Raw genomic sequence first — 226,045 nt, 5'->3', positions numbered from 1 at the left:
CGCCTGCCGCGGCGCGCCCAACGCCAGCAGGGTGGGCAGCACATCGGCCAGCGATACCAGTTCCGCCCGCGCAGCCGGCGCCAGTTGCCCGGGCCACCAGGCGATGAAGGGCACGTGGGTCGCCAGATTCAGCGAGGTCGCCTTGCCCCCGGCCACCTCGCGCCCCCGCCAGCGCGAGGTGATCTTGCGATCGGTCCCGTTGTCACCAATGAACAGCAGCAGGGTGTTCTCGGCCACCCCCGCCGTCTCCAGCGTCGCCCGGATGTCGCCGACGATGCTGTCCATGTAGGCCATCATGTCGGCAAAGCGCTGCTGGCGGTCGGCGCCGCTGGTGCCGGGCGGCGCGCTAAAGGGGCGGTGCGGCAGCACCATGGGGTAGTAGGCCAGAAAGGGCTGGCCCCTGGCCGCGCTGTCGCGAATAAAGCGCTGGATGGCCGCCGAAAAACGGGCCGGGCCGTAACTGCCCGGTGCGCCAGGCTCGCCCGCCTGCGGCCCGGCGGGCGTTTGCAGGGTCGGGTTGTCGTAGCGGTCGCTCTCGCCCTCGCGGGCTTGCACCTGCCACAGAGCGTAGTCGGCAAAGCCCGCAGCGGCTGGCGACATGCCATCCAACTCCTGGTACTTGTTGCTCACCAGCTGCCATTTGCCGGTGGCGAAGGTCGCATAGCCGGCCTGCTGCAGGCGCTGGGCGAAGGTGGTCTCTGTCGGGTCCAGGTAACCAAAGTGGGTGTAATTGCGCCAGCTCTCCTTGCCGGTGAGCAGCATCACCCGGGTGGGCGTGCACAGCGGTGTGGCATGGGCGTTGTCAAAACGCACCCCCTGCGCCGCCAGACGATCGATGTGCGGGGTGCGGTAGGACTCGCCACCATAGGCGCCCACCGCTTCCACCCCCAGGTCGTCCGCCAGAATCAGCACAAAATTGGGGCGAGCGTCGCGCGCCTCGCCGCCACCGGCTGGCGCCGCGGCGGCCGCGCCCCGTGGCAGGGTGGCAAACAGGGTGGCCAACAGGGCTGCCAGCAGGGGAAGAGTCAGGCGAATGAAACGGTACATAGCGGCTCCCGCAATCAGAAATTTGGCCGGATATAACCTGCCCTGGCTGTTATTTTGGCGGCAGGGCGCGACTATACTGAAATGCTCACATAAAAGCTCACCGGCTAAAGGGCAGGAGTCTCGCCATGAACGCACCGCAAACCGTCCAGGAACACAGCGATACCGAAACGCGCATGCAGGCCGTGCTGGATGCCCAGCGCGCCAGCTACATTGCTGAAGGCAAGGTCAGCGCAGACACCCGCATCGACCGCCTGGATCGCGGCATCGACGTACTGCTGAAATACCAGGACAAGATGATCGAGGCCCTGAACAGCGACTTCAGCTGTCGCGCCCGGGAGGTGACCCTGCTCACCGATGTGGCGGCCTCGGTCACGCCGATGAAGCACGCCAAAAAGCACCTGCGCAAATGGATGAAGGGCGAGCGTCGCCCCACCATGTTCCCCCTCAACCTGCTGGGCGGACGCTCGCGCATCGAATACCAGCCACTGGGCGTGGTGGGCGTTATCTCGCCGTGGAACTTCCCGGTCAACCTGACCTTCGGGCCGCTGGCGGGTATTCTGGCCGCCGGCAACCGGGCCATGATCAAACCCTCCGAGTTCACCCCGGCCACCTCGGAAGTGATGGCCGAAATGGTGCGCGAGGCCTGGGACGAGACCGAAGTCGCCATCTTCACCGGCGGGCCCGAGGTTGGGGTGGCCTTCTCCGGCCTACCCTTTGACCACCTGCTGTTTACCGGCGCCACCTCCATCGCCCGCCACATCATGGCCGCCGCCGCCCGCAACCTGGTGCCGGTGACCCTGGAACTGGGCGGCAAATCACCGGTGATCATCTCCCGCAGCGCCGACCTGGAGCAGGCCCTGACCCGCATCATGCTCGGCAAGACCCTCAACGCCGGCCAGATCTGCCTGGCCCCGGACTACCTGATGGTGCCGGAAGAAAAACTGCACGAGGTGATCGAGGCGGCCCAGCAGGCGGTGGCCACCATGTACCCCAAACTGCTGGATAACCCGCAATACACCTCGGTGGTGAACGAGCGCCACTTCGAGCGCCTGCAGGGCTACCTGAAAGAAGCCGAGGAGCGCGGCGTCAAGGTAATGCCCCTGAACCCGGCCAATGAGGATTTCAGCCAGCAGCAGGGCACCCGCAAAATCCCGCCCACCCTGGTGCCGGAGCCCGCCGATGACCTGAAATTGATGCAGGAGGAAATCTTCGGCCCGCTGCTGCCGATTCGCACCTACCGCGACTTTGACGAAACCATCGCCTTCGTCAACGCCAACCCGCGCCCGCTGGCGGCCTACTACTTCGGCCAGGATGCCAACGAGGAAGACGCGGTACTCACCCGCACCACCTCCGGCGGCGCCTGTATCAACGACGTGATCATGCACATCATGCAGGAAGAGCTGCCCTTCGGGGGGGTGGGCCCGAGCGGCATGGGGGCCTATCACGGTCACGAGGGCTTCAAGACCTTCAGCCATGCCAAGTCAATCTACAAGCAGGCCAATGCCAATGTTGCCAAGCTGGGCGGCATGTTACCGCCCTACAACAAGGCCACCGAGAAGACCATCAAGATGCAGGTGAAGAAGTAACTCACCACCGCCAGGGCCTACCAGAAGGGGCTGCACCCCGGCCCCTTCGCGGTACGCCCGGCACGGCACGGGTCAGTGAATGCGCCCGCCTATGGAGATATTGGTGCCGATACCTCCACCCCAGCCCCCGTGTCCCCAGGAGCTGTAGCCGGTGGAAATACCAATGCTGCCGTACACATGGGGGTCGGAGCACCCCGACAGGCCCAGCACCAGCACGGACAGAACCGCCAGGCGCAACCCTTTCAACGAGCCCTTCATTGTTCACCCCCGTTGACGCCAACCGGCGCTGATTCATCCCAGGTCTGCAGTGCAATCCCCGCGCCTGAAGGCCCGGCAATCAAGGCCACCCGGCCGCCCGCCGGCCGGTCCGTGGCCGGCACCAGAATACGCCCGCCAAGCCCTTCCACCTTTGCCAGCGTGCGATCCAGTTCGACCGCATCCGCCACCCGCACATAGCTGACCCAGGTGGGCTTGAGCCCCTGCACAGGCAGGTCACGCAGCCCCGCCCGGGGCTGGCCGGCACTGCTCAGCACCTGGTAGTTGAGCGCCTGGCCGGCGCTGCCCAGTTCCCGCTGCGCCAGCTGGTAGCCCAGGGCCTGGCGGTAAAAGGCCCCGGCCCTGCGCGTATCTGCCGCCCACAGCTCGTCCCACAGAAAGTCACCACTGGCGGGCCGGGCGCCGCCATCCGCCGGGTCGCCGTGGCGGGTTTGCAGCAGGGCAAAGGCGGCGCCCTCAACGTCGGTCACCACGGCAATGTCGCCGCGCTCGCCAAGGGAGGTGGGCGGTGTGAGTACCTTGCCACCGGCAGCGTCGAGGGCAGCCACCGCCGCCTCGATATCCGCCACCGAAATCACCACTACCCACTGGGACACATCGGCCCGGGTGGGCAGCTGGTTCTGATCGACCAGGCCACCGATCAGACGGCCCCGGTGGCGGATGAGTGTGTAATTGGCGCCCTGCAGCGGCAGCGCCTCGAACTCCCAGCCAAACAGGCCGCGGTAAAAGGCCTCGGTTTCGGCCGGTGTATCACTGAGCAGGTCGTGCCATACCACCTTGCCGGCCAGGTGGGTGCCGTCTGGGTGGCTGGCAACCCCCGGCAGGCTGAAGCCCGTGCCGGCGCAGCCGCTAAGCAGCGCCAAGGTGGCAAGCCCGGCGGCCGCCCGCTGCCACAGGCGGTTGTGTATTGTCATTGTTCGCCCCTTTTCTCTTCGCGCCTTTCTCATCGTCGTTATTGAATGGCCCGGGCAGTCGCTCCCTGCGGCCTGTGTCCAACAGCATAGTGCATTCTCGCCTGGCTGCCGATTGGTGCCATACTGGTAGCATCGCAACTAACCCTTGAGGACATGCCCGTGAAACCCCTTCGCACCCCCTTTCGCTCCCTCCTTCACACCCCACTACTGCTCACAGCCACACTCACTGCCACCCTCGCCCTCGCCGCCTGCAGCGACAAGCCCGGCAGCAAAGGCTGGTGTGACAGCAAAAAAGACCAGCCCAAATCCGAATGGACGGCGGATGATGCGGTGACCTTCGCCAGCCACTGTGTGTTTGAAGCCACCACCGTTGGCTCTGAGGCATGGTGCGAATCCCTCGCGGAAAAACCCAAGGGCGACTGGAGCAGCAACGAAGCGGCCGACTACGCCAAGCACTGCGTGTTTTAAGCCGCCCGCCACGCGCTGGGTTTCGTAGGCCAAGTGGCCTACACTGAAAGCTGTTTGCAGCGGGCGCCCACTGGCGCCCGCACACCACAGGGAGCCCCCATGTCCGGACTGTTTCGCCGCCTGATCCTCACCAGCCTCACCCTTGCCTGCCTCAGTGTTACGGGGCTGGCCCAGGCCGGGGAAACACTCCAACGGGTGATTGATTTCAAAACCCTGAAAGTCGGCATGACCGCCGACCAGCCGCCGCTCAATATGCTCAGCCGCGACAAAAACCTGATGGGCTTTGACGTCGACCTGGCCAAGGCCCTGGCCAACGCCATGCGGGTGAAGCTGGAGATCAAAGTCATGCCCTTTGGCGATTTGATGTCCTCCCTCGACAACGGCACCATCGACATGGTCATTTCCGGCATGGCCATCACCCCCGAGCGCAGCGAAGAGGCGGCCTTTGTCGGCCCCTACATGATGTCCGGCAAATCACTGCTGACCAAGGACTCTGTGCTGGCCAAGGTCTCCGGCTCAGACGAGTTCAATCGCGGCGATCTCACCCTCACCGCCCTGAAAAACTCCACCAGCGCCAGCTTTGTGCGCGAGGGCGCGCCGGAGGCCACCCTGATTGAGGTGGAACACTACGATGAAGCCGTGAAAATGATCCTGGAAGGCGACGCCGACGGCATGGTGGCCGACATGCCGGTGTGCCGCCTCACGGTGCTGCGCTTCCCGGACCTGGGTCTGGTGACCCTGGACAAGCCCCTCACGGTGGAGCCCATAGGTATTGCCCTGGACAAGGACGACCGCGAATTCTTCAACCTGGTGGACAACTACCTGGAGGCCTACACCCGCATTGGCGTGGTGGCCCAGTTGCGCAAGCAATGGCTGGAAGACAAAGAATGGCTGGCGGCCCTGCCCTGACCCACGATGCGCACACTGGCCCTGGCCCTTTGCCTTGCGGTAAGCAGCGCCATGGCTGAGCGTGCCCCGCCCCTGGTGATCGCCCACCGCGGTGCCAGCGGCTACCTACCGGAACACACCCTGGCCGCCAAGGCCCTGGCCCACGGCATGGGGGCCGACTACCTCGAACAGGATGTGGTGCTGACCCGCGATGGCGTGCCCATCGTACTGCACGACATCTACCTGGACGCCACCACCGACGTGGCCAGCCGCTTTCCCGGGCGCGCCCGTGACGACGGGCGCTACTACGCCATCGATTTTGACCTGGTCGAGATACGCCAGCTTGAAGCCGGCGAACGACGCCAGCCCGACGGCAGCCTGGCCTTCCCCGAGCGCTTCCCCGCCGGCCGCAGCGGCCTTGGTGTGCCCACACTCGCCGAAGAAATCGCCCTGATCAGCGGCCTGAACCGCAGCCGCGGCCGCCACAGCGGGCTGTACATCGAGCTGAAGGCACCACGCTTTCATCGCCGGCAGGGCCAGGACATTGCCCGCCGGGTACTGGACGTGCTGCGCGACACTGGCTATGCCGAGCGCCGCGATGACGTATTTTTACAATGTTTTGACGATGCCACACTGCGCTACCTGCGCCACGACCTGCGCACGCCGCTGCCGCTGATCCAGCTCATTGCCGACAACCGCTGGGGCGAGAACAGCGCCGTGGATTACGACCACCTGCAAAGCGATGCCGGCCTTGCCGCCATCGCCGAATATGCCGACGGCATCGGCCCCTGGCTGATGCAGATCTACCGTGGTCGGGATGCAAAGGGCCGGCCCCAGCTCAGCGACCTGGTGGCCCGGGCCCATGCGCTGGGCCTAGCGGTCCACCCCTACACCTTCCGCCGCGACCAGCTGCCGCCGGGCATCACAAGCTTTGACGAACTGCTGGACCTGTTCATCGGCCAGGTCGGTGTGGACGGCCTGTTTACCGACTTTCCTGACCTCGCACGGGGCTATATTGATACCCATGTCGATGCCCGCACAGAAGCCCGGCCGACACCCTGAGGCGCCCGGCGCTGGCAGTCGGGCGCCGAACAGGGCATTATTCCCCCATGCACAACGCGCTGCCCTTCGCTAACCACCACGCTGTAAACACTACACACGAAGGGCTATTCCCCGATTTGCCGCCCCCCAACGATAGGACAGGAGTGTGACCCTCAAGGTTAATCGCCGCACCAAGATTGTGGCGACCATCGGCCCGGGCAGCGAGTCCGAGGCCATGCTGGCAAAGCTGATCAGCGCTGGCGTGAACGTCTTCCGGCTCAACTTCAGCCACGGCTCCGCCGCCCACCACGCGGAAGTTGCCCGCCGCATCCGCAAGCAGGCCGCGGCCGCCGGGCGCTACGTGGGCATTCTGGCCGACCTGCAGGGACCCAAGATTCGCATCAGCACCTTCCGCGATGGCGCGGTGGAACTCACCAGCGGCGATACTTTCCGCCTGGATCTGGACATCGCCGAAGGCGAGGGCGACGCACGCGGGGTCGGGCTCGACTACCGCGAACTCTGCGACAGCGTGACCCCCGGCGACACCCTGCTGCTGGACGACGGCCGCCTGCGCATGCAGGTGGACGCAGTGGAACATGGCGCTGTTACCTGCACTGTGACCCAAGGTGGCAAGCTCGGCTCGCGCAAAGGCATCAACCGCCTTGGCGGCGGCCTGGCGGCACCGGCGCTGACCAGCAAGGACATCGCCGACATCGACAGCCTGGCCCAGGTGCAGCCCGACTTCGTGGCAGTGTCCTTCGTATCCAGCGCCGCGGATATCTACCAGACCCGCGACCTGTTGGCCCAGCACAACCTGAGCCCGGCCATCATCGCCAAGATCGAGCGCGCCGAAGTGGTGGCCGACGAAGCCACCCTGAACCACATCCTTGAAGCGGGCTTTGGCATCATGGTGGCCCGCGGCGACCTTGGCGTGGAAGTGGGCGACGCCCAGTTGATCGGTATCCAGAAGGACCTCATCTCCCGGGCCCGCAAAGCCGACCGGGTGGTGATCACCGCCACCCAGATGATGGAATCCATGATCAGCAACCCGCTGCCCACCCGGGCCGAGGTGTTTGATGTCGCCAACGCCGTACTTGATGGCACCGACGCCGTGATGCTCTCGGCGGAGACGGCGGTGGGCAACTATCCCGCGGAAGTGGTGCACGCCATGGCCGACGCGGCCCTTGGCGCCGAGCGCCACCCGGTGGCCCGCACCTCCCGCTATCGGCTGGACCGCCAGTTCGCCAGCGCCCAGGAAACCATCGCTATGTCGGCGATTTATGCCGCCAACCACTACCCCAATGTGCGCGGTATTGCCTGCCTGACGGAGTCGGGTACCACCCCGCGGCTGATGTCGCGATTGAGCTCGGGCCTGCCCATCTTCGCTCTCAGCCGCCACAGCGAAACCCTGCAGAAACTGTGCCTGTGCCGCGGTGTGGTGCCACTCTACTTTGATGCGGAGACCTACGGCCAGAGTGACATCGAGGCGCGGGCCATTGAGTTCCTGCGCAGCGAGGGCTACCTGCAGCACGGCGACTCCATCCTGCTGACCTTCGGCATGGTGATGGGGCACCCGGGGGCCACCAACATCATGAAAATCCTGCCGGTCGGATGAACAGCCCGGTGACACTGGCCACCCGACTGGTAGCAGACATCGGCGGCACCAACGCCCGCCTGGCGCTCTACGATACAGCGCGCAATGAGTTTCGCGCCCTGCGCACCTACATCAACCGCGACTACGCCCAGTTCGAGGACGTGGTGGCGGATTGGTTGGGGCAACTCGACGAGGCCAGGCCCAGCCAGGCCTGCATTGCCATCGCCGCGCCGCTGGAGGGCGATCGCATCAGCATGGTGAACATGGACTGGTCCTTCTCCCGCAGCCGCCTGACCGAGCGCTTTGGCTTTCAGGCCTCGGGCTGGATCAACGACTTCGAGAGCAATGCCCACGCCCTACCCTTCCTGGGCGATCAGGACCGGCGCGTGATGCACCCCGGCCGGCCAGGGGCCTGCCAGCGCCTGGCGGTGGTCGGCCCCGGTACTGGCCTCGGCGGCGCCACGGTGGAGCCGGTGCAGGGCACCTACCACGCCACGCCCTGCGAACCCGGCCACATGGGCCTGTCGCCCCAGGGCGAGGAGGAGCTGGCCCTGTTCGGCCTGCTGCTGTCCCGGCACCGGGACATTTTTGCCGAACTGCTGATCTCCGGCCCCGGCCTGCAGCGCCTGTACCGGACCCTGGCGGAACTGCGCGGGGCCCCTGCCGGCAGCGACAGCCCCGAGGACATCACCCGCCGCGCCCTGGCCGGTGAAGAGGCCCTCGCCAGCGATGCGCTGGGCCATTTCTGCGCCCTGCTGGGGTCGGTCTGCGGCGACTTCGTGCTGGCAACCGGCAGCTACGGCGGGCTCTACCTGGCCGGTGGCATTGCCCCGCGGATCGCCGACTTCCTGCTGCAGAGCCGCTTTCTGGCGCGCTTTCAGGAAAAGGGCGCGATGACCAGCCACCTCGGCGCGGTGCCAGTTCTGCTAATCACCACCGCCCAGCCGGGGCTGATTGGCGCCGCCCACGCCCCCCTGGGCTGACCCGAACACCACCTGCACCCGAAACCCACGCCCGCCCTGCGCCGCGCCAGTCAGCAGGCGCGCGCCGTGCAGGTTGGCCACCCGCTCGGCAATCGACAGGCCGAGCCCGGCCCCGGCGCCCGGGCTGCCGGGCACCCGGTAAAAGCGCCGGGTGAGGCTCGCGAATTCATCACCGGACAGGGCATCGCAATCATTGGCCACCACCAGCGCCACCGTGCCATCGCCCCGCGCCCCCAACTGCAGGGTGACCTCGCTACCTGCCCTGGCGTAGCGCAATGCATTGTTCAGCAGATTGCGCAGCAAGATAGCCAGCGCCTCACTGTTGCCGGCCACGCGGGCCGTGGCAATGCCGCCTGCATTCACCCGCAGGCCGCGCTCCCCGGCGAGGTGGGCGTCTTCCGCCAGCACGTCGCGCAGCAGGCGCTCCAGGTCCACCGGCTCGGTGGCCAGCGGGGCCTCTGGATCCAGCCGCGCCAGGGTCAGCAGCTGGGCCACCGTGTGGTGGGCGCGATCTACCCGTACGGTGATGCGCTCCAGCATCGACTGCGCCTCGGCATCCGCCAGTTGGCGCTGGCACAGTTGCACCTCGGCCTTGATCGCGGCCAGGGGCGTGGTCAGCTCATGGGCGGCATTGGCGGTGAAGCGCTGCTCTGACTCCAGGGCGTGGGCCAGCCGCTCCAGCAGGGCGTTAAGCGCCGCCACCACCGGCTTCACTTCCCCCGGGACCGACTCCACCTGCACCGGGTCCAGCGCCTGGGGACTGCGCCGGCCAATCTGCTCGGCCAGTGTGCGCAGGGGTTTGAGGCCACGGTGCACACCCAAAGTAAGCACCAGCAGGGTCAGGGGGAGAATCAGCAGCAGGGGCAGCAGCACCTGGGCCAGGCTGACCAGCAACGCCCAGCGCGCCTGATCCAGGTCGATACCCACCACAATCCACAGGTCCAGCTCCGGGTCGTGGTGGCTGTAGAGCCGCCAGTGGGAACCGCGCCTTGGCAGCTCGCGAAAGGAAAACCCGGGTTGCCGGGGCGGGTCAAAGCGCGGCGAGTTCTCGAACACCGCCAGCAGGCGCCCGTCCAGCCACACATTCAGGGCCGGGGCCACGGTGCCACTGGCCGCTGCGCCGTAATCCACCACCAGGGGCTCCGCCGCCTCCGCCCGCAGGTGGGCATCCAGCTTTGGCTCGGCCAAAGGGAGCCCGGCCGCCAGCTGGCGCTCGAAGACATCGGAAATGTAGCCCAGCAGGCCGGCGTACTGTTGCAGCTGGCGATCCACCTGCTGCACCAGAACCCGCCCGGTGTAGAACACCGTCACCGCGGCGGAGCCGACCCACGAAAAAAGGATCAAACCGAGCAGAATCCAGGTCAGGCGGCGCTTGAGCGAGCGCATTAGCGGTGCATCCTGTAGCCCACGCCGCGCATGGTTTCGATGGCCTCACTGCCAAAGCGTTTACGCAGGCGCGAAACGTACACCTCCACGGTATTGGAACCCACCTCCTCCCCCCAGCTGTAGATACCCTCTTCCAGCCGGGCCCGGGACACAAAGCGCCCGGCATTGCGGATCAGGATTTCCAGAATGGCAAACTCGCGGGCGGTGAGGGTTACCGCCTCGCCGCCCGCCTCCACCGTGCGATTCACCGGGTCCAAGGCAATACCCGCCGCCTCCAGCAGCTGGCTGCGATAGCCCGACTCCCGTCGCAGCAGCGAACGCAGGCGGGCAAACAGCTCGTCCATATCAAAGGGCTTGCCCAGGTAATCGTCCGCCCCGCCATCCAGCCCGTCCACCCGGTCTGCCAGGGTATTGCGCGCAGTCAACAACAGCACCGGCAGGTGGTGCTTGTCGGCGCGCAACTGGCGCAGCACCTGCATCCCGGGGACACCGGGCAGCCCCAGATCCAGCACCAGCACATCGTAGGGGGTGGCGCCCAGGGCAGCGCGCACCGGCTCGCCGGAGCGCAGCCAGTCCACCGCATAGCCCTCCAGGCGCAGGGCGGCCTCCAGCGACTCGCCGAGCTGTTGATCGTCTTCCACTAACAGTACGCGCACCGGGCTCTCATCCCCTCACTTGTGGCTGGCCAATGTGCGACCCCAGGATGAATCCGGCCTGAAGGCCACAGAAAGCCGCAATATTCCCAAAATAAGTTCTGGCCAAGCGACTATACGGTTCCTTAAGCAGTGATACACTCAAAGGTGCTGAGTGATCAGCGGTATTTATGCGCGCGGTCGAAGTTCCCAAAGTTCCTCGGTTCGTTGATCATAAATAATGATTAATCCCGGCATCCACAGGAATGCCAACGTTATACAGGTAATACTTATGTCTACAGAAACCGGCACCGTAAAGTGGTTCAACGAAACCAAGGGCTTCGGCTTTATCGAGCGTGAAAACGGCCCTGACGTTTTCGTTCACTTCAGTGCCATCCAGGGTGATGGGTTCAAAACCCTGGCGGACGGACAGAAAGTCCAGTTCAACGTGACCGACGGACAGAAAGGCCCTCAGGCCGAGAATGTTGTCGCCATCTGATTAAGCTGCCCCTTGTGGGCGGAGCCACAAAAAAGGAGCCGATTGGCTCCTTTTTTGTTGGTGGGACTGGCGCAGCTGGCGCACAGGCCCGCCGCAGCGGGAGCACAGGGCTCCCGCGATTGGATCAGCCTTCGGCCAGTTTCTTCTGGCGGTCCAGTTCTGAATCCATGTACTTGATCCACTGCTCGGCGAACTGGGCAGAACGCTTGTCACGGCCGGCTGCCTGGAAGGCATCCCGCGCCTTGGCGTACTGCTTTTTCTCGAAGTAGGCCATGCCCAACACCAGGCGTGCGGTATCAGGGCGCTTCACGCCACCACGCTTTAAGCCCTTGTTGATGGCCTCGATGGCTTCGTCGTACTGCTCACCGTCAAGATAGATGTTGCCGAGGCGGGCGTACAGCTCGCCGTCGTCAGACTTGGCCGCCGCCTGCTCCATGGCAGGGATGGCCTTTTCGACCTCCTGTGCCTGGCGCAGGGCGTTGCCGAGGATCTCGTAGTTCTTCGACGTGCCTTCAACCTTTTCGGCTTTCAGGCCTTTATCGACAACCTGCGCCGCCTTCCAAGGCACCTCGCCGTTCAGGTAGAGGTAGGCCATAGTCACCAGCTCAGTGCCCCTGTCGAGCATGCCCTGGACGTAGGCCGTCTCCATGGCGGAGAGCTGGTCGGTTTCTTTCTTCTGCTCGCCGTACATGTGCGACAGCTGTACCCAGTAGTCCTTTTTCGGATAGTGGGTGAGCAGTTCCTCGAGCACGGCCACTGCGTTGTTCACGTCGCCTTTGTCGAAGTAGAGGAAGCGGGCCAGGTTCAACCACTGTTCCTTGGGAATCTTGCCGTCGGCACGGTACATGCTGATGGCTTTGTTCACATTGGAAAGTGACTTGTCGTAGTCCTTCATCTGGTAATAACCCTGGGCCAGCAGCACATAGGCGTTGGCGTTGGGCGTTTCCGTCATAGCGAACCACTTGTTCAGGGCATCGATACCCTTCTGCCACTGCTCCTGCACAAAGTACAGCTGGGCAACGGTATAGCGGGTATTGATTTCCATCGCCAACGGAATGTCGGGCTGCTTGATGACATTCTCATAGGCCTGCAGGGCTTTGGGATAGTCCTCCCGCGAGTAGTGGATAAACGCATACAGGTTGTACACGTTGGCCAACTCGTAGGAGTTCAGCTCGTTGTCGCGACGACCCGCCAGCATCTCGTCGAGAATCTTGGCCGCGGTGTTGAAGTCCTGAGCTTCAGCAGCGGCCTGGGCCTCGGCCAGCTTTTCATAGACCTTGTTCCGCAGGGCGGGCGTCTTGCGCGTTTCGCGCTGGTCGGCCTGTTGCTCCTGGGCCAGGGCTGCCCCCATGGGGGCGTAGCCGAGGTCAGCCTGCAACTGGGACACGGCGACCTGGACCGCAACCACGGGCACCGCCAGCAGGGCGGGCCGAAGCCAGGTGTGGGGTTTAGACATTTTCATAACGCATCAACCGTTCTACTGTTCCAGCTCGTAGGTGAACTTGTTCTGTACACCCGCCACTTCGATCGCTTCGCCATCGACGACGCGGGGCTTGTACTTGAACTTCTCGGCGGCCTTGACGGAGGCGCTTTCGAACACACCGGAGGGCTGGCAATCGACCGGGCGCGGGTCACGAATGGAACCGGACTTGGTCACCGTGTACTCCACGATGCAGTAACCGGTGATACCACGGGTTTGCGCACGGCGCGGGTAGATGGGCGCAACCTTCACGATGGGCAGGTATTCGCCATCGGTTGCGGCCATGCCGCTGGAGCTGATTTCAATGGCCACTTCCTGAGCCGGCGCGGTATTGACCACGTTGGTATCCATGTCCATATCAATATCAGGGGTATCGAGATCCGGCGGTGGCTCTTCGGGATCGTCTACCTTGTCCGGCTTCTGCTCCGTACGCTGCGTCTCGATCTCACGTTCCGGCATGTGGATATCCGCCAGCTTGCGCTGTTTGGTATCGTCGATTTCCGGATCAGCCGTGGCGATCAGATACTGCATAATGAAGAACAGACCGCCAGCAACCGGGATCGCGAGCAACGCACCGAGGATCAGTCTGACTAAATTACGACTCATAACGACTACTTATCTTCAGTTGCCAGAGACACGTCGTAGACACCCGCTTCACGCGCGGCATCCAGCACTCCGGTTACGGTCTTGGTATTGGACTCGTTGTCCGCCTGGATCACCACGGCACCCTTGGGGTTTTCCGCGTGCAGGCGTTCGATGTTGGCGCGCACGGCACGTACATCAATACGACGGTTGTCCATCCAGATTTCATTGGTCGCAGTGATGGCCACCAGGATGTTGACGTTTTCCTTGGGCTGAGCCGTGGAGGCCTCAGGGCGGTTCACTTCGACCCCGGCTTCTTTAATGAAAGAAGCGGTTACGATGAAGAAGATCAGCATGATGAACACGACGTCCAGCATGGGCGTCAGGTCGATCTGGGCTTCATCTTCCGCAGCTGCTTGATTGTTCCTGCGCATGAATTTGCTCTCTTAGTGATCGGTGGTCAGGTTGTCTTCCAGGAACTCGCTTTCGCGCTGGGCAACACGGGTGACGTAGGTGTTGGCAAATACCCCTGACAGGGCGGCGACCATGCCGGCCATGGTGGGGATGGTGGCCCGCGATACACCGCCGGCCATGGACTTGGCGTCACCACCACCGGTAACCGCCATAATGTTGAACACCTCGATCATCCCGGTCACCGTTCCCAGCAACCCGAGCAGGGGGCACAAGGCCACCATGGTTTTGATGACAGGCAGATACTGGTTGATCTGCATCCGCGCTTCGGAAATGAGCTTGTCGCGAATCTGGTGGGCGGCCCAGGACTTACGTTCCGGGCGCGCCTCCCAGGTGGAAATGGCTTGCGCCACGTCTTTCTTCCACCCGGCCTTGAAATACCAGACTCGTTCGAAGATCAGTGCCCACATCACGAAAAGCAGGATGGCGATCAGCCAGAGTACGTTCCCGCCCATGTCCATAAAGCGGGAGACGGCCTCGTAAGCACTATCGAACCAGACCATAATTATTTACCTCGGGTGCCCTCGGTGTGCTCGGCAATGATCCCGGTGCTCTGCTCGTTCAGCACGTGGATGATGCGCTGGGCGCGGCCATTCACGATGGTGTGCAGCAGTACGGTGGGGATTGCAACCAGCAGACCCAGTACGGTAGTTACCAGGGCGCCGGAAATACCGCCAGCCATGGCTTTGGGATCACCCGCACCGAAGATGGTGATGGCCTGGAAGGTGATAATCATACCGGTCACCGTACCCAGCAGACCCATGAGCGGGGCTACTGCGGAAATGATCTTCAACAGAGTCAGACCACTTTCCAGCTTGGGGGTTTCCTTGAGGATCTGCTCGTCGAGCTTCAGCTCCAGGGTTTCGGTGTCCATGCTGGGGTTGTCTTCGTGCACTTTCAGCACACGGCCCAGCGGGTTGTTGGTGTTGGCCTTGTCAGACTTGAGCTGGCTGCTCACTTTCGCGCTCACGCCGGTCAGGACAATCAGGCGCCAGATGGCCAGCAGGAAGCCGAACACACCCACCGCGGTGATTGCGTAGCCAACGTAGCCACCCTGGTGCCAGCGCTCTTCCAGGTTGGGGCTGTTGATCAGCGCCGCCAGGTAGGAGCCGCCCGTCGGGCCAGTGGGGTCAACACCAAACTTCTGGAAGCCGTCGCCACCGGTGGAGGCCACTAGATCCTTGGCCCAGCCCTGGTAGGGGCCGGAAGGCTGGCGAGACAGTTCTTCCAGGGTGCCTTTGCTCGGCACGAACTGCAGGTATTTGCCTTCTTCGGATACCACGTTGAACAGGCCAATACGGGTAACCTGCTGCTCCACCTTGTCACCGTTGGGCTTGGCGATTTCGGCGTTGAAGGTCACGACCTTGCCGGATTCAACCATTTCGCGCTGCAGTTCATACCAGACGCGCTCGATCTCCTCGATGCTGGGCAGCTTGTCGCTGTCCGCCATCTTCTTGATCAGGCTGTCCAGGAATTCCTGGCGGTTGGGGTACTGGGAGCTGGTCAGTGAGTTCTCCAGGTTGCTGGACAGGTCGCCAGCGGTGGAGGTGAGGTGACCGAACAGTTCGGCCAGGGTACCCAGACGCTCTTTCAGCACTTTCTGCTTTTCGGCGACGGCCAGTTCGTTCTCTTCGAAGGTCACTTCCAGTTCAGTCGACAGCTGTTCCTGGCGGGCGCGCTCGTTCTCGGCCTGTTTCAGCAGGTTGGCCTGCTCGGCCTTGGCCTGGGCAAAGCGCTGCTCGCGGGCGCGGTTTTCTTTCGCTTCAGAAACCTGGCCCTGCTTGACGAACTGCAGCAGTTCCTCCAGAGACTTCGGCTCCTGCGCCTGGGCAAAGCCCGCGGTGAGGGTCAGGGCACCGCTCAAAGCGACAGCGGCGGCGGTTACAAACTTGAATTTCATTACTGAGCCTCCGGCGCTTCAATGGGCAGGTTCATAAGGTCAATGGACGCTTCCTTACGGGCGATACGCAGGCCTTTCATGATGGCGTTGCGGTATTCGCCGCGGTCCAGAGGAACCCAGCTGCGAGTGGATTGGTCCCAGGCACCGGAGATTTCGGTGTCTGTTGTCTGGTACAGCAGGGCAATGCGACCCACGCGGAAGAAGTTAACGTCGCGCTCTACGCCGTCGATTTCGACGCTGCCTTTATAGGCATCGAGCTTGCGGCCGTACTCGGCTTCGATCTTGTAGGCTTCGAGAACCTGACGGAATTTTTCGGCCACGCTGACATCGGAGCGATCCAGATTGGCACGGAGGAAGTCAATACGCTGCTGGCGCTCTTCCATGTGGAAGGGCACATCCAGCTCAACGAATTTTTCCAGGCCGTCAATCATGCGGATGACCAGGGGGGTCATCTGGCGCTGAATCACAGTCACCTGGGCGATGGAATCATCGATGTCGGCAATGCGGGCAATCTGGTTGTCGATCTGCTTCTGCAGACGGCCGTTGTAGACTTTCAGGCCGTCGATCTGCTTGTTGACCGTTTTGTAGTCGTCGAGCAGGTCGCGGGTTTCATCGGCGAGGCGGTCGATCTTCTGCTGCGATTTGCGCGCAGCATCGTTCTTGGCTTCGCCCACCTGAAGAATGGAGTCCAGTGTATTGGCTTGCACGGCTGCCACAGAGCCGAAAACGGCGCCTGTGGTAACCACCGCAGCGATCAATACATTCTTGAATCGATGCATAGTCATGGGAATTGTGCTTCCTTCCAACTGAGTGAATCAGAGCTGAGTGAAAAGTGACTCGGTACTTCTATATAGTGGAAAAGTGAGAGTCGGTAAACCGAGGGGCAGAATTTAAACCCAACGCCTACCCTTTTTCAACGAAAGTCAAAATCTGCTTGAAGAGCCCCCCTCCCTTGTGTAGTTACGTTACACAAATAACTTGTTTCTGCAGCCAAAGTAACACAATGACGTGGGAATTCACCCATCCAACTAACGACTATTAGCCTGTTCGCGCTCGAACACCACGAAACTGTAGTCGTAGCCGTTGGCATCGGCAGCCTTCTGCGGTTCCCGGGAGACTTCCCGCCAGGCGCGCCAGTCCACCGGTGGCAGCACGGCATCCCCCGCCACTACTGCGTGCACTTCGGTAACATAAAAGCGGTCCGCCAGCGGTAGCGCCTCGGCATACAACCCAGGGCCGCCGATCACCATGACCTCGCAGGCCCCGTCCGTGGCGGCCTGCGCCCGCCCCAGGGCCAGTGCCACCGGCAGTGAATCCACCACCGTGGCGCCCTCGGCGCGATAGGCCGGGTTGCGGCTGACCACGATGTTCAGGCGCCCCGGCAGGGGGCGGCCGATCGACTCCCAGGTGCGCCGCCCCATGATCACCGGCTTGCCCAGGGTGTTGCGCTTGAACCAGGCGAGGTCCCCTGGCAGGTGCCAGGGCAGGGTATTGTCGCGCCCCACCACGCCGTTCTCGGCTACCGCCACGATGACCCCGAGCGCCACGGCATTCTCTCTGCAACCTCCGTTCACGCCACTCACACCCGCCACTCACACCGCCACCGGCGCGGGGATGTTGGCATGGGCATCGTAGCCGTGCACGGCAAAGTCCTCGAAGCGGTAGTCGTAGATACTGTCCGGCCGGCGCAGGATTTCCAGCCGCGGCAAGTCGCGGGGAGTGCGCGACAGTTGCTCGCGCACCTGTTCCAGGTGGTTGCTGTAGATGTGGGAGTCACCAGTGGTGATGATGATTTCACCGGGCGCCAGGTCGCACTGCTGGGCCAGCATGTGTACCAGCAGGGCGAGGCTGGCGGTGTTGTAGGGCAGGCCGAGGAAGGAATCGGATGAGCGAATGTACAGCTGCGCCGACAGCCGGCCGCCGGCCACGTAGAACTGGTACAGCAGGTGGCAGGGCGGCAGGGCCATGCGGCCCGCGCGCACGTTGTCCTGGGGGCTCATGGACTCGTCCGGCAGGTACTCAACGTTCCAGCCGTGGAACAGGATGCGCCGGCTGTCGGGTTTGTTGCGCAGGCAATCCACCACGTAGTCAATCTGGTTGATGTGGCCGCCGTCGCGGGTGGGCCAGGCCGTCCACTGGGCGCCGTAGAGGGGGCCGAGGTCGCCGGTCTCGGTGGCCCACTCGTCCCAGATGCTGACGCCGTTGTCCTTCAGCCAACGGGTGTTGGTATCGCCCTTGAGGAACCAGATCAGCTCGTTGGCGATGCTCTTGAAGTGAAGCTTCTTGGTAGTCAGCAGCGGAAAGCCGTCCGCCAGGTCGTGGCGGAACTGGCGGGCAAAGACCGACAGGGTGCCGGTGCCGGTGCGGTCGGCCTTGCGGTGGCCGTTGTCGAGAATGTCTTTGAGCAGTTCCAGGTACGGTTTCATGAGCGGGCGTCCTTGGCGGGCGAGACGGCGCCCCGGCGGTGGGCGTACCACAGCAGGAACAGGCCGAGGCCGATCATCGGCAGGCAGAGCAACTGCCCCCGGGTCATCCAGCCGAAGGCCTGGAAGCCCAGGTGGGCGTCCGGCTCGCGGAAGAATTCAACGAAAAACCGCAGGCAGCCGTAGGCCAGCGAGAACACGCCGGATACGGCCCAGGCAGGCCGCGGCCGGGCGGAATAGAGCATGAGGATGGCAAACAGCACCACGCCCTCCAGGGCAAACTGGTAAAGCTGGGAGGGATGGCGGGCCAGCTGCAGCGGGTCCTTCGGGAACACCATGGCCCAGGGCACATCCGCCGCCCGCCCCCACAGCTCCTGGCCGATGAAGTTGCCCAGGCGCCCCAGCCCCAACCCCACCGGCACCAGCGGGGCGACAAAATCCATCAGGCTGCCAAACACAATGCGGTGCTTGCGGGCGTACAGGTACATGGCCAGCAGCACGCCGAGAAAACCGCCGTGGAAGGACATGCCCCCCTGCCACACCCGCAGCAGCCAGGTGGGGTCGGCCATCCACTGCTCGGTGCCGTAGAACAACGCATAGCCAAAGCGCCCCCCGAGCACCACGCCGAGGGCGCCGTAGAAAATCAGGTCGTCCACCTGCGCGCGCTTGACCGGGCTGTCGGCGCGGGCGCTGCGGCGCACCGCCAACCACCAGGCAAAGGCAAGGCCCGTCAGGTAGGCAAGGCCATACCAATGCACTTTTGCGGGACCGATGGAAAAGGCGACGGGATCGATCTCGGGATAGGGCAGCATGGGGCTCGCAGGGGCAGGTGGATGAACAGCGCGCGCACAGCCGCGGCGCCGGCGGCCATTATCGGCCAGCGCGAGGGGATACTCAATCGCGGCGCTGGCGGGCGGGGATGGCTATTTAACGGCGGGGAAAATAGCATGGCCCCATGTGCCTGATTATTTTCGCCTACCGCTGCCATCCCGATTACCCCCTGCTCATGGCGGCCAACCGGGACGAGTTCCACGCCCGCCCCACCGCCGCCTCGGGCTTCTGGCCCGCCCGTCCCCACCTGCTGGCCGGACGCGACCTGCAGGCCGGCGGCACCTGGATGGGCATCACCCGCGGTGGGCGCTTTGCCGCCATCACCAATTTCCGCGACCCGTCCCGCAGCGCACCGGCACCCCGCTCACGGGGTGAACTGCCACTGGACTGGCTGGATGGGCAAGAGCCGCCCCGGCAATGGCTGGCCCGACGGGCGGAGCAGGCTGGGCAGTACGCCGGCTTCAACCTGCTGTTCGGCGATCGCCATGCGCTGTGGTACTGGAGCAATGCCGGCGGTGGTGGCCAGCGGGCGCTGGCGCCCGGTCTCTATGGCCTGAGCAATGCCAGCCTCGATACCCCCTGGCCCAAGGTCGAACTGGGTAAACAGCGCCTGCAGAACCTGCTTGTGCGGGGTAACAAGGTGGGCAAGAAGGGCGAGCTACAGTTACACGAGGCATTGCAGGACATCGTTCAGGATCGGCGCCTGGCGGCCCCCGATGCCCTGGCGCCACTGGGACTGGGAGAGGCAATGGATGAGCAACTATCAGCCCAGTTCATCTGCACCAGCGCCTACGGCACCCGTGCCACCACCACCCTGGCGGTAAGCCGCGCGGGCACGATGGATTGGCGCGAAACCAGTTTCGACGCCAGTGGCCGGGAAAGCGGGTCGCACCGGGAGCGTTTTACCCTGGCTTGAAGCCCCTGCAACTCAGCGGGAGCGGCTGAAGCTCTGCAGGCCGCTCTCTACCATCAGGGCCTCCAGGCGCCGGGTGACCGCCGCCGCGTCCTCCATCGCCATGACCTCCGCCAGCACCTCACAGGCCCTGGCATGGGTGAGCTTGCGCAGAACCTGCTTGACCCGCGGCAGGCTGGTGGCGTTCATCGACAGCACGTTGTAGCCCATGGCAAGCATCAGCACCGCACCCAGCGGGTCGCCGGCCAGCTCGCCGCAGATCCCCACCGGCTTGCCCTCGCTCTGCCCCGCCTCGGCCACAGAGCGCAGGGCCTGCAGGACAGCCGGGTGGAAGGAGTGGTACAAATCCGCCACCCGGGCGTTGTTGCGATCCACCGCCAGCAGGTACTGGGTCAGGTCGTTGCTGCCCACCGACAGAAAGTCCACCCGCCGCGCCAGGGCGCGCGCCTGGTACACCGCCGAGGGCACCTCCACCATCACCCCGATCGGCGGTAATTCACCGGCAAAGCCCTCCTGCTGCAATTCGCGGTGGCTGCGGCGAATCAGCACCAGAGCCTCGTCCAGCTCGGCGATATTGCTGACCATGGGCAGCATGATGCGCAGGTTGCCAAGGCCCTCGTTGGCCTTGAGCATGGCCCGCACCTGGGCCAGGAAAATTTCCGGATGGTCGAGGGTGACGCGAATGCCGCGCCAGCCGAGGAAGGGGTTGTCCTCCTCGATGGGAAAATAGGGCAGGGCCTTGTCGCCGCCGATATCCAGGGTGCGCATGGTCACCGGCCTGGGGGCAAAGGCCTGCAGCTGTTCGCGGTAAATCTGGCGCTGCTCTTCTTCCGAGGGGAAGCGGTCGCGCAGCAGGAAGGGCACCTCGGTGCGGTACAGGCCGACCCCTTCGGCACCCTGATCCAGGGAGCGGCCCACATCCACCATCAGCCCGGTATTGACCCACAGCGGCAGGCGGTGGCCGTCCAGGGTTTCGCAGGGCAGGTCGCGCAGGGCCTCCAGATCCTTGTTGATGGCCAGGTCTTCATTGAGCAGGTCCTGGAAGCGCTGACGCACTTCGGGCACCGGGTTGAGATGCACGGCGCCCTGGTAGCCGTCGACAATCACCTCCCGGTCCTGCAGGCGCGCGTAGGGCAAATCCACCGCCCCCATCACCGTTGGGATGCCCATGGCGCGGGCCAGAATGGCCACGTGGGAATTACCCGAGCCGCGCACGGAAATCAGCCCGACGAGCTGGTCCCGCGGCACTTCGCCCAAGGCCGTGGCGGTGAGCTCCTCGCCCACCAGAATGCACTGCTCGGGGTAGTCTTTGTCGCGGCTGGTGTCATTGGCCTGCAGGTAGGACAGCACCCGGGTGCCGAGGTCTTTCACATCCACCGCGCGCTCGCGCAGGTAGCTGTGCTCCATGCGCTCAAAATGGCGGATGTGCTTGATCATCACCTGGCTCAGGGCGCCCTGGGCCCAGTGCCCGGCCTTGATCAGGGCCGCCACTTCGCCGCCAATGGCGGAGTCGTCCAGAATGCCGAGGTAGACATCGAAAAGCGCGTGATCCTCGGCGCTCATCTCGCCACGCAGGTTGTCGGACACTGCGCGAATGTCGGCCTGCACGGCGTTCAGGGCCTGGCGAAAGGCGCGCAGTTCGGCGCGGCGGTTGTTGACGATGCGCTTGGGCACCGCGAAAAGATCAGCCTCCGGCGACACCACGACCACCGTGCCGATGGCAATGCCGGGAGCGCCGGGTATGCCGTTGATCCGGGCCGGCTCGGCCCCGTCCAGCAGCTCTTCCTGCACTGCGCCGGTCACCTGGGCGTGGGCAATCACCCCCGCCAGCTGGGCCGACATGGTGACCAGGAAGGCCTCGTCGTCCTCATCGAAGCGACGGCGCTGGGCCTGCTGCACCACCAGCACCCCTAGCACATCGCGCTGGTGGATGATGGGCACCCCAAGGAAGGCGTGGAAGGCCTCTTCACCAATGCCCTGCAGGAACTGGAAGGCGGGGTGAGTCTCCGCATCCTCCAGGTTGATCGGCTCTTCGCGCTCGGCCACCAGCCCCACCAGGCCCTCGCCGGAGGCCAGGCTGGCCTGGCCGACCAGGCGCTTGTTCAGGCCCTCGGTGGCGCGAAAAATATAGCGGTTGCTCAGTGGGTCGCGCATGTACACGCTGCACACCTCGGTCCCCATGGCATCGCGCACCCGGCGCACAATGATGTCCAGGGCCTCGTTGAGGCCCTCGGCGGCGTTCACCTCCTGGACAATATGGCGCAGGGTTTCCAGCATGGCGCTTACAGCCCCGCCGGCTGCTGGATCCGGCGGCCCACCACCTGGGCCATTTCCTTGAGGGCGCGGCGGTAGACTTCGCGCTTGAAGGGCACCACTTGATCCAGGGGATACCAGTAGCTGACCCACTCCCAGTGGTCGAATTCGGGCTTGTCGTTGCAGTCGAGGCGCACCGCCGCGTCATCGGCGAGCATGCGCAGCAGGAACCACTTCTGCTTCTGGCCGATGCACAGCGGCTGCTGGCCGCGGCGGATAAAGCGCTTGGGCAGGCGATAGCGCAACCAGCCGCGGGTCGAGCCGAGGATTTCCACCGCCTCCGGCTTCAGGCCGACCTCTTCCCACAGTTCGCGGTACAGAGCGTCCTCTGCAGACTCGCCGCGGTTGATGCCGCCCTGGGGGAACTGCCAGGCATCCTTACCGCCGATGCGGCGCGCCCATAACAGGCGGCCTTCGCGGTTAGCGAGCATGATGCCCACGTTGGGGCGGAAGCCTTCTGAATCGATCACCCTGAATCATTGCCTTTTATTGTGGGCCGGCTATTGTTCCACACTTTCTCGCCCCTGAGAAACGGCCCCCGCGTCGGGTTTTACAGCGCCGCCGACCCCCGCTATCCTGCGCCGCACAGCAGGAGAGCCCCGTGACACTAGCCATTTTCGACCTTGATAACACCCTGATTGCCGGCGACAGCGACCACTTGTGGGGCTGTTTCGTCTGCGACCGCGGCCTGGTGGACGGCGCTGAATTCGCCGAGCGCAATGAACAGTTCTACCGCGACTACCAGTCGGGCCAGCTCGACATCCAGGCCTACCTGCGCTTTGCCCTCGCCCCCCTCGCCGGCCGCGACCCGGCGGAACTCGCCGCCTGGCACGCCGATTTCATGCGCAGCGTGATCGAGCCCCTGCTGCTGCCCAGCGCCCGCGCGCTGATCGAGGATCACCGCCAGCGCGGCCACCGCCTGCTGGTGATCACCGCTACCAATGAGTTCATCACCCGGCCGATTGCCAGCGCGATGGGTATTGATGAGCTGCTGGCCTGTGAGGCGGAGCGGGTTGATGGCCTCTACACCGGAGAGCCGACGGGGATTCCCTCGTTTGGCGAGGGCAAGGTGGTACGCCTGGAGGCCTGGCGCAAGGCGCAGGGTGAATCGCTGGAGGGGGCGTGGTTTTATTCCGATTCGCACAATGATTTGCCGCTGTTGAAGCGGGTGGACAATCCGGTGGCGGTGGATCCGGATGACACCTTGCGGGCGTACGCGGAGGCTGAGGGCTGGGAGGTGATTTCCCTGCGTTGAGCGTGGTCATTGGCGGCCTTACGGCCGCTGCGCTGCCGGCGATCAGGTGAGCTCTTTTACTCCATTACGGGCGCATGCGGTGCGCGTTCCTTTTATTGTTTTTTACCTCGTTAGTTGCAGACGGCTTTGGTTGTGGCGCCTGAGTGCACAGTATTTTGGGCACGTTGATCTTTCTGAAGTTCGGTAGTGCCCTTCGCGGTGGTTGGAGACGAGGTAAGCTGGGATCGAGTTCGCATCCGACGCCCTCCAAGTCCGTAAAAGACTCACCTGTTCACCGGCAACGCGTCGGGTTGGCGATGCAGTGTCACACTGGTTTCGTTCTCAGTGAGGGCTACAGGAATAGGGGCTGGGTGTGACTGCTAAGCCATGCCGTTGTTGAAGTAACACTGGTGAAGCGTATTGGACAGCCCAAAGGCCACTTAACTCGCAGCACCAACCCTCTCCACCCGCAGTGACAACCCTGCCATTGGCACCCGCATGGACGTCGACAGGTGAAGCCCTTTTGCGGACTTGGAAGGCGGCGGCTGTGGGCTCGGTCTGCGCTTACCTCGTCTCGCAGCATCGCGAAGGGCACTGCCGAACTTCAGGACTATCTACGCGCCAGTAATCCTGTGCACTCGGTGCCACAACCAAAGCCGTTTGCAACTAACGAGGTACAACCAACCAAAGGAAGGCACACCGAACGCCTGGAATGGAGCAAAAGGGTTTCACCTGGCGGCGGCGATGCGGCGGCGATGCAGCGGCCGTTAGGCCACCCAATACTAAACAACCCGAAAAAACAAAGCCTTCAGATACTCCGTCTCCAGAATCGCCGGATGGATCGGGTGATCCGCCCCCTGCGCGCCCTGCTCGATCAGGCGCACCTGCCGGTTTGCCCGCACCGCTGCCGCCTGCACGGCAGCCACCAGATCCGCACGCTCCAGGTGCATCGAGCAGGAGCCCGACACCAGCACACCGCCCGGCGCGAGGAGCTTCAAACCCAACCCATTGATGCGCTGATACGCCTTGATGCCCTTTTTAATATCCCGCTTGCGCTGGATAAACGCCGGCGGGTCGAGAATGACCACCCCAAAGCGACGCCCCTCGGCCACCAGGGCCTCCATCGCCTCGGCAGCGCTGCCCTGCAAGGTGGTAACACGGTCTTGCACGCCGTTCTGGCGGGCATTGACGTCCACGCCGTCCAGGGCCGTGGCGGAGCTGTCCAGGCAACAGACTGAGCTGGCGCCGAAGGCAGCGGCCTGAATGCCCCAGCCGCCAATGTAGCTGTACACATCCAGCACATCGCGGCCTTTGACGTAGGGCGCCAGGCGCGCCCGGGCCATGCGGTGGTCGTAGAACCAGCCGGTTTTCTGGCCGGCGTGTACGGGCGCCAGAAACCGCACGCCGTTTTCTTCCAGTGCCAGTTGTTCCGGCACTTCGCCATGCACCACCGCGACGCGGTCTTCAAGGCCCTGCTCGCGGCGGTTGCGGCTGTCGGCCCGCAGCAAAATGCCCGCCGGAGCCAGCAATGCGACGAGGGCGGCGATGATCTCGCGCTCGTAGCGCTCGATGCCGGCGTTGTTGAACTGCACCACCAGGTAGTTGCCGAAGCGATCGACCACCAACCCCGGCAGCAGATCGCTGTCGCCATACACCAGGCGGTAGTAAGGCTGCTCGAAGGCGAGTTGCCGTGTGGCCAGGGCGTTGGCCAGCGCCGCAGGCAGTTCGGTGCCGAGCTGGGCTTCGCGCCCGGGTGCGTAGAGCCGGGCGCAGATCAGGCTGTTCGGTTCCAGGTAGACACTGCCCAGCAGGGCGCCATTGCTGGCGCGCACGCTGGCGCAGTCACCCGCCGCAAAGGCGGCCAGAGGGCTGCGGGCGGTATCCACTTCGTTGGAAAAGACCCACAGGTGCCCCGCGCGCAGGCGGCGCTCGGCGCCTTTGCGCAGGAAGAGGTCAGCGTGTTGGGGCATGCGGCGATGCGGCGCCAAGCGCCGGCGCAATCAGTCTTCGTCGTCGCAGTGTTGCTGGTAGTCCTCGGCGGACAGCAGTTTGTCCAGCTCCCCGGTATCGGTGGGCTGGAGTTTGTAGAACCAGCCATCGTTGTAGGGGTCGGCGTTGACAGTTTCCGGCTCGTCCTCAAGGGCGCTGTTCACGGCAATCACTTCGCCGCCAATGGGAGCGTAGATGTCGGAGGCGGCCTTCACCGACTCCACAACGCCGGCGTCATCACCCGCCGCCAGGGTATCGCCCACACCGGGCAGTTCCACAAATACAACATCGCCCAGCGCTTCCTGGGCGTGGTCGGTGATACCGACGGTCACCGTGCCGTCCTCTTCCAAGCGCGCCCATTCGTGGCTGCTGGCGTACTTCAATTCACTGGGGGTCTGGCTCATGGTGATCCCTCGTCGGAGGCTAGTGGGCGAGCGGCCCGGGGGCCGCTGTTAACAAGGGCGCCATTCTAACCGCCCCGCTGCGTAATCCCCAACCCTGCGGCGCTAAAATCTGCCGCTGGCTGCCTAGCCGCCAAGCCCCATGGCCCGGCGCATGATTTCCTGCTTGAGCGGCACCGCCCGGTGCACGGCGCCCATGCCGGCGCTGCGCAACCAGCGCAGGGGCAGGGCCTGCTGCTCGAACAGGGTCTTGAAGGCATCCATGGCGCCCATCATGAGCAGATTTTCGCCCTTGCGCCGGCGCTGGTAGCGGCGCAGCACTTCCAACTGGCCCACGTCGCGCCCGCGGCGGTGGGCCGCGAGTACCTCTTCCGCCAACGCGGCGACATCCTTGAAACCGAGGTTGATGCCCTGCCCGGCCAGTGGATGGATGGTGTGGGCGGCATCGCCCACCAGGGCCACGCGGGGCTGCACGTAATCCACCGCGTGGCGCTGGCGCAGGGGGAAGGCCGCGCGCGGGGACGCCGCCAGCACCCGGCCCAGGCGGTGCTCGAAAGCCTCGCCCAGGCGCCGGCAGAAGGCCTTGTCATCCAGGGACAGCACTTCGTCGGCCAACGCATCCTGCAGGGACCAGACGATGGAGCACACAGGGCGCCCGGACTCGCCCGGCAGGGGCAGGAAGGCCAGCGGCCCGGAGGGCAAAAAGCGCTGCCAGGCGGTGTGCTGGTGCGGCTGCTCGGTCATCACCGTGGTGACCAGGGCGCGGTGACCGTAGTCCCACTCCCGGGTGCGAAACGCCATCATCGAACGCACGCTGGACAAGGCGCCGTCCGCCGCCACCAGCAGGCCGGCGCGCAGTTTCTCACCCTCCGCCAGCGACAGGGTGATGCCGTCATCATCGCGCGCCAGCCCGGCAAGCTTGCCCGCCACCACCCGCACATCGCCCGCCGCCTGCAGGCGACCGACCAGGGCGTTGACCACCGCGCGATTCTCCACGATGTGGCCGAGGGCGGCGCAGTCCACATCCGCGGCGTCGAATTCGATATGGCCGGTGCCCTCGGCATCCCACACCGTCATGTGCTGATAGGGACAGTGCCGGTAGGCGGTGATGTCCGGCCAGGCCGCTAGGCGCTCCAGCAGCGCAACCGATTCCGGGCTGAGGGCGCTGACCCGGGTATCGAAACTGGCGACATCCCGCTCGGCGGGCAATGGCGCCGCCAGCAGCGGCCGCGACTCGATCAGGGCCAGGCGCAGGCCCTGGCCAGACAGCGCCAGCGCCAGTGCGGTGCCGGCCATGCCAGCGCCGACGATGGCGATATCAACATCCCGCCCGCCGTTCATGGGGCAGCCTCCTCGCGCGTATTCAGGGCGGCAACGCCCGCGGCATAGCGTACAAACTCGCGCTTCAGCCGGGGCGCCACATCCAGCCCGGACAGGGCCAGGTCGCGCCCCAGTCCCAGCAGCGGATCGGGGTGCATGAACAGGGCGGGCAGCAAATCGCTGGCGCCGATGGTGCGCCGCTGGTCCGCTTGCTGGGCGCGCAGGTAACGCTGCAGCAGCGCCAGCTCGCCATAGCGGCCGTCCTCGGCGGCGGCCAATACCTGCGCCAGGCGAGCGGCATCGCGCAGCGCCAGGTTGAAGCCCTGCCCCGCCACCGGGTGCAGGGTGTGGGCCGCGTTGCCCATCACCACCACCCCCTGGCGCACCTGTTCGCTGCTCTGGCGCAGGGCCAGGGGATAGGTGTGCCGCTCTCCCGCGCGCAAAAAGCGGCCCAGGCGATAGCCAAAGGCCTGTTGCAGCTCGGCGATGAAATCTGCTTCCGGCGCCGCCTGCAGGGCCTCGGCCCGCTCCGGCGGCAGGGCCCACACCAGGGCGCTGCGGTGGGCGCTGCCAGCGGCCGCCACCAAAGGCAGCAGGGCCAGCGGGCCGGACCCGGTAAAACGTTCGAAGGCACAACCACGGTGGGGCTCGGCAAAGGCGACATTGGCGATCAGGGCCTGCTGGCCATAGGGCTTGTCGCGCGAGGTCATGCCCAGGGATTCGCGCAGGGCGGAATCGGCTCCGTCGGCCACCACCAGCAGGCTGGCCTGCAGGCAGTGTGCCTCATCGCCCTGCTGCAGATGCACGGCGCAGCCCGCGCCCGCCGCCTCAACCCGGCTGACCTGGGCCGGGCTCACCACCTCAACCCGCCCCTGCCGGTGCAGCGCCTCGGCCAGGCCGTGGCCAAGCCAGCTGTTCTCCACCACATAGCCCAGGGCCGGCCAACCGTGCTCGGCCGCCGCCAGCACCGCGCTGCCAAAGCGGCCGCGCCGCGACACATGGATGGTATCAATGGCGCAGGCGCGTTCGGTCAGCGCCGGCCACAGGCCGCTGCGCTCGAACAGCAAACGCGAACTGTAACTGAGGGCGGTGGAACGGGCGTCGAAGGAGGGGTGCGCCGCCGTGGCGCCAGCCGCCGGGAAGGGAAAGCGCTCGACCAGGGTAATTCGCGCCGCTGGCGGCAGGGCCTCGGCCAGCAGCAGGGCGAGGCTGACCCCCACCATGCCGCCGCCGGCGATGACGATATCGCGCTGCTGATGCACGGCCGCGGGGGCGCTGCTCATCGCCCGGCCGTTGCGCTTGCCGCGCCCGCAGCCATGAGCGCCTCGACCTCCGCCACGGTGCGCGGCACGCCCTCGGTCAGCACGTCGTGGCCCTGCGCGGTGACGGCCACGTTATCTTCAATACGGATGCCAATGCCGCGCCAGCGTGGCTCCACTTTCGGGTTGTCCGGCGCCACGTAGATGCCGGGCTCCACGGTCATCACCATGCCCGGCTCCAGCAGCCGCCAGGCGCCGCCCACCCGGTAATCGCCCACGTCGTGCACATCCAGCCCCAGCCAGTGGCCGGCCCGGTGCATGTAGAAATCGCGGTAGGCGCCGCGCTCGATCAGGCTGGACACCTTGCCCTTCAGAAGCCCCAAACGCACCAGACCCTCGGTGATGACGCGCACGGTCTCGTCATGGGGCTGGTTCCAGTGGTTGCCGGGGCGAATGGCCTCGAAGGCGGCCTGCTGGGCCGCCAGCACCACCTCGTACAGGGCTTTTTGCTGGCGGTTAAAGCGCCCCCCCACCGGGAAGGTGCGGGTGACATCCGCCGCGTAGCCCTCCAGTTCGCAGCCGGCGTCAATCAGCACCAGCTCGCCCTTTTTCATTTTCGCACTGTTGTCCACATAGTGCAGGATGCAGCCGTTGGCACCGCTGCCCACGATCGTGGCATAGGCCGGGTGGCGCGCGCCGGCCATGGCAAACTCGTGCAGTATCTCTGCCTCCAGTTGGTATTCGTACTGGCCGGGCTGGCAGAACTGCATGGCCCGGCAGTGGGCGCGGGCGGTGATCTCGCCGGCCCGACGCATCACCCGCAACTCCGCGGCGCTTTTGATCAGGCGCAACTCGTGCAGCATGTGGTCGAGATCGGTCAGCTCCCCCGGCGGCACCGCACCGCTGGCCTCGCGTGCGCGGATCTGGTTGACCCAGGTCATCACCTGGCGATCGAAATCCGCACTGCGGCCCATGGAGTAGTACACCCGCCGCCGCCCCTCGATCAGGCCCGGCAGGATGTCGTCGATATCCCCCACCGGAAACGCATCGTCGGCACCGTAGTGGGCACACACACCCTCCGGGCCCTGGCGGTAGCCGTGCCACAGCTCCTTTTGCGGGTCGCGCTCGCGGCAGAACATCACGAACTCACCGTGCTCGCGGCCCGGCACCAGCACCATGACCGCGTCCGGCTCGTTAAAACCGCAGAGGTAGTAAAAGTCGCTGTCCTGGCGAAAGGGAAACTCGGTGTCGCGGCTGCGCGTCAGCTCCCGGGCCGAAGGGATGATGGCAATACTGCCGGGCTCCATCATGGCCATGAAGTGGCCGCGGCGGCGCGCGTACTCGGCCCGGGGGATACCCGTGGCCGCCGGCTTCTGCGCCGGGCGTTTTTGCACGGCGCCCATCAGTGCAGCGACGGCGAGCCGGCATCACTGGCGGCGGCGCGTCCCTGGGTGTCCATGAAGACATTCAGTGCGGCAAAACGCAGGTATTCAACGATCTCCGCGTAATTGCCCTCGGATTCATCTTCCGGCAGATCTTCATCCACACCGGCCTGGGCGATGTTGGCGATATCCCGCAGGATCTCCGCGCTGTCACCCGGCAGGCTGGCATCACCGCTGCCGGCGCTGGCGGTGGCCCGGGCGTAGCCGGCCATAAAGCCCCGGCACCAGGCGCCCAGCGCCAGCACCCGCAGGTCGAGGTCGGTGTCGTCTTCCGGCAGCAGGGGGTGGAAGTCAAATTCCTCGTCCTGCAAGGCCGCCAGCGTAACGCTGTACAGCTCCAGCATGCACTCGGCCAGCTCGCCGTGCAGGTCCAGGTTAAGGGCCTGGTTCAGGCCGGCGAGGCCGGCGGCGGGCTCGCCCACGGCGCCGGCCGCCATCAGGCCGGTCAGGCAGCCGTGCAGTTCCGAGGGCGAGCACTGTTCGCCCTGCTCTACCAGGTGGTCGGCGATTTCGTCAAAATCGAATACCCGGCCCGCGCCGGGCAAGTCGTCGAACATAGGGGGTTCCGCCTGTTGGCCGCGGCGCCACCCAGTTACAGCTAAAACTGGAAATCGCCGGCAGGCCTTTGAAAAATCAGTGTTTTATTTCACGCCCCCACGGGCGCGAGCGTTGACCTCATTGTGGCGCCCGCCTATAGTGAGGGCACCGCAACGCACGCTAGTATAACGCCATGGCCGACAACCCGCTCAAGGCACTGGAGAGTAAGATCGACCAGTTGATCAGCCTGTGTCAGGATCTGAACCAGGAAAACCAGGCACTCAAGGCCCAGGCCGCGCGCTGGGAAACCGAGCGCAAAGACCTGATCGACAAGAACGAACTGGCACGCGGCAAGGTCGAAGCCATGATCGATCGCCTGCGGGCCATGGAGTAGCACCGTGAGCCATCCCAACACTGTCACCGTTCGCATCCTCGACAAAGACTACCAGGTCGCCTGCCCGCAAGAGCAGCAGTCCGAGTTGCTGGTGTCCGCCCGCTACCTCGACAAGCAGATGCGCGCCATCCGCGACACCGGCAAGGTGATCGGCGTGGAGCGCATCGCCGTCATGGCGGCGCTCAATATCAGCTATGAACTGCTCAAGGCCTCGGAGCAGGGCGAACCCGGCACCAGCCTCGCCGACGCAGACCCGAACGAGGTGAGCCAGCTCAATCGCAAGATTGACGATGCGCTCTACCACCTGCGCCAGCTGGAAATTGGCTGATATCCACTGGCCGGGGCGAAACCCGCCGCTCACTGCGCTATAATCGCCGGCGGATCCCTGGTGTATTCGCCAGGCAGACAGTCCTCGAGCCGATATTTGTACAACCGGGGGCTGCCAGCGACTGCTGTTGTGCAGGTCCGGTACAAGCCGGAAAGCCTGAAGCGGTTCGGTAGCCACCACCTTGAACCATCGGGTTCAAGGGCAGCACTGCCAGCGGTATACCGGGAATCCATCCCCTTCCATGACACGATCCACCTGCTCACCCAGCTCCAAGGCCAGCCTGCGCAGCGCGCTGCGAGAGCGCCGCCGTCGCCTTGACCCGACCGGGCAGCGAGCCGCCGCCAAGGCCGCGGCGCAGCATATCCAGCAATTGCCGGACTGGGCCGCCCTGCAGCACATTGCCCTGTACCTGGCCACCGATGGCGAACTTGACCCGCAGCCCATCGCCGACCTGTGCCGACGCAGCGGCAAACACCTGTACCTGCCGCGCCTGGCGGCCGGCAAACAACTGCAATTTGCACTCTGGGAAGCAGGTGGCTCCCTGGTGAATAACCGCTACGGCATCGCCGAGCCCGATGCAGCGGCGGCGCGCTGCCCGGTTTCGGCACTGGACCTGATGCTGCTGCCGCTGGTGGGCTGGGATCGCGCCGGCAACCGGCTGGGAATGGGGGGCGGTTATTACGACCGCACCCTGGCGGCGCACCGGCCGCGCTGGCTGGTGGGGCTAGCCCACAGTGTGCAGGAGGTGGCCCGGCTACCCGCTGAGCCCTGGGATATCAAACTGGATTGCGTGGTGACTGAACAGGGCCTGGTGCACTGCACCGGCCCCAGCGACTGAACACCGCTGCCCCGCGAGGGCGGCCCGGCTCAGTCTTCGACGATCACACCCGCCTGCAGCTCAGATGCCGGCGCGGCCACGGTGTCATTCGCCGCCATGGGCATCATGAGGGTGACCAGCACACCCACGCCAAATGCCGCCATCAGGATCAGCAGAAAATCCGGTCTACGTTTCACTTTCTGGTACTCTCGCTCAAATTTGCGCTTTCACTTCGCGCTTCACACCTGAACCCTGGCGCTCTCCGTCGCCCTGGGCGCTATCCCCGCTGTTTGTGAAGCCCTTTTTATGCACGGTGAGAACCGGGTCACTGGCTCGCACAGTTTATTTGGCAATTTGTCACAAACTGTGGCGAGTCTAGCCCAGCGCCCGCGGGATTAAAAGCCAGAAACCCGCATAAACACTGGGTTAATTCGACTTTTTACGTATTTTCCGGCGGATGGGCGGCAATCAGGCGCCGGGGCGCCCGAGATAGAGCCGGTAGGCCACGTTGTCGCTCTCGTCCCAGTAGCGGTAACCCACCTCGTCGAGCACCTGGCGAAACTGCCCGCGCTCGTTGCGCGGCACCTGCACGCCCACCAGAATGCGGCCGTAGGCGGCACCGTGGTTGCGGTAGTGGAACATGGAGATATTCCAGTTCTGGCCAAGGCCAGACAGGAACCTGAGCAGCGCACCGGGGCGCTCGGGAAACTCCACCCGGTAGACCACTTCGTTGTCGACCTCCGCCGGCGCGCGCCCGCCTACCATGTGGCGGATGTGCAGCTTGGCCATCTCGTTGCTGGTGAGGTCTTCGCACTCGTAGCCGTCGGCGCGCAGCTCGGCCAGCAGCTCCTGGAAGTCGGGGCCGGGGGTGATGCTGAGGCCCACGAACACCAGGGCCCGGTCCGGCCCGGCGTAGCGGTAGTTGAATTCGGTGATGTTGCGCCGCCCCAGGGCACTGCAAAACGCCCGGAAGCTGCCCTTGCGCTCGGGGATGGTGACGCTGATGACCGCCTCGCGCTGCTCACCGATTTCGGTGCGCTCGGAAATGTAGCGCAGGCGGTCGAAGTTGGTGTTGGCGCCGCTGACAATGGCCAGCAGATCCTGCCCCGCCACGCCGCTGCGCTCCACATACTTCTTCATGCCGGCCAGGGCCAGTGCCCCGGCGGGCTCGGCAATGCTGCGGGTGTCCTCGAAGATGTCCTTGATGGCCGCGCACATTTCATCCGTGGTGGCGGTGATGACTTCGTCCACGGTGTCGCGAATCACCCGGAAGGTTTCCTTGCCGATCTGCGCCACGGCGCAGCCCTCGGCGAACAGCCCCACTTCAGGCAGGCGGTCGCGGCGGCCGCGCTCCAGCGCCAGCTTGAGGCAGGCGGCATCTTCCGGCTCTACGCCGATGATGCGGGTATCGGGCCAGACATAGCGGATGTAGGCGGCAACACCGGCCAGCAGGCCGCCGCCACCCACCGGCACAAAAATCGCGTGCAGCGGCTCCTGCCGCTGGCGCACGATTTCCATGCCAACTGTACCCTGACCGGCAATCACATCGGGGTCGTCGAAAGGGTGCACGTAAACCAGGCCCTTGCTGTCCACCAGTTCCTGGGCCCTGGCGGCGGCCTCTTCAAAGGAGTCCCCGTGCAACACCACCTTGGCGCCCCAGTTGCGCACCGCATCCACCTTGATCAGCGGCGTGGTGCGGGGCATGACGATAGTGGCCTTTACCGCCATGCGCTGGGCGGCCATGGCCAGGCCCTGGGCGTGGTTGCCGGCGGATGCCGCCACCACCCCCCGCGCGCGCTCCTGCTCGCTGAGCTGGTGCATTTTGTTGTAGGCGCCGCGCAGCTTGAAGGAGAACACCGGCTGCAAATCTTCGCGCTTGAGCCACACACGATTGCCAAGGCGCGCCGACATCAAGCCCGCGTCCTGCACCGGCGTCTCCCGCGCCACATCGTAAACACGGGCGTCGAGTATGCGTTTTATGTAGCTCTGGGGCATGGCGATTCAGGCACTGTGGGAAAGGGAACAGGGCATGGTAATGGAGGCCGGCGTTTTTTTCAGCCCTAGCCCCGGCGGTTTTTTCAGCCCTGGCCCCGGCGCTTTCGGTAATTTTGGTGCTTCACTCACCCGGCTTTCCTATAATGGGCGCCACGCCCGTCGGGCCCAGCCACCGCACCCATCCGCAGGAGAGCCGCAATGACCCAGGACGAACTAAAGCAGGCCGTGGCCGAGGCCGCACTCGCCTACATTGAGCCGCGACTGGACGACGACACCGTGCTGGGCATCGGCACCGGCTCCACCGCCAACCTGTTCATCGACGCACTGGCCGCCATCAAGGGGCGCATTGGCGCCACGGTGTCCAGTTCCGAGGCCTCCGCCGAGCGCCTGCGCAGCCACGGCATTCCGGTGTACGACCTGAACGCGGTGGACCGGGTGGACTTCTATATCGACGGCGCCGACGAGAGCAACCGCGCCCTGCAACTGATCAAGGGCGGCGGCGGCGCGCTGACCCGGGAGAAGATTGTGGCGGCGGTGGCGCAGGAGTTCATCTGCATTGCCGATGACAGCAAGCTGGTGCACACCCTCGGTGACTTCCCACTGCCGGTGGAAGTGATCCCCATGGCCCGCGGCCATGTCGCGCGGGAGCTGGTCAAACTGGGCGGCGACCCGGTGTACCGTGAGGGTTTTATCACCGACAACGGCAATATCATTCTTGATGTGCACAACTTCCCCATCGCCCAGCCGCTGGGCACCGAGGCAAAAATCAACGGCATCACCGGCGTGGTGACCAACGGCCTGTTCGCCTTGCGCCCAGCCGATGTGCTGCTGCTGGGCACCGCATCCGGCGTGCAAACCCTGAAGGCGGAATAAGCACGGCGAGCCCTGCCCCCAATCGCTCTCAGTTCTGGTGGTACTGGGGCGAAAGCTCCTGAACCGCCTCCACAAAGGCGGTGACGTGATCGGGGTTTACCTCGGGGGTAATGCCGTGGCCGAGGTTGAATACATGGCCCGGGCCGTGGCCGAAGCCTGCCAGAATGCCTGCCACCTCCTCGCGAATCCGCGCCGGTGAGGCATAGAGCATGGCCGGGTCCATGTTGCCCTGCAGGGCCACCCGGTCGCCCACCTGCCCGCGGGCCGTGGCAATATCGGTGGTCCAGTCAATGCCAACCGCCTGGGCGCCGCAACCGGCAATGGCCGGCAGCCACTGGCCGCCGCCCTTGGTAAACACAATCACCGGCACCGGCCGGCCCTCATGCTCATTGGGCAGCCGCGCGATAATGCGCTGCATGTACTTGAGGGAGAATTCCTTGTAACCCGCCGCGCTCAGGCTGCCGCCCCAGGTATCGAAAATCTGCAGGGCCTGGGCGCCGGCCTTGACCTGTTCGCCGAGGTAATCCGCCACCGCATCCGCCAGCAGCGACAGCAGCTTGTGCATCAGCTGCGGCTGGTCGTAGGCCATGGCCTTGATGCGGCGGAAATCCTTGGATGAGCCACCCTCCACCATGTAGGTCGCCAGGGTCCAGGGGCTGCCGGAAAAACCGATCAGCGGCACGCTGCCGTTCAGCTCCCGGCGAATGGTGCTCACGGCGTTCATGACATAGGCCAGGTCGTCCGCCGCCTTGATGTCGTTCAGCCCCGCCAGATCCGCCTGGCTGCGCACGGTTTTGCGAAAACGCGGGCCTTCGCCCTCTTCGAAGTACAGGCCAAGGCCGAGGGCGTCGGGCACGGTGAGGATGTCGGAAAACAGGATGGCGGCATCCATGGGGTAGCGGCGCAGGGGCTGCAGGGTCACTTCGCAGGCGAGCTCGGCGTTTTTGCACAGGTCAAGGAAGGAGCCGGCCTCGGCGCGGGTGGCGCGGTACTCGGGCAGGTAGCGACCGGCCTGGCGCATCATCCAGATGGGCGTGCGGTCGACGGGCTGGCGCATCAGGGCGCGGAGGAAACGGTCGTTTTTCAGTTCGGTCACGGGGGTATCCAGTCTGGTTATTGGCCTTTTTCAGGCCAGGCCGAAAGTGGCGCTTCGTAGCCCGGCGCAGCGCTCGGGGGCCGCAACGCGACACGCTGTGAATACGTCCATGTACGCTCGTGCTCGACATCCATGTCTCGCACGGTCGCTTTTGCAGCCCCCGAGCACCACGCCTGCATAGGGGCGTAATTCAAGATTGGCGCAATTGTACGCAATTCGGGAGGAGAAAGCGCAGAGGCTGCCTGGATCGAGAAGGCAGCAGACAGATAAGACCTATTCCATTGCTCTAATGGTCTGCCGAAGAAATAATCTTCATGGCCGCTCAAAAGAGGCACCTGTGTGCGGAGGGGGCTGGAGAGACCGTATGAGGCATGGACGCCGGGGACGGCCTCCCCAAATACGAGCGTAAAAGTGGACGCAGGAATCAGACTTCCAGGTAGTCCAGAATCCCCTCAGCCGCCTGCCGGCCCTCCCAGATCGCTGTTACCACCAGATCCGAGCCGCGCACCATGTCGCCGCCGGCAAACACCTTGGGGTTGGTGGTCTGGAAGGCGTAGCGCTGCTGCTCCGGCGCCACCACACCGCGCCAGTCGTTCAGCTCAACGCCGGCGTCTCCCAGCCACTCGGGCGGGCTCGGCTGGAAGCCAAAGGCGATAATGACCGCGTCGGCCTCCAACACCTGCTCGGAACCGGGAATCGGCTCGGGCCGGCGACGGCCGCCCTCGTCGGGCTCGCCGAGCTGGGTTTGGACCATCTTCACCCCGCAGGCCTGGCCGAAGTACTCAACCACTTCAATCGGCTGGCGGTTGAACAGGAACTCGACCCCTTCCTCGCGGGCGTTTTTCACTTCGCGCACGGAGCCGGGCATGTTTGCCTCGTCACGGCGGTAGGCGCAGATGACGTGTTCGGCCTGCTGGCGCACGGCGGTGCGCACGCAGTCCATGGCGGTATCACCACCGCCGAGCACTACCACGCGCTTGCCCTTGAGATTGACATAAGCCTCTGGGTCCTGCTCAAAGCCAAGGTTGTTGTTCACGTTGCCAATCAGGTAGGGCAGTGCCTCGTAAACGCCGGGCAGGTTTTCGCCGGGGAAGCCGCCGCGCATGTAGGTGTAGGTGCCCATGCCCAGAAAGACGGCATCGTACTCGGCCATCAGTTCATCCATGGTGACATCGCTGCCCACCTCGGTGTTGAGGCGGAATTCGATCCCCATGCCCTCGAACACTTCCCGGCGGCGCACCATGACGCTTTTTTCCAGCTTGAATTCGGGAATGCCGAAGGTGAGCAGGCCGCCAATTTCCGGGTAGCGGTCGTAGACCACGGCCTTGACGCCGGCGCGGGTCAGCACGTCGGCACAGCCAAGGCCCGCGGGGCCGGCACCGATAATGGCGACCTTTTTGCCGGTGGGCACCACATCGGACAGATCCGGGCGCCAGCCCATGGCCAGGGCGGTATCGGTGATGTACTTCTCGGACGAGCCGATGGTCACCGCGCCGAAGCCATCGTTCAGCGTGCAGGCGCCCTCGCACAGCCGGTCCTGGGGGCACACCCGGCCGCAGACTTCCGGCAGGGTGTTGGTCTGGTGGCTCAGCTCGGCCGCCTCGAACAGGTTGCCCTCGGCCACCAGCTTGAGCCAGTTGGGAATGAAGTTGTGCACCGGGCACTTCCATTCGCAGTAGGGGTTGCCACACTCCAGGCAGCGGTGGGACTGCTCTGCCACCTGCTCGCTGGAGAAGGGCTCGTAGATTTCGACGTATTCCGTCTTGCGCGCATCCAGCGGCTTTTTGTCGGGGTCGTTGCGGCCGACATCAATAAACTGGAAGTGGTTGGATAAACGCTCAGTCATAACTTAATCCGTATTGCGCAGGCGCGACAGCAGGCGGTCGAGGTCGGCGGCCTTCGGCTTCACCAGCCAGAATTTGCCGACGTAGTCCTCGAAGTTCTCCAGCAGCTCGGCGCCCCATTCGGACCCGGTTTCCTCGGTGAACTCCTGGATGTTGCTGCGCAGGTGGTAGCGGTAGGCTTCCATGTGCTCCGCATTGACGCGGTGGATTTCCACCAGTTCGCTGTTGTACTTGTCGATGAAGCTACGATCCAGGTCCAGCACGTAGGCGAAACCGCCGGTCATGCCGGCGCCAAAGTTGACGCCGGTGGAACCGAGCACGGTGATGTTACCGCCGGTCATGTATTCGCAGCAGTGATCACCGGCGCCTTCCACCACCGCGTGGGCGCCGGAGTTGCGCACCGCAAAGCGCTCGCCGGCAATGCCCGCGGCAAACAGCTTGCCGCCGGTGGCGCCGTACAGGCAGGTGTTGCCGATGATCACCGATTCGCGGGATTTGAACTGGACCGCCTTGGGCGGATACACCACCAGCTTGCCGCCGGCCATGCCCTTGCCCACGTAGTCGTTGGAGTCCCCTTCGAGATACATGTGCAGGCCGCCGGCGTTCCACACGCCAAAGCTCTGGCCGGCGGTGCCGGTCAGGCGCAGCACAACAGGCGCATCTTCCATGTCGATGTTGCCATAGCGCCTGGCAATTTCACCGGACAGACGGGCGCCAATGGAGCGGTCGCAGTTGGTTACCTTGAAGGCAAATTCGCCGCCGCTGCGGGCCTCGATGGCCGGCAGGGCCGCCGCCACCATCTGCTCCGCTTTCTCGCCGCGATCGAAGGGATCGTTGGAAGCCACCTGGCAGAATTCCGGCTGATCCGCCGCGGCCGGGTCCTTGTACAGGATGGGGCCGAGGTCCAGCCGGGCGTGCTTGGCGGTGCTGCCAGGCAGGCGCTCCAGCAGATCAGTGCGCCCGATCAGCTCTTGAAGGGAAGCAACGCCGAGCCTGGCCAGCCACTCACGGGTCTCGGTGGCGATGAAGGTGAAGAAGTTCACCACCATGTCCACGGTGCCCTGGAAGTGCTCGTCGCGCAGTTTTTCGTTCTGGGTGGCCACGCCGGTGGCGCAGTTGTTCAGGTGGCAGATGCGTAGGTATTTGCAGCCCAGGGCCACCATTGGCGTGGTGCCAAAACCGAAGCTCTCGGCGCCCAGGATGGCCGCCTTGATCACATCCAGGCCGGTCTTGAGGCCGCCGTCGGTCTGCAGGCGGATATTGCCGCGCAGGTGGTTGCCGCGCAGGGTCTGCTGCACTTCCGCCAGCCCCAGCTCCCAGGGGGAACCGGCATAGCGGATGGAGGTTAGCGGGCTGGCCGCGGTGCCGCCGTCGTAGCCGGAAATGGTAATCAGGTCGGCATAGGCCTTGGCCACGCCCGCGGCGATGGTGCCCACGCCGGGCTCGGACACCAGCTTCACCGAGACCAGCGCCTGGGGGTTGACCTGCTTGAGGTCAAAGATCAGCTGGGCCAGATCCTCGATGGAGTAGATATCGTGGTGGGGCGGCGGCGAAATCAGGGTGACGCCCGGCACCGAATAGCGCAGGCGGGCAATCAGGCCGTTGACCTTGCCGCCGGGCAGCTGGCCGCCCTCGCCGGGCTTGGCGCCCTGGGCCACCTTGATCTGCAGCACTTCGGCGTTCACCAGGTAATGCGGCGTGACGCCGAAGCGGCCGGAGGCGATCTGCTTGATCTTCGACACCCGCTCGGTGCCGTAGCGGGCCGGGTCTTCGCCGCCCTCGCCGGAATTGGAGCGCGCGCCGATGCGGTTCATGGCCGCGGCCAATGCCTCGTGCGCCTCGGGGCTAAGGGCGCCCAGCGACATGCCGGCGGAATCAAAGCGCGGCAGGATGCTCTCCACCGGCTCCACCGCATCCAGCGGCAGGGCCTGGGCGGCCTCTACCGGCTTCAGCAGGTCGCGAATGGTGGCCACAGGGCGCTCGTTCACCAGCGCAGCGTAGCGCTGGTAGGTGGCGTAGTCGCCACTGGCCACCGCCTGCTGCAGGGTCATCACCACGTCCGGGTTGAAGGCGTGGTATTCCTGGCCGTGTACATACTTGAGCAGGCCGCCCTGCTGGATGGGCTTGCGCTTATTCCAGGCCAGGCTGGCCAGCCACTTCTGGTCGTCTTCCAGCTCGGCAAAACCGGCACCCTGGATGCGCGAGGCCACGCCGCGGAAGGCAACGTCCACCACTTCGCTGGCCAGGCCCACCGCCTCGAACAACTGGGCGCCGCGATAGGACGCCACGGCGGAGATGCCCATTTTGGACATGATCTTCAGCAGGCCCTTGTTGACGCCCTTGCGGTAATTCTTGAAGCAGGCACTGGGCTCACCCAGCAGCTCGCCGTCGCGGATCAGGTCCTCCAACACGGTGTAGGCCATGTAGGGGTACACCGCCGTGGCGCCAAAGCCCAGCAGGCAGGCAATCTGGTGGGAGTCGCGGGCGCTGGCGGTCTCGATGATCAGGTTGGCATCGCAGCGCAGGCCCTTTTCAATCAGCCAGTGGTGCACCGCGCCGGTGGCCATCAGGCTGTGGATGGGCAGGCGCTCCGGAGCGATGTTGCGATCCGACAGGATCAGCACCGTCTTGCCATCGCGCACCGCCTGTTCGGCGGCGGCGTTGAGGTCTGCCACCGCCTGCTCCAGCGAGATTTCCGCCGGGTTGTAGGTGGCGTCGATGTCGGCCACGGCAAACCCCGGCCGATCCAGCTGCAGCAGGGTGTTGAACTTGCCCTGGGACAGCACCGGCGAGGACAGGATGATGCGGTCGGCGTGCTCCGGCCCCTCGTGGAAGACGTTTTTCTCGGAGCCGAGGTCGGTCTCCAGCGACATCACGATCGTCTCCCGCAGGGGGTCGATCGGCGGGTTGGTCACCTGGGCAAACTTCTGCCGGAAGTAGTCGTACAGGGAGCGCTGCTGCTGGGACAGCACCGCCATCGGCGTATCGTCCCCCATGGAGCCCACCGCCTCGTTGCCGGACTCCGCCAGCGGGCGCAGCACCTGGTCGCGCTCCTCGAAGGTGACCTGGAACATCTTCATGTAGCTGTCGAGCTTCTCCAGCTCGATGCCGGGGGTCAGCTCGCCGCCGAAGGTGCCTTCGATGCGGTAGGAGTGCTCCTTCAGCCACTTCTTGTAGGGGAAGCGGTTTTTGAGGCGGTTGTCGATTTCCTCGGACTGCAGCAACTCGCCGGTGTGGGTGTCCACCATCAGGATCTGGCCGGGGCCCACACGGCCCTTGGCCAGCACGTCCTCGGCCTTGTAGTCGTGGGTGCCCACTTCCGAGGCCAGGGTAATAAAGCCGTCGGTGGTCTTCACCCAGCGCGCTGGGCGCAGGCCGTTGCGATCCAGCAGGCACACCGCGTAGCGGCCATCGGTGAGCACGATGCCGGCGGGGCCGTCCCAGGGCTCCATGTGCATGGAGTGGTATTCGTAGAAGGCCTTGAGATCCGGGTCCATCGACTCGATGTTCTGCCAGGCCGGCGGAATCAGCATGCGCAGGGCGCGGGCCATATCCACGCCACCGGTGAGCAGGGCGTCCAGCATGTTGTCGAGGCTGGAGGAGTCGGAGCCGGTGCGGTTGACCAGCGGGGCGATGTCGCCGATGTTGGGCAGCTTTTCGGTTTCGAACAGGGCCGCGCGGGCATCGGCCCAGTTGCGGTTGCCCTCGATGGTGTTGATCTCGCCGTTGTGCGCCAGCAGGCGGAAGGGCTGGGCCAGCGGCCACTTCGGGCTGGTGTTGGTGGAAAAGCGCTGGTGGAACACACAGATGGCGGTTTCCAGGCGCTCGTCGTCCAGGTCGTGGTAGAAGCGCGGCAAATCCACCGGCATCACCAGGCCCTTGTAGGCAATGACCCGGCCAGACAGGCTGCAGATATAGAACTCGGGATCGTCGGCGGTGGCGATCTCCGCCTTGCGCCGGGCCACGAACAGGCGGGTGGACAGCTCGTCGTCGGACAGCCCCGGGGCATCGATGAATATCTGCTCGATCACCGGCAGGGTGGACAGGGCAATTTCGCCGCACACGCTGCTGTCGGTGGGCACCACGCGCCAGCCGATCACAACCAGCCCCTGGTCGGTAACGGCCTGCTCCATGGCGGCGCGCGCGGCGGCGGCGCGCTCTGCATTGGTGCTGAGGAAGATCTGGCCAACAGCGAAATGATCGCCCGGCACCACCCCGAAGGACGCCTGCGACAGGGTGCGCATGAACGGCACCGGCATCTGCATCAGCAGGCCACAACCATCACCTGTCTTGCCATCGGCGGCGATACCACCGCGGTGGGTCATGCAGGTCAGGGACTCAATCGCCGTCTGCAACAGGCGATGACTCGCATCCCCCGAGGTATGGGCGATCAGTCCGAATCCGCAGTTGTCGCGGAATTCCTCAGGTCTATACAGGCCTGCGCTCATAGTCAGTCCAAAATAAGTAGTAAAAACAGACAGTTATACGGCAGTACCCCAGGATTTCGCAGTGCTGGGGCGAAAAGGGGGAGCTATTTTACACAGATGCCCATAGGCGAACAAACGTTGCTGGGGTAACTATCTGGCCCCTTCCAGCAGGCTTGCCAGCTCGCCATCGGTGACATCATCCACCACCGCGGCGGCGCCGATTTCCCGCAGCAGCACCAGGCGCAAACGGCCATCCAGTACCTTCTTGTCGCGCGCCATCAGGCGCCGAAAGTCATCGAGGGACATCGCGGCCGGCGGCGCCACCGGCAGATTCATGCTGCGCTGCAGGGCCACCAGCTCATCCACTTGCGCCGCGCTGATCCAGCCGCGCAGGGCAGAGAGTCGGGCAGCAAGCATCATGCCAGCGGCCACCGCCTCGCCGTGCAGCCACTGGCCGTAGCCCTGGTGGGTCTCAATGGCGTGGCCAAAGGTGTGGCCGAGGTTGAGGATGGCCCGCAGCCCGCCCTCGCGCTCGTCCGCGGCCACCACCGCCGCCTTGGCGGCGCAGCTGCGCTCGATGGCCTCGGCCAGGGCCGCTTCTTCGCGCGCCAGCAGGCGGGCCATGTTGCTCTTCAGCCAGTCGTAAAAGGCGCGGTCGCAGATCAGCCCGTACTTCAACACTTCCGCCAGCCCGGCGGCCAGCTCGCGCGGTGGCAGGGTGTGCAGGGTGTCGGTGTCGATCAGCACCGCCCGGGGCTGGTAGAAGGCCCCGATCATGTTCTTGCCCAGGGGATGGTTGACGCCGGTTTTGCCGCCCACGGAGGAATCCACCTGCGACAGCAGTGTCGTCGGCACCTGGATAAAATCCACGCCGCGCTGGTAGCTGGCGGCGGCAAAGCCGGTCATATCGCCCACCACGCCACCGCCCAGTGCAATCAGCGTGGTGGTGCGGTTGTGCCCCTCTTCCAGCAGGCGGTCGAAGATGTGGTTCAGGGTCGACAGCGTCTTGTGCTGCTCACCGTCCGGCAGCACCACCTCGGTGACACGGGAGTAGCCTTGCAACGCCGCCAGCAGGCGGGCCGAATACAGCGGCGCCACCGTGTCGTTGGTCACCAGCACAACCTGCCGGCCGGCAATGTGCCGTTGCAACAGCTCGGGGCGGGCAAAGAGGTCGCGCCCGATGTAGATAGGGTAGCTGCGCTCTCCCAGGTCGACATGCAGGGTGTGGGCAATCACGGCGTGCTCCAGCGATGTTCAGGGGGCGCACATCATAGCGCCGGGGGCTGGGCTTGTCTGCACAGGGTCAGCGCACGGGCACAGCGCGGCGCGGGCCTATCCACTTCACGTCCTGCTACTGCAGATCGCGCTACTGCAGGTCGCGCACCAGGCGCTGGGCCACGGTGCGGGGGCTGCAGCCGTCGGTGTCGATGACGTGGTCGGCGATTTCCCGGTACAGGGGGTCGCGCACCGCCATCAGCTGGCGCAGCACGGCCTCGGGGTCGCCTTTTTGCAGCAGCGGGCGGCGGCGGTCCTTGCGGGTGCGGCGCACCTGCTCCTCGATGGTGGCGTGCAGGTAGATCACAAACCCCCGGGACCCCAGGGCGCTGCGGTTTTCCGCCCGCTGCACCACGCCGCCGCCGGTGGCCAGCACAATGTTGTCCCAGAGGGTCATTTCCTCCACGACCTGCTGCTCGCGGTCGCGAAAGCCCTCCTCGCCTTCGACATCGAAGATCCAGGGAATGTCGGCACCGGTGCGGGCCTCGATTTCCGTGTCGGTATCGGCAAAGCCCAGCTTGAGGTGCTGGGCAAGGTACTTGCCGATGGTGGATTTGCCGGCCCCCATGGGGCCGACCAGAAATACGCGCTGAAGAACTGACATTACAACCGTGTCGCGCTCCGCATCAGTCAAGCAGGGTATCTGCCAGAATCCGCGGGGTGATGAAAATAAGGGTTTCGGTTTTGGTCTTGGAGGTAGACGTGTTGCGGAACAGGGCGCCCACATAGGGCAAATCGCCAAAGAAGGGCACCTTGGTCACCGACTCCAAATCCTCGGTTCTGAATACGCCCCCCAATACCACGGTTTCACCGTTGCCCACCAGCACCTGGGTGGTCAGCTCGGTGGTGTCGATCGAGGGAATCAGGCCGCCGCCCTGGCCGCTGGGCACCAGGTCGCCCACTGAATCCTGGTTGATCACCAGATCCAGCAGGATGCGATCATCCGGGGTGATGTTGGGCGTCACGTCCAGCTTCAGCACCGCCTCCTTGAAGGACACCGAGGTGGCGCCGGACTGGCCGGCGGATTCCTGGTAGGGAATCTCGGTGCCCGACTTGATGGTCGCCTGCTGCTTGTCGCCGGTGATGACCTTGGGCTGCGACACCACCTCGCCCTTGCCAGCGGACTCCAGTGCGCTCAGCTCCGCGGTCAGGAACAGGTCGTCGCTGGTGAAGCCCACGGCAAAGCTGCCGGTGGGGGTGGCCACCCCCAAATCGACCGCCAGCGCGCCGGGGAAGGACGGCGCCGGCTGGGTGCCATTGATCACGGAATTATTCAGGTCGAAGGTGTTCTGGGCATCACCGGAGATGGAAATGATGTTGCCGTTGTGATCCGGGTCCAGGTAGGCGCCACCCCACTCGATGCCAAGCTCTTCCTCCAGGTCGGACTGGGCGATCACAATGCGGGACTCGATCATCACCTGGCGGATCGGGATGTCCACCAGTTCAATGAGGTTGCGCATGTCCGCCAGTTTGGCGGCCGTCTCGGTAATGATCAGTGAGTTGGTGCGCGGGTCCACCACCACCGAGCCGCGCTCGGAGATCAGCTGCCCGCCCTCCTCGGCACCCGCCTGGAACAGTTTCACCACCTCGGCGGCACTGGCGTAACGGATGCGGATGAATTCGCTCTGCAGGGGCGCCAGCTCGGCAATCTGCTTGTTGGCTTCAATTTCCTGGCGCTCGCGCTCGGCAATCTCCGCCGCCGGCGCCACCATCAGCACATTGCCCACCTGGCGCTTGTCCAGGCCCTTGGTTTTCAGTACCAGCTCCAGCGCCTGGTCCCAGGGCACGTTCTGCAGGCGCAGGGTGATGCGGCCGCTGACGGTGTCGCTGGCCACCAGGTTCAGCTCGGTGAAGTCGGCGATCAGCTGCAGCACCGCGCGCACTTCAATGTCCTGGAAATTCAGGGAGATGCGCTCGCCCACATAGTTGAATTCATCGCGGCGCTCTTCCAGCTCTTTCTTGCTGAGCTGCTTGACGCTGATCACATACTGGTTGTCGGTCTGGTAGGCCAGGTAGTCGGAGTCCACCGAGGTCTTCAGCAGCAGCTCGGCGCCCCGGGCGGTGGTGTTGACGTCCACCCGCTGCACTGGCGTGGCAAAGTCGGTCACATCGTAGCGGCGCACCAGTCGCTCGGGCACGTTGGTGTCCAGAAACTGCACTTTTACGTCGCCGCCCTCGCTGAATACGTTCACGTCGACACTGGGGTCGCTGAGTTGCAGGGTCAGGCGGCCCTCGCCGTCCTCGGTGCGCCGGAACTGCAGGTCGGTAATCTCGGATTCCACCTTGGCCACAGGCTCCACCTGGCTCGGCAGGCGTGTGGGGTCGGTGGCCTGCTTGACGTACTCCTCGCCGCCGTCCTCACCCACCACCAGGTAGAGGTTGTTGCCTTCAACCCGGGTGGCATAGGGCACCAGCGTGACCAGGTTGACCACCATGCGGGTGCGGTCGCCGGACTCCAGCACCACCACGCCGGTGGCATTGCCGTAATTCAGTGAATAGCGCTTGCGCTCCAGGGCGCTTTTGGTGCCGGGGAAATCAATGGCGATGCGCGCCGGTTTTTCGATGGTGTAGGCCTCCATCTCCGGGGGCACGCCGTCAAAGCCCAGGCGCACCTCGAACATGCTGCCGGGGCGCGAGCTGAATTCAATGTCGGTAACCGTTGGGGCCGCCTGGGCGACCTGGGCAAAGCCGACAACGAACAGGGTCGCCACCCATGCCCGCAACCGGCTTGCTGACCTTGTGCTTGCTTCCATCACGGCTTTCTTCCCCAACATCTCTGTTATTTTCAACATGACAACCATCTGCTGATCACCCCCGGCTAGATGCCGCTCATCTCGATGGTACGCGGCCTTTCTACCCAGCCGTCTTGTGTACCATCGCTGACGATCTCAACCACGGCGAGGTAGGTATCGGTCATTTCCACGACCTTACCGTGGTTGCGCCCCAGATAATTTCCCAGCGTTACCCGGTGAATGCCGCCTTCCGGGTCGCGCACCAGCGACCACTCGGTGCCACCGCGCTCCAGCGTGCCCACCATCTGCAACGAGTCGAAGGTGAACTGCTCCAGGAATTCCTTGGGGCGGTTGTCGTCCGGTTTTACCGCGGCAATGGCCTGCAACTGCTCCAGGTCCCTGACCTCGATGGGGCGGTCGAAGGGGCTGCGCATGGCGGTGGCGCTGTAGGCAAAGGCCTCGTAGGCCTTGAAGGTCGGAATCGGCGCAATCACACCCCCCGGGCGGGCGCGCTTTTCCGCCATGAAGGCATCCAGGTCGGAAAAATCACCGCCACCGCAACCGGCCAGTAACAGCGGCAGTGCGAGCAAGGAAACGCGAACCAACTGCGGCTTCATTGTGTGCCCTCCCCATCCTTGTAGCGATAGGTTTTGGCAACAATACTCATACTCAGGCGGTTGGTGTTGGCATTGGGCGCCTTGATGCTGAAGTCGTGCAGGGTCACGATCCTCGGCAGGCCGGCCATGCCGCTGATAAACGCACCGAGGTCGTGATAGGACCCGGTGGCCTGGATCGCGATGGGCAGCTCAACGTAGAACTCCCGCGCCTGCTCGTTCTGCAGCACGATGCTGGCGATTTCCAGGCCGTTCAGCAGCCCCTTGTTGGTAATGTCTTCCAGCAGGCCGGGCACCTCGGTATCGCTCGGCAACTGGGCCACCAGCGCACCGAAGGTTTCTTCCATCTCCACCATTTGCTTGCGGTAGGCGTCGAGGTTGGCCGCCTGAAAGGCCTTCTTCTCATATTCCTGCTTGAGCTGGACTTCCTTGCCCTGCTCGCTTGCCAGTTGGTCGCGCAAATCCTGGATGTGGTAGTAGTAACCGACCACCAGCACCAGCACCAGCAGCAACACGCAGAGGATGAACTTGACCGCCCCCGGCCAGGAGCCGATGTTGTCCACATCCAGGTCGGCGAGATCGAACTCCCGCAGGGAGCGCATACTGTCTTCAAATGCCATAGCTAGCCTCCCGTTGCCTGTTCCGACTGGGGAAGTTGCACTTTCACCGTCAGATTGAAGGTATTGGCCTGGTCGCCGTACTGCGGCGCCGCCTTCACCTGATCCAGGTTGGGATCTGCCAGCCAGTCAGAAGCGTCCAGGCGGCGCATGAGGCTGGACACCCGGTTGTTGGACTCCGCCACGCCGCTGATGGTGATGGTTTTTTCCCGCGCTTCCAGGCTGGTGTAGAACACCCCATCCGGCACGGTGCGCACAAGCTGGTCAAGAATACGGACGATAATGGGGCGGTTGCCCTGCAGCTCCTGGATCACCCGCATCCGCTCCAGCAGCTGGTTGCGCTTGCGCTGCAGGTCCTGGATTTCGGCCACCTTTTTGTCCAGGTCGCTAATATTCTCGCTCAAGTAATTGTTGCGTGCCTGCTGGCTGTCTATCTGGCCGTTCACCACGCGATCGGCCAGCATCACCAGGCCAATCGCCGCGGCGAACACAATGGCCAGGATGGTCAGGAACTCTTTTTTCAGCTCCTGGCGCCGCTCGTCGCGCCAGGGCAGGAGGTTGATTTGCGCCATCAGTCAAAGCTCCGCAGCGCCAGCCCGCAGGCAATCATCATGGCCGGGGCATCGCTGCCCAGCGCCACGGCGTTCACCCGGGACGAAATGCTCATGTCGGCAAAGGGGTTGGCGACTGCGGCGGGGGTGCCGAGCTTGTCCTGCACCACATCCGCCAGCCCCTCCATGGACGCCACCCCGCCGGCGAGAATAATGTAATCCACATCGTTGTACTGGCTGGAGGAAAAGAAGAACTGCAGGGAGCGGGCCACCTGCTGCACCACCGCATCCTTGAAGGGCTCCAGCACCTCCGACTCGTAATCGTCCGGCAGGCCGCCCTGCTTCTTGGCCAGCCCCGCTTCTTCCAGCGGCAGGCCATAGCGGCGCATGATTTCGTCGGTCAGCTGCTTGCCGCCAAACAGTTGCTCGCGGGTGTAGATGGTCTGCCCGCGGTTCAGCACGCTCAGGGTGGTCATGGTGGCGCCGATGTCGACCACCGCCACGGTGCTGTCCTCGTCGATATCCAGATGGCCGCGAATCAGCGAGTAGGCGCGCTCCATGGCGTAGGCTTCCACGTCCATGATCCGCGCCGTCAGATCCGCACCTTCGATGGCCTCCACGCGGGAGTCGATGGTTTCGCGCCGGCAGGCCGCCAGCAGCACTTCCACCTGATTGCTGCGATCCGGCGAGGGGCCCTGCACTTCGAAGTCGATGGCGACCTCGTCCAGGGGGGAGGGAATGTACTGGTCCGCCTCCAGCGTGAGCTGGGTTTCCATGTCGTCGTCCGACAGGCCGTCGGGCATGTCGATCACTTTGGTAATGACGGAGGAGCCGGCGACTGCGGCGGCAACGGTTTTGAGTTTGGTGCGGGACTGGGCAACCACATTCCGGATGGCATTGGAAACGCCATCGATGTCGTTGACGTTTTTTTCGATCACCGCATCCTGTGCCAGGGAGCTGACGGCATAGCTTTCGACGCGGTACCTACCCCCCGCGTAACTCAGCTCCAGCAACTTGACCGTCGTCGAGCTGATATCCAACCCCAGCACCGGTGCTGTTTTTCTCTTCCCCAAAATACCGAACAATTTATTTTCCTATCAGTATCATCTACTTAGCTTTTTATTATGTGTCGATACATTAAATAGTAGATATAACATAGGCCCCGTTGTAACCAAAAGCGAAAAAAAGCTTATAATTACCAACCGGCCCGCCCCCGTTTCCGATTACAGTAATACAAGCCACTGTTTTGTAAAGGGATAAATGAAGTTCCTCCGCTTTTTATTGCGCCTTTTCACGCTATCCGCCCTTGGGGCCGTTTGGGGGGTGGCCGGGGTCTATCTTTATTTGAGCCCCAACCTCCCCGATGTGGAAACCCTGCGCGACGTTAAACTGCAAACGCCGATGCGCGTCTACACCCGCGAGGGCGACCTGATCGGCCAGTTCGGCGAACAGAAGCGGAGCCCGCTGCCCTTCGATGCCATCCCCCCGCAGTTCATCAATGCCCTGCTGGCGGCGGAGGACGACAACTTCTTCCACCACCAGGGCATCGATTTGATGGGCCTGATGCGGGCCGTGTCCGAGCTGGTACTCACCGGCGAGAAGGGCTCCGGCGGCAGCACCCTCACCATGCAGGTGGCGCGCAATTACTTCCTGACCCTGGAGCGCACCTTTCTGCGCAAGTTCAACGAGATCCTGCTGGCCATCGAGATTGAGCGGCAGCTGAACAAGCAGGAAATCTTCGAGCTGTATTTCAACCGCGTGTTCCTCGGCCACCGCGCCTACGGTTTTGAGGCCGCCGCCCACGTGTACTACGGCAAGGGCATCGACCAGCTCAGCCTGGCCCAGCACGCCATGCTGGCGGGCATTCCCAAGGCGCCTTCGCGCAACAACCCGATCAGTGGCCCGGATGCCGGCCTGGAGCGGCGCAACTGGATTCTCGGCCGCATGCAGCAGCTGGGCTACATCGACAACAACGCCTACCGCAGCGCCGTGAGCGAGCCCATCACCGCGGCCCACCACGGCGCCCAGCTCAGCTTCGCCGCCCACTACGCCGCCGAAATGGCGCGCCAGGAAATGCTCGATCGCTACGGCATTGCGGCCTACAACGACGGGTTTCAGGTTTACACCACCATCAGCTCCGACCTGCAGCAGGTGGCCCAGCAGGCGGTGGTGAACGGGCTGATCACCTACGACAAGCGCCACGGCTACCGCGGCCCCGAGCGACAAATGCCGCCGGCCACCGACAACGCGGAAGAAATCGCCGAAATGCAGGCCACCTGGATTGCCACCCTGCGGGACACCCCCACCGTGGCGGGCCTGCGCGCCGCGGTGGTAACGCAGGTGCGCGACGACGGCATTACCGTAATGCTGGGCGACAAGCGCAGTGGTGACATTCTCTGGGACAACGGCCTGAAGCAGGCCAGCCCCTACCTCAGCGAGAATGCCCGCGGCCGCGCCCCGCAGAAACCCGCCGACGTGGTGGCCGTGGGTGACCTGGTTCGCGTTACCGAAGACGACAAGGGCGCCTGGCACCTCACTCAGGTGCCGGCGGTGCAGGCCGCACTGGTGTCGCTCAACCCCGACAACGGCGCCATCGTCAGCGTGGTGGGTGGCATGGGCTTTGAGGACAGCAAGTTCAACCGCGCCACCCAGGCCCAGCGCCAGCCGGGCTCCAACTTCAAGCCCTTCCTGTACAGCGCCGCCCTGGACCACGGCTTTACCGCCGCCAGCCTGGTCAACGACGCCCCGGTAGTGGTGGACGACAGCTCGCTGGAGGGCATGTGGCGCCCCGAAAACGACAGCGGCAAGTTCTACGGCCCCACCCGCCTGCGCTGGGCGCTCACTAAATCCCGCAACCTGGTGTCCATCCGCCTGCTGCAGCAACTGGGCGTGGACAATCTGCTGGCCTATATTGGCCGCTTCGGCTTTGACGCCAGCCAGTACACCCCCAACCTGTCGCTGGCCCTGGGCACCCAGACCACCAGCCCGCTGGAACTGGCCACCGCCTATGCGGTACTTGCCAATGGCGGTTACGGGGTCAAGCCCTACCTGATCCAGCGCATTGACGACCTGAACGGCGAAACCATCTTCAACGCCCGCCCGCCCACCGTGTGCCGCGATTGCAGCCAGGTGGCCGAGGCACCCGCCGAGATCGGCGGCGAGGAACTCAGCATGGAGGAAATTCTCGCCCAGAAGGACCAGGCGCCACCCCGGGCCGAGCGGGTGATGGACGAGCGCGTGAATTACATTATCAACAGCATCCTGCAGGATGTGATCACCCAGGGCACCGGCCGCCGCGCCCTGGCCCTGGAGCGCAAAGACCTCGCCGGCAAAACCGGCACCACCAATGGCCCGATGGATGCGTGGTTCTCTGGCTACAACCGCGACGTGGTCACCACCGCCTGGGTGGGCTTTGACCACTACACCCCGCTCGGGCGGCGCGAATTCGGCGGCACCGCCGCCCTGCCGATCTGGATCGACTACATGAAGGTGGCCCTTGAGGGCAGCCCGGACCAGCCGCGCCCCCTGCCCCCCGGCATCGTGCGCGTGCGCATCGACCCGGACTCCGGCCAGCTGGCGGCCCCCGGGCAGCCCGGCGCCCTGTTCGAGTATTTTCGCGAAGAGAAGGTGCCGAAGGATTCGGCCCACGGCAACGACAGCGCCCCCGGCACCCGTGGTACCGAGGATCTGGTCAGGGATATTTTCTGAGGTGCCGGGCCGCACGGCCCGGCAAGACGGTTACAGGCTGGGGCTGTAGTTGGCCGGCAGCTCCCGGCGGGCCACACCACTGGCAACTGCCGCCTGGGCAACGGCCGGGGCAATGCGGGTCAGCAGGCGCGAGTCCATGGGCTTGGGAATGATGTAGTCCGCGCCGAAGGTCAGTGAATCCAGGCCGCAGGCCTTCAGCACCTCCGCCGACACCGGCTCCTTGGCCAGCTCGCACAGGGCCCGCACGGCGGCAATTTTCATGTCTTCATTAATGGCGCTGGCGCGCACGTCCAGGGCACCGCGGAAGATGAAGGGGAAGCCCAGCACATTGTTGACCTGGTTCGGGTAGTCCGAACGGCCGGTGGCAATAATGACGTCGTCGCGGGTGGCCTGGGCCAGTTCAGGCTTGATCTCCGGGTCCGGGTTGGAGCAGGCAAACACCACCGGGCGCTCGGCCATGGATTTCAGCATCTCGGCGCTCAGCAGGTTGGCGCCAGACAGGCCAACGAACACATCCGCGCCCTTCATGGCATCCGACAGGCTGCGCTTGTCGGTGCGGTTGGCAAACTCGCGCTTGTACGCGTTCACCCCTTCGCGCCCGGCGTAAATCACGCCGCGCCGATCAAGCATGTAGATGTTTTCGCGCCGGGCGCCCAGACTCACCAGCAGGCGCATGCAGGCAATGGCCGCGGCGCCGGCACCCAGGCAGGTGATTACCGCATCCTCCAGCCGCTTGCCCTGGATTTCCAGCGCGTTGATCATGCCGGCGGCGGTCACAATGGCGGTGCCGTGCTGGTCGTCGTGAAATACCGGGATATTGCAGCGCTCGATCAGCGTGGATTCAATCTCAAAGCACTCAGGGGCCTTGATGTCCTCCAGGTTGATGCCGCCGAAGGTATCGGCAATGCGCGCCACGGTATCGATAAACTCACCGGCGTCCTCGGTATCCACTTCGATATCCACCGAGTTGATGCCGGCAAAGCGCTTGAACAGCAGGGCCTTGCCTTCCATCACGGGCTTGCTGGCCAGCGCCCCCAGGTTGCCAAGCCCCAGCACCGCAGTGCCGTTGCTGATCACCGCCACCAGGTTGCCCTTGCCGGTGTAGCGGTAGGCGTCGTCAGCGTTGTCGGCAATCTCCCGGCAGGGCTCTGCCACGCCGGGGCTGTAGGCCAGCGACAGGTCCAGCTGGGTTTCGGCGGGCTTGCTCAGCTCGACACTGATTTTGCCGGGCGTGGGTTTGGCGTGATAGTCCAGCGCCGCTTGTCGGAAGTCGTGAGTCATGGCGGTAATCCGCTTCTGGAGGCAGGTCGTCAGGGGTCAACGAGAATATAGAAAAGGGCAAATGTCGACAAGCGGACAAACTCACCTTGACGCGCGTCCGCCAAGCGTTATCGCCCGCCAGAAACAAAAACGCCGGCATGAAGCCGGCGTTTCTGGGCGCGTACTGCGTGCTTAGCGCTTGGCGCCGCGGCTGCCAAAACGCTTCTTGAAGCGGTCGACACGACCGCCGCTGTCAACAATCTTCTGCTTGCCGGTGAAGAAGGGGTGGCACTGGGAGCACACGTCGATGTGCAGGTCTTCACACAGGGTGGAGCGGGTCTGGATCTGGTTGCCGCAGCTGCAGGTTGCCGTTACAGCTTCGTACTTGGGGTGGATATCAGCTTTCATGGTTCTCTCCTGAAAAGCGGTACCGCCACCCGATCTCGCGCCGGGCACCGTACCTGGGTTCCGGCGGGCCTGGGCCGACCGGTCAAAAAATAGGCGGGCATCTTACCAGACGATTGCCCAGAAGCAAGCCCGCCCGGGGATTTGTTACAATGCCGCGCCACAGCCGACTCCACTGCCTGTCGCGCAGGTATTTAACAGGCATTCACGCCGCCAAACAGACCCCCAGGGGCGCAATGACCGTACTCCAGCTGGCCCTTCCCACCCCCTTGCGGCGCCTTTTCGACTATCTGCCTCCCGCCGACCTTGGCAGCGAGCAGCTCGCCTCGCTGGCTCCCGGCCAGCGCCTGCGCGTGCCCTTTGGCCGGCGCGAGCTGGTGGGCGTGCTGGTGGCGGTGCGCGATGGCTCCGACCTGCCGGCGGAGCAGCTCAAGCCCGCACTCGCCCTGCTGGACAGCGCGCCGGTGCTGGCCCCTGACATCCTGCGCCTGTGCCACTGGGCGGCGGATTACTACCAGCACCCGGTCGGGGAAGTCTTCGCCGCCGCCCTGCCGCGCCACCTGCGCCTGGGCAAGGCCCGCGAAACCGGCTCCATCAAGGCCTGGCAGCTCAGCCTGCGCGGCAAGGGCCTGCCGGCGGGCGCCCTGGCGCGCTCGCCCAAACAGGCCCAGGCGCTGGCCGCGCTGCAAGGCGCCGCCGCAGTCAGCGCGGCAGACCTGCAACAGGCCGGCATCAGCACCGCTGTGTTGCGCGCCCTGCAGGACAAGGGGCTGATTGAGCGCTGCCTGATGGCGCCAGCGCAGCACAGCGCCAGCGCCCGGGCAGGCCTGACCCTGAACGAGGACCAGGCCGCCGCCCTTGGCAACATTGCCAAAAGCGGCCACGGCTTTGCCTGCCACCTGCTGGAGGGCGTTACCGGCAGCGGCAAGACCGAGGTCTACCTACAACTCATTGCCCAGTGCCTGCAGCGCGCCCGGCAAGCCCTGGTGCTGGTGCCGGAGATTGGCCTTGGCCCCCAGACCCTGGCCCGCTTTGCCGCCCGCTTCGACGCCGAGATTGTGGTGCTGCATTCAGGCCTTGCCGAGGGTCAGCGCTACCGCGACTGGGAAGCGGCCGCCGCCGGGCGCGCCCAGATTGTGATCGGCACCCGCTCGGCCATCTTCACGCCCCTGGCGCGGCTCGGGCTGGTAGTGGTCGACGAGGAACACGACGCCTCTTATAAACAGCAGGACGGCTTTCGCTATTCGGCCCGCGACCTGGCGGTGAAGCGGGCACAACTGGCCGACTGCCCGGTGGTGCTCGGCAGCGCCACCCCCTCGCTGGAAAGCCTGCACAACGCGCTGGAAGGGCGCTACCAGCACCACCGGCTGCCGCGGCGCGCGGGCAGCGCCCAGCTGCCGGCCCTGCAGGCCCTGGATGTACGCCACCTGCCGCTTGAGGCCAGCCTGTCGGAGCCGCTGGCCGCGCGCATTGAGGCGACCCTTGGCAGCGGGCAGCAGGTGCTGCTGTTTCTCAACCGGCGCGGCTTTGCCCCCAGCCTGCAGTGCCACGACTGCGGCTGGGTGGCCGAGTGCAACGCCTGCGACGCCCGCCTCACCGTGCACCTGCGACAGCGCCGCCTGCGCTGCCACCACTGCGAGGCCAGCCGCCCCCTGCCCCGGGCCTGCCCCGAATGCCACAGCCACCAGCTGCTGACCAGCGGCGTGGGCACCGAGCAGGCCGAGGCCCACCTGCGCGAGCGCTTTGCGCGCTGGCCAGTGCACCGGGTCGACAGCGATTCGATGAGCAACAAGGGGGCCATGCAGACCCTGTCTGAGGAGGTCAACCGCGGCCAGCCCTGCATTCTGCTCGGCACCCAGATGCTGACCAAGGGCCACCACTTTCCGGGCGTGACCCTGGTGGCGGTGCTGGATGCCGACGGCCTGCTGTTCAGCGCCGACTTTCGCGGCGAGGAGCGCATGGCCCAGCTGCTGACCCAGGTGGCGGGCCGGGCCGGGCGCGCCGACAACCCCGGCACCGTCATCCTGCAGACCCATCACCCGGACCATCCGGCCCTGCAATCGCTGCTGCAACTGAGCTACGCGGAACAGGCGCGCCAGCTGCTGCAGCAGCGACGCGAGCTGGGCCTGCCCCCCAGCGGCCACCTGTTGATGCTGCGCACCGACGCCACCAACGCCGAGGCCGGGGAGCAGTTTCTGGCCACCCTGCGCCAGGCCTTTGAGCGCGCCCCGGTGGCCCAGTGCCAGCTGATTGGCCCCCTGCCCTCGCCCATGCCCCGGCGCCAGGGCCGCTACCGCAGCCAGCTGCTGGTGCTGGCCCAGGTGCGCCCGGCGGCGCGGGCCGCTGCTTGCCGCCTGGTGTCACTGGCCGAGGGCCTGCCCAGAAACAGCGGGCTCAACTGGTCCATCGACGTCGACCCCAGCGAGACCTAAACGCCCCGGCGGTGGCCAAGCCAGGCGCTTGCGGCGATAATAGCCGGCCCGGTCGCGCCCCGCGCGCCCTTCACCGAACAACAGGCTGTCTCCCGCTGCAATGAAGCAAGAACTCTCCGCGCTGATCCAACAGGCCCTGGATGCACTCAAGGCGCAGGGCGTACTGCCCGCCGATATCTCCCCGACCATCCAGATCGACCGCACCCGCGACCCGAGCCACGGCGACCTGGCCTCCAACGTGGCCCTGACCCTGGCCAAGGCCGCCGGCAAAAACCCGCGCGAACTGGCCGCACTGATCTGCCAGGCCCTGCCCGAGGCAACCTTCGTCAAATCCACCGACGTGGCCGGCCCCGGCTTTATTAACTTCTTCCTGTCTGAGGCCAGCAGCCAGGCCGTGGTACAGCGCATTCTGGAACAGGGCGAGCGCTTTGGCTGCAGCGACGAGGGCAAGGGCCGCAAGGTGCAGGTGGAATTTGTGTCCGCCAACCCCACCGGCCCCCTGCATGTGGGCCACGGTCGCGGCGCGGCGGTGGGCGACAGCCTGTGCCGCCTGCTGGCCGCCACCGGCTGGGACGTGTCCAGCGAGTTCTACTACAACGACGCCGGCGCCCAGATCAGCAACCTCGCCCTGTCGGTACAGGCCCGCTGCAAGGGCCTGGGGCCCGATGACGCCAGCTGGCCCGAGGACGGCTACCGCGGCGACTATATAAAGGACGTAGCCAGCGCCTACATGGCCGGCGAAAAGATCGACGCCGAGGATCGCCATGTGACCGGCGCCGCCGATGCCGACGACCTGGACGCCATCCGCGATTTTTCCGTGGCCTACCTGCGCCGCGAGCAGGACCTGGACCTCAAGGCCTTTGATGTGCACTTCGACGTCTACTTCCTCGAGTCCTCCCTGTATGAATCCGGGGCGGTGGAGCAGACCGTCGACACGCTGATCGCCAACGGCCACACCTTTGAGCAGGAAGGCGCCCTGTGGCTGCGCACCACCGACTTTGGCGACGATAAAGACCGGGTGATGCGCAAGCGCGAGGGCGGCTACACCTACTTCCTGCCGGATGTGGCCTACCACCAGAACAAATGGCAGCGCGGCTTTGCCCGAGTGATCAACGAACAGGGCGCCGACCACCACAGCACCGTGACCCGGGTGCGCGCCGGCCTGCAGGCCCTGGACGCGGGCATCCCCGAGGGCTGGCCCGAATACGTGCTGCACCAGATGGTGATGGTGATGCGCTCCGGCCAGGAGGTGAAACTGTCCAAGCGCGCCGGCAGCTACGTGACCCTGCGCGACCTGATCGACGAAGTGGGCCGCGACGCCACCCGCTACTTCCTGGTGGCCCGGGGCCCCGGCTCGCAGATCACCTTCGACATCGACCTGGCCCTGTCGCAGAGCAACGACAACCCGGTGTACTACATCCAGTACGCCCACGCCCGGGTGTGCAGCGTGCTGCGCAAGCTGGAGGAGGCCGGCGGCCAGTGGCAGGCGGCCGATGGCCTGGCCCAGCTGGACCGGCTGGGGGAAGAACACGAGGCCGCCCTGCTCAAGCAGCTCGACAAATACCCGGAAGTGGTGGCGAACGCCGCCCGCAATTCCGAGCCCCACACCGTGGCCACCTACCTGCGGGAACTGGCCGGCGACTTCCACACCTATTACAACGCCCACAAGGTGCTGGAGGACGACACCGCCCTGCGCGACGCCCGCCTGGCACTGTCGGTGGCAGTCAAACAGGTAATTGCCAACGGCCTGGCACTGCTTGGTGTATCGGCGCCGGAGTCCATGTAAATGGCCAGGGATTATTCCTCCAGGGGCGGTTCCCGCAGCTCGGCGCGGGGCGGCTCGCGCAAACCCGCCGCCAGCCGGCGCAGCACCGCCAGCAGCAAGCAGCCGCGGGTGTGGCGCTGGTACGGCGCCGGCGTGCTGAGCGGCGTGGTGGGCTGCCTGGCGCTCTACCTGGTAACCCTGCCACCGGCGCCCGGTGACGAAGGCGCCGAGCCCGCTCCTGAGCCCAGCGCCAAGGCCGCCCCCCAGACACCGCCCAAACCGCGCTTTGACTTCTATACCGTGCTGCCGGAACAAACCATCGACGTGGACGTCGAACCGGCAGAGGTGGCCCAGCCGCGCGCCACCAGCAGCAACCGCAAGGAGGTCTACCTGTTGCAGGCCGGCTCCTTCCGCCAGCGCGAAGACGCCGACCGGCGCCGGGCCGAGTTGCTGCTGCTGGGCCTGGAGCCGCGCATCGAGGAATCCAGCGCCGACAACGGCCGCTGGTTCCGCGTGTTCGTGGGCCCCTTCGACTCGCGCAGCAAAATGGCCAAGGCCCGCAGCCTGACCGCCGGGCAGGACATCGACACCCTGCTGCTAAAGCGCGAGGGCTAGCACCCGGGCACAGCGCGCTGTAACGCGCGCGGTGTTCGCCAGGGCGCTGGCTACGCGAAGCGCGAACCCCGCGCCGCGCGCCTTGAATCCGGCGCATCCACCCCCATAACCCCCCAACGCAGACAGGAGATCCATTGTGGAACAGTACAGAGGCACCACCATCCTTTCCGTTCGCCGGGGCAATTCAGTGGTGATCGGCGGGGACGGCCAGGTCTCCATGGGCAACACCGTGATGAAGGGCAACGCCCGCAAGGTGCGCCGCCTGCACAAGGGCGCAGTGCTGGCCGGGTTTGCCGGCGGCACCGCCGATGCCTTCACCCTGTTCGAACTGTTTGAAGCCCAGCTCGACAAACACCAGGGCCACCTGGTGCGCGCCGCGGTGGAGCTGGCCAAGGCCTGGCGCACCGAACGCTCCCTGCGCCAGCTGGAGGCCCTGCTGGCGGTGGCCGACAAGGAAACCTCCCTCATCATCACCGGCAACGGCGATGTGATCGAGCCGGAGGACAACCTGATCGCCATCGGTTCCGGCGGCCCCTTTGCCCAGAGCGCGGCCCGCGCCCTGCTCGACAACACCGACCTGCCTGCCCGCGAGATTGTAGAGAAGGGCCTGGCCATTGCCGGCGATATCTGCATCTACACCAACCACAACCAGACCATCGAGCAGCTCGACTTCTGACTATGTCCAACATGACCCCCCGCGAGATCGTCTCCGAACTCGACCGCCACATCATCGGCCAGCAGGACGCCAAGCGCGCCGTGGCCATCGCCCTGCGCAACCGCTGGCGCCGCATGCAGCTGAACGACGACCTGCGCGCCGAGATCACCCCCAAGAACATTCTGATGATCGGCCCCACCGGGGTCGGCAAGACCGAGATTGCCCGCCGCCTGGCAAAGCTCGCCAACGCCCCCTTCGTCAAGGTAGAGGCCACCAAGTTCACCGAGGTGGGCTATGTGGGCCGCGATGTGGAATCCATCGTTCGCGACCTGGCCGACATGGCCATCAAGATGTACCGCGAACAGGCCATGCAGCGGGTGCGCTTTCGCGCCGAGGAAGCCGCCGAGGAACGGGTGCTGGACATCCTCCTGCCGCCGGCCCGCGACGCCGAGCAGAGCGAAACCAACGCCAACAGCACCCGCCAGCTGCTGCGCAAAAAGCTGCGCGAGGGCGAGCTGGACGAGAAGGAAGTGGAGGTACAGCTCAGCAATGCCGGCGCCGGCGTGGAGATCATGGCGCCCCCCGGCATGGAAGAGATGACCAACCAGTTGCAGAGCATGTTCGCCAACATGTCCAGGCAGCAGAGCAAAACCCGGCGCATGAGCGTGAAGGCCGCCTTCGAGGCCCTCACCGACGAGGAGGCCGCCAAACTGGTCAACGAGGACGACCTCAAGCAGAAAGCCATCGAGGCGGCCGAGCAGAACGGCATAGTCTTCATCGACGAGATCGACAAGGTTGCCAAGCGCTCTGAGGGCGCCGGCGCCGACGTGTCCCGCGAGGGCGTGCAGCGCGACCTGCTGCCGCTGATCGAGGGCTCCACCGTGAGCACCAAGCACGGCATGATCAAGACCGACCACATCCTGTTCATCGCCAGCGGCGCCTTCCACCTGGCCAAGCCCTCGGACCTGATACCCGAGCTGCAGGGCCGCCTGCCGATCCGGGTGGAGCTGGAAGCCCTGGGGCCGGATGACTTCGAGCGCATTCTCACCGAGCCCCGGGCCTCGCTCACCGAGCAGTACACCGAGCTGCTGGCCACCGAGGGCCTGACCCTGCGCTTTACCGAAGACGGTATTCGCCGCATCGCCGAAACCGCCTGGCAGGTGAACGAGAAAACCGAGAACATCGGCGCGCGCCGCCTGCACACCATCATGGAGCGCCTGCTGGAAGAGGCCTCCTACGGCGCAGCCGATGCCGGCCTTGGCAGCGACGAACTGGTGATCGACGCGGCCTACGTGGACGGCCAGTTGCAGGCCCTGTCCGCCGACGAAGACCTGTCGCGCTTTATTCTCTGAGCCGCTTTTGAGCCCTGGTTAAGTTGAGCCCTGCTTACGTTGAGCCCCCGATGAACAGCGACGCCCCGCGCCCCACCGACGTCAAACTGCACCGCAAGTCGCGGACACTGGAGTTGGTGTACGCCGACGGCAACCGCTACGCCCTGCCCTGCGAGTACCTGCGTGTCTACTCGCCCTCGGCGGAAGTGCGCGGCCACGGCGAAGGCCAGGAAGTGCTGCAGACCGGCAAGCTCAAGGTGAACATCACCGGCGTCAAACCGGTGGGCCACTACGCCGTGCAGCTGTTCTTCGACGACGGCCACGATACCGGCCTGTACAGCTGGGACTACCTCTACCAGCTGGCCACCGAGCATCAGGCCCGCTGGCAAGACTACCTGCGGCGCCTGCAGGCCGAGGGCGGCAGCCGCGACCCGGAGGTGCAGGTGCTGAAGTTCGATCCGGGCTGACACCGGCCCGAGCGAACGCGCTACAATGCGCCCCCAGTGACCGACGGGCGGAGGGCCCATGAGCGACAAGCAGACCACCCACTTCGGCTACAAAGAAGTGGAGAAGGACGCCAAGGCCGGGCTGGTGGCTGGCGTGTTCCACTCGGTGGCCGCCCGCTACGACCTGATGAACGACCTGATGTCCGGTGGCATCCACCGCATCTGGAAGCGCTTTACCATCGAGCTGTCTGGCGTGCGCCGCGGCAACAGCGTGCTCGACATCGCCGGCGGCACCGGCGACCTGGCCGCCCGCTTCAGCCGCATGGTGGGCACCGACGGCCGGGTGGTGCTGGCGGACATCAACGACTCCATGCTCAAAGTCGGCCGCGACAAGCTGATCGACGGCGGCAACCTCGGCAACATCGACTACGTACAGGCCGACGCCCAGTACCTGCCCTTCCCTGACGACAGCTTTGACTGCGTGACCATCGCCTTCGGCCTGCGCAACGTCACCGACAAGGACCTGGCCCTGCGCGCCATGCTGCGGGTGCTCAAGCCCGGCGGCCGCCTGCTGGTGCTGGAATTCTCCAAACCCCGCAACGAGCTGCTGGGCAAAGCCTACGACGCCTACTCCTTCAATGTGCTGCCCAAAATGGGCCAGCTGGTGGCCGGCGACAGCGAGAGCTACCAGTACCTAGCGGAGTCCATTCGCGTACACCCCGACCAGGACACCCTGAAGCAGATGATGGAAGACGTCGGCTTCAGCGCCGTGGAATACCACAACATGACCGGCGGCATCGTCGCCCTGCACCGGGGCATCAAGGCCTGATGCCCGACCCCACCCTGCACACCGCGGCGCTGGCCGCACTGGAGGGTGCGGTCAATCGCGCCCTGGCGCTGGATTCGCGCAGCGGCGAACAGCTCGGCCGGCTGGAGGGCTGCGTGTTTTCCCTGGACTGCACCTCGCCGCCCTTTCGCGCCTTTCTGCTGCCGGCGGCCGATGGCGTGAACCTGGCCGGCCACTGGGAAGGCAAGGTCACCACCGCCGTGCGCGGCCAGGCCGCCGATTTCGCGGAACTGGCCACCGCCGCCGACCCCACCGCCGCCCTGATCAACGGCAACCTCACCCTGGAGGGTGACAGCGCGCCGCTGATTGAACTGCAAAAAATACTCGCCGGGCTGGAGCTGGACTGGGAGGCCCCGCTGGTGGACACCCTGGGCGATGTGGCCGGCCACCAGCTGGCAGAGGCCTTTCGCGGCGCCTTCAGCTACGGGCGCATGGCCCACAAAAGCCTGGAACGGCAGTTGGAGGAGTTCATCCACGAAGAGGCGCGCCTGAGCCCGCCGCGACTGGAGCTGGAAGACTTCTACCGCGATGTCGGCGCCCTCGCCGAGCGCAGCGAGCGCCTGGCGGCGAGGCTCGCCCGCCTGCGGGCCCGGGTAGAGCGCCTCAAGCCATGAGCTTTACCTTCTCCCGCGGCCGCCGGCTGGCGAAAATCCTGCACGTGGCCGGCCGCCACCGGCTGGACACCTTCTTTGAAGCCGACACCCTGCCCCCCTGGCTGCGCCTGGCCTTCCGCCTGTCGCCCTGGCGCCTGGGCCCAGCGCCCACACAGGGCCGCGGCGTGCGCCTGCGCCAGGCGCTGGAAGAACTCGGCCCGGTGTTCATCAAGTTCGGGCAGATGCTGTCCACCCGCCGCGACCTGCTGCCGCCGGATCTCGCCGACGAACTGGCCAAGCTGCAGGACGATGTGCCGCCCTTCAGCGAATCCCAGTCGGTGGCGATTATCGAACGGGCGCTGGGCAAGCCGGTTGGCGAGCTGTTCGCCCGCTTCGAGGCCAAGCCGATGGCCTCCGCCTCGGTGGCCCAGGTGCACGCCGCCACCCTGCACAGCGGCGAGGCGGTGGTGGTGAAGGTGGTGCGCCCAGACATCGAGCCGGTCATCCGCCAGGACCTGGCCCTGCTCTACACCCTGGCCCGGCTGGTGGACCGCTACCTGCCGGACGGGCGCCGCCTGCGCCCGGTGGAGGTGATCGCCGACTACGAGATCACCATCCTCGACGAACTGGACCTCGGCCGCGAAGCGGCCAACGCCTCGCAGCTGCGGCGCAACTGGGAAGACAGCCCGCTGGTGTACATTCCCCAGGTGTACTGGGACTACACCTGCCGCGAGGTGTGCACCATGGAGCGCATCAGCGGCATTCCGGTCACCGACATGGCCACCCTGCGCGAGCGCGGGGTGGACCTGAAACTGCTGGCCGAGCGCGGCGTGGAGATTTTCTTCACCCAGGTGTTTCGCGACAGTTTCTTCCACGCCGACATGCACCCGGGCAACATTTTTGTTGACGCCACCGACCCGGCCGACCCCACCTACATCGCCGTGGACTGCGCCATCATCGGCAGCCTGTCGGATTCCGACCAGTACTACCTGGCGCGCAACCTGCTGGCCATCTTCCACCGCGACTACCACGAGTGCGCCCAACTGCACGTGGAATGCGGCTGGGTGCCGCCCCACACCCGCGTGCAGGATTTTGAATCCGCCATGCGGGCGGTGTGCGAGCCAGTGTTCGAGCGCCCCATCAGCGAAATTTCCTTCGGCCAGCTACTGATCTACCTGTTCCACACCGCGCGCCGCTTCGACATGGAAGTGCAGCCCTCCCTGGTGCTGCTGCAAAAGACCATGCTCAATATCGAGGGCCTGGGCCGGGTGCTCTACCCGGCGCTGAACCTGTGGGACACCGCCCAGCCCTATCTGGAGCGCTGGGTTACCGAGCGCTATTCGCCCCAGTCCATGCTCAAGCGCCTGCAGCGCCACGCGCCCTCCTGGCTGGAGCAGCTGCCGGCCCTGCCCGATGCGGTCATGGACAACCTGCAGCAATCGCGCGATACCGAGCGCCAGCTGGCCCGCCAGCAGCAACAGGTGAAGGCCCTGCAGGCGCAGCAACAGCGCCTTGTCAGCCGCCGCCGGCGCCACCTGCTGGCGGCCGTGGCCTGCGCCAGTGCGGCCCTGCTGGCCTGGCCCGAAGGCCGGCAGTTGCTGGGCGATGCACCGCCGGTGAGCTGGCTGCTGGGGCTTGCCGCCCTGGCCCTAGCCTGGCCACGCAATTCAGACCGCTGAGCGCGGCCCCACTCGGACAGCCAGCCCCCCCTGTGCCATAATGCCCGGCCACTGGAAGCAAGCTATGAATGACATATCCGCACAAGCCGCCGCGCTGAACTGGAACGAGCAGGGCCTGGTGCCCGCCATCGCCCAGGACTGGCAGACCGGCGAGGTTCTGATGCTGGCCTGGATGAACCGCGAGGCCCTGGAGCTCACGGTGCGCGAAGCCCGCGCCATCTACTGGTCGCGCTCCCGCGCCGCCCTGTGGCGCAAGGGCGAGGAATCCGGCAACGTGCAGCACCTGAAGGAACTGCGCATCGACTGCGACGCCGATACCGTGCTGATGAAGGTGGAACAGGTGGGCGACATAGCCTGTCACACCGGGCGCCGCAGCTGCTTCTACCAGCGCCTGGAAAACGGCGAGTGGCGGGTCACCGACCCGGTATTGAAAGACCCCAAGGCCCTGTACGGTAAGCCCTGATGAGCACACCGCCCGACAACCGCGCCGCACAGCCGGATGTGCTGCAACAATTGGACGCCACACTGGCCGCGCGCAAAGGTGGCGACCCGGCGGCGTCCTACGTGGCCAGCCTGCACCACAAGGGGCTGAACAAGATTCTGGAGAAAATCGGCGAGGAGGCCACCGAGGTCATTCTCGCCGCCAAGGATGCAGACGCTGGCAGCAACAGCAACGACGACGAGCGCCAGGCGCTGGTGGGCGAAGTGGCCGACCTGTGGTTTCACAGCCTGGTTATGCTGTCGCACCTGGAGCTGTCCAGCCGGGAAGTGCTGGACTGCCTGCAGCAGCGCTTCGGGCTGTCCGGGCTGGCGGAAAAAGCCGCCCGGCAACACAACAAATCGTAGCAACACCTGACAACACACCGAGGAGAAGAGCATGGGTATAGGCGGCATCAGTGTCTGGCAACTGCTGATTATTCTGGCCATCGTGATCATGCTGTTTGGCACCAAGCGCCTGCGCAATCTGGGCAGCGACCTGGGCAGCGCCGTCAAGGGCTTTCGCAGCAGCCTGAAGGACGAAGACGAGGCCGACAAAAAGCCGGCCGACCCGGCGGACCCGACCGACGCCGAGCCGGCCGGCGAGCAGGGCGAGAACAAAGAGAAGTAATCGGTGTTTGATATCGGCTTTCTTGAGCTGATCCTGATCGCCATCGTGGCACTGCTGGTGATCGGGCCAGAGCGATTGCCCGGCGCGGTACGCACCGGCGCCGTGTATTTGCGGCGCATCAAGCGCAGCTTCAATGACATCCGCCGGGAAGTGGAGCAGGAGCTGCACAACGACGCCGTGATGCAGGAACTCAAGCAGACCCGCGAACAGGTGAGCGGCGAAGTCAGCAAGCTCAAACAGCAGGTGGACGACGCCGTCGACAAAGCGGAAAGCGAACTGAACGCCCCGGCCGCCGAAACACCGCCCCACAAGCCCGGAACCCCGCGGGAATGAACAACCAGGACATCGACGACCAGCCACTGCCGCTGGTGGCCCACCTCACCGAGCTGCGCGACCGCCTGCTGCGCGCCATCCTGGCGGTGCTGGTGGTCTTTATCGCCCTGTTCCCCTTTGCCAACGACATCTACACCTTTGTGTCGGAGCCCCTGCGGGCCATTCTGCCGGAGGGCGCCGGCATGATCGCCACCGAAGTGGCCTCGCCCTTCCTCACCCCCTTCAAGCTGACCCTGGTGACCGCCATCTTCGGCGCCATTCCCTACGTGCTGTACCAGGTGTGGAGCTTTATCGCCCCCGGCATGTACCGCCACGAAAAGCGCCTGGCCATTCCGCTGCTGGTGTCCAGCGTGGCCCTGTTCTACGCCGGCGCGGCCTTCGCCTACTTCGTGGTGTTCCCGCTGGTGTTCGGTTTCTTCGCCAGCGTGGCGCCGGAAGGCATCACCATCATGACCGACATCAACAGCTACCTGAACTTTGTGCTCAAGCTGTTTTTTGCCTTCGGCCTGGCCTTTGAAATCCCCATCGCCGCGGTGCTGATGATCTGGGCCGGCATCACCACACCAGACCAGTTGGTGAAGAAGCGCCCCTACATCATTGTCGGCTGCTTTGTGTTTGGCATGCTGCTGACACCGCCCGACGTTATCTCCCAGTCCCTGCTGGCCATCCCTATGTGGGCCCTGTTTGAAGTGGGCGTGTTCTTCGGCCGCTTTGTGCAACGCCGCAAGGACGCCGCCGACACCGCAGAACAGGACGGCGCCTGACCCGTGGCGACGCAGCCGGCCGGTAGCGGCCAGCGCTCGCCCCTGTTGGCCCTGGTGGGGTTTTTGCGCCCCTACCGCGGGCGCGTTGTGGGTGCGGCCTGTGCGCTGATCTTTACCGCTGGCGCCACCCTGGCCCTGGGGCGCGGCATCCAGGTGCTTATCGACCGCGGCTTTGGCGGCGGCACCAGCGCCGACCTGTCGGCGGCCATCACCCTGTTGCTCTCCATTGCCGGAGCCATGGCACTGGGCACCTTTGCACGTTTTTATCTGGTGTCCTGGCTGGGGGAGCGGGTCAGCGCCGATCTGCGCACCGCGGTGTTTAACAACCTCATCACCCTGCACCCCGGCTACTTCGAGACCAACCGCTCCGGCGAAATCATGTCGCGCCTGACCACCGACACCAGCCTGCTGCAAACCATCATCGGCTCATCCCTCAGCATGGCGCTGCGCAGCAGCCTCACCCTCACCGGCGCGCTGGTGATGATGTTCATCACCAACCTGAAGCTGAGCCTGATCATCGCCGTGAGCGTACCCGCCGTGCTGACCCCCATCCTGCTGTTCGGCCGCCGGGTGCGCAGCCTGTCCAACAAAAGCCAGGACTCCATCGCCAGCGTGGGCAGCTATGCCGGCGAAATCATCCAGCACATCAAGGTGGTGCAGAGCTACACCCAGGAGGCTTTTGAATCCCGCGCCTTCAGCGGCGAAGTGGAGCGCGCCTTCGACATTGCCCGGCGCCGCATCCGCCAGCGCGCCCTGCTGATTGTGGCCGCCATTGCCATGATGTTCGGCGGCCTGGCCGCCATGCTGTGGACCGGCGGGCAAGACGTTATCAGCGGCCGCATGAGCCCCGGGGAACTGGGCGCCTTTGTGTTCTACGCCATCATGGTGGGCACCGGCTTTGCCACTATTTCAGAAGTGTGGGGCGAACTGCAGCGCGCCGCTGGCGCCGCCGAGCGATTGCTGGAACTGCTGGGTACCCGCAGCGACATCCTTGAGCAGCCCGACCCCGCCGCGGCGACCGCGGTAAACGCAGCGTGCATGGCACTGGATAACGTGCGCTTCTGCTACCCGGCGCGCCCCGCGCAGGCGGCCCTGGATGGCTTTTCCCTCGACATCCCCGCCGGGCGCAGCCTGGCGCTGGTGGGGCCATCCGGCGCGGGCAAGTCCACCGTGTTCGAACTGCTGCAGCGCTTTTACGACCCCCAGGCCGGGCGCATCACCCTGGATGGGCGCGACATCCGCGACCTCAGCCTGCACGACCTACGCGCCCACATTGCCCTGGTGCCCCAGCAGCCGGCCCTGTTTACCGGCGACGTGCGCTACAACATTGCCTACGGCCGGCCACAGGCCAGCGGCGAGGAAGTCTTTGCCGCCGCCCGCGCCGCCCATGCCCACGACTTCATCCAGCAGCTGCCGGAAGGCTACGCCAGCCACCTGGGCGAACAGGGCGTGCGCCTGTCCGGCGGCCAGCGCCAGCGCATCGCCATTGCCCGGGCCATCCTCAACGACCCGGACATCCTGCTGCTGGACGAGGCCACCAGCGCCCTCGATACCGAAAGCGAACACCAGGTACAGCAGGCCCTGGAAGAACTCATGCGCGGCCGCACCACCGTCATCATCGCCCACCGCCTGTCCACCATTTTGCATGCCGACCGGATTGCAGTGATGGACAACGGGCGCGTCGTGGCCGCCGGGACACATGACAGCCTACTGCGAGACAGCCCCCTGTATGCACGGCTGGCGTCGCTGCAGTTCAGGGAGGCGCCAGAAGGCGATCGCTAACGATTAGTGATTCTGTCAAGCGGGATTTCAGCGTCGGACTGCAGCTACCGGCATTGCCGGCTTCACGCTAGTGTCAACGCATCCACGCTGCTGCCGCCGGCAATGGAAAGCGGCCCCCATCCCGACAGAGATTCCACACCGTGACCCTACTTATCTGGCTGTCTTTTCTGGCGCTGGTCACAGCGCTTGTCGTCATCGACCTCGGTATCCTGCATCGCACACCCACCACACTCGACGCCCATCAGGCCCTGCGCCGCTGGCTGGTCTGGCTCGCACTCGGCCTGGGCTTTACCGCATACATCTACTTTCTCTACGAAACCAATTGGCTCGGCTGGGGCCTGACATCCATCCTGGACCTGAATGGCCGTGAAGCCGCCGTACTGTATTTCACTGGCTACCTGATCGAGTTGTCACTATCGGTGGACAATGTGTTCGTGTTCGCGCTGATTTTCAACTTCATGCGTGTGCCCGCCGAACTGCAGTACCGCGTGCTGTTCTGGGGCGTGCTGGGAGCCATCATTCTGCGCGGCGTCATGATTGGCGTCGGCATCAATCTGATGTCTCACTTCCACTGGATGACCTATGTGTTCGGGACAATCCTGTTGCTATCTGCCGCGCGCATGCTGGCCCTGCGTTCTGAAACAGCGGTGGAGGACATCGCCGTGGTGCGACTTGCGCAACGCCTGCTACCCGTGACCCAGGACTATCGGGGGACGCGCTTCCTGGTGCGGGAACACGGCAGGCTACTGGCAACACCGCTACTGCTCGCGCTGGTGATGGTGGAATGGGCGGACCTGATCTTCGCCGTGGATTCCATTCCGGCCATCCTCGCCGTCACCACCGACCCCTTCCTGGTATTCACCTCGAACGTTTTCGCCATCCTGGGGCTGCGCAGCCTCTACTTCCTGGTGGCTCACCTGATCGAGCGCTTCCGCTACCTGAAGGTCAGCCTGGTTTTCATCCTGCTGTTCGTGGGCATAAAAATGCTGTTGCAGCACCACGTGGAGATACCCAATGTGGTGTCACTGGCGGTGATTGCCAGTTCCCTGTTTGTTGGGGTTGTGGCTTCCGCCTGGGTGAGCCGGCGAAGTGGCGACACGGGCTCGTGATGGTACCAAGGTCTACTTGACCTTGCCGATACAGTAGCCAAGACTGCGCGCTCATTCCCCTGCCGCTCTCCATGGGACATCCGCATGCTGGTCTTCTTTCTCTGCATTGGCCTGTTGCTATTCGCCTATCGTTTTTACAGCCCCTTTATTGAACGGCAGGCGGGCATCGACCCACAAGCCAAGACACCGCAGGCGAAGTTCGAGGACGGCGTCGACTACGTGGCCGTACACCCGGTCAGGGCCTTCCTGATTCAGTTTCTGAATATCGCCGGCGTGGGCCCGATCTTCGGCCCGATCCTGGGGGCCCTGTACGGGCCGGTCGCGCTGGTGTGGATTGTGCTGGGCAATATCATCGGCGGTTCAGTGCACGACTATTTTTCCGGCGTGCTGAGCGTCAAGGAAGACGGCAAGAGCATGCCGGAAATCGCCGGCCACTACTTCAACGGCCTGTTCAAGGGCATCATGCTGCTGTTTACCGCCATGCTGCTGTTCTTTGTGGGCGTGGTGTTCACCATGAGCCCCGCTGGCCTGCTGAGTAACCTCGAACTGTTCGACGGTACCCCGCTCGGCGAGAACGCCTTCTGGGTGTGGCTGATTCTCGGCTACTACTTCCTGGCGACGCTGCTGCCGGTCGACAAAATCATTACCCGCCTCTACCCGGTTTTTGGCCTGCTCATGGTGGTGATGACCGTGTCGATGGGCGCGGCGCTGTTGCTGCACGCCCCGCAACTGCCGCAAATGGGCTCGCTTTTTGCGTATTTCGAACAGGGTCATGCCCACCACCAGTTGCTGGCACCCAACCCCGACGGCCTGCCGGTGTGGCCACTGCTCTTTGTCACCATTACCTGCGGCGCCATCAGCGGCTTTCACTCCACCCAGGCGCCGATCATGGCGCGCTGCCTGACCAGCGAAAAGTACATTCGGCCGGTCTACTACGGCGCCATGATTTCAGAAGGGCTGGTGGCCTGCGTGTGGGCCACGGCGGGCATGGCGGCCTTTCCCGGTGGCTACCTTGAGTTGAAGGCACTGCTGGACCAGGGCGGGCCGGGCCTGGTGGTCAACCACGTGGCCTCAAGCTACCTGGGCGTGGCCGGCGGCATCATGGCCGTGATTGCCGTGGCCGTCTTCCCCATCACCTCTGGCGACACTGCATTCCGCTCCCTGCGCCTGACCATTATCGACGCCTTTGATATCCACCAGAGCGTGCGCAATCGCCTGCTGCTGGCCGTGCCGATTCTGACCATCGCCTACCTGATGACCAAAATCGACTTTTCCCTCATCTGGCGCTACTTCGCCTTCTCCAACATGCTGCTGTCCACCAGCGTGCTGTGGCTGGCGACCAAATACCTGTTCGACAGAGGCGCTTTTCACTGGATAGTGAGCCTGCCGGCGATTGTGGGCACCAGCGTCACGCTGTCCTACATCGTGACAGCGGAAATCGGCTTTGGCCTGCCGCAACCCTATGCAGACCCGGTGGGACTCCTGGTGGGGCTGACCTCCCTGGGCGGGCTGATCTACGTGCACCGGCGATTCAGTGGCAACAAGCTGTCCGGCGTGTATTGATTAGTCCCATGCTGTGCATTACCGCACTAAGCAGCCTGGGTAGTGAGTTCAGGCCTCCGTCTGGCTAATGGCGCCCTTTGGGGCCACCATGGTAATCCTCTTCGGATTGCCGGAAAGTCCTCTGGCACAACCTAGGAATATCATCGTAGAACACCTCCTAACCACGACAATCGGCCTTACTATCGCAGCTTTCACGGGAGTTTCCTCCTGGTCTATGGGAGTTGCAGTAGGGCTAGCGGTAAGCTTGATGTTGTTAACCGATACCACTCACCCACCGGCGGGTGCCAATCCCCTAGTTGTCATGCTCGCAGGCGAGCATTGGGACTTCCTGATCATGCCAGTAACAGCAGGAACAGTTCTGATCGTGGTATTTGGCGTGCTATACCACCGGCTTATTTCCAAGCAACAGTACCCGAAGCGGTGGTTTTAAGCAGTATCTGAATCAAACTGAGCGGTAGTGACCCGCGCTAATACCGGTACTAAGTTCGCTCATTTTTATAACGCCGCCAATAAGGGTGCACTGTAAGTGCGTCCCACGTACTGGCCTTATTACAGCGTCGACTCTTGTGGGGTGCTAACGCTCGCCACAGCGGTGCTGTCCGTACACTTTACTTGCTGGGGGCGTGTTCAAGGCGCTCAGCCAGCCATACTTTAATGATGGACTGGCGAGTAACACCCAACCTTGCGGCCTCTTTGTCGAGAGATACGATCATCCACTCGGGAAAATCTACGTTGACTCTCCGTGGAGTCTGGTTCGGTCGTTTCAGGCTAGAAATGTCCAAATCATTGATTATGTCTTCCTTGCCCTGATCGAACTTTTTATCGAAATCTTTAGCTTTCATAGAGCTCTACCTCAGCTTTCCGGGACCGTCTGACCGATATCAATCGAATGTCTTCGTCTCGATACGTAAAAACAGCAGACCAATACTGCCCATTGAAACGAGCAATTACGATTGATCTTGGCTCATCATCAGACCTTGCAGCCAACTCCACCAAGTTGGGGTCCTCCCATAAGAGTTGAGCCTGCACAAAATCAATCCCATGCTTTTTGAGATTCGAAGCGCTCTTCCTTTGGTCGTACTGAAAACCCATAATGGTATATAAACTATACCACCGACTTGGCTTTGACAAGCGCTGGGAGAGGCGAGGAGCCCCTAACTCCTGCAGTTGCGGCTGTGAGCGCGTCCCGGCGCCAAGCGCCCTTGCTGCCTTGAGTTGTTACGGGCCGGGAACCATTATTGGGTACATATTGGTACTGGCAGAGGTGGGGCATGGCAAAAAACACCAGCATTACTCTGGGCGAACATTTTGAAAGATTTATAGCACAGCAAATAGCCGAGGGAAGATACGCCTCAGCCAACGAAGTGGTTAGAGCCGCTCTGCGGCAATTTGAAGATACAGAGAAGAAAACTGCCATGCTCAGACGTTTGCTCGAAGAAGGTGAGAAGAGCGGCACCGCCGAATACAGCTACGAGGCGCTGATGAATGAGTTCGATGAAGAGCTTGGCTAATGGGGCCATTTTCCCTTACCGAAGCCGCTAAAGCCAACCTTAAATCGATTGCCGCCTACAACCAGCGCCGGTGGGGCAGAGAGCAGCGTAGAATTTACGCCAAGAATTTGACGATGCTTTCCATATGCTAGCCGATAGCCCCGAAGATGGGGCTGCCTGCGATTCGATTAAAATGGGCTATCGTAAATTTCCTAATGGTAGTCATGTAATCTTCTATCGCAATCTTTCGGATACTGAAATTGAGATCGTTCGTATTCTTCATAAACGTATGGACCTGGCTAGGCAACTCGAAGGCGCGGAACGCCCCGATAACGGGCGAATGCTTGCTGCGAAAATAGCGAAGCCGCAGAAGTTAGGCGTCACAGCGAGCGCGGCAAGTTTGTTGATTGATTTGTTAGGTGGCATTGCTTTTTAAAATCTCGTTTAAGCCCTGCTGAAGTAACAATGAATATAACCTTTTGTAAAGCAAGAGCGATACAAAGCACCCCACTCCGATGAACAGACTATTAATCAATATAGAGGTACCAAAGAAAAGAAAGCTAGTAATTGGAAAAGTGAAGCCAACCAAAAGCGATAAAATGAAATAAAGCGCGCTCTTACCCGATAGCTTTAAATCAGTAAAAGAGACGTAACGCGCTTTTTCTAATAAAACCTCTTGCCTGTCTTTATCAAGAGATGCTATTTCGGGGAAATAGTTAATAAAAGCCTTCGGGTTCATTGCATTCCTCTTGCCACTTAACACTTCAAGCAGGGGCCCGCGTTAGCGAATCCCGGCGCCAAGCGCCCTTGCTGCCTTGACTTGTTAAGTTGACGGCCGCTGAAGCCATTTCACAACCCCCGCTACGAGCAAACCTAAACCGACGAATGAGAAGAATAGGCCATTGAATAGACTGCTGGAGTAAACATTTTCGAGGCCAACCCTGACGATAATGGGTATTCCGATTGAAAGAGTGCCAATCATCATAAAACAGTAAAGGTCGAAATAATTCTCTACAGACTTCGAGAGCTTTCCGAAAGGTTCCGCGTTTCCGAAAAGTAGAGAAATCCCCATCGCAATACCGCCCAATAATCCAAATAATACGATCGTTAGAACGGTGGATTCAGGTAGCACATCTACCTGAAAGAAATTCTTGATTGGACCTAATCCCTGAGGTAATCCTGCTAGTAATCCGATGATTGAACCAATGACGTACTTCATAAACTAGCAACTTAACGCCCACGCCAGGGGCAGACAAATAAGCGCAGCGTTTTGGCTGTCCCGCAGCGCTTTTCAGCGGCTAACTGCACGTGCTTGTTATGTGCCACGTGGTGCGAACATGATAATTGCCATGCCCAACAATGCCACCCCAGAGCCGATGAGGTCCCAAGATGTTGGACGAATACCATCGACTGCCCACAACCACAAAATGGCCATAAATATGTATACCCCGCCATAGGCCGCATAAACCCGGCCCGCTGCTGTTGGATGCAAGGACAGAAGCCAAGCAAATGCGGCTAGGCTAAGTGCTGCGGGTGCTAGCAGCCAAATCGACTTTCCTTCCCGCAGCCAAAGATATGGTAGATAGCAGCCCATAATTTCTGCAAGCGCAGTAATCAGGAAAAGGCCAACTGTTTTTACTTCAGGCAAAGTGCGATTCCTTGTATTGGCGGCACATAACGCCGGCAGCAACGGCGCCCAACCAGACGCGAAGCGGCTGGTTGAGTGTCCGGCCCCGAAGGGGCGTATTGCCTGCCCTTGTTATGGTGCATTTTCACAGAACTTCCGAACTTCAGTGCCCAATGACTCAAACACTGATTTTTTGTAGTTTGTGCTGGAGAAGTGCGGCGCTCCGTATATAAGGGTTTTACCGATACGTTTCATCTCTCCCAGGCAAAACTCAGTCGGTAGCCAAGTGAACACGTTATGCTTTCTCCTTGCCTCCTGCATATACTCGCTAAACAGAGACTTTGAGAGAATAACAAGTCGGCTCTCTCCAGATAGAATGAGTGAATCTATATTCTTGGCATGATCCAAATCGAACAGAGACCAAAACTTTGAAGGAATAGTTCGCCCGGTAGTTGGAAACGGCAGTATTTCGATGAAAGTTACTTTTTCTGCGTAGGCTTTATCTAAGCCTAGCCATGTGAATTTTCTATGGTACGGAACACCGCCAGTGTTCTTCTTTAACGGGTATGAATCCAACAAAAAGGGGTGATGAACCCCATATTTTTTCCAGAATCCCACACCATCCTCATGATATTCGGAAATCTTTGCCATGAAATCTGGATACTTTGATATTTCAGGCGAGTAGTTTGCGTCAAGCCCAAAGAAAACTACTTGAGCCTTTCTTGGTTCCTGTCCTTGATGTGGAATTTGTTGCAAGGCAAATATTTCATTTAATACAGTAGAACCATGCCTCCCGTATTGGTGTGATAGTACTTGGCTCATACTTTGCTAGGCACCATAACGCCCAGCGCACAGGCGAGGCACGAAGTGCCTAGTCCAGCCGCCGAAGGCGGCGATGTGCCGCTGCTTGTTAGAGCGCATTTTCCTCTGCCTTTACGACTAGACACGCCTGTTCAAGTACGGAGGTATCAGAATTCCATCCCGATCTTAGTAGCGCAGCACCCACCAGTGAATAGATAGACCCGGTACAAGTTACAGCATTGGCCTGTTCAGGATTCGGCAAAGATTTGTAGAATGCCTGTGCACCGAGGCGAGCATCTGAAATGTGGCTAGAGCCCTTCGAGGCGCCTGACACAAATGCCTCCCATATGAATAGGCCGCCTTGCTCCGTGACGAAATCTACCCAGTTCAAAAATGCCGGCACATCTGACTGAAGCTCCCTACGTATAGCTGAAAGTATCCAAGCGACCTGAACAAGACCAGTAGCCAAGGCGCCACACCCAGCGCCAGCACTCCACGCTCTACTTCCTTCCCCGGGCCGAGCGGAGGTGAGACGAGTTTCGTCGTCGTGCAGTGGCACAAAGAGTGGACACTCGAAGCCCACAGCAACTGCTTCGCCCTTAGATAGTGAGTTAGCAATGAAGCGCGATAATGTCGAAGGCCGGTCACCGGAATCTCCGGTCGAAGCCCACCAACCAAAATTTCCTTTCGCAACTGATCCTACATCAGCACATACAACGATTGGCACGAAATTATTCATTGCGCTCTAACGCCTGTGGTTGCGGCGGCGGTACGCCGTCCGTAACCCACACTTGTTATGTGCCTTCGAAAGACCAGTAGCCATGCTGTGAGCACCCCGAATTAATTTTCCCGTTACTATCAATTTCTAGGGTTTCACAGACCGTGGCCCCTCTATTGCTTTCATACAGTACAACCACTGATGAAACACCAGAAAAGATACCCTTAAGCATGAATTCTAGCGGAGGTCTCATCATCAATGACTTCTCCCAGTACGGGCGTACTTCATTCTTTCCGCTTAAGACGCCGGATTCTATGTTCATTCGAGAGCAGATGTACGGAGAGGTCATAGTGAAGTCATCTTCGTAAAGATCAAAAATGCGGTCAAGATCGTGTGAATTCCAAGCGTCAATCCACTTTCTCGCGATTTTCTCTGCTTCATCTCTATCGAGCATCGGACAATCCGGACACATAACGCCAGCAGCAGGGGCCGCCAAACCAAAGCGAAGCGGCGGTTTGGTGGTCCCACTGCCTGCCCTGGTTATGGATGCCAATCGTGGCACGGTGCTGATGCGAAGTGGTTAAAAACGCTGTGCCCGTCATAAACACCTGCCCTGTTAAAAACTGCCCCACAACAACTGCTGTGAACTTGCCGTAACCTCCCAGCCTGCTAATGGCTGCAAGATGCTGGATAATTTTGTGGTGCTGATGGCGATGGACGAACCAAAAGCCAGCAGCGATAAAGCTGACGTTACTACCGTTCTTGCCGACTGCCAAGAAGAACAAAACTGCGGACTTGAACTCAGCACATTACTCACAAACTGCACCGAAAGAACGACAAACTTGGCCTGGCTCCATAACAGCCACTTAATTTGAAATATTCTGATATCAACATTGCTCATTATCTCCTGCTCAGGCTGGCAAAAATCAAGCCGCACAACAAGCCTTACATGCCTATATCCGCAACCGGCCAACCAGGGCTCACTGAGTTTTTCAGTGCCAACACTGCCAGTTGCGGCCCTTTGTCAACGGGACAGTCTGCTCAAGCTTCCCAGTATATGCGGTCTGGTGAATGAAGCCTCCCAAATCATTCGACTTTTTCTCATTAAAAACGGCCATTAACTTGCCTTTATGGCCGGCTGAAAACAAGACTTTCGGACGCACTTGTCTGGGACAACTTTATGGACAATATTCCGCCCCGCGTTAATTCCCGGTCAAATCGCTTTATGGATGTCCTTCGCGCCGACATTCGTGCCCGTGGCTATGCCTACGCAACGGAGCGAACCTATCTCCACTGGATAAGGCGATTTATCTATTTTCACGATAAGCGCCATCCAAGGGATCTCGGTAGTGCCGAAATTGAAGCGTTCCTCAATCATCTGGCTGTTTCCGCGAATGCGTCTCCTTCCACGCAGCGCACGGCACTCAATGCACTGATGTTCCTGTATTCGAAGCACTTCGGCCTGCCGGCCGAGACGCTCACTTTTCAGCGGGCGAAGCCAACGCGCCAGCTTCCCACAGTACTCTCGCATGAGGAGGTAAAGCAGATCCTGTCCTGCATGACGGGGACGCCACTGCTGATGGTGGAGCTGCTCTATGGTAGTGGTCTCAGGCTGCAGGAGTGCCTGAATCTGCGAGTAAAGGACATTGATTTTGCCTTGCGAACAATCATCGTCAGGCAAGGAAAAGGCGACAAGGATAGAAGTACTCTATTGCCAACGTCAGTCCAAGATCGCCTGCAAGCCCAAGTTCAGAAAGTGCTGGCACTGCACCAGCAGGACATGGCCGATGGTTTTGGTGAGGTTTATCTACCTCATGCACTGGAACGAAAGTATCCCAATGCCGCGACCAGTCCCGGGTGGCAGTTCCTGTTCCCCTCATCTCGGCTGGCGCCAGACCCTCGCTCCGGAGTGATCCGTCGCCACCATATTCACCACACAGGCCTGCGCAAACATCTTCGCGCCGCGGTGCTAAAGGCAGGCATTCACAAGCCAGTTAAGACACACACCTTCCGGCACAGCTTTGCCACGCGCCTGTTGCAAAAAGGCTACGACATTCGAACCATCCAAAAGCTTCTGGGGCACCGCGATGTCACTACGACAGAAATCTATACACATGTCCTCGGGACAGGTCCCCAGGTTGTAATCAGCCCAGCGGATGGATGAGTGGGTTGACCCAGCGCAGCATGTCTCCATCGGAGCCTTAAATGAGAGCGCCGGCTCAATGGCCGGCGTTAAGCAAGGCATGGCCCCCACCTGGGCGGGGGCGATGGCGGCAGGTTAGCCAGCCAGTTCGCGAATCAGGCCGCCGATGGACTCTTTTGCATCGCCGAACAGCATGCGCGTGTTCTCTTTGTAGAACAGCGGGTTTTCGATCCCGGCAAAGCCGGAGGCCATGGAGCGCTTGAGCACGAACACGGTGCGCGCGGAATCCACGTTGATCACGGGCATGCCGTAGATGGGGGACGACTCCACTTCGCGCGCGGCGGGGTTCACTACGTCGTTGGCGCCGATGACGATGGCTACGTCCACGGTTTCCATGCGCGGGTTGATGTCGTCCATCTCCAGCAGCTGGTCGTAGGGCACGTCGGCTTCGGCCAGCAGCACGTTCATGTGCCCGGGCATGCGGCCGGCCACGGGGTGGATGCCGAAGTTCACTTCCGCGCCCTTTTTCTCCAGCAGCTCGGTCAGCTCTTTCACTACGTGCTGGGCCTGGGCCACGGCCATGCCGTAACCGGGGATGATGGCCACGCTGGAGGCGGCCTCCAGTACGTAGTAGGCGTCTTCGACGGAGATGGGTTTGATCTCACCTTCGATCTCGGTCTCTTCACTGCTGACACTGCCGAAGCCGGAGAACAGCACGTTGGAGAGGGAGCGGTTCATGGCTTTGCACATGATCTGGGTGAGGATGATGCCGGAGGCACCCACCAGCGAACCCGCTACGATCAGGATGTTGTTGTTGACCGCAAAACCGGCGGCACAGGCGGCCAGGCCGGAGTAGGAGTTCAGCAGGGAGATCACCACCGGCATGTCGGCACCGCCGATGGGAATGACCGCCATGATGCCGAACAGCAGGGACAGGCCGATCACCGCATACAGCCAGGTCGGGTTTTCGGGCTGCAGGCAGAACATGACCGCGCTGGCCAGGATGGCAAGCACAATCAGGCTGTTGACGACCTGCTGGCCGCGGAACATAACCGCGCCGGAGCCGATGGTTTCACTCAGCTTGCCCCAGGCGATCAGCGAGCCGGTGAAGGTCAGGCCGCCGATCAGGATGGACAGGACGATGGTAACCAACGTGAAGGTGTTGGTGGCGGTGCCGAGCGCCGCGGCGCCCACCAGCAGGCTGGCCATGCCGCCAAAGCCGTTGAACAGGGCCACCATTTCCGGCATGGAGGTCATCTGCACCAGGCGCGCTGCGGCGGCACCGATGGCACCCCCCACCAGTACCCCGGCGATGATCCACTGGTACTCGACAATGCCTTTGTCCAGCAGGGCAGCAACAATGGCCACCAGCATACCCACCGACGACAGCAGGTTGCCCTTGCGGGCGGTGGCGGCGGAGCCGAGCAGTTTCAGGCCGAAGATGAACAGGGCCGCGGAAACAACGTAGGCGAGCTGAATAATCAGTTGAGTACTTTCCACGATCAGCCCCCCTTCTTCTTGAACATGGCGAGCATGCGGTCGGTCACCAGGTAACCGCCCACCACGTTGATGGTGGCCAGGGCCACGGCGCCGGCGCCCAGCCAGTTGGCCAGGTCGTGCTGGCCGGTGCCGGCCAGGCTCACGGCGCCCACCACGGTGATGCCGGAGATCGCGTTAGCGCCAGACATCAGTGGTGTGTGCAGGGTGGCGGGCACCTTGTTGATGAGTTCAAAGCCCAGAAAGATGGACAGCATGAGAATAAATGTGAGGAATACGGCTTCCATATCAGTTGGCCCCCTCCAGAATGTTCTTGATGGTTTCGTTGGTCACCTCACCGCCGTGGGTGATGATGCAGCCGGGCAGGATGTCGTGCTCGAAGTCGACCACGAACTGTTTGCTCTCCTTATCCCAGACGTCTTCCACCAGGTTGAACAGGTTGCTGGAGTACATCTTGCTGGCGTCGCGGCAGACGTTGTTCGGCAGGTTGGCCTGGCCGATGATTTTCACGCCGTTCACTTCCACGGTTTCACCGGGCACCGAGCCCTCTACGTTGCCACCGGTTTCGGCGGCCATGTCCACGATCACGGAGCCGGGCTGCATGCCTTCTACCATGTCGCGGGTCACCAGTACGGGCGGCTTGCGACCGAATACCTGGGCGGTGGTGATCACCACGTCGGACTGGGCGATCACTTCCTTCTGCGCCTGGCGCTGCCTGTCGATTTGCTCCGGGGTCAGCTCCTTGGCATAGCCGCCGGCGGTTTCGCCGGTATCACCCAGGTCAATCTCCAGGAAGGTGGCGCCCAGCGACTGCACCTGCTCGGCAACCACCGGGCGGGTGTCGAAGGCGGTGACCTTGGCGCCAAGGCGCTTGGCGGTGGCAATGGCCTGCAGGCCCGCCACACCGGCGCCCAGAATAAACACCTTGGCCGGCTTCAGGGTACCCGCCGGGGTCATCATCATCGGCAGGATGCTGGGCAGGTGGTTGGCCGCCAGCAGCACGGTCACATAGCCCGCCAGGTTGGCCTGGGAACTCAGTGCGTCCATTTTCTGGCTGCGGGTGGTACGGGGGATCATTTCCATGCTGATGGCGGTAACCCCCTGCATTTGCAGGGCCCGCACCAGTTCGTGCTCGTTGAACGGATCGAGATAGGAAATGTGGATGCAACCCGAGGGAATGAGGGCAACCTCGTCCAGGGTCGGCTTGCGCAGGCGCAGCAGAACCTGGGCCTCGGCAAACAGTTTGTTGCGATCCGGCTCGACGCTGGCGCCGGCCTCGATGTATTGCTCGTCAGAAAATCCGGAGCCTGCCCCCATGCCGGGTTCGATAACGACCTCGGCGCCGAGCAGGGCGAGTTTTTTGACCGTCTCCGGAATAACCGGCACACGGTTCTCCCCCGGATGCGTCTCCTTGGGTACTGCGATGCGCATATTTTTTACCCCATACCTGTGTGTCTAAGCTTGTGGGTTTATAGTTTCTGCTGTAACTTCTGCGAGCTACTTGTCTATACCGCCCGGCCCGAAAACCCAAAAATACGGGGCCTCGAAAAAAGCGGCGAACGACTTTAGCACAGTGCGGCACACCGCCGTAACTATGCCCGCCATTCATCGTCTGAATCCCGCTGCGTTAAACAGGGCGGCCGCGCACCCTAACCCCGGGCGCGACGAATCGCCTACTGTAGCCATCCTGCGGGGCCAAACAATGACCCTGCATTCCAACTATGTAGACCCGTAGAAACAGCCTCGCGGAAACGGCGCCGGGGCGCCTCACGCATTTGGAGGAGATTTGCGGGTTTGGCGCAAGGCCGGCCAAAAACGGTAGCCGGGCCAACTGGCCCGGGCCATTCGCCAACCTCAAAGACGGCCTATCAACCGATAATGCTCTCTACCCGGCTGCAGGCGCTCTACTCGGCCGCAGGCGCTCTACCCGGCCGCTAGCGCTCAGCCCGGCTGCAGGCGCAGGAAGGGATTCATCCAGCGATAGGCCCACCCCCTGAAGCGCAGGGGCGCATCCAGCACGCCAAGGCAGATGCAGTCTTCCGACTGCAGTGCGGTGGGGGCGTGCTCTTCACCGGCCCGGCGGAACAGGAAGTCGCCGGCGTGGTAATCGCCATCGGCATCGGAAAAACCGCCCTGCAACACCAGGGTGATCTCGTCACCGCGGTGGCCGTGGAGGGGAATGCGGCCACCGGCGCGGATGTGGTACAGGGCAAACTCGTGGCCGGGGTCGCCGGTTTTCAGGTAGGAGATGGACAGCGTCCGGGTGACTTTTTTCCACACCAGGTCGGCAAAATCGCCACTCATCAGGCGCTGCAGTATAGCCGGGGTTTTCTCGCCGGCCGGGTGGTGATTGGCAAAGTGCAACGGCGGCGCCTCGTCGAGCCGCGCCAGCACCCTGTCCAGCACCTGCTCGCTGACGGGCTGTGGCGCCACCTGCTCGAACAGGGCGGCCCCCACGTCCTGCAGGGCGCTCACGGTGCGTCGGCATTCGTGGCAGTAATTAAGGTGGGCGGCAACGCAGGCACCCTGGGCCAGCGGCAGGCTGCCGGCGGCGTGGGCGGTGAGAAAATCGATGTCGGGGTGATAGCTTGGCATGGCGTCAGGAAGTCATCTGAATCTGGAGTTTCTGCAGGGCCAGTCGCACGCGAGACTTGACCGTGCCCAGGGGCAGGTCGAGTTCCGCCGCCGTTTCGGCGTGGGATTTGCCCTCCATATAGACCTTGGCGAGGATCTGGGACTGGTCCACCGGCAGGCCCGCCATCAGGTCGCGCACGCGCTGGCCGTTGCGGCGGCTGTGAATCTGCTCGAAGGGCTCCTCGGCGGCGCCATCGGGGGCCACGTCTTCCGCCGCCAGGGGGGTATCGAACTTCTGCAGGCGGCGGAACAGGTCGGTGCGGCAGTTGCGGGCAATGGTGTAAATCCAGGTGCTGGCTGCCGCCTTGGCCGGGTCATAGGCCGCAGACTTCTGCCACACCTTGATCATCACCTCCTGCACCAGTTCGTCGGCGTGGTTGGCCGACAGGCTGGAGCCCGCCAGGGCAAAGCCTTTGATCAGCGGCGCAAAGTGGCGAAACAGCCGCGTGTAGGCGGCGCGGTCTGCATGCAATGCAATGGCCTGCAGGCACTCGCTCCACTCGTCTGCGCGCGGGGCCGAGTGCTGGCTGTCACTGCCTTTGTCACTGGCCTTGTCTTTGCCCGGGTCTATGCCCGTGTCTTTGTGTGGGCCCATCGGTGCCACTGGCGCTTCCTGCTGGGTGGGTTACGCTGAGTATACGCAAGCCCCCGGGCCGCCGGATCACCACGTTGTGCATAAAAAAATCTGATCCGCGAGCGCACCCCGGGCGTAAATCCAGCAATAGCCCAGTCAGGCGGCACGTCTTGGTGCCACTCAGGGAGGAGATATTTTGGACATTGCGGTTATCGGCAGCGGCATTTCGGGGCTGGCCTGCGCCCACTATCTCAGCACACTGCACCGCGTCAGCGTGTTCGAGGCAGCCCAGCAGGTCGGCGGCCACACCGCCACGGTGGATGTGCAGCTGGGCACCCGGCGCTACGCCATCGACACGGGCTTTATTGTCTTCAACGACTGGACCTACCCCAACTTCATCGCCCTGCTGGACGAGCTTGGCGTAACCAGCCGCCCCACCACCATGGGGTTTAGCGTGCACGACGCCGCCAGTGGCCTGGAATACGCCGGCGGCAGCCTGGACACCCTGTTCGCCCAGCGCCGCAACCTGCTGTCGCCGCGCTTTCTGGGCATGGTGCGCGACATTCTGCGCTTCAACCGCGAGGCTGTGGCCGACCTGGACGCGGGCGCTCTGGAAGCCGGCGAAACCCTGGGCCACTACCTGCACCGCAAAGGCTACGGCGAGGCCTTTGGCCGCGACTACCTGGTGGCCATGGCCTCTGCCATCTGGAGTGCCGACAGCGAGACCATCAACGCCTTTCCGCTAGAGTTCTTCCTGCGCTTTTTCCGCAACCACGGTTTGCTGAATATCAAGAACCGGCCGCAATGGCGGGTGGTGGAAGGCGGCTCGCGGGAATACCTGCGCCCCCTGTGCCGGCGCTTTGAATCGCGCATTCACACCGGCTGCCCGGTGCGCTCGGTGAGCCGGCCCGCCACCGGCGGCGTGCTGCTGCAACTGAACGATGGCCGCGAGCAGCGCTTTGACCAGGTGGTGATCGCCACCCACTCGGACCAGGCCCTGGCCCTGCTGCAGGACCCGGCCCCCGCCGAGCGGGAGATTCTCGGCGCCCTGCCCTACCAGTCCAACGAGGTGGTGCTGCACACCGACACCCGCCTGCTGCCGCGCCAGCGCAAGGTGTGGAGCAGTTGGAACTACCACCTGGGCGCCGGCAGCGAACGCGCGGTGGTCACCTACAACATGAACATTCTGCAGGGGCTGCAGGCGCCGGAAACCTTCTGCGTCACCCTCAACCACAGCGACGCCATCAACCCGCACAAGGTGCTCGGGCGCTTCACCTACGACCACCCGGTGTTTTCCCTGCAGGGCATTGCCGCCCAGCAGCGCTGGCAGGACATCAACGGCGTGCGCGGCACCTGGTACTGCGGCGCCTACTGGCACAATGGATTCCATGAAGACGGGGTGACCAGTGCCCTGCGCGTGGCCCGCGCCCTCGCCTCGCCCCAGCAACAGGTTGCCGCATGACGGCGCTGCGTTCGCGACTGTACGAGGGCTGGCTGCAGCACCGCCGGCACCGCCCCCGGCCACACCAGTTTCGCTACCGGGTCTTCATGCCCTATCTCTGCCTGGACGAACTGCCGCTGCTGTTTGACGCCTCGCCGCTGTGGTCCTTTGAGGGCCGTGGACCTGCCAATTTCAGGCGCGCGGATTTTCTTGGCGACCCGGCCGTGCCACTGGCACAGGCCGTGCGCCAACGGGTGCATGAGGCCACCGGCCAGCACCCCGAGGGGCCCATCTACCTGCTGGCCAACCTGCGCTACTTTGGCTTTAGCATGAACCCCATCGCCTGCTACTACTGCTTTAACCGCGATGAAAGCCAGCTGGACTGGATTGTGGCCGAGGTCACCAACACCCCCTGGAAGGAGCGCCACAGCTATGTGCTGGAGGGCCCCGAGCCTGCGCGCCAGTGGTTGCGCCGCGACTTCAGCAAGGCCTTTCATGTTTCGCCCTTCCAGCCCATGAACATGCACTACCACTGGCGCAGTAACACTCCCGCCGACAGCCTGCGACTGCACCTGGCCAACAGTGCCGACGGCGAGCGCGTGTTCGACGCCTGCCTGTCCCTCAGCGCCCGCCCCTGGACCCGCGCCAACCTGCACCGCGCCCTGCTGCGCTACCCGGCGATGACGGCACAGGTGGGCCTTGGCATTTACTGGCAGGCCCTGAAGCTCTACGCCAAGGGCATGCCTTTGTACTCTCACCCCGACAAATCTCTCTCTGGAGCGCGCAATGACTAGCCAGACCTCTATCAGCACGGCCTCGTTGCCCACCCTGGCCCGCCGCCGCGGCGGGCGGGATGCACTGGCCCGGCGCCTGCTGATGAAAGTACTGACCCGCCTCGGCGCCGGCGAGCTGCTGATTCACGAACAGGGCGAATGCTACCGCTTCGGCGGCCAGGCCGACGGCCCCACAGCGGAGATACAGGTGCACCACCCCCGCGCCTGGCGGCGGGTGCTGGAGGGCGGCGTGATTGCCGCCGGCGAAAGCTACATGGACGGCGACTGGTCATCCACCGACCTCACCACCGTCACCCGCCTGTTCAGCGCCAACCTGCACACCATGGAGCGCATGCAGGCAGAGCAGTCCACCCTGCTGCGCTGGACCCTCAAGCTGGCCCACACCCTGCGCCGCAACAACCTGCGCGGCTCGCGGGAGAACATTGGCGCCCACTACGACCTGGGCAATGACTTCTTCGCCCTCTTCCTCGACCCGACGATGATGTACTCCTCCGCCCTGTTTGCCGACGGCGCCATGACCCTGGAGACAGCATCGGAGGCCAAGCTGGACGAACTCTGCCGCCAGCTTGAACTCACCCCGCAGGATCACCTGCTGGAAATTGGCACCGGCTGGGGCGGCATGGCGCTGCATGCCGCGCGCCACTATGGCTGCCGGGTGACCACCACCACCATCTCCCGCCAGCAGTACGACTACGCCTGCCGCGCGGTGCGCGAGGCGGGCCTGACCGAGCAGGTAACCGTGCTGTGCGAGGACTACCGCAAGCTGCGCGGCCAATACGACAAGATTGTCTCCATCGAAATGCTCGAAGCGGTGGGGCACCAGTACTACAGCGAGTATTTCCGGTGCTGCAATGCGCTGCTCAAGCCCGCCGGCAAGCTGGTGATACAGGTCATCACCATTCCGGACCAGCGCTATCGCCAGGCGCGGGATTCGGTGGACTTCATCAAGCGCTACATCTTCCCCGGGGGCTGCCTGCCGAGCCTGGCCGTGCTCACCCGCCACCTGGCCGAAGACAGCGACCTGGAACTGGTGCACCTGCGGGACATCACCGCCGACTACGCCGAAACCCTGGCCCACTGGCGCCAGCGCTTTCTGGCCCAGCTGGACGCCGTGCGCAGCCAGGGCTTTGACGAGCGCTTTATCCGCATGTGGGAGTACTACCTCTGCTACTGCGAAGGGGGCTTTCGCGAGCGGATTATCGGCACAGTGCAGTTTGCCGCGGTAAAACCGGGCTACCGTGTGCAACAGGCACTCTAGCGGTCTTCGTCAGCGGCGCTGGTGGCTTCCTCAGGGGAGTGAGCGGCTTTCCCCGGCGGCGCGGGCTCCAGCACTGATAAAGGCACTGGCATAGGCATCGGGGCGCCGTAGTCCCACCAGGGCGGCAACAGCGCGCGGTAGCCGCTGTGCCGATAGCGCGGGTCGATCAGCAGGGCGCGGCCGCAATCGTCCACGGCGCGCACCACCCGCCCCAGCGCCTGGGCCACCCGCTGCATACCGGGGTACTGGAATGCATAGGCGAAGCCGTCGCCGTAGCGCTGCTGGAACAACTGCTGGCGCGCGCGGGCATCGTCATCAATGCCGGGCATGCCCACGCCCACAATCACCACGCTGCTGAGCAGATCCCCCGGCAGGTCCACCCCCTCACCGAGGCTGCCGCCCAGCACCGCGAACAGGGCCACGTTCTGCTGCGCCGCCAGCAGGGCCAGGTGGGCCTCGCGGTCGGCGTCGCTCTCCCCCGGTGCCTGGGCCAGCAGGTGCCGCCCGGGCACCTCACCCAGTTGCGCCAGGCAGTCCTGCAGGTAGCGATAGCTGGAAAAAAACAGCAGGCAGTTGCCATTCACTGCTTGCAGCCACTGGCGCAATCGATCGGCCAGGGCCGGCAGCGAGGCCGCGCGCCCGCCATAGCGGGTGTCGATATCCGTCGCCAGCGTCACCTGCAGCTGCTGCGGCGCAAAGGGCGAGGCGGCGCGAAAGCACACACTGCCCTCCGGCAGGCCCAGGGATTCCCGCGCCCAGGGGAAGGGGCTCAAGGTTGCCGAGAACGCCACCACCGCGTGCAGGCGCTGGTTGTGCTCTGCCAGCAGGCGGCTGGCGTCGAGGCAGTTGAGCCGCAGCAGCAGTTTGCCCCCGGGCAGGCGCAGCTCGCAGCGAAAGTCCGCCCCCCAGTGATCGATGCAGCGCAGCAATTGCAGGCTTTCAAAGTACACATCCATCAGGGCGCTGTGGCGGGCCACACCAAGGGGTCGCCGGGCCAGCTCTTCACCCATCTGGGCGCCAAACAGCTGCAGCGCCTGTCGCAGCGGCTCGGGCACCGTTGGCTGGACTGCCTCGCCGTCGGCCTGGGTGGTTTTCTCCAGCGCCAGCAGGGCCCGGTTGAGGCGATCCAGCCCGCGCTTTAGCGGGCCCACCTGCAAGCCGCGCCGCGCCGCCAGCACGTTTTTGCGTGCCAACTGGCCGCTGAACATGCCCCGCGCCCGCTCCGGCAGATTGTGGGATTCATCCAGCAGCACGGAACTGCGCTGGCCGCTGTCGGCGAGCGGTGCAAGGGCGGGGGTAAAGCTGTACAGGTAGTGAAAGTCGGCGATGACGGTGTCCATCCAGGGCAGTAAATCCCAGGACAGCTCGTAGGGGCAGACGGTGTGCTCCTGGGCCAGGGCCTTAAGTGCCTGCTGGCCAAGGGCCGGCGCCGCCAGCGCCGCGGCCATGGCCTGGGGCAGGCGGTCGTAATAACCCCGGGCATAGGGGCAGTCGTCGCCATGGCAGGCCTTGCCCGGCGACAGGCACACGCGCTCCTTCGCGGAAAGCGTCAGGGCACGCCCGCGATAGCCGCGCTGGCGGAACAGCGCCAGGGTCTGCTCGGCGGCGCGCCGGCCGGAGCGCTTGGCGGTGCAGAACAGCACCCGCTCGTGCTTGCCACGCCCCAGGGCGAGCAAAGCCGGGTACAGCACCGCCGCCGTTTTGCCAATGCCGGTGGGCGCTTCCAGCAACAGGCGGCCGCCACGGTCGACGCACTTGTACACCCGCTCCGCCAAGGCCCGCTGGCCGGCGCGAAATTCACCGTGGGGAAATGCCAGCCTGGCCAGGCTCGCATCCCGCGCCTGGCGCTGCCGGTGGACCTTGCCAAGCCAGTCGCCAAAGCGCGCGATGGCCGCCATCAGGAAGGCCTCCAGTTCGCTGCGCTGATAGTGCTGGCTGAGCGGAAACTCCCGGTCTTCGTCGATCTGCAGCCAGGTCAGGCGCACCTCAAGCGCCGGCAGGTCCAGCTCGCGCGCGATCAGGGCGGCGTACAGCCGGCCCTGGGCCAGGTGAGCGCGGCTTAGCGCCTCGGGCAGGCTGGCCGGGTCTACCCGGCAGGTTTTTATTTCTTCCACCTGGCCTGCGTCGACATCAAAGCCATCGGCGCGGCCGCGCAAATGCAGGCTAAAGTCACCGCAGTCAAAGCGCTCTGCAACGGGGTATTCGCTCCGGTAGCTGGCCGGGCGGCGGCGGTACAGGCGCTGGTGGCCTTCTATGCCCTCCCGCGCCTCGGGGCTCGGGCGCAGGCGATGGTCGATATCGCCGCTGCGAAAGCAGAAGGCGGCCAGCTCGCGCACGGCAATGGTGTATTCAGTCATCGCGCCACTGCACCCAGGCCACGGCGGCGGGAATGCCCTCTGCGGCGAATATCCGCAGCCAGCGCTTCTGGCTGTCCTGCAGGGCATCCCCCGGCCCCTTGACCTCGATCATGCAGTAGTCGCCCGGCTCACAGCCAAAGGCAATCAGGTCGGGGAAGCCCCGGCGGTAGGCCTGCGGGTCAAACAGCTGGCGCCGCCACAGGGCCAGCAGGTGGGCCGCGGGAATGGCCGCCAGGGCCTGTTCCAGCAGGGGTCGGCTGAGCAGGCGCCAGTTCAGCCAGCGGCACTGCAGGCCGTGGTTGGCGTCAAAGCTCTGCAGCAATAACGTGGGCACATCGCCCGCTGCCAGCGCCGCCAGCCGGGCATCAATGGCAGCGCGGCGGCGGGGGTAAAAGTCGCCATCGAACATATCCGCCGGCGCCGACTGGAAAGGGTTGTGAAAGGCGCCGCGCAGGGGGCTGAAAATCTGCTCCCAGAAGGCGAGCCCGAACAGGCCGTTGATCAGGCCATTTTCCACGTAGTGCACCGCCTGCCACTGGGCGCCAAGGGCCTGCGCCGCCGCGCGCTCAACGCCCTGCTCCCCGGGAGGTAACAGCAGGTCCAGGCGCGCAAAATGGTCCCGCCGGCGCGGCGCGGGCGCCTGGCCCAGCTGGCGGCGGGCCCGGGGCAGGATGCGCTCGGCGGCCTCGCGTTCTTCTTCGCTCCAGGGGGCGGCGAGCATGGCTTCGCACAGCGCGGCAACCGCCGGCCACTGGCCCTCGGCCTCCAGCACCCGCGCCTGCCGCTCACGGGCCGGGGGCAGCTGGGCGCGGCGATACAGGGTGAGGGCAAGCTCCCGCTCATCAAGGCGCTCCAGCTGGCGCGCCACCCGGTTGAACAGGCGCCACCAGCGCCCCTCGGTAGCCGGGTGCTGCACGGCCTGCCCGACCAGCGAGCGGGCCAGCGCCAGCAGGCCGTCCTGATCGCCGGCCTCGCGCAGCTCGGCGTAGGCATCGGCCAGCGCGGCGCAGGCCAGGTAGTCATCCACCTCGTCCCTGGTGGCGAACAGGCGGTGCGCCCGATCCAGCGCATAAGGCGGGTAGCGGGCGATGCCGAGGTCGCTCAAGATGAATTCGGTGAGACTCTGGCGGCGATTGCCAAAGAACAGCAGTTGCAGCAGTGCCAGCCAGTCCCGGTGCAGGGGGGCGATTATCACATCATCGCCCGCGCAGGCGGCAAGCAGGCTGTGCGCGTCCTGCTCGCTCGCATCGGCGACCCACGCTGCCAGCGCCGCGACATCCGCCGCCTTGTCGCGCCCGGCCGGCAGCAGGTCGGGAAAGCGCTGGCGCAGTTCCGCTCGGGTGTAGAGGCTGCCCGCCTCGTCGGCGCCAAGGGCCTGCGCCCGCTGCACAAAGCCGGCATCCAGCAGGGCGGCAAGCGGCCCCTCCAGGTGGCCGATTTCGGGATAGGACAGGCGCGACAGGCGGAACCAGGGCCCAACCCGGGAGGCCAGGCGCAGGTACAGGCACTGGGCGCCGGGCTCAAGGCGGTAAAACGCTTGCAGCAGCTGCATTTCGCCGGGCTGCAGCAGGTCGCCGTACTGGGCCTCCACCGTGTGGCAGAGGCGGCGGAAGTTATCGAGGTAGTAGCGCGGTGGCAGTGCGACAGCCGTGGCCATCATTCCCCATCAGCGGCCGAGGTCGATGCGAATCAGGCGCGCGCCGCCGGCCAGGGCGTAGAGCTTGCCGTCGGGGCCGATCTCCACGTCGCGAATGCGCATGCCGAGGTTGGCCAGCAGGCGGGTCTCATTGCCAACCCCGTCGGCGTCCAGTTGCAGCCGGCTGATGCGGGTGAGTTTAAGGCCCGACACCAGCGCCGAGGGCTGCCAGCCGGGGTAAACGTCACCGGTGTAAAAGGCGAGATTGCCGGTGCCGATGGAGGGCACCCAGTACACCAGCGGCTGGCGCGTGCCCTCCAGGTGGGTGCCTTCGCCAATGGCGCCGCCGCCGTATTCCTCGCCGTAGGTGACCAGGGGCCAGCCGTAGTTGGCGCCGGCCTTGAGGACGTTGAGTTCGTCCCCGCCCTGGGGGCCGTGTTCGGTGACCCAGATGCTGCCGTTCACCGGGTGGCGGGCCATGCCCTGGGGGTTGCGGTGGCCGTAGGTCCAGATCTCCGGCAGGGCGCCGTCGGTGCCAACAAAGGGGTTGTCTTCGGGCACCCGGCCGTCTTCAAACAGGCGCATGACCTTGCCGTTGTGGCTGTCCAGGCGCTGGGCCAGTTCGCGGTTGCCGCGATCGCCCACGGTCACATAGAGGTAGCCATCGGCCAGCAGCAGGCGCGAACCAAAGTGGCGGCGCTCCCGGAAAAACGGCTGGGCGGTGAACAGGTCCTGCACATCCACCAGCGCATCGCCGTCCAGGCGCGCGCGGCTTACCCGGGTGCTGTAGCGATTGCTGTCGTCGGTAACGGTATAGCTGAGGTATACCCAGCCGTTGTCGGCAAAGTCCGGGTGTACCAGCACGTCCATCAACCCGCCCTGGCCGGCCTGTACCGTGGCCGGCACGCCGCTGATTTCGGTAACGGCATAGGTGGTGCCGTCCACCCGCTTCAGGGTGCCGCCCTGCTCGGTAATCAGCAGATTGCCATCGGGCAGGAAGGCCATGCCCCAGGGCTCGTCCAGCCCCCCCGCCAGGGTCACCATCTGCAGGCGCGGTGCGCCGGACGCCTCGCTGTCGAGGCCACTCTCCTGGGCCGGCGCCACCGGCGGCGGCTCGTCGCTGGGCCGGGTCACGCCGCAGGCGGGCAGCAGGGCGATGGCCGCGGCCACAAGGCCAGGGCGCAGGATGGAGTACAGGTACGTCATGGGCGGTTCCGGCAGTGTCACAGGGGTGGGCTAATGGTACGTGATACTACAGGGACTGTCAGACCCGGGCTTGGTTCCCGCCACCTTCGGCCAGCGCGGGCCGTCCTGTACCCGGCGGGGCTTTTCAGGCATTCTGCTGCCTTTCACGGCATCGGCGCTAATCGCCTCCGGTTCCGGCCTCTTTAGAATAAGCAGCACGAGACCTCCAGCCTTGAGCGTAAGCAGCCACAGTAATCCCCGCCTGACCCTGGCCCTGGCACTCACCCCGATTCTCTTTCTTGTCGCCCTGCTGGCCTGCTCGGTCTACCTGTTTGGCGCCGACTCCTCCTACGGCGCCAACCAGATCGCCCTGGTGCTGGCCAGTTGCGTGGCCGCCCTGGTGGGCAGGAAGACCGGCATCGGCTGGAGCGCGGCCCAGCAGGGCATTATCGACGGCATCAGCGTGGGCCTGGGCCCGACCCTGATCCTGCTGTCGGTGGGCATGCTGATCGGCACCTGGATTCTCAGCGGCACCGTGCCGGCCATGATCTACTACGGCGTGGCAGTGCTCGACCCGTCCATTTTCTACGCCGCCAGCGCCGCCATCTGCGCCATTGTGGCGGTGAGCATAGGCAGCTCCTGGACAGTGGCCGGCACCCTGGGCATTGGCCTGATGGGCATTGCCGGCAGCTTCGACCTGTCGCCGGCCATCACCGCCGGCGCCATCGTCTCCGGGGCCTACTTTGGCGACAAGCTCTCGCCCATGTCCGACACCACCAACCTGGCCTCTGCCGCCACCGGGGTGGACCTGTTCGACCACATTCGCCACATGCTGTGGACCACGGTGCCAAGCTTTGCCATCGCCCTGCTGATCTTCGCCCTGATCGGCAGCTCCGAGGCCGCCACGCCGGAGGAGATCGCCGCCCTGCAGGCCAGCCTGCAGCTGGAGTTTGACATTGGCCTGCACCTGCTGATTCCGCTGGTGGTGATGCTGGTGCTGGTGTACAAGCGCTTTCCCGCCTATCCCGCCATTATTGTCAGCGCCCTGCTGGGCGCGGTGTTTGCCCTGCTGTTCCAGGGCGAGGCGGTGGCCCGGCTAGCCGGGGACGCCGGCGAACTGGGGCAGGGCTTTTTGCTGCTCAAGGGCGTGTGGATCAGCCTGTTCAATGGCTATGTCTCCAACAGCGGCAATGAATTCCTCGACGCCCTGCTCAGCAAGGGCGGCATGAGCAGCATGCTCAACACCGTGTGGCTGATTATCTCCGCCCTCGGTTTTGGCGGCGTGCTGGAGCGCACCGGCATTCTCGACTACCTGCTGACCCTGGCCCTGAAGGGCGTGCGCAGCGTCGGCTCGCTGGTGCTGACCACCGTGGGCACCTGCATCAGCGCCAACATCCTGGCCGCCGACCAGTTCATCGCCGTGGCCCTGCCCGGGCGCATGTACAAAGACGAATACGAGCGCCACGGCATCTCGCGCCTGAACCTGTCGCGCACCCTGGAAGACTCCGCCACCCTCACCTCGGCCCTGATCCCCTGGAACACCTGCGGCGCCTACATGGCGGCCACCCTCGGCGTGGCGACCTTCTCCTACGCGCCCTTCGCCTTCTTCAACTTGCTGTGCCCGGTGATCGCCGTCATCTACGCCTTCCTCAATATCGCCATCAAGCCGGCGGAGGAGGCCAAGGCAGAAGCAGAGACAGACGCAGAGACCGACGCAGAGACAGAGGCCCGGGCATGAGCCACGCCGACCTGCCCTGGGACCACCCCGAGCCCTTTGTAGTCAGCCACACGGTCAGCCCCGGTGACATCGACGGCCTGGAGCACACCAACAACACGGTCTACGTGAAGTGGTGTGAACAGGCGGCCTGGGGCCACTCGGTGGCCCTGGGGCTAGACCTGGACTGCTACCGGCGGCTGGATCGCGCCATGGCCATCACCCGGGCCGAGTACGACTACCTGCAGGCCTCCCGCGCCGGCGATGAACTGCTGACCGCCACCTGGATTGTCGGCTGGGACCGGCGGATCACCATGCAGCGCCGCTTCCAGATTGTGCGCCCGGCGGATGGCCTGACCCTGCTGCGCGGCGCCATGCAGTTTGCCTGCATCGAAATCAGCAGCGGCCGGCCGCGACGCATGCCGGCGGAATTCGTCGAAGGCTACGGCCCCGCGGTTCTGGACTTGGCATGAACGGTACTGGCGACTTCAGCCCCGCCGAGCGCGAGGGGCTGTACCGGGCTATTTTTGAGCGCAGGGACGTGCGCTCCCAGTTCCTGCCGGACCCGGTGCCCGCCGAGGTGCTCGCCCGCCTGCTGCAGGCGGCCCACCACGCCCCCTCGGTGGGCTTTATGCAGCCCTGGGACTTTTTGCTGATCGAAAGCCGGGAGACCCGGCGCGCGGTCAAGACCCTGTTTGATGCCGCCAACGCGCAGGCCGCCCGCCACTACGCCGCAGAGCAAGGCGAACGCTATCGCCGCCTGAAACTGGAGGGCATTCTCGACAGCCCGCTGAATCTCTGCATCACCTGCGATCGCAACCGCGGCGGCCCCCATGTGCTGGGGCGCGACAGCATGTTCGACACCGACCTGTTCAGCACCTGCCTGGCGGTGCAGAACCTGTGGCTGGCGGCCCGGGCCGAGGGGCTGGGGGTGGGCTGGGTGAGCATTGTCGACCCGGCGGCGCTGGCCGGGGTGCTGGCCCTGCCGGACGGCGTGTATCCGCTGGCCTATCTGTGCGTGGGCTATGTCAGTGAATTTCTGCCGGCGCCGGAACTGGCCGCGGCGGGCTGGCGCCAGCGCCTGCCGCTGGCGCAACTGCTGCACGGGGACAGCTGGCACCAGGACGCCCCGGCGGCGCTGCAGCAGGCGGTGGGCAGGCTGCCGGCGGTGGATGACCCAACAGATGACCCGACAACAGAATGTCCGGTAGCAAACAGCCCGGCGGACGAATCGCCCTAGCTGCGCTCCCAGTCAAAGGCCAGCACCCGGCGGATGTCCGTCTCGCCGGTGGCCAGCATCAACAGCCGATCCACCCCCAGGGCCACCCCGCTGCAGGCCGGCAGGCCCGCGTCCAGCGCTGCCAGCAGGCGCTCGTCGATGGGCCGCGGCGCCTGCCCCAGCGCCCTGCGGCGCTCGTTGTCGGCAATAAAGCGCGCACGCTGCTCGCTGGCGTCGGTCAGCTCGCAGTAACCGTTGGCCAGCTCCACACCATCAATGTACAGCTCAAAGCGCTGGCCCACCGCCACGCCGTCCACCGTCACAATCCGCGACAGGGCCGCCTGGGTGGCGGGATAGTCGTACACAAAGCACAGGCCCTGCCCGGCCAGCCAGGGCTCCACCTGGTGGGTGAGCAGCACATCCAGCCAGAAGTCGCGATCACCGGCGAGGTCGCCAAGGTCGTGGGCGGCACGGGCCTGCGTCTCCAACTGCGCGCTGCTGGCAGAGAATGGGTCGATGCCGATGCTGTCCACAAACAGGGCCCGGTAACTGAGCTTGCGCCAGGGGCGCTGCCCCAGGCAGGCGCACACCAGCGCCGCCACCTCGTCCATCAGGGCGTGGTGGTCAAAGCCCGGCCGGTACCACTCCAGCAGGCTGAACTCGGGGTTGTGGCGGGCCCCGGCCTCGCCGTCGCGAAAGGCGCGGGCAATCTGGTAGATGGGCCCACTGCCCGCCGCCAGCAGGCGCTTCATGGCGTATTCGGGGGAGGTTTGCAGATAGCGCGGGGCGGCGGCAACCGAGCGGCCTTCGCCAACGATCAGCGGTTCAATGGCGGGGTCGGTGATGCCGGCGCTGCACAGCAGCGGCGTTTCAACTTCAAGCACCCCGCGCTCATCAAAGAAGCGGCGCAGGGTAGCCAACAGCCCGGCGCGCGCCCTGAGTTGATCGAGGCCCGCGCCAGGTTGCCAGGGCATGGGGCTTACTTGCTGACCCGGTTCTGGTATTCGCCGGTGCGGGTGTCCACGCGCACCACTTCACCGGTGGTGATGAACAGCGGCACCTTGACCACGGCGCCGGTGACCAGGGTGGCCGGCTTGCTGCCGCCCTGGGCGGTGTCGCCCTTCAGGCCCGGGTCGGTCTCGACAATTTCCAGCTCAACAAAGTTGGGCGGGGTCACCGACAGGGGGCTGCCGTTGTACAGGGTAACCACGCACTCGTCCTGCTCTTTCAGCCACAGGTGGGAATCACCCACGGCCTTGGCGTCGGCCTGGAACTGCTCGAAGGTGCCCGGCTCCATGAAGTGCCAGAACTCGCCGTCGTTGTAGAGGTACTGCATGTCGCGGTCCATCACGTCGGCGCCTTCCAGGGAGTCACCCGACTTGAAGGTGCGCTCCCACACGCGGCCGGTGGCGAGGTTGCGCAGGCGCACGCGGTTAAAGGCCTGGCCCTTGCCGGGCTTGACGAACTCGTTCTCGAGAATGGAACAGGGGTCGCCGTCCAGCATCACTTTCAGGCCGGAGCGGAATTCGTTGGTGGAGTAGTTAGCCATGACTGCCACAGTTGCTGAAAAAATGGGCGGCAATGATACCTCACAGCGGCGCGTATTGGCAGCGCCGCGCCGCCTCAGGCGGGCCACCGGTGGCTGTGGCGGGAAAGCCGCCTCTTGGGCTACTCTTTAAGCAGCCAGATAATCAGAATTGGCGGTTGCCCATGAGTGAAAGCGCACCCATCAAGTTGCGTATACCGCGGCAGGACCTCACCCACATGGAGGCCTTTGCCCCCAACGTCGAAGACGCCACCCGCTGGGCGCAGCACCTGCCAACTGCCGACCTGCGCAACGCCGTGAGCCTGCTGCGCGAAGCGGTGGGCGAGCTGAACCGGGTGCCGCTGGCCCCGGCCACGCGCCAGCACATTCTCGAGGCGCTCAATCCCACGCTGCAATCCCTGCTGCAACAGCTCACCCGGCTGTTTCTGAACCAGCCGCTGGTGCTGCCGGAAACCTCCCGGCAACTGGCGGAACTCACCGAGAGCCTGCTCAGCCTGGTGTCCACCGGCTACACCCTGGTGGCCATTCACACCATCCAGCGCGTCGGCGGTGAGCAGCCCGCCCACCCGGCCCGCCTCGCCTGCGAGGCCCTGCAACGGGCCATTCAGTTTGCCGGCCAGCGCATGCTGCAAACCTTCCAGCTGTACCAGCACCTGGAGCCCCAGAGCTGGCTGACCCTGCACCAGCTCTACGCCCTGGGCGAGCGCCAGCAGCTGGCCAAACTGCCGGTGCAGGATCTGCAGGGCCGCACCACCACCCTGACGGGAGCCTGGCTGCGCGTTGCCCTGCTGGGCTGCTGCCAACCCAACCAGCTGCGCCAGAGCGACCTCACCGGCATTTACCGCGCCCTGCAGGATGCGTGGGGGCAACTACTGCGGCTGGGCAGTGAACGGGGCGAGGGCGCCGACCAGTTTGTGGTGGACCTGCACAGCGACCAGCCGCCGCACTACAGCCGGGGCGAGGCCCGTGGCATTGAACTGCGCTACATAGATACCGCCGGCCTGATGGCCGAGCTCAAGAAGCTGCGCGAACAGGAGCGGCAGGGGCGGGGCCACCGCTCGCCCCTGCTGGCGCTGGGGCTGCCAGGCTCCATCCTCGACCACCTGATCAACGCCCTGTCGCCCCCCAGCCAGCGCAACTTCAGCCGCCGTCCCGGCGAGGCCAGCAAGCTGGAGGTAACGGTTGGGCTCAGCGGGGCCCACTTCCACTGCGCCGGCGAGCGCACCTTCAGCGAGTTTCTGCCGGCCGACGGGCCGGGGGACGACAGCCCCTTCAGCGCGCCGCCTCCCTCTGCCAGCGCCAGCGCACAAGAGCGCTTCGCCGTGTATCGCGCCGAGATAATGAACGCCAGCCCGGGGGGCTACTGCCTGAGCTGGACCGACCCCACCCCGGTGAACCTGCGCTCCGGGGACATTCTCGGCATTCGCGAAACCGGCCAGGTGGAATGGGTGGTGGCCACGGTGCGCTGGATCAGCGCCATGGAAGCGGCCAGCACACTGGTTGGCCTGGAGCTGCTAAGCCCCCGCGCCATGCCCTACGGCGCCCGGGTGATGGGGGCGGGCGGCGAGCTGTCGCGCCCCATGCGTGTGCTGCTGCTGCCGGAAATCAAGCTGGTGGGCAAACCCCACACCCTCATTACCCCGCGCACCGGTTTTCGCGAACGCCAGCGGGTGGTGCTGCTGGGTGACGGGGAGGAATTTCTGGTGCAGCTGCTGCGCCAGGTGAGCGCCAGCGGCAGCTACAGCCAGTTTGATTTCCGCTATATCCGGGAGCTGGAAAAAAGCACCAGCGCAGTGGCCGAGGAAATCACCATGCCCAAATCCACCTTCGACTCCCTGTGGTCGCAGATCTGAACGACGCGCCTCAGTGCTCCTGCTGGTAGCGGTCTGAGATACCCAGCAGGTACAGGATGGCGTCCAGCCCCAGGGTGGAGATGGACTGCTCGGCGCTCTGCTTGACCAGGGGCTTGGCCCTGAAGGCCACCCCAAGGCCCGCGATGCTGAGCATGGGCAAATCGTTGGCGCCATCACCCACCGCAATCACCTGCTGCAGGTCGATGCCCTCGCGGCTGGCAATCTCGCGCAGCAGCTCCGCCTTGCGTCGCCCGTCCACAATCTCGCCGCTCACCGCGCCGGTCACCCGGCCATCGACAATATCCAGCTCGTTGGCGTAGACGTAATCGATGCCCAGGCGCTGCTGCAGCATGCGGGCAAAATAGGTAAAGCCGCCGGAGAGGATGGCGGTGCGATACCCCAGCCGGCGCAGGGTACTGATCAGGTGCTCGGCGCCCTCGGTGATCTTGAGCCGCCCGGCGATGGTGGCCAGCGCCTCCTCCGGCAGCCCCTGCAGCAGGGCCACCCGGGCCCGGAAGCTCTCGCTGAAATCCAGCTCGCCACGCATGGCGCGCTCGGTGATGGCCGCCACCTGCTCGCCAACCCCGGCCTCCCGGGCCAGCTCGTCGATCACCTCTGCCTCGATCAGGGTGGAGTCCATATCGAAAGCCACCAGGCGGCGGTGGCGGCGGAACATGTTGTCCTGCTGCAGGGCCAGGTCCACATCCAGGCTGGCCGCCAGCTCCAGCAGGTCGCTGCGAAACGCCGCCGGGTCGGCCAGCGGCCCGCGCACGGAAAACTCCACACAGGCCTTGCTGAGCGGCGGCAGTTCGCCCAGCGGCAGGCGGCCCGACAGGCGGGTGATGCCGTCGATACCCAGGCCATGGTCGGCAAACACGGCGCTCACCTGGCTCACCTGCTCGGCGCTGATTTTGCGCGCCAGCAGGGTAATGATGTAGCGCGCCCGGCCCTGGGCCTGCACCCATTCGCCGTAGGCCGCCGGCGCCACCGCCTCGCTGCGCAGGCGCAGCCCGGCCTCATCGGCAAAGGCCTGCAGGGCGCCTTGCAGGGCGGGGCCGTCGTGGCCGGGTTCAAGCTCCACCAGCAGGCCCAGCGACAGGGTGGCGTGAATCACCGCCTGCCCGATATCCAGCACGTTGCCGCCGTGCCGGGCAAGCACCCCAGTCACCGCCGCGGTGATGCCGGGCCGGTCCGGGCCGGACAGGGTAATCAGCAGGATATCGTTCACGGGCAGCCTCACTGGCGACAAAGCGCGCTATTCTACCCGCGCCCGCGAGGTCGGGAAACCGCCCGCCAGGCCCGCAGGGCGGCTGCATTGGTTTATACTCAGCCGCTTTGGGAAGGGATGACGGGCCGCGTGATCAGCCGGATACAAAACCTGAAACTGGGCCAGCAGCTGGCCCTTGTGGCCGCGCTGTGCTGCCTGTTTGTCAGCCTGTCGTTGGTGCTGCTGGCCACTTCATCCAGCCAGCACCTGCTGCAGTCACAGCAGGCCGAGCACGGCAACGCCCTGGCACGGCAGATTGCCGGGCGCGTGGGCACCGCCCTGGAAACCGGCGACCTGCTGAGCGTGGCCGCCTCGCTGCAGCGCTTTGTGGCCAGCTCGCCGGCCCAGCAGGTGACGGTGTATGACGTGGAAGGCAAGGCTCTCGGCCAGGCCGGCAGCACCAGCGGCGAGAACCTGCGCCAGTACCGGGCGCCGGTGCGAGTGGCATCCGACGTGGCCGGCGAAGTGGTGATCACCCTCAACGCCGACAGCGCCCAGGCCGCCCGCTGGCGCTTTTTGCTCAGCCTGCTGGGTCTTGCCATCCTGCTGAGCGCCGCCGTGTACGGCATCACCCTGCACCTGGGCCAGCGCCTGGGCAAACAATTGCTGGGCCTGGGCCGCAAAATTGCCCTGGAAGAAAACCGCGGCCAGCCGCGCCCGGCCAACGAGCTGCAGTCCCTGGCCGGCGACATCGACGCTCTGCCCATGGACCTGCTGCGCCCGCGCTCCGGCAGCGGGGCGCGGGATGAAAACTACGACAGCAGCGCCATTCTCTACCTGCACCTGGCCAGCCTCACGGAATACGTGGACACCCTCGACGAAGAGTCCCTGCACCGCTACACCGACCGCCTGCACCAGGTGGTGTACGCCGCCGCCGGCTTTTACGGCGGGCGCATCCAGGTGATGCGCCAGTTTGGCCTGGCCATTTTCTTCACCGGCCAGGGCAGCGCCGGCAGCGCCGCCTTCCGCGCCGCGTCCTGCGCCTGGCTGGTGCAGTCGGTGTGCCGCGAGGTGGAGAAAACCATGTCGCTGTCGCTCGGCATCAATATGGCGGTGGCCCACAGTGAGCTGGGCCTGGGTGACGAGGCGGATATCTACCCGGGCCTGTATATGCAGCACACCCTGGATGAGCTGCTGGCGGTGTGCGCCAGCCTGCCGCCACGGGTGATGCTATCGCCGGGCATTGTGGACGATGTGGATGTCAACGGCCGGCTGGAAGCCCAGCCCAGCGAGCTGGGGAACTATTCGATTCTGGAGAGCTTCGAGGGCCCCTACGCGGACCTGCTGGAACGCCAGCTACAGCTGATTCTGCGCAAAATAGCCGGGCCGTAACGCGCTAGTCGCCCGCGCATGAGCGGCGCCCCCCGCGCGGGAGGCGCCGTTTATCCATCACCCTTCCACAACCATCCCGTCGACCTTCTGAAAGCCACGCGGCAGCTTGTTGCCGCGCCGCCCGCGCTCGCCGCGGTAATGCTCAAGCTCCGAGAACTTCAGCGTCAGGTGCCGTTTGCCCGCATGCACCACCAGTGACTGCTGCTCGCCGAGCACCTGCACCGACACCAGGAACTCCTCCCGCGCCTGCACCCGTGCCCCGGGAATGCCGAGAATCTTGTTGCCCTTGCCCCGGGCCATCTGCGGCAGGTCGGCCAGGGGGAACACCAGCAGGCGACCCTCGTTGGACACGGCGGCCACGTAGGCCCCGTCACCGGCACCGTCGATAAGGGCCGGCTGCATGACCTTGCCGCCCTTGGGCAGGGTCAGGGCGGATTTGCCCGCGCGGTTCTTGGATTGCAGGTCGGCGAGCCTGGCGACAAACCCGTAGCCGGCGTCGGAGGCCAGCAGGCAGAGCTGTTCCTCGGGGCCCATCACCATGCCCTCGAAGGTGGCCCCCGAGGGCGGGTTGATGCGCCCGGTCACCGGCTCGCCCTGGCCCCGGGCAGAGGGCAGGTTATGGGAGGCCAGGGTGTAGGCGCGGCCGGTGGAGTCGAGGATGACCACCGGCTGGTTGCTGCGCCCGTGCACCGCCAGCTTGAAGCCGTCGCCGGATTTGTAGCTGAGGCTGCCCGGGTCGATATCGTGGCCCTTGGCGGCGCGAATCCAGCCCTTGTCGGACAGCACCACGGTGATCGGGTCGGCGCTCATCAGCTCCAGGGCCGAGAAGGCCTTGGCCTCGTCGCGCACGGCCAGTTGCGAGCGGCGCTCGTCGCCGTACTGCTCGGCGGCGGCCACCAGCTCTTTCTTGATCAGGGTTTTCAGGCGCGCTTCCGAGCCCAGGGTCAGTTCCAGCTTTTCCCGCTCGGCGTTCAGCTCGTCCTGCTCGCCGCGAATTTTCATTTCCTCAAGCTTGGCCAGGTTGCGCAGTTTCAGTTCGAGGATGGCTTCGGCCTGCACATCGGTAATGCCAAAGCGCGCCATCAGGGCGGGCTTGGGCTTGTCCTCGGTGCGGATGATGTGGATGACCTCGTCGATGTTGAGGTAGGCAACCAGGTAACCTTCCAGGATGTGCAGGCGCTTGAGCACCTTCTCCAGGCGGTATTGAAGGCGCCGGCGCACGGTGGTGGTGCGAAAGCTCAGCCACTCCCTGAGGATAACGTTGAGGGGCTTCACTGCCGGGCGGCCGTCGATGCCGATGAGGTTGAGATTGACCCGGTAGGTCTTCTCCAGGTCGGTGGTGGCGAAGAGGTGGCTCATCAGCGCCTCTACATCCACCCGGTTGGAGCGCGGCACAATCACCAGGCGGGTGGGGTTTTCGTGGTCGGACTCGTCGCGCAAATCCGCCACCATGGGCAGCTTCTTGGCCTGCATCTGCGCCGCGATCTGCTCCAGCACCCGCGAGCCGGACACCTGGTAGGGCAGCGCGTTCACCACCACGTCGCCGTTTTCCTTCTCCCACACCGCGCGCATGCGCATGCCGCCGCGGCCGGTTTCGTACATGTTAATGATCTCATCGCGCGGGGTGACAATCTCCGCCTCGGTGGGATAGTCGGGGCCCTGCACAAACTCGCACAGCTCGGCCACGGTTGCCCTGGGCGATTCCAGCAGGTGCACGGCGGCGTTCACCACCTCGCGCAGGTTGTGCGGCGGCACATCGGTGGCCATGCCCACGGCAATACCGGTGATGCCGTTCAGCAGCACATTCGGCACCTGGGCCGGCAGCACCGAGGGCTCATCCATGGTGCCGTCGAAATTGGGCACCCAGTCCACAGTGCCCTGGCCCAGCTCGCCAAGGAGTACCTCGGCGTAGGCGGTCAGGCGCGACTCGGTATAGCGCATGGCGGCGAAGGATTTGGGGTCATCCGGCGAGCCCCAGTTACCCTGGCCGTCCACCAGCGGATAGCGGTAGCTGAAGTCCTGGGCCATCAGCACCATGGCCTCGTAGGCCGCGCTGTCGCCGTGGGGGTGGAACTTGCCGATCACATCGCCCACGGTGCGGGCGGATTTTTTGAATTTGGCACTGGCCTTCAGCCCCAGCTCGCTCATGGCGTAAACGATGCGCCGCTGCACCGGCTTCAGGCCATCGCCGATGTGGGGCAGGGCCCGGTCGAGAATGACGTACATGGAATAGTCCAGGTAGGCCTTTTCGGTGTACTGCTTGAGTGACACCTGCTCGGTGCCTTCGTGATCCATTTCCAGTATGTCGGACATGCTTGACTGGTCCTGTCTTTGCGATGGTTGCGATGGTTGTGTTCAGTGCGATGGTAGCGTTTTTTGCGATGGCTGCGTTCAGTGCGCTCGCCCGGCCCACAAGCGGCACAGGGGCGAGCCTGCCCGCCGGTTCAGGTTTGCGGTCTGCGGGCGCTGCTGCGCAGGCCCACCAGCTGCTCGTTCAGGTTGACGATGGAGTTGGCCATGTCAATCAGCAGGCTGTGGATGGTCGCGGGGTTGCTTTTGATAAGGTCGGTAAACTGCTCTTTGGGCACCTTCACCACGGCACAGGGTGTTTCGGCGCGCACGGTGGCGCTGCGGTCGGCGTGGGTCAGGGCGGCCATGGCGCCGAAAATCTCGCCCTCGCCGATGCGCCCGACAATCACATCGTCCACCAGCACCTCGGCGCTGCCGGAGGACAGGTTGAACACATAGTCGGCGCGCTCCCCCTGGCGGATGATGATGTCACCGGCCTCGAACATCTCAAAGCCGGGGGTGGCCTGGCTGTCTTCGTGGGTGCGCGCGGCGGTCAGGCGCAGCATCATGCCGGCGTAGGTGATCAGCAGGCGGGTCCACAGCTTGATGGCCGCCGGCTCGGCGAACACCCGCTGCATGAATTCCAGCGCCGGGTAGCTGTACAGGCTGGCGCCGGCTTCGCTGCCGTAGAACACCGCCACATCGCGATTGCCAAGGCCGGCGATATCCGGCAGCAGCATGTCGCCCTCTTCCAGAAAGTACACGGTGCGGCCGCGGTAGCGGGCGCTGATGGAGCCGCTGTCCACCAGGTAGAACTTGCCGCCGTCAAAGCCGCGAAAGTTGCCCTGGGGTGTTGCCTCCACCTCCACCCGCACCGGGGGGATGTTGACCACATCCAGCAGCGCGGCAACCAGCTCCTTGTGCTGCTGGTTCAGCCGATTGAAATCCTGTGCGAGCTCTGCGTTCGCTAACATTCTCTACCCTTGTTGTGCCAGCGCCGTACCCGGCGCCCTGGCGGCTCTGTGCTACGAGCACCCGGCTCTGTGCTGCGAGCCCCGGCCTTCCGCCGCGCCGCCCGCCAACATGCGGGGCGGCAACGCAGGGCAGTATAGTAGCAAGTGTCCGCCGGGGGGAATACGCGCACCGGCCAGGGCGGGGAAGGCGAGCGATGCGTGCTAGAATCGCCGCACTTTTCAGGAGATCAATCGTGAATATCAGCAAGCACAGTGTCGCCACCTTCCACTACACCCTGCGCGATGAGCAGGGCAACGAAATGGAAAGCTCCCGCGACGGCGAGCCCAGCGCCTATCTGCACGGCGCCGACAATATCATCCCCGGCCTTGAGGCCGCGCTGGAAGGCAAGGCCGCCGGCGACCATGTGGATGTCACCCTGGCGCCGGCGGATGCCTACGGCGAGCGCCAGAGCGAGCGCGAGCAGAAGGTGCCGGTGAAGCACCTGCTGTTCAGCGGCAAGCTGCGCCCCGGCATGGTGGTGCAGGTGAACACCCAGCAGGGCCGCCACCCGGTCACCGTGCTCAAGGTGGGCCGCCACTCGGCCACCGTGGACACCAACCACCCGCTGGCCGGGCAGGCCCTCACCTTCGAGGTGGACATCGTCGATGTGCGCGCCGCCAGCCAGGAAGAGATCGACCACGGCCACGCCCACGGCGCTGGGGGCCATCACCATTGAGTGAGCTACGCTGGGAGATCAAGCGCTTCGAAGCGCTCAGCCTGAAGGAACTGTACGCGGCGCTGCAGTTGCGCCAGGCCGTCTTCGTGGTAGAGCAGGATTGCCCCTACCAGGATCTGGACGGGCTGGACCAGGACGCCCTGCACCTGCTGTGCTGGCGTGGGGACGCGCTGCTCGCCACCCTGCGCTGCCTGCCGCCCGGCCTCAGCTACGCCCAAAGCTCCCTCGGCCGCATTGTGGTATCACCCGAGGCCCGCGGCCTGAAGCTCGGCCGGGAACTGGTACAGCGCGGTATCGACTTCAACCTGGCCCAGTGGCCCAGCAGCGGCATCCGCATCGGCGCCCAGGCCTATCTGCTGGATTTCTACACCAGCCTGGGCTTTGTCAGTGAAGGGGATGAGTATCTGGAAGATGGCATCCTGCACGTGCACATGCAGTACCGGGCGCCCGCCTGAAGCTCAGGCCGCCGCCTCCAGCAGGAAGGTGACCGGCCCATCATTGACCAGCGACACCTGCATATCGGCGCCAAAGCGGCCGAAGGCGCAGTGCGGGTGGCGGCTTTGCAGCAGCGTGCACATTTCACCGTAGAGGGCCTCGGCCTCGGCCGGCGGCAGGGCGCTGGAGAAGCTCGGGCGCAGGCCCTTGCGGGTGTCGGCTGACAGGGTGAACTGGGACACCAGCAGCACGCCGCCGCCGGTGTCGGTCACCGAGCGGTTCATGCGCCCGGCGTCATCGCTGAACACGCGGTAGCGCAGCAGCTTGTCCAGCAGTTTGTCTGCCACCGCCAGATCATCGCCCCGGTCCAGGCCCAGCAGCACCAGCAGGCCGGGGCCAATCTCCCCCACCCGCTCGCCGCCGACATCCACGGCGGCATGGCTGACCCGCTGCAGCAGGGCTTTCACGCCGGCTGCCGGCCTCAGGCGGCGCGGCTGGCGCGCTTGCGCTCGTGCTCCAGCAGCAGCTTTTTGCGCAGGCGAATGCTCTCGGGGGTCACTTCCACCAGCTCGTCGTCTTCGATGAACTCCAGCGCCTGCTCCAGGGTGTGGCGCACCGGCGGGGTGAGGGTCAGGGCCTCGTCGGTGCCGGCGGCGCGGATGTTGGTGAGCTGCTTGGCCTTGGTGGGATTGACCACCAGGTCGTTGGCGCGGGCGTGCAGGCCGACAATCTGGCCTTCGTAGATGTCCTCGCCGTGGCCCAGGAACAGGCGGCCGCGATCCTGCAGGGTGTACAGGGCGTAGGCCAGGGTTTTGCCCTTCACCATGGACACCAGCACACCGTTGGTGCGCTTGGCCACATCGCCCATTTTCACCGGGCCGTAGTGGTCAAAGATGCTGGTCATGATGCCGGAGCCGCTGGTCAGCGTCAGGAAGTGGGAACGGAAGCCGATCATGCCGCGAGAGGGCACTACAAAAGTGAGGCGCACCCGGCCCTTGCCGTCGGGTTCCATGTTGGTAAGCTCCGCCTTGCGCAGGCCCAGTTCTTCCATGATGGGGCCCTGGTGCTGGTCCTCAACGTCGATCACCACCTGCTCGTAGGGCTCCTGGATTTCGCCGTCCACCACCTTCTGCACCACTTCCGGGCGCGACACACCCAGCTCAAAGCCTTCCCGGCGCATGTTCTCGATCAGCACCGACAGGTGCAGTTCGCCGCGGCCAGACACCTTGAACTTGTCCGGGGTATCGCCCTGCTCCACGCGCAGGGCCACGTTGTGGATCAGCTCCTGGTCCAGGCGCTCCTTGATGTTGCGGCTGGTGACGTACTTACCTTCCTTTCCGGCAAAGGGGGAGTCGTTCACCTGGAAGGTCATGCTCACGGTGGGCTCGTCCACGGTCAGCGCGGGCAGCGCTTCCGGGTGATCCGGGTTGCACAGGGTGTCGGAGATGTTCAGCTCGCCAACGCCGGTAATGCAGACGATGTCGCCGGCGGTGGCCTCGGCGACTTCCACCCGCTCCAGGCCCAGGTAGCCCATCACCTGCAGCACCTTGGCCTTGCGCTTGTCGCCCTCGCGGTCGAGGATCACCACCTGCTGGTTGGGCTTCAGGCTGCCGCGCTTGATGCGGCCCACGCCAATCACGCCAACGTAGCTGTTGTAGTCCAGGGCCGACACCTGCATCTGGAAGGGGCCTTCCAGGTCCACCTGGGGCGGGCTCACCTTGTCCACAATCATTTCGAACAGGGGTGTCATGTCGTCGGCCATGTCGCTGTCGTCCAGGCCGGCAATGCCGTTCAGGGCGGAGGCGTAGATCACCGGGAAGTCGAGCTGCTCTTCGGTGGCACCGAGGCTGTCAAACAGGTCGAACACCTGATCCATCACCCAGTCCGGGCGCGCGCCGGGACGGTCGATTTTGTTGATCACCACAATCGGGTTGAGGCCCTGCTCGAAGGCCTTGGAAGTCACAAAACGGGTCTGCGGCATGGGGCCGTCCACCGCGTCCACCAGCAGCAGCACGGAATCCACCATCGACAGCACCCGCTCTACCTCGCCGCCGAAGTCGGCGTGCCCGGGGGTGTCGACGATGTTGATGCGGTAGTCGTTCCACTTGATGGCGGTGTTCTTGGCCAGGATGGTAATGCCGCGCTCTCGCTCCTGGTCATTGGAGTCCATGACACGCTCGGCGCCCTCGGAGCGGCGGTCCAAGGTGCCGGACTGCTGCAGCAGGCAGTCCACCAGTGTGGTCTTGCCGTGGTCAACGTGGGCGATGATGGCGATATTGCGGAGATTGTCGATCAAGGGAAATCCTGTGCCCCGTGGGGGTCAGCGGGTAAAAATGGCGGCGGATTATACCCTACGGACGGTGACAGCCGTAGTCTGCCAAGCGGCAGTATGTCACACCGCCGCGCGGCGGCCGGCGGCCACCCCGGCCGGGGCAGGCGTGCACTATTACCGCGCACTGGCCTTGAAATTGCCGCCATCGCCCCCATAATCACACCCCGTGAGGACGACCTCCCCCGCACTGGGCTAAACAGCCGGGACGACCCGGAGACAGGAGAACTGCAATGTCCTGGCTCTATCTCGCTTTGGCGGGCCTGCTGGAAATCGTCTGGGCGGTCGCCATGAAACAGTCCGATGGCTTTACCCGCCTCGGCGCCACCGCACTTATGCTGGTTGCCATGGTCGGCTCCTTCGGCCTGCTGGCACTGGCCATGCGCACCCTCCCCCTGGGCACCGCCTACACCATCTGGACCGGCATTGGCGCCATTGGCGCATTCGCCGTGGGCGTGTTCTGGCTGGGCGAAGCCCTCACCCCCCTGCGGGTGGCCGCCGCCCTGCTGATTGTGGCGGGCATTCTGGTGATGAAGCTGTCCACGCCCTGAGCGGGGCGAGACTCGGGCGCAAGCCGCCTAAGGCGCAAAGCCCTCCCTAGGGAGCGTACACCTTCACCGGCAGCACGCCGTCTGCCAGCAGGTGGCTGGCGTGCAGCCGGCTCATCACGCCCTTGCCACAGTAGAGCATGTAGGTTTTGTCGCGGGGCAGCTGCGCCGCCCGGGCATGCAGCTGGTAGAAGGGAATCTTCGCCACCTCGGCGTTGACCTGCAGGGGCGCCAGCGCTTCTTCGTCGGGGTGGCGAATGTCGATGATGGTGGCGCCGGCCAGCGGCACAGACAACACTTCCACGCCCACCCGCTCCAGCTCTTCATCGGCCAGGCGGTCGATGCGGGTCTGCCTGGCGCCCGCCAGCGCCCGGTCGAGGATGGCCATGTCAAAGCGCGCCTCTTCGGCCCGCACCCGCTCCAGCCGGGCCCGGGTGGTGGGGTTGACCGAGATCACCCCACAGTACTCGGGCATGTTGGCGGCAAAGTCGCGGGTGCCAATCTCCGTCGCCATGTTCACAATGTCTTCTTTGTCGGTGGCAATCAGCGGCCGCAGCACCAGGCGTTCACTGACCTCGTCGATCACCGACAGGTTGCGCAGGGTCTGGCTGGACACCTGGGCCACACATTCGCCGGTCACCAGGGCGTCGATGTCCAGGTCGGCGGCAATGCGATCGGCCACCCGTAGCATCATACGCTTGAGGATGACCCCCATCTGGCTGTCCTGGATGTTGTTCAGCAGCTCGGCCACCACTTCCTCGAAGGGCACGCTGATAAACAGCACGCGCTGGCCGCTGCCGTATTTCTGCCACAGATAGAGCGCAACCTCCTTGACCCCGATTTCGTGGTCGCGCCCGCCGAGGTTGAAAAACAGAAAGTGGGTGCGCATGCCGCGTTTCATGGTGAGGTAGCTGGCCACCGGCGAGTCGAAGCCGCCGGAGATCAGCGAGAGCACCGGGTCGATGCTGCCCACCGGGTAGCCGCCCAGGCCCCGGTGACGCTCGCCCACCACATAGAGCGTGCGCTTGCTGATCTCGATATCAACGGTGACCTGCGGCTGCTTGAGCTTGACCCCCGCCGCATCGGTGCGCGCCAGCAGGGCGCCGCCCACCTTGCGCTCCACCTCCACCGAGGTGAAGTCGTGGTCGCCATTGCGCTTGCAGCGCACGGCAAAGGTTTTGCCGGCCAGGCGCTCGCCGTACACCGGCAGCACCTTCTCTACGATGTCGTCCAGATCCCCCAGCGGATGCGCCTGCACCTCCAGGATGTAGGTGATGCCCGCCACGTGGCGCATGGCATCCACCATGCGTCGCTGCCGGGCGGGGTCGGCGGCGGTTTCCACCTCCAGCTTGTCCCAGTGGCGGTTCACCCGCACCTCGGGGTCGATGTCCTTCAGCACCGTGCGCAGGTTCTCCGACAGCTTGTCCACAAAGCGGCGCCGCACCGGCTTGCTCTTGATGGCGATTTCAGAGAAGAACTTGACAACAAATTTCATGGGGACGAGTAGGAATGGGGCGGAATGGGCGCGTATTATACGGCCTGCCGCCGGGCTTGTGTGGTCGCTTGCGAACCACCGCGCGCCGCATTTCGCACCAAAATGAATCACAAGCGCACCATTATGGAGCGCACGCTTCATCCCAGTGCAGGGTGTTGGTATTTTCCCTCGGTTTTTCAAATAGTTAGGACAAGCACCTTTTTGGCACAGCTCTTGCTATCACTGACACTGCCTGAAAACTCTGGCCGCTGTCCGGGCAATCGCAAGAGCCCGCCGCACCAGTAACACGCATACGGGCCGTGATAGCGGCACGATTTACATCCCATGGAGGAAAACCAATGTCAGAGCAAACTCTGAATCTGATCAAAGAAAGCGAAGCCGGTTGGGTGGATCTGCGGTTCACCGACACCCGCGGCAAAGAGCAGCACGTGACCATCCCTGCCAGCGAAGTCGACGAAGACATGTTCGAAGAAGGCAAGATGTTCGACGGCTCCTCCATTTCCGGCTGGAAGGGCATTAACGAATCCGACATGATCCTCATGCCCGATGACAGCACCTGCGTGCTGGATCCCTTCACCGATGACACCACCATCATCCTGCGCTGTGACATCGTAGAGCCCTCCACCATGCAGGGCTACGAGCGCGACCCGCGCTCCGTGGCACGCCGCGCCGAGGAATTCCTGAAAACCACCGGCATTGGCGACACCGCCTTCTTTGGCCCGGAGCCCGAGTTCTTCGTTTTCGACGACATCAAGTGGCACGCGGACATCAGCGGCGCCGGCTACACCATCAGCTCTGACGAAGCGGCCTGGTCCTCCAACCTGAGCTACGAAGAAGGCAACATCGGCCACCGTCCGCGCGTGAAGGGCGGTTACTTCCCGGTACCGCCGGTTGACTCCCTGCACGACATCCGCGCCGCCATGTGCACCGCCATGACCCAGATGGGTCTGGCCGTGGAAGTACACCACCACGAAGTGGGCACCGCCGGCCAGTGCGAAATCGGCGTCAAGTTCAACACGCTGGTGAAGAAGGCCGACGAAACCCAGATCCTCAAGTACTGCGTGCACAACGTGGCCCACGCCTACGGCAAAACCGCCACCTTCATGCCCAAGCCGCTGGTGGGTGACAACGGGTCCGGCATGCACGTACACCAGTCCATCTACAAGGACGGCGAAAACACCTTCGCCGGCGACGGCTATGCCGGCCTGTCTGACACCGCGCTGTACTACATCGGCGGTATCATCAAGCACGCCCGCGCCCTGAACGCCTTCACCAACGCGTCCACCAACTCCTACAAGCGCCTGGTTCCCGGCTTTGAAGCTCCGGTCATGCTGGCTTACTCTGCCCGCAACCGCTCTGCTTCCATCCGCATTCCCTACGAGCCGAGCCCCAAAGGCAAGCGCGTGGAAGTACGCTTCCCCGACCCCACCGCCAACCCCTACCTGGCTTTTGCGGCCATGCTGATGGCGGGCATCGACGGCATCAAGAACAAGATCCACCCCGGCGACGCCGCCGACAAGGACCTGTACGACCTGCCGCCCGAAGAAGGCAAGCTGATCCCCACCGTGTGCTCCAGCCTGACCATGGCCCTGGAAGCCCTGGACGCGGACCGCAGCTTCCTGACCGAAGGTGGCGTGTTCACAGACGACATGATCGACGGCTACATCGCCCTGAAGAAGGAAGACGTCACCCGTCTGGACATGACCACTCACCCGGTCGAGTTCGACATGTACTACTCTGTGTAAGCCACGCTTCACGCCCCAGCAAAAGCCCGCTCCGTGCGGGCTTTTCTGTTTCTGGGCATTCGTTTCTGGACAGGCGCTGGCAGAGCGCGGGCGAACTATACTGATGGCCATGCACCCCTTCGCCACACTGCTGGGCGGCCTCGCCCTGTGCGCCGCCACCACCCTTGCCGACACCGCCACGGTCTACAAAACCGTGGACGAGCAGGGCAACGTCAGCTTTTCCGACAGCCCACCGGCGCCCGGCGCCAGCGCGCAAACCCTGCACTACCCCACGGCGGACCCGAGCGACAGCGACACCTACCGGCAGCGCCTTGAGGACATGCGCGACACCACCGACCGCATGGCAGCAGACCGCCGCGAGCGCGAGCAGCAGCGCGCCGAACAGCGCCGCGAGCTGGCCGCCACCGACCGCGGGCCGGCGGATGACACCTATCCCGGCTATGCCGGTGATTATTACAGCGGCGGCTACCCGGTGTACCTGGGCCCAGTGCGCCCACCCCACCACCATCGCCCGCCGCACTTTCCTCCAACCTACCCACCGCTGCACCCGGACCGGCCCTGGCCCCGGCCGCCCCTGGCCAGACCACCGGCACAGGGCGTGGAGGGCCTGCGCAGCAACCTGCGCAACAACTCCCAGCTGATGCGCCCCATGTTGCCCCGCCGGGGGCAATAACAGCGCAGGCCCCAGACTGGACACCCGCCGGCGCGCAATGCACCATAATGGTGCATTGCTGGGCATCCAAGGCCCTGCCTGTGCCTCACTGGCGTGCCGCGAGCCCGGCAAGTTCGCGAAAAATCAGCCAGTGACGCCAGCAGTCGCCTGAAATTCCAGCGATTTCCGAACATCGAAAGTTTCTGCACCAGTGTGCCTCTTTTTGGCTCTATTTTTGCTACGCCAAGAGGCATGCCGCAGTAGCGCGGTCAATCATGGGGCAGGCATGGCGCAACAACAGGACATTCTCGACAATTTGAGCACCGGGGTTATCGCCCTGGACGCCGGACTGCATGTGACTTCCATCAACGCAGCCGCCCAGGCCCTGCTGGAGTCCTCCTCGGGCCGGGTGGAAGGGCAGCACGCCGCCCTGCTGAGCAGCGAGCCCGATGAGCTGGTGGAAACCCTGCACCACGTGCTGGACGCCAGGGCCCCGGTGGCCCGCCGCGGCATGGCCCTGCAACTGCACACCGGCCAGACCATCCACCTGGACCTGTTTGCCACCCCCATCCTGCAATCCGGCGAGGTGGACACCCTGCTGCTGGAGCTGCAGCCGGTGGATCGCTTGCAGCGCATCAGCCGGGAAGAGGGCATGCAGCAGGCCCAGGAAACCACCCGCGCGGTGATTCGCGGCCTGGCCCACGAGATTAAAAACCCCCTGGGCGGGGTGCGCGGCGCGGCCCAGTTGCTGGCCAAAGAGCTGCCGGACAATGACCTGGCGGAATACACCCGCATCATCATCCGCGAAGCCGACCGCCTGCGCGACCTGGTGGACCGCCTGCTGGGCCCCCACCACCAGCTGCAGCTGGCGCCGATCAACATCCACGAAATCCTTGAACACGTGCGCAACCTGATCAGCGCCGAAAGCGGCGGCGAGGTGACCATCACCCGCGACTACGACCCCAGCCTGCCCGACCTGCCGGGCGACAGGGTGCAGCTGATCCAGGTGGTTCTAAACATCATGCGCAACGCCATGCAGGCGGCGGATACGCCCGCCGACTGCGGCATCTGCCTGCGCACCCGGGCCCAGCGCCAGTTCACCATCGGCGCCCAGCGCCACCGCCTGGTGTGCCGCATTGATATCACTGACAACGGCCCCGGCATTCCCGAGGAGCTGCAGTCATCCATCTTTGTGCCCATGGTCACGGGCCGCGCCGACGGCACCGGCCTCGGCCTGTCCATCGCCCAGTCGATCATCAACCGCCACGGCGGCCTGCTGGAATGCCTCAGCGAGCCGGGCTGCACACGCTTTACAATTTACCTACCAATGGAACAGCAGAATGACAGGACAAGCTAGGGTCTGGGTGGTCGACGACGACAGCTCGATTCGCTGGGTGCTGGAGCGCGCCCTTAACCAGGCGGGTATCGACAACGAGAGCTTCAGCGACGCCGACAGCCTGCTGCAGCAACTGCGGGACGAAAAGCCCGACGTCATCATCAGCGACATCCGTATGCCAGGCACCGACGGCCTGGCCCTGCTCTCCCACCTGAACGAACACTACCCGGAACTGCCGGTCATCATCACCACCGCCCACTCCGACCTCGACTCCGCCGTGGAGTCCTACCAGCGCGGCGCCTTTGAATACCTGCCCAAGCCCTTCGACATCGACGAAGTGGTGGCCATCACCGAACGCGCCCTGGCCCAGGCGCGGGAAAAGCGCGGCGAGATACCCGCGCCGGAGGCCCTGCCCCAGACCGAGATCATCGGCGAAGCGCCGGCCATGCAGGAGGTGTTTCGCGCCATCGGCCGCCTTGCCCACAGCAACATCACCGTGCTCATCAACGGCGAATCCGGCACCGGCAAAGAACTGGTGGCCCGCGCCCTGCACCGCCACAGCCCCCGCGCCGCCAATCCCTTCATCGCCCTGAACATGGCCGCCATTCCCAAGGACCTGATGGAGTCTGAGCTGTTCGGCCACGAAAAGGGCGCCTTCACCGGCGCCAACGCCAAGCGCGAGGGGCGCTTCGAACAGGCCAACGGCGGCTCACTGTTTCTGGATGAAATCGGCGACATGCCGGCGGAAACCCAGACCCGCCTACTGCGGGTGCTGGCGGACGGCGAGTTCTACCGCGTGGGCGGCCACACGCCGGTCAAGGTCGATGTGCGCATTATCGCCGCCACCCACCAGGACCTGGAGGAGCTGGTGCAGCGCGGCGACTTCCGGGAAGACCTGTTCCATCGCCTGAACGTGATCCGCATCCACATTCCCAAACTGGCCGAGCGCCGCGAAGACATCCCGCGCCTGATGCAGTTTTTCTTCCAGCGCGCCGCCGAGGAACTGGGCGGCGAGCCCAAGGTGCTGCTGCCGGAAACCGAGCAGTTTTTGATTGGCCTGGACTGGCCGGGCAACGTGCGCCAGTTGGAAAACACCTGCCGCTGGATTACCGTGATGGCCTCGGGGCGCGAAATTCACCTGCGCGACCTGCCCCCGGAACTGGGCAAAACCACCGCACCGGCAGAGGCCGGCACCCAGTCCGACTGGCGCGAGCTGCTGTACAAATGGGCCCGCAACGAACTGGTGCAGGGCAAGCATCACATCCTGCGCCAGGCCGTGCCCACCTTCGAGCGGGTGATGATCGAGGTCGCCCTGCAGCACTCCCAGGGGCGCAAGCGCGACGCAGCGGAGCTGCTGGGCTGGGGGCGCAATACCCTCACCCGCAAAATGAAAGACCTGAATATGTAGGGCGGCTTAAAACGGCAACGCACCGACACCTTTGCTCGTCCAGGCAGCTCGACCAGGCAAGCACGGCCAGGCTGGCGGCGCCCGGCCGCCGCCGCTAGACTGCGCCGATGCCCGCATCCGTACCCAGTATCGTGCTCTACCAGCCGGAGATTCCCCCCAACACCGGCAACATCATTCGCCTGTGCGCCAACACCGGCAGCCAATTGCACCTGATCGAACCGCTGGGCTTTGACCTGGACGACAAAAAACTGCGCAGGGCCGGCCTGGATTACCGCGAATTTGCCGCCGTGCAAACCTGGCCCAACCTCGACAGCTTCTGCGCCGCCTACCCGAACACCCGCCTGCTGGGCCTGACCACCCACGGCAGCACGCCCTACCACAGCGTGGGCTACCTGCCATCAGACGCCCTTTTGTTCGGCCCGGAAACCCGCGGGCTGCCGCCAGCAATCCGCGACAACCTGCCCCTGGGGCAGCGCATCCGGGTGCCCATGCGCGAGGGCAGCCGCAGCCTCAACCTCAGCAATACCGCCGCGCTGGTGCTGTACGAGGCGCTCAGGCAGTTGGATTACCCGGCGATGAGGTGAACTGGCCAGCCCCGGCTTGTGACCTGATGACAAAATGCACACAGCTGCGCTACACTTCCGCCAATGAAAATCTATAATTGGAATCCTGATAAAAACCAGGATCTTATAGTTGGTCGAGGCGTTTCTTTCGAGGAGGCGATTTTCCATATTGAAAATGGCGATCTACTGGATGACATAGCCCACCCAAACGCCTCCGATTACCCCAACCAGCGGATTTTTATTATTTGCATCAAGGATTACGTTCATCTCGTCCCGTATGTGGAAAGCGAAGATGAACTCTTTCTGAAAACAATCATCCCCAGCAGAAAATTCACCAGGTTGTACCTTGGAGATAGATCATGAGCAAAGGCAAGTTATCGAAAGAAGAGAAAGCGCTGCTTGATGCCGTGGAGGCTGGCGAATTTGAGTCGGTATTAACTGAATCGCGCAAGACGGAATTGGAGACGATTGCCAGCAACACCTTTAGAAAAGACAAAAGAATAAATATTCGAATCTCAAACAGGGATTTAACGGCTATCCAGTCAAGGGCTTCGGAAGAAGGTATTCCGTACCAGACATTTGTGTCGAGCATTATTCACAAATACATTTCCGGCTCTCTGCAAGACCTCACAGCCAACAAGAAAGTGCAGCCGACGCAAAAAACGCCCGGCCAATAGGGCTAGAACGCTTTACAAATCCCCCCCAACAAAAAACCCCCGCATGAGCGGGGGTTATCACAGAGCCTGGTGCGCGGCTCAGTGGGTGGCGGCTTCGCCACCCTCAGCTGCGGCGGGAGCTGCTTCGCCGGCCTGGGCCTGGGCTTGCGCCAGGGCCTGCTGGTACAGGGCGTCGAAGTTCACCGGGGCCAGCATCACGGCGGGGAAGCCGCCCTTCACGCAGACGGCGTCGATGTTTTCGCGGGCGTAGGGGAACAGGATGTTGGGGCAGGCGGTGCCCAGCACGCGGCGCAGGTTTTCGCCTTCGATACCGGTCACAAAGAAAATGCCCGCCTGTTGCACTTCCACCAGAAAGGCGGTTTCCTCTTCCACCTTGGCGGTAAGGGTGATGGTCAGCACCACTTCGTAGTTGCCGTTGTCGTCCAGCTTGTCGCTCTTGGTGTTCAGGTCGACATTGACCTTGGGCTGCCACTGCTTGCGGAAAATCGCCGGGCTGGACGGGGACTCAAAGGAGAGATCCTTGGTGTAGATGCGCTGCATGGAAAACTGCTGTTGGGGCGCTTCCTGCCCGGTTACTGCTTGTTCGTCGGCCATGGGGCCTTCCTCCATTAGTGATGTAATCGTCAGTTCGCCAGCCCGAGCAGGCCGTTCAGGTCACCCTGGCGTTCCAGGGCGGCCAAATCGTCGAAGCCACCCACATGGCGCTCGCCGATCCAGATCTGCGGCACCGTGCGCCGGCCGCTGCGCTGCATCATTTGCTGGCGCAACTGCGGATCGCGATCGACACCGATTTCGGTGTAGCTCACCTGCTTGCCCTCCAGCAACTGCTTGGCGCGGATGCAGTAGGGGCAGTAGGGCGTGGTGTAGATAGTGACTTTTGCTGTCATGGCTGGCGCGTTGTTATTTGGTGGTGGGCAATTGCAGGTTGCCCCATTCCATCATGCCGCCGGTCATTTTGTAGACCTTGTCGAAACCGCTGGCCTTGAGCTTCTTGCCCGCGGCTCCGGCCTGTTGACCCATCTTGCATACCAGCACTATGGGGGCGGCGCGATACTTTTCAAGCTCGCCCTTGCGATCATCCAGCTTGGCCGAGGGAATATGCAGGGCGCCGGTGATGTGGCCCTGCTTGTAGTCGGCGCCATCACGCAAATCCACAAACACGCCGCCCTCCTGGTTCACCAGGTTGATGGCCTGCTGGGGGCTGAGCGACGGGCCGGCCTTGCGTGATTCGTGGAAAATCAGCATGCCAACGGCAGCCAGCAGGGCGGCCACCAGAATCCATTGCTGGGCGAGAAATTCAAGAAACAGAGCCATGGGTGCGTATCGATGTCCGGAAAATGCCCGGCCGCGGGGCCGGGGCGGGCCGCCAAGGCGGCGGCCACTGTTTAAAAAGGCGGCAATTATAGCGGCTCGCCGGAGCCCGGGCCACCTTCGCAGGCGCGGGCCGGCGGCTCTGTGCCAGAGCGTGCCCCGCCGAGGTCGCCTGCACCATCATCGCGCCTGAGAATCATTCCTATTTTTATGTGGGCAATATTTGTACAGCTTGGGGTATCACCAGGGTAGCCATGAAGTAACCAACGCCAATAGCTGCCGCGCAGCCACTGGCAACCGCGGCTGGGCGACCGCTGGCGGTGCCACTGATGATGTCACCGCGTTTTGGCCGGGGTCAAAATCCAAAGCCGAGTTCTATACCGACAGTGCGCGGGCGGGCCCTGGCGGCTATTTCCTCAATCGACTCCGCATCAACATAACCCCGTTCATTCAGCAGGTTTTTTGCGAATATCCTCAAGCTCCAGTCGTCGCGGCTAAAACCGACAATCGCATTCAGCATATTGATGGTTCCAGAGTAGGACTCGAAGCACTCACAAATGGTGCGGTTCCCATACCGCGAGGGCCCCTTTTGGGTGTAGTCCAGACGAACGTAGCTTTCCGCCCAGTCAAATAACTCAGCGTCGTATTGCCCCCAGAGACTGACGTGGTAGTCGGGAATAAAATCAAGCGGGTCTCCCACTGCGTGGGATGCCGATACCGACCTGATCTCAACGAACTCGGTATCAATAACCTCGCCTCCCATTCCCAGGCTGAGGTTTTCACTGGCCAGCAGGGATACCTCCCAATCGATGCCTTTGATTTCCGCATCGCCGGCATTGCTGGTGTATTGCCGCAGGTCATTACCAACAAGGTTGATGCTGTCCACCTGTGTGTCGCTGTATTCCGAGTAGAACACAGCCACATCAGCACTCAGGCGCCCCTGCCACAAGGACATCTTCGAACCCAATTCATAGGACCAGACAGTGTCCGGTTCAAAGGGCCTCACGCCGATACCGCCGGCCAGGCCACCGCTGCGAAAGCCTTCGGAGGCACTGGCGTAGACCTTTATGTCGTCATTGACGTCATAGCTGAGGAAAATGCGTGGGCTGACTGCGTCGAAATTCGCGTCGTCCTCGGTCGCGGCGACAAAGTCCGCCGCTGTTTGACGATCCTCGAAATAGCGCAAACCAAGCCCAATCTCCAGCCGGTCATTGAAGCTGTAGCTGGTTTCGCCGAACACCGCCCAGGAGCGCGTCTCAACGTTCGTTAAAACATCAAATACAAAATCCTGTCCAGGCGGCCCAAATCTGAAATTATCGAATTGACTATCCAACTCTGCGTCCCGATAAAAAGCCCCAACCAGCCAATTCCATGCACTTCCGCCAGAAGAACTAAGGCGGACTTCCTGAGTGAAGGATTTGCTGATGCTGTCTTCGCTGAACTTGGCGTGATAGAGGCTTGCTTCGTCCAGGCCAAATGGAACGCGATAACCAATTTCCCGCTGACGCCGCTCGGCATCGACATAGCTGGTTGTGGACAGCAGGTGAGCGACATCAAGGTCGTAATCAAGGGTCAGGTTATAGAGTTCATAGTCGTGCCCACCAGAAGGGGTGGTTGGATCGGAAAATGCCTGGCTGTAATTGCCCTGATCATCTTCGCCAGTACTGGGTGCGCCAGAATTACCCCGGTGCACAATCGCCGTGGCATTCATTTCCAGGCGCTCACCGGCCAGCCAGCGCAATCGCGTGCGCAATTCGGCCAGTTCTTCGTCGTTGATGTTCTCCCGGTCCAGCGCCGGCTGCTCCATCCAGCCGCCACGGTTGACGTAGGTTCCCACTACTCGCATGGCAAGCTCGTCATCTATGATCGGCACATTGATCACACCATTCATGCGGTAACTTGGATCACCGCCCTTGGTGTGACTAATGGAAGCATCGGCCCTTCCACCCACCTCATCCAACTGTGGCTCCTCGGTGATAAACTTGATCGTTCCGCCCATCGAACCAACACCATAGAGTGTGCCCTGCGGACCGCGCAGCACCTCGACACGTGCCATATCATAGGTTTGCAGATTCAGCGAAGCGCCGGGGAAAGTAGTGACACTGGCTTCATCGAGATAGATGCCGACCAGTGGTGTACTACCCTGGATACTGCCCATGCCCCGCAGGAAGATGAAACGATCCCCAGCACCTCCGCGCTCCGGAATCGACAGACTGGGCACAGCCATTGAAAGGTCGGAAAAATCATTGATGCGACGCTGCTTCAACTCGGTGCCACCGAGCGCAGCCACACTGATGGGAACATCGCGGATACTCTGCTCACGCTTCTGCGCCGTAACCACCACTTCCTCAATAGCCACACGGGCCGGCAGCACTTGAGCATCGCCGGCCCGATCACCTGCCGGCATCGGCCGTGCTCCTTCAACGGATGGCTCAATCGACGCAAATACGATCAGCCCACCGTTTTCATCCCGGCGGAACTGTAAGCCGCTGCCACGCAGCAGTTGATCCAGCGCCTGCTCATCACTCATTACACCGTGCAATGCCGCAGCCGACTTTCCGCTTACCAGATTGTCTGGCACAAGCAGCGTAACGTCGGCTTGCTCTGAAAAGGCCAACAGGGCACTGGCGAGGCTGCCAGATGGAATGCTAAAAGCATGCTCCTGCGATTGCGCAGCAGAATGTGCGACGAGGCCGGCGGCCAAAAAGGCCGACAACACACTGCCCCGGAGAAGGCCAGCAAGCGGCCGCTTGGAAAAACTGGAAATCAACATCTAGCACAACTCCCTCATTATTTTAGGCTAGGCCATCACTGGCGGGCGACAGCTCAACAATAAGACGGAGAAGACGATGAAAACGGCAGCGCCAAGTCAGTTTTTTTCTACCTGGCGATGCTCGTCAGCAAACAGCACCAGCTTGTCGGCATCAACCGGTTCTGCACGCAATCCCAAACCATTTTCAAGCAGAGAGATCATCTTTCCGATATCGGCGGCTCGAAAAGAGGCCGTGACCCGCAGGTCTCCCAGGTTCGGATCGTCCAACATGATCTGTCGGTCGTGGTGGCGATTGATATCCGCAACCACTTCACGCAAAGGCGCACCATCATAGGCCAGGCGTCCATCGCGCCAATTGGCGCTGTGTCGAGTGGCTGCACGTTGTCTTAGCCAGGTTTCTCCGGCGTCCCTGAATGCCGATTCTCCACCGCTGAGCAGTAGCGTTGTGGGTGTACCAGCAGCGCCCGCATCTTGCATTGGCGATGTTGAAGGCCCGGCGCTGCGAACTGACACTAGCCCCTGCTCCACCGATATTCGGGTACGCCTTGCCCCCTTATGGATTTCAAAACGGGTACCAAGAACACTGACTTCCGTATCGCCGGCACGAACCTGAAAGGGCCTCTTTTCATCGCGTGCGACATCGAAGAATGCCTCACCTTCCACCAGTTGTACGCGGCGCCAGTCTGCCGACAGTTGAACCTGAACAACGGATCGGGCGCCGAGGGTAATTGTTGAACCCTCATCCAGGCGGATTTGACGAATCTCACCGGTCCCGGTGCTGAAGCGGACACCTGGCGCAAGCACCGATGAGGGAAGGAGATACGCTGGAAGCAGAAATACCAACAACAGCGCAACCACAGTGACGCCCCACCCAGCCCAGGAAAGCCGTGGAAACCTCGGTTGCCACCAGCGGTACTGCCTTGCTTCCAGCAATTCCGGCGACACCTTGCCACGCAGGTCCTTGAGTTCGCCCAATGCCCGCCAGGTGCGTTGCGATTGCCGATAGAACAGACGGTGGCGCTCATCCGCATCCAACCACGCCTGCAATGCCGCTTCCTCTTGCGAACTTAGCTTTCCCGATGCTTTTCTCAGCATCCAGTCACGCGCGATATGCCCCACCTGTTCATCGGGCAAAGTACCTCGATGGGTATGATCGTTCTTGTCTTTCACAAACGCTGTTCCACTGGCGGTGGCGACTCCAGCGCGCTTTCGCAAACTGTCATCGCCCGTGCTATCACCATTTTGACACCGTTGCGCGACATGCCAGATCGTCGCGCAATTTCTGTATAGCTTAGGCCATGAATGCGGAACAACAGCAGGAAATCCCTTTCCCTTGCATCCATGCTCATTATGGTCCGCTCCAGTACCGCCGCATCCTGCTCGCTCTGCAATACGTTCGCCGGATCACTGTCGGAACCGGTTTCGGTAACACAGCGCTGCTCTGCATCAAGGTAGCGCTGACAGGTCGCCTGATGACGACGACCATCGATCAGGTGGTTCCTCGCCACCCGGTAGAGGAAGGCCTTCGGATTGCGCAGGCGGTGCAGGTTTTCCAACTGTGACAGCTTCAGGAACGCTGTTTGCACAACATCCTCCGGATCTGGAGAGCCAGCACCATACCGCGCACGCAGGTAGTGGCATAGTTCCTGCCGATTGTTCTTGAACAACCTGGCCAGAAAGTTATCGCGATCCTTGAGCAAAGCGTTCGGTGGAGCCATGGCTACATCGGTATTTTGCGGCGGGACAGTTGCTGCCAGTGCCCTGGATTGACCAGCAGCGAACCGTCTTCCTGAAAGCGCAGGGTGAGCGGATAGCGGTTGGCAACCGTAAAATCCGTACTGCTGACCGGCACCAACTGCACTTCCCTGTCGCGGGCAATCGCAAACACATCGCGCCGCCCGGTCGCTGTGGCCCGCAGGACTCCGTCTTTGTGAACTACCTGCAGAGAGACCCCGGGGCTGAATTCGTAGACGCCGGCATACTGGTCAAGCAAGGCGCGCCCCACTTTCAGCTCCGGTTGAGGGGTTGGGTGCTGCGGCTGTTCCGGCACAGAGGCGATAATGGCATCCCACATGACCTCGGATGCCAGGGCACCTATCTCGGCAGAGCTGAGCAACTTCTCCTCCACTTCTGCCGTGGATACCGCGTACAGCACATCGCCATCAAATTGCGTGGCAAAGGGTTGCAATCCACGCCCCATCGAGGTGTGAACCTGCACGGCAAGCCGATTCAACTCCGCCGGGCTCAGCTTCTGGTTGGTGACAACCAGGCTCACCGTTGTATTTTTGCTGGCGCCATTTCCAGCGGGGTCGGCTACCGCCGAGCCGATACCCAGGGGGCCATTGGCTCGCGCCAGCAGCGCACTGGTATCCATGTCCGCCGGCCATTCTGGATCGCGGTTACAGGCAAGGACATTTCCATCGCGATCGGTAATCACGCCTATTGCGTTCACCACAGTGAACGCCGCCACCTTGATCCCGTTGATTTCCCTGAATGCCCCACCCTGGCCAGACATGGCATTGCAACCAAAGAAGTAGCCGCTCATTGCCATGCGACCAGCCCCCTGAGCTCCCTGGGGAAACCAGCCCGGGCGCGCGTTGCGAAAAGCTGCCTGAGCCAGGGGCTTGTCCGGCACGATTTCATTCAGCCGGCGGGCGCCGAAGTCATAGATAATGGAACCTACCGACAGGGCGATATTGGGTTCGGCACTGAATGCATTGCCATCGCGCAGACCGTCCTCCTTCATCGCCGAGGCAACCGCCGTGGCGGCTTCCAGGCCGTACCAGGAGCCGCCGGCGAAAACCACCGCGTCCACTTCAGGCAGGTCGTAGCCCAACTTCAGGTACTCTGTGTTGACGGTGCCCGGCGCACCACCACGCACATCCACCGCGCCGAGAACCTTTTCAGCAAAGTGGAACACCGTAACGCCGGTTGGGCCTTCCGGATACTCACCGGTACCCACCCGTATCATGGGCCAATCGAAGGTAAGCGTCCGTTCACCCGCATTGAGCAGCACCTCTCTTTCCTCGGCATAAGCAGCACCAACGCCCAAGCCCAGTGCCAGCGATGCAGCCAACCAGCGCTGCCTGCGTACACGCCTGTCAACACGGGTGCCCGCAAGGTCTCCGCCCCTCTCTTTATTTACTGTGTGAAACATCCAAGAATCCCAATAAGCCTGTGGTGGATCGAAGTGCAGCCATTCTAGTCCCGATCCCGCCCCCGTACTGGTGAGAAAAACCCGCAGGGCGGTGTGTCAGACTCACCAGCCGTCGAACGCCGCCCGTGAACTGCGCTGCCATCGCTGGCCAGACAATGTAAAATGCCCCTTTTTCACGCAGTGACTTCCCCGGACAAGAGATGACCCACTCAGGCAAGCAACCCACCGTACTGATTGTGCTGGACGGCTTCGGCTACCGCGAGGACAACCGGGACAACGCCATCGCCAATGCCAACACCCCGGTGTGGGACCGCCTGTGGCGGGAGCAGCCCCACACCCTGATCTCCGGCTCCGGCCTGGACGTGGGCCTGCCAGCGGGGCAGATGGGCAATTCCGAGGTGGGCCACATGAGCCTCGGCGCCGGCCGCATCATCTACCAGAACATCACCCGTATCGACAAAGCCATTGCCGATGGCAGTTTCAATAACAACCCGGTGTACACCGACGCCATCGACAAGGCGGTGGCCAAAGGCGGCGCGGTACACGTACTGGGGTTGCTGTCTCCCGGCGGCGTGCACAGCCACGAGGAACAGATTTTCGCCGCGGTGCGCCTGGCGGCCAGCCGGGGGGCCTCCAAGGTCTACCTGCACGCCTTCCTGGACGGCCGCGATACCCCGCCGCGCAGTGCGGCCGCGTCCCTGGAGAAAGCCGACGCCCTGTTTGCCGAGCTCGGCTGCGGCCGGGTGGCGAGCATCGTCGGGCGCTACTACGCCATGGACCGCGACAATCGCTGGGATCGCATCGAAACCGCCTGGAACCTGCTGGTGAAGGCCAATGCCCCCTTCAGCGCCGACAACGTGGGCGAGGCGCTGGGCGCCGCCTACCACCGCGACGAGAATGACGAATTCGTGCAGCCCACCCTGGTGGGCGGCGCGAATGCCGCCATCGGCGACGGCGACGCCGTGCTGTTCATGAACTTTCGCGCCGACCGCGCCCGCCAGCTCAGCCACGCCTTTGTGGATGCCGAGTTCAGCGGTTTTGAGCGCGGCGCCGCGCCGCAGCTGGCGGCCTTTGTCACCACCACCGAGTACGCCGCCAGCCTCGGCGCCCCCTGCGCCTTCCCGCCGGAGAGCCTGGCCAACGTGCTGGGCGACTACCTGGCCCAGCGCGGCATGACGCAGCTGCGCATTGCCGAAACCGAGAAGTACGCCCATGTGACCTTTTTCTTCAGCGGCGGCCGCGAGCAGGAATTCCCCGGCGAAGAGCGGGTGATGATCCCCTCGCCGGACGTGGCCACCTACGACCTGAAACCGGAAATGAGCGCCCCGGAACTCACCGACGCCCTGGTGGCGGCCATCGGCTCCGGCAAGTACGACCTCATCGTGTGCAACTACGCCAACGGCGACATGGTGGGGCACACCGGCGTCTACGAGGCCGCGGTGAAGGCGGTGGAAGCCTTGGATGCTTGCCTGGGCCGCGTAGAGGCGGCGCTACTCGCCCACGGCGGCCAGGCCCTGGTGACGGCCGACCACGGCAACTGCGAACAGATGCAGGACTATGAATCCGGCCAGGTGCACACCCAGCACACCACCGAGCACGTGCCGCTGGTGTACCTGGGCGCCGGCGCCGTCAGCCTGGATGCGGCCGGCGGCATTCTGGCCGACATTGCCCCTACCCTGCTGGGTTTAATGGGCCTGCCGCAGCCGGCGGAAATGACCGGCCGCGACCTCCGCCGCGCGACCCCCTGAGGCAGTGCGGGTGCGCCCGGCACCACTGTGGCTGGCGCTGGCGCTGCTGCTGGCGGCGCCTTTGGGCATTGCCCAGAGCAGCGAGGAAGATACCCGGGCCAAACTCAAGGCCCTGCAAGGCGAGATCAAGCAGCTCGACCGGGAGCTGAGCAGCGCCCGCACCCGTCGCGACAAACTGCTGGCCCAGCTGCGCGAGGCAGAAACCGCCCTCGGCGAGCTGCAACAGCAGGTTGCCGCCACCCGGGCCGACATCGCCGAGAGCGAGCGGGAACTGGCCGCCCTGGCGGCCCAGCAGGCGGCCCTTGAGGCGCGCCGCATTGAGCAGCGCGAACGCATTGCCGCGGAACTGGAAACCGCCTGGAAAATGGGCCGCCAGGACCAGCTCAAAGTGCTGCTTAACCAGGAAGACCCCCACACCCTGGCCCGGGCCATGGCCTATTACCGCTACTTCTTCGACGCCCGCACTGCCCAGATCGAGGCCTTTCGCGCCACCCTGGCCGAGCTGGCCGACGTGCAGGACAAAATGCAGGCCCAGCGCGACGAACTGAAGGCCCGCCAGCAGACCCTGGCCGACGAACAGGCCGCGCTCCAGGCGCGCAAAAGCACCCGCCAGGAAGCCGCCGACGCCCTGGCCGCCGACATCAGCAGCAAGGGTGATGCCCTGGCCCAGCTGAAAAAAGACCAGAAAGAACTGGAAACCCTGCTGGAAACCATCCAGCAGGCGGTGGTGGACCTGGCCCTGCCGGACAACACCCAGCCCTTCAACAAGGCCCGCGGCAAAATGCCCTGGCCGGTGGCGGGCAAGCCCAGCAACCGCTTTGGCCGCGCCCGCAACGACGGCAAGATGACCTGGCAGGGGGTGAACATTCCCGCCGCCGCCGGCGCGCCGGTGCGGGCCATTCACCACGGGCGGGTGGTTTACGCCGACTGGTTCCGCGGCTCCGGCCTGTTGCTGATCATCGACCACGGCGACGGCTACATGAGCCTTTATGCCCACAACCAGAGCCTACAGCGGGAAGTGGGCGAATGGGTGCAGGCCGGCAGCGCCATCGGCAGTGTGGGCGACAGCGGCGGCCTGGATCGCCCGGCCCTGTACTTCGAGATTCGGCACAACGGCAAGCCGGTGGACCCGGCCCGCTGGTGCAGCGGCTGAGGCTGTACTTTCGCGCAGCGGCTTTTGTCACGCGGCGCCACTGCCAAGGTTGCCGGGCTTTGGGTTACACTTGAGCACCAGTTTCCCAATGCACCTTTTTCCAAAGCACCTTTTCCCAATGGACAGGCCCCAGTGGCGCTAATCATGCATACTCCCCGTTTTTCCCGAACCCTGCTGGGCGCAGCCCTGCTCAGCGCCTCGCTGGCGCTGCCCGCCGCGGTGGAGCAGGAGCCCCTGCTGCCGCTGGACGACCTGCGCACCTTCGCCGATGTCTACAACCAGATTCGCGTGGGCTACGTTGAGGAAATCGACGACTCCACCCTGCTGGAATACGCCATCCAGGGCATGCTCGGCAGCCTGGACCCGCACTCGGTGTACCTGACCAAGGACGCCTTCGAGGACCTGCAGACCAACACCTCCGGCGAGTTCAGCGGCCTGGGCCTGGAAGTGGGCATGGAAGACGGCTACGTCAAAATTATTGCTCCCATCGACGGCTCACCCGCCGCCGAGGCCGGCCTGCAGACCGGCGACATCATTCTCAAGCTCGACAACCAGCCGGTGAAGGGCATGAGCCTGGGCGAGGCCATCGACCAGATGCGCGGCCCCAAGGGCAGCGAAATCCTGCTCACCATCGGCCGACCGGGTGAAACCGAGCCCTTCGACATCACCTTGAAGCGCGACACCATCAAAGTGGCCAGCGTGCGCGAGCGCCTGCTGGAACCGGGCTATGGCTACATCCGCATTGCCCAGTTCCAGACCCACACCGGCGAAGACGTGAGTGCCTCGCTGGCGAAGCTGGAAGCAGACGGCACCCTGAAAGGCCTGGTGCTGGATTTGCGCAACAACCCCGGCGGCGTGTTGCGCGCCAGCGTGGATGTGGCGGACATCTTCATGGACGGCGGCCTGGTGGTGTACACCGAGGGCCGGATGGCCAATTCCGACGTGCGCTACGAAGCCCAGCCGGTGGATGACACCCAGGGCATCCCGGTGGTGGTGCTGATTAACGGCGGCTCCGCCAGCGCCTCGGAAATTGTCGCCGGCGCCCTGCAGGACCACGGCCGCGCAGTGATCATGGGTACCAACAGTTTCGGCAAGGGCTCGGTGCAGACCGTGCTGCCCATCTCTGAATCCCGCGCGGTGAAGCTCACCACCGCCCTGTACTTCACCCCCAACGGGCGCTCCATCCAGGCCGCGGGCATCGAGCCGGACATCCAGGTTGAGCGGGCCAGGGTCACCGCCTACGACACCTCGCGGCAAATCAGCGAGGCCGACCTCTCCGGCCACCTGGACAACGCCAGCGGCACCCAGCCCCACGAGCGCAGCGTCAACAACCTGCTGGCCACCGACAACCAGCTGTACGAAGCGCTGACCCTGCTGAAAGGGGTCAACATCCTCGGCCTGCGGCAGAAGCCCAAAGCCGCCACGGCCACTGCCGACAGCGAGCCCTGACACCTGCTGCGCCGCGCCCTGAACCTGGGACTGAGCCTCGGCCTGAACTTGGGCCTATGTGCCGGCCTGTGCGCCGGCCTGCTGTTCAGCCCGCCCGCCGGCGCCGCCCGCTGGCAGGCGGGTGAGTGCGCCCACAGCGCCACCGCCCCCGCGCCGCCGCGCTATACCCTGGTCATCATCATCGATGACATCGGCAACCAGCTCAGCACCGGGCGCGCCGCCGTGACCCTGCCGGGGCGCCTGAACTTCGCCGTGCTGCCGCATACCCCCCACGGCCCGGCGCTGGCGGAGCTGGCCCACCGCCAGGGCAAGGAAGTGCTGCTGCACCAGCCCATGAGCAACCTCGCCCACAAGCCCCTGGGGCGCGGCGGGCTCACCCCCGAGCTGCCCCGCCAGCGCTTTGACCACATCCTGCAGGCGGCCCTGGCCAGCGTGCCCCATGTGCGCGGCCTGAATAATCACATGGGCTCCGACCTCACCCGGCGGCGGCCGCAAATGCAGTGGCTGATGGCCACGCTGGCCGAGCGCCACCTGTACTTTGTGGATTCGCGCACCAACAAGGAAACCGTGGCCGCCACCGTGGCCGGCGAGGCCCGGGTGCCGCACCTGTCGCGCCAGGTGTTCCTCGACAACCAGCGCAGCCGGCATGCCATTGCCGAGCGCTTTGACCACCTCACCCGCCTGGCGCGGGAAAAGGGCATGGCGGTGGCCATCGGCCACCCCTACCCGGAGACCATCGCCTTCCTTGAGCAGACGCTGCCAACCCTGGCGGGCAGCCCCTACCGGCTGGCGCTGGTTTCGGAAGTGCTGGCCAGGGCGCCGACACCCGCCAGCGGCCCCTGACAAGCCCCTGGCTGCTCTGGCAGCCAGCACCCGTCACGGGCCGGTTCCCCTTTGTATACCGGCCGGGCCTGTCTGGCCCCGCCGGCCACCCGCGCGTTCCCCGCACCGGCCCGAGGCGCTACTGTACAGCCCCCGAAATCCGCGAGGTCACAAGTATGAGATTTCCCACCGCTCGCCTGCTGGGCGCGGCGCTGACACTGTCGCTGTCTGTGCTGGCCCGGGCCGAAGACGCCCCCCGTATCGAACAAGTCAGCGCACCCGAAGGTGCCCCCAACGTGGTGGTGGTGCTGCTGGACGACGTGGGCTTTGGCGCCGCCAGCACCTTTGGCGGCCCTGCCGAAACCCCCGGCATGGACGCACTGGCCGCCGAGGGCCTGCGCTACAACCGCTTTCACACCACTGCCATCTGCTCGCCCACCCGCGCCTCGCTGCTGACCGGCCGCGACTCGCACCGCGCTAATGTGGGCGCGGTGCTCAACAGCGCCAACGCCCGCCCGGGCTACCAGGGTGTGCTCAAACCCGAGACGGCCACCGTGGCCGAGATCCTGCGCCAGAACGGTTATGCCACCGCCGCCATCGGCAAATGGCACCTGGCCCCGGCCTGGGAAACCTCCCCGGCAGGCCCCTTCGACCGCTGGCCCAGCGGCCTGGGTTTTGACAAGTTCTACGGCTTTATGGGCGGCGAGACGGATCAGTTCGAGCCCACCCTGTACGAGGGCAACCAGCCGGTTCAGCGCCCGGATGTGGCGAACTACCACCTGACCGAGGACATGAGCCGCGAAGCCATCGAGTGGATGGACATGCAGCGCACCCTCAACCCCGACAAGCCCTTCTTCCTTTACTACGCCACCGGCGCCGCCCACGCACCGCTGCAGGTGCCCAAGGCGTGGATAGAGCGCTACAAAGGCCGCTTCGACCAGGGCTGGGACGCCATGCGCGAGCAAATCTTTGCCCGCCAGAAGCAGCTTGGGGTGATTCCAGGCAGCGCCAGGCTGACCCCGCGGCCGGCACAAATCCCCGCCTGGGACAGCCTGAACGCCGACCAGAAGAAAGTGGCCGCGCGGCTGATGGAAACCTACGCCGCCTTCCTCGCCCACACCGATGCCCAGGTGGCGAAACTGGCGGAGCACCTCAAGGCCACCGGCCAGTTCGACAACACCCTGTTCTTCTACGTGGTGGGTGACAACGGCAGCAGCGCCGAGGGCGGCATTCCCGGCAGCATCAACTACATGGGCGCCCTGCAGGGCCTGCAGGAACCGCTGCAGATGCAGCTGGAGCGGCTGGACGACATCGGCAATGCCGAGACCTATCCCCAGTACCCCGCCGGCTGGGCCTGGTCGCTGACCACGCCCTTCCAGTGGGTCAAGCAGGTGGCATCCCACCTGGGTGGCACCCGCAACCCGCTGGTGGTGACCTGGCCCAGGGGCATCAAGGACAAGGGCGGCCTGCGCAGCCAGTTCTCCCACGTCAACGACATCACCCCCACCATCCTGGCCGCCGCCGGCCTTGATTTGCCGGAGCAGGTGAACGGTGCCAAGCAGATTCCCTTCGACGGCAGCTCCATGCTGGACAGCTTCGCCAACGCCGACGCAGCGGAATTCCACCCCACCCAGTACTTTGAGGTACACGGCAACCGCAGCATCTACCACGAAGGCTGGATCGCCTCGGCCCGTCACGACCGCCTGCCCTGGACGGTGGGCATGGGCGCCGGTGGCAGCGCCTTCGAGGATGACCCCTGGGAGCTTTACAACCTGGAGGAAGACTTCAGTCAGGCCAACGACCTGGCCAGCGAACAACCCGAGAAGCTGGCCCAAATGAAGGCCCTGTTCCAGGCTGAGGCCGAAGCGCTTGGCATGCTGCCCATGCACAGCAGCATCGACTCGCGCACCCCGATGCCAAGCCTGGCCAACGGCCGCAAGCAGATGACCTTCAATTCCGCGGTGGTCGGTGTGCCGGAATCCCAGATACCGGTTATCGCCAATAACTCCTGGACCCTGAGCGCCGCCCTGGAGGTGACATCCGCCGGCCAGGGCCGCGGTGTGGTCGCCACCGTCGGCGGCACCGCCGCGGGCTGGTCGCTGTACCTGGACGATGCCGGGCGCCCGGTGTTCGAGGTGAAGGTCTTTGAATTCGGCCAGCTGCGCCTGCAGGGCAAAAAGGCCCTGGCGGCCGGCGCCCACAGCCTCACCGTGCAGTTTGACTACGACGGCCCGGGCTACGCCAAGGGCGGCACCTTTACGCTGAAGGTGGACGGCGACGCCGTCGCCGATGGCAGCGTGCGTGCCACCCAACCGGCCTTTTACTCCATCGACGAGACCTTTGACCTTGGCATCGACACCGGCTCGCCTGCCGGCCACTACCCGCAAGGCGCGCCCCTGGGCTACCCGCTGAGCGGCGCGGCCCTGCACAAGGCAAAGATCGAAGTCCGCTAGTCTCCCCCGCCGGCCACGCCTGTGGCCGGCGTCTCCTTAGTCTGCGCTGGCTCTCGCCGGCCAGCGCAGACATCTGTCGACGCCTGTCGACAGCACCAGAGCCCGGCTTTGTACACAGCTTGCGGCCATTGTCCACGGTTTCACCACCGCCGGCAGCGGCGTATGATTGGCGGTTCTGCGCGCGGCGAATAGGCTGACATCCGCCTGGCATCTTACCGCGTACCCCTATTTTCCAGACCGGTTTACGACGCGACCATGAAGAAAGTTCTGTTCGGAAGACGCATGTGGATCATGCTGATCGTCACCCTGCTGATTTTTGGCGGGGTCCTTGGCATGCAGTGGTACGGCAACATCAAAATGAACGAGTTTATGGACAACATGCCGGTGCCCCCGGTCAGTGTGTCCACCGCCGAGGCGCGCACCGCCCTGTGGCAGGACACGGTGGAGTCCGTGGGCACCCTGGCCGCCATCCGCGGCGCGGAGCTGGCCACCGAAGTGCCGGGCACGGTGGAGGAAATCTTCTTCGACAACGGCGCCCAGGTGGCGGCGGGGGATGTCATCCTCACCCTCAACTCGGCCCCGGACCGGGCGGAACTCAAAGCCTTGGAAGCCGCCGCCGAACTCGCCGCCATCGAGCTGCGCCGCGCCAAGAGCCTGGCGGCCTCGCGTAATATCTCCAAGTCCGAGATTGACCAGCGCAGCAGCCAGCTCGACCAGGCGCGAGCGCGGGTGGCAGCCCAGCAGGCACGCATCGACCAGAAAACCCTGCGCGCACCCTACTCCGGCCACCTCGGCATTCGCCGCTTCAACGTGGGCGACTACGTGCAGGCCGGCGATACCATCATCGAGCTGCAGTCGCTGGACAAGCTCTACGCCAACTTCACCCTGCCCGAGCAGTACAGCGGCCAGGTGCACGCCGACATGGCGGTTACCGCCCGCCTGCAGGCGGTGGGCGGCAGCGCTTTTGAGGGGCGCATCAATGCCATTGCCCCGGTGATCGACCCCCAGACCCGCAACTTCGCCGTGCAGGCCACTCTGGATAACCGCGACAACCTGCTCAAGCCCGGCATGTTCGCCAGCATCGACCTGCCCATTGGCCTGGAAGTGGAACAGGTGATTGTGCCGCGCACCGCCGTGGCCTACCGCCCCTATGGCAACTCGGTGTATGTGCTGGAGAAAAAAGACGGCGACAGCTACACCGCCACCCAGCGCTTTGTGACCCTGGGCCCGGTGCGCGGCGACCTGGTGGCCATTGTGGAAGGGCTGAATCCCGGGGAAACCGTGGCCACCAGCGGGCTGCTGAAGCTGGATTCCGGCGCTGTGGTGAATGCCAACAACGCCATCCAGCCCAGCGCAGAGCTACAACCGCAACCGGACAACGGCTGATATGAAATTCACCGACATCTTCATTCACAAGCCGGTGCTGGCCAGCGTGGTCAGCCTGTTCCTGCTGGTGCTGGGGCTGCGCGCCGCCAGCGACCTGAACGTGCGCGAATACCCGATGATCGAGAATGCGGTCATCACCGTGTCCACCGCCTACATCGGCGCCGATGCGGAGCTGATCCGCGGCTTTATCACCACGCCGCTGGAACAGGAGATCGCCACCGCCGAGAACATCGACTACATCTCCTCCAACAGCACCCAGGGCCTGTCCAACATCAGCGCCTACGTGCGCACCGACGCCGACCCGGACGAGGTGCTCACCCAGGTGGTGACCAAGGTCAACAAACTGCGCAACCAGCTGCCCCAGGAGTCGGAAGACCCGGTGATCACCCTTGCCATCGGCGAGCAGGTGGGCAGCATGTACATCTCCTTCGACAGCGACGTGCTGCCCACCAACCGGGTGGCGGACTACGTGATTCGCGAAGTGGAGCCCAAGCTCGCCACCCTGCCCGGGGTGCTGCGCGCCGACGCCGACACCACCGCGGTGTTTGCCATGCGCATCTGGCTGGATCACCAGCGCATGACCGCGCTCAACGTTACCGCCGGCGAGGTGCGCCAGGCCCTGGCGTCCAACAACATCCTGTCGGCGGTGGGCTCCACCAAGGGCAGCATGCTGTCGGTGAACCTCAAGGCCAATACCGACCTGTCCACCGTGGAGGACTTCGAACAGCTGGTGCTGCGCGAAGAGGGCGGCGCCATCGTGCGCCTGAAGGACGTGGCAGAGGTGGAGCTTGGCAACGAGGGCTATGAGTCCTCCGCCATGGTGATCGACAAAGAGGCCGTGTTCATCCAGATCGACGTGGCCACCGACGCCAACGCCCTGGAAGTGATCGCCCGGGTGCGCGATGTCTACCACAACGTGATCGAGCCGCGCCTGCCCGAGGGCATTCACGGCGACATCAACTACGACGCCACTATCTACATCAACAACGCCATCAGCGATGTGCAGTCCACCATCGTGGAGGCCATGATCATCGTGATTCTGGTGATCTTCCTGTTCCTCGGCTCCATGCGCTCGGTGCTGATACCGGCGGTGGCGGTGCCCCTGTCGCTGATCGGCGGGCTGTTCCTGATGCAGTTGATGGGCTTTTCCATCAACCTGCTGACCCTGCTGGCCATTGTGCTGGCCATCGGCATTGTGGTGGACGACGCCATCATCGTGCTGGAGAACATCCACCGCCATATCGAGGAAGGCATGGCGCCGGTGGACGCCGCCCTCAAGGGCGCCCGCGAGCTGGCCTGGCCCATCGTCGCCATGACCACCACCCTGGTGGCGGTGTACATTCCCATCGGCTTTGTGGGCGGCCTCACCGGTACCCTGTTCACCGAATTTGCCTTTACCCTGGCCGGCGCGGTGCTGATCTCCGGCATTGTGGCCCTCACCCTGTCACCCATGATGTGCGCCAAGATGCTGAGCAAGCACGAAGAGGGCGAAGGGAACAAGCTGGAAAAATGGCTGGATGACCGCTTCGAGGCCCTGCGCCGCGTGTACCACCGCGACCTGGACCGGGTGATGGATGACCGCGCCGGCATCCTGGTGTTCGGCGCGGTGGTGATCGCCTCCTGCTACTTCCTGTTCATGCGCGCGCCCTCGGAACTGGCGCCGCCGGAAGACCTCGGCCTGATCTTCTACCTGGCCGACGCCGACCCCTACGTGACCCTGGACTATGTGGAAAAATACACCGCGGAGATTGGCGCCATCACCCGGGACACCGACGAGATCGCCGTGAACTTCCTGTTCAACGGGGTCAGCCCGATGGCCCCCGGCTCCACCAACGGCGCCTTTGGCGGGTTTATCTTCAAGCCCTGGGCGGAGCGCGAACGCAGCTCCACCGAAGTGCTGGAAGAAACCATCCAGCCGCGCACCCAGGCGATTGCCGGGCTGCAGGTGAACGCCCTCAACCCCTCGCCCCTGCCCGGCAGCGGCGCGATGCCGGTGGAGTTTGTGATCACCACCACCCTGGACTTCCCCATCCTCTTTGAAGCGGCCTCGGAAGTGCTCAAGCGCGCCCGCGACAGCGGCAAGTTCATCTTCATTGACCAGGACCTGCAGATCGACAAGCCCCAGCAGAACCTGGTGATCGACCGCAACAAGGCCGCCCTGCTGGGGGTGGACATGCAGACCCTGTCCTCGGACCTCGGCGCCCTGCTGTCCGGCGGCTACGTCAACCGCTTCGCCATGAACGACCGCTCCTACAAGGTCATCCCCCAGGTGCAGCGCCAGCAGCGCCTGAGCCAGGACGACCTGCGCAACTACCACACCCGCACCCGCAGCGGCGACCTGATTCCGCTGAACACCCTGGTCACCATCAGCGAAGACGTGGTGCCACGCTCGCTGAAGGGCTTCCAGCAGCTGAACTCAGTGACCCTGAGCGGCATCCCCCGGCCGGGCATTGCCCTGGGCGATGCACTGAAGGCGCTGGAGGACATTTCCGGCGAAGTGCTGAGCCGCGAATACAGCATCGACTACGGCGGCGAAAGCCGCCAGCTGAAGACCGAAGGCAGCTCGCTGGTGGCCACCTTCTTCTTCGCCCTGCTGCTGATTTACCTGGTGCTGGCGGCCCAGTTCGAGTCCTTCCGCGACCCGCTGATCATGCTGGTGACCGTGCCCATGTCGATTGCCGGGGCGCTTTTGTGCCTGAACGTGCTGTCCATCTTCCAGGTGACCGGCGCCACCCTCAACATCTACACCCAGGTGGGCCTGGTGACCCTGATCGGGGTGATCTCCAAGCACGGCATCCTGATTGTGGAGTTCGCCAACCGCCTGCAGGAAGAGGGCATGGCCAAGCGCGAGGCCATCGAGGAAGCCGCCTCCGTGCGCCTGCGCCCGGTGCTGATGACCACCGCCGCCCTGGTGCTGGCCATGATCCCCCTGCTGATCGCAGACGGCCCGGGTGCCTCCGCCCGCTTCTCCATGGGCCTGGTAATCGCCTCTGGCATGACCATCGGCACCCTGTTCACCCTGTACGTGCTGCCGGCGGTGTATATGTACCTGGGCCGCGACGTGGCGGCACGGCAGGCCAATCGCGGCGCGGCGCCGGCCAATGCCTGAGGCCGGCATTCGCGTTGATGACCTCAGCGGCGAGGGCGTGATCGCCCTGCTGCGCGAGCACCTGGCGGACATGTACGCCACCTCGCCGCCACAGAGCGTGCACGCCCTGGATGTAGAGGGCCTGAAACAGCCCGCCATCACCTTCTGGTGCCTGGAAGAGCACGGCGACGTGCTCGGCTGCGTGGCGCTGAAGGAACTCGACCCCAGCCACGGCGAGATAAAGTCCATGCGGACTGCCAACAGCGCCCGGGGCCGGGGCATCGGCAACCGCCTGCTGCTGCACCTGCTGGGCGAGGCGCGCCGGCGCGGCTACCGCCGCCTGAGCCTGGAGACCGGCGCCGAGGACTTCTTCCTGCCCGCGCGCAGGCTCTATGAAAAACACGGCTTCGGCTACTGCGAACCCTTCGCGGACTACCAGCCAGACCCCAACAGCCGCTTTATGAGCCTCGCCATCGGCTGAGACGGCGAATGATGGATGGCCTTTATCGGCGGCCGAGACTATCCTCAACCCATCAACCACCCCAATGAGGATAGGCCATGCTCAACCATGTCATGATCGGGTCCAGCGATATCGAAAGGTCAAAGCGCTTCTACAATGCCGTGCTCGGCGTGCTCGGGGCGGGCGAGCCCATGGTGCATGTCAACGACACCGGCCAGACGCGCCTGTTCTACATCCACAACGGGTCCAACTTCAGTGTTACCGAGCCGATCAACGGCAAACCGCCCACGGTGGCCAACGGCTCCACCATCGGCTTTGTCTGCCATTCACCAGAGCAGTTGAAGGAATTCCATGAGGTTGCCCTGGCCAATGGCGCAACGGCGGTGGAAGACCCGCCCGGCCCCCGGGAAGGCTCCATGGGCACCATGCACCTGTGTTATTTCCTGGACCCGGACGGCCACAAGATCTGTGGCATTTACCGCCCGGGCTGAGGCCCGCAACGCGCCTGTGGCACGAGCCGCAGGCGCTCCTCCGACCGGCGGCCGCTAGCGCCGCACCTCGATGCCGCGTTCCGCCATGTAGGCCTTGGCCTGGGGCACGGTGTACTCACCGAAGTGGAAGATAGACGCTGCCAGTACGGCGTCGGCGCCGCCCTGGGTGATACCCTCCACCAGGTGGTCGAGGTTGCCAACGCCGCCGGAGGCGATCACCGGAATGTCCACGGCATCGGTGATGGCGCGGGTAACGCCCAGCTCAAAACCGTTCTTGGTGCCGTCGCGGTCCATACTGGTGAGCAGGATTTCGCCAGCGCCCAGCTGCGCCATTTTCACTGCCCAGGCCACCGCGTCGATGCCGGTGGGCTTGCGGCCGCCGTGGGTGAAGATTTCCCAGCGCGGCGCGCCGTCCACATCAGCCACCCGCTTGGCGTCGATGGCCACCACGATGCACTGGGCGCCGAAACGCTCGGAGGCGCGGCGCACCAGCTCCGGGTCAACTATGGCGGCGGTGTTGATGCTGACCTTGTCCGCGCCGGCGTTCAGCATGGTGCGAATGTCGTCCACGCTGCGGATGCCACCACCCACGGTGAGGGGGATAAACACCTGCTCGGCAATCTGCTCCACCGTGTGCACGGTGGTGTCGCGGCCCTCGTGGCTGGCGGTGATGTCGAGAAAGGTAATCTCGTCGGCGCCCTGCTCGTTATAGCGACGGGCGATTTCCACCGGGTCGCCGGCATCGCGAATGCCGACAAAGTTCACGCCTTTCACCACCCGGCCGTTGTCCACGTCCAGGCAGGGAATGATGCGCTTGGCGAGGCCCACCTTTACGCCGCCTCGTCGCAGAGCTTTTGCGCTTCGGCCACGTCGAGAGTGCCCTCGTAAATGGCACGGCCGGTAATGGCCCCGCAGATGCCCTCGTGGGCAACAGCGTTCAGGGCACGAATGTCATCCATGTTGGTGATGCCGCCGGAAGCAATCACCGGAATGGCGGAGGCGCGGGCCATGGCCACGGTGGCCTCCACGTTCACCCCCTGCATCATGCCATCGCGGGCGATGTCGGTGTAGACGATGGCAGACACGCCGTCGCTCTCGAACTGTTTGGCGAGATCAGTGGCCTGCACGCTGGACACTTCCGCCCAACCGTCGGTGGCCACCAGGCCATCCTTGGCGTCCAGGCCCACAATGACTTTGCCGGGGAAGGCGCGGCAGGCCTCGCCCACGAAGGCCGGCTCCTTCACTGCCTTGGTGCCGATGATGACGTAGCTGACCCCGGACTTGACGTAGTGCTCGATGGTGTCCAGATCGCGAATGCCACCGCCAATCTGGATGGGCAGCTTCGGGTAGGCCGCGGCAATGGCGGTCACCACCTCGCCGTTCACCGGGGTGCCGGCAAAGGCGCCGTTCAAATCCACCAGGTGCAGGCGGCGGCAACCGGCCTCCACCCAGCGGGTGGCCATGGCCACCGGATCGTCGGAGAACACGGTGGAATCGTCCATCAGGCCCTGGCGCAGGCGCACGCACTGGCCGTCTTTCAGGTCGATGGCGGGGATGATCAGCATGCGGGGTTCCACTCCAGGAAATTGCGCAGCAGTTGCAGCCCGGCGGTGTGGCTCTTTTCCGGGTGAAACTGCACGGCGAACAGGTTGTCGATGGCCAGGGCGGCGTCGGCTTCCACCCCGTAGTGCAGCGCGCCGGCCTGCAGGTCGCGGTTGTCGGCGTGCACGTAGTAACTGTGGACGAAGTAAAAGCGGCTGTTGTCGGCAATGCCGGCCCACAGCGGATGGCCAGCGCTCTGCTTCACTTCGTTCCAGCCCATGTGGGGCACCTTGAGGCGCTCGCCGCCAGCACCGGTTTGCGCGCTGCCAAAGTGCCGCACCTGGCCGGGGATGATATCCAGGCAGTCCACGCCGCCGTTTTCTTCCGAGCGACTCATCAGGGCCTGCATGCCCACGCAGATGGCCAGCACCGGCTTGCGCTGTTCGGTGAGGGCCGCCGCCAGCAGCTCGTCGCATTTCAGGCGGCGGATTTCCGCCATGCAGTCGCGAATGGCGCCCACCCCCGGAAACACCACCCGGTCGGCGGCGCGAATGGCGTCCAGATCACAGGTGACCTGCACCTCACCGGCGCCCACATGCGCCAGGGCGCTGGCCACCGAGTGCAGGTTGCCCATGCCATAGTCGATGACTGCAACGCGCTGTGCTTTTTCTTCCAGCGCCATGGCGGTTTACAGCACGCCCTTGGTGGAGGGGGTAATGCCGGCCATTTGCGGGTCCACCGACAGGGCCATGCGCAGGGCGCGGCCAAAGGCCTTGAACACCGTCTCGGCCTGGTGGTGGCTGTTGTGGCCGCGCAGGTTGTCCACGTGCAGGGTAACCTGGGCGTGGTTCACAAAACCCTGGAAGAACTCGATGAACAGATCGACATCGAAGGCACCGATGGCGGCGCGGGTAAAGGGCACGTGAAATTCCAGGCCGGGGCGGCCGGAGAAGTCCACCACCACCCTTGACAGGGCCTCATCCAGCGGCACATAGGCATGGCCGTAACGCAGGATGCCCTTCTTATCGCCCACCGCCTGGGCAAAGGCCTGGCCGAGGGTGATGCCGATGTCTTCCACCGTGTGGTGATCATCAATGTGGTTATCGCCCTTGGCGTGTACATCGATGTCCATCATGCCGTGACGCGCGATCTGGTCCATCATGTGCTCCAGAAAGGGCACACCGGTATCAAATTTTGCCTTGCCGGAACCATCCAGGTTCACCGTAACGGTGATCTGGGTTTCCAGGGTGTTGCGGCTAACCGTTGCCTTGCGCTCGGCCATTGTGATCTCCAATCCGGGGATTGCGGGCAGCTTTGCCAAAAAAGGCGGGCGATTATAGCAAAAGCGGGCCGGCCCGACAGGACGTTACCGCGGGAATATGCCCCTGCTGCCAGGGGTGTGTGTTGCAGGCCGGCTGCGAATGAAAGTGCGCCCCCGCCGGGCGGGGGCACGCGGGACTCAGAGCTGCGGCAGCATCTCGTTGATGGCGCCGGCGTTCCAGCCGCCGTCCACCTTGAACTCAGAGCCGGTGCTGTAGCTGGCCTCGTCGGAGGCGAGGAAGGCGGTGACCGCCGCCACTTCAACGGGCATGCCCACCCGCGGCAGGGCCTGCCAGCTGTAGCTTGCGTCGGCCTGTTCCCGGGTCATGAAATCCTTGCCGTGCATGTCGGTGTACACGCCACCCGGGTGCACGCTGTTCACGCGGATGTTGTACTTGCCCATTTCCAGCGCCGCGGTTTTGGTCATGCCGCGCACCGCCCACTTGCTGGCGGTGTAGGCCAGCAGGGAGTTTTTGGACTGCAGGCCGTCGATGGAGGAAATATTAATGATGGAACCGCCGCCGGCGGCCTTCATTGCCTCGAACACCGACTGCATGCCCAAAAACACACCGAGCTGGTTGATGCGGGTGACGAACATGAAGTCGTCCTCGGTGGTGTCCATGATGCTCTTGTGGATCAGCACCGCGGCATTGTTCACCAGCACGTTCAGGGGGCCAAGCTGGCCGGCGGCCTCTACGGCGGCCTGCCACTGGGCCTTGTCGGTCACATCCAGGTGCACGTAGATGGCGGCGTCGCCAAGGTCGTCGGCCACTTTCTGGCCCACCTCATCGAGGATATCCGCCAGCACCACCTTTGCGCCCTGCTCCACCAGCAGCCGCGCGGTGGCCTCGCCCATGCCGCGGGCGGCCCCGGTTACAAGGGCAACTTTGCCTTCCAGTCTTGCCATGGTCTTATTCTCCATCATCAAAAAAGCGCTGAGGGTAGCGCTACCGTGGCGGTTCAGCCTCCCCCAAATGGATTATCGCCGCGACGGCCTCTGTGCAAGCTGCCTAGCGGTGCAGCTCGCCGGCGCGCTCTGGCTGATACAGCACACTGACAATGCGCACCCGCAGTTCGCCGCCACCGGGTTTGGGCCAGTTGATTTCGTCGCCCTCGCTGAGCCCCAGCAGGGCGCTGCCCACCGGCGCGAAGATGGAGATGGTATCGGCCGCGGCCTCGCCGCCACCGGGGTAAACCAGTGTGCGGCAGAATTCCTTGCCGGAGGACAGCTCCTGAAAGCGCACGGTGGAATTCATGGTGACCACCGTGGCGGGTACCTCGGCAGGCTCCACCACATCGGCGCGATCCAATTCTGCCTGCAGGGCATCTATGCCCGGCAGGGCAGCTACCTCATGGGTGGCCATCAGGCGCTCCAGCCGCTCGACATCGAGGGAAGAAACCGTAATCGCGGGCTTGATCTGCATGATGACATCACCTTTGGCGCCCATGGCGCCGTGTATTTGCTCGCCCCGAGCGCCGGCGCGGCAGCGGTGCTGCCGTGGGTCTGTGCGCATCGGGAATGGTTACTGGCCCGCAGGGGGCCGCTGGTTGTTCGGCGCGAATGGCCGAAGCGCCAGCATCGCACCAAGTGCGGCGTAAGGGAAGCCCCTTCATCTAAGGCCCCTAGCTTGAAGCCCCCTGGCTTGAAAGCCCGCCACTTGAAGCCCTCCACCGGAAACTTGTCGGCCGGCTGTAAATCGCTGCGTGCGCTGGCCAGGCAGGCGTTGACCCGGGGCGCCGCTGGCGGTTACCGTCCCCGCCCACCACTGGATGAACACCCGCCGCACCGTGACCCCACCCACCACCGACTTTGCCCACCGACTGCTGCGCTGGTTTGACCGCCACGGCCGCCACGACCTGCCCTGGCAGCGCGACACCAGCGCCTACCGGGTGTGGGTGTCGGAGATTATGCTGCAGCAGACCCAGGTGAAAACCGTCATTCCCTACTTTGAGCGCTTTATGGCCGCCTTCCCGACCGTGCAGGCCCTGGCGGCAGCGCCAGTGGATGATGTGCTGCACCTGTGGACGGGCCTTGGCTACTACGCCCGGGCGCGCAACCTGCACCGGGCGGCGCAGCAGGTCTGCACCGAACACGGCGGCAGCTTCCCCGCCTGTGTCGATACGCTGGAAGCGCTGCCCGGCATCGGCCGCTCCACCGCGGGGGCCATTGTCAGCATCGCCTTCGGCCAGCGCGCGGTGATTCTGGATGGCAATGTGAAGCGGGTGCTGGCCCGGCACCAGGCCATCGACGGCTGGCCCGGGCAAACGGCGGTACACCGCAGCCTGTGGCAGGTGGCCGATGACTTCACCCCCGCCGCGCGCAGCGCCGACTACACCCAGGCCATCATGGATCTGGGCGCCACATTGTGTACTCGCGGCAAACCCCGCTGCAGCGACTGCCCGGTGGCCAGTGACTGCGCCGCCCTGGCCAGTGGCCGGCAGGCCGACTACCCCGGCCGCAAACCCAAAAAGGCCCTGCCGGTAAAGCAGACCACCCTGCTGATTGCGGTGGCCGCCAGCGGCGAGGTGTACCTGCAGCAGCGCCCGGCCACCGGTATCTGGGGTGGCCTGTGGTGTTTTCCGGAGCTGGAGGGCAGCGGGCAATGCGAGCGCCTCTGCCTGGACCTGTGGGGCCTGGCGCCCCTATCACTCAGCCCGGGGCAGACCTTCCGCCACACCTTCAGCCACTACCACCTGGACATTACCCCGGTGGTGGCGCACCTGCCCGCCACGCCGGCGGCGATCATGGCCAGTGACGGGCAGCTCTGGTATAACAGGGCGCAACCCGCCCGGGTGGGCCTTGCCGCCCCGGTGGCCAGACTGCTGGCCAGCCTCTGACCGCTCCCGCGAGCGCACCAATTCAGGATCAAACCCATGTCCCGCACTGTTTTTTGCCGCAAATACCAACAGGAACTGGAAGGCCTGGACGCGCCGCCCTACCCCGGCCCCAAGGGGCAGGATATTTTTGAGCACGTCTCCAAACAGGCCTGGCAGGAATGGCAGGCACACCAGACCATGCTGATCAACGAGAAACAGCTGAGCCTGGTGGACCCACAGGCGCGCAAATACCTGCAGGGCGAGATGGACAAGTTCTTCTCCGGCGAGGACTACGACCAGGCCGAAGGCTACGTGCCGCCCAGCGAGTAAATCAGTCGCGCAGGGCGGCGATCATCCGCTCCACGTTGTCCTGCTGGTCGCCGATGTGATGTGACAGCGCGCGGCGGGCGCCACGCCAGTCTTTCTCCAGCAGGGCCTCGACAATTTCGCAGTGTTCCACCGCCATGCTGTGGCGGGTGGCATCGTCGCGCACCGCCGAATTGAACAGGGTGTTGTAGAACACGCTGTAGCGGTCGAAGAACTCCTGGATGTAGCGATTGCCGCAGCGGTCAATCCAGTAGTCGTGCAGGGCGTCATCCAGGCGCGGCGCGCTGCCCTTGCCGGACTGGTTGCCCGCCAGCAGCAACTCCAGCTCCTCCTGCACGAAGCGCGGCCGCGCCAGGTCCATCGCCTTGAGCTCCAGCGACTCCCGCACCACCAGGTAATCCAGGGTGTCTTCCTTTTTGTAAGGTTTGACCCGCCAGCCGCGACGGGGCACATGCTCCAGCATGCCGGCCCCGGCCAGGCGCGAGAATATCTGCCGCACTGCGGTGCGCCCGGTGCCAAACTGCTCGGCGGTGGCCTGCTCGCGCAGGAACTCACCGTCCTGGCGCAGGGAGCGCTGCACCACTTCCCGGCGCACCGCCTCTTCCAGGTTCTGCCGGTTGCCGGCCAGCGACGGCTGGCGCACCAGCGTGGCCAGGGTACGGCTGCTGACCCGGCCCGGCGCCAGGCGGCCATTCTCCAGGCGCTGGATGGCGCCCATCTGCACCAGGTCCTCCACCGCGTTGCGCACCGGCGTCATACTCACGCCGTAGTGCTTTGCGAGGGCGTCCAGGGTCAGTTTGCAGGGCAGCGCCTTGTCGCCCTGGCGCAGGTGGGTGGCCAGGTCGGCCTTGATCTGTTCCGCGATGGTCACGGTGCCGCTCTCCCTGAGGCGCAGCGCAAACACTCACGCCGCGCTGCGCGATCTTCCTGCCTATTATTTGCCTTTGGATGCAAAATCAACTTATGCTGCTCTCTCTGTTTCTTCTGGCCCGATTATAAAGAGGAGTAAGCCAACAATGCCAAGTACCCCCATCCACCTTCTGCGCGGCGCTTTTGCCGCCCTGCTGTGTGGCGCCGCTCTGGTTAACCCCCTGGTTCACCCCATGGCTCACGCCCAGGGCCAGGCGCCCGACCAGCCCCCGGCCAGCCCCCGCTCGCCCTACGAGATTATCGAGAACGCGCCGGCCAGCGCCTGGCGCAGCCTGGCTGCACAGAACACCCTCTACCTGGACCTGCCCCAGGGGCGGGTGGTGATTGAGCTGGCGCCGCGCTTTGCCCCGGCCCACAGCGCCAACATTAAAACCCTGGCGCGGGAGGGCTTTTACGACGGCCTCAGCATTTACCGGGTGGTCGAGGGCTTTGTGGCCCAGGGCGGCGACCAGAGCAAACAGCGCGACACCGGCGCCGGCCAGCGCCAGCTGAAGAGCGAGCGCTTCACAACGGCGGTCGCCGCCGGGGACTTCACCTTTCTGCCCGACCCGGACAGCTACGCCCCGCGCACCGGCTTTGTGGACGGCCTGCCCGCCGCCTTCGACCCGGCAACTGGCGAGGCCTGGCTGATCCACTGCCCGGCGGCCTTCGCCATGGCCCGGGACGACAGCCCCGACAGCGGCGGCACCGAGTTCTATGTGGTGCTGGGCCACGCCCCCCGCTACCTGGACCGCAACGTCACCGTGTTTGGCCGCGTGGTGCACGGCATGGACGTGATGCAGCAGCTCAACCGCTCCCGCAGCGATCTCTACGGCACCCTGGCCGAGGAGCGCCGCAACCCCATCCTGCGCCTGCAGGTGGCGGCGGATGTACCGGCCAGTGAGCGGCTGGACATCCAGGTGATGGACACCGGCTCCGCCAGCTTTGCCGAGCTAGTGGCGGCACGACGCAACCGGCCGGAGCCGTGGTTTGTCGAAACCCCCGACTATGTCGATGCCTGCGCCGTGAGCGTACCCACCCGCCTGCAATAAAAAGGCCGGGGCGGCGAGCGGCCGCCCCGGCCAGCTGGACCAAGGGATGGTGGGGGAGGTGCTCCCTTTTTAGTGGTCCATCAAATCGCCCGCCGGGGCGGAGAAAATCGCCTGCTCCGGCAGCGCCGCGGTGTCGATCACCCGGCCCCGGGCGATCACCGCCGCCTGCTTGCGGATGTTGCTGATGTCGCGCAGCGGGTTGGCGTCCAGCAGCACCATGTCCGCCACCTTGCCCACTTCCAGGGTGCCGATGTCATCCAGCATGCGCGCCGCGCGGGCGCCGTTGCGGGTGCCGGCGACGAGGGCCTCGGCCTCGCTCATGCCCAGCTCCACCAGGCCTTCAATGGCAATAAGGCTGCCGATGCCGGGCTCCTGGTTCTGCGCCTTTGGCGTTTTGCGAAACTCCGGGGCGCTGCCCTGGTAGTTGTCGGTGGCAATGGTGACCGGGCAGCCGGCCTCGATCAGGCGCACGGCGTTATCGCGCTGGATCTGCAGCCAGCGGCCCGCGTCCGCCGCCCGCTGGCGCTGCTCCGCCGAGGTGCGCGGCGCGGGCATCTCGGCCTGGGCTTGTTGGGCGGCCTTGCGCTGGGCCAGGTGCGCCTGCCAGGAGGGCCCGGTATACACGTTGGGGCGCATGGCGCACAGGGTGCCGCTCTTGGCCACCAGGGCCAGCAGGTCGTCGGAATATTCGCGGGTCAGCATTTCCGGGTGCTGCACCAAATCCACCCCCGCCTCCACCGACATGCGCAGGCCCTCGGGGCTGGTGGAGTGGGTTTCCACCACCAGGTTGCGGGCGTGGCCGGCATCCACAATCACCTTCTGGGTGCGCGGCGAAAAGCCGATCAGCGACGGCGTGCTGAAGTGGCTGGTGCCGCCGTACTTGATGAAGTTGGGGCCCTTGTCGAGGTAGTTATCCACCGCGGTACGCAGCTCCGCCGGCTCCATGTCCAGCAGCTCCTCGCCCACCCCCTGGGCGATGTAGTCGTTCCACTGCTGCTGGAACAGGGTCAGCTCGGACTCCTGCATCAGCGAGAAGGTCATGGAGAAGGGGCCGCCCCAGCCCAGGATATTGCCCGCCACCAGCATGCGCGGGCCGATGGCCTCGCCACGGGCAATGCGGTCGCGCACCGCCATCAGCGGGATCAGCGCGCCGTAGCTGTCGCGAATGGTGGTCACCCCGTGCTTGAGCTGCAGCTGCACAAATTCCTCGATCAGCTCCTCGCTGCGGTGGTGGTACTTGGTGACGGTTTCCCGGCGACGGGAGTTGCCATACACCGAGGCGTGTACGTTGCTGTCGATAAAGCCGGGCACCAGGTATTTGCCCTTGGCGTCGATCACCCGGGCATCGTCCGGCACCGCCACGTCGCCGGCGGCGCCGAGGGCGGCAATGCGCTCGCCGTCCACCACCAGGGTGGCGTTGCTCAGGGGTTTGCCGCCGTTGCCGTCGATCACAGTGGCGCCGACGATGGCCAGGCGCTCGGCCAGGGCGGCGCCGGTCCAGGACAGCAGCGCCGCCGCAGTCAGTGCCAGGGGCAGTCGGGTTATTCGCATGGTTGGTCTCCGTCGTTGTTATCGGGTGGGAGGCGGCCTGTCAGGCCAGCCGGCGGGCGCCGCCAAAGCGCTCGATGCGGTAGGGGCTGATGTCAAAGGCGGTGCGCCGCCCGGCGGCAAAGTCGCCAAGCAGCTCGGCGGTGACCGCCGCCTGGGTCAGCCCCAGGTGCTGGTGGCCAAAGGCCAGCAGCAGTTGCGGCGCGCCGGGGGCGGCGCCAATCACTGGCAGGGAATCCGGCAGGGAGGGCCGAAAGCCCATCCAGCGGGTGGCGCCCTCGCCGCTCACATTGCCCAGCAGGTGGCGCGCGTGATCCAGCAAAATGTCGGCGCGGCGGTAGTCCGGCTCGGCCTCAAGGCCCGCCAGTTCCACGGTGCCGGCCAGGCGCAGGCCATCCTCCATCGGTGTCATGACGAAGGAGCGCTCGTGGGAGGTCACCGGGCGCGACAGCCCCGCCCCCGGCTGCGGCAGCATCAGGTGGTAACCGCGCTCGGTATCCAGCGGCACCCGCAAGCCGAGTGGCTTCAGCAGGCGGGCGCTGAAGGCCCCCGCCGCCAGCACCACCTGGCGCGCGTGCAGGGTTTCTCCGCTGGCCAGGCGCAGCGCAACGCCACCGTCACGCAGGGCCAGTGACTCAACCGCGCCGCTGTTGCCGCTGCGCACCTCGCCGCCATTGGCCACAAAGTGCCGGGCCAGCTCGCGGGTCAGGCGCAGGGGGTTCACGGTGTGGGCGGTGTTGGGAAAGAACAGCCCGCTGTGTACCGCGCTGCCCAGGGTCGGCTCCAGGTCTCGCAGGGCGGCGCCATCGTGCTCTTCCACCACTACGCCGTGCTGGCGCAGCAGCGCCAGGGTCTTGCCATAGGCGCGCTGGCTGTCGGGTGATTCAAACACGGTGATGGCGCCGCGCTGCACCATCATGGCGCGCAGGCCGGTGCGGTCCAGCAGGCGCTCAAAGCTCTCGATGGAGCGGCTGTTCAGCGCGCGCAGGGCAAGGGTGGTTTGCCGCGCCGGGCCCGGCAGGGCAGCCAGGGCAAAGCGCAGCAGCCAGGGCGCCATGCGCGGCAGGTAGGACCAGCGCAGGCTCAGGGGGCTCATTGGGTCGAGCATCATTTTCGGCAGGCCCAGCAAAGTCTGGGGATTGGCCAAGGGCAGCACCACGTCGGTGGCGAAGTGGCCAGCGTTGCCGCTGGAGCAGCCCTCGCCGATGCCGGCGCGATCCAGCAGCAGCACCTTGCCGCCCTCGTGCTGCAGGCGCTCTGCAATGCAGGTGCCCACCACACCCGCGCCAATGACCACCGTATCCTGTTGCATTTCAGCCATGCGGCCCCCGCGTTTGACAGCGCAGCAACAAGTATTTATTGTGCGCAAAAACAAATTAGAGCGGACATTATCACGATGCCTTCAGGCAATTCAAGCACAGTGCAGCAGCGCAGGCCCGCCGCGTGACACTAAACCCCTTTCGCCAGCACCCGCCGGGGCTGGCCACCTGCTTCGCGGTGGAGATGTGGGAGCGCTTCAGCTACTACGGCATGCGCGCCCTGCTTATCTACTACCTGACCCAGCACTTCCTGTTCAGCGACCGCGAAGGCTACCTGCTGTACGGCGCCTACACCGCGCTGGTGTACATGATGCCGGTGATCGGCGGGGTGATTGCCGACCGCTGGCTGGGCGCGCGGCAGGCGGTGCAGCTGGGCGCCATCCTGCTGGTGCTGGGGCACTTTGGCATGGTGTTCGAGGGCCCCGCCGCCAGCCCCGCCACCAACGGCGAGGGCGTGGTGCGCGATGCGCTGTACCTGAACGGCTTCTTCCTGTCGCTGGCGCTGATCATCACCGGCGTCGGCTTTCTGAAAACCAATATCTCCAATCTGGTGGGCGCCCTGTACCCGCCCCACGACCGCCGCCGCGACGCCGGCTTTACCCTGTTTTACATGGGCATCAACCTGGGCGCCGCCCTGGCGCCCCTGCTGTGTGGCTGGCTGGGGCAAACCTATGGCTGGGGCTACGGCTTTGGCCTCGCCGGCATCGGCATGCTGTTCGGGCTGCTGGTGTTTTTGCGCGGCCAGCGCCACTTTCGCGGGCTGTGCGAATCCCCCGCCCGCACGCGGAGGGGTCTGGTGGGCGCCTACCTGGCGGCGCCGGCACTGGTTGCCGTGGTGTGGCTGGCCCTGCACTACCAACAAGCGGTGGGCCAGTTGCTGGGCGGCGCGGGCCTGCTGGCCGCCGGCGCCCTGCTGGTGCTGGCTTTTCGCTATTGCACCCCCGACGAGCGGCGCGGCCTGCTGACCTGCGGGGCGCTGATCCTCGTCACCATTGTGTTCTGGGCCTTTTACGAGCAGGTGGGCAGCTCGCTGAACCTGTTTGCCGACCGCTCGGTGGACCGGGTGGTGTTCGGGGTGGAGATTCCCGCCGCCTCTCTGCAGGCCCTGCCGGCCATTTTTGTCATCCTGTTCGCCCCCCTGATCAGCCAGCTCTGGCTGGGCCTGTCGGCCGCGGGCCGCGAGCCCGGCACCCGGGGCAAGTTCGGCCTGGCCATCGGCCTGCTCAGCAGCGCCTTTTTGCTGCTGGCGCTGGGCATTGCGCTGGAAGGCGGCGACGGGCGCATTGCCCTGGCCTGGCTGGTGCTCAACTTCGCCCTGCTCAGCGCCGGCGAGCTGTGCCTGTCGCCGGTGAGCCTGTCCATGGTCGGCCGCCTCAGCCCCCTGCGCTACTGCGGCTTCATGATGGGGGTGCTGTTCCTCGCCATCTCCGCCGGCAACTTCACCGCCGGGCTGATCGCCGGGCTCACCAGCCAGGGCGCCGGTGATGCCGCCAGCATCGACGGCTACGCCACCGTGTACCTGCAACTTGGCCTGCTGGCGGCGGGAACAACCGCCGCCCTGCTGCTACCCTCAATCTATCGCCGCCTGCGCCCCGCCGCAGCCCCGGCCCAGACGCCAGAAGGAACCCCATGAACCCGACACAACTGCTGATCCCCCTCACCTGGCAGCCCCCCGCCGACTGGCGGCGGGTACGCTGCCTGGACGCCCACACCGGCGGCGAGCCCCTGCGCATCTATCTGGACGGCTACGGCGACATCCCCGGTACCAGCATTCTGGACAAGCAGGCCCACTGCCGCGAACAGCTGGACACGCTGCGCCGCGCCACCGTCTGGGAACCCCGCGGCCACGCGGACATGTACGGCTGCATTGTCACCGAGGCCACCACACCGGACGGTGATTTTGGCGTGATCTTCACCCACAACGAGGGCTACAGCAGCATGTGCGGCCACGGCATCATCGCCGCCACCACCGCGCTGCTGGACACCGGCGTGCTGCCGATGCAGGCACCGCAAACCTGCCTGCGCATCGACTCCCCGGCCGGGCGCATCACCGCCTACGCGCGCATCGAGCAGAACCGGGTGGCCAGCGTGTATTTTCACAACGTGCCCTCCTACGTGGTGGAGCTGGATGCGGAGGTCGCCGTGCCGGGCCTTGGCACCGTGCGCTACGACCTGGCCTTCGGCGGCGCCTACTACGCCTATGTGGACGCCCGCGAACTGGGCCTGGACACCGGCCCCGACAACGCCGCCGCCCTGATCGCCGCCGGCCGCGCCATCAAGCAGGCGGTGATGGACAGCCGCCCCATCCAGCACCCGGAGGATGCGGCCCTGGGCTTTCTCTATGGCACCATCTTCATCGACGCGCCCCGGGGCGAGGGCGCCGACAGCCGCAATGTCTGCATCTTTGCCGACGGTGAACTGGACCGCAGCCCCACCGGCACCGGGGTCAGCGGCCGGGTGGCTATCCACCACGCCCGGGGTGAGCTGGCCTGCGGCGAATCCCTGCAAATCGAGAGCATCATCGGCAGCCGCTTTCGCGCCGCGGTGCACAGCACCCTGGACTACTGCGGCCACGCCGCCATCGTGCCGGAGGTGGAGGGACAGGCCCATATCACCGGCCGCCACGAGTTTCTGATCGACCCGGCGGACCCGCTGGCCCACGGCTTTTTCATCCGTTAAGCCCATGTCTCAGATTCCCTTTTACGACGCCGCCGCCATCGCCTCCGCCGTCAGCATGGCGGACGCCATCGAACTGATGCGCGGCGCCTTCGCCAGCCTGACCCGGGGCGAGGCCGCCGTGCCCCTGCGCACCAATATGCCGCTTGAGGGCGGCGATTGCGCCCTGGTCATGCCCGTGTACCTGCCGGCCAGTGGCCACTATGGCGTCAAGACCGTGAGCGTGAACCATTCCAACCCGGCCCGGGGCCTGCCGCGCCTGCACGCCGTGTTCACCCTGTTCGACGCCCCCACCGGCGTGCCGCTGGCGGCCTTTGATGCCGAGTTCGTCACCGCCCTGCGCACCGGCGCCGGCGCCGGCCTTGCCACCGACCTGCTGGCCAGTCCCGGCCCCAAGCGGCTGGCCCTGTTTGGCGCGGGCCACCAGGCGGTGACCCAGTTGCAGGCCATGGCCGCCGTGCGCGAGCTGCAGGAGGTTGTGGTGTTCGCCACCAGTGCCGAGCGCGCCGCCGCCTTTGCCAGGGCCCAGTCGGCCCACTACCCCTTTCCCCTGCGCGCCGCCAGCGACCCGGCCGAGCTACAACAGGCGGACCTCATATGCACCGCCACCTCCGCCAGCGCGCCGGTCTTTGCCGATGCCAACCTGGGGCCGGTAGTGCACATCAACGGCGTGGGCTCCTACCACAAGGGCATGGCCGAGGTGCCGCCCGCCACCGTGGCCCGCGCCCTGCTGGTGGCCGACCAGCGCAGCGCCTGCCTGGCGGAGGCCGGCGACATCACCCAGGCCGTGGCCAGCGGCACCATTGGCGAGCAGCACATCTACGCCGAACTGGGCGAGCTGTGCGCCGGCCTGCGCCCCCTGCCAGCGGCCGGTCAGGGCGTGAGCTTCTTCAAGTCAGTGGGCAACGCCGTGCAAGATCTGGCCGTGGCCAGCCAGGCCTGGCGCGTTTTGGTCGCCAGGGCAGCCGGGCAGGGGGAGCCGTAAGGTGCGCCGCATTAATTTGACTTTGCACACAAAAAACATATTATGGGCGGCATAGCCTGTTCCGCGCCGGCCATCACCTGGCGCCCCACCCTTTTTATCTGGAGATAGCAGCATGAATATCGACGGCATTCTGGTTCCGGTCATCACCCCCTTCAACAGCGCTGGCGAGGTCAACTACGACGCCCTGGGCCAGCTGCTGGAGCACCTGCTGGGCGCCGGCGTGGCCGGCATCGTCACCTGCGGCACCACCGGCGAGTACTACGCCCTGAGCGAGGCGGAACGCGAAGGCGTGCTGCGCTATGTGGCCGAGACCGTGGGCGAGCGCGCCGCCCTGCTGGCCGGCGTCAACGACATGAGTACCACAGGTTCCATCGCCAAGGCCGAACAGGCCAAAGCGCTCGGCTACCAGGGCCTGATGGCCGCGCCGCCCATCTATTGCCTGCCCGGCCAGCACGAAATTGTGCGCCACTTCCAGACCCTGGCCGACACCGTGAAAATGCCGATTGTGATGTACAACTTCCCCGCCCGCTCCGGGGTGGAGATTAGCGTGGACACCGTCATCGAACTGGCCAAAAACCCTTACATCGTGGGCATCAAAGAGAGCAGCGGCGATTTCAGCCGCGCCCTGACCCTGCTCAACACCGAGTTTGACGGCTTCCAGGTGGTGTGCGGCTCCGACGACCAGGGCGCCGACTACCTGGCCTGGGGCGCCCGCTCCTGGATTGGCGGCTGCGCCAACTACCTGGCCGCCGACCACGTGGCCATGCACCAGGCCGCCGTGGCGGGTGATCACGAGCGCGTGCGCGCCATCATGGCCCGCCTGCTGCCGGTGATCCAGAACGCCGAGGGCGGCGACTACAATCAGAAGGCCAAGCTGGGCGTCAGCCACCTCGGCATCGAGGCCGGCGCCATCCGCGCGCCCCTGCTGCCCATCAGCAAGGACGACGAAAACGACTTTCTGGCTGCCCTGAAAGCCGCCCTGAACTGATCCAGCCACCACCCACACTGCCGATTAAGGAGAAAGCCCATGCTCAGCGACAGCGTCAAAGCCGTCTTCGAAGGCGCCAGCGCCGGTGAACTCAGCGCCAGCGCCATGGTGCCGGGCTACCGCCCGTCAGAGGCCAGCCTGGAAAACCGCAACCCCTGGGACAACAGCCTGATCGGCAGTGTGTACCGGGGCAACGAAGCCACCGTGAACGCCGCGGTGAGCGCCGCCCGCGCCTGCTTTGAAGGCGGCGAATGGTCCGCCCTGGAGCCCGGCGAGCGCAAGGCGGTACTGCTGCGCTGGTGCGACCTGATGGAGCAGCACGCCGACGAACTGGCGGCCCTGGACTGCGTGGATGCCGGCAAGCCCATCACCGAGTGCCTGAACACCGACATTCCCGAGACCATCAACACCTGCCGCTGGTACGCCGAGGCCAGTGACAAACTGTTTGGCAAAATCGCCCCCACCGGCCCCGAGGCCCTGGCCCTCATCACCAAGGAAGCCGCCGGCGTGGTGGGCGCGGTTCTGCCCTGGAACTTCCCGGCGCAAATGTTCGCCTGGAAGGTTGGCCCGGCCCTGGCGGTGGGCAACTCGGTCATCGTCAAACCCGCCGAGCAGACCTCCCTGTCCGCCTGCCGCATGGTGGCACTGGCCCACGAGGCCGGCGTGCCCGCCGCTGCCCTCACCGTGGTGACTGGCCTTGGCGAGGAAACCGGCATGCCACTTGGCCTGCATCCCGACGTGGACGTGCTGTCCTTCACCGGCTCCACCGAAGTGGGCCGTCTGTTCCTGCAGTACGCCGCCAAAAGCAACCTCAAGCGCGTGGTGCTGGAGTGCGGTGGCAAAAGCCCGCAGGTTATCTTCGACGACGTATACTCGCTGGAAGAGATCGTGGACGACGTGCTGTCGGCGGCCTTCTGGAACATGGGCGAGAACTGCAGCTGCGGCTCGCGCCTGCTGGTACACACCAGCCGCAAAGACGAACTGCTGGGCCTGTTGAAGGCCAAGCTGGCGGACTGGAAAGTCGGCAACCCGATGGAGCCGGAAACCATGATCGGCCCCATGGTGGAGAAGGTTCACTTCGACAAGGTGGCCGGCCACATCGCCACCGCCAAGTCCGAAGGCGCACAGCTGGTGCACGGCGGCGGCACCCCCGACCTCGGCGCCGGCATGGTGGTAGAGCCCACCATCTTCGACGGCGTGCAGCCCACCATGACCCTGTTCCGCGAAGAAGTCTTCGGCCCCGTACTGGCGGTGACCACCTTCGACACCGAGGAAGAGGCCATCAAACTTGCCAACGACACCCACTACGGCCTGGCGGCATCGCTCTACACCGCCGACATCCGCCGCGCCACCCGCGTGGCCCGCGCCATCCGCGCCGGCACCGTGTCGGTCAACTGCTTCTCCGAAGGCAGCATCGCCACTCCCTTCGGCGGCTACAAACTGTCGGGCTTTGGCGGCCAGGACAACGGCCTGGAAGCCTTCGAGCAGTACCTGGAAACCAAGACCACCTGGTTCGCCCAGTAAGTCTTGCACGACGGAGAACACGCGGTGAACACAGCAGCGTCCATCCGGGTCATCGACTCCCACACCGGCGGCGAACCCACCCGCCTGGTGATTGCCGGCGGCCCCGACCTGGGCGGCGGCAGCATGGCCGAGCGCCTGGCCATTCTGCGCCGCGAACACGACTGGCTGCGCCGGGCCCTGGTGAACGAACCGCGGGGCTCGGATGTCATGGTCGGCGCCCTGCTGTGCGCGCCGGTGGACCCCGCCAACACCGCCGGGGTGATCTTCTTCAACAACGTAGGCTACCTCGGCATGTGCGGCCACGGCACCATCGGGCTGATGGCCTCGCTGGCCTGGCTGGGGCAGATCGAACCGGGAGAGCACCACATCGAAACGCCCGTAGGCGTGGTAAAGGCTACCCTGCACGACGCCCACACCGTGAGCGTCAACAATGTAGAGAGCTACCGCTACCGCGAAGCCGTGCCGGTCACCCTGCCCGATGGCAGCACCGTCAGCGGCGACATCGCCTGGGGTGGCAACTGGTTCTTCCTGGTGGCAGACCACGGCCAGGCCATCGAACCCTGCAACACCGTCGCCCTCACCGCCTACGCCGGCGCCCTGCGCATCGCCCTGGGTGAGGCCGGCATCACCGGCGCCGACGGCGCCGAGATCGACCACATCGAGCTGTTCGGCCCGCCCACCAGCGCACGCGAGGCCGACAGCCGCAGCTTCGTGCTGTGCCCCGGCAACGCCTACGACCGCTCCCCCTGCGGCACCGGCACCAGCGCCAAACTGGCCTGCCTGCAGGCCGCCGGCAAGCTCCAGGCCGGCCAGGTGTGGCGCCAGCAGAGCGTCATCGGCAGCGTATTCGAAGGCAGCTTTGAGCCCGCAGAGAACGGCCGCATCCGCCCCACCATCACCGGCACCGCCTATGTCAATGGCGACTTCCGCCTGGTGATGGAGGCCGGTGACCCCTTCCGCCACGGCCTGCCGACGGCATGAGGCAGGGAAGATTAAAGTACGCTTGACTCCTATCGATACAGCGGGTTTAATACGCCCCCTCGCGCCCAGCGCACCCTCGCCCGGATAGCTCAGTTGGTAGAGCAGGGGATTGAAAATCCCCGTGTCGGCAGTTCGATTCTGTCTCCGGGCACCATATTCCTGAAAAGCCTCGCAGCCATGCGGGGCTTTTTTGTGTCCAATGCCGCCACCGCTCTTTTTAGAAGACAAGCTGGGGATCCTGAAATATCACGATATCCGTGCCCTCAACTGTCAGCGGGAAATGCAGTTCCAAGTTGGTTGGCAGCAGTGGATGCACTCGATCCCTCATTTCAGGAGTAGAACTTCTGCCACAGTTCAAGCTGCCGCTCTCCCAGAATTTTTTGTAGGAGCGGGTGCTTGTTCTGCCGTTGGGGTCGGGAATATAGAGTTTTATGGGGCTGCGCATATACACACGCGTTTTGTCGAAGCCGCGGTTCGGAAGGGTAAGGGCCATAGGGTTGAAGCGGTCTTCGCATGCCTCGCCGAAGTACGCTATGTCGGCATGATAAAAATCAGGAGGCAATGGGGCCGAGCCGGTCAGGAGGACGCTCAGGGTGTAGTTGTCGGGTAGTCCTTTGAAGTTGACCTGGATGTCCCAGGGGGATCCGTACTCGCTGACCCCAAGGTAGCTACCGATAGTTCGCCCGTTGCTGTCTATAACACGGGGGCGATCGCTTTCCCGGTACTCAAGTTTGTATTCGCCTGCCACGGTTTTTCGAAACACCGGCTCCAGGTAGAACGAGGTGTCAGATTCAAGAAACGCCAACAGGTTATCGTTTCCGGGAAATCCCGTTGTGTTCAGTGGGCAGCTATCGGCTTTGCCGCCGCATAAACGCAAAGGCGCCTTCTTCCACAACAGGAATTCGTAGCCAGGTGAAGGCTGGGCGATAAAGGTTTCATCGAAGTACACATCGTGAACGCCGATCTCGCAGTGTTGACCGGCCTGGCATGTGTAGGCACCGGATACGGATGCGACACTGCCGCCTTCCGGCACCTGAATCTCGATCTTGCAGCCGGCCAACACTGCGGCAACTATCGCTGCGAATACCGCAGCAAACATCGCGGTGAACGTCGTGGTGAATGTCGTGGTGAACATCGTGGATAGCATTCGGGGGATGACCATATCTCGCTTACCACTCAAGTTAACCCATCGTCACTTGAATAGTACCCGGAACGTTACTGCAACGCCGCCAGCGCTTTCATGCATATCGCACCACGCACTGACCCAATCGCGCCCTGCTCACAGGCCAACGGCACCACAGGCTGCTGCCTGCGTTGCCTGGTCAGTCAGCGGAAGCGGTAGGTGACGTCTATGCCGTAGGTTGTGGGCCGGTTGTAGGTGCCACCGGCGTAACCCAGCGAGCCGAAATCGATACCCCACTGGCGGTATTCCTCATCGGTGAGGTTTTTTCCCCACAGGGAGAAGCGCAGCACCCCATCGCGGTTGACTGGCACGTCGCTCAGGCTGAGCCTGGCATTGACCAGGGTATGCGCATCGGTTGAGTCGTACTGGTTATTGAAGACATGGTAGACAAACTCATCCGTATAGCTGACATCAACGCGCGCACTGAGAACGCCAAAGCTGAACGGGCGAAAGTCGTACTGCAGGCCAAGATTGGCATTGTGCTCTGGCGCACGGGTGACGGTGGTGCGATCGGAGATGTCGACAAATTCATTGGTAGCAGGGTCAAGCGCCAGGTACTCGTTGAACTGCGCATCCAGATAGCCATAGTTGAAATCAAGCAGCCATCCTTCAGCCAGGATGGCGGTGAGGTCGACTTCCAGCCCCTGGTAGGTGGCATCGCCGGCATTCACAATGTTGCTGGACGCCCCGCCGGAGCCGGCCTCGAACTGGGCGATCTGGATGTCGGTGTAGTCGTTGTAGAACAGGGCGAGGTTGGCCCGCACCCGGCTATCCATCCACTCTGACTTCATACCCACTTCAAACGACTGCAGCTCCTCTTCTGCAAACGGCGTGCGGAAGGATGCCTCGGAGGAGGCCCGGGCATTGAAACCGCCACCGTTGTAACCCGTGGAAAAGGTGCCGTAAAAGCTGATGTCATCACTCATTGCCCAGTTCATCCGCAGCAGGTAGCTGAGGTTGTCCCACTGATCGTCACCAACAAAGGCGTCACTCAGGGCGGCATGGCCAAAATCCTCGTTGAACAGGAATGCCTCCTTGTCGTCCTCGGTATAGCGCAGGCCCGCACTCAGGTCGATGCGCTGGCTGATTGACCAGGTCACCTGCCCGTAGGCCGCCTTGGATTTTGTCTCCTGCCCGTAGGCGAAATCGGCGAAGCCATTCAGGTTGGGGTCAGCGGCGCCGGTAGGGTCAAGGAACGGCAGTTGCTGGCTGCCAAAACACACCAGGTTCTCATCACAATAGCCAAAGCTCTGGTACAGGCTTTGCAGTGGCGCCGGGAAGCTGCCAATCAGCAACTGAATCGGCAGGTTGAATCGCTGGGGGTTGTATTCAAAGGTTTGTTCTTCGTAGTAGAACAGACCACCGGTGTACTGCACGCGCCCCCCAAAGGCATCGCCGATAACCTGCAGCTCATGCGTTGTCAGTTCAACTGAGGTCTTTTCGTTGTAGGCGGTGAAGGCGTCCTTGGCGACCACATCACCAACTGCAAGCGCCGGGTTCAGGTCGGCCCAGAATAAGTCCCGGGCATAGTAGGTGCCACCGCCCAGCGGGGCGTCGCCCCGGCTCATCTCGGTTTCCCGGTCACCGAAAATGTACTTGATTGTGAACGGGTTGATATCCCATTGCGCGGTAAAGGTGTGCCCTTCTACGTCCAGCTGCTCATCGCCGTAGTTCTCGTAGTAGAAGCGTTCCCGGCGATGGTCCGGGTCGCCGATATCCGCTGCCATCTGCCGATACAGGTCACCGCCAAGAAGCGCGAAAGGAAAGGGCGTGGTAGTGATGCCGTTGTACAGTTCCGTATGCACATGGGTCACCTGCCAGGGCACCGGTACGTAGGTATTGTCTGTCCTGTCGTAGGCATAGTCCAAAACCAGACTATCAACGCTCTCCAACCGCAAGGCAGCGCGAAAGCCGGTGCTGTCTTCACCACCCAGTTCGCTCTGCTCGGCACTTTCTGCGGTGTTCTTCGCCCAGCCGTCGTATTCACTGCTCATGGCCGACAGTTTCACGGACAGCATGTCGGCGAGCTGCGGCAAATCCACCGAACCTGCCAGACGATGATAACCATCGTTGCCCACACCGGCTTCCAGAGCAGCGCCCAAGTTTCCACTTGGCTTGACGGTGGTTACGTTGACGGCGCCGCCGGTGCTGTTGCGACCAAACAGTGTTCCCTGGGGGCCGCGCAGCACTTCAATGCGCTCAAGGTCCACAATATCGAACACCGCGCCAACGGTTTTGCTGCTGTAAATCCCATCAATGTAGAAGCTCGTTTTGGGGTCAATAATCACCGAGCTTTCGCCGCTACCGACCCCGCGGATGTAGATCGACATATTGGCGTTGGAGGACGGCTGTTTCTGTATATTGGTATTGGGCGCCAACCCGCCAATGTCCGCGACGCTGTAGATGCCAAGCTCGGCAATCTTGTCTGAACTGAAGGCGGTCACCGCAATGGGCGTGTCCTGCAAAGTGCTCTCGCGTCGCTCGGCGGTAACGATCACCTCTTCCAGAACCAGACTATTGGCGGCCGCTACAGGCGCCGCCAGAGCGACTGAAACACAGGCGACTGCCCTCGCCAAGGGCAGTAATCGGCAGCAGGATGTCGGGTGTTGCATGGCCATCTCCCGGGTTGTAGTTATTGGAGGTTGTTGTCGTTATTGGCAGCTACTGCTTGTCGAGCGCTGGTTGCGTTGCCTGGCGCCATTTACGGTGCCAGAACTGGACCATGGGCTCGTTGCGACCCAATATTGTGGTGCCCTGCGCGCAGGCAGCGACGCCCTGTTGGCACTGTTCTGCCGCCAGCAAATCTTCATCGTTGAAAATATCGCCGCCAAATTCATAGGCACGCCGCGCCTCTTCAATGGGATGAAGGTCGTTACATACGCCGGAGTAATAAACGACGGAAGAGCCAGGGTCTCGACCGGGCTCAACGCGCAACATCTGAGCATCGTTGGGGTTAATAACAACCACCGTGCCGGGATAAATCGTGTGATTCATCGTCGCCGGGGGCCTGCTGGGCCACTGGCTACGATCGATATTCTCGAAGTCGGCAATCTCCCTGAGCGGGAATGCCCAGCGCGTGTGGTCTCCAAACTCATCGGTGACCGCATGCGCAGTCATCAACGGGGAAAGGCTGTCGCGGTGCAAGGTGGCAAAGTGGTAGCTTTCATGACTCAGGTTGACGACCATTTTCCAATTGGCCCGCACGTCATACCTGCGCGTTTCAACAGGGCGGACTTTATCGAGTGCATAACCTGCGAATGCCGGCGCGATATCATCCAGTGCGTGGTGAACGACTGACTGGCTCATTGTTGGGCGCAAGCCGACCACAATAAGGCCGGAGCAATCCGAGACGGGTAGTTCAATGAGATTCAAGTTGTCGTTGGCGGGCTCGAAAGCATCGTCTCGCGGACGACCTGCCAGGCGGCCATCCAGGGCGTAGCTCCAGCCGTGAAAGCGGCAGTTCAGGCGCCTTCTTTCGCCACAACCGTCTGCAACACGGGATCCGCGGTGAGCACAGGCGTTGATGAACGCATGCAAAACCCCGGCTTCGTCACGCGTAACGACAATGGGAATGCCCATGGACTCGGTTGTCATAAAGGAGCCGGGCTTGGCTACTTCGCCTGCAAAGCCAATGGTTTGCGGCGTCGAGAAGAACAGCGCTTCGCGCTCCCGCTGCCACAGCGCATCATCGAGAAAGACACTGTTGGGGACTGTCATTGTCTCCCCTGCCTCATCGGACGTGTTGGTATTCACTCTGTCGATGAGCCGCTGCGTCAGTGCTATGACATCCTCGTGTTCCACTTTCCATCCCCGTTGTTATCAATCGTCAACCAGGCAGCCGCCGCACGAAAACGCTGCAACCAACCCGCTTTCGGCCGGAAGTACACCACCGGCTGAACGCCTTTTAGACGTAAGGGGATGATTGGCGTGTTTCAGTTGCCGTAAAACGTCGACTTCACCTATGGTTTGAAGGAGGACTCAGAATAACAATCGACCAGGGCCCTCAATACTCCACTTTTGTGCGTCGGGGAGTTTTTGTATCTGCATGTTTTATAAAGAAATAAAATTTGCTCCATTGCCCTATTCACGTTTTTGGCAGGTATGTCGAGCGCATGGCTAACAAACACAAAGGCAGTACGCAGGAACCCCCGGCACCGAGACGCGAGCCGCAGCAATCGCGCTCTCGGGAACTGGTGCGCGCGATTCGTGAGGCAGGCCTTGCCCTGCTGAAAGAGGCGGGCCCGGCTGCGTTGACCACCAACCGCATTGCAGAGCGCGCCGGCGTTGGCATAGCTTCGCTGTATCGCTATTACCCTGATCGGGAAGCGGTGCTGGCGGATATTTTTGAAGCCAAGCTTGAAGATATTGACCGCCAGTATCAAAGCGAACTGGCAAGCAATGCGTACCTGGCGCGCAGCCTGAATGACAAGCTGCGGCAGATTATCGAGGTGCCGATTGCAATAAACCGCGAGCTGCTAAGCCTGCACAGGGAGTTTTTTACACGTCACCAATTTCATTATGAAATTACCTATCGGCCCGGCCCGGACGGCCAGGAGAGCTGGGAGGAATGGTCGGAAAAATGGTGGCTCGAAATCCTCTCACAACACCGCGATGAGTTACGCGTTAACAATGTTGAGCAGGCCGCATTCATCGTGCTGAGCGCTTTGCGCGGCGCCATTGATAACGCGACCAGTCGTTATCCCCAGTACATTTACGACGACGGCTTTATCGAGGAAATGCTGGATATGGTCGGGCGCTATCTACGCGGTGTTGGTGATAATGGTGGTGATTGCGGTGGTGATAGTGGCGGTGACCGTGATGTTGATAACAGCGATCGTGAAACCGGCCGCGGCACATCCGCCTTTAAGCCGCCGGATGGCGAAAAGCACGGCTGATGTTTGTATTGTATCGGCTGATACCCATTTTCCGCGGATAGCCTGCCTTAACACTTGCCGCCTGTGTCTACCCGCTTAGTCTGCCCCTATGTCTACCAGCTATACCAGCCCTTTATACCAGCGTCCTATACCCGCCACTACGCCAGCACCGACTTCGACGCGATAGCGATTGGCGCTCTATCTATACGGAAGAATGCCGGGTCCACCGCTGTGTCAAAGGTGGTGCAGGCTTCGCCGCTGATCTGCCGCGCCAGCATGGCGCCGATGGCGGGGGCGAGTTTGAAGCCGTGGCCACTAAAGCCGTTAGCAAGGTAAAAGCCTTTTAGCGCGCTCTCCCCAACCAGCGGGTGCACGTCTTCTTCGTTGACGGTGTAGAGGCCGCAGTAACCACGCAGGGCGCCGCGATAGGGCAGCTGCGGGAGGCGGTGATGCAGGGCGTGGAGCTTGGCGTGGGTAAAGTCATCGTCGGCGCTGCGGTTGAAGTGATCCGGATCGTCGATGCGCTCGCGCTCGTCGGCCTCCAGCACGGAGCCCACCACCAGCTGCTGGCCGCGGTTCTGGCAGCGGAAGTAGATGCCCGCCGCCATGTCCACGGCGACGGGGATGGGGCCGGCAAGGTCCCCCGGGCGCTCCAGGTACAGCACCTGGATGCGGGTGGGACGCAGATGCCAGGGCAGGGTCAGCCCGGCCGCGCGGCTCAGTTGGTTGCACCAGGGGCCGGCGGCGTTGATGACCACCGGCGCTGCCAGCTGCTCGCCACTGGCCAGCGTCACCCCACGCACGGCGCCGCCAGACTGGGCGATGCCCTGCACCTGCGCGCCAAAGCGCACCGCCACACCGGCGCCGCGGCAGGCCTGCAGCAGGTCGTCGGCGCAGGCCACCGGGTCTATGTAGCCGCCCTCGGTTTCCAGCAGGTAACGGCCGCCGCCACGGCAGGTGTGGGCCTCGCCGGTTTCGGTATCCGGGGCCAGGGTGCAGGGGCTGAAGGCGGGGTAGCGCCGCAGCAGTTCGTCGTCGCCAAATACGTCGGTGGCCACACCCACCGCCTGCATGCGCCGGTGTTCACGCTCGACCCAGTCGGTATCGGCCCCCGGCATCCACAGCACGCCATCTTCGGCGAAAGCGGCGCGGGGTGTTGCCAGGCCGGTAAAGTCTGCCCAGTGACGGTAGGCGGCGATGCCATCGCGCGCCAGCTGGATCATGTTGTCGAGGGAGTAGCGGGTGCGGCAGATGGCGGAGGAGGCGCCGGTGGAGCCCTCGCCGGTGCCGGCGCCCTTCTCCAGCACGGTAATTGACAGGTGGCTGCGGCGCGCCAGCTGCCAGGCGATGGACAGGCCGATGATGCCCGCCCCGATCACGATCACATCTGCACGCTTCATGGCTGTTGCCCTTCATTCGCTGTTGCTGTGCAGGTTAGCACGGCTTCAGCACTACAAAGCCAAGGCCGCGACGGGCAATCCACCTGCGATCGCGGTACAGTGCCGCCTATTGTGTTATCGAGGCCGACAAACCTGCGCCCATGTTTCTTGCCTATGTGATCAACAGCCTGGTGGTGGTTCTGGTGGTGGCCCTGCACTACGAATACCTGCACCAGACGTCCCGCTATTTATCAACCGTGCCGCTGCACCCGCGGTTTCGTATTGTGCTGGGCGTCGTCGGCGCGCTATTGGCCCACGCCACGGAAATCTGGATTTTTGCCATCGCCTACTATCTCGCCATAGAGCACCTCGACTGGGGCAGCCTGGAAGGGCTGGATGCGCTCAGCTTGCTGGATTGCGTGTACTATTCCTTCACTGTGTACACCACCCTGGGCTTTGGCGACATTGTGCCCCAGGGCAATATCCGTTATCTCACTGGCATTGAATCGCTCACCGGGCTGGTGCTGATCACCTGGACGGCCTCGTTCCTGTATCTGGAAATGCAGAAGTACTGGGACAGCGAAAACCACCCCAAAGGTGGCTGAGCAGCGCTGATGGCACCAGCTGCGCTTTATACAATGCCGCCCTACCCGCATCGCAAGGACACCCCATGACGCACATCACCCTTCGCCCCGCCACACCCGACGACGTGGGCCTGATTCGCCATTTTGTGCGCGAGTTGGCGGACTATGAGAAAGCGCTGGATCAGGCCCAGGCCAGCGAGCAGGACTTTCACCAGGCCCTGTTCTGCGAGCATCCGAAGGTCTGGTCGGTGATTTGCGAAATCGACGGCGAAGCCGCGGGCTTTGCGCTGTACTTTTTTAATTATTCCACATGGACTGGAAAGCACGGCCTGTTCCTGGAAGACCTGTACGTGTCGCCAGCTTACCGTGGCGCCGGTGCTGGCAAGGCCCTGCTCCGGCACCTGGCACAGATTGCGGTGCAGGCGGACTGCCGCCGCTTTGAATGGAATGTGCTGGACTGGAACCAGAGCGCCATCGACTTCTACGAGTCTTTTGGCGCCCGGCCCCAGAGCGAATGGATTGGCTACCGCCTGACGGGCAAGGCGCTGCGGGACTTTGCCGCCAGCGAAGACTAGCTGGACGCGCCAGGCGCGATTGCGCCTGGCAGCCGCTCACCCGGCTCGCCGCCTGAGCCAGTGGGCCGGCAGCAGCGAAGCCAGCAGGATCAGCGCAAGCACGGCATAGATGGGCCAGCCGCCCTCGCCTTCATCATGGCCGCCATCACTGGCTGTCGCCGGTGCCACCAGCACGTCTGTTGCCGTGGTGTGGCCCTCGTCACCCTGGGCGGTTACGCGGTAGCGCTGGCCGGCCAGGGCGGGCAGTTCGAAGCTGCCATCGGCGCGGGTTTGCAGGGCCAGTGCGGGAGCGTCCGGGTGGCTCAGGTTCTCTATCTGGATGTAATTGCCGGCGGCAGCGCTGTCGTCGCTGTAGCTCAGCACACCCCGGATCAGCCAGCCGCCTTCGGTGTGGGCCGCGGCGGCCTGCAAATGCATGCCGTGGGCCCAGGCAGGCCCCTGCCAGGGCACCAGCAGTAACAGCGCCGCCGTCAGCCAGCTGCGCAACCAGCGCGCAGTGCAGGCAGGCATCAACGCGCCTCGAAGCGGAACAGGTATTCGTAGCTCAGCTCGGTGTACTGTGGCTCTTGCACGGCAAAACGCTTGCCGGCCCACAAGCGGTTGACGCCGGGCTGCGGTACAAAGGTGGCAATACCGTCGGCGCCGGTTTCACCGGCGTCTCCCTCTTCCCCGCGGCCGAGTTTGACGCCAGCCAGGGGTTTGCCGTCCAGCAGCACGCGTACCTGCATCGGCTCGCCGGCGCGGGGCTGGCTGGCAAGCACGGGCAGCACTTCAAAGCGCTGGTCCAGTTCGCGGGTGACGATGGGCGACCACTGCAGCACGGTCTTGTGGTATTTCAGGGCATTGGTGGCGGCGGTGGCGCCCGGCACGGCACTCATGGGCTGGTTCACACTGCGGCCCATGGGGTCGCGGGTCCAGATGCCGTTGTCAAAGTGGATGGCCACCAGCGCGGCGGCGGGCGGCAGCACCAGTTGCGCATTGCCGCCATCGCGCCCATCGGTGCGCTGGTAGTCCAGTGTGTCGCCTGCGGCGTTGTACACATCGATGGAGACGATTTTCGCGCTGTCATAGGTTTCCAGCTTGCCCTCGTGGCCGCCGTACTTGATCTCGTAGCCGCCGGTGGTATCGGCCAGTGGCTCCAGCCACACGGTGTGGGCACAAGCCAGGGAGGCAAACAGCGCCGCCGCCAGTGCGACACCGCCCCTCGCGCAAATGCGTGCCCTGTTCTGTGTTTTGTTCTGGTCCGGGTGCTGTGCGTTGTGATGTGCCATGTCTGTCACTCCATTTACAAGCTGATTTGCACGCCAAGGCGCACCTGGCGCGGCGCGCCGGTGGCAAACAGGTTTTCTCCGCCGAACATAAAGCGGCTGGGCGCGTAGGTTTCGTCTGTCAGGTTGTCGACCCTGGCGTACACATTCCAGCCGGGCTGCCATTGCCAGTCTACTTCAAGGTCTGTGACGTCATAGCTGTCGGCATAGGCGCTGTTGTCGGCCGTCAGGGCGTAGCCCCCCACCGCCCGCCAGATCAGGTTCACCCGCCAGTCGGGCAGGAACAGCCAGCCGGCCTGCACGGTGGCAGAGTAGTCCGACACGCCACCCACTTCCTTGCCTTCCAGGCTGGGGTCGGCGTTCTTGAGTACCTCGGTGTCCGTCTTGCCGTACACCGCGCTCAGCGATACCTGCGGCAGGGGCTGCCAGGCCACGGACAGTTCCAGCCCGCGGCGCTCGGTTTCACCGTAGTTTTCGTAGATGCCGGTATCAAGGGTGCGCACTTCGCCGTCGGAATCCACCTGGAACAGGGCCAGGTCCACCTCGAAGGTATCCGCTGGCGCCCAGTTGATGCCCGCTTCCAGCTGGTTGAAGGTCACCGGGTCCAGGTTGCTGGCCTGGGGCTGGTATTTAAGCCAGTCGGGGGGCAGGGCAAAACCCTCTGAGTAGCTGGCGCGCAGCTCAAGGTGGCTTGCCACGCGAGAGCGCAGGCCCAGTTTGGGGCTCAGGTTGTCCAGGTTGTTCAGCTCGCTGCAGGGGTTGCTGCCAGTCTCTGGCCCCTGGGGTTTGCAATCACCGTCAAAGCGGTCGTATCGCAGGCCCAGGGACGGCTGCAGCAGGGGGTGCCAGTCGGCACGCAGCTCGGCAAAGGCGGATACGCTGTCCAACTCGGTGCGCCGGTCATTGACCGGCGGGCCCTGTGGGCGCCGGTGGTCCAGGCCGTCGTGGTAGAGGTAGTCGGTGGCCTCGCGGTAGGTTTCCACGCCGGCAATCCACAACAGGGGAACGCCGGCGGGGCTGTGCTGGCCGCTCAGGCTGAGCCCGGCACCGCTCACCTCGCGGTCGTAGGACTCTTCCCGCTGCCGCCATTGGCCGCCGCCCACCGGGCGGGTGAACCAGCGGGTGAAGTCCTGCTCGGTGCCGTAGAGGAAGCCAAGCAGCTGCAGCGACGGGCTGAGTTGGTGGCTGATGTCGCCGCGCAGGGTGGCGAAGGATTTTTCCGCGCCGTCGTTGTGCACATTGGCATTGATGCCATAGGGGTCGCGCCGGTAGTCCGCCTCGGTCAGGTAGGAGGCACTGTCGCTGTCGGCGTCGTGCCAGCGGCCAGACAGGGCCACCCGGGTGCGCTCGCCAAGGCCAACGCCCCAGCGCCCGGACAGGGTATCGCGGCGCCCATCCGACTGCGGCCGGTAGCCGTCGCTCTGGTAGTGCTGCAGGGCCAGGTTGAGTTCCTGGTTTTCGCCGGGCTCCAGCCCCAGCGCCCCCTGCACATCCACCAGGCCGTCGGAGCCGCCGCTTAAATCCAGGTTGGTGTACTGGCCGCCCTTGCGGGTGTCTATCTTCACCAGCCCGCCGCGGTTGTAGTTGCCATAGAGGGACGACACGGGCCCCTTGAACACCGTCATGTCGCTCACTTCCAGCGGCACAATCACGTTCAGGTCCACGTAGCCGTCGGCGTGGGACATGGCCTCGTTGAGGGGAATACCGTCAATCACCACCCCCAGGTCGCCGCCGTGGCCGCCATCGCCAAAGCCGCGGATGGTGAAGCTGTTGGCCACACCGCCTAGGCCATAGTCGCGGATGCTCATGCCCGGCACCTGGTCAAAAATCTGCTCGGGCTGGGAGATTTTCTGCTCCCGCAGGGTATCGGCGTCGAAGGTGGAGGCGGAAAAGGCCGTGGTGGCCTGGTCGAGAATCTGCCCCTTCACCACAATTTCCGACATGGGCAGGCCCGATCGGCCGGCAGCGGGCTCTTGCGCCGCCAGCAGTGACGGCGTTGCCGCAAGCGATACCGCGACGGCGATGATGCGTAATTTGGGTTGATTCATACCTTGCCTCCTGCAGGCGCCCGCGCGAAAAACACGGGCATCAATGTTTGTGTGCCGGGCCGCCGTCATGACTGTGCCAGCCCTCTGCGGCGCCGCTCTGCACGCTGGCGGGGGGTTCTGCGTGGTGGTCCTGCTGCGCGTGCACCAGGCCGTGCAGCTGATACAGCAGCAACAGAAAGCCGGCGATGATCAGCAGGGCGTTCACGGCGCGGCTGAGGGGCACCCACACCACGGTCTTGCGCCAGGCGCTGATCACCACAATCATCAGGCACAGGGCCGCCACCTGGCCCAGCTCCACCCCCAGGTTGAACCACAGTATCTTGCCCACAATGCCGGCATCGCTGCGGTCCGCCAGGGTCTGGAACTGGGTTGCCAGGCCCAGGCCGTGAATCAGCCCGAACAGGAACACCATCACCAGCAGGTTGGGGGCACTCACCCCCAGGCAGCGGCGAAAGCCATCGAGGTTTTCAAAGCCCTTGTACATCACCGTCACGGCGATAAAGGCATCCACGTAATAGGGCGTTACCTGCACACCGGCAAAGGTGGCGCCCAGCAGCACCAGGGTGTGGCCGAGGGTAAAGGCGGTGATGAACTTGAGGATGTCGCCAAAGCGCTGGAGGAAGAACACCACCCCCAGCAGAAACAGCAGGTGGTCGTAGCCGGTGAGCATGTGCTCGGCACCGGTCCATAAATAGTCCAGCCAGTTGCCATCGCGCAGCCGCTCGCGGGCGGCGTCGGGCACCTCGTGGGCCGCAGCCGGCAGCGCCAGCAGGCACAGGGGCAGCCAGGCCAGGCGTGTAAAGCGGGTGTTTTTCATTGCTGTTTTCGGGCGTCTGCTGTCCCGATCCCTGGGATTTTCCGTACAATGCTGCCAGATCACCTAAACTTCGATAACAGATCGGTTTTCACAGACCAGGCCATGACACAACGGATAAACCCCCTTACCCAGCCGCTGAACTGGCTGGCGGGCCGCCCCAGGAACAGCCGCACCCCCGCCCTTGGCGAGCGTGAACTGGCGGTGATGCACGCCCTGTGGCAGGCCGAGAGCCACGCCAGCGCACCAGAGGCCGCCATGCTGTCTGCCCAGCAGGTACTGGAGCGCATGGCCGGCGAGCCCCTGGCCCTCAGCACCATCCAGAGCACACTGGAGCGCCTGTGCCGCAAGGCCCTGGTGGCCCGGCAGAAGCAGGCCCGTGCCTACCTCTACCGCCCGCTGCTGGCGCGCCAGGACCTGATCAGCTCCATGCTCCACGACATCAGCCAGGACATCGCCGGCGGCGATGTTGCCCCCATGGTGTCGGGCTTTATGGACTACCTCAGCGCCTCCCGCGATGACTGACCTGCTCACCGTACTGGCCGAGCACCTGGTGGCGGCGGTATTGCTGGTTGCCCTGGCGTCGCAGCTGGCGGCGCTGCTGTACCCCCTGTTCCAGCGCGCATCGCGGGCCGTGGGCGCCGACGGCCGCGCCCTGCTCACCTGGCTGTACGGGCTGATGCCAACGCTGATTGCGGCGGTGAGTGTGCTGCTGTTGCATCTGCCGGCGGTAAGCGGCGGGCTCATTCCCAGCCACTGCCACGGCAGCACCTGCGGCGCCCACACGCCGCAGTTTGGCCTGGCCTCGCCGGCTGGCATCAGTCTTGTGCTGGTTTGCATCGCGCTGGCCGCCATCGGCCTTTGCCTGGTGCAGCGCGCCCAGCGCCTGGCCCGGCGCCGGCTGTATGCCATGAACCTGCTGTCGCAGCCGGAGCCCGGCCGCTTCTGGCGGTTGATTGAGAGCGATGAACCCCGGGCCTGGTGCGCCGGCTATCTGCGCCCGCAGATTTTCGTGACCCGCGGCCTGATCAGTGCCCTGGCGCCGGCCCAGGTACAGGCCGTGCTGCTGCACGAGTGGGCCCACCTGCAGCGGCGGGACAACCTGCGCGCCCTGCTGCTGCAATGGGCAACCGTGCTCTGGCCCGGCGGTCGCAAGCGACGCCTGTGGCAGGACCTGCACAGCGCCACCGAACAGGCCTGCGACCTAGCCGCCGCCCGGCAGGCGGGCTCCGCCACCGAGCTCATTGCCGCCCTGCAGCGGCTGGCGGCCAGCCCCGACGCCGCGCCGGTATCGGCAATGGCCGCTTCGCCAGCCGCAAGCGCAACCGGCGCGGGGCCGGACTGCGCCGCAGTTGCCAGCCGTGTTCGGCAGTTGCAAACCACTGCCCCGCCCGCGGCCTTCGCCGCAGAAAGCTGGCTGATGATCTCCGCCCTCGGCGCCGGGCAAATCATTGCCCTGCCGGTTGTCGCCCACATCGCCATCGAGTGGCTGACCCTGTGACCCTGCAACACAGCAGCACCCGGCGCATTCAACCCTCGCAGGGCGCAAAGCGCGGCACCGCCACGCCGTCCACCAGCACCGTCTCCACAAACATCGCCAGCGGGCGTACCCACAGCCCGCCCTCGCCGTAGCAGGGGCGATAAACCACCAGCAGTTCGCCGGTTTCCGAGTGGCGGGCAACGCCCTCCACCTGATAGTCGTTGCCTTTGTAGTGGCGGTAGCGGCCGGGTTTAACGTTCAAAGCAATTGCCCTCTCAATCTGGCGGTATGGTATGCGGTGTATGAAGCCGGTACGGCCTGGCGTCCCTGACGCAGGGTGTGTATGAAATTAATCGATTCCCGCGGCGGTAGGGTTGGCAAACTCCCCATTCGGCGAAATCGCTCCCCACGTTAAAGGCCACCCACTGCACACTGAACAATTTAACGGCCAACAGCCAATTGCATCAACGTAAACGCCCTAGTCCAAGAAGCAGCAGTGGCCTGGGTTTGCGCCCAACTGCCGCCAGGCTGCGATCAACGGCGCCGAAACGGCCGCGTTTGGCCCTATAATGCCCGCATGCTTTTTGATCAGATCACCAACAATCGACGCTATCTCTTCTGGACGCTGCAGGCGGTGGGCTGGAGCGGGTGGGCGTTCACGTTTTACCTGGGCGTGCTGTTCTGGGGCAAGCTGCCCAGCGAGAATTACCACTGGTACCTGCCGCTGATCAGCTTCATCGGCATGTGCTTTACGCTGGGCCTGCGGGCGCTGTACCGCTCCATGTGGGAGATGCACATTGTGCGCCGGGTGGTCGCCATTGTGGTGGGCTCCTACACTGCGGGGCTACTGTGGATGGCCTGCCGCGCGGCCATTTTCTACGAGGTGTTCCCCAATGAGCGGCGCGCCTACGAAGAGCATGGCATGGCCTGGTATTCGTATTTTGACGGCGGCATTTCCGCCTTCTGGGTGATGCTGGTGTGGAGCGCCCTGTACTTTGGCATCAAGTACTACCTGCAGTCGCAGGAGGAAAAGGAGCGCTGGCTGAAGGCGGTGAACATGGCCCACCAGGCGCAGCTGAAGATGCTGCGCTACCAGCTGAACCCCCACTTTCTGTTCAATACGCTGAACGCCATTTCCACCCTGATTCTGGACAAGAACACGGAGCTGGCCAATTCCATGGTGACCCGCCTGTCGCGCTTTTTGCGCTACTCGCTGGACAACGACCCGATGCAGAAGGTCACCGTGGCGCAGGAGATGGACGCCCTGCGGCTCTACCTGGATATTGAGAAAGTGCGCTTTGAAGAGCGCCTGGAACTACACTTTGACGTGGAACCGAGCGCCGAGACGGGCCTGATGCCCAGCCTGCTGCTGCAGCCGCTGGTGGAGAACTCCATCAAGTACGCCATTGCCCAGGCCATTAACGGCGGCGCCATTGCCATCAGTGCCCGGGTGTTTGGCAACGACCTGCTGCTGTCGGTGGCCGACGACGGCCCGGGGCTGGATTTGCGCAACGGCCGCCTGCCCAAGGGGGGCGGTGTGGGCCTGGCCAATTGCCGCGAGCGGCTGAAGGAAATCTACGGCGAGCACCAGAGCTTTCGCCTGAGTACCACCGAGCCCCACGGGCTGACCATCAACATTCGCATACCCCTGGAACGGGAGACCAAGGCACCATGAACGCCCTCAGCACCATTATCGTCGACGATGAGAATCTCGCCCGCCGCGGCCTGTCGCTGCGCCTGGCGGAGTTTCCCGAGGTAGAGATTGTGGCCGAGTGCGCCAACGGGCAGCAGGCGCTGTCGGCCATTGCCGAACACAATCCGGACCTGGTGTTTCTGGATATCCAGATGCCGGGCATGGATGGTTTTGCGGTAGTGGAAGAGCTGCAGTCGGACAACATGCCCATGGTGATTTTTGTCACCGCCTTCGACCAATACGCGGTGGACGCCTTTCGCATTCACGCGGTGGACTACGTGTTAAAGCCCATCGACGAGGAGCGGCTGAAGGAAGCGGTGAGCCGCGCCCTCACCCACCGCGCCCAGCAGGATTCGGTACGCGAGAAGGAAAAGTTGCTGAAACTGGTGATGGGCATCAACGGCGCCAGCGCCGGCTCCATTGAAGAGGCCGGCAACGGCAGGCAGTGGCCAGAGAAGCTATCCATCAAGGACGGCTGCGATATCGAGTTTATCCGCGTGGCGGACATCCAGTGGGTGGATGCCGCCGGCGACTACATGTGCATCCACGCCGCCGGCAAGACGCACATCATGCGCATTACCATGAAGCAGCTGGAAGCCCAGCTCAACCCCGAGCAGTTCCTGCGCGTGCACCGCTCCACCATCGTCAATGCCAACGGCATTGTGCGCGCCCAAACCCTGAACAACGGCGAATACCTGCTGACGCTGGAGGCCGGCAACCAGCTCAAGGTGAGCCGCAGCTACCGCGACAAGGTCAAGCACCTGATCGACGGCTGAGGGCGCCAAGGCGGCCTGTGCCCCCGGCCCGCGCGGTTCATCGCGGCTCACAACCACTCTGGCGCAGGTTTGCGTACACACGTCGCAGGCGCTGCTAGGGTGGCGCCCCATAGCCATAACGTGGGTCAAAACCGGTGAACCTCACAGCCAGCTCGCTGAAAAACCCCGCCGGTGTCGCGGTGGCGGTGGCCGTCATCCTGTTGTTCGGCCTGTGGAGCCTCACCCGGCTGCCGGTGCAGCTGTTCCCGGATATCGAAAACCCCCGCATCACCATCCAGACCGGCTGGCGCGCCGCCTCGCCGCGGGAGGTGGAATCAGAAATCATCGAACCCATTGAGTCGGTGCTGCAGGGCCTGCCCGGCATGACCGAAATGGGCGCCTTCGCCAATGCAGGCAATGCCTGGATCGAGCTGGAATTCGGCCTGGAAACGGACATGCAGCGCACGCTGGTGGATGTGATTTCGCGCATGAACCGGCTGGACCCGCTGCCCCGGGACGCCACCCAGCCGGTGATCATGCTGGGCGGCGGCAACGGCGACACCCCGGCCCTGACTTTTTTCTTCCTGCAGCTGCTGCCGGGCACCGAAGGCAGCATCTACGACTACATGCCCTTTGTGGAGGACGTGGTGCGCCCGGCCATTGAGGCGGTGCCGGGCGTGGCCCGGGTCAGCGCGTCCCAGAACGGCCAGAGCGACGAGCAGCAGCTGGAAATCCTGTTCGACCCCTACCGCGCGGCCCAGCTCGGCATACCGCTGACCGCCGTGGCCGCTCAGCTGGGCCGGGCCAACGATGTCAGCGGCGGCTTTGTGGAAGTGGGCCGGCGCCAGTACACCCTGCGCTTCACCGGCCGCTACGCGCCAGATGAGCTCAAGGCCTTTGTGCTGGACTGGCGCGACGGCCGCCCAATTCGCCTGGGAGACATTGCCGACATTCGCATTACCCGCGGCGACCGGGTGCTGACCAACACCCAAAATGGCAACCCGGCCATCTCCATTCGCATCGACAAGGAGAACAGCGCCAACGCCCTGCAGACCCTGAACGCGGTGAAGGCCAAAGTGGAGGAACTGAACGCCGGGCCGGTGGCCGAGCGCGGCCTGACCATGGCCCAGAGCTTTGACGCCTCGGTGTTCATCTACCGCGCCATTGGCCTGGTGGGCAGCAATATCGGCCTTGGCATTGTGCTGGCGGTGGGCGTGCTGTGGTGGTTCCTGCGCCGCTTCCGGGCCACCCTGGTGGTGGCCATTGCCATTCCGGTGTCGCTGCTGGCCACCTTCATCATGCTCAAGCTCACCGGGCGCACCCTGAATGTGATCTCCCTCGCCGGCCTCGCCTTTGCCGTGGGCATGGTGCTGGATGCCGCCATTGTGGTGCTGGAGAACATCGTGCGCCTGCGCGAAAAAGGCGTGGATACCGAACAGGCATCCCTACAGGGCGCGGGCCAGGTGTGGGGCGCCCTGCTCGCCTCCACCGCCACTACGGTGGCCATCTTCCTGCCGGTGATGTTCATGCGCGAGGTGGAGGGCCAGCTGTTCGGCGACCTGGCCATTACCATCGCCATCGCGGTGGTGGTGTCGCTGCTGGTGGCGGTGAGCATCCTGCCACTGGCGGCCCGGCTGTGGCTGCCCGGCGGCGCGCTCAAGGACCACCACCGCGGTCTGTGGCTGCGCATCAGCAACCGCGTGATGCGCCTCACCAGCACCCCGCGCAAGCGCCGGAGCCTGGCGGCGCTGCTGATCAGCGTGCCGCTGGCGGCCAGCTACGTCCTGCTGCCGGAAATGGACTACCTGCCGCCGGTGAAGCGCGACGCGGTGGATGCCTACTTCCAGGTGCCGGCGGGCATGTCCGAGCAGACCATTGCCGACGAAGTGATTGCGGTGCTGGATGCGCGCATGGCGCCCTTCATGCGCGGCGAGCGGGAGCCGGCCCTGAAGAACTACTACATCCTCACCTGGAACGGCGGCGGCACCATGGGCGCGCGGGTCAAAGACCAGTCGCAGGTGAAGGCGCTGGAGAAGATCATCAACGAGGAGATCTTCGCCGACCTGCCGGACCTTGAGCACTTCGCCAGCCAGGGCAACCTGTTCGGCGGCTTTGGCGGCGACCGGGAGGTGGCACTGCACCTGCAGTCCCGTGACCGCGACGCCCTGGCGACAGCGGCCGCCCTCGGCGAGCAGCGCCTGCGCGAGGTGCTGCCAGAGGCCATCGTGCGGGTCAATCCCAACCTGCAACAGGCCGAGCCGGAACTGCAGCTGGCGCCCAACGACCGCAAGATTGCCGAGGCCGGCTGGTCCCGGGCCGACATGGGCACCCTGGTGCGGGCGGTGGGCGACGGGCTCTATGTGGGCGAACACTTCAACGGCGAAAAGCGCATGGAGGTGATCCTGCGCGCCCAGCCCTGGGATTCGCCGGAGCAGCTGGCCTCGCTGCCACTGGCCACCCCCGCCGGCAGCGTAGTGCCGCTGGCCGAGTTGGTGGACATCCAGCGCACTGTGGGCCCCAGCCAGCTGCGCCGCATCGACAGCCGCCGCACCATCAGCCTGAACGTGCGCCCGCCGGAAGATATGTCGCTGGAGCACGTGCTGGACACCCTGCAGCGCGAGGTGGAGCCCCAGCTGAAAGCCGCCCTGCCAGCGGATGGCAACATTCTTTACGGCGGCAGCGCCAATGCCCTCACGCGGGCCATCAAGAGCATGGGCAGCAACTTCGCCCTGGCCCTGGTGGTGCTATTCCTGCTGATGGCCGCCCTGTTCCGCTCCCTGAAAGACAGCCTGCTGGTAGTGCTGGCCATGCCCCTGGCGATGGCCGGCGGCATTGCCGCCATGCGCATCCTCAACCTGTTCACCTTCCAGCCGCTGGACCTGCTGACCATGATCGGCTTTGTCATTCTGCTGGGGCTGGTGGTGAACAATGCCATTTTGCTGGTGCACCAGACCCGCAGCGCCGAGCGCGAGGGCGTGAGCCGCCACCACGCGGTGGAGCAGGCCCTGCAAACCCGCCTGCGGCCGATCTTCATGAGCACCCTCACCAGCATCTTCGGCATGCTGCCCCTGCTGCTGATGCCCGGCGCCGGCAGCGTGATCTACCGCGGTCTGGCGGCGGTGATCGTTGGCGGCATGTGCGTCAGCACCCTGTTTACCCTGCTCCTGCTGCCCTGCTTCCTGCGCATGGGCGAAACCGGGGCCCGGGTGGTGGCCGAAGGCGAAGGCCCCGCCCGCCAGCCCCTGCAATCCGTCGCGTGAACCGGGAGAACCGGCCATGAAAGCCCTGCTGTCTGTTAAGCCCTTCGCCTTGATCGCCCTGCTCACACTGGCCGCCGGCGCCCGCGCCCAGCCCCAAGAGGCGGTGGTGGAGCTGGCCAATGTCACCGAGGGCGAGACCGCCACCGTGGTCACGCTGCCGGGCACGGTGATCTCCACCCGCGATGCGGCGCTGTCCACCGAGGTGGCCGGGCGCCTGCTGTGGATTGCCGAGGTGGGGGATTTTGTGGAACAGGGTAAGCCGGTGGCGCGGTTGGACGACCACCTGCTGCAGCTGGCCCTGCGCAACCACCGGGCGGAAATTGCCCGACTGGATGCGGACATTGCCTACCACCAGCGTCAGATCCAGCGCCTGCAGAGCCTGGCGGCGCAGAACAACATGGCGCGCGCGGAGCTGGACCAGGTGGAATCGCAGCTGGCCATGCTGGTGCAGCAGCGCAACATCGCCGAGGTGGCCCTGGCGCGCAGCCGCTACGACCTGCAGCGCAGCCAGGTGCCGGCGCCCTTCTCCGGCGTGGTGGCGGCGCGCAACGCGGCGGAGGGGGAGTACCTCGCCGCGGGCAGCCCCCTGCTGCGGCTGGTGGATACCGAGCGGCTGGAAATCAGCGTCAGCGCGCCACTGAAGGTCGCCCGCCACAACCAGCCCGGGGAAACCGTCCAGGTGGAATCCGCCGGCGAACGTGCCGAGGCCCGCATTCGCGGCCTGGTGCCGGTGGGGGATGCGCGCTCACGGATGATGGAGCTGCGCCTGAGCCTGGCCGACAGCCCCTGGCTGATCGGCGAGGCGGTGACGGTGGAGCTGCCGGAATCCGCGCGCTTCACCGCCCTGCGGGTGCCGCGGGATGCGCTGGTGCTGCGCGACAGGGAGGTGTTTGTTTACACCGTGGATGCCGACAGCACGGCGCGCAAGGTGCCGGTGCAGCCCGGGGCCGGGCGCGGCGCCTCCATCGCCGTGAACGGCAACCTCAAGGCCGGGGACCCGGTGGTGGTGCGCGGCGCCGAGCGCCTGCAGGAGGGTCAGAGCGTGCGGGTGGTGCAACACCACCTGGCGGTCACGCCCTGAGCGGGGGGCGACGCGGGCCTATTCGGCTTCGCCGCCGAACAGGGCCATTACCCGCTCCTGCAGGGCACTGATCGCCTCGGACATCAGCACAAAGTCGGCGTCCAGCTTGGCGGCGCGGTCGGCCTCGGGCAGGTCTTCGTTTTCTTTCAGCAACTCCTCGGAGAACTTGAGCCGGCGCAGGCACAGGTCCTCGGCGATCACCAGCGACAGGCGCTCTTCCCAGCTCAACGACAGGCGCGCCACCAGCTTGCCAGCGTTGAGGTGGGTTTCCACTTCCTCACCCAGCAGGTCGACGCCGCGGCAGCGCACCACCCCGCCCTCATCACCCAGCTCGCGCAGCTCGCACTCCTCGCCCAGGGCAAAGTCCGCCGGCAGGCTCTGGTGGGCCAGCCAGCCGGTCATGGTGGCGGTGGGCGCATTGTTCACCTGGGGCAGCACCACCGGAAAGCTGCCGATGCACTCGCGCAGCAGGTTCAGCAGCTCCTCGGCGCGGGTGGCGGTGGCGGCATCCACAAACACCCAGTTGCTCTTGGTGTCGATGTAGGCATACACCCCGGCGCTGCGGCTGAAGGCCCGGGGCAGGCAGTCCTGCACAATCTCGTCCTTCAGGGTCAGGCGTTCCTTGCGGTACACCTTGCGGCCCTGTTCGTTCTCGATGTGCTCCACCTTCTCTTCCAGCATTTCCTTTACCACGCTGGAGGGCAGGATTTTTTCCTCGCGCTTCAGGCGCAGCAGAAAGCGGCCGTTGGCGGCGTGCACCAGGGTCTGGGTGTCCTCACCCAGGGGCGGCGCCCAGCCCAGCGACAGGGGCTGGGCCGGTGAGCAGGGGGCAAAGGCGCGCTGGGCCAGCTGTTCTTCCAGTTTTTCGGCAGAAATATCAAAGGGGCTGGTCAGGCGGTAGGCGCGCAGGTTCTTGAACCACATGGCAGAGTCACTCGTGCAAAAAGGCGGGGATTGTAACGCAGGCCCCGCGCGCGCAACACGGGTTGCGCTGTTAAACCAGCCACCGGCAGGGCGAAGAAGGGGCCCGAGGGCGCGGCAAAAAGCCCCGCCGCGTACAACATGTTGGCCCCGGCTCAAGGCCCCCGCGTTGTCAGGGCGGCGGCGGCTGGTTTTAATTTGCCCTCACATTCTTCACACCCGTTGAAACGCAGGAATCCCCCATGGCCGAAGCCAGCAAGACCAACCCCAGCCAGCCCCGTCACGTCCGCGATGTCACCCAGTGGGATCTGGAAACCGATGTCGCCATCGTGGGCTTTGGCGGTGCCGGTGGCTGCGCCGCCATTGAAGCGGCGGACGCCGGCGCCCGCGTCGCCATTTTCGAACTGGCCAGCGCCAGCGGCGGCTCCACCGCCATGTCCAGCGCCGAGATCTACATGGGCGGCAGCGGCGGTACCCGGGTGCAGAAGGCCAGTGGCTTTACCGACAGCACCGAGGACATGTACCAGTTCATGATGGCCTGCGCCGGCCCCCAGGCGGACGCCGAAAAAATCCGCAACTACTGCGAACGCAGCGCCGAGCACTTCGACTGGCTGGTGTCCATCGGCGTGCCCTTCAAAGACAGCTTCCTGGATGAGCGCGCCATCATGTGCCTCACCGACGACGGCCTGCTCTACACCGGCAACGAAAAAGCCTACCCCTTCAACACCCTGGCCAAACCCTGCCCCCGCGGCCACAATCTGTACGTGGAAGGCGACAACGGCGGCCCGCTGTTCATGAAAATCGTCACCGAGAACGTGGAAAAACGCAGCAACATTGAAGTGCACTACGAAACCCGCGCCCTGACCCTGATTGTCGACGACAGCGATACGGTGGTGGGCCTGGTGGTGCGCGAGAACCAGCAGGAGCTGAACGTGCGCGCCAGCGGCGGGGTGATTCTGTGCGCCGGTGGCTTTGTGATGAACCGCGAGATGGTGGCCAAGCACGCCCCCAAACTGACCCTGGGCACCGAGCCCATCGGCAACCCGGGCGACACCGGCAGCGGCATCCAGATGGGCCTGTCGGTGGGCGGCGCCGCCATCAACATGCACGAGGGCTTTATCAGCCTGCCCTTCTACCCCCCGGCCAGCCTGACCTACGGCATTGCCATCAACGACAAGGGCCAGCGCTTCATCAACGAAGACGTGTACCACGGCCGCCTGGGGGATTTTGTGCTGCGCCAGCCCTCGGACCGCATCTACCTGATTCTCACCGTGGAGCAGTACGCCGACTACGAAACCGCCAGCTACCTGGGCGCCCCGGTGGCCGGCACCGGCGAGACGGTGGAAGAGCTGGAGGAGGAACTGGGCCTGCGCAAGGGCGCGCTGGTACACACCCTGGCCCTGTACAACGAGGACTGCCAGGCCGGCGAAGACACCCAGTTCCACAAATCCCCCAACTGGCTGCAGGTGCTGGAAGCCCCGCTAGTGGCGCTGGACCTCACCCCCGGGCGCGGCGCCTTTGTGCCCCACTTCACCCTGGGCGGCCTGGACACCCTGCCCACCGGCGAAGTGGTGAACGAGCAGCGCGAAATCATCCCGGGCCTGTTTGCCGCCGGCCGCACCGCCTGTGGCGTGGTGCGCCGGGCCGAGGGCTACGCCAGCGGCATGTCGGTGGGCGATGCCACCTTCTCCGGCCGCCTGGCCGGGCAACAGGCGGCCAAACGGCGCGCCGCCCCGTAATGAGCCCGTGAACGCAGGCGCCGATACCCACCCCACCCCCGGCGGCATCAACCACAGCCGCAGCAAGGACGCCAGCGGCCGGGGCGTGGCGGTTATCGCCTACGGCCTGCAACTGGGGGGCATCATGACACTGGTCACCGCCCCCCTCGGCGCCCTGCTGGCCCTGCTCTGGCTGGGGCGCAGCGCCGACTGGGTAGCCACCCACCTGCGCTACCAGATTGTCACCGTGCTGTGGTCGCTGGCGGTGTTCGCGCTGGGCGGCCTCGCCTGGTGGTTGCTGGGCGGGGGAGGCATGCCCCCCGGCATGGCCTGGGGCCTGGGCTATCTGGTGTTTACCATTGAGCTGATCTGGCTGGTGGGGCGCTGCGCCTTTGGCCTCAACCGGCTGTTTGCCCACCGGCCGGTGGGCGCTGCCGGCCTCACTGCCCGGTGATCTGGCGATAGAGGCGCGGCAAGGCCTCGCTGAGCTTCTCCGGGTGATCCACCATGGCGTAGGCGCCGCGGCCAAACAGCCGGGGAATGTACTGGCCCGCCTCCCTGTCGACGGTAATCGCAAACACACGGATATCCTGCTGCCGCGCATCCAGCACGGCGCGACGGGTATCCTCAATGGCGTAGCGCCCTTCGTAGTAGTCGGTATCGTTGGGCTTGCCATCGCTCAGCAACAGCAGCAGGCGAAAGCGATTCGGGCGCAGGGCCAGCTCGGCGCTGGCGTGGCGAATGGCCGGCCCCATGCGGGTGTAGGAGCCGGGCCCAAGGGCGGCAATGCGCCGCTCCACCGGCGCGCCCAGGGGCTCGTCGAAGCCCTTGATGCGCTTTATCCAGACCTTGTTGCGGCGGTGGGAGGTAAATGTGCTGATGGCATGGTCGTCGCCACAGGTGGCCAGGCCGTGGCTGAGTACCCACACCGCCTCGCGGATGACATCGATAATGCGCCGATCCGCCAGCCAGGCCTCGGTGGACAGTGAGTTGTCCACCAGCACGCTGACCGCCAGGTCCCGCGCGCCGGGGCGGGTATCGAGGTAGATGCCCTCGCTGGGCACGCCGGTGGCGAGCTGGTCGCACAACCCGCGCACCGCCGCGTCGGTATCCAGGTCGGCCCCGTCGGGCTGGGCGCGCAGCGTCACCCGCCGCGGGCGCAGGGCCTCGAACTGCCGCTGGATGCGCCGCACCCGGCGCAGGGTGGCATCCCCCGGTTGCCAGCCGGTGTCGTGCTCGTCGTGCACGGCCAGCAGCACCCGGCTCTGGGCCGGCTGGTAGCACTGGCGGCGGTAGTCCCACTCGGGGTAGCGGTAATCGCCCTGCAGCGCGCCGGCTATGCTGAGCCCGGGGGCCAGGTCCAGCTGCACCTGCAGGCGCGAGGCCGCCTTGCGCTGCTGCGGGCTCAAGGTCAGCTCGTCGAGTTGCTCGGCGGTTTTGCTGGCGTTGGCGTCGGGCTCATCGTCCACCATGCGGTTGAGGTTGACCATGTCCGCGAAGGACAGCATTTTCTCGAAGCGGTTGAAAATCAGCGGGTCGTCGCGCTCGGCCTGATCCTGGCGCCGGCGCGATGCCTTGCGCGCGCCGCCCGCTACGGCCTGCTCGTCCTCCGCGCCATCGGCGCGGTCCTCCTCCTGCGCGTCGCTGTCGTCGCCCCCGCTCGGCAGGTGCAGGGCGTCGCCCCACAGGGGCACCGGCAAAAAGCGCCGGTAGCCGGCGGGGGCGGACAATCCCGCCAGCGGGGCGGGGTGGTCGATACGGTCATCAACTCTGTCATCAACCCTTTCTTCAACCCTGTCAGCAAAAACAGCGCTGAACACCGCATGCGGTGGCGACGGTGCGGCGCTGTCGTCCCCCAGCAGCGCGCGAATGGCCGCCTCTACAGCAGCCTCCACCGGCGGCAGGTGCCGGCGCCGGGGGCGCTGTGCCAGGGCCGCGGCGCACAGTCGCCGGTAGCGCCCGGCCAGCCCCGGGTAGCGCCGCAGCACCGCCGCGCTGCAGTGGCGCGCGGTGCGCAGGGCCAGAATGTCGTGCTGCAGGGGGTCGCTGGCCGCCACCACGGCGGGGGCCTGGGCAAAATAGGCGGCCAGCCAGAAGTACAGGTCGCGGTTCAAGGCGGCGCTCGGAAGCACATCCAGGATCGGTGGCAGGCGCAGGGCCTGCTCGTCCAGCCGCGGCTGGGGCAGCCATTCGCTGGCAAAGCCCAGACGCTGGCGCAGGCTCAGGCGGTGCCCGGATTCGCGCTCGGAAATGGCCTCCAGGCTGAGGCCCGCCTCGCCACCACTGGCCCGGAAGAACACCGCCAGCGCGCCATGCACCTGCGCCAGGGCAACGCCGGCCTCGGGATAGCGGCGATAGCTGGCGGCGCGGCTGGCCCAGCGGTGCCAGCGCTTGCCCACCCACTCTTCCAGTTCGATATCCAGCACCATTTGATATCCAGCACCAGGGGCGCCTCAATCCTCGCCGAAGGTCGCGCGCACCGCTTCCAGCAGGCCCTCTTGCACATCGGCATCGTCGGTCAAGGGCTCCACCAGTGTGGCCCGCGCCGCATCCAGTATCGGCATGCCGGCCTGCACCAGACTGCCGCAGTAAATCAGCAGCCGGGTGGACACGCCCTCTTCGAGATCCTGCCCCTTGAGGGCGCGCAGGCGGGTGGCAAGGTTGACCAGCGCGGCGGCGGTGGCCGGGGGCAGGCCACTTTCGTGGGCCACGATATCGCGCTCCTGGGGCGGCGGCGGGAAGTCCAGGCTGAGCGCCACAAAGCGCTGGCGAGTGCTCGGCTTCAGGGCCTTCAGCACATGCTGGTAGCCCGGGTTGTAGGACACCACCAGCATGAAGCCCGGCGGCGCAATGAGTTGTTCGCCGGTGCGCTCCAGCGGCAGCATCCGGCGATCATCGGTCAGCGGGTGCAGCACTACTGTCACATCCTTGCGCGCCTCCACCACCTCGTCCAGGTAGCAGATGCCGCCCTCGCGCACGGCGCGGGTGAGGGGGCCGTCCACCCAGCGGGTTTCGCCGTCGCGCAGCAGGTAACGCCCGGTCAAATCGGCGGCGGTCAGGTCGTCGTGGCAGGCCACGGTATGCAGCTGTTGCCCGAGCCGCGCCGCCATGTGCTGGACAAAGCGCGTCTTGCCGCAGCCCGTTGGCCCCTTCAGCAACAGCGGCAGGCGCTGGCGGTAGGCGTGCAGGAACAAATCACACTCGGCCCCGACGCTTTGGTAGAAGGGTACCTCTGCCGCCGGCGCTGCATCGGCCTGCGCGGCCATGCCAGCCGTCACCACCGGCCCCACCATTCAGGCGGCCACCGCGGCATTGCCCTGGGGCAGGCGCTGGCGGGCAGGGCCAAATATGGCCACCAGGTACAGCAGCACGGCTATCGCCACCACCGTGCCGGCCCCCAGGCGCATGGCGTAGAAGATGGTGAGCTGCGACTGCACCTCCATGTAGTTCATGCCCAGCACCCGCTGCAGGTGGGTTTGCACCACGCCGGCAAAGGTGAGGGTAAAGGTCATGAAGCACATGGCCGATGTCATGATCCAGAAGCTCCACATGTTCAGCAGCTGGTTAAAGGGCTGCACTTTGCGCAGCTGGGGCATGGCATAGGTAATGATCGCCAGCACCATCATGACGTAGGCGCCGTAGAAGGCCAGGTGGCCGTGGGCTGCGGTCACCTGTGTGCCGTGGCTGTAATAGTTCACGAAAGACAGCGTGTGCAGGAAGCCCCACACGCCGGCGCCAAAGAAGGCGACGGTGGCGCTGCCCAGTGTCCACAGCATGGCGGCGCTGTTGGGATGGTTGCGCCGCCCCTTCCAGAACATGTAGAAGGCGAACATCACCATGGCCAGGAAGGGCGCCACTTCCAGGGTTGAGAAGATACTGCCCAGGGGCTGCCAGTAGCCCGGGGCGCCAATCCAGTAATAGTGGTGGCCGGTGCCAAGCAGGCCCGAGAACAGGGCCAGGCCAATGATCACGTACAGCCATTTCTCGATAATTTCCCGATCCACCCCGGTCATCTTGATCAGCAGGTAGGCCAGCAGCGACCCCATGATCAGCTCCCACACGCCCTCCACCCAGACGTGGACAATCCACCACCAGTAGAGCTTGTCGACGGACAGGTTGTCGGGGTTATAGAAGGCGAACAGCCAGAAGATGGCCGCCAGCCAAAGGCCCATCATCAGCACCGTGTTGATGGCCGTTTTGCGGCCAGCCAGCAGGGTGCGACTGCAGTTGTACAGGAACATCAGGAAGGACACGGTGATCAGCACCTTGCACCACAGGGGCTGCTCAAGAAATTCGCGGCCCTCGTGAATGCCAAACTGATAGCTCAGCAGGGCGCCGGCACCGGCCACCGCGAATATCCCCAGGCCCAGCCAGGCCAGCAGTGGGCTGTGGGTTTCGGTTTCCGCCTCTTCCGGCAGCAGGTAGTAGGTGCAGCCCATAAAGCCGATGAGCAGCCACACAATCAGCAGGTTGGTGTGGCTCATGCGCATGATATGGAAGGGCTCGATGGCGGCCATGAAGTCCGGCATCACGTACACCGTGGCGGCCAGTATGCCGAACACCACCTGCAGCAGAAACAGGAGCATGGCCACCGCAAAGTAGGGCAGCGCGAGTTGCTGGCTTGCGTATTTCATTGGGTCTCTCCCACCGTCAATTGGTTGCCGTGGTCACAGCGTGCGTTCAGCCCACCGGGTGCGGCGGCCAGTCCTGCGTGTCGATAGCATCAGTCCAGCGGAAGAACTCCACCAGATCGTCCAGTTCCTGCTCGCTCAGATCAAAGGCCGGCATTTTGCGTCGGCCGGGAACGTTGAGCGGCTGGGCCTTGATCCAGCCCTTGAGCGCCGCACGGGCGCTGTCGGGATTTTCGCGCCCGCCGTAGCGGGTCCACACGTTGCCGAGTTCGGGCGCGAAATACGCCCCCTCGCCAATCAGGCTGTGGCAGTTGATGCAGCTGTGCTTCTCCCACACATGCTTGCCCCGGGCCACCGCCTCGGTCAGCCCCTCGCGGTCGGTGGACACGTTCACCATGTACCAGTGGCTGTGCGCGGTCAGCGCGGCAAACAGCAGAAAAAAGAAGGTCGAACCGCCAAAGAAAATATTGCGTGCGCGGTTGCGCGACAGCATTTCGCTCATGTCCACTCCCTCGGTAGGCATTGGCCAGTACACATCCGCTTAAAGATGCATTTAACATGCATCTTATAGACTACACCTCGGCCAGGGTCAATGCGTACGCAACGGCAAGTTGGCTGGCGGTATAAACAGGCGTATCACCGGTTGCGCATTGCCGCGCAGTCTGGCCGTGGCTACACTCGCGCTGTTATCGACGCAGCGAGAGTCCATTGCGCATCACCCGACACAGCGACTACGCCCTTCGCACCCTCATGTACCTGGCGCTCAAGCAAGGCTCGGTCGTCACCATCAATGAAATTGCCGAGCGCTACGGCATTTCCCGCAACCACCTCACCAAGGTGGTGAACCGCCTGCACCAGTTGGGCTACCTGCGGGCAACCCGCGGCAAGAACGGCGGCCTGACGCTGGCCAGTGCGCCCGGGCAGATCTCGGTGGGCGCGGTGTTTCGCGACATGGAAAGCAGTCTGGCGGTGGTGGAGTGCGTAGACGAACCAGGGGCCTGCGTGCTCTCGCCCAGCTGCCGCCTGCAGGGCCTTTTCAACCAGGCCCAGGCTGCCTTTCTGGCGCAACTGGATGCACACACCCTGGCCGATTTGCTGCCGCCAGAAACCGGGCGGCAGCTGCGCGACCTGCTGGCCATCGAGCGCTAACCGCCCGGCGCGAAGGCCGGGCGAGGGGGGTATTAGATGGCCGCGAAGGCCTGTTCGAGGTCCGCCAGAATATCGTCGATGTGCTCGATGCCAATGCACAGCCGCAGCATCTCGGGACTGACACCGGCCACCTGCAGCTCTTTCTCGTCCAGCTGACGGTGGGTGGTGGAAGCGGGGTGGCAGCACAGGCTGCGTGTATCCCCGATATTGACCAGCCGCTTGATCATGCCCAGCGCATCGTAGAATTTAACCCCGGCATCAAAGCCGCCCTTGATGCCAAAAGTCAGCAGCGACGAGGGGCGGCCGCCAAAATACTTCTGCGCCAGGGCATGGTAAGGGCTGTCTTCCAACCCGGCGTAGCTCACCCAGTCCACACTGGGATGCTGCTGCAGGTATTGGGCCACGGCAATGGCATTGTCACAGTGGCGCTCCATGCGCAGCGGCAGGGTTTCCATGCCCTGCAGCAGCATAAAGGCATTCATGGGCGAGAGCGCCGCGCCGGTATTGCGCAGGGGCACAGTGCGGGCGCGCGCCACGTAGGCCGCCGCGCCAAAATCACGGGTGTATACCACACCGTGGTAGGCCGGCTCCGGCTGGTTCAGCATGGGAAAGCGGTCCGCATGATCCGCCCAGGGAAAGCGCCCGGAATCCACAATGATCCCGCCTAGGGAGTTGCCGTGCCCACCCATGTACTTGGTGAGTGAATGCACCACAATGTCGGCGCCCCACTCGATGGGGTTCAGCAGCGCCGGCGTGGCGACCGTATTGTCCACAATGAGCGGCACGCCCCTGTCGTGGGCCATGGCCGCGATCGGCCCGATATCGACAATGTTGCCGGCCGGGTTGCCTATGGATTCGCAGAACACGGCGCGGGTGCGCTCGTCCACCAGCTCGGCCAGGTCCTCCGCGCGGTCACTCTTGGCAAAGCGCACTTCAATGCCCTGCCGCGGCAGCATGTGGGCAAACAGGGTATAGGTGCCGCCATACAGCTGGGGCGTGGCAACAATGTTGTCGCCGGCCTCGGCAATGGTCAGGATGGCGTAGTTGATGGCGGCGCTGCCGGCCGACACGGCAAGCGCGGCTACGCCGCCCTCCAGCGCCGCCACCCGCTTTTCCAATACATCCCAGGTGGGATTCATAATGCGGGTATAGATATTGCCCGGCACCGCCAGGTTGAACAGATCGGCCCCGTGCTGGGCGCTGTCGAACTCGTAGGACACAGTCTGGTAAATTGGCACCGCACAGGACTTGGTCACTGGATCGGTTTCGTAGCCTTCATGGATGCATATCGTTTCTTTTTTCACAGTTCTTCTCCGGGTTGCGCGAGGCTATTGAAGCCCTCATCGAGATTGCGGGTGTTGTTCAGTATAGGCCGGGCAACGTCCTCGCGGCACCTGCAGCAACCATCCGGCTCGCCAAGCTAAACCTTGCCGCCGGCGCACATGCCCACTACCATTTTCCGCAACAACCACAACCTGCCGTTGAAACTGCCATGAGATACCTGCACACGATGGTGCGCGTGAGCGACCTCGACCAATCACTCGACTTCTACTGCAACAAACTCGGCCTGGTGGAGGTGGACCGCTGGGACAATGAAGGCGGCCGCTTTACCCTGGTGTTTTTGGCCGCGCCGGCCGATGCCGAAAAGGCACGCGAACACAAGGCCCCGCTGGTGGAACTCACCTACAACTGGGACCCGGAGGCATACAGCGGCGGGCGCAACTTTGGCCACCTGGCCTACCGGGTGGAGAACATCTACGACCTCTGCCAGCGCCTGATGGACGCCGGCGTTACCATCAACCGCCCGCCGCGCGACGGCCACATGGCCTTCGTGCGCTCACCCGATGGCATCTCCATCGAGCTGCTGCAGGAAGGCGACAGCCTGCCACCGGCAGAGCCCTGGGCCTCCATGGACAACACCGGCAGCTGGTAAGGCCGGCCGGGCGGGAACGTGAAAGCCAGCATCGCCTCCCGCCTCATCCTGTCGCTGACCCTGTCGGCGGGCACCATCATCGCCGTGGCCCTGCTGCTGGACTACCGCATATCGCGGGAGGAAATCCTGGAACGCCTGCGGATCGACTCCCAGAACACCGTGGTGGATGTGGTGCAGGATCTGGAGCGCATGCTGCGGGGCATCGAGGGCAATACCCGCTTTGTCGGCAGCATCGTGTCGCAGCGGCCCGGCAGTGAAGAGGAACTCACCCGCCTGCTGGCAGAAACCGTACGCCGCCACGACGACGTGTTCGGCGCCACCATCGCCCTGGCCCCCGGTCAGTCCCACCGGCGCGAGGGCTTCGCCCCCTACTATTTCAAGCAGGGCGATGGCATTGCCTTTGCCGATCTCGCCCAGGGCCCCGAGCCCTACTGGCAACTGCCCTGGTTCGACGACGCCGCCAGCAGCGGCGAGCCGCGCTGGATCGAGCCCTACTTCGACGCCGGCGGCGCCGATATCTACATGACCACCTACTCTGTGCCGGTGTTCACCCTGGATGAGCAGGGCAGGTCGCAGCTGTACGCCGTGGCCACCGCCGACCTCACCCTGGCCCAGCTGCACCGCTACCTCAAGCGCCTTGAACTCGGCAAGCACGGCATTGGCTTTCTGGTCAGTCATGACGGGCTGGTGTTGTCTTCCAACACCGACGCAGCGCAGATCCAGCCTTATCAGGACATCCTGCCCGACGCCGATCAGCAGCAGTTCTGGCTCGACATGACCAACGAGGCGGCGCCCGGGGTGGATACCACCCGCCACGGCGACTGCCAGGTGATTGCCGGCCACTGCATCATCCGCATGACCCGCCTGCGGCACAGCGGCTGGGTGCTGGGCGTTATTTATTCCGAGCGGGATGTATTGGCCCAGCTGCGGGCCTATGAGTACAAGGTCATTGCCCTTGGCCTTTTGTGCCTGGCGGTGATGATTCTGGTGGTCAACCTCGTCACCCGGCGCATCACCCGCCCGCTGACCGCGCTTGCCCTGTCCGCCGACCAGCTCGGCGAGGGCCATCTCGACACGCCCCTGCCTCAGGCCACCGGGAACGACGAGGTGGCGCGGCTGGTGCAGTCCTTCGGCCACATGAAGGAAGAACTGAAGCGCCACATCAGCGACCTGGAACAGGCTACCGCCAGCCGCAGCCGCATGGAAGGCGAGCTGTCGGCTGCCCGCGACATCCAGATGGCCATGCTGCCCCAGAGCGGCCGCGCCAGCGAGCATTTTGACGACGTGCAACTCTGGGCCACGGTGGAATCGGCGCGCACCGTGGGGGGCGATTTGTTCACCTACAGCCTGCAGGGCCGCCAACTGTTTTTTGCCGTGGGGGATGTCTCCGACAAGGGCGTGCCGGCGGCGCTGTTCATGGCGCGCTGCCTGAGCCACCTGCAACACCCGGGCAGCACCAGCCCAGGCCGGAAGCTGGCGGAGCTGAACAACGCCCTGGTGGAGCGCAACAGCAACTGCATGTTTGTCACCCTGGTGCTGGCCGTGCTGGACCTGGACAGCCTGCAACTGCGCTACGCCAGCGCCGGCCACACACCACCTTTGCTGCTGCGCGACGGGCACGCCGCCAGCCTGCTGCAGGACAGCGGCCCCGCCACCGGCCTGGTGGCCGACCAGAGCTACCCCGACAACCAACTTACGCTGCAGCCCGGCGACCGGCTGGTGGTGTACACCGACGGGGTGGACGAGGCCTTCAACAGCGCCGGCGACATGTTTGGCCATGCGCGCCTGCTGCAGTGGCTGGGCAGCAGCGCCGGGCAGCCACTGCCGGCGGCGGGGCAGCGCCTGATCGATGATATTGGCCGCTTCACCGATGGCGCGGCCCAGTCCGACGACATCACGGTGCTGCTGCTGGAGCCGCCACGCCCACACCGCGCTCGCCAGCACCAGCGCACCTTTCACCTCATCCCGGGCGTTACCGGCGCCTGCCTCGACTGGCTGGCTGAAGTGCTGGGGTCCCAGGTGCCGGCCCAGAGTCGCAGCGAATTGCAACTGGTGCTGGAAGAGGTGATCACCAACATCTTCAAATACAGCAGCCTTGGCGAGCATGACGAGGTGAGCGTGACGCTGGCCATTGACGACGGGGAGGTTCGGCTGACCGTGCGCGACGCCGGCATCCCCTTCAACCCCCTGGAGGACGGGCGCCGGGCCACGCTGGGGGCAGACATTGACCATGCGGAAATTGGCGGCCTTGGCGTACACTTGATTGTGCAGCTGACCGACTGGCAGCGTTATTGCCGGGATGGCAATGAGAACTGCCTGGAACTGGGCCGCTCGCTGACAACAGAAAAAGACAGGACAGGACACCGCTGATGAAACTCGATACCCGACTCGCCACCGACCCGGATCGCTCCGTGGCCCGGCTCTATTTGAGCGGTGCCCTCAACACCGACACCGCCCCCGCCTTTGAGCAGGAGTTGCAGCAGGTACTGGCCAGCGGCATGCAGCTGAACGTGCTGGACATGCGCGAGCTGGACTACATCAGCTCCGCCGGATTGCGGGTGGTATTCAAGGCAGCCAAGCAGGCCCGGGAAGCCGGGCAGCGCCTGGCCGCCAGCCATCGCAAGCCGCATATCGAAAAGGTCTTCGAGATTCTCAAGGCCCTGCCGGACATGGCGGTGTTCGCCAACGACCAGGAACTGGACGACTACCTGGACGCCATGCAGGCCCGCAGCCGCTAGCTGGCGTTCAGGCTCAGTTCAGGCCCAGGCCAGCCTCAGCCGCGCAGGAAGTTCAGTATCCAGCGGCCAATGCGGTCGCTCTGGGGCGCGCTGGCCAGCGAGGCCACGCCCCGGGTATAAGCGCTCTCGCCGATCTGCTCCCGGCGAAACTCCATGATCTCCCGCGAATAGCCCGGCACAAACTCCGGGTGCCCCTGGAAGGTGAGAATGTGATCGCCCACCTGGCAGACGGCATTTTCACAAAAGTCCGAGCCAGCCAGCACCTCGGCACCGGCCGCGTTCTGTACCACCTGGTCCTGGTGGCTCACCAGAATGTCAAAACCAGGCTCTGCCTTGTCATGCCACTCGGGTTGCGAAGAAAAGGTGTGGGTATGCAGCCCCACGCCCCAGCCCTTGGGTGATTTCTCCACCCGCCCGCCGAGGGCCTGGGCCACCAGCTGGTGGCCAAAGCAGATGCCGACGATTTTCTTCTCGCGGCGGTGCAGCTCGCGCACAAAGTCCATCAGCGTGGCAATCCACGGCTTGTCGTCGTACACGCTGCTCTTGCTGCCGGTAATCAGGTAGGCATCCGCCACGTCGATGTCCTCGGGGTACTCGCCCTGCTCCACATCCCACACGGCAAACTCAAGCGTCGGGTCGAGGCGGCCCAGCAGGGCCATGAACATGTCGGGGTATTCACCAAAGCCCGGCACCCACTCGGGGCGCACGGCATCGGTTTTGAGAATGCCAAGTTTCATCGTGTTTCCAGTATCCAGGGTGCGCGGCGCGCGCAGGTTGTGGCCATGATAGAAATGGCCCGGCAGGCTGTCCATAACACCAAAGAGGCAGGCCCGGCGCCGGCAATTGTCACCAAAGTGCCACATAACTGTCACGCAACTGCCATGCACCAGGCGCACACTGCCCACTATGAACGCACTGCAAGAGCTCGATTTACGCCTGCTCGCCAGGGTTTTCAGACAGGGCGAACGGCGCATGGTCAGACCCCTCGCTCGGGCCTTGTCCCGCTCCGGGGACGGTTACCTGCACCTGCTGATTCCCCTGCTGCTGGCGCTGATCGGCGCGCGCTACCTGGATCAGTTCTGCACCCTGCTGGCCCTGTCGCTGGCCGCCGAGCGCACCCTGTACTGGTCGCTGAAAAACACCCTCAAGCGGCGCCGGCCGCAGGAGGCGGTGCCGGGCTTTCGCAGTTTGATCACCGCCTCCGACCAGTTCAGCTTTCCCTCCGGACACAGCTCCGCCGCCTTCCTGCTGGCCACCGTGCTGGTGCTGGTGTACGGCGGGCCGGTGATCGCCATGTACCTGTGGGCCACCAGCGTTGCCCTAAGCCGCATTGTGCTTGGGGTGCACTTCCCCGGCGACACCGTCGCCGGGGCCCTCATGGGCACCGCCTGCGCCCTGTTCACCGCCGCCCTGCTGGGCCTGCCCGGCTGATGCGCATCCTGTACGGGGTTCAGGCCACCGGCCAGGGCCACATCAGCCGCGCCCGGGCCATGGCGCGGGCCTTTCAGGGGCTGGATATCCAGGTGGACTGGCTGTTCACCGGGCGCCCCCGGGAACGCCTGTTCGACATGGAGCCCTTTGGCCACTTCCAGCACCGCCGCGGCCTGACCTTCGCCACCCGCGCCGGCGGCATCAGCTACCTGAACACGGTGCTTGGCAACAACCTGTTTGAATGCCTGCGCGACGCCCGCTCGCTGAGCCTTGGCGGCTACGACGCCATCGTCACCGACTTCGAGCCGGTGTCAGCCTGGGCGGGCCGCCTGGCCGGGGTGCGCACTATCGGCATTGGCCACCAGTACGCCTTTGGCGAGGGCACGCCGGTGAGCGGCGGCAACGCCCTGTCGCGCTTTATCATGCGCCATTTCGCGCCGGTGGATGTGCCCCTGGGCCTGCACTGGCACCCCTACGCCAGCAACGTCCTGCCACCCATTCTGGACTTGCCGGACCTGCCCCGGGCGCCCGCCGGCCACATCCTGGTCTACCTGCCCTTTGAAGACCAGGCCGAGGTCACCCGCTGGCTGCAGCAGTTCCCCGGGCAGCGTTTTTTGCAGTACGCCGCCGGGCTCAGCGCCGGCGAGCGCGGCAATGTACAGCTGCACCCCACCAGCATCAGCGCCTTCAAGCGCGATTTGGCCAGCAGCAACGGGGTTATCTGCAACAGCGGCTTTGAGTTGATCAGCGAATGCCTGCAGTGGCGCAAGCCGGTGCTCACCAAGCCGCTGGCCGGGCAGATGGAGCAGCTCTCCAACGCACGGGCACTGCAGGAGCTGGGCTACGCCCGGGTTATCCACAGCCTGAACGGTGAGGCGCTCAAACAGTGGCTTGCCAGCACCCCAGCGTCGCCCACGGTCCACTACCAGCGCGTGCACGAAGTGCTGGCGCGCTGGCTGGCCAGCGGCGCCAGCGAGGCGCCCGCCGAGCTGGCGCGGCGCCTGTGGCCGCAACCGGCCGCCAGCACCTGGCATTCACCCGCCCCCGCGCTTGGGATTCACCAGCCCCTGGGTTAGCCTAGCGCTTTTGCACAACAGGTAGTTCTTCCGTGGGCCGATTTGTTCCCCTGCTCCTGGCCCTTGTGGCTTTTCCCCTGTGCGCTGCCGGGCAGGATCACCCCGGGTTTATCGGCGGCCAGGCCTGCAAGGCCTGCCACGCAGCGGAGTTTGAAGCTTGGCAGGGCTCCCATCACGACCTCGCCATGCAAAGCGCCACCGAGGACACGGTGCTCGGCAACTTCGACAACGCCGAATTCAGCTACAACGGCGTAACCACCCGCTTCTTCCGCAAGGATGGCCAGTTCATGGTGCGCACCGACGGGGAAGACGGCAAATTGACCGACTTCCCGGTGCCCTACGTGTTCGGGGTGTATCCCCTGCAGCAGTACCTGCTGCCCCTCTCCGGGGGCCGCCTGCAGGCCCTGTCCATCGCCTGGGACAGCCGCCCTGCCAGCGAGGGCGGCCAGCGCTGGTTCCACCTCTACCCGGATGACACCATCGACCACAGCGACCCGCTGCACTGGACCGGCCCCTACCAGAACTGGAATACCCGCTGCGCCGAGTGCCACAGCACTGACCTGCAAAAAAACTACAGCGCTGGCAGCAACAGCTTCGATACCCGCTATTTCGAAGTCAACGTTAGCTGCGAAGCCTGCCACGGCCCCGGCGAGCAGCACCGCGCCCTGGCCCAGTCCGGCCAACTGGCGGGCGCCGCCCACGCCGGCTTCCCGGTGGATCTGGCCCAGCGCGGCGAATGGGCCTTCCCGCAGGGCGAGAGCATTGCCAGGCGGCGCAGCCCGGTGGCCGGCAACAGCCAGATCGACACCTGCGGACGCTGCCATTCCCGCCGTGGCACGCTTGGTGAGTACCACTATGGCCGCAGCCTGTCCGATACCCACCGCCTGAGCCTGCCCCACGCCCCGCTCTACTACCACGACGGGCAGATTCGCGACGAGGTCTATGTGTACGGCTCCTTCACCCAGAGCAAGATGCACCAGGCCGGCGTGGTGTGCTCCAACTGCCACGAGCCCCACAGCCTTGAACTGCGCGCGCCGGGCAACGGCGTGTGCGCCCAGTGCCACAAAGCAGACACCTACGATGTACCCGAACATCACCACCACCCGGCCGGCAGCAGCGGCGCCCAGTGCGCCAACTGCCACATGCCAGAAACGACCTACATGGTGGTGGATCCGCGCCGCGACCACAGCATGCGCATCCCCCGGCCCGATCTGGGCATCATGCTGGATACACCCAATGCCTGTACCGCCTGCCACAGCGAGCGCGACGACGAGTGGGCATTGCAGTCGCTGCGCGAATGGGGCGTGCACTTCAGCGACACCGCTACCCACCCGGCCCGCGCCTTTGCCGGCATGGCCGCCGGCGACACCCGCGCCGTACCGCGCCTAGCGGAGCTGGCCACCGATACCGGCGCGCCGGCCATCTGGCGCGCCGCCGCCGTGGAGAGCCTGGGCCAGAGCGGCGACCGCCAGGGGGTCGATATCGCCCGCGGCCTGCTTACCTCAGCCGACCCGCTGCTGCGCACCAGCGCGGTGAATGCCCTGTCTGCCCTGCCCCTGCCCCAGCGCTTCCAGCTGCTGCGCCCGCTGGTGAACGACCCGGTGACATCGGTGCGCCTGGCGGTAGCAGAACAACTGGCCCCGGTGCCCCTGGCCCAGTTGCGCGAGGCCGACGTGGAAGCGCTGCGGGTGCTGTTTGGTGAGTACCAGCGCATTGCCAAACAGCACGCGGACATGCCCGGCAACCGTATGCAGCTCGGCATCTTCCTGGCCAGCCGCGGCGATGCGCCCGGCGCCGAGGCGGCCTATCGCGGCGCCATTGAACTGAACCCCCAACTGGTGCCCGCCCGCCTCAACCTGGCCGACCTGCTGCGCGCCCAGCAGCGTGATGACGAGGCCAAAGCGCAGTTGCAGGAGGCGCTGGCCATTGCTCCGGACAACGGCCCCACACTCTACGCCCTGGGCCTGCTGGAAACCCGCGCCGGCAACAGCGAACAGGCGCTCGACTACCTCGGCCGCGCAGCGCGCCTGGAAACCACCGGCACCCGGCAGCGCTATGTGTACGCGGTGGCCCTGCACGACCTTGGCCAGCCGAAAAAAGCACTGACAGAACTGGAAAAACTGCTGCGCCAGGCGCCACAGAACCCCGACGTGCTGCTGGCGCTGGCCAACTACAGCGCCGAACAGGGCAAGCTGGACGCGGCCCGCCGCTACGCCCGCCAGCTGCAGGCCACCGACCCGCGCAACCCGGCCTACAACCAGCTGCTAAGAGAATTGGAAAGTCGCTGAGTTGGAAAGTCGCTGAATAAGCGCGCCGGCCTCCCGGGGCGGAGCGTTACAGGGTGTGCAGAAAATCCAGCAGGGCGCGGTTGGTCGCCGCCGGCTGCTCCTGCTGCACAAAATGCCCGGCACCGGCAATGCGAATATCACCGCGTAAATCCGGCACCAGCGCGCGCTGGCGCTCGAACACGTCCGCCGGGCACAGCTTGATCACCGGGTCGGCTTCACCGGCCACAAACAGCGCCGGGCAGGGCAGCGGGTCAAACAGCTGCTTGCGGAAGGTATGCCAGTTGACATCCATGGCGCGGTAGGCATTTAGCCCCCCGGCAAACACTGCCGGCCCCGGCTGTGCCAGATAGGCCGCCAGGTAGGTGGCAAAATCCTCCTCGCTCATCCAGCCCCAGGGCAGCGCACGGGGCGGCTCCTCCAGCACATCGAGATAGGTGGTACCACCGCTCGGGTAGCGGGTCCAGTCCAGCAGGTTGCCCTCGGCGCCCAGGGCCCAGAACAGGCGGCGCAGGAAGGTCTCCTCGCGGCCGGCGAGATCCGCCTCGGCAACGCCCGCCTGCTGGAAGTAGTGCATATGGAAGAAGTGCTGCGCCGCCACCTGGGCAAACAGCTCAGACGGGCACACATCGCCGCCGCCGGCCAGGGGCATGCCCCGGGGAGACGCCAGCACCGCCACCGCGCGAATGCGATCCGCGTGGTGCAGGCCCATGTGCCAGGCCAGGTTGGCACCAAAATCATGCCCCACCAGCACCGCGCTGCGCTCACCAAAGTACGACTGTACCGCAAACAGATCCGCAGCCAGGTGGTCAAAGTGATAAGCCTCGCTGTGCAGGGGGCGGGAGCTCTCGCCATAACCGCGCATGTCCAACGCCACGGCCCGGTAACCGGCAGCGGCCAGGGCCGGCAGCTGGTGGCGCCAGCTGTACCAGAGCCCGGGAAAGCCGTGGGCCAGCAATACCAGCGGGCCAGCGCCCGCGCTCACGCAGTGCAGGGTGACATCACCCTGCGCAATGTGATGGTGCTGGAGTGTGACCTCAGCCAAGGGCAGGCGCCCTCAGGAGGCGGAAGCGGGTTTGAAAACCAGGTGGAAGGTCACCGGCACCGCCGTGCTGATACTCTTCAGGCCAGCCACTTCCTGCAGCGCGGCCACACCCTTTTGCAGCTCGAAATTATTGGCGCTGAGCAGCACCGGCCGCGCCGTAATCACCCGCAGCTGGCCAGAGCTTTCGCCCATCACCACCACCGGCACCGACACCTTGGCATCCACCCCGTGCAGGGACAGGTTCACATCCAGGTCAGTGGACAGCACCGTGCCGGCTTCAATCTGCGACAGGATGGCAGGGTCCACATTGCCGGTCACGTTGGCGGTGGTGAACTGGGCGGTGTCGAACAGCATCTCGCGCATGCGGCCGTCGCGAATCTCGATGCCGGTATCCACCGACGCCAGGTCAATGCCCAGCTGCACCGCGCCGTCTTCGCCGACAAAACCCACCAGCGACTTGAAGCGGTGGGTTTCCGCCACGGCGTCATTCTTGATGGAGATAAAGTTGAGGCTGGAGCTGTCGTTGTCCAGCTCCCACTGCGCCGCCGCACCGCTGGCGGCCAGCAACAGGCCCAGCCCGGTGGCCAGCCCCGCAAAAGTCTGCCTGATACCCATTTCGCTACCTCTGCTTGATTGCGGGGCGCCGCCGCCCCGGTGGGCGCCCACTGTAACACGGCTGGGGCGCGGTGCTAGCTAGGCCAGCACCTCCGCCAGATCGCCCTTGGATTCCAGCCAGGCCTTGCGGTCCGATGAGCGTTTTTTGGCCAGCAGCATGTCGAGCATGGCGTTGGTGTCGTCGCCGGGGTCCAGCACCAGGCGCACCAGGCGGCGGGTGTCCGGGTCCATGGTGGTCTCGCGCAGCTGCAAGGGGTTCATCTCGCCCAGGCCCTTGAAGCGCTGCACGTTCACCTTGCCTTTTTTCTTTTCTGCCTCGATGCGATCCAGCACGCCCTGCTTTTCGGCTTCGTCCAGGGCGTAGAACACTTCCTTGCCCACGTCGATGCGGTACAGGGGCGGCATGGCCACAAACACGTGCCCCGCCGCCACCAGAGGGCGGAAGTGACGCACGAACAGGGCGCAGATGAGGGTGGCGATGTGCAGGCCGTCGGAGTCGGCGTCGGCCAGAATGCAGACCTTGTGGTAGCGCAGGCCGGAAAGATCATCGGAGGCCGGGTCGATGCCGAGCGCCACGGAAATGTTGTGCACTTCCTGGCTGGCCAGAATTTCCTGGGAGTCCACTTCCCAGGTGTTCAGGATTTTGCCGCGCAACGGCAGGATGGCCTGGAACTCCCGGTCTCTGGCCTGCTTGGCGCTGCCGCCAGCGGAGTCGCCCTCCACCAGAAACAGCTCGCCGCGGGTGGGGTCTTCGCCGGAGCAGTCCGCCAGTTTGCCGGGCAGGGCGGGGCCGGCGGTCACCTTCTTGCGGGTGACCTTCTTGGCCGAGCGCAGCCGGCGCTGGGCGTTATTGATGCACAGCTCGGCGAGCTTTTCCGCCTCTTCGGTGTGCTGGTTCAGCCACAGACTGAAGGCGTCCTTGGCCACGCCGGACACAAAGGCCGCCGCCTCGCGGGAGGACAGGCGCTCCTTGGTCTGGCCGGAGAACTGGGGGTCTTCCAGCTTGGAAGACAGCACGTAGCAGCAGCGTTCCCAGATGTCGTCCGGGGTCAGTTTGACGCCCCGGGGCAGCAGGCTGCGCAGTTCGCAGAACTCGCGCATGGCATCCAGCAGGCCGGTGCGCAGGCCGTTGACGTGGGTGCCGCCCTGGGCGGTGGGGATCAGGTTCACATAGGATTCGGCCACCACTTCGCCGCCCTCGGGCAGCCACTGCACGGCCCATTCCACCGCCTCGGTGGAGCCGCTGAAACTGCCGGTAAAGGGCTGTTCAGGCAGGCAGGGGTAGTCGATGGTGGCATCGGCCAGGTAGTCGGTAAGGCCGTCTTCGTAGTACCACTCGTCGCTCTCACCCTTCTTCTCGTCCTTGAAGGTGATGCGCAGGCCGGGGCACAGCACCGCTTTGGCGCGCAGTACATGGCGCAGGCGCGACACCGAGAAGTTGACCGAGTCGAAGTACTTGGCATCCGGGGTAAAGCGCACCGAGGTGCCGGTGTTGCGCTTGCCGCAGGTGTCGATCTGCTCCAGGTCGGATTTTTTCTCGCCGCCACCGAACACGATGCGGTGCACCCCGCCATCGCGGCGGATGGTCACCTCAAGCTCGCTGGACAGGGCGTTCACCACCGACACGCCCACCCCGTGCAGGCCACCGCTGAACTGGTAGTTCTTGTTGGAGAATTTGCCGCCGGCGTGCAGGGTGGACAGGATCACCTCCACCCCGGGCTTGCCCTGTTCCGGGTGGATGTCCACCGGCATGCCGCGGCCGTTGTCGGTGACCGCCAGGCTGCCGTCTTTGTACAGCACCACGTCGATGCGATCGGCATGGCCGGCCAGGGCCTCGTCGACACTGTTGTCGATGACCTCCTGGGCCAGGTGGTTGGGGCGGGTGGTGTCGGTGTACATGCCGGGGCGCTTGCGCACCGGCTCCAGTCCGGTGAGGACTTCGATATCTTCAGAGGTGTACTGGGTCATGCCTGCGGTTACATCGGTGTGAATGCGGCCCATTGTACACAAGGGCCGCGCCGGTGCAGCGTCAGTGCTTCAAATATCCGCGCTGGCGCAGGTTGACCTCAAAGGTGACCCCCTGCACCCGGCTCACGCCGGTCTCCAGGCTGCCGTCGGGGTGCAGCTCCAACCAGCGGTAGCCGGGGGGCAGGTCGTCGGCCTGGAAGTCTTCGCTGCCGGGGGCAAACTGCACGCAGGTGGAGGGCGAGGCCAGCAGGCGCAGGCCGTTGTGGTAGCGGTCCACCTCCTGGTGGATGTGACCCCACAGCAGGGCCTTCACCCCGGCAAAGCGCTCCACCACCGCAAACAGGGCATCGGCGTCGGCCACGCGCTGCTCGTCCAGCCAGTCGCAGCCAATGGGCACCGGCTGGTGATGCAGGCAGATCAGGCTGTGGCGACCTTCGCCGGCGGCGCACTGCAGGGCGCGCTCCAGGGCCGCCAGCTGCTGCGCGCCGATCTCACCGCCGATCTCCCCGGGAATCTGGGAATTGAGCAGCAGGATCTGCCAGTGGCCGATGCGCACATCACCGCACAGGTAGGCAGCGCTGCCCGGCACTGCCTGCATGGCGGCGCAGTCATCGTGGTTGCCGGGCAGCCAGAACTGCCGCGGGCAGAAGGCCGCCAGCGCCGCCTGCAGGCGCAGGTAGGCCGCCGGGGCACCGCCATCGGCCAGGTCGCCGGTGGCCAGTACCACATCGGCCTCGCGCCCGTCGCGGCGGGCCTGCTCGATCACCGCCAGCATGGCGTGGTCGGTGTCCATGCCCAGCAGGCGGCCGCCCTGCTCGGCGCCAAGGTGGCAGTCAGTGAACTGGCAGAGCCGCACCGGGCCGCCGGTGTGGGGCACATCCTGTCGCTGGGCAAGAAAATGGGTCATGGTGCTGCGGCGGTGGTGGTCAGCCGGTGATGGGGTGAACGGTATTGGCGTGGCCGTGGCCGAGGCAGTGTTCCAGCCACTCGGCGAGGAAGTGGTTCTGCTGGATCTTCTCGTCCTGCTGCAGCATGTGGGTATTGGGGTAGTCGTAGCGGGGAGCGATACGGCGGTGGGACTGGAAGGCGCCCACCTCCAGCATGCCGGCATCGTGGTAGGCCCGCACCTCCACCCGCAGGCGGCCGAGCCAGCGCGCGTCTGCGTGGTACTGCTGCACGCGGAAGAAGGTGGTATAGCGGCTGCGCTCCAGCACCTCCAGCACCACCCGCGCCGGGCCCACGTGGAATTCCCGGCTGTTGCTGTGCTCGTAGTCCGGGAACAGGCGCAGCAATCGGGCGTAATTGGCCTCGCAAACCGCATGCAGTTTGACAAGATCCATTTTGAAGGCCCGCTTGCGAGCCCGCTGTACGCTCATCGCTGTCTCCACTTGCTGGTGATGATTTTACTGCCGGCGGTGTCACCCTCAGGAGACCCGCCTGCGACGAAACCACGCTGTGACGCGACAGGTGGCCGGCCGGCGCGTGGACGATAACTGAGTGTAGCACTTACCATGGCACTTTCGGCGGCTCTGCAGGGGCTTTTATTGCGGCGTATTAACATGCGCCGCGGGAGTCACGCTGGTAAACTGCCACGCGCTACCCGCTCGACACAGGGAAAATCCATGAAATCTACCGGACTTGCGCTGCTGGCGCTGACACTGTCCCTTGCCATCCAGAGTGCCCGTGCTGAATCGCTGCGGGATATCTACGAACTCGCCCTGGCAAACGACGCGCAGTTGAAAGCCGAACAGGCCCAGTACCGCGCCAACCTCGAAAACGAAAACCTGGGCCGCGCCGCCCTGCTGCCGCAGATCACCGGCAGCTACGACTACACCGATTCCGACCAGGACCGCACGGCGGAGAGCGTCGGCATTATCGACAGTGGCGGCTTTGGCCGCATCGACACCTTCACCAATACCGACACCAGCACCGACGGCTACCAGGTATCGCTCAACCAGGCCATTTTCGATCTGCCGGCGTGGTTCACCTTCCAGTCCGGCAAGGAATTCACCAAGCAGGCCGAGGCCACCTTTGCCGCCAACCAGCAGAACCTGATTGTGCGCACGGTGGAGGCCTACCTCGGCGTGCTGCGCGCCCAGGACAACCTGTCCGCCTCCAAGGCCGCCGAGCGCGCCTTTGAACGCCAGCTGGAACAGACCCAGCAGCGCTTTGAGGTGGGCCTGATTGCGATCACCGACGTGTACGAGGCCCAGGCCGCCTTCGACCTGTCGCGGGTCAACCGGATTGTCGATGAGAACAATGTGCGCGTGGCGCTGGAGCGTCTGTCTGTGCTCACCGGCCAGCACCACGATACGCTCAGCGTGCTGTCCGAGGACTTTGACGTGAAGAACCCGGAGCCCACCGACCGCGCCGCCTGGGTCGAGTTTGCGCTGCAGAACAACTTTGAACTGCAGGCCGCCCGCTACGCCGAGGAAGTGGCCCGCAACACCGCCAAGGCCAACAAGTACGAACACGCGCCAAAAGTGGTGGGCAGCTACGCCTACTCCGACTACAGCACCGAGGGTGAGCTCAACCGTCGCCCCTCCACCGAGTTTGATACCTCGCCCGACAACGATACCGAGCAGAACCAGTGGCAGATCAGCCTGCAGGTACCGCTGTTCAGCGGCGGCGCCATCAGCGCCAACCGTCGCCAGGCCGCCGAGCAGTTCAACGCCAGCCGCGAGAACCGCATCAACCTGGCCCGCAACACGGTGACCAATACCCGCTCGCTGCACATGACGGTGATGAGCGACGTGTCCCGCGTGGCCGCCCGCAAGCAGAGTATTGTCTCTTCCAAGAGCGCCCTGGATGCCACCCAGGCGGGTTATGAAGTGGGCACCCGTAACGTGGTGGACGTGCTGAACGCCCAGAACACCCTGTTCGCCGCCGAGCGCGACTACGCCAACAGCCGCTACGATTACATCATCGACATTCTGCGCCTGAAGGAACAGGCCGGCCTACTGAGCCCGGAAGATGTCTACCGCCTCGACGAGGCGCTGGAAGAACCGCCGGCACCCACCGCCAGCAGCACCCCCTGATCCCCCGCCGCCGCTGCCTCAGGGCGGCGGCAACTGCTGCGCCACCAGCTGCAGCAGGCGCTCCCGGGCGCCGCCATTGTTTGCCACCACCTCAAGCCCCGCCGCGCCCATGCGCTGGCGGCGGGCGTCATCGGCCAGCAGCTGCAGCAGCACAGCAGGCAGCTGCGCTGGCTGCTCAAGGCGGATCATGGCCCCCGCCGCCACCAGCAGGCGGCTGATCTCTTCAAAGTTGAACATCCACGGCCCGGTGACCACCGGCACGCCCCAGGCGGCGGCCTCCAGCACGTTGTGGCCGCCGTGCTCCACCAGGCTGCCGCCGATGATTGCCACCCGCGCGGCGCTCAGCAGCAGCAGTAGCTCGCCCATGGTGTCACCCAGCAGGATGTCATCGCCCGCGGCCGGCGCCTGGGCGGCGGAGCGCCGCAGCACCTGCCAGCCGCGCCCGCGGCACAGCCCGGCCACGCTGTCGAAGCGCTCCGGGTGGCGCGGCACCAGCACCAGCAAGGCCTCCGGGTAGTGCGCGCGCACCGCCGCGAAGGCATCGAGAATCTGTTCGTCCTCCCCCGGGTGGGTGCTGGCCGCCACCAGCACCGGGCGCTGCGCGCTGCCCAGCACCTCACAAAGGGCGCTGGCCTGCTGGCGCAGTTCAGCATCCAGTGCCAGGTCGAACTTGATGCTGCCGGTCAGGTGCAGGCGCTGTTGCGCCAGGCCAAGCTCAACAAAGCGCTCGCCGTCCTCCCGCGCCTGGCAGGCCACGCCGTCCAGGTGGCCCAGCATCTGCCGGGTCAGACCGCCCAGGCGGGCGTAACCCCGCGCCGAGCGCGCCGACAGCCGGGCGTTGGCCAACACCACACGACAGCCACTGGCCGCAGCGTAATGCAGCATGTTGGGCCACAGCTCGGTCTCCATGATCAGCAGCAGCCGCGGTTGCAGGCGGCGCACAAAGCGCCCCACAGCGCCGGGCAGGTCCCAGGGGGCGTAAACGTGAAACACGCGCTCACCGAACAGGGCCTGCACCCGCTCGGACCCGGTCGGGGTGGTGGTGGTTACCACTACGCGGTAGCCCGGGTAGCGCTGCAGCAATGCCTCGATCACCGGCGCGGCGGCCAGGGTTTCGCCCACCGACACCGCGTGTACCCAGATCACCGGCCGGCCATCCGCCGGCGCGCGGAAAAAGCCCAGCCGCTCGCCCCAGCGCCGCCGGTAGGCGCTCGCCAGGCGCGAGCGCCACAACATGCGCAGCAGCACAAAGGGCATCAGGCAGTAAAACAGCAAACTGTAGAGCAGGCGCATGAAGGCTCCGGGGGTCTTGGCCACGGGCAGGATACCTGCCGCCGGTCACACCCGCCACAACGGGGCACGCCGCGCCGGCGCAGCCCGCCCTCTCACAGCAGCCCACCCCTCACAACAGCCCGCCCTCAGCACAGCCCGGCGCACAACAGGTATACTGGCGCCTCACTCACGCGGAAGGTTTTATGAGCGCCACAACGCTGCAGGTCGACGTAGCCATTATCGGCGGCGGTATCGCCGGGCTGTGGACCCTCAATCACTTGCGCCAGCGCGGCTACAACGCTGTTTTGTTCGAGCAGCAAGCGCTGGGGTCCAGGCAGACCATCGCCTCCCAGGGCATGATCCACGGCGGCATCAAGTACGCCCTGGGGGGCGCCCTGAATGCCGGCTCCGAGGCCATCGCCCGCATGCCGGACCTGTGGCGCAGTTGCCTGCGCGGCGACGGCCCGGTGGACCTGCGCGGCTGCCGCGTGCTCAGCGAGGACTTTTACCTCTGGTCCAGCGGCGGCCTGGGCTCGCGAGTCAGCTCGTTTTTTGCCAGCAAGTTGCTGCGCGGGCGGGTGGAAAAGCTCGCCCGCCGCGACTACCCGGCGCCGCTGCAATCCAGCGCCTTCCAGGGCCAGGTGTACCGGCTGGTGGACCTGGTGTTGGATGTACCGTCGCTGTTGCACACCCTGTCCGAACGCTATCGCGACAGTATCTTTCGCATCGACTGGGATACCTGCCAGCTGGCCTGCGAAGAAGGCAAGGCCGAGCTGCGCTGGCCGCACTGCACCTTGCAGCCGCGCCAGGTGCTGCTGAGCGCCGGCGCCGGCAATGAAGAACTCATGCGCCGCCTGGGCGCCAGCGCCCCGGCCATGCAGCGCCGGCCGCTGCAGCAGGTGCTGGTGAAGCACCAGTACCGCGCGCCCTTCTACGCCCACTGCAGCGGCAGCAACCCGTCGCCGCGCCTGACCATTTCCAGCCACCGCACCGCCGGCGATGAACCGGTGTGGTACCTCGGTGGCGACCTGGCCACCGAGAATACCGACGCCGAGCCCAGTGAGCTGATCGACAAGGCCCAGAATGAATTGCGCGAACTGATGCCCTGGCTCGACCTGGGGCAGAGCGAGTGGGCCACCATCCGCCTGGACCGCGCCGAGCCGCGCCAGTCCAAGCTGCTCAAACCCGACGCCGCCTACCTGGGGCCGGTGGAGGGCGTGCACAACGCGCTGGTGGGCTGGCCCACCAAACTCACCCTCAGCCCGGACCTGGCGGCGGCGGTAGAGGCCCACCTGCAGGCGCAGGGCGTGGCCCGCGGGCCCGCCACCGACCTGTCGCAGCTGGCTGCCCTTGGCCGCCCCCCCATTGCCACCCCCTGCTGGGACGAGGCATTCCGGTGAGTTGGTTGCGCCCGCTGGGCAGCACCGGCCTTACGGTGAGCGCGCTGGGCCTTGGCACCGTGAAGCTCGGCCGCGACCAGGGCGTGAAATACCCCGAGGGCTTTGTGATTCCCGATGACCGTGCCGCCCGCGCCCTGCTCGACCAGGCCCGCGACCTCGGCATCAACCTGATCGACACCGCGCCGGCCTACGGGCGCAGCGAAGAGCGCCTGGGGCCGCTGTTGCAGGGCCAGCGCAAGGACTGGCTGATCTGCTCCAAGGTGGGGGAGGAGTTTGACAACGGCCAGTCACATTTTGACTTCAGCCCGGAGCATGTGCGCTTCTCGGTGCAGCGCAGCCTGACACGCCTGCGCTGCGAGGTGATCGACCTGGTGCTGGTGCATTCCGACGGCAACGACCTGGCCATTATCGAGGATTACGGCACCCTGCAGGCGCTGGCGGAATTGAAGCAGCAGGGGCTGATCCGCGCCTTTGGCCTATCCACCAAGACCGTGGCCGGCGGCATGGCCGCCGCGCGCCAGAGCGATTGCGTGATGCTCACCTACAACCTGGGCTACCGGGAGGAAGCGGCGGTGCTGGCCGAGTGTGCCCGTCTGGGCAAGGGTGCGCTGATCAAAAAGGCCCTTGCCAGTGGCCACCTGAGCGACAAAGTGGAGGACCCGGTGCGCGCCAGCATGGAGTTGATCTTCAGCCACCCGGGCAGCAGCGCGGCCATTGTCGGCACCATCACTCCGGCCCATCTGGCGGCCAATGTGGCCGCGGCGCGCGCCGCTGTCACGCACAGCCTGTAGCAACCGGCAGCCGGAGCGCCAGCCGATCTAGCCGGCCTCGCCCTGACCCTGGTTCTGCTGGATGCGCTCGACAATCGCGGTGGTGGATACGTTGTCCACAAAGCCCAGCACCTGCACCTCGCCGCCATAGCCTTCGACAATTTCCCAGCCGACCACACCGGCCTTGTCGTAGTCGCCGCCCTTGACCAGCACATCCGGCTTGAGGGCCTGCAGCAGTGACACCGGCGTGTCATCGTCAAAGCAGACCACCCAGTCCACCGCCTCCAACCCGGCCAGCACCGCCATGCGCCGGTCCTGGGGGTTGATGGGGCGTCCGCTGCCCTTGAGGCGGCGCACCGAGGCGTCGCTGTTGACCCCCACCACCAGGCGGTCGCCCAGCTTGCGCGCCTGCTCCAGGTAACTCACGTGGCCGGCATGGATGATGTCGAAGCAGCCATTAGTGAACACCACCTTCTCGCCCTGGGCGCGGGCATCGGATACCGCAATCGCCAGCTGGTCCAGGCTGAGAGCGCCGCGCTCGGCACCGGTTTCCGCCTGCACCGCACGGCGCAGTTCCGGGGCGCTCACCGCCGCGGTGCCGAGCTTGCCCACCACAATGCTGGCGGCAATGTTGGCCAGGGCCACCGCGTCCGGCATGGCGGCGCCGCCGGCTAGCGAGGCCGCCAGCACGGCAATCACCGTATCGCCGGCACCGGTTACATCGAATACCTCACGGGCCCGGGCCGGCAGGTGCAATTCCTCGGTGTCGGGGCGCAGCAGGGTCATGCCGTGTTCGCCGCGGGTGATCAGCAGGGCCTGCAAATCCAGCTCGAACATCAGGTGCTTGCCCGCCGCCACCAGGTCCTGCTCGCTGCGGCAGCGCCCGGCGACCGCCTCAAATTCGTGCAGGTTGGGGGTGAGCAGGGTAGCGCCGCGATAGCGGCTGAAATCGGTACCCTTGGGGTCCACCAGTACCGGCACGCCCGCCGCCCTGGCGGCACGGATCAGGGGCTGCGGATCCACCAGCGCGCCCTTGGCGTAGTCCGACAGCACCAGGGCGCCGCAGCCCTGCAGCAGGCCGGCCCAGTGCTGCTCCAGGCTGTGGCCCGGGGCGCAGAATTCACTCTCTTCAAAGTCCAGGCGAATCAACTGCTGCTGGCGGCTGATCACCCGCAGCTTGGTAATGGTGGGCATGTCCGCCAGGCGCTCGAAGTCACACTTGACTCCGGCGCCCTCCAGCATGGCCTGCAGGGCATCGGCCATTTCGTCGCAGCCGGTATAGCCGCCGAGGGTGGCCCCGGTGCCAAGGGCGGCAATGTTCAGGGCCACGTTGCCGGCGCCGCCGGGGCGGTCGGTGATCTGCTCCACCCGCACCACCGGCACCGGGGCCTCCGGCGAAATGCGCGAGGTGGGGCCGGCCCAGTAGCGATCGAGCATGATGTCCCCCAGCACCAGTACGCGAGCCTGGTCGAAGCGGGGCATGGTCAGTTTCATGGTGATGATCCTTGCTTGGCGAGCGCATCGGGCGCGCTGTGTTTGCGGGGCATGATAGCACGGGGCGAGCGGTGCCCAGGCGGACGCCCAGGCCGCTTGCCGGCCCCGGGCAAAGGCGCTAACGTGGCGGACTTTGCCCGCTGCGAGACCTGCCATGATCCCCGACCTTCCCGCCAATATCGAGCAGATAAAGGGTTTTCTGGCCGAGGATGAGGCCGCCGCGCTGTATCGCCACGCGCGGGCCGCGCGGGACTTGGGGCCAGTGCTGGAGGTGGGCAGCTACTGCGGTAAATCCACCATTTACCTGGGGCTGGCCTGCCGCGAGGGGGGCACCGTTTTCGCCCTGGATCACCACCGCGGCTCCGAGGAACACCAGGCCGGGGAGATGTTTCACGACCCGGAGGTTTTTGACCGCGGCGAGGGGCTGGTGGATACCTTCGGTGAGTTTCGCCGCAATATCCGCGCTGCGGGGCTGGACGATACGGTAGTGCCGCTGGTCAGCAGCTCGGAGGTGGTCGCGCGGCACTGGCGCATTTCGCTTGGCATGGTATTTATCGACGGCGGCCACAGCCTGGATGCGGCGCTGCTGGATTACCGCTGCTGGAGCGCCCACCTGCTGCAGGGTGGCATTCTGGCGATTCACGACCTGTTCCCGGACCCCTTCGAGGGTGGCCAGGCGCCCTGGGCGATCTATCGCCTGGCGCTGGCATCGGGGCTGTTCGAGGCGGTGGAGCGGGTCAATACCCTGGGGATACTGCGCCGGCTGTAAGGTCGGGGCGAGCCCTCAGTCCACCTTGCGGCGGCGAACGGCCACCTCGGCCGGGGCTGGCAGCAACTCAACGTCGGTAAACAGACGCGACGCGGCGGTATGCCCGGTGAGCGCATCGGCCGCCAGCAGGATGGCGCCGGCGGTCCAGGTGGGCTGCTCCTCCGGCCACAGCAGATCCTCCACCATCTGGTAGCCGGTCCAGTAGGCGCCGTCCTGCTCCCGCCACTGGTGCAGCCAGCTGTACACCTCCACCGCCCGGGCGTGATCCCCCGCCGCCAGCAGGGCCATCACCAGTTCACAGCTCTCGGCCACGGTGACCCAGGGCTCCTCGCTGACACAGCGGCAGCCGAGCCCGGGCTCCACAAATTCGTCCCAGCGCGCGGCGAGCCGGGCGCGGGCCTCGCTGCCGCGCAGGGCCCCGGTCAGGACCGGGTAGAACCAGTCCATGGAATAGCGGGCCTTGCTCTCCCAGGTGCGGTCGAAGCGCTCGGGCTTGTGCCGCAGGGCGCTGCCCAGGGCGTCCCGTGCTGAGAGCCACTCGGGCCGGTGCCGGTTGAGGGTGACCGCAATGTTATGGGCGCACTCCAGGCTCTTGTAGATGGAACTGCAACCGGTGACCAGGGCATCGCCCTTGGCCTTGCCGTCGCTGTCCACCGCCCAGTCGATTTCGCCGTGCTCGGACTGCAGGGCGAGCACAAACCCGATGGCCCGTTCCACGCAGGGCCACATGCCGGCCAGGAAGGTGTCATTGCCACTGATCAGGTAGTGGTGCCACACGCCGGTAGCAACGTAGGCCACAAAGTTGGTCTCGCGCCGTTCGGTGTTATCCGGTGTCCCGTCGCGATAGGCGGCCCACCAGCTGCCATCGTCCAGTTGCTGGCTGCGCAGCCAGTGGTAGGCCCGCTCGGCCGCCGCCAGCTCGCCGGCGATAGACAGCCCCATGGCCGCTTCCACATGGTCCCAGGGGTCGGCATAGCCGCCGCTGAACCAGGGAATTTCGCCGCTCGGCAGCTGCTCGCGCAGCAGAAACTGCACCGTGGGCCGCAAAAAATCGTGGGGAAACAGGCCCCGGCTCAGGTACAGACCACTCACGCGACGGCCTCCTTGCGGTAATACATGACAACGCTCTTGCCCACCAGCGGGTTGATCAGGCGCTCCAGTGTGCGGGTAAAGGCCGGGCGCTCCATCAGATCCCACACCAACAGGCGGTGGTACTGGCGGATCAGCCAGTTGCTGTCCTGGGTGTTCCAGAACAGGCACTTCAGCCACCAGAAGGGCGCGTGCAGGGCGTGGGCCCAGTGGCGCTGATAGCGGGAAAACCCCAGCGCCTCGATTTCGCCAGACAGCCGGGCGGCGTTGAAGATGCGCAGGTGGCCGCCGGGCACCTGGTGGTAGGCCCGCGACAGGGCCCAGCAGATCTGCTCGGGCCAGCGCCGCGGCACGCTGGCGCAAAACAGCCCGCCGGGCTTGAGCACCCGGTTGATCTCAACCAGCGCGGCGCGGTAATCGGGGATGTGCTCCAGCACTTCCGAGCAGATCACCTTGTCGAAGGTGTTATCGGCAAAGGGCAGGGCCAGGGCGGTGGCGGCGCTCAGGCCAAAGCTGCGTGACGGGTCGTCCGGCCGGGCGAAGGGCTCGAACTTGTCCCGGGTGGTGCGCAGGTCATCAAGGGCGAGGTCCACCCCCACGGCCTGCACCTGCCCCTCGAGGTAGGCGCAGATGACATGGCGGCCCTCGCCGCAGCCGAGGTCCAGCACGCGCTCACCGGGGCGCAGCTCAAAATGCGCGAAATCAACCGTTTGCATCGAGCACCCGTTGGTAATAGCGGCTCATCTCCCGGGCGCAGACCGCCCAGGAGAATTTATCCAGAATGCGCTCCCGGCCGGCGGCGCCAAGGCGGGCGCGGCGCTCCGGGTCGTCCAGCAGGCCGGCGATCCCCGCCGCCAGCGCCTCGACATTTTTTGCCGGCACAATCACCCCGGCGTCGCCCACCACCTCGGGCAGGGCGCCGCCGTCGGTGGACACCACCGGCACGCCGCAGGCCATGGCCTCCCCCGCCGGCAGCCCGAAGCCTTCGTAGACCGAGGGCACCACGGCAACGGCGGCCTGGGCGTAGTAGGCCACCATCTGCTCGGTGGTGATGCCACTGACAAACTGCACCCGCTCGGCAATGCCCAGGTGATGCAGCAGGCGCTCGGTTTTACCGCCGGGCTGGGGCTTGCCCACCAGCAGCAATTCCAGCGCGGGATAGCGGGGCAGCAGGCTGGCGTAGGCGCGCAGAAGAAAGCGCAGGCCCTTCAGCGGGGCGTCCGCCGAGGCGGTGGCCATCAGGCGCTGGGGCCGCCGGGCGACCCCCGGCAGGGGGCGGAATTCATCGGTATCAATGCCGTTGTAGACAAGGTCGATGCCCGCCGGCTGCAGGCCGAAGTCACGGGCAATGTCCTGCCGCGAGCAATCCGATACGGTCACCACATGGCGCAGCTGCTTCACCACCTTTTTCTGCATGTGCAGGAAGCTGTGCCAGCGCCGGATCAGCAGCCGCTCCCAGCCGGTTTTGGCGGCGGCCAGGGCAATGCGCAGGTCACTGGTGATGGGGTGGTGAACGGTGGTAACCAGCGGGATGCCCATGGCCTGCAGGGTCAGCATGCCGTAGCTGAGGCTCTGGTTGTCGTGCACCAGGTCGTAGTCGGCGCGGTGCTGGCGCAGGTAGCGCACCGCGCGGCGGCCGAAGGTATAGGGCTCGGCAAAACCGCCGGTGAGCTTGGAGGTCCACTCGATGATGTTGGCCAGCGAGCGCAGGTGCCGCGGACGCAGTGAGCCCAGGCCGTTCTCGAACAAGTCCAGGCTGGGCAGCTGGATCAGCTTCACCCGGGGGTCCAGGTGGGGATAGGGCGGGCCGGAGATCACATCCACCCGGTGACCGGCCTCCACCAGGGCCTTGCTCAGGTACTTGAGATAGACCCCCTGGCCACCGCCAAACGGGGCGGAGCGATAACCCAGCAGGGCAATACGCAATGGGCGCAGGGGCTGGCGGGCGGCAGACGCCACGCCTGGTTCACGGCCACCGCCGGCGGCGTCCGCTACAATAATGGGTTCGACCTGCCTGATGGGGGCGTCCTCGTCACGTCTGGGTGGGTCGCAGGGCGCCGAGCGGCGCCCGCGTGGAGCCGAGACCATGCCCGAAAGCCCCGCGAAGCCTTTGGATTCTATCAAGGGCGGCCCAAATTGCCAGCCCCTTTACGATCGTACAGTGAAATTGCCAGCGGCAGCTATTTTCGTAGTTTGCCGATAATCCCCCTATAATTGGCCACTTTTTGCAGCGAACCTTCAGCCATGACCCCATCGCGCCACAAGGGCATTATCCTCGCCGGCGGTTCCGGCACCCGCCTCCACCCCCTGACCAGCACCGTTAGCAAGCAACTGATGCCGGTCTACGACAAGCCGATGATCTACTACCCCCTGGCCACCCTGATGCTGGCGGGCATCCGCGACATTCTGGTGATCACCACCCCCCGGGACCAGCGCGCCTTCGCCGACCTGCTCGGCAACGGGGAACAGTGGGGCATCAACATTACCTACACCGTACAGCCGAGCCCGGACGGGCTGGCCCAGGCGTTTATTCTCGGTGAGGAATTTATCGGCAGCTCGCCCTGCGCCCTGGTGCTGGGGGACAACATCTTCTACGGCGGCGGCTTCACCAGGAGCCTGCGCGCCGCCGCACAGCGCGACAGCGGCGCCTCGGTTTTTGCCTACTACGTCACCGACCCCCAGCGCTACGGCGTGGTCAGCTTCGACCGGGACGGTACCGCGCTGGATATCGAGGAAAAGCCGGCCAAGCCCAAGTCGCACTACGCGGTGACCGGCCTGTACTTCTACGACAACGACGTGGTGGAGATCGCCAGGAATATCCGTCCCTCCCACCGGGGCGAGCTGGAGATCACCGACGTCAACCGCGCCTACCTGCAGCGCGGCGACCTGCAGGTGGAGGTGATGAGCCGCGGCACCGCCTGGCTGGACACCGGCACCCACAACTCCCTGCTGGATGCGGCCAATTACATCCGCGTGGTGGAGGAGCGCCAGGGCCTGAAAATCGCCTGCCCCGAGGAGGTGGCCTACCGCATGGGATACATCAGCGCGGAACAATTGCTGGCGCTGGCCGCGCCGCTGGAGAAGAGCGGCTATGGCGTCTACCTGAAGCACCTGCTGCGGGAAGAGGGAGTGGTGTTCGATGAACGTTAAGACAACCACCCTGAAAGACGTGCTGCTGCTGGAGCCCAGGGTCTTTGGCGACGAGCGCGGTTTTTTCCTGGAGAGCTGGAACGCGCGCACCTTCGCCGAGCTCGGCATTGCAGTGGATTTTGTGCAGGACAATCACAGCCGCTCGGCCCGCGGTATCCTGCGCGGCCTGCACTACCAGACCGCCCACACCCAGGGCAAACTGGTGCGCGTGGTAGCGGGCTCGGTGTTTGACGTGGCGGTGGACCTGCGCCAGTCCTCACCCACCTTTGGCCAGTGGTACGGGGTGGAGCTGTCCGCCGCCAACCACCGCATGCTGTGGGTGCCGGCGGGCTTTGCCCACGGCTTTTATGTCACCTCGGAGGTGGCCGACTTCCAGTACAAGTGCACCGATTACTACGACCCCGCCAGCGAGGTCTCACTGGCCTGGAACGACCCGACGGTGGGCATCGACTGGCCGCTGCCCGCTGGCGAGGCGCCGCGCCTGTCCGGCAAGGACGAGCAGGGCCTGGCCTGGGGCGAGTTGCCCCTGTTCGACTGAGTCGCCGGCGCCCTTACACCACCGGCGCTTACTTCTTGATCAGCCGATACAGGGCCAGCAGTACCAGCGCGCCAATCACCGCGGTCACCACGCTGCCCAGGCTGAAGTCGCTAACGCTGCCGCCAAAGCCGGTCACGGTGCCGAGGTAACCGCCGACAAAGGCGCCGGCAATGCCGATCAGGGTGGTGACAATCAGGCCGCCCGGGTCCCGGCCCGGCATGATCCACTTGGCGAGAATGCCCGCCACCAGTCCCAGCACAATCCACGTCAGTATGCCCATATGCCCTCCTGCAGGCCGTTGGTACAACCAGCCCCTAGCCTAGCGCAGCTTGGGCGCTCAGGCACGCCGGAACAGTAAATCCCATACCCCGTGGCCCAAACGCTCACCGCGCTGCTCGAACTTGGTGAGGGGGCGGTGGGCCGGGCGCGCGGCAAAAGCGCCCGCGCCGGCGGTATTTTCCAGCTGCGCATTGGCCGACAGCACGTCCATCATCTGCTCGGCGTAGTTTTCCCAGTCGGTGGCCAGGTGCAGTACGCCGCCGGGCTTCAGGCGGGATACCAGCAGGGCGACAAAATCGGGCTGAATCAGGCGCCGCTTGTGGTGACGCTTCTTGTGCCAGGGGTCGGGGAAGAACACCTGTACTGTATCCAGCGCCCCTTCCGGGATGCAGTGCTGCAGTACTTCCACCGCGTCATGGCAGTACACCCGGACGTTGTCGATCTCCTCGTCGGCCAGGGTGTGCAACAGCCGACCAACACCGGGGGTGTGCACCTCGACCCCGATGAAGTTGGCCGCCGGGTCCGCCGCCGCCATGGTGGCCAGGGAGCGGCCCATGCCAAAGCCAATCTCCAGCACCCGCCGCCCGGCGCGGCCGAACAGGGCATCCAGATCCACCGGCGCCGGGCTGTAGTCGATGCCCCAGCGCGCCCAGCCAGCCTCAAAGGCCCGCTTCTGGCCGTCGGTCATGCGCCCGGTGCGCAGCACATAGCTGCGGATGGGACGGTGGCGGCGCTCGCTGTTTTCTGTCGCCTGGCTCACGACAGGCTCCGCCAACCAGCCACCGCCAGGCAGGCCCAGCCGGCGATAAAGGCCAGGCCACCCAGTGGCGTGACCGCCCCGAGCCACTTGGTGCCGCTGAGGGCCAGCACATAGAGGCTGCCGGAGAACAGCGCCAGGCCAATCACAAACAGCCAGCCAGCGGGCTTGAGCAGGGTGGACTGGGGCTGGTGCAGGGCCAGCAGCCCCACCGCCACCAGCGCCAGGGCATGGTAGAAGTGGTATTGCACGGCGGTTTCAAAAACGCCCATGGCGTAGTCGTCGAGCCGGCCGCGCAGGGCGTGGGCACCAAAGGCACCAAAAACAACGCCGAGCATGGCTGCCAGCGCACCGATGGGGAGAAAGAGAGTCGTCATGGGTGGGGATTCTAACGCAAACCGGGGCGCATTCGCGCCCCGGTCGGGAAGGTGCCGATGAAGCTGCGAGCGTCTCAGGCGGCGATGGCCACCCGCAGTTTCTTCATGGCGTTCTGTTCAAGCTGGCGAATGCGCTCGGCAGATACACCGTACTTGTCAGCCAGTTCGTGCAGGGTGGCCTTTTCCTCCGCCAGCCAGCGCTGGGCGAGGATGTCGCGACTGCGCTCATCCAGGTCGGACAGCGCGCTGTGCAGGGCCGCCTCACTGTTCTGTTGATACTGGCTGGACTCGACTTCCAGCGCCGGGTCGTAGCGCTGGTCTTCCAGATAGTACTGGGGCGCCTGCCAGGCATCGTCGTCATCGCTGTCGATGGGCGAGTCAAAGGCCACATCGCGGCTGCTCAGGCGGCCTTCCATACGCTGCACTTCGGCGATATCCACACCGAGATCAGCAGCCACCGCCTCGGTTTCTTCGGCGGTGAGCCAGGCCAGGCTCTTCTTGGCGCTGCGCAGGTTGAAGAACAGCTTGCGCTGGGCCTTGGTGGTGGCCACTTTCACAATGCGCCAGTTGCGCAGGATGAATTCGTGCATCTCGGCCTTGATCCAGTGCACCGCAAAGGACACCAGGCGCACGCCCTTCTCCGGGTTGAAGCGCTTGACGGCCTTCATCAGGCCGACGTTGCCTTCCTGAATCAGGTCGGCCTCGGACAGGCCGTAGCCGTTGTAGCTGCGGGCGATATGCACCACGAAGCGCAGGTGCGACATCACCAGCTCGCGCGCGGCCTCGACGTTGTCGTTGTAGTACAGATCCTCGGCCAATTCCCGCTCCCGCTCTGCGCTCAGCAGCGGGATCGCGCTCACAGCCTGCACATAGGCCGCAAGGTTGGCGCCCGGCACCATCTGGTCGACGGGCTTCAGGGTATTGCTCATCTGAGGTTTCTCCATGTGAAGCGTGCCAAGTTTAGCACTCATGCTATTAGAGTGCTAATCACAGCAAAGTTCCGGGCAAGGCCCGGAACTTTGTGAAGTATTTATTAATTTTCAGTGACTTAGATGGGGACACATCAGCGCGGTTCAATGGCCCCCAAGTGCCGCGACACAGCCAGCCAGGCACCGGCCAGGCCCAGCAGCCCGCCCAGCAGAATCAGCTGCAGGCTGCCAATCAGGCCAATACCCTGCAGCGCAAAGCCACTCTGGTAGAGGCTGGCCAGGTGGCTGACCGGCCCGTCCAGGAAGAACAGGGCCGCCAGCACCAGCAGGGCGGAGAAAAACCCGCCCCCCACGCCGTACCACAGGCCGGTGTACAGGAAGGGTCGGCGCACAAAGGCGTTACTGCCACCCACCAGTTTGACGATGACAATTTCGTCCCGGCGGCTCTCAATGGCCAGGCGGATGGTATTGCCGAGAATCAGCACCACCCCCAGCACCAGCACGCCGCCCAGCGCCAGCACCAGGCGCCGGCTGAGCTCCATGATGTTGTTCAGGCGCTGCACCCAGGCCATGTCCAGCACCGCCTGATCCACCGCCGGCAGGGCGGCAAAGGTCTCGCGCAGCTGTGCCGGGTCCACCCCGGCGGCGGGCTCCACCAGCAGCAGGTGGGGCAGCGGGTTTTGCTCCAGGGACGCCACCACATCGGCAAAGCCGGAGAGCTCGGCAAACTCGGCCAGGGCAGCATCCCGCGGCACCAGGCGGGCCGCGTCAATATCGCCCCGCTCGCCAAGCTCGCGCTGCAACTCGCTGGCCTGCCGCTCGTCAACTTCGGCCTCAAGGAACAGGGAGATCTGCGCCGGGCTGTCCCAGCTGCCACTGACCGCGCGGGCGTTGTCCAGGGCAATGCCAAGGGCGGCGGGCAGGGCCATAGCGATGCCGATCACCAGCCAGGTCAGCACGCTGGATACGGGGTTGTCCAGCACCCGCCGCAGGCTGTCGGCCGCCGACAGGCTGTGGTGGTGGCGCCAGGCCCGGTAGCGATCGCCAAGGCGGGCGCGGCTGGCACTGGCGCCCTCGCGGCGCTGGGCCGGGTTGGTGGCCATCAGGCGGCCCCTCCCACCAGTTGCCCGTCGCGCAGGGTGATAATGCGGTGCTGCAGGCGGGATATCAGCGCCAGGTCGTGACTGGCGATCAGCACGGTCACGCCCACCTGGTTGAAGGCCTCGAACAGGGCCATGATCTCCGCCGACAGGGCCGGGTCCAGGTTGCCGGTGGGCTCATCGGCCAGCAGGATACGCGGCCGCCCCACCACTGCCCGGGCAATGCCCACCCGCTGCTGCTCGCCGCCGGACAGGGTCACCGGCATTGCCCGCTCCCGCGCCAGCAGCCCCACTTTGTCCAGGGCCGCCCGCACCCGGCGGCCGATTTCGCGGTGGTCGTAGCCGGCAATCACCAGCGGCAGGGCCACGTTGTCGAACACGGTGCGGTCAAACAGCAACTGGTGATTCTGGAACACGACCCCGATGTTGCGCCGGTGGGCGGGAATGCCGCGGGAGCCGATGGTGGCGAGGTCGCGCCCGTCGACCCGCACCTTGCCCCGGCTGGGGCGGTCCATCAGCATGATCAGGCGCAGCAGGGTGGACTTGCCCGCGCCCGAATGCCCGGTGAGAAAAACCAGATCGTCGGGTGCGATTTCAAGGCTGATTTCGCGCAGGGCGTCGTGACCCTCCGCGTAGCGCTTGCTGACCCGCTCGAACTGAATCATTCGTTGTCGTCATCCCGCTCGAACAGGGCGCGGATGAAGGGTTCCGCCTCGAAGGGCCGCAGGTCTTCCACTGCCTCGCCGACACCGATAAAGCGGATCGGCAGGCCCAGCTTGCGCGCAATGGCAAAGATCACCCCGCCCTTGGCGGTACCATCGAGCTTGGTGAGGGTAATGCCGGTCACCCCCACTACCTGCTGGAACTGGCTGGCCTGGGACAGGGCGTTCTGGCCGGTGCCGGCATCCAGCACCAGCATCACCTCGTGGGGCGCCTCGGCGTCCAGCTTGCCCATCACCCGTACCACCTTGCGCAGCTCTTCCATCAGGTGATCTTTGTTGTGCAGGCGGCCGGCGGTGTCGGCAATCAGCACATCGGTGCCCCTGGCCTGGGCGGCCTGCAGGGCATCGTAAAGCACAGAGGCGCTATCGGCCCCGGTGTGCTGGGCAATCACCGGCACATTGTTGCGCTCGCCCCACACCTGCAACTGCTCCACCGCGGCGGCACGAAAGGTATCGCCGGCCGCCAGCATCACCGACCTGCCCTCGGCCTGGTAGCGCCGCGCCAGCTTGCCGATGGTGGTGGTTTTGCCGACGCCGTTCACGCCAACCATGAGGATCACGTAGGGCTTGTGGCCAGCCGGCACCAATGGCACTTCGCAGGGTTCCAGCAAGGCCTGCAGCTCCTCCTTCAGGGCCTGCTCAAGGGCAGCCGGCTGGGTCAGCTCCTTGCGCGATACGCGCTGGGTGAGGCGGCCAATGATATCGACGGTGGCCTCCACCCCGACATCGGCCATCAGCAGGCGCGACTCCAGCTCTTCCAGCAGCTCGTCGTCGATTTCCTTGCGGCCGAGGAACAGCGTGCCAAGCCCCTGCACCAGATTGTCGCTGGTGCGGCCAAGGCCCCGTCGCAGGCGGCGGAAGAAGCCGTCTTTTGCGGGCTTGTCGTCAACGGCCGGCTTATCGGACGCTACAGGAGTGGCCTGCGGTGGCTGATCTGCCACCGGCGCTGGCGCTGCCGGTTCTGCGGGTGCAGGCTCTGGCGTTTGCTCTGCCTCTGGCTTTAGCTCTGCCTCCGGCCGCGGCGCGGCGTGGCTATCCTGCACCTCCTGCGCCGCGGGGGCCGGCACGGCGCTCTGGACAACGTGGGTGCCATCGCCCTCCTCGGGAGAGGTTGACGGGGCGGTCTCCGGCGCGGAGGCGGGCGGAGCCGCCGGCTTGTCGGCCGCTTTCTTGCGTCTGAAAAACTTCATAATCTGCTGTGCTGGTGTAGAGTGCGCAGACGGAACCCCTGCGCAAACGCGTATCCTACCACCTCTGCGAAAGAGCGAGAAATGTCGCCGCCCCGAAAGCCCCGCCGCGCCGCGCCCGCCGGCGCCTCACAGCTACGCATCATTGGCGGCCTCTGGCGCGGGCGCAAGCTCAGCTTTTTGCCCGCCGACGGCCTGCGCCCCACCACCGACCGGGTACGCGAAACCCTGTTCAACTGGCTGGCGCCGATGATTCACGATGCACGCTGCCTGGATCTGTTCAGCGGCAGCGGCGCGCTGGGGCTGGAAGCCCTGTCCCGCGGCGCGACCCACTGCGATTTTGTGGATACCAACGGCGCCAATCTGCGCCATATCAGCAGCCACCTCGACACCCTCGGGGCCAGCGACCGTGGCCACTGCCACAACCGGGCGGCGACGGACTTCCTGGCAGCCAGCCCGTCGCGCTGGGACATTGTCTTTATCGACCCGCCCTTTGGCCGCGAACTGGCGGCGCCGGTGCTGACCCAGCTCGCCGATGGCCACCTGGCCGCACAGGCGCAGGTGTATCTGGAATGCGCCCGGCAGGAGGCCCTGCCCACGGTCGCGCCGGGCTGGACCCTGCACCGGGAAAAAACCGCGGGCAATGTCCGTTACCTGCTGTATCACACACCCTGATCGCTCTTTTTTATCGCTCCCTTAGTACATTGGTTGCAATCCCTCAGGTAACCCACCGCTTTCACACCCCGGCAGCCGTCCTCGCTGCCAGCGCCCCGACGCTATCGCAGTCCCAACGACGTGCCGCCTCGACAACGCACGACCCCAACGCACGACCTCAATTGCAGCAGCGCGGGTGAGTGTTTACCATCCGCTTTCCTGCGCTAACGGGCCCGCAACCATGAAAGAACACGCCGTCGTCTACCCAGGCACCTTCGACCCCATCACCAACGGCCATGTGGATCTGGTGGAGCGCGCCTCGCGCCTGTTCAACCGGGTGGTGGTCTCCATCGCCCACAGCGAGAAGAAAAAGCCGCTGTTTACGCTGGATGAGCGGGTGCAACTGGCCCGGGAGTGCCTGGCACACCTGGACAATGTCGAGGTGGTGGGTTTTAACATCCTGCTGATTGACTTTGTGCTGCAGCAGAACGCCCGCTGCGTGCTGCGCGGCCTGCGCGCGGTGGCGGACTTTGAATACGAGTTTCAGCTGGCCAACATGAACCGGGCCATGAACCCGGAGTTTGAGAGCATTTTCCTCACGCCCTCGGAGCACCTCAGCTACATCTCTTCCTCGCTGGTGCGGGAGATTGCCTCACTGGGCGGGGACATCACGCCCTTTGTGCCGCCGGTGGTTGCAGCGGCACTGAAGGAGCGCTTCCAGCAGAACTAAGCGAGGTGGGCGGCCTTACTCGGCGGCGTCTTCTTCCTGCATGGCCCGGTAACGCTCTACATCCTTGTTGGTGTAGCCCGTTTCAATGCAGCCAAGGCAGCGCATGAAGGTGGTGCGGGCAGGGCCTACCATGAGGGTTTCCGCCGCTTCGCTGGCATGGCCGGCCAGCAGGGTAAAAGGCAGGCTGACCAGAAAGGCGGCTGTGCCACCCACCGTGGCCACCAGCCCCATGGGCCGGGCCACCAGCAGGTCGCCAACCATGGCACCGGCGCTGGGACTGTCGTCCACCGCCGCCTGCGCCCACAGCATCTGCGGCATTATCAGGCTACTTACCAGTACCGCCGCCGGCAGGCGGCGCGTCATCGCTGTTATTCTCATTCTCCACTCCCCGAACACATGACCGTTTCCCCAGAGGCCGACCAGTGTAGCCCGATCAGCGCTGACAGGTCACGCAGTAGACCGTGCTGCGCTGGCCCAGGCGCTGTTCTCGCAGCTGGCCCCCACAACCCTTGCACGGCAGCCCGCCGCGGCCGTAGACAAAAAGCTGCTGGGCAAAGTAGCCGGGCTTGCCATCGCCGCCAACAAAATCCCGGAGGGTCGTGCCACCCTGGGCTATCGCCGAAGTAAGCACTTGCTTAATGTTGTCCGCCAGCAGCTCGTAGCGGCTGGCCGAGATGCGCCCCGCCGCGCGATCGGGGCGGATGCCGGAAAGGTAGAGGGCCTCGTTGGCGTAAATATTACCAACGCCCACCACCACTTGGCCGTCCATGATGAAGGCTTTTACCGGCCCCCTGCGGCCGCGGGATCGCCGCAGCAGCAACTCCCCGTTAAAGGCCTCCGACAGGGGCTCGGGGCCAAGGCGCGACAACAGCGGGTGAACCTCCCCTGGCTCCACCCACAAAAAGCAGCCAAAGCGGCGCGGGTCGTTGAAGCGCAGCACACCACCGCCGTCCAGCACTACATCCACGTGGTCATGGCGGCCCGGCGCGGGCGCCACACCCGGCAATACCCGCAGGGAACCAGACATGCCAAGGTGCACCAGCAGGCTGCCAACCGCGGTATGGAACAGCAGGTATTTGGCGCGGCGCTCTATCCGCTCGATGCGCTGGCCAGCGAGGCGCTCGCCGAGATCCGCCGGCACCGGCCAGCGCAGGCGCGGCTCTCGCACCACCACGGCGCGCACGCACCGGCCCTCGGTATGCGGCGCCACGCCGCGGCGGGTGGTTTCGACTTCAGGTAACTCTGGCACCTGCCCTCCCGTGCAATCCAGAAACGAAAAACCCCGGCAAAGGCCGGGGTTTTCGGGGTCGTCACACCCGCCAGCGGCGGGCAGCGGAAGGCAAACCTTACTTGATTTTGCCTTCTTTATACATGACGTGCTTGCGCGCAACCGGGTCGTACTTCTTCATTTCCAGTTTGTCTGGGGTGGTGCGCTTGTTTTTGTCAGTGGTATAGAAGTGACCGGTACCGGCTGACGAAATCATACGGATCTTTTCTCTCATCGGAAATCTCCCTTAGCTTAAAAGCCGATTAGACCTTTTCACCACGGGCGCGGATATCGCTGAGAACAGTCTCGATACCCTTTTTGTCGATGATGCGCATGCCCTTGCTGGAAACCCGCAGGGTGACAAAGCGCTTCTCGGACTCAACCCAGAAACGGTGCTGGTGCAAATTGGGCAAAAAACGACGACGTGTGCGGTTTTTTGCGTGTGATACGTTGTTACCGGTGACCGGACGCTTGCCGGTGACCTGACAGACTCTTGCCATGATTGCCTCTCCCACAAAACCCGGGAATTATCAGAAACTGGTGTGGCTTTCCGGGTCAAAATGGAGACCCCAGCCGCGCGAAGCGCGACTTTATACCAGAACACCCCGCCCCAGGCAAGGAAAATGCCGAAAGATTGAACAGGCATCCGGCGCGCGCCTGGCGCGTCGGTCTTGCTGCTATATATAGGCAGCACGATAGAGACAGGTGGCGCGTTACAGGCTGCGCCAGTCCCTTACAACAGGCCCCGCTCGGCAAAGGAGCAACTCTGGCCCCGACCGACGATGATGTGGTCGAGCACGCGAATGTCCAGCAGGCCCAGCGCATCCTGCAACCGCTGGGTAATGCGCCGGTCCGCCGAACTGGGCTCCGCCACACCAGAGGGGTGGTTGTGTGCCAGGATGACCGCCGCCGCCCGGTACTGCAGCGCGCGCACCGCCACCTCCCGCGGGTAGACGGCGGCGCCGTCCAGTGTGCCGTAGAACAGATCCTCACAGCGCAGCAACCGATGCTGGTTGTCGAGAAACAGACAGGTAAACACCTCCCGCTCGCGGCCGCCCAGGTGGTGGCTCAGAAACAGGCGGGTCTGCTGGGGGTTGCCCATCAGGTTGCCCTCAGTGAGCCCCTCCTGCACCTGGCGCCGCGCCAGCTCCTGGGCGGCCTGCAGCTGGGCGAGCTTGCTCTCGCCCATGCCCGGGCAATCCAGCAGTTGCTCACCCTGCGCCGTCAGCACACCGCGAATGCCGCCAAAACGGCCGAGCAGGTCCCGCGCCAGGTCGAGTGCGCTGTGCCCCTTGCGCCCGGTTCGCAACAGCACGGCCAGCAGTTCGGCATCGCTGACGGACTGCGGCCCGCGTTGCAGAAGTTTGTCGCGCGGGCCCTCGCCCGCCCCCCAGTCGCTGATTGCCATCGGGCCTCCTTGCCGCGCCGGCATCGCAATAACGCAGAGAATGCACCGCCTCTGGCTGCGGCGGTGACAAGCCGCGAAGCGGGGTGGTATCTTGCCGATTCCCGGGCCCAGTGTCCCAGTTCGGAAGGGTGGATGGCACATCTTTTTAATCGCAATGTAGTGCTTGGCATCAGCGGCGGCATCGCCGCCTACAAGTCTGCTGAACTGGTGCGACAGCTGAAGACGCTCGGTGCCACTGTGCGCGTTGTGATGACCCGAGGCGCGCAGGAATTCATCACACCGCTGACCCTGCAGGCCCTGTCCGGCAACCCCGTGCACACCGAGCTGCTGGACAGCGAGGCCGAGCTCGGCATGGGCCATATCGAACTGGCCCGCTGGGCCGACCTGCTGCTGATTGCGCCGGCCACCGCCGACCTGCTGGCGCGCCTGGCCAGCGGCCGCGCCGACGACCTGCTCACCACCCTGGCCCTGGCCACCCCCGCCCCGCTGATGCTGGCGCCGGCCATGAACCAGCAGATGTGGCGCGACCCAGCCACACTCGCCAATGCGGATACCCTGCGCCAGCGGGGCGCCTACCTGGTCGGCCCCGCCGCCGGCGAACAGGCCTGCGGCGATATCGGCCCCGGGCGGATGGAAGAACCGCACCTGATTGCGGAACACGCCGCGGCCCTGTTTACCACCACCGCACTGGCCGGCAAGCGGGTTGTGATCACCGCCGGCCCCACCCGCGAAGCCCTCGACCCGGTGCGCTACCTCAGCAATCACAGCTCCGGCAAGATGGGATATGCCCTGGCCCGGGCCGCCGTGGAGGCCGGCGCGCAAACCACCCTGATCTCCGGCCCCGTCAGCTTGGCCACCCCCGATCACGTCGAGCGCGTGGATGTCACCAGCGCCCGCGACATGCTCGCCGCCTGCCAGGCGCGTAGCGCCAGCTGCGATATTTTCATCGCCTGCGCCGCCGTTGCCGATTACCGCCCGGCGGAAGCCCAGGAGCAGAAGATAAAGAAAGGGGGCGAACACAGCTCGCTTGCGCTGGTGCGCAACCCCGATATCGTGGCCACGATCGCAAGCGGCTCACCACGCCCCTTCACGGTGGGGTTCGCGGCGGAGACCCGCGACGTACTCAGCTATGCCCGCGACAAGCTGGCCCGCAAGAATCTCGATATGATTATCGCCAATGACGTCGCCGCCGAAGGCGTCGGATTTGCCAGCGACGAGAATGAGGTCACCGTGCTCTGGCCGGCGGGCGAACAGGCCCTGGAGCGTGCCGGCAAGCAAACCCTGGCACGACAAATCATCCAGCTGATTGCGGCACACGCCGGCCAGCCGGCGTGACACGCGTTACCCGGCACCGGGCTGCGCTCAACTAAGGAAGGGCATGTTCCGCAGCAGACAACAGGTCACCTCAGACCCGGGCCAGGCCGCCAGGCCCGCGGGCACTCGCCCCCTACTCATCGGCGCACTGTGCGCGGCACTGCTGCTGGCGGCCGGCCTCGGCTGGTTGCTTGGCACCTACCAGCCGGCCCAGATCGCCAGCCAGGCGACACAACTGAGCCAGCTGGAGGCCGAACAGGCCGCCTCGCGCCTGAGCCAGGCCCTGCGACAGTTCCAGCGCCGCCTGGCCGGCACCGTTGCCGCGCTTACCCCCAGCCACACCGACGCCGGCCCGGACCTGGAAGCCCTGGAGGGCGAGCTGCGCCAGAGCTTTCCCCAGTCCCGCAGCGTGCGCCTGCTGCCGCTGCCGCAATTGCAATCCGTCAACTATTCCCTGAGCGCGCTGGGGCTGCGCAATCACATTGAAGTGGACCTGCTGCGCCGCGCCAGCGGCAGCGAAATGCCGGTGCTGGAATCCTACAGCGCCGGTGAGCTGTGGCTGACCAGCGTCGCCCAGCTGGTGCAACTGCCCGGCACCACCGGCATTCCCGCCGTGGCCCTGCTGTCCTTCCCCAACAGTGCGCTGCTGCAGTACCTGCCGGCGGACGACCAGGGCGGCCGTTTTGATGTGCAGCAGCAATTCACCGACAACCGGGGCAACGACCACCTGCGCAGTATTGTCAGCAGCGGCGAGGCCGATGCGGATGCCACCCGGCTGGCGGGCACCGCGGCTGTGGACGGCACCACCTGGCGCGTAGTGTTCACCCCCGGCAGCCACCTGCTGGGCGCGATTGAAACCAGCCGCCTGCCCTACCTGCTGGTGGCCACCCTGGCGCTGCTGGGCGGATTGCTGGGCGCGGCCCTGACCGCCCGCCTGGCTCGCGATGGACACTCCCTGCGCACCCGCATGCGCAGGCCGGCCGCGCCGGCAGCCGCTGTTGCCGACGCTGTTGCCAACAACGGCGACACACAGAGCGAGACGCCCCCGCGGCAGCGCGAACTCGAACGCGGCCTGCTCTATCAGGACAACCATTTTATTGACGACGACATCGGTGAGCTGGAACTGGACCTCGACCTGGAAGATGAGCCCTTCCCCGCCCACATCTTTCGCGCCTACGATATTCGCGGCAACGCCGATACCGAACTGACCAACGCCCTGGTGCGGCGCATCGCCAACGCCCTGGCCGCCCGCCTGAAAGACAGCGAACAGTCGCAGGTGATCGTGGCCAGCGACGCCCGCCTGTCCAGCCCCCGCATCCGCAGCGAGCTGATCAACGGCCTGCTGGAGGGCGGCCTGTCGGTCATCGACATCGGCATTGTTCCCACGCCGGTGGTGTATTTCGCCACCCATCACCTGGACGTGCCCTCCGCCGTCATGGTCACCGGCAGCCACAACCCGGCCACCGACAACGGCATGAAGATCGTGCTGGACGGCCAGACCATCGGCGCCGGGCGCATCGCCGAGCTGCGCGATGCCATTACCGCCGGCCAGGGCAGTGCGCCCGCCGCCCAGCGCGGCAAACTGGTGGACCGGGACCTCAGCGCCGACTATCTGGAACGCATTGCCGGCGACATCGCGATACCGGCGCCCCTCAAGCTGGTGGTGGATGCCGGCAATGGCGCCACCGGCGACCTGGCGCCCGCCCTGTTCCGCGAACTGAACTGCGAAGTGGTGCCGCTGCACTGCGAACTGGACGGCCACTTTCCCAACCATGCCCCCGACACCAGCGACGAGCGCAACCTGGCCGACCTGGTGCAGGCCGTGCTGGACAAGGGCGCCAGTTTTGGCGTGGCCTTTGACGGCGATGGCGACCGGGTGGCCGCCGTCACCGGCAGCGGGCAGGTTGTGCGCGCCGACGAATTGCTGATGCTGCTGGCCATGGACGTGGTGGCCCGCAACCCCGGCGCGGACGTGGTATTCGATGTAAAATGCAGCCGCCACCTGGCGCGGGTGATTACCGAGCTCGGGGGGCGGGCCGTGATGTGGAAAACCGGCCACGCCTACATGAAGCAGAAGATGGCCGAAACCGGTGCCCTGCTCGGCGGCGAGTTCAGCGGCCATATTTTCTTTGGCGAACGCTGGTACGGACATGACGACGGCCTGTACGCAGCGGCCCGGCTTGCCGAGTTGTGCGCCACCCAGGACAGCAGCCTGGACGAACTGCTGGCGCAATTGCCGAGATCGGTGAGCACACCGGAGCTGCGCATTCCGGTGCCCGAATCCGAGAAGTTTGCACTGATCGAGCGCCTGGCGGAGCAGGCGGACTTCGGCGCCGGCAAACTCACCCGCATCGACGGCCTGCGGGTGGATTTTCACTCCGGCTGGGGATTGCTGCGCGCCTCCAACACCGAAGCGGCACTGACCGCCCGCTTCGAGGGCGACACCCAAGAGCAGTTGGACGACATCATGGCAACGTTCCGGGAACAGCTGGCACGCGTGGCGCCCGACCTCCAACCCTTTTAACCACCGGGCCCGACACTGGCCCACACAGGAAGCACTATGTCACTGAATCGCGAGTCCGCCCTCCAGATCGCCCGGGTACTGACCGAGGCCCTGCCCTATATCCAGAATTTCAACGGCCGCACCGTGGTGGTGAAGTTTGGCGGCAACGCCATGGTCGACCCCCAACTGCACGAAAGTTTCGCCCGCGACGTGGTGTTGATGAAACTGGTGGGCATGAACCCGGTGGTGGTTCATGGCGGCGGCCCGCAAATCGGCGCGCTGCTTGAGAAGCTCAACATTCACACCGAGTTCGTCAACGGCATGCGGGTGACGGATGCCCAGACCATGGACGTGGTGGAAATGGTGCTGGGCGGCAGCGTGAACAAGGAGATCGTCTCCTCCATCAGCCGCAGCGGTGGCAAGGCCATCGGCGTCACCGGCAAGGACGGTGGCCTGATCCGCGCGCGCAAGTTAAAGGTCAACCGCTACAGCCCGGAGCTGGGCGCCTCGGAAATTATTGATATCGGCCATGTCGGGGAAGTCGACCGGATTGATATCGGCGTATTGAACGTCATTCTCGGCAGCGACTTCATTCCGGTGATCGCCCCCATTGGCGTGGATGCCGAAGGCAATACCTACAACATCAACGCCGATCTGGTGGCAGGCAAGATCGCCCAGGTCATGCAGGCAGAGAAACTCATGCTGTTGACCAACGTTGCCGGCGTGCTCGACGGCGAGGGCAAGATTCTCACCGGCCTCACCACCGGCCGCGTCGACGAGCTGATTGCCGATGGCACCATCAGCGGCGGCATGTTGCCCAAGGTCGGCTGCGCCCTGGATGCGGTGAAGGGCGGCGTGTCCAGCGCCCATATTATCGATGGCCGTGTGCCCCACGCCGTGCTGCTGGAAATTTTCACCGATGTCGGCATTGGCACCCTGATATCCAACCGCCGCGGCTGACGGCGGTCACAGTTACCCAAATAAAAGTGCCGGCGGGTCCGGCTTTTATTGCAGGGGCCTGAGCTTGTCGCTAGCATAACTGCGTGGCGACCCATCTGTGAGCGCAATGTCCCCAAGAAAATCACAACGCCGGCAGCAGATTCTCGAAGCCCTGGCGCAAATGCTCGAGGCCAACCCAGGAAACCGGATTACCACAGCGGGGCTGGCGCGCCAGGTCGGGGTGTCCGAGGCCGCGTTGTACCGCCACTTTCCCAGCAAATCAAAGATGTTCGAAGGGCTGATCGAGTTCATCGAGGATACCCTGTTCTCGCGCATCAACCTGATTCTTTCCGAAGAGCCCGGCGCCGCGCGCCGCTGCGAAAAAATGCTCAGCCTGCTGCTGGCCTTCACCGAACGCAACCCGGGCATCACCCGCATTCTCACCGGCGATGCCCTGGCCGGCGAAACCGAGCGCCTGCATGTGCGCGTGGCGCAGCTGTATGATCGCTACGAAACGCAACTGCGGCAGGTCATTCGCGAAGCGGAACTGCGCGAGGGCCTGCGCCCGACCATTCCGCTGAACCAGGCCGCCAATCTGCTGATGGCGGCGGCCGAGGGGCGCATCTCCCAGTTTGTGCGCAGCGGTTTCAGGCGTGCCCCCACCGAGGGCTGGAGCGAGCAGTGGGAGGTATTGATGGCCGGCTTCTTCCGCGAAACCATCACGCGGGCCATGGGGGAATCGGCGGGCAGTTTCGCCAGCCAGGGCTGATCAGAGTTCGCCGCGCTCGCGCTGCTGGCGCAGCTTCACCAGATCCAGAATTTCCTCGAACCGGGTGATATCGCGGTCGTAGCTGGCGGCCACCTCGTCAAGCTCAACCCGGCGTTTGCCAATGCGCTGCTCGTTGCCGTTGAGCTCTGCCTGCAGGTTGCTGATTTCCTTCAGCAGCTTGGCGTCGGCCTCCTCGCCGCGGCGCTCGGCGTCGGCCGCCTCGGCCTGGTAGCTGGCCAGACTCTGGTTGAGCGTCACCCGGTTGCTCTCCAGGATGCGGATGCGAATTCTCAGCTCGTCCAGCGCGCGCTCGCGGGCCGCTTCGATATCCTCCACCGAGCTGTAGCGCAGCAGCAGGTTGCGGTCGTACTCCTTCGCGGCCAGGGCGGCTGCCTCGGCTTCCGCCACCTGGCGGGCCTCCTCGTCGGTGCGCCGGGGAGGGACAACCTCCAGCACCTTGCCCTTGGCGCTCAGCACCTCGTAGCCCTGGCTGACGAATTCGCTGGGCACCTTGTCGTCAATCACCACGTTGCCTTCGGCGTTGGTATAACGATAAAGCTGCTCGCCAGCGCCGGCCGGCACGGCGAGAACAGCCATCAAGAGAACTGTGCGGGGGTTTATTTTCATCCCTGCACTATAGAATTCCCCCGGTTTGCGCTCAAGCCCGTTGTTCAGGCGACCCCGTAGCGCTCCCGGTAGGCGCGCATGCCGGCCAGGGCATCGCCGGCCTCTGCCCCTTCACGCTCCAGGTATTCAATGATGTGGGCCATATCGATAATGCTGAGCACCGCCACGCCGTGGGCCTGCTCGATTTCCTGGATGGCGGACAGATCCCCGGCACCGCGCTCCTGGCGGTTGAGGCCGATGGCAACGCCCGCCAGGGACGCGCCAGCGGACTCGATCATCGCAATGACCTCGCGCACGGCGGTGCCGGCGGTAATGACATCGTCGATAACCAGCACCCGGCCTTCGAGCGGCGCACCGACCAGCACCCCGCCCTCGCCATGGGTTTTGGCTTCTTTGCGGTTGTAGGCAAAGGGCACATCGCGACCGTGCTGGTCCGCCAATGCCACCGCCGTAGCCGCGGCCAGGGGAATGCCCTTGTAGGCCGGCCCCAGCAGCACATCAAACGCCAGGCCCGAATCGACAATGCGCTGGGCGTAACAGCGCCCCAGCGCCGCCAGCGCGCGGCCGCTGTCAAATGCACCCGCATTGAAAAAGTAGGGGCTGGTGCGGCCAGACTTGAGGGTAAATTCGCCGAACTTCAGCACATCGTACTGGCGGGCCAACTCTATAAACTCGATCTGGTAAGGCTGCATGGAAGGCGCTTCCTGTATCGACCGGACGGTTCCCAGTCGGCGTGGATTTGTGTATAAGAGAGACAGACTTTGAATAATAAAAGTGCCCGGCAGAAAGCGGGCTTACCCTGTCGTTCACGCCACTTGCGGCCGCGCTCGGCCCCGGGGCGGGGATATGAATGCGCCCGCAGAGTATTCTGAACTGACAGGCTCAGGTATCATACACGCTCTCTCAACAAGGGGCCATGAATGAGGATTATCAGTTTCAGCGCCGATGGCATCAAGAACGCTGCCGATCGGGGGTTTTACGACTGGCTGAAAGAGCAGGATGCGGAGTTCATCTGCATTCAGGATTTGCAGTGCAGCGAATACGACCTGCAGGACAATCTGTACTTCCCCCCTGAGTACAATGCCTACTTTTTCGACGACGTTGGCGGCAAGGCCAACGGTGTGGCCATCTACACCCGCCAGTTGCCCAAGGCCATCATGACCGGCCTCGGCTTTTCCGATTTCGACATGGAAGGCCGCTACATTCAGGCGGACTTCGAGAATCTGAGCGTGGGCTGCCTGCTGGCGCCCCAGGCGGAGCCGGGCAATGCCGACCAGCTGGCGCGCAAAACCGAATTCTTCAGCCTGCTGCAAAACCACCTGCTGAAAATCCGCAACAAGCGGCGCGAGTTCATCATCTGCGGTAACTGGCATATCGCCCACACCGCCGCCGATGTGCAGGACACCGAGCGCAACGCCAACCACCCCGGCTTTCTCGCCGAGGAGCGCCAGTGGATGGACGAGCTGATCGAGGCGGGCTACGTGGACGCCTTCCGGGAGATCAACTCCGATCGCGACGAATTCAGCTGGTGGCCCGATGGTGACCGCGACAACAACGGCA

216 protein-coding genes, 1 tRNA gene, 1 other RNA gene and 1 pseudogene (2 of these 219 cut by a window edge) are annotated in these 226,045 nt (G+C 64.7%); 103 read left to right on the top strand and 116 right to left on the bottom strand.

The window, feature by feature from the left end:
• Positions 1–1,047, bottom strand: the 5' portion of a protein-coding gene (locus tag DDZ17_RS16445) for a sulfatase family protein (protein WP_116368052.1). Its footprint begins 420 nt before the window's first position; only the first 1,047 of its 1,467 coding nucleotides appear in the window; its start codon is at positions 1,045–1,047; its stop codon lies off the left edge, out of view.
• A gap of 125 nt (positions 1,048–1,172) precedes the next feature.
• On the opposite strand from DDZ17_RS16445, the gene DDZ17_RS16440 reads away from it, so the two are divergent.
• Entirely contained in the window at positions 1,173–2,633 is a 1,461-nt protein-coding gene (locus tag DDZ17_RS16440) for a coniferyl aldehyde dehydrogenase (RefSeq protein WP_116368051.1), read from the top strand.
• Between the two features lie 72 nt (positions 2,634–2,705).
• Here DDZ17_RS16440 and DDZ17_RS22475 read toward each other — a convergent pair whose 3' ends face one another.
• Together DDZ17_RS22475 and DDZ17_RS16435 are read right to left on the bottom strand one after the other, a co-directional pair.
• Positions 2,706–2,891, bottom strand: coding sequence for a hypothetical protein (locus tag DDZ17_RS22475; protein ID WP_157976690.1), 186 nt, complete (start codon positions 2,889–2,891; stop codon positions 2,706–2,708).
• Positions 2,888–3,823: a VOC family protein gene (locus DDZ17_RS16435; protein WP_116368050.1), complete on the bottom strand. Its 936-nt coding sequence runs from the start codon at positions 3,821–3,823 to the stop codon at positions 2,888–2,890. The genes DDZ17_RS22475 and DDZ17_RS16435 overlap by 4 nt, the downstream gene beginning before the upstream one ends.
• A 159-nt stretch (positions 3,824–3,982) precedes the next feature.
• Between DDZ17_RS16435 and DDZ17_RS16430 the strand changes: the two genes are divergently transcribed.
• The 5 genes from DDZ17_RS16430 to glk all read left to right on the top strand — a co-directional run bounded on the left by DDZ17_RS16430 (position 3,983) and on the right by glk (position 8,797).
• The gene (locus DDZ17_RS16430) at positions 3,983–4,291 is read left to right on the top strand and encodes a DUF3012 domain-containing protein (protein ID WP_241505923.1); all 309 of its coding nucleotides are present in this window, start codon (positions 3,983–3,985) and stop codon (positions 4,289–4,291) included.
• 99 nt (positions 4,292–4,390) lie between these two features.
• Positions 4,391–5,200 carry a transporter substrate-binding domain-containing protein gene (locus tag DDZ17_RS16425; RefSeq protein ID WP_116368048.1) on the top strand — a complete coding sequence of 270 codons (810 nt, stop codon included), beginning with the start codon at positions 4,391–4,393 and terminating at the stop codon, positions 5,198–5,200.
• Between the two features lie 6 nt (positions 5,201–5,206).
• Positions 5,207–6,241: a glycerophosphodiester phosphodiesterase gene (gene glpQ / locus DDZ17_RS16420; protein WP_116368047.1), complete on the top strand. Its 1,035-nt coding sequence runs from the start codon at positions 5,207–5,209 to the stop codon at positions 6,239–6,241.
• 145 nt (positions 6,242–6,386) lie between these two features.
• Positions 6,387–7,835 carry a pyruvate kinase gene (pyk, locus tag DDZ17_RS16415; RefSeq protein WP_116368046.1) on the top strand — a complete coding sequence of 483 codons (1,449 nt, stop codon included), beginning with the start codon at positions 6,387–6,389 and terminating at the stop codon, positions 7,833–7,835.
• 8 nt (positions 7,836–7,843) lie between these two features.
• Complete coding sequence (gene glk / locus DDZ17_RS16410) at positions 7,844–8,797, top strand: glucokinase (protein WP_157976688.1); 954 nt, start codon at positions 7,844–7,846, stop codon at positions 8,795–8,797.
• On the opposite strand, the gene DDZ17_RS16405 is transcribed toward glk, so the two are convergent.
• Both DDZ17_RS16405 and DDZ17_RS16400 read right to left on the bottom strand, forming a co-directional pair.
• Positions 8,741–10,183 (bottom strand): histidine kinase dimerization/phospho-acceptor domain-containing protein, encoded by a 1,443-nt coding sequence (locus DDZ17_RS16405; protein WP_116368044.1) that lies wholly within the window; start codon positions 10,181–10,183, stop codon positions 8,741–8,743. The genes glk and DDZ17_RS16405 overlap by 57 nt on opposite strands.
• Positions 10,183–10,839 (bottom strand): response regulator transcription factor, encoded by a 657-nt coding sequence (locus DDZ17_RS16400; protein ID WP_116368043.1) that lies wholly within the window; start codon positions 10,837–10,839, stop codon positions 10,183–10,185. Before DDZ17_RS16400 ends, DDZ17_RS16405 begins: the two co-directional genes overlap by 1 nt.
• A gap of 268 nt (positions 10,840–11,107) precedes the next feature.
• On the opposite strand from DDZ17_RS16400, the gene cspE reads away from it, so the two are divergent.
• Complete coding sequence (gene cspE / locus DDZ17_RS16395) at positions 11,108–11,314, top strand: transcription antiterminator/RNA stability regulator CspE (RefSeq protein ID WP_116368042.1); 207 nt, start codon at positions 11,108–11,110, stop codon at positions 11,312–11,314.
• A gap of 124 nt (positions 11,315–11,438) precedes the next feature.
• Here the strand turns inward: cspE and DDZ17_RS16390 are convergent, their stop codons facing one another.
• From DDZ17_RS16390 to lgt, 9 genes are all read right to left on the bottom strand, one after another.
• On the bottom strand, positions 11,439–12,776 hold the full coding sequence (locus tag DDZ17_RS16390) for a tetratricopeptide repeat protein (protein ID WP_116368041.1): 1,338 nt from the start codon (positions 12,774–12,776) through the stop codon (positions 11,439–11,441).
• 15 nt (positions 12,777–12,791) lie between these two features.
• Positions 12,792–13,400, bottom strand: a complete 609-nt coding sequence (locus tag DDZ17_RS16385; protein ID WP_116368040.1) for an energy transducer TonB — start codon at positions 13,398–13,400, stop codon at positions 12,792–12,794.
• Between the two features lie 5 nt (positions 13,401–13,405).
• Positions 13,406–13,810, bottom strand: a complete 405-nt coding sequence (locus DDZ17_RS16380; RefSeq protein WP_116368039.1) for an ExbD/TolR family protein — start codon at positions 13,808–13,810, stop codon at positions 13,406–13,408.
• A 12-nt stretch (positions 13,811–13,822) separates the two neighbouring features.
• Positions 13,823–14,350: a MotA/TolQ/ExbB proton channel family protein gene (locus DDZ17_RS16375; protein ID WP_116368038.1), complete on the bottom strand. Its 528-nt coding sequence runs from the start codon at positions 14,348–14,350 to the stop codon at positions 13,823–13,825.
• A gap of 2 nt (positions 14,351–14,352) precedes the next feature.
• Positions 14,353–15,747 (bottom strand): MotA/TolQ/ExbB proton channel family protein, encoded by a 1,395-nt coding sequence (locus DDZ17_RS16370; protein WP_116368037.1) that lies wholly within the window; start codon positions 15,745–15,747, stop codon positions 14,353–14,355.
• Positions 15,747–16,532 (bottom strand): DUF3450 domain-containing protein, encoded by a 786-nt coding sequence (locus tag DDZ17_RS16365; protein WP_116368036.1) that lies wholly within the window; start codon positions 16,530–16,532, stop codon positions 15,747–15,749. Before DDZ17_RS16365 ends, DDZ17_RS16370 begins: the two co-directional genes overlap by 1 nt.
• Positions 16,533–16,775: 243 nt before the next feature.
• Positions 16,776–17,294, bottom strand: coding sequence for a dihydrofolate reductase (locus tag DDZ17_RS16360; protein ID WP_116368035.1), 519 nt, complete (start codon positions 17,292–17,294; stop codon positions 16,776–16,778).
• Positions 17,295–17,339: 45 nt separating this feature from the next.
• Positions 17,340–18,173, bottom strand: coding sequence for a thymidylate synthase (locus DDZ17_RS16355; RefSeq protein ID WP_116368034.1), 834 nt, complete (start codon positions 18,171–18,173; stop codon positions 17,340–17,342).
• Positions 18,170–18,982 (bottom strand): prolipoprotein diacylglyceryl transferase, encoded by an 813-nt coding sequence (lgt, locus tag DDZ17_RS16350; protein ID WP_116368033.1) that lies wholly within the window; start codon positions 18,980–18,982, stop codon positions 18,170–18,172. The genes DDZ17_RS16355 and lgt overlap by 4 nt, the downstream gene beginning before the upstream one ends.
• A gap of 143 nt (positions 18,983–19,125) precedes the next feature.
• Between lgt and DDZ17_RS16345 the strand changes: the two genes are divergently transcribed.
• Entirely contained in the window at positions 19,126–19,917 is a 792-nt protein-coding gene (locus tag DDZ17_RS16345) for an NRDE family protein (RefSeq protein WP_116368032.1), read from the top strand.
• A gap of 12 nt (positions 19,918–19,929) precedes the next feature.
• On the opposite strand, the gene ptsP is transcribed toward DDZ17_RS16345, so the two are convergent.
• The gene (ptsP, locus tag DDZ17_RS16340) at positions 19,930–22,191 is read right to left on the bottom strand and encodes a phosphoenolpyruvate--protein phosphotransferase (RefSeq protein WP_116368031.1); all 2,262 of its coding nucleotides are present in this window, start codon (positions 22,189–22,191) and stop codon (positions 19,930–19,932) included.
• A gap of 5 nt (positions 22,192–22,196) precedes the next feature.
• Positions 22,197–22,697 (bottom strand): RNA pyrophosphohydrolase, encoded by a 501-nt coding sequence (locus tag DDZ17_RS16335; RefSeq protein WP_116368030.1) that lies wholly within the window; start codon positions 22,695–22,697, stop codon positions 22,197–22,199.
• Positions 22,698–22,828: 131 nt separating this feature from the next.
• Here DDZ17_RS16335 and DDZ17_RS16330 point away from each other — a divergent pair, with 131 nt between their 5' ends.
• Positions 22,829–23,482, top strand: coding sequence for a histidinol-phosphatase (locus DDZ17_RS16330; protein ID WP_116368029.1), 654 nt, complete (start codon positions 22,829–22,831; stop codon positions 23,480–23,482).
• 761 nt (positions 23,483–24,243) lie between these two features.
• Here DDZ17_RS16330 and DDZ17_RS16325 read toward each other — a convergent pair.
• From DDZ17_RS16325 to DDZ17_RS16300, 6 genes are all read right to left on the bottom strand, one after another.
• On the bottom strand, positions 24,244–25,431 hold the full coding sequence (locus DDZ17_RS16325) for a class I SAM-dependent rRNA methyltransferase (RefSeq protein WP_116368256.1): 1,188 nt from the start codon (positions 25,429–25,431) through the stop codon (positions 24,244–24,246).
• 30 nt (positions 25,432–25,461) lie between these two features.
• The gene (gene gcvH, locus DDZ17_RS16320) at positions 25,462–25,854 is read right to left on the bottom strand and encodes a glycine cleavage system protein GcvH (protein WP_116368028.1); all 393 of its coding nucleotides are present in this window, start codon (positions 25,852–25,854) and stop codon (positions 25,462–25,464) included.
• Between the two features lie 123 nt (positions 25,855–25,977).
• A complete protein-coding gene (locus tag DDZ17_RS16315) occupies positions 25,978–27,192 on the bottom strand; it encodes a UbiH/UbiF/VisC/COQ6 family ubiquinone biosynthesis hydroxylase (RefSeq protein WP_116368027.1) in 1,215 nt (404 codons plus the stop codon).
• A complete protein-coding gene (gene ubiH / locus DDZ17_RS16310) occupies positions 27,189–28,454 on the bottom strand; it encodes a 2-octaprenyl-6-methoxyphenyl hydroxylase (protein ID WP_116368026.1) in 1,266 nt (421 codons plus the stop codon). Before ubiH ends, DDZ17_RS16315 begins: the two co-directional genes overlap by 4 nt.
• Positions 28,451–29,824, bottom strand: coding sequence for a Xaa-Pro aminopeptidase (gene pepP, locus DDZ17_RS16305; RefSeq protein WP_277749331.1), 1,374 nt, complete (start codon positions 29,822–29,824; stop codon positions 28,451–28,453). Before pepP ends, ubiH begins: the two co-directional genes overlap by 4 nt.
• Positions 29,825–29,832: 8 nt before the next feature.
• On the bottom strand, positions 29,833–30,429 hold the full coding sequence (locus DDZ17_RS16300; protein WP_116368024.1) for a UPF0149 family protein: 597 nt from the start codon (positions 30,427–30,429) through the stop codon (positions 29,833–29,835).
• Between the two features lie 173 nt (positions 30,430–30,602).
• Between DDZ17_RS16300 and DDZ17_RS16295 the strand changes: the two genes are divergently transcribed.
• From DDZ17_RS16295 to DDZ17_RS16280, 4 genes are all read left to right on the top strand, one after another.
• Positions 30,603–30,803, top strand: a complete 201-nt coding sequence (locus DDZ17_RS16295) for a TIGR02449 family protein (RefSeq protein WP_116368023.1) — start codon at positions 30,603–30,605, stop codon at positions 30,801–30,803.
• 4 nt (positions 30,804–30,807) lie between these two features.
• Positions 30,808–31,131: a cell division protein ZapA gene (locus tag DDZ17_RS16290; RefSeq protein WP_116368022.1), complete on the top strand. Its 324-nt coding sequence runs from the start codon at positions 30,808–30,810 to the stop codon at positions 31,129–31,131.
• A 51-nt stretch (positions 31,132–31,182) separates the two neighbouring features.
• Positions 31,183–31,363: non-coding RNA, 6S RNA (gene ssrS, locus DDZ17_RS16285), on the top strand.
• A 9-nt stretch (positions 31,364–31,372) separates the two neighbouring features.
• On the top strand, positions 31,373–31,969 hold the full coding sequence (locus tag DDZ17_RS16280) for a 5-formyltetrahydrofolate cyclo-ligase (protein WP_116368021.1): 597 nt from the start codon (positions 31,373–31,375) through the stop codon (positions 31,967–31,969).
• 29 nt (positions 31,970–31,998) lie between these two features.
• Here the strand turns inward: DDZ17_RS16280 and DDZ17_RS22470 are convergent, their stop codons facing one another.
• Both DDZ17_RS22470 and ilvA read right to left on the bottom strand, forming a co-directional pair.
• Positions 31,999–32,145 (bottom strand): hypothetical protein, encoded by a 147-nt coding sequence (locus DDZ17_RS22470; protein ID WP_157976687.1) that lies wholly within the window; start codon positions 32,143–32,145, stop codon positions 31,999–32,001.
• 271 nt (positions 32,146–32,416) lie between these two features.
• Positions 32,417–33,943 carry a threonine ammonia-lyase, biosynthetic gene (gene ilvA, locus DDZ17_RS16275; RefSeq protein ID WP_116368020.1) on the bottom strand — a complete coding sequence of 509 codons (1,527 nt, stop codon included), beginning with the start codon at positions 33,941–33,943 and terminating at the stop codon, positions 32,417–32,419.
• A gap of 198 nt (positions 33,944–34,141) precedes the next feature.
• On the opposite strand from ilvA, the gene rpiA reads away from it, so the two are divergent.
• On the top strand, positions 34,142–34,816 hold the full coding sequence (rpiA, locus tag DDZ17_RS16270; RefSeq protein ID WP_116368019.1) for a ribose-5-phosphate isomerase RpiA: 675 nt from the start codon (positions 34,142–34,144) through the stop codon (positions 34,814–34,816).
• 28 nt (positions 34,817–34,844) lie between these two features.
• On the opposite strand, the gene hemE is transcribed toward rpiA, so the two are convergent.
• The 10 genes from hemE to DDZ17_RS16220 form a co-directional block, all read right to left on the bottom strand.
• Positions 34,845–35,912: a uroporphyrinogen decarboxylase gene (hemE, locus tag DDZ17_RS16265; protein WP_116368018.1), complete on the bottom strand. Its 1,068-nt coding sequence runs from the start codon at positions 35,910–35,912 to the stop codon at positions 34,845–34,847.
• A 424-nt stretch (positions 35,913–36,336) separates the two neighbouring features.
• Positions 36,337–37,758, bottom strand: a complete 1,422-nt coding sequence (locus DDZ17_RS16260) for an FAD-dependent oxidoreductase (protein ID WP_116368017.1) — start codon at positions 37,756–37,758, stop codon at positions 36,337–36,339.
• A gap of 3 nt (positions 37,759–37,761) precedes the next feature.
• A complete protein-coding gene (gene gltB, locus DDZ17_RS16255; RefSeq protein ID WP_116368016.1) occupies positions 37,762–42,204 on the bottom strand; it encodes a glutamate synthase large subunit in 4,443 nt (1,480 codons plus the stop codon).
• A gap of 129 nt (positions 42,205–42,333) precedes the next feature.
• Positions 42,334–43,419, bottom strand: a complete 1,086-nt coding sequence (aroB, locus tag DDZ17_RS16250) for a 3-dehydroquinate synthase (protein WP_206613569.1) — start codon at positions 43,417–43,419, stop codon at positions 42,334–42,336.
• A gap of 130 nt (positions 43,420–43,549) precedes the next feature.
• Complete coding sequence (aroK, locus tag DDZ17_RS16245; protein ID WP_116368254.1) at positions 43,550–44,062, bottom strand: shikimate kinase AroK; 513 nt, start codon at positions 44,060–44,062, stop codon at positions 43,550–43,552.
• Positions 44,063–44,084: 22 nt separating this feature from the next.
• A complete protein-coding gene (locus tag DDZ17_RS16240; RefSeq protein WP_241505921.1) occupies positions 44,085–46,211 on the bottom strand; it encodes a type IV pilus secretin PilQ in 2,127 nt (708 codons plus the stop codon).
• Between the two features lie 65 nt (positions 46,212–46,276).
• Positions 46,277–46,807, bottom strand: a complete 531-nt coding sequence (locus DDZ17_RS16235; protein WP_116368014.1) for a pilus assembly protein PilP — start codon at positions 46,805–46,807, stop codon at positions 46,277–46,279.
• Positions 46,804–47,424 carry a type IV pilus inner membrane component PilO gene (locus tag DDZ17_RS16230; protein WP_116368013.1) on the bottom strand — a complete coding sequence of 207 codons (621 nt, stop codon included), beginning with the start codon at positions 47,422–47,424 and terminating at the stop codon, positions 46,804–46,806. Before DDZ17_RS16230 ends, DDZ17_RS16235 begins: the two co-directional genes overlap by 4 nt.
• 2 nt (positions 47,425–47,426) lie before the next feature.
• Positions 47,427–47,993 (bottom strand): PilN domain-containing protein, encoded by a 567-nt coding sequence (locus DDZ17_RS16225; RefSeq protein WP_116368012.1) that lies wholly within the window; start codon positions 47,991–47,993, stop codon positions 47,427–47,429.
• Positions 47,993–49,057, bottom strand: coding sequence for a pilus assembly protein PilM (locus DDZ17_RS16220; protein ID WP_116368011.1), 1,065 nt, complete (start codon positions 49,055–49,057; stop codon positions 47,993–47,995). Before DDZ17_RS16220 ends, DDZ17_RS16225 begins: the two co-directional genes overlap by 1 nt.
• A gap of 175 nt (positions 49,058–49,232) precedes the next feature.
• On the opposite strand from DDZ17_RS16220, the gene DDZ17_RS16215 reads away from it, so the two are divergent.
• A complete protein-coding gene (locus DDZ17_RS16215; RefSeq protein WP_116368010.1) occupies positions 49,233–51,680 on the top strand; it encodes a penicillin-binding protein 1A in 2,448 nt (815 codons plus the stop codon).
• Between the two features lie 30 nt (positions 51,681–51,710).
• On the opposite strand, the gene DDZ17_RS16210 is transcribed toward DDZ17_RS16215, so the two are convergent.
• Both DDZ17_RS16210 and rpmE read right to left on the bottom strand, forming a co-directional pair.
• Positions 51,711–52,961, bottom strand: coding sequence for a malic enzyme-like NAD(P)-binding protein (locus DDZ17_RS16210; protein WP_116368009.1), 1,251 nt, complete (start codon positions 52,959–52,961; stop codon positions 51,711–51,713).
• 171 nt (positions 52,962–53,132) lie between these two features.
• Positions 53,133–53,348, bottom strand: a complete 216-nt coding sequence (gene rpmE / locus DDZ17_RS16205; RefSeq protein WP_116368008.1) for a 50S ribosomal protein L31 — start codon at positions 53,346–53,348, stop codon at positions 53,133–53,135.
• A gap of 233 nt (positions 53,349–53,581) precedes the next feature.
• Between rpmE and DDZ17_RS16200 the strand changes: the two genes are divergently transcribed.
• The 18 genes and pseudogenes from DDZ17_RS16200 to DDZ17_RS23055 all read left to right on the top strand — a co-directional run.
• Positions 53,582–55,777, top strand: coding sequence for a primosomal protein N' (locus DDZ17_RS16200; RefSeq protein WP_116368007.1), 2,196 nt, complete (start codon positions 53,582–53,584; stop codon positions 55,775–55,777).
• Positions 55,778–55,877: 100 nt separating this feature from the next.
• A complete protein-coding gene (argS, locus tag DDZ17_RS16195; protein ID WP_116368006.1) occupies positions 55,878–57,563 on the top strand; it encodes an arginine--tRNA ligase in 1,686 nt (561 codons plus the stop codon).
• The gene (locus DDZ17_RS16190) at positions 57,564–58,157 is read left to right on the top strand and encodes an SPOR domain-containing protein (RefSeq protein WP_116368005.1); all 594 of its coding nucleotides are present in this window, start codon (positions 57,564–57,566) and stop codon (positions 58,155–58,157) included.
• Positions 58,158–58,293: 136 nt separating this feature from the next.
• Positions 58,294–58,833 (top strand): ATP-dependent protease subunit HslV, encoded by a 540-nt coding sequence (gene hslV / locus DDZ17_RS16185; RefSeq protein ID WP_116368004.1) that lies wholly within the window; start codon positions 58,294–58,296, stop codon positions 58,831–58,833.
• A 2-nt stretch (positions 58,834–58,835) separates the two neighbouring features.
• Positions 58,836–60,164, top strand: a complete 1,329-nt coding sequence (gene hslU / locus DDZ17_RS16180; protein ID WP_116368003.1) for an ATP-dependent protease ATPase subunit HslU — start codon at positions 58,836–58,838, stop codon at positions 60,162–60,164.
• A gap of 50 nt (positions 60,165–60,214) precedes the next feature.
• Positions 60,215–60,610 carry a gamma-butyrobetaine hydroxylase family protein gene (locus DDZ17_RS16175; protein ID WP_116368002.1) on the top strand — a complete coding sequence of 132 codons (396 nt, stop codon included), beginning with the start codon at positions 60,215–60,217 and terminating at the stop codon, positions 60,608–60,610.
• Between the two features lie 58 nt (positions 60,611–60,668).
• Positions 60,669–61,418, top strand: a complete 750-nt coding sequence (ubiE, locus tag DDZ17_RS16170) for a bifunctional demethylmenaquinone methyltransferase/2-methoxy-6-polyprenyl-1,4-benzoquinol methylase UbiE (protein WP_116368001.1) — start codon at positions 60,669–60,671, stop codon at positions 61,416–61,418.
• Positions 61,418–62,050, top strand: a complete 633-nt coding sequence (locus DDZ17_RS16165) for a ubiquinone biosynthesis accessory factor UbiJ (RefSeq protein ID WP_116368000.1) — start codon at positions 61,418–61,420, stop codon at positions 62,048–62,050. The genes ubiE and DDZ17_RS16165 overlap by 1 nt, the downstream gene beginning before the upstream one ends.
• On the top strand, positions 62,047–63,708 hold the full coding sequence (ubiB, locus tag DDZ17_RS16160; protein ID WP_116367999.1) for a ubiquinone biosynthesis regulatory protein kinase UbiB: 1,662 nt from the start codon (positions 62,047–62,049) through the stop codon (positions 63,706–63,708). Before DDZ17_RS16165 ends, ubiB begins: the two co-directional genes overlap by 4 nt.
• Positions 63,709–63,772: 64 nt before the next feature.
• A complete protein-coding gene (gene hisI / locus DDZ17_RS16155; protein WP_116367998.1) occupies positions 63,773–64,171 on the top strand; it encodes a phosphoribosyl-AMP cyclohydrolase in 399 nt (132 codons plus the stop codon).
• A complete protein-coding gene (locus tag DDZ17_RS16150; RefSeq protein WP_116367997.1) occupies positions 64,171–64,554 on the top strand; it encodes a phosphoribosyl-ATP diphosphatase in 384 nt (127 codons plus the stop codon). The genes hisI and DDZ17_RS16150 overlap by 1 nt, the downstream gene beginning before the upstream one ends.
• 31 nt (positions 64,555–64,585) lie before the next feature.
• Positions 64,586–64,816 (top strand): twin-arginine translocase TatA/TatE family subunit, encoded by a 231-nt coding sequence (gene tatA / locus DDZ17_RS16145; protein WP_116367996.1) that lies wholly within the window; start codon positions 64,586–64,588, stop codon positions 64,814–64,816.
• 3 nt (positions 64,817–64,819) lie between these two features.
• The gene (gene tatB / locus DDZ17_RS16140) at positions 64,820–65,149 is read left to right on the top strand and encodes a Sec-independent protein translocase protein TatB (RefSeq protein ID WP_116367995.1); all 330 of its coding nucleotides are present in this window, start codon (positions 64,820–64,822) and stop codon (positions 65,147–65,149) included.
• Positions 65,146–65,913 (top strand): twin-arginine translocase subunit TatC, encoded by a 768-nt coding sequence (tatC, locus tag DDZ17_RS16135; protein ID WP_116367994.1) that lies wholly within the window; start codon positions 65,146–65,148, stop codon positions 65,911–65,913. The genes tatB and tatC overlap by 4 nt, the downstream gene beginning before the upstream one ends.
• A gap of 3 nt (positions 65,914–65,916) precedes the next feature.
• Positions 65,917–67,695, top strand: coding sequence for an ABC transporter transmembrane domain-containing protein (locus DDZ17_RS16130; RefSeq protein ID WP_116367993.1), 1,779 nt, complete (start codon positions 65,917–65,919; stop codon positions 67,693–67,695).
• A 140-nt stretch (positions 67,696–67,835) separates the two neighbouring features.
• Positions 67,836–68,804 (top strand): TerC/Alx family metal homeostasis membrane protein, encoded by a 969-nt coding sequence (locus DDZ17_RS16125; RefSeq protein ID WP_116367992.1) that lies wholly within the window; start codon positions 67,836–67,838, stop codon positions 68,802–68,804.
• A gap of 84 nt (positions 68,805–68,888) precedes the next feature.
• A complete protein-coding gene (locus tag DDZ17_RS16120; RefSeq protein ID WP_116367991.1) occupies positions 68,889–70,367 on the top strand; it encodes a carbon starvation CstA family protein in 1,479 nt (492 codons plus the stop codon).
• A gap of 64 nt (positions 70,368–70,431) precedes the next feature.
• A pseudogene (locus DDZ17_RS23055) lies at positions 70,432–70,797 on the top strand (HPP family protein); the annotation flags it as partial.
• A gap of 178 nt (positions 70,798–70,975) precedes the next feature.
• Here the strand turns inward: DDZ17_RS23055 and brnA are convergent.
• Positions 70,976–71,209, bottom strand: a complete 234-nt coding sequence (brnA, locus tag DDZ17_RS16110) for a type II toxin-antitoxin system BrnA family antitoxin (protein WP_116367989.1) — start codon at positions 71,207–71,209, stop codon at positions 70,976–70,978.
• Positions 71,199–71,459, bottom strand: a complete 261-nt coding sequence (locus tag DDZ17_RS23050; RefSeq protein ID WP_206613567.1) for a BrnT family toxin — start codon at positions 71,457–71,459, stop codon at positions 71,199–71,201. Before DDZ17_RS23050 ends, brnA begins: the two co-directional genes overlap by 11 nt.
• A 179-nt stretch (positions 71,460–71,638) precedes the next feature.
• Between DDZ17_RS23050 and DDZ17_RS16100 the strand changes: the two genes are divergently transcribed.
• Positions 71,639–71,878, top strand: a complete 240-nt coding sequence (locus DDZ17_RS16100; protein WP_116367988.1) for a type II toxin-antitoxin system ParD family antitoxin — start codon at positions 71,639–71,641, stop codon at positions 71,876–71,878.
• Between the two features lie 124 nt (positions 71,879–72,002).
• Positions 72,003–72,293, top strand: coding sequence for a type II toxin-antitoxin system RelE/ParE family toxin (locus DDZ17_RS16095; protein WP_241505919.1), 291 nt, complete (start codon positions 72,003–72,005; stop codon positions 72,291–72,293).
• Here the strand turns inward: DDZ17_RS16095 and DDZ17_RS22465 are convergent.
• From DDZ17_RS22465 to DDZ17_RS22455, 6 genes are all read right to left on the bottom strand, one after another.
• On the bottom strand, positions 72,273–72,596 hold the full coding sequence (locus DDZ17_RS22465; RefSeq protein WP_157976686.1) for a hypothetical protein: 324 nt from the start codon (positions 72,594–72,596) through the stop codon (positions 72,273–72,275). The genes DDZ17_RS16095 and DDZ17_RS22465 overlap by 21 nt on opposite strands.
• A gap of 84 nt (positions 72,597–72,680) precedes the next feature.
• Positions 72,681–73,076, bottom strand: a complete 396-nt coding sequence (locus tag DDZ17_RS16090) for a hypothetical protein (RefSeq protein ID WP_116367987.1) — start codon at positions 73,074–73,076, stop codon at positions 72,681–72,683.
• Positions 73,077–73,172: 96 nt separating this feature from the next.
• Positions 73,173–73,505, bottom strand: coding sequence for a YnfA family protein (locus tag DDZ17_RS16085; protein WP_116367986.1), 333 nt, complete (start codon positions 73,503–73,505; stop codon positions 73,173–73,175).
• A 111-nt stretch (positions 73,506–73,616) separates the two neighbouring features.
• Positions 73,617–74,306, bottom strand: a complete 690-nt coding sequence (locus tag DDZ17_RS22460; RefSeq protein WP_157976685.1) for a hypothetical protein — start codon at positions 74,304–74,306, stop codon at positions 73,617–73,619.
• A gap of 773 nt (positions 74,307–75,079) precedes the next feature.
• A complete protein-coding gene (locus tag DDZ17_RS16080; RefSeq protein ID WP_157976684.1) occupies positions 75,080–75,457 on the bottom strand; it encodes a nuclear transport factor 2 family protein in 378 nt (125 codons plus the stop codon).
• A 162-nt stretch (positions 75,458–75,619) separates the two neighbouring features.
• Positions 75,620–75,904, bottom strand: coding sequence for a hypothetical protein (locus tag DDZ17_RS22455; protein WP_157976683.1), 285 nt, complete (start codon positions 75,902–75,904; stop codon positions 75,620–75,622).
• A 279-nt stretch (positions 75,905–76,183) separates the two neighbouring features.
• Here DDZ17_RS22455 and DDZ17_RS16075 point away from each other — a divergent pair, with 279 nt between their 5' ends.
• Positions 76,184–77,167 carry an integron integrase gene (locus tag DDZ17_RS16075; protein WP_116367984.1) on the top strand — a complete coding sequence of 328 codons (984 nt, stop codon included), beginning with the start codon at positions 76,184–76,186 and terminating at the stop codon, positions 77,165–77,167.
• 114 nt (positions 77,168–77,281) lie between these two features.
• On the opposite strand, the gene DDZ17_RS16070 is transcribed toward DDZ17_RS16075, so the two are convergent.
• The 5 genes from DDZ17_RS16070 to DDZ17_RS16050 form a co-directional block, all read right to left on the bottom strand.
• Positions 77,282–78,646: an NAD(P)(+) transhydrogenase (Re/Si-specific) subunit beta gene (locus DDZ17_RS16070; RefSeq protein WP_116367983.1), complete on the bottom strand. Its 1,365-nt coding sequence runs from the start codon at positions 78,644–78,646 to the stop codon at positions 77,282–77,284.
• A gap of 2 nt (positions 78,647–78,648) precedes the next feature.
• Positions 78,649–78,930, bottom strand: coding sequence for an NAD(P) transhydrogenase subunit alpha part 2 (locus DDZ17_RS16065; RefSeq protein WP_116367982.1), 282 nt, complete (start codon positions 78,928–78,930; stop codon positions 78,649–78,651).
• A gap of 1 nt (position 78,931) precedes the next feature.
• Positions 78,932–80,074 carry a Re/Si-specific NAD(P)(+) transhydrogenase subunit alpha gene (locus tag DDZ17_RS16060; RefSeq protein WP_116367981.1) on the bottom strand — a complete coding sequence of 381 codons (1,143 nt, stop codon included), beginning with the start codon at positions 80,072–80,074 and terminating at the stop codon, positions 78,932–78,934.
• A 510-nt stretch (positions 80,075–80,584) separates the two neighbouring features.
• Positions 80,585–81,238, bottom strand: coding sequence for a ChrR family anti-sigma-E factor (locus tag DDZ17_RS16055; protein ID WP_116367980.1), 654 nt, complete (start codon positions 81,236–81,238; stop codon positions 80,585–80,587).
• Positions 81,239–81,242: 4 nt separating this feature from the next.
• Complete coding sequence (locus DDZ17_RS16050) at positions 81,243–81,872, bottom strand: sigma-70 family RNA polymerase sigma factor (protein WP_116367979.1); 630 nt, start codon at positions 81,870–81,872, stop codon at positions 81,243–81,245.
• A 175-nt stretch (positions 81,873–82,047) separates the two neighbouring features.
• Here DDZ17_RS16050 and DDZ17_RS16045 point away from each other — a divergent pair, with 175 nt between their 5' ends.
• Genes DDZ17_RS16045 through DDZ17_RS16035 form a run of 3 tightly spaced genes read left to right on the top strand, consistent with a single transcriptional unit; the run spans position 82,048 to position 85,344 of the window.
• Positions 82,048–83,313 (top strand): NAD(P)/FAD-dependent oxidoreductase, encoded by a 1,266-nt coding sequence (locus DDZ17_RS16045; RefSeq protein WP_116367978.1) that lies wholly within the window; start codon positions 82,048–82,050, stop codon positions 83,311–83,313.
• The gene (locus DDZ17_RS16040; protein WP_241505918.1) at positions 83,310–84,086 is read left to right on the top strand and encodes a DUF1365 domain-containing protein; all 777 of its coding nucleotides are present in this window, start codon (positions 83,310–83,312) and stop codon (positions 84,084–84,086) included. The genes DDZ17_RS16045 and DDZ17_RS16040 overlap by 4 nt, the downstream gene beginning before the upstream one ends.
• Positions 84,079–85,344 (top strand): SAM-dependent methyltransferase, encoded by a 1,266-nt coding sequence (locus DDZ17_RS16035; RefSeq protein ID WP_116367977.1) that lies wholly within the window; start codon positions 84,079–84,081, stop codon positions 85,342–85,344. The genes DDZ17_RS16040 and DDZ17_RS16035 overlap by 8 nt, the downstream gene beginning before the upstream one ends.
• On the opposite strand, the gene DDZ17_RS16030 is transcribed toward DDZ17_RS16035, so the two are convergent.
• From DDZ17_RS16030 to DDZ17_RS16020, 3 genes are read right to left on the bottom strand one after another with little or no spacing between them, the layout of a single operon-like run.
• Entirely contained in the window at positions 85,341–87,701 is a 2,361-nt protein-coding gene (locus DDZ17_RS16030) for an ATP-dependent DNA helicase (RefSeq protein ID WP_170150228.1), read from the bottom strand. The genes DDZ17_RS16035 and DDZ17_RS16030 overlap by 4 nt on opposite strands.
• Positions 87,694–89,358 carry a VRR-NUC domain-containing protein gene (locus tag DDZ17_RS16025; protein ID WP_157976682.1) on the bottom strand — a complete coding sequence of 555 codons (1,665 nt, stop codon included), beginning with the start codon at positions 89,356–89,358 and terminating at the stop codon, positions 87,694–87,696. The genes DDZ17_RS16030 and DDZ17_RS16025 overlap by 8 nt, the downstream gene beginning before the upstream one ends.
• A gap of 9 nt (positions 89,359–89,367) precedes the next feature.
• A complete protein-coding gene (locus DDZ17_RS16020; protein ID WP_116367974.1) occupies positions 89,368–90,543 on the bottom strand; it encodes a PQQ-dependent sugar dehydrogenase in 1,176 nt (391 codons plus the stop codon).
• 211 nt (positions 90,544–90,754) lie between these two features.
• On the opposite strand from DDZ17_RS16020, the gene nhaC reads away from it, so the two are divergent.
• From nhaC to bluB, 3 genes are read left to right on the top strand one after another with little or no spacing between them, the layout of a single operon-like run.
• Positions 90,755–92,260, top strand: coding sequence for a Na+/H+ antiporter NhaC (gene nhaC, locus DDZ17_RS16015; protein WP_116367973.1), 1,506 nt, complete (start codon positions 90,755–90,757; stop codon positions 92,258–92,260).
• Positions 92,257–92,709: an acyl-CoA thioesterase gene (locus DDZ17_RS16010; protein WP_116367972.1), complete on the top strand. Its 453-nt coding sequence runs from the start codon at positions 92,257–92,259 to the stop codon at positions 92,707–92,709. The genes nhaC and DDZ17_RS16010 overlap by 4 nt, the downstream gene beginning before the upstream one ends.
• Positions 92,706–93,476, top strand: coding sequence for a 5,6-dimethylbenzimidazole synthase (gene bluB / locus DDZ17_RS16005; RefSeq protein WP_116367971.1), 771 nt, complete (start codon positions 92,706–92,708; stop codon positions 93,474–93,476). The genes DDZ17_RS16010 and bluB overlap by 4 nt, the downstream gene beginning before the upstream one ends.
• Here bluB and epmA read toward each other — a convergent pair.
• Complete coding sequence (gene epmA, locus DDZ17_RS16000; protein WP_116367970.1) at positions 93,473–94,429, bottom strand: EF-P lysine aminoacylase EpmA; 957 nt, start codon at positions 94,427–94,429, stop codon at positions 93,473–93,475. The two genes, bluB and epmA, sit on opposite strands and share 4 nt — an antisense overlap.
• A 5-nt stretch (positions 94,430–94,434) precedes the next feature.
• Complete coding sequence (gene efp / locus DDZ17_RS15995; protein ID WP_116367969.1) at positions 94,435–95,004, bottom strand: elongation factor P; 570 nt, start codon at positions 95,002–95,004, stop codon at positions 94,435–94,437.
• 161 nt (positions 95,005–95,165) lie between these two features.
• Between efp and DDZ17_RS15990 the strand changes: the two genes are divergently transcribed.
• Entirely contained in the window at positions 95,166–96,854 is a 1,689-nt protein-coding gene (locus tag DDZ17_RS15990) for a hypothetical protein (RefSeq protein WP_116367968.1), read from the top strand.
• A gap of 10 nt (positions 96,855–96,864) precedes the next feature.
• Here the strand turns inward: DDZ17_RS15990 and serB are convergent, their stop codons facing one another.
• Entirely contained in the window at positions 96,865–98,082 is a 1,218-nt protein-coding gene (gene serB / locus DDZ17_RS15985; RefSeq protein WP_116367967.1) for a phosphoserine phosphatase SerB, read from the bottom strand.
• Between the two features lie 129 nt (positions 98,083–98,211).
• On the opposite strand from serB, the gene DDZ17_RS15980 reads away from it, so the two are divergent.
• Positions 98,212–99,453: a hypothetical protein gene (locus DDZ17_RS15980; protein ID WP_157976681.1), complete on the top strand. Its 1,242-nt coding sequence runs from the start codon at positions 98,212–98,214 to the stop codon at positions 99,451–99,453.
• 57 nt (positions 99,454–99,510) lie between these two features.
• Here DDZ17_RS15980 and parC read toward each other — a convergent pair whose 3' ends face one another.
• Together parC and DDZ17_RS15970 are read right to left on the bottom strand one after the other, a co-directional pair.
• A complete protein-coding gene (gene parC, locus DDZ17_RS15975; protein ID WP_116367965.1) occupies positions 99,511–101,766 on the bottom strand; it encodes a DNA topoisomerase IV subunit A in 2,256 nt (751 codons plus the stop codon).
• Positions 101,767–101,897: 131 nt separating this feature from the next.
• Positions 101,898–102,716 (bottom strand): Crp/Fnr family transcriptional regulator, encoded by an 819-nt coding sequence (locus DDZ17_RS15970; protein ID WP_116367964.1) that lies wholly within the window; start codon positions 102,714–102,716, stop codon positions 101,898–101,900.
• Between the two features lie 233 nt (positions 102,717–102,949).
• On the opposite strand from DDZ17_RS15970, the gene DDZ17_RS15965 reads away from it, so the two are divergent.
• Both DDZ17_RS15965 and DDZ17_RS15960 read left to right on the top strand, forming a co-directional pair.
• Positions 102,950–103,432, top strand: a complete 483-nt coding sequence (locus tag DDZ17_RS15965; RefSeq protein ID WP_116367963.1) for an FKBP-type peptidyl-prolyl cis-trans isomerase — start codon at positions 102,950–102,952, stop codon at positions 103,430–103,432.
• Entirely contained in the window at positions 103,429–103,887 is a 459-nt protein-coding gene (locus DDZ17_RS15960; protein ID WP_116367962.1) for a GNAT family N-acetyltransferase, read from the top strand. Before DDZ17_RS15965 ends, DDZ17_RS15960 begins: the two co-directional genes overlap by 4 nt.
• Positions 103,888–103,890: 3 nt before the next feature.
• On the opposite strand, the gene dtd is transcribed toward DDZ17_RS15960, so the two are convergent.
• Both dtd and typA read right to left on the bottom strand, forming a co-directional pair.
• On the bottom strand, positions 103,891–104,334 hold the full coding sequence (dtd, locus tag DDZ17_RS15955) for a D-aminoacyl-tRNA deacylase (protein WP_116367961.1): 444 nt from the start codon (positions 104,332–104,334) through the stop codon (positions 103,891–103,893).
• Positions 104,335–104,348: 14 nt separating this feature from the next.
• On the bottom strand, positions 104,349–106,163 hold the full coding sequence (typA, locus tag DDZ17_RS15950; RefSeq protein ID WP_116367960.1) for a translational GTPase TypA: 1,815 nt from the start codon (positions 106,161–106,163) through the stop codon (positions 104,349–104,351).
• A 266-nt stretch (positions 106,164–106,429) separates the two neighbouring features.
• On the opposite strand from typA, the gene DDZ17_RS15945 reads away from it, so the two are divergent.
• Complete coding sequence (locus tag DDZ17_RS15945; protein WP_116367959.1) at positions 106,430–106,747, top strand: DMT family transporter; 318 nt, start codon at positions 106,430–106,432, stop codon at positions 106,745–106,747.
• A 46-nt stretch (positions 106,748–106,793) separates the two neighbouring features.
• On the opposite strand, the gene thiI is transcribed toward DDZ17_RS15945, so the two are convergent.
• Complete coding sequence (gene thiI, locus DDZ17_RS15940; protein WP_116367958.1) at positions 106,794–108,239, bottom strand: tRNA uracil 4-sulfurtransferase ThiI; 1,446 nt, start codon at positions 108,237–108,239, stop codon at positions 106,794–106,796.
• A gap of 338 nt (positions 108,240–108,577) precedes the next feature.
• Here thiI and glnA point away from each other — a divergent pair, with 338 nt between their 5' ends.
• From glnA to DDZ17_RS15905, 6 genes are all read left to right on the top strand, one after another.
• A complete protein-coding gene (glnA, locus tag DDZ17_RS15935; RefSeq protein ID WP_116367957.1) occupies positions 108,578–109,984 on the top strand; it encodes a glutamate--ammonia ligase in 1,407 nt (468 codons plus the stop codon).
• A gap of 103 nt (positions 109,985–110,087) precedes the next feature.
• On the top strand, positions 110,088–110,657 hold the full coding sequence (locus DDZ17_RS15930; protein ID WP_241505917.1) for a DUF4124 domain-containing protein: 570 nt from the start codon (positions 110,088–110,090) through the stop codon (positions 110,655–110,657).
• A 265-nt stretch (positions 110,658–110,922) separates the two neighbouring features.
• The gene (gene glnL, locus DDZ17_RS15925) at positions 110,923–111,993 is read left to right on the top strand and encodes a nitrogen regulation protein NR(II) (protein ID WP_116367956.1); all 1,071 of its coding nucleotides are present in this window, start codon (positions 110,923–110,925) and stop codon (positions 111,991–111,993) included.
• Positions 111,977–113,380: a nitrogen regulation protein NR(I) gene (ntrC, locus tag DDZ17_RS15920; RefSeq protein ID WP_116367955.1), complete on the top strand. Its 1,404-nt coding sequence runs from the start codon at positions 111,977–111,979 to the stop codon at positions 113,378–113,380. The genes glnL and ntrC overlap by 17 nt, the downstream gene beginning before the upstream one ends.
• 107 nt (positions 113,381–113,487) lie before the next feature.
• Positions 113,488–113,964 carry a tRNA (cytidine(34)-2'-O)-methyltransferase gene (locus DDZ17_RS15915; RefSeq protein WP_116367954.1) on the top strand — a complete coding sequence of 159 codons (477 nt, stop codon included), beginning with the start codon at positions 113,488–113,490 and terminating at the stop codon, positions 113,962–113,964.
• Between the two features lie 338 nt (positions 113,965–114,302).
• Entirely contained in the window at positions 114,303–114,620 is a 318-nt protein-coding gene (locus DDZ17_RS15905; protein ID WP_116367952.1) for a CopG family antitoxin, read from the top strand.
• Positions 114,621–114,698: 78 nt separating this feature from the next.
• Here the strand turns inward: DDZ17_RS15905 and secB are convergent, their stop codons facing one another.
• The 7 genes from secB to DDZ17_RS15870 all read right to left on the bottom strand — a co-directional run bounded on the left by secB (position 114,699) and on the right by DDZ17_RS15870 (position 121,720).
• A complete protein-coding gene (gene secB, locus DDZ17_RS15900) occupies positions 114,699–115,214 on the bottom strand; it encodes a protein-export chaperone SecB (protein WP_116368250.1) in 516 nt (171 codons plus the stop codon).
• A 29-nt stretch (positions 115,215–115,243) separates the two neighbouring features.
• Positions 115,244–115,507: a glutaredoxin 3 gene (gene grxC / locus DDZ17_RS15895; RefSeq protein WP_116367951.1), complete on the bottom strand. Its 264-nt coding sequence runs from the start codon at positions 115,505–115,507 to the stop codon at positions 115,244–115,246.
• A 13-nt stretch (positions 115,508–115,520) separates the two neighbouring features.
• The gene (locus DDZ17_RS15890) at positions 115,521–115,934 is read right to left on the bottom strand and encodes a rhodanese-like domain-containing protein (protein WP_116367950.1); all 414 of its coding nucleotides are present in this window, start codon (positions 115,932–115,934) and stop codon (positions 115,521–115,523) included.
• A gap of 352 nt (positions 115,935–116,286) precedes the next feature.
• Entirely contained in the window at positions 116,287–118,704 is a 2,418-nt protein-coding gene (locus DDZ17_RS15885; RefSeq protein WP_116367949.1) for a TonB-dependent receptor, read from the bottom strand.
• 96 nt (positions 118,705–118,800) lie between these two features.
• Entirely contained in the window at positions 118,801–119,874 is a 1,074-nt protein-coding gene (locus tag DDZ17_RS15880; protein WP_116367948.1) for a FecR family protein, read from the bottom strand.
• On the bottom strand, positions 119,871–120,422 hold the full coding sequence (locus tag DDZ17_RS15875) for an RNA polymerase sigma factor (protein WP_116367947.1): 552 nt from the start codon (positions 120,420–120,422) through the stop codon (positions 119,871–119,873). The genes DDZ17_RS15880 and DDZ17_RS15875 overlap by 4 nt, the downstream gene beginning before the upstream one ends.
• Before the next feature lie 2 nt (positions 120,423–120,424).
• Positions 120,425–121,720: a P1 family peptidase gene (locus DDZ17_RS15870; protein ID WP_241505916.1), complete on the bottom strand. Its 1,296-nt coding sequence runs from the start codon at positions 121,718–121,720 to the stop codon at positions 120,425–120,427.
• 341 nt (positions 121,721–122,061) lie between these two features.
• Between DDZ17_RS15870 and gpmI the strand changes: the two genes are divergently transcribed.
• From gpmI to DDZ17_RS15825, 9 genes are all read left to right on the top strand, one after another.
• Positions 122,062–123,609, top strand: coding sequence for a 2,3-bisphosphoglycerate-independent phosphoglycerate mutase (gene gpmI / locus DDZ17_RS15865; protein ID WP_116367945.1), 1,548 nt, complete (start codon positions 122,062–122,064; stop codon positions 123,607–123,609).
• A 10-nt stretch (positions 123,610–123,619) separates the two neighbouring features.
• Positions 123,620–124,762, top strand: a complete 1,143-nt coding sequence (locus tag DDZ17_RS15860; protein ID WP_116367944.1) for a murein hydrolase activator EnvC family protein — start codon at positions 123,620–123,622, stop codon at positions 124,760–124,762.
• Between the two features lie 144 nt (positions 124,763–124,906).
• Entirely contained in the window at positions 124,907–126,211 is a 1,305-nt protein-coding gene (locus DDZ17_RS15855; RefSeq protein WP_116367943.1) for a S41 family peptidase, read from the top strand.
• Positions 126,212–126,259: 48 nt separating this feature from the next.
• Positions 126,260–127,054 (top strand): divergent polysaccharide deacetylase family protein, encoded by a 795-nt coding sequence (locus tag DDZ17_RS15850; protein ID WP_157976680.1) that lies wholly within the window; start codon positions 126,260–126,262, stop codon positions 127,052–127,054.
• A 155-nt stretch (positions 127,055–127,209) separates the two neighbouring features.
• The gene (locus DDZ17_RS15845) at positions 127,210–129,486 is read left to right on the top strand and encodes an arylsulfatase (protein WP_116367941.1); all 2,277 of its coding nucleotides are present in this window, start codon (positions 127,210–127,212) and stop codon (positions 129,484–129,486) included.
• A 255-nt stretch (positions 129,487–129,741) separates the two neighbouring features.
• Positions 129,742–130,872, top strand: a complete 1,131-nt coding sequence (locus tag DDZ17_RS15840) for an efflux RND transporter periplasmic adaptor subunit (RefSeq protein ID WP_116367940.1) — start codon at positions 129,742–129,744, stop codon at positions 130,870–130,872.
• 1 nt (position 130,873) lies between these two features.
• Positions 130,874–133,981, top strand: coding sequence for an efflux RND transporter permease subunit (locus DDZ17_RS15835; protein ID WP_116367939.1), 3,108 nt, complete (start codon positions 130,874–130,876; stop codon positions 133,979–133,981).
• Positions 133,974–134,441 (top strand): GNAT family N-acetyltransferase, encoded by a 468-nt coding sequence (locus DDZ17_RS15830; protein ID WP_116367938.1) that lies wholly within the window; start codon positions 133,974–133,976, stop codon positions 134,439–134,441. The genes DDZ17_RS15835 and DDZ17_RS15830 overlap by 8 nt, the downstream gene beginning before the upstream one ends.
• Before the next feature lie 77 nt (positions 134,442–134,518).
• Positions 134,519–134,911 carry a VOC family protein gene (locus DDZ17_RS15825; protein WP_116367937.1) on the top strand — a complete coding sequence of 131 codons (393 nt, stop codon included), beginning with the start codon at positions 134,519–134,521 and terminating at the stop codon, positions 134,909–134,911.
• A gap of 54 nt (positions 134,912–134,965) precedes the next feature.
• Here DDZ17_RS15825 and hisF read toward each other — a convergent pair whose 3' ends face one another.
• The 6 genes from hisF to rnk all read right to left on the bottom strand — a co-directional run bounded on the left by hisF (position 134,966) and on the right by rnk (position 139,287).
• A complete protein-coding gene (hisF, locus tag DDZ17_RS15820; protein WP_116367936.1) occupies positions 134,966–135,739 on the bottom strand; it encodes an imidazole glycerol phosphate synthase subunit HisF in 774 nt (257 codons plus the stop codon).
• A gap of 2 nt (positions 135,740–135,741) precedes the next feature.
• Entirely contained in the window at positions 135,742–136,476 is a 735-nt protein-coding gene (gene hisA, locus DDZ17_RS15815; protein ID WP_116367935.1) for a 1-(5-phosphoribosyl)-5-[(5-phosphoribosylamino)methylideneamino]imidazole-4-carboxamide isomerase, read from the bottom strand.
• Complete coding sequence (gene hisH, locus DDZ17_RS15810; protein WP_116367934.1) at positions 136,470–137,135, bottom strand: imidazole glycerol phosphate synthase subunit HisH; 666 nt, start codon at positions 137,133–137,135, stop codon at positions 136,470–136,472. Before hisH ends, hisA begins: the two co-directional genes overlap by 7 nt.
• 6 nt (positions 137,136–137,141) lie before the next feature.
• Positions 137,142–137,735 carry an imidazoleglycerol-phosphate dehydratase HisB gene (gene hisB / locus DDZ17_RS15805; protein WP_116367933.1) on the bottom strand — a complete coding sequence of 198 codons (594 nt, stop codon included), beginning with the start codon at positions 137,733–137,735 and terminating at the stop codon, positions 137,142–137,144.
• A 177-nt stretch (positions 137,736–137,912) separates the two neighbouring features.
• Positions 137,913–138,680 (bottom strand): glucose 1-dehydrogenase, encoded by a 768-nt coding sequence (locus DDZ17_RS15800; RefSeq protein WP_116367932.1) that lies wholly within the window; start codon positions 138,678–138,680, stop codon positions 137,913–137,915.
• A gap of 103 nt (positions 138,681–138,783) precedes the next feature.
• On the bottom strand, positions 138,784–139,287 hold the full coding sequence (gene rnk, locus DDZ17_RS15795; RefSeq protein ID WP_241505915.1) for a nucleoside diphosphate kinase regulator: 504 nt from the start codon (positions 139,285–139,287) through the stop codon (positions 138,784–138,786).
• Between the two features lie 256 nt (positions 139,288–139,543).
• On the opposite strand from rnk, the gene mutY reads away from it, so the two are divergent.
• Both mutY and DDZ17_RS15785 read left to right on the top strand, forming a co-directional pair.
• On the top strand, positions 139,544–140,611 hold the full coding sequence (gene mutY / locus DDZ17_RS15790; protein ID WP_116367931.1) for an A/G-specific adenine glycosylase: 1,068 nt from the start codon (positions 139,544–139,546) through the stop codon (positions 140,609–140,611).
• 36 nt (positions 140,612–140,647) lie between these two features.
• The gene (locus DDZ17_RS15785) at positions 140,648–140,920 is read left to right on the top strand and encodes an oxidative damage protection protein (protein ID WP_116367930.1); all 273 of its coding nucleotides are present in this window, start codon (positions 140,648–140,650) and stop codon (positions 140,918–140,920) included.
• Between the two features lies 1 nt (position 140,921).
• Here the strand turns inward: DDZ17_RS15785 and DDZ17_RS15780 are convergent, their stop codons facing one another.
• The gene (locus DDZ17_RS15780) at positions 140,922–141,788 is read right to left on the bottom strand and encodes a GntR family transcriptional regulator (RefSeq protein WP_170150227.1); all 867 of its coding nucleotides are present in this window, start codon (positions 141,786–141,788) and stop codon (positions 140,922–140,924) included.
• Positions 141,789–141,933: 145 nt separating this feature from the next.
• Between DDZ17_RS15780 and DDZ17_RS15775 the strand changes: the two genes are divergently transcribed.
• A complete protein-coding gene (locus DDZ17_RS15775) occupies positions 141,934–142,878 on the top strand; it encodes a peptidylprolyl isomerase (protein ID WP_157976679.1) in 945 nt (314 codons plus the stop codon).
• Between the two features lie 69 nt (positions 142,879–142,947).
• Here the strand turns inward: DDZ17_RS15775 and DDZ17_RS15770 are convergent, their stop codons facing one another.
• Both DDZ17_RS15770 and DDZ17_RS15765 read right to left on the bottom strand, forming a co-directional pair.
• Positions 142,948–144,429, bottom strand: coding sequence for an amidohydrolase family protein (locus tag DDZ17_RS15770; protein WP_116367928.1), 1,482 nt, complete (start codon positions 144,427–144,429; stop codon positions 142,948–142,950).
• A gap of 40 nt (positions 144,430–144,469) precedes the next feature.
• Positions 144,470–145,747, bottom strand: a complete 1,278-nt coding sequence (locus tag DDZ17_RS15765) for an NAD(P)/FAD-dependent oxidoreductase (protein WP_116367927.1) — start codon at positions 145,745–145,747, stop codon at positions 144,470–144,472.
• A 122-nt stretch (positions 145,748–145,869) separates the two neighbouring features.
• On the opposite strand from DDZ17_RS15765, the gene DDZ17_RS15760 reads away from it, so the two are divergent.
• The 7 genes from DDZ17_RS15760 to DDZ17_RS15730 all read left to right on the top strand — a co-directional run bounded on the left by DDZ17_RS15760 (position 145,870) and on the right by DDZ17_RS15730 (position 153,053).
• The gene (locus DDZ17_RS15760) at positions 145,870–147,378 is read left to right on the top strand and encodes a peptide MFS transporter (protein ID WP_116367926.1); all 1,509 of its coding nucleotides are present in this window, start codon (positions 145,870–145,872) and stop codon (positions 147,376–147,378) included.
• Complete coding sequence (locus tag DDZ17_RS15755; RefSeq protein ID WP_116367925.1) at positions 147,375–148,424, top strand: proline racemase family protein; 1,050 nt, start codon at positions 147,375–147,377, stop codon at positions 148,422–148,424. The genes DDZ17_RS15760 and DDZ17_RS15755 overlap by 4 nt, the downstream gene beginning before the upstream one ends.
• A gap of 4 nt (positions 148,425–148,428) precedes the next feature.
• On the top strand, positions 148,429–149,406 hold the full coding sequence (locus DDZ17_RS15750; protein ID WP_116367924.1) for an ornithine cyclodeaminase family protein: 978 nt from the start codon (positions 148,429–148,431) through the stop codon (positions 149,404–149,406).
• Positions 149,407–149,518: 112 nt separating this feature from the next.
• Complete coding sequence (locus tag DDZ17_RS15745; protein ID WP_116367923.1) at positions 149,519–150,394, top strand: dihydrodipicolinate synthase family protein; 876 nt, start codon at positions 149,519–149,521, stop codon at positions 150,392–150,394.
• 39 nt (positions 150,395–150,433) lie between these two features.
• Positions 150,434–151,918, top strand: a complete 1,485-nt coding sequence (locus DDZ17_RS15740) for an aldehyde dehydrogenase (RefSeq protein ID WP_116367922.1) — start codon at positions 150,434–150,436, stop codon at positions 151,916–151,918.
• 24 nt (positions 151,919–151,942) lie between these two features.
• On the top strand, positions 151,943–152,899 hold the full coding sequence (locus DDZ17_RS15735; protein ID WP_116367921.1) for a 4-hydroxyproline epimerase: 957 nt from the start codon (positions 151,943–151,945) through the stop codon (positions 152,897–152,899).
• 78 nt (positions 152,900–152,977) lie between these two features.
• Positions 152,978–153,053 (top strand) — tRNA-Phe (locus DDZ17_RS15730).
• A 63-nt stretch (positions 153,054–153,116) separates the two neighbouring features.
• Here DDZ17_RS15730 and DDZ17_RS15725 read toward each other — a convergent pair.
• From DDZ17_RS15725 to DDZ17_RS15715, 3 genes are all read right to left on the bottom strand, one after another.
• Positions 153,117–154,061, bottom strand: coding sequence for a hypothetical protein (locus DDZ17_RS15725; RefSeq protein ID WP_116367920.1), 945 nt, complete (start codon positions 154,059–154,061; stop codon positions 153,117–153,119).
• Between the two features lie 164 nt (positions 154,062–154,225).
• A complete protein-coding gene (locus tag DDZ17_RS15720; RefSeq protein ID WP_170150226.1) occupies positions 154,226–156,694 on the bottom strand; it encodes a TonB-dependent receptor in 2,469 nt (822 codons plus the stop codon).
• 49 nt (positions 156,695–156,743) lie between these two features.
• Positions 156,744–157,883, bottom strand: a complete 1,140-nt coding sequence (locus DDZ17_RS15715; protein WP_116367918.1) for an aromatic ring-hydroxylating oxygenase subunit alpha — start codon at positions 157,881–157,883, stop codon at positions 156,744–156,746.
• Positions 157,884–158,194: 311 nt separating this feature from the next.
• On the opposite strand from DDZ17_RS15715, the gene DDZ17_RS15710 reads away from it, so the two are divergent.
• Positions 158,195–158,977, top strand: coding sequence for a TetR/AcrR family transcriptional regulator (locus DDZ17_RS15710; protein WP_116367917.1), 783 nt, complete (start codon positions 158,195–158,197; stop codon positions 158,975–158,977).
• 137 nt (positions 158,978–159,114) lie between these two features.
• Here DDZ17_RS15710 and DDZ17_RS15705 read toward each other — a convergent pair whose 3' ends face one another.
• Positions 159,115–160,356, bottom strand: coding sequence for an NAD(P)/FAD-dependent oxidoreductase (locus DDZ17_RS15705; RefSeq protein WP_116367916.1), 1,242 nt, complete (start codon positions 160,354–160,356; stop codon positions 159,115–159,117).
• A gap of 140 nt (positions 160,357–160,496) precedes the next feature.
• Here DDZ17_RS15705 and DDZ17_RS15700 point away from each other — a divergent pair, with 140 nt between their 5' ends.
• Both DDZ17_RS15700 and DDZ17_RS15695 read left to right on the top strand, forming a co-directional pair.
• A complete protein-coding gene (locus DDZ17_RS15700; protein ID WP_116367915.1) occupies positions 160,497–160,940 on the top strand; it encodes a potassium channel family protein in 444 nt (147 codons plus the stop codon).
• A gap of 65 nt (positions 160,941–161,005) precedes the next feature.
• Positions 161,006–161,494, top strand: coding sequence for a GNAT family N-acetyltransferase (locus tag DDZ17_RS15695; protein ID WP_116367914.1), 489 nt, complete (start codon positions 161,006–161,008; stop codon positions 161,492–161,494).
• A gap of 36 nt (positions 161,495–161,530) precedes the next feature.
• On the opposite strand, the gene DDZ17_RS15690 is transcribed toward DDZ17_RS15695, so the two are convergent.
• The 4 genes from DDZ17_RS15690 to DDZ17_RS15675 are packed head-to-tail and all read right to left on the bottom strand — an operon-like array spanning position 161,531 to position 165,627.
• Positions 161,531–162,004, bottom strand: a complete 474-nt coding sequence (locus tag DDZ17_RS15690) for a carboxypeptidase-like regulatory domain-containing protein (protein WP_116367913.1) — start codon at positions 162,002–162,004, stop codon at positions 161,531–161,533.
• Entirely contained in the window at positions 162,004–162,765 is a 762-nt protein-coding gene (locus tag DDZ17_RS15685; protein ID WP_116367912.1) for a DUF4198 domain-containing protein, read from the bottom strand. Before DDZ17_RS15685 ends, DDZ17_RS15690 begins: the two co-directional genes overlap by 1 nt.
• Positions 162,766–162,779: 14 nt before the next feature.
• Positions 162,780–164,810: a TonB-dependent receptor gene (locus DDZ17_RS15680; protein ID WP_170150225.1), complete on the bottom strand. Its 2,031-nt coding sequence runs from the start codon at positions 164,808–164,810 to the stop codon at positions 162,780–162,782.
• Between the two features lie 40 nt (positions 164,811–164,850).
• Positions 164,851–165,627, bottom strand: coding sequence for a HupE/UreJ family protein (locus DDZ17_RS15675; RefSeq protein WP_116367910.1), 777 nt, complete (start codon positions 165,625–165,627; stop codon positions 164,851–164,853).
• 102 nt (positions 165,628–165,729) lie between these two features.
• Here DDZ17_RS15675 and DDZ17_RS15670 point away from each other — a divergent pair, with 102 nt between their 5' ends.
• Complete coding sequence (locus DDZ17_RS15670; RefSeq protein ID WP_157976678.1) at positions 165,730–166,149, top strand: BlaI/MecI/CopY family transcriptional regulator; 420 nt, start codon at positions 165,730–165,732, stop codon at positions 166,147–166,149.
• Positions 166,142–167,125 carry a M56 family metallopeptidase gene (locus tag DDZ17_RS15665; protein ID WP_157976677.1) on the top strand — a complete coding sequence of 328 codons (984 nt, stop codon included), beginning with the start codon at positions 166,142–166,144 and terminating at the stop codon, positions 167,123–167,125. The genes DDZ17_RS15670 and DDZ17_RS15665 overlap by 8 nt, the downstream gene beginning before the upstream one ends.
• Before the next feature lie 28 nt (positions 167,126–167,153).
• On the opposite strand, the gene DDZ17_RS15660 is transcribed toward DDZ17_RS15665, so the two are convergent.
• On the bottom strand, positions 167,154–167,366 hold the full coding sequence (locus tag DDZ17_RS15660; RefSeq protein ID WP_116367907.1) for a DUF1653 domain-containing protein: 213 nt from the start codon (positions 167,364–167,366) through the stop codon (positions 167,154–167,156).
• Positions 167,367–167,681: 315 nt separating this feature from the next.
• Between DDZ17_RS15660 and DDZ17_RS15655 the strand changes: the two genes are divergently transcribed.
• The 4 genes from DDZ17_RS15655 to DDZ17_RS15640 all read left to right on the top strand — a co-directional run bounded on the left by DDZ17_RS15655 (position 167,682) and on the right by DDZ17_RS15640 (position 173,893).
• Positions 167,682–168,779, top strand: coding sequence for a sensor histidine kinase (locus DDZ17_RS15655; RefSeq protein WP_116367906.1), 1,098 nt, complete (start codon positions 167,682–167,684; stop codon positions 168,777–168,779).
• Complete coding sequence (locus DDZ17_RS15650) at positions 168,776–169,573, top strand: LytR/AlgR family response regulator transcription factor (protein ID WP_116367905.1); 798 nt, start codon at positions 168,776–168,778, stop codon at positions 169,571–169,573. Before DDZ17_RS15655 ends, DDZ17_RS15650 begins: the two co-directional genes overlap by 4 nt.
• A gap of 134 nt (positions 169,574–169,707) precedes the next feature.
• Positions 169,708–172,812: an efflux RND transporter permease subunit gene (locus DDZ17_RS15645; RefSeq protein ID WP_116367904.1), complete on the top strand. Its 3,105-nt coding sequence runs from the start codon at positions 169,708–169,710 to the stop codon at positions 172,810–172,812.
• Between the two features lie 16 nt (positions 172,813–172,828).
• Positions 172,829–173,893 (top strand): efflux RND transporter periplasmic adaptor subunit, encoded by a 1,065-nt coding sequence (locus DDZ17_RS15640; RefSeq protein WP_116367903.1) that lies wholly within the window; start codon positions 172,829–172,831, stop codon positions 173,891–173,893.
• 18 nt (positions 173,894–173,911) lie between these two features.
• Here the strand turns inward: DDZ17_RS15640 and rdgC are convergent, their stop codons facing one another.
• Entirely contained in the window at positions 173,912–174,817 is a 906-nt protein-coding gene (rdgC, locus tag DDZ17_RS15635; RefSeq protein ID WP_116367902.1) for a recombination-associated protein RdgC, read from the bottom strand.
• A 239-nt stretch (positions 174,818–175,056) separates the two neighbouring features.
• Between rdgC and DDZ17_RS15630 the strand changes: the two genes are divergently transcribed.
• Together DDZ17_RS15630 and DDZ17_RS15625 are read left to right on the top strand one after the other, a co-directional pair.
• On the top strand, positions 175,057–176,553 hold the full coding sequence (locus DDZ17_RS15630) for an FAD-dependent oxidoreductase (protein ID WP_116367901.1): 1,497 nt from the start codon (positions 175,057–175,059) through the stop codon (positions 176,551–176,553).
• 7 nt (positions 176,554–176,560) lie between these two features.
• Complete coding sequence (locus DDZ17_RS15625; RefSeq protein ID WP_116367900.1) at positions 176,561–176,986, top strand: hypothetical protein; 426 nt, start codon at positions 176,561–176,563, stop codon at positions 176,984–176,986.
• Here DDZ17_RS15625 and DDZ17_RS15620 read toward each other — a convergent pair.
• Genes DDZ17_RS15620 through DDZ17_RS15605 form a run of 4 tightly spaced genes read right to left on the bottom strand, consistent with a single transcriptional unit; the run spans position 176,973 to position 181,665 of the window.
• Complete coding sequence (locus tag DDZ17_RS15620) at positions 176,973–178,961, bottom strand: protein norD (protein WP_116367899.1); 1,989 nt, start codon at positions 178,959–178,961, stop codon at positions 176,973–176,975. The genes DDZ17_RS15625 and DDZ17_RS15620 overlap by 14 nt on opposite strands.
• A 24-nt stretch (positions 178,962–178,985) precedes the next feature.
• Positions 178,986–179,798, bottom strand: a complete 813-nt coding sequence (locus DDZ17_RS15615; RefSeq protein WP_116368247.1) for a CbbQ/NirQ/NorQ/GpvN family protein — start codon at positions 179,796–179,798, stop codon at positions 178,986–178,988.
• A 27-nt stretch (positions 179,799–179,825) separates the two neighbouring features.
• Positions 179,826–181,166, bottom strand: a complete 1,341-nt coding sequence (locus tag DDZ17_RS15610) for a cbb3-type cytochrome c oxidase subunit I (RefSeq protein ID WP_116367898.1) — start codon at positions 181,164–181,166, stop codon at positions 179,826–179,828.
• Between the two features lie 46 nt (positions 181,167–181,212).
• The gene (locus tag DDZ17_RS15605; protein WP_116367897.1) at positions 181,213–181,665 is read right to left on the bottom strand and encodes a c-type cytochrome; all 453 of its coding nucleotides are present in this window, start codon (positions 181,663–181,665) and stop codon (positions 181,213–181,215) included.
• A gap of 206 nt (positions 181,666–181,871) precedes the next feature.
• Between DDZ17_RS15605 and DDZ17_RS15600 the strand changes: the two genes are divergently transcribed.
• Positions 181,872–182,312 (top strand): RrF2 family transcriptional regulator, encoded by a 441-nt coding sequence (locus DDZ17_RS15600; RefSeq protein ID WP_116367896.1) that lies wholly within the window; start codon positions 181,872–181,874, stop codon positions 182,310–182,312.
• Between the two features lie 32 nt (positions 182,313–182,344).
• Here DDZ17_RS15600 and DDZ17_RS15595 read toward each other — a convergent pair whose 3' ends face one another.
• The gene (locus tag DDZ17_RS15595) at positions 182,345–183,616 is read right to left on the bottom strand and encodes an O-acetylhomoserine aminocarboxypropyltransferase/cysteine synthase family protein (protein WP_116367895.1); all 1,272 of its coding nucleotides are present in this window, start codon (positions 183,614–183,616) and stop codon (positions 182,345–182,347) included.
• A gap of 188 nt (positions 183,617–183,804) precedes the next feature.
• Between DDZ17_RS15595 and DDZ17_RS15590 the strand changes: the two genes are divergently transcribed.
• Genes DDZ17_RS15590 through DDZ17_RS15580 form a run of 3 tightly spaced genes read left to right on the top strand, consistent with a single transcriptional unit; the run spans position 183,805 to position 186,983 of the window.
• Positions 183,805–184,245 (top strand): VOC family protein, encoded by a 441-nt coding sequence (locus DDZ17_RS15590; RefSeq protein ID WP_116367894.1) that lies wholly within the window; start codon positions 183,805–183,807, stop codon positions 184,243–184,245.
• An 18-nt stretch (positions 184,246–184,263) separates the two neighbouring features.
• A complete protein-coding gene (locus tag DDZ17_RS15585) occupies positions 184,264–186,615 on the top strand; it encodes a SpoIIE family protein phosphatase (protein ID WP_116367893.1) in 2,352 nt (783 codons plus the stop codon).
• On the top strand, positions 186,615–186,983 hold the full coding sequence (locus DDZ17_RS15580) for an STAS domain-containing protein (protein ID WP_116367892.1): 369 nt from the start codon (positions 186,615–186,617) through the stop codon (positions 186,981–186,983). The genes DDZ17_RS15585 and DDZ17_RS15580 overlap by 1 nt, the downstream gene beginning before the upstream one ends.
• A 35-nt stretch (positions 186,984–187,018) precedes the next feature.
• On the opposite strand, the gene DDZ17_RS15575 is transcribed toward DDZ17_RS15580, so the two are convergent.
• Positions 187,019–187,720 (bottom strand): glutamine amidotransferase-related protein, encoded by a 702-nt coding sequence (locus DDZ17_RS15575; RefSeq protein ID WP_116368246.1) that lies wholly within the window; start codon positions 187,718–187,720, stop codon positions 187,019–187,021.
• Positions 187,721–187,889: 169 nt separating this feature from the next.
• On the opposite strand from DDZ17_RS15575, the gene DDZ17_RS15570 reads away from it, so the two are divergent.
• The 3 genes from DDZ17_RS15570 to DDZ17_RS15560 are packed head-to-tail and all read left to right on the top strand — an operon-like array spanning position 187,890 to position 191,778.
• Positions 187,890–188,414, top strand: a complete 525-nt coding sequence (locus tag DDZ17_RS15570; protein WP_206613566.1) for a phosphatase PAP2 family protein — start codon at positions 187,890–187,892, stop codon at positions 188,412–188,414.
• Positions 188,414–189,490, top strand: a complete 1,077-nt coding sequence (locus DDZ17_RS15565; RefSeq protein WP_116367891.1) for a glycosyltransferase family protein — start codon at positions 188,414–188,416, stop codon at positions 189,488–189,490. The genes DDZ17_RS15570 and DDZ17_RS15565 overlap by 1 nt, the downstream gene beginning before the upstream one ends.
• Positions 189,491–189,522: 32 nt before the next feature.
• Positions 189,523–191,778: a tetratricopeptide repeat protein gene (locus DDZ17_RS15560; protein ID WP_241505913.1), complete on the top strand. Its 2,256-nt coding sequence runs from the start codon at positions 189,523–189,525 to the stop codon at positions 191,776–191,778.
• A 46-nt stretch (positions 191,779–191,824) separates the two neighbouring features.
• Here DDZ17_RS15560 and DDZ17_RS15555 read toward each other — a convergent pair whose 3' ends face one another.
• The 5 genes from DDZ17_RS15555 to DDZ17_RS15535 form a co-directional block, all read right to left on the bottom strand.
• Complete coding sequence (locus DDZ17_RS15555; RefSeq protein ID WP_157976676.1) at positions 191,825–192,820, bottom strand: alpha/beta fold hydrolase; 996 nt, start codon at positions 192,818–192,820, stop codon at positions 191,825–191,827.
• Positions 192,821–192,832: 12 nt separating this feature from the next.
• Complete coding sequence (locus DDZ17_RS15550) at positions 192,833–193,435, bottom strand: YceI family protein (RefSeq protein ID WP_116367889.1); 603 nt, start codon at positions 193,433–193,435, stop codon at positions 192,833–192,835.
• A 78-nt stretch (positions 193,436–193,513) separates the two neighbouring features.
• Positions 193,514–195,403: a DNA topoisomerase IV subunit B gene (gene parE, locus DDZ17_RS15545; RefSeq protein ID WP_116368243.1), complete on the bottom strand. Its 1,890-nt coding sequence runs from the start codon at positions 195,401–195,403 to the stop codon at positions 193,514–193,516.
• Between the two features lie 61 nt (positions 195,404–195,464).
• Positions 195,465–196,310 carry a 3',5'-cyclic-AMP phosphodiesterase gene (gene cpdA, locus DDZ17_RS15540; protein ID WP_116367888.1) on the bottom strand — a complete coding sequence of 282 codons (846 nt, stop codon included), beginning with the start codon at positions 196,308–196,310 and terminating at the stop codon, positions 195,465–195,467.
• Between the two features lie 19 nt (positions 196,311–196,329).
• A complete protein-coding gene (locus DDZ17_RS15535; protein ID WP_116367887.1) occupies positions 196,330–196,779 on the bottom strand; it encodes a DUF1249 domain-containing protein in 450 nt (149 codons plus the stop codon).
• 246 nt (positions 196,780–197,025) lie between these two features.
• On the opposite strand from DDZ17_RS15535, the gene DDZ17_RS15530 reads away from it, so the two are divergent.
• Entirely contained in the window at positions 197,026–198,441 is a 1,416-nt protein-coding gene (locus DDZ17_RS15530; RefSeq protein ID WP_116367886.1) for a TolC family outer membrane protein, read from the top strand.
• An 18-nt stretch (positions 198,442–198,459) separates the two neighbouring features.
• Here the strand turns inward: DDZ17_RS15530 and waaA are convergent, their stop codons facing one another.
• Positions 198,460–199,758, bottom strand: coding sequence for a lipid IV(A) 3-deoxy-D-manno-octulosonic acid transferase (gene waaA, locus DDZ17_RS15525; RefSeq protein ID WP_241505912.1), 1,299 nt, complete (start codon positions 199,756–199,758; stop codon positions 198,460–198,462).
• A gap of 158 nt (positions 199,759–199,916) precedes the next feature.
• Between waaA and DDZ17_RS15520 the strand changes: the two genes are divergently transcribed.
• Positions 199,917–201,113: an FAD-dependent oxidoreductase gene (locus tag DDZ17_RS15520; RefSeq protein WP_116367884.1), complete on the top strand. Its 1,197-nt coding sequence runs from the start codon at positions 199,917–199,919 to the stop codon at positions 201,111–201,113.
• Complete coding sequence (locus tag DDZ17_RS15515; protein WP_116367883.1) at positions 201,110–201,904, top strand: aldo/keto reductase; 795 nt, start codon at positions 201,110–201,112, stop codon at positions 201,902–201,904. Before DDZ17_RS15520 ends, DDZ17_RS15515 begins: the two co-directional genes overlap by 4 nt.
• A gap of 27 nt (positions 201,905–201,931) precedes the next feature.
• Here the strand turns inward: DDZ17_RS15515 and hldE are convergent, their stop codons facing one another.
• Entirely contained in the window at positions 201,932–203,377 is a 1,446-nt protein-coding gene (hldE, locus tag DDZ17_RS15510; protein ID WP_116367882.1) for a bifunctional D-glycero-beta-D-manno-heptose-7-phosphate kinase/D-glycero-beta-D-manno-heptose 1-phosphate adenylyltransferase HldE, read from the bottom strand.
• A gap of 154 nt (positions 203,378–203,531) precedes the next feature.
• On the opposite strand from hldE, the gene DDZ17_RS15505 reads away from it, so the two are divergent.
• A complete protein-coding gene (locus DDZ17_RS15505; RefSeq protein WP_116367881.1) occupies positions 203,532–204,146 on the top strand; it encodes a class I SAM-dependent methyltransferase in 615 nt (204 codons plus the stop codon).
• Between the two features lie 15 nt (positions 204,147–204,161).
• Here the strand turns inward: DDZ17_RS15505 and DDZ17_RS15500 are convergent, their stop codons facing one another.
• Genes DDZ17_RS15500 through DDZ17_RS15490 form a run of 3 tightly spaced genes read right to left on the bottom strand, consistent with a single transcriptional unit; the run spans position 204,162 to position 207,194 of the window.
• Positions 204,162–205,238 (bottom strand): prenyltransferase/squalene oxidase repeat-containing protein, encoded by a 1,077-nt coding sequence (locus tag DDZ17_RS15500; protein WP_116367880.1) that lies wholly within the window; start codon positions 205,236–205,238, stop codon positions 204,162–204,164.
• A complete protein-coding gene (locus DDZ17_RS15495) occupies positions 205,235–205,951 on the bottom strand; it encodes a class I SAM-dependent methyltransferase (RefSeq protein WP_116367879.1) in 717 nt (238 codons plus the stop codon). Before DDZ17_RS15495 ends, DDZ17_RS15500 begins: the two co-directional genes overlap by 4 nt.
• Complete coding sequence (locus tag DDZ17_RS15490) at positions 205,938–207,194, bottom strand: glycosyltransferase family 4 protein (RefSeq protein ID WP_241505911.1); 1,257 nt, start codon at positions 207,192–207,194, stop codon at positions 205,938–205,940. The genes DDZ17_RS15495 and DDZ17_RS15490 overlap by 14 nt, the downstream gene beginning before the upstream one ends.
• Positions 207,195–207,479: 285 nt before the next feature.
• On the opposite strand from DDZ17_RS15490, the gene rfbA reads away from it, so the two are divergent.
• Together rfbA and rfbC are read left to right on the top strand one after the other, a co-directional pair.
• On the top strand, positions 207,480–208,385 hold the full coding sequence (gene rfbA / locus DDZ17_RS15485; RefSeq protein ID WP_116367877.1) for a glucose-1-phosphate thymidylyltransferase RfbA: 906 nt from the start codon (positions 207,480–207,482) through the stop codon (positions 208,383–208,385).
• Entirely contained in the window at positions 208,375–208,923 is a 549-nt protein-coding gene (gene rfbC / locus DDZ17_RS15480; protein WP_116367876.1) for a dTDP-4-dehydrorhamnose 3,5-epimerase, read from the top strand. The genes rfbA and rfbC overlap by 11 nt, the downstream gene beginning before the upstream one ends.
• Positions 208,924–208,951: 28 nt before the next feature.
• On the opposite strand, the gene DDZ17_RS15475 is transcribed toward rfbC, so the two are convergent.
• The 7 genes from DDZ17_RS15475 to ftsY form a co-directional block, all read right to left on the bottom strand.
• Positions 208,952–209,203 (bottom strand): GlsB/YeaQ/YmgE family stress response membrane protein, encoded by a 252-nt coding sequence (locus DDZ17_RS15475; RefSeq protein WP_116367875.1) that lies wholly within the window; start codon positions 209,201–209,203, stop codon positions 208,952–208,954.
• Positions 209,204–209,260: 57 nt separating this feature from the next.
• Positions 209,261–209,962 (bottom strand): tRNA (guanosine(46)-N7)-methyltransferase TrmB, encoded by a 702-nt coding sequence (gene trmB / locus DDZ17_RS15470; protein WP_116367874.1) that lies wholly within the window; start codon positions 209,960–209,962, stop codon positions 209,261–209,263.
• Positions 209,959–210,336, bottom strand: a complete 378-nt coding sequence (locus DDZ17_RS15465) for a DUF423 domain-containing protein (protein WP_116367873.1) — start codon at positions 210,334–210,336, stop codon at positions 209,959–209,961. Before DDZ17_RS15465 ends, trmB begins: the two co-directional genes overlap by 4 nt.
• A 74-nt stretch (positions 210,337–210,410) precedes the next feature.
• On the bottom strand, positions 210,411–211,265 hold the full coding sequence (gene rpoH / locus DDZ17_RS15460; RefSeq protein ID WP_116367872.1) for an RNA polymerase sigma factor RpoH: 855 nt from the start codon (positions 211,263–211,265) through the stop codon (positions 210,411–210,413).
• 134 nt (positions 211,266–211,399) lie between these two features.
• On the bottom strand, positions 211,400–212,368 hold the full coding sequence (ftsX, locus tag DDZ17_RS15455; protein ID WP_116367871.1) for a permease-like cell division protein FtsX: 969 nt from the start codon (positions 212,366–212,368) through the stop codon (positions 211,400–211,402).
• Positions 212,368–213,030 (bottom strand): cell division ATP-binding protein FtsE, encoded by a 663-nt coding sequence (ftsE, locus tag DDZ17_RS15450; RefSeq protein WP_116367870.1) that lies wholly within the window; start codon positions 213,028–213,030, stop codon positions 212,368–212,370. The genes ftsX and ftsE overlap by 1 nt, the downstream gene beginning before the upstream one ends.
• Entirely contained in the window at positions 213,027–214,277 is a 1,251-nt protein-coding gene (gene ftsY / locus DDZ17_RS15445; protein WP_116367869.1) for a signal recognition particle-docking protein FtsY, read from the bottom strand. Before ftsY ends, ftsE begins: the two co-directional genes overlap by 4 nt.
• An 81-nt stretch (positions 214,278–214,358) precedes the next feature.
• Between ftsY and rsmD the strand changes: the two genes are divergently transcribed.
• Positions 214,359–214,949, top strand: a complete 591-nt coding sequence (gene rsmD / locus DDZ17_RS15440) for a 16S rRNA (guanine(966)-N(2))-methyltransferase RsmD (protein ID WP_116367868.1) — start codon at positions 214,359–214,361, stop codon at positions 214,947–214,949.
• Positions 214,950–215,169: 220 nt separating this feature from the next.
• The gene (coaD, locus tag DDZ17_RS15435) at positions 215,170–215,658 is read left to right on the top strand and encodes a pantetheine-phosphate adenylyltransferase (RefSeq protein WP_116367867.1); all 489 of its coding nucleotides are present in this window, start codon (positions 215,170–215,172) and stop codon (positions 215,656–215,658) included.
• A 15-nt stretch (positions 215,659–215,673) separates the two neighbouring features.
• Here the strand turns inward: coaD and DDZ17_RS15430 are convergent, their stop codons facing one another.
• The 5 genes from DDZ17_RS15430 to radC all read right to left on the bottom strand — a co-directional run bounded on the left by DDZ17_RS15430 (position 215,674) and on the right by radC (position 218,333).
• Positions 215,674–216,036: a hypothetical protein gene (locus DDZ17_RS15430; protein ID WP_116367866.1), complete on the bottom strand. Its 363-nt coding sequence runs from the start codon at positions 216,034–216,036 to the stop codon at positions 215,674–215,676.
• Between the two features lie 55 nt (positions 216,037–216,091).
• Positions 216,092–216,907, bottom strand: a complete 816-nt coding sequence (gene mutM, locus DDZ17_RS15425; protein WP_116367865.1) for a bifunctional DNA-formamidopyrimidine glycosylase/DNA-(apurinic or apyrimidinic site) lyase — start codon at positions 216,905–216,907, stop codon at positions 216,092–216,094.
• 97 nt (positions 216,908–217,004) lie between these two features.
• Positions 217,005–217,160: a 50S ribosomal protein L33 gene (gene rpmG / locus DDZ17_RS15420; protein WP_116367864.1), complete on the bottom strand. Its 156-nt coding sequence runs from the start codon at positions 217,158–217,160 to the stop codon at positions 217,005–217,007.
• 28 nt (positions 217,161–217,188) lie between these two features.
• Entirely contained in the window at positions 217,189–217,425 is a 237-nt protein-coding gene (rpmB, locus tag DDZ17_RS15415) for a 50S ribosomal protein L28 (protein WP_116368242.1), read from the bottom strand.
• 233 nt (positions 217,426–217,658) lie between these two features.
• The gene (gene radC, locus DDZ17_RS15410) at positions 217,659–218,333 is read right to left on the bottom strand and encodes a RadC family protein (RefSeq protein ID WP_116367863.1); all 675 of its coding nucleotides are present in this window, start codon (positions 218,331–218,333) and stop codon (positions 217,659–217,661) included.
• Positions 218,334–218,465: 132 nt separating this feature from the next.
• Here radC and coaBC point away from each other — a divergent pair, with 132 nt between their 5' ends.
• The 4 genes from coaBC (at position 218,466) to slmA (ending at position 223,858) form a co-directional block, all read left to right on the top strand.
• The gene (coaBC, locus tag DDZ17_RS15405) at positions 218,466–219,668 is read left to right on the top strand and encodes a bifunctional phosphopantothenoylcysteine decarboxylase/phosphopantothenate--cysteine ligase CoaBC (protein ID WP_116367862.1); all 1,203 of its coding nucleotides are present in this window, start codon (positions 218,466–218,468) and stop codon (positions 219,666–219,668) included.
• A 43-nt stretch (positions 219,669–219,711) separates the two neighbouring features.
• A complete protein-coding gene (locus DDZ17_RS15400) occupies positions 219,712–222,171 on the top strand; it encodes a phosphomannomutase/phosphoglucomutase (RefSeq protein WP_116367861.1) in 2,460 nt (819 codons plus the stop codon).
• Between the two features lie 36 nt (positions 222,172–222,207).
• Positions 222,208–223,110 (top strand): acetylglutamate kinase, encoded by a 903-nt coding sequence (gene argB / locus DDZ17_RS15395; protein ID WP_116367860.1) that lies wholly within the window; start codon positions 222,208–222,210, stop codon positions 223,108–223,110.
• A 106-nt stretch (positions 223,111–223,216) separates the two neighbouring features.
• Complete coding sequence (slmA, locus tag DDZ17_RS15390) at positions 223,217–223,858, top strand: nucleoid occlusion factor SlmA (RefSeq protein ID WP_116367859.1); 642 nt, start codon at positions 223,217–223,219, stop codon at positions 223,856–223,858.
• Here slmA and DDZ17_RS15385 read toward each other — a convergent pair whose 3' ends face one another.
• Both DDZ17_RS15385 and pyrE read right to left on the bottom strand, forming a co-directional pair.
• Positions 223,859–224,455, bottom strand: coding sequence for a hypothetical protein (locus tag DDZ17_RS15385; protein WP_116367858.1), 597 nt, complete (start codon positions 224,453–224,455; stop codon positions 223,859–223,861).
• Positions 224,456–224,529: 74 nt separating this feature from the next.
• Complete coding sequence (pyrE, locus tag DDZ17_RS15380; RefSeq protein ID WP_116367857.1) at positions 224,530–225,177, bottom strand: orotate phosphoribosyltransferase; 648 nt, start codon at positions 225,175–225,177, stop codon at positions 224,530–224,532.
• Between the two features lie 228 nt (positions 225,178–225,405).
• Here pyrE and DDZ17_RS15375 point away from each other — a divergent pair, with 228 nt between their 5' ends.
• Positions 225,406–226,045, top strand: the 5' portion of a protein-coding gene (locus DDZ17_RS15375) for an exodeoxyribonuclease III (RefSeq protein WP_116367856.1). Its footprint extends 134 nt past the window's final position; 640 of the gene's 774 nt are visible here — the first part of the coding sequence; its start codon is at positions 225,406–225,408; its stop codon lies off the right edge, out of view.

Origin of the sequence: Parahaliea mediterranea, from assembly GCF_003402235.1 — a bacterium.
Taxonomy (GTDB): domain Bacteria; phylum Pseudomonadota; class Gammaproteobacteria; order Pseudomonadales; family Halieaceae; genus Parahaliea; species Parahaliea mediterranea.
The sequence above is the reverse complement of the archived record's forward strand: the minus strand, read 5'-3'. Positions and strand labels throughout refer to the sequence as shown.

What these genes read in the sequence shown, in the direction of transcription:
- DDZ17_RS15695 (WP_116367914.1), top strand. Translation starts at nt 161,006, where the DNA reads ATGACGCACATCACCCTTCGCCCCGCCACACCCGACGACGTGGGCCTG.
- DDZ17_RS16385 (WP_116368040.1), bottom strand. Translation starts at nt 13,400, where the DNA reads ATGAGTCGTAATTTAGTCAGACTGATCCTCGGTGCGTTGCTCGCGATC.
- DDZ17_RS16380 (WP_116368039.1), bottom strand. Translation starts at nt 13,810, where the DNA reads ATGCGCAGGAACAATCAAGCAGCTGCGGAAGATGAAGCCCAGATCGAC.
- bluB (WP_116367971.1), top strand. Translation starts at nt 92,706, where the DNA reads ATGAACGGTACTGGCGACTTCAGCCCCGCCGAGCGCGAGGGGCTGTAC.
- DDZ17_RS15915 (WP_116367954.1), top strand. Translation starts at nt 113,488, where the DNA reads ATGCCCGCATCCGTACCCAGTATCGTGCTCTACCAGCCGGAGATTCCC.
- DDZ17_RS15640 (WP_116367903.1), top strand. Translation starts at nt 172,829, where the DNA reads ATGAAAGCCCTGCTGTCTGTTAAGCCCTTCGCCTTGATCGCCCTGCTC.
- ubiH (WP_116368026.1), bottom strand. Translation starts at nt 28,454, where the DNA reads ATGAGCAGCGCCCCCGCGGCCGTGCATCAGCAGCGCGATATCGTCATC.
- DDZ17_RS22460 (WP_157976685.1), bottom strand. Translation starts at nt 74,306, where the DNA reads ATGAGCCAAGTACTATCACACCAATACGGGAGGCATGGTTCTACTGTA.
- DDZ17_RS16120 (WP_116367991.1), top strand. Translation starts at nt 68,889, where the DNA reads ATGCTGGTCTTCTTTCTCTGCATTGGCCTGTTGCTATTCGCCTATCGT.
- DDZ17_RS15650 (WP_116367905.1), top strand. Translation starts at nt 168,776, where the DNA reads ATGAACGCCCTCAGCACCATTATCGTCGACGATGAGAATCTCGCCCGC.
- DDZ17_RS15800 (WP_116367932.1), bottom strand. Translation starts at nt 138,680, where the DNA reads ATGGCAAGACTGGAAGGCAAAGTTGCCCTTGTAACCGGGGCCGCCCGC.
- gltB (WP_116368016.1), bottom strand. Translation starts at nt 42,204, where the DNA reads ATGAGCGCAGGCCTGTATAGACCTGAGGAATTCCGCGACAACTGCGGA.
- DDZ17_RS16100 (WP_116367988.1), top strand. Translation starts at nt 71,639, where the DNA reads ATGGCAAAAAACACCAGCATTACTCTGGGCGAACATTTTGAAAGATTT.
- DDZ17_RS15575 (WP_116368246.1), bottom strand. Translation starts at nt 187,720, where the DNA reads ATGAAACTTGGCATTCTCAAAACCGATGCCGTGCGCCCCGAGTGGGTG.
- DDZ17_RS15770 (WP_116367928.1), bottom strand. Translation starts at nt 144,429, where the DNA reads ATGCGAATAACCCGACTGCCCCTGGCACTGACTGCGGCGGCGCTGCTG.
- glnA (WP_116367957.1), top strand. Translation starts at nt 108,578, where the DNA reads ATGTCAGAGCAAACTCTGAATCTGATCAAAGAAAGCGAAGCCGGTTGG.
- secB (WP_116368250.1), bottom strand. Translation starts at nt 115,214, where the DNA reads ATGGCCGACGAACAAGCAGTAACCGGGCAGGAAGCGCCCCAACAGCAG.
- rpoH (WP_116367872.1), bottom strand. Translation starts at nt 211,265, where the DNA reads ATGAGCAATACCCTGAAGCCCGTCGACCAGATGGTGCCGGGCGCCAAC.
- rfbA (WP_116367877.1), top strand. Translation starts at nt 207,480, where the DNA reads ATGACCCCATCGCGCCACAAGGGCATTATCCTCGCCGGCGGTTCCGGC.
- DDZ17_RS16025 (WP_157976682.1), bottom strand. Translation starts at nt 89,358, where the DNA reads ATGGCCACGGCTGTCGCACTGCCACCGCGCTACTACCTCGATAACTTC.
- rnk (WP_241505915.1), bottom strand. Translation starts at nt 139,287, where the DNA reads ATGCGCACAGACCCACGGCAGCACCGCTGCCGCGCCGGCGCTCGGGGC.
- DDZ17_RS15775 (WP_157976679.1), top strand. Translation starts at nt 141,934, where the DNA reads ATGCCAAGTACCCCCATCCACCTTCTGCGCGGCGCTTTTGCCGCCCTG.
- DDZ17_RS15685 (WP_116367912.1), bottom strand. Translation starts at nt 162,765, where the DNA reads ATGGCACATCACAACGCACAGCACCCGGACCAGAACAAAACACAGAAC.
- DDZ17_RS16235 (WP_116368014.1), bottom strand. Translation starts at nt 46,807, where the DNA reads ATGAAGCCGCAGTTGGTTCGCGTTTCCTTGCTCGCACTGCCGCTGTTA.
- DDZ17_RS15930 (WP_241505917.1), top strand. Translation starts at nt 110,088, where the DNA reads ATGGCCATGCACCCCTTCGCCACACTGCTGGGCGGCCTCGCCCTGTGC.
- DDZ17_RS15835 (WP_116367939.1), top strand. Translation starts at nt 130,874, where the DNA reads ATGAAATTCACCGACATCTTCATTCACAAGCCGGTGCTGGCCAGCGTG.
- DDZ17_RS15630 (WP_116367901.1), top strand. Translation starts at nt 175,057, where the DNA reads ATGGCCGAAGCCAGCAAGACCAACCCCAGCCAGCCCCGTCACGTCCGC.
- DDZ17_RS16080 (WP_157976684.1), bottom strand. Translation starts at nt 75,457, where the DNA reads ATGCTCGATAGAGATGAAGCAGAGAAAATCGCGAGAAAGTGGATTGAC.
- hisI (WP_116367998.1), top strand. Translation starts at nt 63,773, where the DNA reads ATGAATGACATATCCGCACAAGCCGCCGCGCTGAACTGGAACGAGCAG.
- DDZ17_RS16390 (WP_116368041.1), bottom strand. Translation starts at nt 12,776, where the DNA reads ATGAAAATGTCTAAACCCCACACCTGGCTTCGGCCCGCCCTGCTGGCG.
- hisB (WP_116367933.1), bottom strand. Translation starts at nt 137,735, where the DNA reads ATGGCCGAGCGCAAGGCAACGGTTAGCCGCAACACCCTGGAAACCCAG.
- DDZ17_RS15710 (WP_116367917.1), top strand. Translation starts at nt 158,195, where the DNA reads ATGGCTAACAAACACAAAGGCAGTACGCAGGAACCCCCGGCACCGAGA.
- gcvH (WP_116368028.1), bottom strand. Translation starts at nt 25,854, where the DNA reads ATGAGCCAGACCCCCAGTGAATTGAAGTACGCCAGCAGCCACGAATGG.
- DDZ17_RS16300 (WP_116368024.1), bottom strand. Translation starts at nt 30,429, where the DNA reads ATGTTCGACGACTTGCCCGGCGCGGGCCGGGTATTCGATTTTGACGAA.
- DDZ17_RS16230 (WP_116368013.1), bottom strand. Translation starts at nt 47,424, where the DNA reads ATGGCATTTGAAGACAGTATGCGCTCCCTGCGGGAGTTCGATCTCGCC.
- DDZ17_RS15705 (WP_116367916.1), bottom strand. Translation starts at nt 160,356, where the DNA reads ATGAAGCGTGCAGATGTGATCGTGATCGGGGCGGGCATCATCGGCCTG.
- DDZ17_RS15465 (WP_116367873.1), bottom strand. Translation starts at nt 210,336, where the DNA reads ATGACGACTCTCTTTCTCCCCATCGGTGCGCTGGCAGCCATGCTCGGC.
- DDZ17_RS16060 (WP_116367981.1), bottom strand. Translation starts at nt 80,074, where the DNA reads ATGCGCATCGCAGTACCCAAGGAGACGCATCCGGGGGAGAACCGTGTG.
- argS (WP_116368006.1), top strand. Translation starts at nt 55,878, where the DNA reads ATGAAGCAAGAACTCTCCGCGCTGATCCAACAGGCCCTGGATGCACTC.
- DDZ17_RS16150 (WP_116367997.1), top strand. Translation starts at nt 64,171, where the DNA reads ATGAGCACACCGCCCGACAACCGCGCCGCACAGCCGGATGTGCTGCAA.
- DDZ17_RS15745 (WP_116367923.1), top strand. Translation starts at nt 149,519, where the DNA reads ATGAATATCGACGGCATTCTGGTTCCGGTCATCACCCCCTTCAACAGC.
- ilvA (WP_116368020.1), bottom strand. Translation starts at nt 33,943, where the DNA reads ATGCCCCAGAGCTACATAAAACGCATACTCGACGCCCGTGTTTACGAT.
- DDZ17_RS15475 (WP_116367875.1), bottom strand. Translation starts at nt 209,203, where the DNA reads ATGGGCATACTGACGTGGATTGTGCTGGGACTGGTGGCGGGCATTCTC.
- DDZ17_RS16035 (WP_116367977.1), top strand. Translation starts at nt 84,079, where the DNA reads ATGACTAGCCAGACCTCTATCAGCACGGCCTCGTTGCCCACCCTGGCC.
- rpiA (WP_116368019.1), top strand. Translation starts at nt 34,142, where the DNA reads ATGACCCAGGACGAACTAAAGCAGGCCGTGGCCGAGGCCGCACTCGCC.
- DDZ17_RS16435 (WP_116368050.1), bottom strand. Translation starts at nt 3,823, where the DNA reads ATGACAATACACAACCGCCTGTGGCAGCGGGCGGCCGCCGGGCTTGCC.
- DDZ17_RS15740 (WP_116367922.1), top strand. Translation starts at nt 150,434, where the DNA reads ATGCTCAGCGACAGCGTCAAAGCCGTCTTCGAAGGCGCCAGCGCCGGT.
- DDZ17_RS15750 (WP_116367924.1), top strand. Translation starts at nt 148,429, where the DNA reads ATGTCTCAGATTCCCTTTTACGACGCCGCCGCCATCGCCTCCGCCGTC.
- DDZ17_RS15655 (WP_116367906.1), top strand. Translation starts at nt 167,682, where the DNA reads ATGCTTTTTGATCAGATCACCAACAATCGACGCTATCTCTTCTGGACG.
- epmA (WP_116367970.1), bottom strand. Translation starts at nt 94,429, where the DNA reads ATGCCCTGGCAACCTGGCGCGGGCCTCGATCAACTCAGGGCGCGCGCC.
- coaD (WP_116367867.1), top strand. Translation starts at nt 215,170, where the DNA reads ATGAAAGAACACGCCGTCGTCTACCCAGGCACCTTCGACCCCATCACC.
- DDZ17_RS15765 (WP_116367927.1), bottom strand. Translation starts at nt 145,747, where the DNA reads ATGGCTGAAATGCAACAGGATACGGTGGTCATTGGCGCGGGTGTGGTG.
- DDZ17_RS16315 (WP_116368027.1), bottom strand. Translation starts at nt 27,192, where the DNA reads ATGAACGGCGGGCGGGATGTTGATATCGCCATCGTCGGCGCTGGCATG.
- DDZ17_RS22465 (WP_157976686.1), bottom strand. Translation starts at nt 72,596, where the DNA reads ATGAACCCGAAGGCTTTTATTAACTATTTCCCCGAAATAGCATCTCTT.
- lgt (WP_116368033.1), bottom strand. Translation starts at nt 18,982, where the DNA reads ATGCTGCCCTATCCCGAGATCGATCCCGTCGCCTTTTCCATCGGTCCC.
- DDZ17_RS15590 (WP_116367894.1), top strand. Translation starts at nt 183,805, where the DNA reads ATGAGATACCTGCACACGATGGTGCGCGTGAGCGACCTCGACCAATCA.
- DDZ17_RS16050 (WP_116367979.1), bottom strand. Translation starts at nt 81,872, where the DNA reads ATGGGCCCACACAAAGACACGGGCATAGACCCGGGCAAAGACAAGGCC.
- DDZ17_RS15825 (WP_116367937.1), top strand. Translation starts at nt 134,519, where the DNA reads ATGCTCAACCATGTCATGATCGGGTCCAGCGATATCGAAAGGTCAAAG.
- ubiE (WP_116368001.1), top strand. Translation starts at nt 60,669, where the DNA reads ATGAGCGACAAGCAGACCACCCACTTCGGCTACAAAGAAGTGGAGAAG.
- DDZ17_RS16325 (WP_116368256.1), bottom strand. Translation starts at nt 25,431, where the DNA reads ATGCCCCAACACGCTGACCTCTTCCTGCGCAAAGGCGCCGAGCGCCGC.
- DDZ17_RS15700 (WP_116367915.1), top strand. Translation starts at nt 160,497, where the DNA reads ATGTTTCTTGCCTATGTGATCAACAGCCTGGTGGTGGTTCTGGTGGTG.
- DDZ17_RS22455 (WP_157976683.1), bottom strand. Translation starts at nt 75,904, where the DNA reads ATGAGCAATGTTGATATCAGAATATTTCAAATTAAGTGGCTGTTATGG.
- DDZ17_RS15875 (WP_116367947.1), bottom strand. Translation starts at nt 120,422, where the DNA reads ATGGCTCCACCGAACGCTTTGCTCAAGGATCGCGATAACTTTCTGGCC.
- mutY (WP_116367931.1), top strand. Translation starts at nt 139,544, where the DNA reads ATGAACACCCGCCGCACCGTGACCCCACCCACCACCGACTTTGCCCAC.
- ftsX (WP_116367871.1), bottom strand. Translation starts at nt 212,368, where the DNA reads ATGGCCACCAACCCGGCCCAGCGCCGCGAGGGCGCCAGTGCCAGCCGC.
- brnA (WP_116367989.1), bottom strand. Translation starts at nt 71,209, where the DNA reads ATGAAAGCTAAAGATTTCGATAAAAAGTTCGATCAGGGCAAGGAAGAC.
- DDZ17_RS15905 (WP_116367952.1), top strand. Translation starts at nt 114,303, where the DNA reads ATGAGCAAAGGCAAGTTATCGAAAGAAGAGAAAGCGCTGCTTGATGCC.
- DDZ17_RS16010 (WP_116367972.1), top strand. Translation starts at nt 92,257, where the DNA reads ATGAGCCACGCCGACCTGCCCTGGGACCACCCCGAGCCCTTTGTAGTC.
- hisA (WP_116367935.1), bottom strand. Translation starts at nt 136,476, where the DNA reads ATGCTGATCATCCCCGCCATCGACCTGAAAGACGGCCAGTGCGTGCGC.
- DDZ17_RS15680 (WP_170150225.1), bottom strand. Translation starts at nt 164,810, where the DNA reads ATGAATCAACCCAAATTACGCATCATCGCCGTCGCGGTATCGCTTGCG.
- DDZ17_RS16260 (WP_116368017.1), bottom strand. Translation starts at nt 37,758, where the DNA reads ATGACTGAGCGTTTATCCAACCACTTCCAGTTTATTGATGTCGGCCGC.
- rsmD (WP_116367868.1), top strand. Translation starts at nt 214,359, where the DNA reads ATGTCGCCGCCCCGAAAGCCCCGCCGCGCCGCGCCCGCCGGCGCCTCA.
- rpmB (WP_116368242.1), bottom strand. Translation starts at nt 217,425, where the DNA reads ATGGCAAGAGTCTGTCAGGTCACCGGCAAGCGTCCGGTCACCGGTAAC.
- cpdA (WP_116367888.1), bottom strand. Translation starts at nt 196,310, where the DNA reads ATGACCCATTTTCTTGCCCAGCGACAGGATGTGCCCCACACCGGCGGC.
- DDZ17_RS16280 (WP_116368021.1), top strand. Translation starts at nt 31,373, where the DNA reads ATGACACGATCCACCTGCTCACCCAGCTCCAAGGCCAGCCTGCGCAGC.
- DDZ17_RS16030 (WP_170150228.1), bottom strand. Translation starts at nt 87,701, where the DNA reads ATGACTGAATACACCATTGCCGTGCGCGAGCTGGCCGCCTTCTGCTTT.
- ubiB (WP_116367999.1), top strand. Translation starts at nt 62,047, where the DNA reads ATGAGCTTTACCTTCTCCCGCGGCCGCCGGCTGGCGAAAATCCTGCAC.
- parC (WP_116367965.1), bottom strand. Translation starts at nt 101,766, where the DNA reads ATGTCCGACATACTGGAAATGGATCACGAAGGCACCGAGCAGGTGTCA.
- DDZ17_RS15945 (WP_116367959.1), top strand. Translation starts at nt 106,430, where the DNA reads ATGTCCTGGCTCTATCTCGCTTTGGCGGGCCTGCTGGAAATCGTCTGG.
- hldE (WP_116367882.1), bottom strand. Translation starts at nt 203,377, where the DNA reads ATGAAACTGACCATGCCCCGCTTCGACCAGGCTCGCGTACTGGTGCTG.
- glnL (WP_116367956.1), top strand. Translation starts at nt 110,923, where the DNA reads ATGGCGCAACAACAGGACATTCTCGACAATTTGAGCACCGGGGTTATC.
- argB (WP_116367860.1), top strand. Translation starts at nt 222,208, where the DNA reads ATGTCACTGAATCGCGAGTCCGCCCTCCAGATCGCCCGGGTACTGACC.
- thiI (WP_116367958.1), bottom strand. Translation starts at nt 108,239, where the DNA reads ATGAAATTTGTTGTCAAGTTCTTCTCTGAAATCGCCATCAAGAGCAAG.
- DDZ17_RS15755 (WP_116367925.1), top strand. Translation starts at nt 147,375, where the DNA reads ATGAACCCGACACAACTGCTGATCCCCCTCACCTGGCAGCCCCCCGCC.
- DDZ17_RS16225 (WP_116368012.1), bottom strand. Translation starts at nt 47,993, where the DNA reads ATGGCGCAAATCAACCTCCTGCCCTGGCGCGACGAGCGGCGCCAGGAG.
- DDZ17_RS16425 (WP_116368048.1), top strand. Translation starts at nt 4,391, where the DNA reads ATGTCCGGACTGTTTCGCCGCCTGATCCTCACCAGCCTCACCCTTGCC.
- DDZ17_RS15570 (WP_206613566.1), top strand. Translation starts at nt 187,890, where the DNA reads ATGAACGCACTGCAAGAGCTCGATTTACGCCTGCTCGCCAGGGTTTTC.
- DDZ17_RS15990 (WP_116367968.1), top strand. Translation starts at nt 95,166, where the DNA reads ATGAGTGAAAGCGCACCCATCAAGTTGCGTATACCGCGGCAGGACCTC.
- DDZ17_RS15400 (WP_116367861.1), top strand. Translation starts at nt 219,712, where the DNA reads ATGTTCCGCAGCAGACAACAGGTCACCTCAGACCCGGGCCAGGCCGCC.
- ftsE (WP_116367870.1), bottom strand. Translation starts at nt 213,030, where the DNA reads ATGATTCAGTTCGAGCGGGTCAGCAAGCGCTACGCGGAGGGTCACGAC.
- DDZ17_RS15580 (WP_116367892.1), top strand. Translation starts at nt 186,615, where the DNA reads ATGAAACTCGATACCCGACTCGCCACCGACCCGGATCGCTCCGTGGCC.
- DDZ17_RS16365 (WP_116368036.1), bottom strand. Translation starts at nt 16,532, where the DNA reads ATGACTATGCATCGATTCAAGAATGTATTGATCGCTGCGGTGGTTACC.
- DDZ17_RS15720 (WP_170150226.1), bottom strand. Translation starts at nt 156,694, where the DNA reads ATGCAACACCCGACATCCTGCTGCCGATTACTGCCCTTGGCGAGGGCA.
- DDZ17_RS16065 (WP_116367982.1), bottom strand. Translation starts at nt 78,930, where the DNA reads ATGGAAGCCGTATTCCTCACATTTATTCTCATGCTGTCCATCTTTCTG.
- DDZ17_RS16295 (WP_116368023.1), top strand. Translation starts at nt 30,603, where the DNA reads ATGGCCGACAACCCGCTCAAGGCACTGGAGAGTAAGATCGACCAGTTG.
- pyrE (WP_116367857.1), bottom strand. Translation starts at nt 225,177, where the DNA reads ATGCAGCCTTACCAGATCGAGTTTATAGAGTTGGCCCGCCAGTACGAT.
- DDZ17_RS15890 (WP_116367950.1), bottom strand. Translation starts at nt 115,934, where the DNA reads ATGGCTCTGTTTCTTGAATTTCTCGCCCAGCAATGGATTCTGGTGGCC.
- DDZ17_RS15725 (WP_116367920.1), bottom strand. Translation starts at nt 154,061, where the DNA reads ATGGTCATCCCCCGAATGCTATCCACGATGTTCACCACGACATTCACC.
- slmA (WP_116367859.1), top strand. Translation starts at nt 223,217, where the DNA reads ATGTCCCCAAGAAAATCACAACGCCGGCAGCAGATTCTCGAAGCCCTG.
- glpQ (WP_116368047.1), top strand. Translation starts at nt 5,207, where the DNA reads ATGCGCACACTGGCCCTGGCCCTTTGCCTTGCGGTAAGCAGCGCCATG.
- DDZ17_RS15495 (WP_116367879.1), bottom strand. Translation starts at nt 205,951, where the DNA reads ATGCAAACGGTTGATTTCGCGCATTTTGAGCTGCGCCCCGGTGAGCGC.
- DDZ17_RS15520 (WP_116367884.1), top strand. Translation starts at nt 199,917, where the DNA reads ATGAGCGCCACAACGCTGCAGGTCGACGTAGCCATTATCGGCGGCGGT.
- DDZ17_RS15605 (WP_116367897.1), bottom strand. Translation starts at nt 181,665, where the DNA reads ATGAGCGAAATGCTGTCGCGCAACCGCGCACGCAATATTTTCTTTGGC.
- radC (WP_116367863.1), bottom strand. Translation starts at nt 218,333, where the DNA reads ATGGCAATCAGCGACTGGGGGGCGGGCGAGGGCCCGCGCGACAAACTT.
- DDZ17_RS15830 (WP_116367938.1), top strand. Translation starts at nt 133,974, where the DNA reads ATGCCTGAGGCCGGCATTCGCGTTGATGACCTCAGCGGCGAGGGCGTG.
- DDZ17_RS16040 (WP_241505918.1), top strand. Translation starts at nt 83,310, where the DNA reads ATGACGGCGCTGCGTTCGCGACTGTACGAGGGCTGGCTGCAGCACCGC.
- DDZ17_RS15670 (WP_157976678.1), top strand. Translation starts at nt 165,730, where the DNA reads ATGACACAACGGATAAACCCCCTTACCCAGCCGCTGAACTGGCTGGCG.
- grxC (WP_116367951.1), bottom strand. Translation starts at nt 115,507, where the DNA reads ATGACAGCAAAAGTCACTATCTACACCACGCCCTACTGCCCCTACTGC.
- rdgC (WP_116367902.1), bottom strand. Translation starts at nt 174,817, where the DNA reads ATGTGGTTCAAGAACCTGCGCGCCTACCGCCTGACCAGCCCCTTTGAT.
- tatC (WP_116367994.1), top strand. Translation starts at nt 65,146, where the DNA reads ATGAACAACCAGGACATCGACGACCAGCCACTGCCGCTGGTGGCCCAC.
- rfbC (WP_116367876.1), top strand. Translation starts at nt 208,375, where the DNA reads ATGAACGTTAAGACAACCACCCTGAAAGACGTGCTGCTGCTGGAGCCC.
- DDZ17_RS15970 (WP_116367964.1), bottom strand. Translation starts at nt 102,716, where the DNA reads ATGTTAGCGAACGCAGAGCTCGCACAGGATTTCAATCGGCTGAACCAG.
- coaBC (WP_116367862.1), top strand. Translation starts at nt 218,466, where the DNA reads ATGGCACATCTTTTTAATCGCAATGTAGTGCTTGGCATCAGCGGCGGC.
- DDZ17_RS15855 (WP_116367943.1), top strand. Translation starts at nt 124,907, where the DNA reads ATGCATACTCCCCGTTTTTCCCGAACCCTGCTGGGCGCAGCCCTGCTC.
- DDZ17_RS16375 (WP_116368038.1), bottom strand. Translation starts at nt 14,350, where the DNA reads ATGGTCTGGTTCGATAGTGCTTACGAGGCCGTCTCCCGCTTTATGGAC.
- DDZ17_RS15505 (WP_116367881.1), top strand. Translation starts at nt 203,532, where the DNA reads ATGATCCCCGACCTTCCCGCCAATATCGAGCAGATAAAGGGTTTTCTG.
- hisH (WP_116367934.1), bottom strand. Translation starts at nt 137,135, where the DNA reads ATGGCGCTGGAAGAAAAAGCACAGCGCGTTGCAGTCATCGACTATGGC.
- parE (WP_116368243.1), bottom strand. Translation starts at nt 195,403, where the DNA reads ATGACCCAGTACACCTCTGAAGATATCGAAGTCCTCACCGGACTGGAG.
- DDZ17_RS15615 (WP_116368247.1), bottom strand. Translation starts at nt 179,798, where the DNA reads ATGGCCGCGCAGGCCGATGCAGCGCCGGCGGCAGAGGTACCCTTCTAC.
- DDZ17_RS16240 (WP_241505921.1), bottom strand. Translation starts at nt 46,211, where the DNA reads ATGGAAGCAAGCACAAGGTCAGCAAGCCGGTTGCGGGCATGGGTGGCG.
- DDZ17_RS15845 (WP_116367941.1), top strand. Translation starts at nt 127,210, where the DNA reads ATGAGATTTCCCACCGCTCGCCTGCTGGGCGCGGCGCTGACACTGTCG.
- DDZ17_RS16210 (WP_116368009.1), bottom strand. Translation starts at nt 52,961, where the DNA reads ATGACTCACGACTTCCGACAAGCGGCGCTGGACTATCACGCCAAACCC.
- efp (WP_116367969.1), bottom strand. Translation starts at nt 95,004, where the DNA reads ATGGCTAACTACTCCACCAACGAATTCCGCTCCGGCCTGAAAGTGATG.
- DDZ17_RS15840 (WP_116367940.1), top strand. Translation starts at nt 129,742, where the DNA reads ATGAAGAAAGTTCTGTTCGGAAGACGCATGTGGATCATGCTGATCGTC.
- DDZ17_RS16355 (WP_116368034.1), bottom strand. Translation starts at nt 18,173, where the DNA reads ATGAAACCGTACCTGGAACTGCTCAAAGACATTCTCGACAACGGCCAC.
- gpmI (WP_116367945.1), top strand. Translation starts at nt 122,062, where the DNA reads ATGACCCACTCAGGCAAGCAACCCACCGTACTGATTGTGCTGGACGGC.
- DDZ17_RS15675 (WP_116367910.1), bottom strand. Translation starts at nt 165,627, where the DNA reads ATGAAAAACACCCGCTTTACACGCCTGGCCTGGCTGCCCCTGTGCCTG.
- DDZ17_RS16370 (WP_116368037.1), bottom strand. Translation starts at nt 15,747, where the DNA reads ATGAAATTCAAGTTTGTAACCGCCGCCGCTGTCGCTTTGAGCGGTGCC.
- DDZ17_RS16200 (WP_116368007.1), top strand. Translation starts at nt 53,582, where the DNA reads ATGACCGTACTCCAGCTGGCCCTTCCCACCCCCTTGCGGCGCCTTTTC.
- DDZ17_RS23050 (WP_206613567.1), bottom strand. Translation starts at nt 71,459, where the DNA reads ATGGGTTTTCAGTACGACCAAAGGAAGAGCGCTTCGAATCTCAAAAAG.
- DDZ17_RS16405 (WP_116368044.1), bottom strand. Translation starts at nt 10,183, where the DNA reads ATGCGCTCGCTCAAGCGCCGCCTGACCTGGATTCTGCTCGGTTTGATC.
- DDZ17_RS15530 (WP_116367886.1), top strand. Translation starts at nt 197,026, where the DNA reads ATGAAATCTACCGGACTTGCGCTGCTGGCGCTGACACTGTCCCTTGCC.
- DDZ17_RS16075 (WP_116367984.1), top strand. Translation starts at nt 76,184, where the DNA reads ATGGACAATATTCCGCCCCGCGTTAATTCCCGGTCAAATCGCTTTATG.
- cspE (WP_116368042.1), top strand. Translation starts at nt 11,108, where the DNA reads ATGTCTACAGAAACCGGCACCGTAAAGTGGTTCAACGAAACCAAGGGC.
- tatA (WP_116367996.1), top strand. Translation starts at nt 64,586, where the DNA reads ATGGGTATAGGCGGCATCAGTGTCTGGCAACTGCTGATTATTCTGGCC.
- DDZ17_RS16345 (WP_116368032.1), top strand. Translation starts at nt 19,126, where the DNA reads ATGTGCCTGATTATTTTCGCCTACCGCTGCCATCCCGATTACCCCCTG.
- DDZ17_RS15550 (WP_116367889.1), bottom strand. Translation starts at nt 193,435, where the DNA reads ATGGGTATCAGGCAGACTTTTGCGGGGCTGGCCACCGGGCTGGGCCTG.
- DDZ17_RS16175 (WP_116368002.1), top strand. Translation starts at nt 60,215, where the DNA reads ATGAACAGCGACGCCCCGCGCCCCACCGACGTCAAACTGCACCGCAAG.
- rpmE (WP_116368008.1), bottom strand. Translation starts at nt 53,348, where the DNA reads ATGAAAGCTGATATCCACCCCAAGTACGAAGCTGTAACGGCAACCTGC.
- DDZ17_RS16020 (WP_116367974.1), bottom strand. Translation starts at nt 90,543, where the DNA reads ATGACGTACCTGTACTCCATCCTGCGCCCTGGCCTTGTGGCCGCGGCC.
- DDZ17_RS15565 (WP_116367891.1), top strand. Translation starts at nt 188,414, where the DNA reads ATGCGCATCCTGTACGGGGTTCAGGCCACCGGCCAGGGCCACATCAGC.
- DDZ17_RS16165 (WP_116368000.1), top strand. Translation starts at nt 61,418, where the DNA reads ATGCCCGACCCCACCCTGCACACCGCGGCGCTGGCCGCACTGGAGGGT.
- rpmG (WP_116367864.1), bottom strand. Translation starts at nt 217,160, where the DNA reads ATGAGAGAAAAGATCCGTATGATTTCGTCAGCCGGTACCGGTCACTTC.
- DDZ17_RS15430 (WP_116367866.1), bottom strand. Translation starts at nt 216,036, where the DNA reads ATGAGAATAACAGCGATGACGCGCCGCCTGCCGGCGGCGGTACTGGTA.
- aroK (WP_116368254.1), bottom strand. Translation starts at nt 44,062, where the DNA reads ATGTCAGTTCTTCAGCGCGTATTTCTGGTCGGCCCCATGGGGGCCGGC.
- ptsP (WP_116368031.1), bottom strand. Translation starts at nt 22,191, where the DNA reads ATGCTGGAAACCCTGCGCCATATTGTCCAGGAGGTGAACGCCGCCGAG.
- hslU (WP_116368003.1), top strand. Translation starts at nt 58,836, where the DNA reads ATGTCCAACATGACCCCCCGCGAGATCGTCTCCGAACTCGACCGCCAC.
- DDZ17_RS16090 (WP_116367987.1), bottom strand. Translation starts at nt 73,076, where the DNA reads ATGAAGTACGTCATTGGTTCAATCATCGGATTACTAGCAGGATTACCT.
- DDZ17_RS16190 (WP_116368005.1), top strand. Translation starts at nt 57,564, where the DNA reads ATGGCCAGGGATTATTCCTCCAGGGGCGGTTCCCGCAGCTCGGCGCGG.
- ntrC (WP_116367955.1), top strand. Translation starts at nt 111,977, where the DNA reads ATGACAGGACAAGCTAGGGTCTGGGTGGTCGACGACGACAGCTCGATT.
- DDZ17_RS15885 (WP_116367949.1), bottom strand. Translation starts at nt 118,704, where the DNA reads ATGTTGATTTCCAGTTTTTCCAAGCGGCCGCTTGCTGGCCTTCTCCGG.
- DDZ17_RS15785 (WP_116367930.1), top strand. Translation starts at nt 140,648, where the DNA reads ATGTCCCGCACTGTTTTTTGCCGCAAATACCAACAGGAACTGGAAGGC.
- DDZ17_RS15690 (WP_116367913.1), bottom strand. Translation starts at nt 162,004, where the DNA reads ATGCCTGCCTGCACTGCGCGCTGGTTGCGCAGCTGGCTGACGGCGGCG.
- DDZ17_RS16440 (WP_116368051.1), top strand. Translation starts at nt 1,173, where the DNA reads ATGAACGCACCGCAAACCGTCCAGGAACACAGCGATACCGAAACGCGC.
- DDZ17_RS15620 (WP_116367899.1), bottom strand. Translation starts at nt 178,961, where the DNA reads ATGGTGCTGGATATCGAACTGGAAGAGTGGGTGGGCAAGCGCTGGCAC.
- DDZ17_RS16055 (WP_116367980.1), bottom strand. Translation starts at nt 81,238, where the DNA reads ATGCCAAGCTATCACCCCGACATCGATTTTCTCACCGCCCACGCCGCC.
- DDZ17_RS16215 (WP_116368010.1), top strand. Translation starts at nt 49,233, where the DNA reads ATGAAGTTCCTCCGCTTTTTATTGCGCCTTTTCACGCTATCCGCCCTT.
- ftsY (WP_116367869.1), bottom strand. Translation starts at nt 214,277, where the DNA reads ATGAAGTTTTTCAGACGCAAGAAAGCGGCCGACAAGCCGGCGGCTCCG.
- DDZ17_RS16095 (WP_241505919.1), top strand. Translation starts at nt 72,003, where the DNA reads ATGCTAGCCGATAGCCCCGAAGATGGGGCTGCCTGCGATTCGATTAAA.
- DDZ17_RS15665 (WP_157976677.1), top strand. Translation starts at nt 166,142, where the DNA reads ATGACTGACCTGCTCACCGTACTGGCCGAGCACCTGGTGGCGGCGGTA.
- DDZ17_RS22475 (WP_157976690.1), bottom strand. Translation starts at nt 2,891, where the DNA reads ATGAAGGGCTCGTTGAAAGGGTTGCGCCTGGCGGTTCTGTCCGTGCTG.
- DDZ17_RS15610 (WP_116367898.1), bottom strand. Translation starts at nt 181,166, where the DNA reads ATGAAATACGCAAGCCAGCAACTCGCGCTGCCCTACTTTGCGGTGGCC.
- DDZ17_RS15385 (WP_116367858.1), bottom strand. Translation starts at nt 224,455, where the DNA reads ATGGCTGTTCTCGCCGTGCCGGCCGGCGCTGGCGAGCAGCTTTATCGT.
- DDZ17_RS15535 (WP_116367887.1), bottom strand. Translation starts at nt 196,779, where the DNA reads ATGAGCGTACAGCGGGCTCGCAAGCGGGCCTTCAAAATGGATCTTGTC.